The following is a 230,686-nucleotide window of genomic DNA, read 5'->3' as shown; positions in this document are numbered from 1 at the left end:
GTGCAATACGCTGACCCAACCTACCTGTCGCACAAGGTAAGCGACGAACACAACTGCTCTCTGGATGAATCTAAACATAACAGCTTATTCTACCGCCTTATTTGCAACCTGGTATTTCATCGAAGAGTTGGGACTGCTCTTTGATGCCGGTGACGGACTGATTTCTTCGCTGTTACAAAAGTCCAGAAAAATAGAAAATGTCTTTATTTCCCACGCCGACCGGGATCATCTGACCGGTTTGTTACAACTAAATCAACTGAACGCCCGCGAGGGTTTTCCGCATATTTATTTCCCCAACGATTCGAATTCGTTTCGGGCGCTGGAAGAGTTTTCCAAAAACTTCGACAGGCGCGTAAAGCAAACGGTTTGGAGCGGGATGAAAGAAGAGGAACCTGTCCAGATCAACAAAAATACGTTTGTTCAGGCCGTTAAAAACAACCACGTCCGAGCAGCGCCGAACGAACACAAAAGCTTTGGCTTTCTAGTTTATCAAACAAAAGCCAAATTAAAGGAAGAATACCTAGCGTTGCCCCAATCGGAAATCGTCCAGCTGGCGCGTTCTATTGGTCGGGAGACCATGACCCACGAGGTCAGAACGAATCTGCTGGCATACTCAGGCGATACCCCCGTCGAGAATTTCGATAAATGGAACAACACGCAAATTCTTATTCACGAAGCGACTTTTCTGGATCGTAACGACATCGATAGCTCGGATACCCGATATAATAAACATAGTAGCCTCGAAGATGTGCTGAAAATGGTTTCCGAACTTACCCTCGGTGCTTTAATCCTGGGGCATTTTTCGTCACGTTACACGCACGAGCAGATCGACGGCAAACTGAAAAGCCTGTGTAAAGAGTTTAAGATCGACATTCCGGTGTACCGCGTGCTGCCCGGACAAATGCACCGAAACATCTTACAGGAAACACCAGTCAATTACTGATCGTTGATCAACGAACCAAATCATAGCCTCGCTTAAACAGCCAGCCGTACGGATCAGTCGATAGCCGGATAGCCTTTGTCGAGCCAATCGACTTTTAGGTTTTGGGTGATATTCAGCAGCTTATGGTTTTTGAAGCCCATTTCGTTGAGTTTGGTAAAAGCCGGACGAATGTTTGGGCAGTTCTTGAACGGACAACAACCGCAGTAAATGACAATTGCCCGGTCTTTCGATTCCTTGCTCAACAACTGTTCTAGCTTGGCCAGATTCTCCGCTTCGCGAGCAGGCCCCACGCCTACCGATTCTTTGATGGTGGCCGCTGGTCCTATGCTGATAATTAGTGGCTTGCTGGCATCCGTGCCTGAAATCATAGCCGCCAGGTCAGCGGTTTCCATGAGCTGGTCAGGTCGCCAGGGTTCCGCGTTTTTCCAGCTGATCTGCGCAATCGCAGCACATAGAAAGACAAGAATGACGGCAAGCGAGGAAAATTTGACGGTCCGGTTCATAAGTCAGCAAGTAAGGCGATGCGCGTTTGTTGGCTATGCGCGACTAAAGCAGTCCAAAAATACGTGAAATGTCTGTCAATCTGACTGTAATAGCGTTCTAAATCAATAATAGCGGTATCCAATCCAGAGGGAAATGCGGTCCGGCGGGCAATGCCCTTTAGCGAACGGTCGATGCCCGCCAGGGTCTGGTACTGCATGATCCAGTCGTACTGAACCATTGCATCGAGCATGCGGACCGCCGGTGACGGAAACCGTACCGACAGCCGTTGTAGCGATCCGTAAAAAAAATCGGTGAAAAGGGCCAATGGCTCATTTGTCAATTCCTCAAAATGGACCGCCAGGAAATGATCGAAAAACACATCGACAGCAACACCCGCGTACTTGTGGCAACGCGGGTGCAGGAGATCGCGCACGGCTGCCACGTCGGGGTGCGTATCGGTAAACGTATCGATTTCCCGGTGCAGACGGACCCCCGCAATTTCGATGGGACTAAGCCGATGACGCGGGTGAGTGGGATCGCCCTTGATAAAATCGCCAATAAAGTTACCGATCAGTAACCCATCGTTACGGTCCGATAGATAGCCATGCGCCAGTATGTTCATCGGATCGACGAATCGCGTTCCGGCGTTCCAACGGTTTTCTGCGACGTGACGGCACTAGACAACGGTGGTTCTGCCAGTAGCGTAACACCTTCGCCCGGCTGATACCGTTCGACCGTAACGCCAAACCGACGCAGGAAATCAACGCCTTCGTCGGACGGTATGCCTTTGTACTCCGCGTACGAATGCAAATAGATCACCCGAGCGATTTTCATGCTATAAATAATCCGCGCGCAGGCGATACAAGGCGACAGCGTGACATAGATCGTTGCGCCTTCAATTTCGGAACCGTTTTTTGCCGCGTATAAAATTGCGTTTTGTTCGGCATGGAGCGCCAACGAGCAGGATCCCTTCGAGTCACGCGGGCAACCGACTCCCGGATACTCTTCATCGCAGTTGTGCGTACCCGCCGGTGGTCCGTTATAGCCAATGGAAATAATCCGGGTGTCGCGGGCCAGTACCGCCCCAACCTGCGCCTTGATGCAGTGCGACCGTCGGGCCAGATTGACGGCCAGTTCCATAAATATATCGTCGAATCGCGGTCTGGTGTGGGATTCGGGCGTTTGCGCAGAAAGTAACATCGATCTTAATCGTTGCGGTGGTTTACGTGCTTTGTATGATTACGCAAAGTTCAACCATTTTATTTTGATAATCGTAATGGCTGGTTTGTCTTATTCATCCAAGGGTGGCATGTTTCTTGCCCGATCAGCGTATACCGCCTTCCTCCGTTGCTGAACACAAGGGTATTTGTCCTGGGATACTGCTTTTTAACTATGTTTGTCATTTAAGCCGCCCTATTCTATCGATCTTAATGAAAAGTTTGTCCTTTTTGCTACTCTACTGCTTCGTTTCAGTCGCTTCGCTGGCCCAATCCATCGTCTACGTAACGCCCTCCGGCGGTGGTAACAGGTCAGGAAACTCCTGGTCTAATTCGCTACCCGGTACCCAACTGGCGAGCCGTGTGGCAAGGGCCGCCACAGGAACCCAGTACTGGCTAGCCGCTGGTACCTACAAACCGACCACGACTACCGATCGAACAGCGTCATTCAGTATCGCTACGGGCGTATCGGTGTACGGCGGATTTGCCGGAACGGAGACAGCACTGGACCAGCGCAATTACACGATCAACACCACCATTTTATCGGGCGATATTGGCTTGCCCTACGACTCGGGAGACGGTTCGGACCTACCCGCGTCGCAGGCCGACAATTCCTATCACGTCGTTTTCATCCAGGATGCTGACGAAACGACCCAGCTCAACGGCCTCACCATCAGCGGTGGCGTAGCCAATCTGGCTAACGGCTCAACGTCTTACGTGCTTGGCGAAGGCGTGCAGGCCAATGACATTGGAAAAACAGGCGGTGGCATTCAAAATATCAGCGTCAAAAAATGCAGTACACCATCGATTATCAACTGCACCATCGAACAGAACCGAGCTAGTTTTGGCTGCGGTCTGTACAGCAGCGGGGCGGCTTGCGCTACGGCTGCTTCATCCCGGATCATCAATTGCTTGTTCAGAAACAACAAAGCGATTGGTCTGGGGAGCGGTGGAGCCGTTTATATCAACTCCGTCAGGAATCTGGTCATTCAAGCGTGTACATTCGTTAACAATAGCTCTTTCTGGGGTGGTGGTATTTTCGTTTTCAACTGCAATCCGCAGTTAACCAATTGTACGTTCAACGGCAACCTGGCCGGGTCGAATAACGGCGGCAGCGGTGGCGCTTTGTTTGTCGACGCGTTCAATCAGGATAGTAGCCCATCGCTTTACAACTGCCTGTTTACCAACAACCAGGCCACCGGTGGCGGGGCTGTTTTTACGGGTTCGTTCCTCAGCGGGACGAGTACTCCTCAGTTCATCAATTGCAGCTTTACGCAAAACAAATCCTTGTCGGCGGCCGGTGGAGCCCTTGCCATTCAAGATAGTGTTTACAGTGACGGCTACACCAAATCGACCAGCGCATACCTTCCCCACCCGATTCTTAAAAACTGCATTATCTGGGATAACTTTTCGTACAAAAACGAATCGATCTCCTTCGGCTACAACGCTTTTCCGACGGTCAAAAACTCCATTGTTAACGGTACGTTTCTCACGCAGGAGTACGCAGGAGCCCCAGCTGAATACAACTTAGGCAACAACCTCAACGCCGACCCGCTCTTTGCGGATCCTGACAACGGCAATTTTCGCCTAAAGCCGACGAGCCCCGCGCTAAACGCGGGTGATCCAACTGTCACGCGTTTACCGGCCACCGATCTCGCCGGACAAGCCCGGATTCAGGATGGCCGGGTGGATATGGGAGCTTACGAACTGTCGGTGTGCAAACCAACGCCCTGCATTCCATTCACTGTGCAGCGTCGGCAGTAAAGTCCATAAAAAACCCGCTGGTTGTTTGACCAGCGGGTTTTTAAAAGCATATGTTATGCTAGTACTTTCTTTGAGCGAAGCCATTCGGGTTTGGTCGTCACCACCTTGGCTTTTAATTCATTGAGCATCGCGTACAAGCCGTAATAGGTTCGGTTTACGTATAACCCATCCTGCGATCCCCGGGCGACCTTCGAGCTTTTCAACTCCTCTACTTTCGACAAATCTTCGGCAAAGGCGTACACTTTGTTAAAATAAGCATCATCGCCAAAGTCGAATTCATCGACGGCAAAGGGTTCGCCTAACATCCGGATCATCTGCTTGAATAGATCGGAGAAAAACGCACGGTCTCTCGGCGAATCCTGCGGATTTAAAAACTCCAGGTTCTCAAAAATCGTCTCCGTCAGCGCATCATCATCAATCGTGTCGGGGTTAACAAGCCGGAAGTAATTGTCATAGTAGAAATCCGGAATGACTTTTACACAGCCGAAATCAATAACGCCCATCGTACCGTCCGGGCGCATCAGGAAGTTGCCCGGATGGGGATCGGCGTGAACCTGACGCAGCGTATGGATCTGGTAATCGTAAAAATCCCACAGCGACTGCCCAATGCGGTTACGCACCTCCTGCGAGGGATTTGTTTTCAGGAAATCTTTTAAATGCAACCCATCGAGCCAGTCCATGGTTAGGATGCGCTTCGACGATAGTTCGGGATAGTATTTTGGAAAGATCAAGCCCGGAATGTGCGCGCAGGCTTCCGAAATCTCGATCGACCGCCGAAGTTCGAGTTCGTAATCAGTTTCTTCGAGCAGCTTCGATTCTACTTCGCCCATGTACCGGTCAATGTCGCGCTCGTTGAGACTAAGCAGCCGAACCGCCAGTGGTTTTGCAATCTTTAAGTCAGAGCTTACCGCGTCGGCTACCCCCGGATACTGCACTTTGACAGCCAGCTTTTTACCGTCTTTCCACGCCTGATGCACCTGCCCGATACTAGCCGCGTTCATCGCTTCACTGTCAAACTTATCAAACAGTTGAGACGGTGCTTTACCGAAATACGTCCGGAATGTTTTGACAACCAGCGGCCCCGATAAGGGCGGAGCCGAATACTGCGCCATCGTGAATTTGTCGGAATAAGCCACCGGCAGCAGGCCCCGGTCCATACTGAGCATCTGCGCCATTTTCAGGGCCGATCCTTTCAATTCGCTCAGGGCATTGTAAATATCAGCCGCGTTGTCCTGGTGCAGTTCTTCGCGCGACAGGCTTGGATCAATCAGTTTCTTACTGTAATGCTTGATGTAATTCCCGCCGACCTTTACTCCGGCCTTCACAAACTGGCTGGCACGGGCAACTTTGGTCGTTGGGACGGAGCTTTGGGTTTTCATTTTCTCAATAGGTAATTAAGCGAATGGATGAATGAGTAAGTTTCGCGCCAGACACCGGTCTACCGATAGCTGTTCGCTCAATCATACATTCGCGATCACTCATTTATTTTGGTGCATGAACTTGGCGAAATCAACAAGGGTATCGAGTGGTGAGCGACCGATAAGATCGAACGCCGTATTGACCGCTTTTTCGATAGCGGTATCAGTTTTTTCGAAGTTTTTACTCACGTCGCGCACCCAGAAATCGAGCAGATAAAGGGTTTGCGCCCAGAGCGCGTTCGGATAGCGGTCCGTAATAAACGGACGAGGCTCGACTTCCTTACTTTCGCGACCTTCGGCCAGCAGGTCGCGGGCGTAGTCGAAAAAAGCGTCTTTAAAGGGTTGAAGAACCTGCGATCTGGAAGCACCCGGCCCGCGCTGGTTCTTTCTTTCTTCCCGCAATCGCCCAACGCTGTAGACGACAAAGCTGCGCTGCGTTTTGAGCAATTCAATCCAGGTGTAATAAAAAGCCAGTACTTTTTCCCGCACCGAATAGCCTTGGTACGTTTCGTCGGCTTCAACGGTTGCTTTCGCTTCGTTGAAAAACGTGAGCCAGACATCAGCCTCAATGGCGTCGAAGGACGCATAGTCCTTGTAGAAATCGGCTTCGGCTAGTTTTAGCTTCTTGGCAAACTGGAAGACAGAGGTGGGTTGTTTTCCGTTTTCGAGGACGTACTCGGTGTACGCTTTACGAATTTTTTCGAGCGTTTCCATATACTTAACTAACGGACTGTTGGAAAGAAAAGTTTAGGAAAAACCGTCCTTAACAGGGCCTTAAAGCCTTAATTATCGGCTTGGCCTTCGAACGAATGATTACGCAAAGAAATATGGGTTTCCTTTAATTTTTAGCGAACTTTGCCGTTTAACAACTGTACTTGTCCAAGAAGCAATTATCATGAAATTTCGGATTCGTTTAAGCGTATTGTTGTCTAGTGTATGCCTGGGTACGGGACTGATGCTCACGCATGTGAGCTTTGGTCAGTACGGGGGCTACGGGGGCGGCTATGGCGGTGGCGGTTATGGGCGCATGGGTGGTATGCAAAGCATGCCGAGTTCCTCGCCACGAGCGTCGATTCCCAACATCGCCGGTGACATGGCAAACAAAGAAACGAAGTGGCTGAAAGACAATCTGGCGCTGACGAAAGATCAGGCGAAGGCGGTCAAACAGCTCAACAATGAATACGCCAGTCAGCAGCAGGACGCTATCAAGGACATCGTTGGTACGAAAGGGGAACGCCCTTCACCCGAAACGATCAAGCAGATTCAGGATATGATGCTGATGATGAACGAAGAAAAAGAAGATAAACTTCGTCCGATCCTGACTGCTGATCAATGGTCGCTTTATCAGTCGAAAAAGGAAGCGATGCAGAAGGACATCGGCGGGTACCGCCCACCCGCTCCCAAAAAAGATTCAACCAACAAGGCGGTCAATCATTGATCCACAACGCGGTCTGGTAAAGCCGACAGTTTTTAATGGGTGTGCGGTCAGGTTCTCAAACCTGACCGCACTTCGTTTAACAGGAAATAGCCCTGCTATAAATCGGTCACGTAGGCGCCCATCTGCCGGACCGAGTAGCACGTTATGCCGCGTTGCTCCGCTTCGGCTAACAGCTTATCAGTCAGTGGTGTCTTGCTCGAATCATCGAAGATGATGTGTCGGGCCACGACTCGCCCGTTTAACTGGTCCCACTCGCGCAGGGCGTTCCGACGAATAATCAGGTAATCAACCACCGCCGGGAGCTTCCACCGATTACGTCCGGTCAATTTGTTGACCAGCAACAGGGTTTTACCACGCCACACCCAAAGGGCGTATTCCTTGGTCTGGTAAAAGGCCGCATCCTTTTTTGGTGGGCTGGCCGTTTGTTTGACGTCATAACGCAGGTTGTTAACCATGAGCCTGGAAACACCCCATTGTCCGAACGTATTCTTTAGGTAAAAATCGAACGAACGGGTATCAGTCGGGTCTACATCCGTCAGCAATGTGCTTTCGTGGCCGTAAGTCAGACTAATAGCCGTTCGGTGAGGCAGGAAATGAACAGCCAGTCGCTGCTGATGCGCCTGTTCGTATTGGTTCCAGAGCAACACACTTGATAACAGCAAGGCGCTGACGCAAGCAGCCCACAGATACGCGCGGTTACGAACCATAACCAGCGCGACAGCACAAAAGATAACGGCATAGGTCAACAGCATCGCCACGGACGATAACCACAATCCTTCCCAGGCAGCACCGGGCAACTGACCCGTTTGCGAAACGGCATAGTTTAATAACCAGGCCGTTTTCTGCAACAGCCAACCGAGCAGTTCATTTACATAAGGAACCCAACTCAATGCCAGCGTTACCATCGCTAGTGGCAACAGGATTTCCGACATGACGATAACGATCGGATTTGCCAGCAGAAAGTAAGTCGGGAACTGGTGGAAATAAAAGACTCCCAAGGGAAACGTGATAAGCTGGGCTACCAGTGCTACCGCTGTTAGCTCCCATAGCCGGTTGACCCACTTGTTTCGAAACGTGTACGTCTGGTAAAGCGACGATTGCCAGGCACCAATACCGGCCACCGCCAAATACGACAACTGGAACCCGGCCGAAAACACCGCATACGGATCAAAGCACAGAATAAAAAAAGCCGATGCGCCCAGCGTGTTCATCAGCTGCTGCTGCCGCCCGAACGCATTGGCTACGATAACCAGCGTAAACATTCCTGCCGACCGCAGCACGGGGGGCGAAAACCCGGTTACCAGGGCGTAAAACCACAAAATAGCCAATTGTAGCACCGCCATCAGCAGCTTTCCGCGTGGTCGCTTGGTCAAAAAACTCAACAGAAACGTCAGCACGGCAAACAAAATACCTACGTGCAAGCCCGATACAGACAAGACGTGAACGGCCCCGGCGGCTGAATAAGCGCGGTAGAGTTCGGTATCCAGATCGTCCCGTACGCCCAGAATCATGGCGTTAACGATGCCGTATTCAGCGCGGGAACCAATCTGCCGGGTGAATACGCTATCCGCCCAACTGTTGACCGCAGTCGCCAGCCTTGTCACCGGATTCGGTGGGTCGTAGCCTATTATCGTTCGCTGAAACGGACGTAGGTATTGCTGGTGGTAGATGTTGCGGTAGCTGAGGTATCGCTTGTAATTAAACTCGCCAGGATTCAGGGGCGGATCAATTGGCCGAGGAGATCCCAACACGACCCATACATCACCGTACCGAGGTCGGGCCACTAGCGACCCAACAGCTTTGGCACTATCCCCTTCTGTTACCTTCTGAGCGGCTTTATCCAGATAAACGATCACCCGGCCACTAAGCGGCTGCCACTGTTGGGCACTGTCGCTACTCAGCCAGTTGCCCCGTCGGATTTCCAGTTCGACGCGGTAAGTTTTAGCCCGTTCTTCGGGCTGGGCAGCAATCACGCCCTCGTAGGCCTGCAAGGTATCGCGTAGGTGACTGATGTTATTCGGGCGATTGCTAGCCGTATGCTGGTAGGCAATACCCCACCCCAATGCCAGTAGGATCAATAGTCCGCCGAGACCCTGCTTGATCTGTATCGGTTTCAGTATACGGTTTCGATTCTGGACAAATCCGAAACCGAACAATCCTGTTCCAACTACCAGCGCCAATAAGGCAATGGCACAAGCGTGGGGCCATTGATCGTAAACGACAATGCCCGCAATCAACGCAGCTGCGAAGCGAACAAACGGTTGTCCGACTGTACCCTGCGGACTCATTCTTTCGTGTAGGCTGAGCCCGGCAATACCATCTTACAATGAGGTATACCGGCTTCGTCAAATATTGCCCCGACGGGAACGAATCCAAAACCCGCGTAGAGCGGCATAGCCGTTACCTGGGCGTGAAGGTATATGCTTTCGATAGGCTCCGGCTGCTGACTGAAAACGTCGTTCAGCACCGTCTGAACCAGCGCTTTACCGACGCCCTTTCCCCGGCAGGTGGGCAAAACGGCAAAGCGTTCCAGTTTAACCCCATTCGATGTGCGTCGCCAGCGCGCTGTGCCGCAGGGTTCTCCATCGGCCCGGGCCAGGAAATGCGTGCTGGTCGTCTCAAATTCATCGTATTCTTCATCAGGATGCACGTTTTGCTCATCCACAAAAACAATTCGTCGAATGGCAAAAGCGTCGTTCAGCTCCTTCTCGTTGGCTACTGGTAAAACGGTAATCATACGGACTGGCGATTAGGCTTTTCGGGGATACAATTGCCAAGTATACGATTTATTCTGTTAACCGCACCGCAACCCCTGGTCCTAATTTCTACTGCACCAGCAAGCGCTTACTGGTCGTTTCGTCCTCCGTTTTAACCCGCAAAATGTATAAGCCCGTTGGTAAACCGCTGATTGGAACACTGACGCGCGTGCTCGGTGCGTTGGTGTAGTTCAGCTTCCGCACTTGCCGTCCGCTCATGTCTTCCAGATCAACCGTAAACGACTGAAACCCCTTCAACTGCACATCAACCGTAGGGTCGGATACAGCGGGATTGGGATAAACGTTGATGGTCAGGTTTTCCGTTTCGGGCAATGCAGCAAGTGATTTGATGAGCTTGGCCCGCCGAGGACTGAACTGCAATACCGCCCGCATTCGGCTGACTTGCCCCTGCGTGAACAGATTCATGCAGGCGTCAGGCGAGTAATCCATGTAATCTTCGGTCAGATCACGCGTTTGTATACCGTTGAAACACGTGGAATACGTGGTTCGACATTGGGTGGTCTGGTTAGCGGCTTTGGTTGGCGGGGTGTCTGCTACGTAGTCTTCGGCGCATCCATCGCCATCGCCCCAGGTGTGTATCAGCCCCAGCCAGTGCCCAATTTCGTGCGTTGCCGTCCGGCCAAGCGAATAGCTAGCGCTGGTCACCGTCCCAGTTTTTCGTCCGAAGTACCGATAATCAATGATGGACCCATCCACAAACTCGTCGGACTCACCGGGTAATCCTTTCAACGTATCAGCCTCCGTCGGAAACTGCGTATAACCCAGATAGTTATTTTGTAATGTCGTAACCCAGATGTTCAGATAGCGGTCGCTGGGCCAGTATGCAATCCGCGATAAAAGCACATCGTCCGTAAAAATATCGAATGATGATTTTTGCGCGTAATAATGCCGGGTAATGCCGTTTGTCGCCTGTCCGTTCGGGTCAGCCGTCGCCAGAAAAAACTCAATCTTTGCATCCGCCCCGATGGCACTTGTGTTGTAGCCGTTGGTGCCTTCTTTCCGGCGGTAATCTTCGTTGAGTACCTGGATCTGCGAAGCGATCTGTTCGTCGGAAATATTGGTATTGTTGGCACCACCAATTTGACCAGACGCATTGCCGTGTACAACATGCACGACGACGGGGATTCGATAAACGGTCTCATCAGCAGCCTGGCGCCCCGACATGCCGTTTTTTTCGGCTTCCAGAATCCGGCGGTTGAGTTCGTTGATCTGATGCAGCCGATTTGGATTACGAATTTGCAGGACACGCTTTTCGTATTCGCTGGTACCGCACCGTTTCAGGCTTGTTTCATCAACCGTTTGCGCCTTCGTCGTTGCTACCAACAGGCATACAAAAGAACCGGCCAGCCAAAGCCAGTCGGTTCTTTTGAGTAGGTTTTTCAGGCTATTGCCCTGCTTTTTCATACGCTGTAATAATTTCCCGCACAAGCCGGTGCCGCACCACATCACGACCGTCGAGTTCAACGAACGAGATTCCTTTTATTGATTTCAGGATGTCAATTGACTCAACCAAACCAGACTTCTGCTTGTTGGGCAAGTCAATCTGTGAGCGGTCACCCGTAATGATTGCTTTCGACGACGGCCCCATCCGGGTCAGGAACATCTTCATCTGCATCGGCGTCGTATTCTGCGCTTCGTCGAGCAAAATAAACGCGTTGTTGAGTGTCCGACCACGCATGTAAGCCAGCGGTGCGATTTCGATGATCCGGTTTTCGGTGTAAAACTTTAGTTTTTCCGCCGGGATCATGTCATCAAGCGCATCATAAATCGGGCGCAGGTACGGATCGATCTTTTCCTTCAGATCGCCCGGTAGAAAACCCAGATTTTCACCTGCTTCGACCGCAGGACGCGTAATAATGATTTTCTTTACCTCTTTATTTTTCAACGCACGTACGGCAATAGCCACAGCGGTGTAGGTTTTACCCGTACCAGCTGGCCCAATCGCAAATACGAGATCGTGTTTCTCAGCGGCTTCGACCAGGCGTTTCTGGTTGTCCGTCTTAGCCCGGACGACAATGCCCCGGTTCCCGTAAACGAGCACTTCGTCATCGTCGGGCAACACGGGCTGTCCCGGGTTAACGCCCGTTGGCTGACCGCTATGACTGATGTAGCTCTGCACGTTCTCGTGGGTTAATTTGCCGTATTTCTGGTAATGCTCCATCAGCGAATCCAGGATATCACTGATGCGGGTAATCTCGGGCGTCGTGCCTTTAATGCGGATTTCGTTACCGCGCGAGATGATTTTGCTCATCGGGAACGCAGCAGCCACTTCTTTAATATTGTGGTTCTCTACGCCCAAAAAGTCGATGAGCGATACGTTGTCGAGGGTGATGACTTTTTCGACCAAATGATAAATAGCGTTTTAAGTGTGATTCCGAAAAGTAAGCGATTTCTCTACTCCTACAACACATTTAAACAAAAATTTATTCGTTTCGATTTAATTCTTATTTGCCAAGGCCAATGGATAAAAACGGCTGGATTTGTATGAAGAAAATGTTACCTTGCTGACATACAGACTCCATCGGTTTTATCGGTATACGCTAGAATACCCTTGCGCCGTTGCTTAAAAAAGATATTTTTTTTTCGGCTTGATACCATTAACATTACCAGAATGTTACGAGCAAATCCAGGTTTGCGCAGCCTATACGACAATTGGCAGAGGCTTGCCTTATGCAGGGAGGAATGCGTAAACTTGCAGTAAGAGATGGAAAATAACGCACGTCCTAACCAACACCTTCGCAAACCCTCCGCCTTCGCCGGCGGTCGTCAGCAAGCAGGCAATCACTGGCTCGATACCGGGCTCGGTAAGTTGCCACCACAGGCTCTTGATCTGGAAGAGGCCGTGTTGGGGGCTCTCATGATCGAAAAAGACGCGCTTTCTTCGGTTGTTGACATTCTGAAGCCGGAAACGTTTTACAAAGAAGCGCATCAGCGAATTTACAACGCCATTCTGACCCTGTTTGGCAACTCCGATCCGATTGATCTATTGACCGTTACGCAGCAACTGCGCAAAACGGGCGAGATCGAAATTGTCGGTGGTGGCGGTTACGTTTCTGAACTTACATTCCGGGTTAACTCGGCGGCTAACATCGAGTATCACGCGCGGGTTATATCCGAGCAGGCCCTGAAACGGGCGCTGATCTCGATGTCGTCTACGATTCTGCGCGACGCCTACGAGGACACAACCGACGTTTTTGAACTGCTCGACCGTACCGAGCAATCGCTCTTCAAGATTTCTGAATCGAACATCAAGAAGAACTACGCCGACATGAGCACCATCGTCAGGATGGCCCTCAATGAACTGGAAACAAAGAAAAACCAGGAGGGGCTGACAGGCGTACCATCAGGCTTTACGAACCTTGATCGGGTAACATCGGGCTGGCAACCAACGGAATTGATTATTCTGGCGGCCAGACCTGCGATGGGTAAAACGGCGTTTGTCGTTTCGGCCCTGCGCAATGCCGCCGTCGACCACGGCAAACCCGTCGCTATTTTCTCGCTGGAGATGTCGTCGGTACAGCTGGTCAACCGGCTTATTTCGGCGGAAGCCGAGATCGATTCCGAAAAAATACGGAAAGGAACGCTGGCTCCCCACGAGTGGACGCAACTCCACCATAAGATTCAGCGGCTGACCGAAGCGCCGATCTTTATTGACGACACGCCTGCCCTGTCTATTCTGGAACTGCGGGCAAAATGCCGCCGTCTGAAAGCACAACACGATATTCAGATGGTCGTCATTGACTACCTTCAGCTTATGTCGGGTGATACATCAGGCAAGGGTGGCGGCAACCGCGAGCAGGAAATTGCCTCGATTTCGCGGGCGCTGAAAAACCTGGCAAAAGAACTGAACGTACCCGTCATCGCGCTGTCGCAGTTGAGCCGGGCCGTTGAAACGCGCGGTGGTGACAAGAAGCCGCAGCTTTCCGACCTTCGGGAATCGGGATCTATCGAGCAAGATGCTGACATGGTGTGCTTCCTGTACCGCCCCGAGTACTACAACATCACCCAGGACGAAAACGGAAACTCAACCGCCGGCATTGGCGAGGTTATCATTGCCAAAAACCGAAGCGGTTCGCTCGACACGATCCAACTCCGGTTTATCAACAAATTCACGAAATTCTGCGATCTGGATTCGTACTTCGAACCCGTACCGACGCAGGGATTCACCCCCGAAATGAACGGGCTAAGCAGTTTCGACGCTCCGCCAGTGGGCAACGTCTTCAAGAGTAAGGCGAACGACCGTTCGAACTTCGGCCACGCCGACCCTGGTCAGGAAACCCCATTTTAACGGAACGGGAACCTCTGGTCCGCATCATAAGCACATGTTTACTTTTCAGTGCTACTTCGATGCGGACCGGCAGTTCCCGTTACTTTTTCACCAGCAGGGCGATATTTTCTACGTGGTGGGTGTGAGGAAACATATCCACTGGCTGAACATCGGCGACCCGATAGCCTTCGTCCAGAATGCCCAAATCGCGGGCTTGCGTAGCCGTGTTACAGCTTACGTACACGATGCGTTCGGGAGCCGCTTTAAGCAATTGGCGCGTTACGGCTTCATCCATTCCAGCCCGTGGCGGATCGGTGATGACCACGTCGGGACGGCCATGCTGATCGAAGAACCCATCGGTTAGAATGTCACGCATATCGCCCGCCACAAATGTGGTGTTCGTGATCCCATTTACCTGCGCATTGACCCGCGCATCGGCCACCGACGCTTCAACATATTCCACGCCGACGACATGCTGCGCCATCCGGGCAACAAACAACGCAATTGTCCCCGTACCGGTGTACAGGTCATACACCCGTTCCTTACCCGTCAACCCAGCCCAGTCACGCGCGACTTTGTAAAGGGTGAAAGCCTGCTGAGCGTTGGTTTGGTAAAACGACTTGGGACCAACCCGAAACGTAAGCGTCTGCGACTCACCGCCAAGACCACTCCCGGCATCCATCCGTTCTTCGATGTACGGCTTGCCCGACCAGTTGATTACTTCCTGATCCTGATAGCTATCGTTTTTCTTTGTGTTGATGATGTAATTCAGCGACGTGATCTGCGGGAAGGTTGTTTGCAGAAAATTCAGTAGGCCGGCTAGCGTCTCGGGCTTGTCCTGCGCCACCTGAACCGTCACCATCAACTGCCCCGACGACTCTGCTGTCCGGATGATCAGCGTCCGCAAAAAACCCGTATGTACTTTTAAATTGTACAAACTCAGTTCATTTTCGAACGCATAATTCGCAACAGCCAGTCGAATCGCGTTGGACGGATCAGGCTGAAGGTAACAATGCCTGATGGGTAACACTTTATCGAAACGACCCGGCACGTGAAAGCCAACGGCTCTCGGGTCAATCGTCTCGGTGGTTCCTACTTCGGCCTGCGTTAGCCAGCGTCCTTCGGCGCAGGTAAATTCGAGTTTATTGCGGTAATACTGCGTTGGATGGGCCGCCAGAATAGCCCGGATATCAGGCAGTGGCACTTTGCCGATCCGCGTCAGATGATCAACAACCTGCTGGTGTTTGAACCGCAACTGTTCATCGTAACGAATGTGCTGCCATTTACAGCCGCCACAGGTGCCGAAATGTTCGCAAAACGGCTCTGTTCGCACCGGCGACAATTCGTGGATGTGTTCAGCAACAGCTTCACGGTATTGCTTTTTCCGGTTCGTAACTCGCAGGTCAACCACATCGCCGGGTGCAACACCGGGTCCTCCGGTTGGGTTATCGACAAAAATAACGCCGTCTTCAGTCCGTACAATACACTTCCCCTCCGCTGCCACAGCATCAACCGAAACTGCGTACAACCGTTCGGGGGCTTTATGACTCCTTCTACGCATAAGTATCCTAAAAAACTGCTAATTTAAGCATCCGTTTCCGGACGATCTTACTAAACCCGTGTATTCCTTTATGGTGCATCTTTACCGTAGACGCTTTTTGATGGTGTGCTTAATCAGTGTGTTGCTGATTATCAGTGGAGTTGTGCGCGCTACGCATATCGTTGGTGGAGAACTGGAACTTCGCTATCTAGGCCCCCAGAGCGCCTTTTCTCACCGTGTTGTTCTGAATTTGTACTTTGACGACGTAAACGGCGACTCAGGAGCCGACGACGGTTTTGTGTCCGTAGGCGTCTTTTCGAAACGAACCGATGAACTTATTGGGTTTGTTTCCCTCCGTCGCATCAGCAGCGAGTACGTGGCTTATACCAACAACTCCTGCCAGATAGCCAATCTGCGCACCCGACTTATTCGCCATAGCCAGGATATCAATCTTGACCCTAACGTTTTCAACGATCCGGGTGGCTATTACATATCCTGGGAGCGCTGTTGCCGCAACAGCACCATTGTTAATATTCAAAACCCCGCCAACGCGGGTTCTACCTTTTACCTGGAATTTCCGGCTCTATCGGTCAGGAACTCATCCCCCGTTTTTACGATTCCCAGAGGTGATTATGCGTGTATCAATCAGCCCTTTACCCTTGACTTCAGCGCCAAAGATGTCGACGGTGACAGTCTGACGTATGCACTGGTAACGCCCTACAATGGTCACAGCACCCGAAATGTTCCGAACCCCGGCTACTCCGCAGCAAACTTTCCCATTTTCTTTCCCGCGCCCTATACACCCGTTTCGTGGATTTCGGGCGTTTCAGAAGCGAATGAAATTCCGGGCTCTCAACCGCTTCGGGTTAACGCCCGCTCTGGATTATTGACTGTAACACCCAACCGTACCGGCTTGAACGTGTTCTCGGTTCAGGTGGACGAATACCGCAAAGGCGTTCGAATCGGGCGCGTCCGGCGCGACTATCAGATATTGGTTGTCGATTGCCAAAAAAATGATCCGCCCAAATTACTGTTCCGTCCCGAAGGGCAGGCCTCGTTTTATACCCAGGGGACCGTGCTGACAATTGCCGAAAAAGACACCAACTGTCTCGACCTGTACGTCACGGACCCGAACCCGAACCAGCGCATTCGGATCATCAACATGAGCGGTTCGTTACCCGGCCTGACATTGGCTCCCGGCGACCTGTTTACCCGATCTACCCGCGACACCCTCCGCACTAAATTTTGCTTTGGCCGGTGCGTCGGCAATGGTCAGCCTTTTACACTCCTGATTCGAGCCACGGACGAAGGTTGTCCACAGGGCCTGAGCGACACGATCAGCATTCGTCTGAATATCGTTCCGTCGCCCAACAACAAACCACTCGCCAGTACGAACCTGCTGAACAATAAGAGTACAGTAACCGTCGGCACCTCCTTGAGCTTTACGGCCTTTGGCAACGACATCGACAACGATAACATCACGATTCAGGCTGTCGGGCGCGGCTTTACACTGGCGCAGGCTGGTATGAGCTTCGGGTCGGCAACGGGAATCGGCAAAGTAGCGCAACCGTTTACCTGGAAACCAACCTGCACCGATGCCACGCGAGCCGAGTACATCGTTGATTTCATTGTCACAGATACGCGCTGTAACGGAAATCTGCGTGATACGGTTACTGTCAACCTGTCCGCTATGGGCTTGCCTAGCCAGCCGCCAACCGTTCGGACAACCTTAGCCCAGCCCGTTGTTGAACTAACGGTTGGTTCGAAAGAATCGGCGGGCAGCACGTTTACCGTCATTGGAGATGACGCCGACCGGGATACCATTCGGTTAACAGCCGTCGGGCGCGGCTTTAATTACAAGGTTTCAGGCATGAACTTTACGGACAAAACGGGTCAGGCGGCTCTTCAGTCCCCATTCGACTGGAAACCGACCTGTGAGCTGATGGCTGGCAGGACAGAAGCTACCTTCGTCATTGATTTTATTGCCGATGACCGATCGTGCCAGCCCAATCATACGGACACGACCACCGTAACGTTTCTCGTCAAAGACCCATCGGTCGTAGCGGATATTAAAGTACCCAACGTCTTTACGCCAAACGGTGACGGTATCAATGATTATTTTGGTGTTAGTGATCTACCGGAAAATTCGTGCGCCGAGCAGTTTAAATCGGTCGACATTTCAAATCGTTACGGCAAAAGTGTATTTACGTCTACCGATCCTAAATTTCGCTGGTATGGCACGAACGACCCGATAGGCACTTACTACTACCTTATTCAAACCTCTACCCGAACGTTTAAAGGCCCCGTGACGCTGCTCCGATAAGGACGGTTTTCACTTAATTCGTACGGACAGCGAATGATTCGAAATCGAAGATAATCTACCAGCATGGTGGCCATTAGATCACCCATACATTGTCCCGCCGGATGTAATAAAGCTCGTTGTGCCAGAACACGCGCAGGTAAATATCCTCACTGCCAATGATGTTTACTTTATTACCGCGTCCAATAATCTCGGCAACGGGCGCGGCAGCGGATGGGTTTGTCCGCAGTAACACGCGGTCATGGCTTATGATACCCGATTGAACGCCCTCCGGCAGATTCACAAAGAGCAACAGCCCAATCAGATAAAGAAACAGTACCCATTTCTGACGAACGGCGATTGGCTCTTTTCGAATCAGTTTTACGCTGATTACCCCGAAGGCATACCCCGCCGGAATCAGTAGAAAAAGCAGAAAATAAATCCCGTACTTTTTATAAAACAAGTAGAAGTAATTCAGATCGTCGGTTTCGTAGCCGTTGAGGTTGTTCGAGCGAGCCACTTCGTTCATTCGGTGCAGTACGGCATCGTCGGGATGACGGTCGAAATAAACCTGCAAAAAATAAAGCAATCGCGGCACGTCATTCTGACGCTCGTACGCGCTGGCCAGTTTAAGCAACATGCCATCCGTGGCAGAATGTCCCTCAGCAATGGCCGTCTCATAAAGTTTGGCTGCATCCTCTTGAGCACCAGCGGCAAACAACGAATCGGCCCGACGAATCGTATCTGCCTGAGATGCTTTTCCCGGTAGCCATGCAAGCGTCAGACAAAAAAATAGGCTTATTTTAAGGAGAAAGGCTTGCATTGAATTAAATAAGGCTATAATTTTGCACTGCATTTGAGAAACACACCTGTTATCATAAGCGCCCACCATTTATGATTTGGTAGCTCAGCTGGTAGAGCAATACACTTTTAATGTATGGGTCCTGGGTTCGAATCCCAGCCGAATCACCAAAAGAAAAGAGGAAGTTGATACAACTTCCTCTTTTCTTTTTAATCTATAAAGCCTTAGAAAGGCAGATCGTTACTTTCATCGTCAAAGGTCGTATTGAACGGCATAGCAGCCGGTTGACTTTGCCCCGCAGGACGAGCCGGTTGTGCCTGTGCCGGACGCGATGGAGCCGCATAACCGCTCTCTCCTCCTCCTTCAGCTAGTTCGATACGAAAAGCGCGCAACTCGGTATACCACCGATCGTTGTACTCCCGTGATTCGGCGCTAAACGTTGCTTTCAGCGTATCGCCATCCGCGAATTGCTTTAGATCGTTTGCTTTATCGCCCCAGGCCGTCAGACACACTTTTTTAGGATATTGACTATCAAGAGTTTCGATAACAAACTCTTGTTTGTTCCATGCCCCATTTTTGCCCTGCCCCGTCACTTCTGGCAATACTTTTACGAGCTTCCCTACTAATTCCAGTGCCATACTAGTTAAACTATTGATCGTTATTAAGAACGATAAAATTACAAATTTTGGGTCATTTTTGGGAGCTTTTTCACTAAAAAATGAAAAGAAAAACGCCCTTATTTGCATTGACAGAATAAAAAGCCTATGTTTGCACCCGCAATCAGGAAATGGCCACGTGGTGAAACTGGTAGACACGCCATCTTGAGGGGGTGGTGCTGCAAGGCATGGGAGTTCGAGTCTCCCCGTGGTCACTCGACTATTTATGTAATCCGCTGAATAACACAACGTTACAGCGGATTTTTTTATTTTCCTGCGAAACTACTTCTCCGATCACCCTGCTTCCTAGTAAATCACAAGCTATCACTGCTCGTTTTTTCAGATCATTGATAAACTAGAAAGATGAAAGTAGTTCCTTTAGCGATTTGCATTGCCTGAATCCTCAGCATCAGAAAAATCAGTAGCTTGTAAGCCTTAGCCGTTCAGGCTTATATCCTAACAATCATCAGCCAAAAAGTTGACCCTGCTCAGGACCAGATGCAATCAGGAAGCGCATCTTTGCGGGTACCGGCATCGAGCTAGATTGTTTTATCCTGCTTAGCGTGATTATGTATGGTGTCCTACCCTTTCGTATCTTAAATGATTTAACTGGCGAATAAAGTCAACCGGTCGCGATTACGGCTGAAACGAACGCAACATGGTTTGACCTATATGGCCTTTGACTTATTTTTTACGGAAAACAAACTCCTGTTTCTTGCTTTTAGCGCTTATCCGTGGTTGATTCATCCGCTAGCTTCTCATCAAACAATCATCGAGATTCCTCGTTCGGAAACATAAACATTGTATGACGGTCGGGAGATGGTATGTACTCGATCCCTAGCTCGTAACGAAGCCTTTTTCTTTGACCCAGTTGACACGATCAGCGGAGGTGTTGTCAACTTCCTGTACATTCGGTCAGTGATTTTTGAACAGCATATGACGAAATCCATATTTATCGCATCGGTAGAGCCTTACACGGGTAAATCCTTGTTAGCGCTCGGCCTGGTAAACAGCCTTTTGGGTAAAACACAGAAAGTTGGTTACTTCAAACCCATTATCACTCCACAGCTTCCCGGCCAGAAAGAGATTCATATCGAGGCCATTCTGGATTACTTCGCCCTACCCATTCCTTACGAGGACACGTATGCGTTTACCCGGCAGGAAGCCCTCCAGCATATGGAACAGGAAGAGCGGGGCGAAATGCTTAACACCATCATCAGCAAGTACAAGAAACTGGAAGAATCCTGCGACTTTACGGTCATTGAAGGTAGTGATTTTCTGGGGGAGGGTATTGCTTTTGAGTTTGAATCGAATGCCGCTATTGCTAAAAATCTCGGCGCTCCCGTCCTGATCATCATCAGTGGAGAGTCTAAATCGACCGCCCAGATTATCAGCGCAGCCCTGAGTGCACTGCAAGGTTTTGAGAGCCGGGAGGTTCAGGTGCTGGGTCTGGTTGCCAACCGGGTCAAAGCGGAGCAGGTAGACGACGTTCGGGAACTGCTTCGGATGCAACTACCCGCCGGCATGATGCTTACCGTCATACCGTGGGAAAAGCAGCTCCAGAGTCCGACCATGAAAGAGATCAGGGACGCGCTCGGCGCGAAAGTACTCGTTGGCGAAAGTCTGCTTTCCAATCAGGTAGACAACTTTGTGACGGGTGCCATGATGCTGCCAAACTTCCTGAATTACATCAAGGAAAACGTACTTATCGTGACGCCCGGCGACCGGGGCGACATCATCATTGGCGCGTTGCAGGCGAATCTGTCGGCCAATTACCCAAAAGTAGCGGGTATCGTGCTGACCGCAGGGACGGAGCCGGACGAGCCCGTCACCCGCTTGATTGCAGGCCTTCAAACGGTTATTCCCATCCTCACGGTACAGCAGGGTACGTTTGGTACGACAACCGCCATCGGGGCCATTCATTCCCGCATCACCGCCGACAACCGAAAGAAAATCGAACTGGCTATCGACGTATTTGAAAAGAACGTGGATACCAAAGCGCTGGACGACCGACTGGTTACGTTCCAGTCCGAAGGTATCACTCCGCACATGTTCCAGTATCAGCTCGTCAAAACGGCCAGAAGTCAGAAAAAACACATTGTTCTACCGGAAGGAAACGACGATCGGATCCTGAAAGCGGCCGCCCGTCTGGTCGCTCAAAATGTTGTCGAGCTGACTATTCTGGGCGATGAAGCCGAGATATTGGCGGCAACAAAGCGATTGGGGATTACGCTCGAACCCGGCTCGGTGACCATCATAAACCCGGCCACTTCGGAAAACTACGACGCGTACGCAGCGACGTTGTACGAACTGCGCAAAGCGAAAAACGTGAACCTGGACATGGCGCGCGATATGATGCTGGACGTTTCGTACTTTGGTACGATGATGGTCTACCAGGGTCATGCTGATGGTATGGTTTCGGGCGCGGTCCATACCACCCAGCACACCATCCGACCTGCCCTGCAATTTATCAAAACCAAGCCGGGTGTCTCGCTGGTGTCATCGGTCTTTTTTATGTGCCTGCCCGACCGCGTATCCGTCTTCGGCGACTGCGCCGTAAACCCGAATCCAACCGCTTCTCAACTGGCCGAAATCGCCATTTCATCCGCTGAAAGCAGTGCACGCTTCGGTATTGAGCCGCGCATTGCCATGCTTTCTTACTCGTCGGGAACGTCGGGTGAAGGCGAAGACGTGGAAAAGGTACGACAGGCCACGGCCATTGTTCGACACAAGCGCCCTGACTTAAAAATCGAAGGACCGATTCAGTACGATGCCGCCGTCGATCCGCTGGTAGGCAGTCAGAAACTACCCAATTCCGATGTAGCGGGTCGGGCCAGCGTGTTGATTTTTCCCGATTTGAATACCGGCAACAATACGTACAAAGCCGTACAACGGGAAACGGGTGCGCTCGCCATCGGTCCAATGTTACAAGGACTCAACAAACCCATTAATGACCTGAGCCGGGGCTGCACCGTCGATGATGTGTTTAATACCGTCGTCATCACGGCCATTCAATGTCAGGATACTATTTCCTAGTTTGACAGGATTACCAGGATGAGATAGCGTTTTACCTAATTTTTAATCGTGCCTTATCTTGTTGATCCTGTCAGAAAACAAACCAGTATGTATATTCTTGTAATTAACGCGGGCAGCAGTTCGTTGAAATACCAGCTGTTCGACATGCCCTTAGATAAGCCTCTGTGCACGGGATTAATTGAACGGATTGGTACGAACGAGGCATTCATCCGGCACAAAATATTGACAGTCGATCCAACTCAAACCATCGAGCGGCAGGAAGCGATTGCGGATCACTCAGCAGGGCTTCAGCAAATGGTAGAGCTACTGTCAGACGCTGAGATTGGTTTGATCCATTCAGCCGACGATATCAAGGCCGTCGGGCACCGGGTCGTACACGGGGGCGAACGGTTTGCCAACGCCACTCTGATCACACCGGCGGTTAAAGAAACGATCAAAGATCTGTTTCCGCTGGCCCCCCTTCATAACCCCATCAATTACCAATGCATTGAGATTGCCGAAAAAACGTTTCCGAACGCACGGCAAATTGCGGTCTTCGACACCGCGTTTCACCAGACCATGCCGGAATACGCTTTCCGCTACGCCATTCCAGAATCCCTGTACACCGATGAAGGCATTCGGGTCTATGGCTTTCACGGCACGAGCCACAAATACGTAAGCGAGAAAGCGGCAGCCTGGCTGGGCAAACCCGACGCCAAGCTCATCAGTATTCACCTGGGCAATGGATGTAGTATCACCGCCGTTCAAAACGGTAAATCGCTGGATACCAGCATGGGGTTTAGCCCACTCGCGGGTCTGGTTATGGGAACCCGCTCTGGTGATATTGACCCTTCCGTTATTTTTCATCTGATCGCCAAAGGCTATAGTGCCGATGCGGTAAATAACCTGCTTAACAAACAATCCGGTATGCAGGGTCTGACGGGTTTAAATGACATGCGCGACATTCGAAAGGCGCTGGAAGCGGGCAATCAGGCAGCCGCCCTTGCCCTCGACATCTACGCCTATCGTATTCAGAAGTACATCGGTAGTTATGCGGCTGTCCTGAACGGCCTGGATGCGTTGATTTTTACCGCAGGTGTGGGTGAGAACGATAGTGCCATGCGCGAACAGATCTGTGCCAACCTCGACTTCCTGGCTGTTTACCTCGATTCGGACAAAAACAGGGTCGCTACGGGGGATGTACGGGAGGTCAACCGGTCCGATTCTGCGGTTAAGATTCTCGTGATACCCACCAACGAAGAGTTAGAAATTGCCCAACAGAGTTTTGATTTATTGGAAACCGCTTAATCTCTGTAGTCAGCATTTATAGGCAATTTATGGGTGCTGACTGTCAATTCGCTGGTTTGAAATACGTGTTCCGGTAGCGTAATTATGCTATAGATTTGCTATAGTTAGTATATACTTTAATTATAATTTCTTATTTTTAAGGCAGTATACAACAAATGACTTTATGCAATTTTATACGCGATTTTTATGCTACGACAGCCCGGATCGACAGACCACAACTCAAATTCACCCGGATATTCCAACGGACGTATTACCGGATTATGGCTACAATCAGCTTGTAAGGGTAGGTCGTGTAACTGACGCCCCTGCAACCTGGCCTTGCTATGTGGTAGCCCATATTACCCATTTGCAACAGATCGATGATCCGGGCGGGGATGGCAGCAAAGCCTTGTTGTTCAACGTATTTCTGGCTCGATACGAACAGTGGCCTCAATTCTACCTCCCGCAAATGGCGTTGGGTCCTCTTGAACTAACGCAGTAGCGGGCTCATACACTACACCAAACGTCCGGTTAGCTCCTGCTACCGGACGTTCTTATTTTTGCGACTAATCACCTTGTCTAGCCTAACAGATCGTGCAGCCACTGTAATGGCGTTTCGCTCAGGCATGCTGTAGTGCTTTGATCAGGAGCGGGACTGGTTAATGGCGCATCCTCCCGGTAGCAAATAGTCTACCAAACGGACGATCAACCGGTCAACGTAATTGTCTAGTCGTGAAAGAGCAGTGATAAGAGAAAGCATACGGTTGAAGGTTCGGTCAACGCTACCTCCGATAGTTTGACCAGTACGTTGACGATAAACGTGCTATTGCATAGCCACCACCCGGCTGATCTGCTGAGCGGGTTGGGTCGACAGGTTTAACTGCTTACGGATGCTACCTTCCGACGATTGTACTTCCAGCTCGTATTTGCCGTCGGCCAGTTCAGCGACGTTTAGTTTTACGGCGTACTTAGCATCGTTCTTGTTGATATTCTGCCGGTAAATCACCTGGTTAGCATCGTCCCGAAGCAGGATTACCACCGGTATCTGCGCCGTCTTGCTGACCGCAACGCGAATCTGGTTGTTGGTCGTCACATAAGCGCTGGCATCGAAGGAAAGCGTCTTCGGCGTAGTTGGATTGCTCAGTGTAGCAGCGCTGATGAGTGCGGAAAGAGCCAGTTTGTTAATCATTGGTAATAACATGGTAGTAGTGCGTTTAGTGTTGTTTACGTGTTCACTACTACTAAGCCAAAGGTTGTGCCAACATAGTCCAATAACTGATTATCAGATAGTTATAATAAATACCTTGTCAAACGCTGTCCGTATTTGGACAACTATTGTTCACTTGCGGACAGAAATCCGTGGAGCCCGCACTAAGACCATGTTTCCTTGTCTTTAGTGGGCTGAACCTGCTTTTCTAACGGCTCTGGAGCATCATCCACGGGCGATTTGGCTGGGTTACCCACGTTCATTTACCACCTTTTTGATGATATAACTTACCGGAGATGGTAATTAGTCGATGCGCTAATGCAACGTTCCAGAGCCTTTCCAGTACGTACGAAGCAAGGAAAAAGCCTCCAGCCAGTCCTGGTAACGAATTGGCTTAACGATATACGAATTAGTAGCGCAATTGAATGATTCGTTGATATCGTCGGGATCGGCCGACTGGCTCAGGACGATAGTTGGCAGATGTTGGTATACGGGGTGGTTCTTAATCGCTTTCAGGACCGAGTAGCCCATAGCAGCACTAGGTAAATACAGATCTAATAAAATCAGTACGGGAAGTTCGTTCCTATTCACCACACTCGCGTTCAGGTAAGGCATTACGCGACTTTCCTCGTCAATCCAGACTGCCTCCAGTTCCGGAAACTGCTGAAGCAAAGTCCATCGAATAAGAAACCACTGATCGGCATTATCTTCAACAACAAGGATGGTAGGTTTTGACGGATTTAAGGCACTGGTTTCGGGCTTCATAAAGCAGGATTAGGATGGTGAGAAGTGACGCGTTTCTTGTCGAACTGATTGGATTAAGCCAAGATGATCGCGCGGGTTAACACAAGTAGTAGCTGATACAAAACACGTCCAATGCCCTGTGAGACGACATTAGTATATTGTTAGCAGCCATATGTACATAAGATTATTTTAATAGGGCCGAATCGAACGTTTGGCGAATAAACACAGTTACCCTAAGGAACAACTTATACAATGACCCCACTTGACACCGATTGCGTCTTTCTGGTAGACGACGATGAAGATGACCGCTTCTTAGTACAGCAAGTTTTCAAGCAACTCAGCCCAGAGTGTCAGATCAAATCCCTGTTTAATGGCGAACAGTTAATCAACGCGTTAGCTACAGCCGCTGTCTTACCGAGTTTAATTTTGCTGGATTTAAACATGCCGTTTATGAGCGGTATGGAAGCTCTGCGGTTCATTCGTCGGGAACCAAAGTACCAGTCAATAGCCATTGTTATCCTGACTACATCGAGCAACCCCTTCGATCAGCAACAAGCGCTGAAACTAGGAGCCAACGATTTTATCACCAAACCAGCGGACATCAAGGGGCTAAATAAAGTTATTCTTCAACTGCGCCAGAATTGGCTGCTCGGCAACTGCATCACTTCGTGCGACCGTTCCACGCAGCCGTGAGTTAAGACAACTTACCATACGTTCGAGACCTTAAAGACATAGTGCTTCAACTTTCCGGCAGGAGTACAAATAAGTCCGGGACTTTAGATTACCCCGGACTTAAGCAAACCCTCTTATCTGTCCGTATTACAGCCATTCAACGAAAGTACCCATACAGTTACCCCTTGTAATGAGGCAACGGCAAAACATTCAGCAATAACGCCCGACCTCATTGAAGTCGGGCGTTATGCACTATCTATTCAGAAAAACAAATCACTGGTTAATTTCCTGGCACGGATAAGAAGTTATCACTCTGATAAACTAGTGAGCATATGGTTCTTGTCAGTATACACTCAATTCGTTTGAATGCTTTTGGATGTTAACCGCTGGCCGATCACTCCGAAATAGATTGTATTTCAAAATGGCATAGATCGCCCGAAAGCCATCGCGCCAGCCTATTTTCTTTCCCTCCGCATAGGTACGTCCATAGTACGAAATTCCTACTTCATAGATTCGGATAGCCGGTATCCGGGCCAGTTTCGCCGTTACTTCCGGTTCAAAACCAAATCGTTTTTCCTGCAAATTAATCCCCTGAATCAGATTGGTCTTAAACACCTTATAGCAACTCTCCATATCCGTTAGATTCAGATCCGTAAAGACGTTTGATAATAGCGTCAGGATCTTGTTGCCTACCGAATGCCAGAAGTACAAAACCCGGTGCGGCTGATTGCCAACGAAACGGGTGCCAAAAACAACATCGGCTTTACCGTCGAGCAGCGGCTGTAACAGCAATCCGTATTCGTTAGGATCATATTCCAGATCGGCATCCTGTATAATAAGCCAATTGCCGGTAGCCAGCCGAATACCGGTCTGCAAAGCGGCTCCTTTGCCTTGATTGGTTGCGTGACGAACATACTGGAGACAAAAATCCGGATGCTCGTCCTTAAATGTCTGGACCAACAGACCGGTCTGATCGATTGAGCAATCGTCAATCACAATGATTTCTTTCTGAATGTGTGCAGGCAACGGAGCAGCCAAAACTTTGTCTAACAACGCGTAGATGGTGCGCTCTTCGTTGTAAGCGGGAATGATGATACTCAGCTTCATTTGGATAGATTGGAATTAATTGCTAATGAGTCGGTGGGGTTCGGGTTTCGGCGGAAGCCGTCGGCAATGGTGCGGCCCCGCAACTGAAGATCGTTGAAGAAAAAAGGCGTGCAAGGCTGCTCAATATCGAAACAGGATTTGCAGGGAGCCTTCGGGACCAGGACAGCGAGCTTACTGCGCGTCCATCGTCGTTGGTAAGGAATCGATCCGGCATACCGGTGGCTCAAGGGCTGGGGCTTCCATAATAAGCTACTCATCCGATCCCGTTTACGTGTGTCTTCACCTACGACGAAGTAGCCAAGCAGGCCAGTCATTAATACGATTATCGGTACGCGCACGACAAGTGGGTGAATCGGGTGCCGTACCAACGCACCGATGGGCAACAGGGCGGCTGTCCAGATAAACGCGTAACCAAACCGGAACTCCGGTGCTTTGATAAACCAGAAGACAAATCCGGCAAACGCCACGGCATAAACAGTCAGCCAGCTCCAGCTCTGTACCCGCTTCCGGGCAGACACCCACAGGAAGAGCACGAATACGGGCGAAGCAAAGGCCAGCAGAAAGGTTGGCCGATTGGGCCAGTTGTACCAGAACCACCAGTGCGTCCACCACCACGACACCCAGCGTCCCAACGGCCAGGTCAGCTTTTCGGGATCAAACTCGGTCTCAGCCACATGGAACCGTGCCCAGTACGTAATGATCTGTTGTTCGTACTGTGCCAGGACAGGATCTACTTTCCAGTCAACAGAAAACAGGTCTGGTTCTGTAAGCGGGAAAAGCAGGTAGCCGGACAAAATAACGTTTTTGACCAGCCAGGGAATAAGCAGGAAACCCCCTAACGCCATCGCGGCCACGCTGTTTTGCCAGGTTACCCACCGTCGGCAGCCGTACCCCAGCAATGGCAGAGCAAGCAGCAACGGAAGTGTAGCCAGTTTAACAGTCAGGCACGTAAACACGAGGGCCAGCAGCAAGAAAGTCAGAAACTTGTTGTCCTGCGTTCGTCCATTCAGCCAGAACAAAAAAAAGAACAGGGTTAACAGAGTGGCCCACACGTCGGGCGTAGGTGCGTTTACCTGACGGATCAGAAAGAACAGGCTCAGTCCTAGTACACCAACCTGAAAAACTTGTAAGGCAGGCGTCGTATCGGCTCGCCAGAGTTGCTGGATGACGTAGCTACCGAACACCAGCAAGAGGAATCCATTCAGCGGAAACAAGGTTTGCCCCACCAGGTCGGTACATCCAACAGCGGCTCCAATCGCAAAAAAGCTTGAATTGAACGCCAATCGACTGAATAGATTTCCGAGTCCGGGAATCGTCGCAAATCGTTCGGCATACCGGATAGCGGGCAAATGATAAGCGCCACTATCCGGGTTAGTCGGGCGTTGGATCGCGTACAAAAGCACCACCGCAACCAGCAGCCACCATACAGGCTCTCGGCCTATCGTTCGCAGGTAGATCGTAGCGTTACGAATCGACTGGTTTAGCAGACGCCCGTTTATAAAAGCGGCTAGTAACACCAATCCGACAACGGAAGCAAGGTTGATGGGAATGAAAATAGACGCAAGTTGCAGCAGGCCAACCGCACCGATAAGACCCGTTAGAATCGTTTCGGTGGGCGATGCCCTGATCGCCCACCGACGAGGCATCAGGTGAATAACTCCTTCACCGAATACCCAGAATAGAAAGTACAGTAGAAGCCATAGCAGCAAAAGAACCAGCATAGTTCGATTCCTTGGGTTAACACCGGTCGCTTTCCGGCAATCGTTTATTCGAAAAGTATTCCAACTTATCTGTTTATAGACTACCCCTACAAAACGTGAATGCCGATGCGCCTTTTTTTTTCGCAATTGCCTTAATACGTTCGCATTCGTGAACGGGCTTGGGCGAAAAAAAAGTAGGCGCACAGCCCGGTTCCAGAATGACCGGCTGTGCGCCTACAGTTGTACGAACTGACCGACGACGATGAACCACTATCCGTTCAAAGCGTGGGCTTTAACGGCTTACTCATTGTCTTTAAAATGTACACTCCAAAATCCGGTGTCCTTGTATCGCAACGGGAATCGTTTTCACGACTTTCACCTGCCCCTGTTTGATAAACTCCTCAATCTGGTATTGGCTATCTTCATCGACAATGTAGAAATGAGGAAAATTAGTTTTGTTAAAGCTCGCTTTGGGCACTATGTCGTTGACCTGATAATTGTCCCGTACCGATTTAAGGATTTTGTGTTCAACGGTAGCGTTCAGGTAGTTGCCCGGTGTAACAGCCGTTTGCCAGTCCAGCAAATAACAAACCCTGGGCGCTAGTTTATGAAACCAGATAGGCAGAAAATAATCCGCCGTTTCGACAAAAATAGGGTAGCTTTTGTCCAGCCCTTCAAAGTAAGGTAGGATGTCGCCGGAAAAATGAGGCAGCTTCCGGTTCTGGTACACGATAAACGTCCCTACAAACAGCACATACACCCATAATAGACCGCTCGACAAACGATTATAGGTTCGGTAACCGAAAAAGTAATAATAGGCGTAGATCAGCTGATAGATAACCAACAGTGAACTCGGCCATAAATACCGACTCAAAAAAATGGATGTATGAACCAGCGAGACGGTCAGCGCAATACCGATTGTGAGCAGGTAAATAAAGCCCGACAAGCCATAAAAGACAAACGCTTTATCGCGAATGACCTCTCGAAAAGGAGCTTTTGTTTTTTTAAGGACGATGTACAGAAACAAACCGGCGATCACCACAAACCGAGCGATTGGTAACCACAGCAGAAACGGGTTATAGTCCAGTTTTGACGACAGATTCGGCGCAATCTCCCCAACGGTGTTGAAGAACGACAAAAAAGTTGGCAGCGGAATCCAGGAATGGGGCTTACCAGCTTGAGACTGGATGGCGAAGCTGGGGTACCAGCTGACCAACCAAACAAGCAGAATCAGACCATGCGTTCCAATGACCAGCAGGTACTTACGCTCCTTTGACCACAGCCATAACAAGGCAAAAAAAGCGCCCGAAGCCGCCAGATAAAACAAGCCAAAATTATGGGCAAACAACAAACCTACCCCGAGCAGCACATGGGCGACGAGCAGCTTAGGCCGGTTGGGGGTTATACTGAGTTGGTGTATCGTAATAAAATAGCCGCAGCCAATCAACAGAAACAAGGCGTAGGCACGAATCTGAGTAGCCAGCGACAGACTCAAAAACGTCAAACTGACCATGCACGTGACAAGAACAAAGTTTTGAATCGGTGTACCAATCAGCTTAGTTGAATAGTAAAAGAATAGGGCTATCGTCAGAGAAAAAATAATAATTGATACGACCCGCAAAAACTGCGTATTCAGACTGATAGAATGCCCGATCAGCCAATACAGATTCGCAAAAAGGGGCGGGTTAGCGTCCATTCCACTTACCACCGCTTTGTTCATATGTGCGATGGACGGGTCAGCGATCAGGATGTCACTAAGTACCTCATCCATCCATAACCAGCTGTTTTTCAAAAACAACGACGTTATCAAGCTTACCGATAACAGCACAAAAATGCCGACACCCAGGCTCAGCGCTCGTGGACGGTTAACGCTAACGTCACGTTGACGAAGCACAGCCGGACTGATCCCGTCATAAAAAGTACCCATAGAAAATATAGTTTCAGGTTGTATCGAACTCGTATGGGTGTGAATAGGAAGGCCTGACCGTTTTTGCTATAACAGCATCGGCAAGCTAAGCCAGTGAAATTGTACCAAAAGGCCGTAGTTATACTACTAGACAAAACTCTCTAAAATTGAGTGGACTTATGGTCTAAAGTAAAGTTATTTCCAGAATAAGTGAGGCAATGGCTCTGCCGGTTTGTTGAAACCGACACCGCAGAAGCACAAAAGCCTGAGTTCTACCGAACGACAAACATTCTACTATACCTATGGTTGAAATAGCAGGGAGCACTTCCCTCCTGTTTTTGACACGGTAAGACAAACTGGTTCTATGCAACAAATGCCTTTTTCCCGACGGAATTTTATTCAGAAGCTTGGCGCGACAGCCTTAGTCATCCCAAGTCTGACCACGTTATCAGGGCTTCAGGGATGTGGTTCCAAAAGCAGCGAGTCATCGGCGGAATCGGCTTCATCGACGACAACCAATTCAGGTTCGGAACGCAAGCTAGGAATTGCGCTGGTCGGATTGGGCAAGTACAGCGAAGGGGAATTAGCGCCAGCGCTGGAGAAAACAACCTTTTGCCGACTGGCCGGTATTGTCACGGGAACACCCGACAAGGCCGAAACCTGGAAGAAAAAATACGACATTCCCGATAAGAACGTCTATAACTACAAGACGTTTGACAAAATTGCGGACAACCCCGACATTGATATCGTTTACGTAGTATTGCCGAACTCGATGCATGCCGAATACGTCATTCGAGCAGCACAGGCCGGTAAACACGTTATTTGCGAAAAACCGATGGCGCTGACATCAGACGAATGTCAGAAGATGATCGACGCTTGCAAAAAAGCCAACAAGAAGCTTTCGGTTGGCTACCGGCTTCATTTTGAGCCGCATAATCAGGAAATGATGCGGTTAGGCCAGAAAGAAGTTTTTGGTAAGGTAAACAAAATCATTGCCCAAAATGCGCAGAAACAGGAGAATGATACACCCTGGCGTCTTGGCGGTGGTGTAGGTGGCGGTGGGCCGTTACGCGATGTCGGCATTTACTGTCTGCAAGGGGCCATTTACACCAAAGGACAGGTACCCATTGCCGTAACCGCCAAATACCACCCGATAACCGACCCTAAAAAGTTTGCGAAAGTAGAGGAAGGCGTCGATTTTCAACTCCACTTTGCGGATGGTACCGTTGCCGAATGCCGAACCAGCTACAACGATCAGTACAATAAATTACGCGCCGAAGCGGCCAAGGGTTGGTTCGAACTCGACCCCGCTTACCAATATGATGGCCTTAAAGGGCAAACTAGTCAAGGCAAGATGAACATAGAAAATGTACCGCAGCAGGCTCGACAAATGGATGCTTTTGCCGAATGTGTCCTAAACGATAAACCGACTACCGTACCCGGCGAGATGGGTATGCGCGATGTTCAACTGATTGAAGCAATTTTTCAGGCGGCTAAAACTGGTACGAAAGTATCGACCAAGGCGGTGCAGCAGATCTTGGACCCTGTCGCTAGTCGCTAACCGCAACATGCGCTGAATTGGCCGTAGTCTGGAACATCTATGAATTTACGTGACGCTGAATCCAAATGAATCGACAAAGACGTATATACCATGTCTATCTCGTTATGTAGCTTACTGATCTTGAAAATAGACTGACACTATTAAGAACCGGTCTATTTTCTCGTCTGTATCCGTTAGCTGTGCGCTGTATCCTAATTTGCTCAACCTGTGGATATTTCACCTCATAGTGCACAGCTACTCACCTGATAAAACTACCTAATTTTTTTAGCGACAACTATCTAAAGAGTAAGTAAAGTCCTGATTAACCAGGTTTTTGCGCGTGTATTCATACGCACGGTTTGTACTGAAACGGCTTGGCAAATAATTTGTCTATCATAACACCGTCCAGCAATTCATTAAACAGCACAAAAGTATGCGCCAATCCTTGCTTATTCTTGCCGTCGTTATCAGCAGTATCCTTTGTTTGTTCGGCTACTGTGCTGCGCTGATCGATTGGATACAGGATTTTCAAACAGGCGTGTATACAACAAGTTATCTGGAAGCCACCTTTGAAACGGCAGCGATTCTCCTCTACTCCTACGCTGGCTTCTTCTTTCTTAAGCGTAGAGTAACGCTTTAACCAATTAAGAAAGTACGTATTTTTTCTGGTCGTCACGAGTGACTGTTTTCGATTCGAGTCACAAAGACCACTGTCCCATAGCCTGATTCTCTGAGCTGAAAATCGCGCACCAATCGCTGTGCTTCTATAACGCGTCCCCTACTACACCGTTTATTTCAGCGTTGGAATAACCCTTATGCTCATTCACGAGGTTATACCCTGGTAAGGTGTTTAACTGCCTTCTATAAAGTGAGCAGATCAACTACCTGCGGAAAAACTACTCTACAATACGGAACGATATGATGAACGAAGGCCTGACTAGATACGTATGGTGGCAGGAAGGAATTATTTATCAAATTTACCCCCGGTCGTTCCAGGATAGCAATGGCGATGGCATTGGTGATCTTCAGGGGGTTTTGCAACGACTGAATTATCTCTCAGCGCTAGGCATTACAGCCGTCTGGCTATCTCCCATTTATCCGTCGCCAATGGCTGACTTCGGGTACGACATCGCTGACTATCAAGGTGTACACCCGCTGTTCGGATCACTCAACGATTTTGATGCGTTAATCGAAGCAATCCACCAGCGCGGCATGAAACTGATTCTGGATCTGGTGCCAAACCATACGTCCGATCAGCATCCCTGGTTTCTGGAGTCCCGCTCGTCGCGCGACAACCCAAAGCGGGATTGGTACATCTGGCAGGATAAACTTCCCGACGGCTCTCCACCCAACAACTGGCTAAGTGTGTTTGGTGGCAACGCCTGGGAATGGGACGAAACAACGGGGCAATTTTATTACCACGCTTTTCTGAAGGAACAGCCCGATCTAAACTGGCGAAATCCGGAAGTGCAGGAAGCGATGTTGAACGTAATGCGCTTTTGGCTAGACAAAGGCGTTGATGGGTTTCGGGTGGATGTTATGTGGCATCTTATCAAAGACAAAAACCTGCGCGACAACCCGGTCAACCCTGACTACCAGCCGCACATGGCTACCTACGATCAATTGCTGCCAGTCTACTCTACCGATCAACCGGAGGTACACGACCTAGTCAGGCAGATGCGGCACGTTCTGGATGGCTACACCGACCGGTTGCTGATCGGCGAAATCTATCTCCCTATCCACCAACTCGTTACCTACTACGGTATTGATGGCAAGGGTGCTCACCTTCCGTTCAATTTTCAGCTATTGACGCTGCCCTGGGAAGCCCGTCAGCTAGCTACCGCCATCGACCAGTATGAAGGCCTTTTGCCCGCCAACGGCTGGCCGAACTGGGTACTTGGCAACCACGATCAGCCCCGGATAACCAGCCGCATAGGTAGAGAACAGGCTCGGGTAGCCGCGCTGATGCTATTGACCTTACGCGGTACCCCCACGATCTACTACGGGGAAGAAATCGGAATGCAGGATGTTCCGATTCCGTTCGATGAGGTGCAGGACCCCCAGGGGTTGAACATGCCCGACAAAAATCTGAGCCGCGACCCAGTCCGAACACCCATGCAATGGGACGACAGCCCAAACGCCGGATTTACGGAAGGGAAGCCCTGGCTTCGGCTGGCCCGAAATTTTTCGCGGGAAAACGTCGAGCGTCAGCAGCAGGACCCCTACTCGATGCTTTCGTTCTACAAACGACTCATCAAACTCCGGCAGCAGGAACCCTCGCTGATGGTTGGTGATTACGTGCCGGTGTACGCCAGCGAGCAGGTCCTTGGGTACATGCGTCAGTTCGACGGGCAGCCTCGTTTTCTCGTACTGCTCAATTTAAGCCACCGTCCCTGTTACCTAACACTAAACGATTCATCAATCAACGGCGTCGTTGTACTCGCTACGGCTCCGGAGTGGGAAGGTAACCGAGTGACCAACTCAATCAGTTTGGGCGGGGACGATGGCCTGTTAATTCGATTAGACTAATTATTGCAATCACTACATGAAGACGATTGGCGCAACGTATACCGGAAACGGTAACTGTGTATTTACGGTATGGGCTCCCGAAAAAGAAAGCGTTACCCTGCATATCGTGCACCCAACGGAGCAAGAGTTGCCGATGCAGCCTAAAGGTCTGGGGTATTTTCAACTGGACGTAGCGTCGGCGAAACCGGGTACCCGCTATTTTTACAAGTTGGATGATGAGCACGAATACCCCGATCCAGCCTCTCATTTTCAGCCGGAGGATGTACACGGGCCTTCCGAGGTAATCGATCAGTCGGCCTACCAATGGCACGATCAAGCCTGGCGGGGATTGCCGTTCCGTGACCTTATTTTCTACGAATTACATGTGGGCACGTTTACGCCCGAAGGTACTTTCGAAGCCATTATTGAGCGGCTGGATGACTTGGCCGAGGTCGGCATCAACGCGCTCGAACTCATGCCGGTCTGCCAGTTTCCCGGCGGACGGAACTGGGGCTACGACGGCGTGTATCCGTATTCCGTTCAACATTCGTACGGTGGACCGGAGGGTCTTAAAAAGCTCGTCGATGCCTGCCACGCCCGTGGCATTGCTGTGTTTCTGGATGTAGTGTACAACCACATGGGTCCTGAAGGCAATCACTTCAGTCAGTTTGGCCCTTACTTTACTAGCAAATACTGTACGCCCTGGGGTGATGCGTTGAACTTTGATGGGGTATGGGCCGATGGTGTACGCAATTTCTTTGCCAACAACGCGCTGTTCTGGCTGGAACAGTACCACATTGACGGCCTAAGATTGGACGCTACCCATGAAGTATTCGACATGAGTGCCGTATCCATATGGGAGTTGATGCATGACCGGGTAAGCCAACTGGAGCAGCGGCTCGGTCGTTCGCTGTATATTGTGGCCGAATCAGATCTCAACAGCCCGAAAGTTGTTACACCCCCGGCGTTGGGTGGTCACGGATTCAACGCGCAATGGCTCGACGATTTTCACCATTCGTTTTTTGTGCTGATCTACAAAGATGCCCAAAAACGATACGTCGATTTTGGGCGTATGGAACAGCTGGCGAAAGCGTATACGGACGGATTTGTCTTTACCGGAGAGTATGCCCCTTCCCGAAAGCGACAATTTGGCCGCTCTTCGGCGGGTGTACCGGCGGAGCGATACGTGGTTTTTAATCTCAACCACGATCAGGTAGGCAACCTCACCGGTAAGGAACGCCTGTCGAATCTGGTGAATTTTGACCGGCAGAAAATTGCCGCAGCCGCCATACTTCTTTCCCCCTATGTTCCCTTGTTGTTCATGGGCGAAGAATATGCCGACAAAACGCCATTCTATTACTTTATCAGTCATTCCGATCAGGAGCTGATCAAAGCCATACGGGAAGGCAGAAAGGAAGAATTCGGGTCGTTTAATGATGGCGAGGAGTTCCCCGAACCCGACGACGAAGCAACGTTTACCAAATCAAAAATCCAGTGGAGCGATCGCACAAAAGGGAAGCATCGACTCATGCTGAAATGGCACCAAACCTTGATTCAGCTGCGTCGTTCGCTGGCTCCCCTCCAACACATGGACAAAAGCAGCGTTCGGGTCACCGTTTTGAACCAGGCCGGATTCGTGCTACACCGACAAACGGAAGATGGCCTACAACACCTCGCTTGCCTATTCAATCTTTCCGACGAAGCGATTGACTACACCTTACCCGGCTGGGTCAATGCCTGGCAGAAATTACTGGATTCTAAAGAAGGACAATGGCAGGAAGACGGCGTTTCGTCAGAAGCGTTGTTACCCGATCAGGTGCAGGCCAGTCAATTGGTCCGTCTCTCTCCTTGTAGCGTGACCGTATACAGTGGAACACGGACCATTGATTAACGGCAATCGGTTTTTCACTCCGTCAGGAGAACTTACGAAAGTAACGCAAAAGTAAGGGGTCAGTTTAAGCGACATTTCGCCTAAACTGACCCCTTACTTTATTGATAACTAGAGTTTATTTAATGAACGGTCCTGCAATAGCCAGGACTTTTTCCTTCGTCAGGGGTTCATCAAACGCTTCCCGAACGATTTTCTCGGCAACCATCTCTGGAGAACCGTCTTTGACAAGTAGTCGGGGAGCGGTAACCGAGATCAAGTCAACCAGATCGTGCTGACGAATGTTGTTTTCGCCTTCATAAACCGCAGCGGGTGCACCGCCCGTTTCTTGTTCCGAAGCCCATACTCGCAGGCCACGAATCAGGCGTACATCGGCGGCATGGCGCGCTTCGACCGAGTGAATTTTTAACGCTGACAACAGAACGTCCTGATTGCCTTTGAGACGAGGAGCCTGCCCTTTGTAAGCGCGTACCCCTAGATCCTCGAACGACTGTGACAACACCAGGAAAGTTGCGTAATTAGAAAACACATCGGCAAACTTACCGCCAGCCGTGAAGTCGAACGTTGGTTTGCCTACGGCGCTGCCACCCAGGGCCGATTTCAGAAATTCGACGTGCTGTTTTTCGTGCTCGCCAATCTTCATAAATACCATGCGGTCGGCTTCTGGAATCAGCCCCCCTTTCGACAGACCCATTTCGTAAAATTCGGCCTCCAGGTATTCCAGCGTCAAGGCAAAGTTGAGCACATCGACAACTTCGCTATCGGCGGCAAACGCTTTGTTGAGCGTTGTTGCCAGAAACCCCGTGGTACCAACAGCGGCAACCGCTGTTTTCTTTAATAAATTGCGACGCGTAAACTCAACTCGTTCGTACGCTTCAGCATCACGTTTCTCAATGTCAGATAAAATGTTGAACAGGTTCATACGAGAGTTGGGTTATTTAGGAAGGTTGGCGACACTAATTTTTTGTTTGATAAACGGTTGTGCTTTCATCATTACCTCCTGAGCCGACAAAGCCCAGTCGCGGCCCTGTGCATCGATCAGTTCGTGACCCAGCGAGAAGTAGGTTTTGGGCCGGATCATGTACCGGGCTAACGTTGCATGACGCGCTTCGATAGACACCATTTTACCGGCAATCTTCAGCACTTCCACGTCCTGGATAAGTGGCCCTGCCCCATTAAAAGCAGCCACACCAACATCTTCAAACTTCTGGGCAGCGTCGAAAATGGCGTAGCGATCCCCGAAATTGATGCCGCTGAAATCAAACTCCAGATCCGGTATGCCATTGTTTGTCAGTATACCCCGGAAGAATTCGCGGTGAACCAGTTCGTGGTCGTGCAGTTCCGCCAGCACTTTACGATCTTCCTGGCTGATGCCGTAGGCTTTTTCGACGGCCGTTCCGTAGAAAGCCGTTTCAAGTTGGTCCAGCATGAAAGCCAGGTTGGAAATACCAATGTCGCCAGAACCCAGATCAACGGTACCGTCTGGCAGGATAGACGCGCCAACCCGTGCTCCCGAACGGCCGGTCTTTGGATTGATGGACTCGTCAGTTACTTCACGGGTACAGGAAGCAAGAAAAGCGGCTGTGGTAGCCGAAACTAAACCGAGTTGCCGCATGAACATTCGGCGCTCGACCGATGGAATGGCCGGGATGGTTGGTGTAGTTTTTTTGGATTGAACTTCGTTGAGTTTTTCCATAACAAAGGATAAATTGGATTAATGAAAAAGCCTTTTTACGAGACCATACTATTAATAGATTTAGTAGACTTTTGCTCAGAAAAATGATGAAAAATTAAGGCAACGGCCCAGGGTTTTTATTTCTGTTTTTTAACACCGAATAATTAAAAAATTTATCGGGTGATTTCTGAATTCGTGCGCAAAATCGTCGCGTTTTTCCGTTGGCAGAAAGCAGGTTTTTGCCGCTATTTTTTTACTGAACAGCCGACCGATTACCGGTCTAAATCCTCGTCTACAGAAGCAAGTCTGTTTTTAATTCTTTCAGTAAATGCGTTGCCTCCTGGATAACGAGTTGTACACTGTCGGGGTCAGCTTCCAGCACGATCCGGTGCCTGTCGGTATTCAACGGCCCCCACTCGGCAGGATCAGCCGATGTAAACACCACGACGCTGGGCGTTTGGCAGGCTACGGCCAGATGAGCTACGCCCGTGTCGTTGCTGACGACCAAAGCTGCTTTTTTGAGCAGACCGGTTAGACTGGCTAAATTCGTTTGCCCCGCTAGCGAGATCGCCGGGTGTTTCATCAGCCGCCGAACGGCCTCGATGATGGGTTCTTCGGCCTTCGTTCCTGTTAGCACAACGGCGTATCCCTGTTCGGCCAACGCATCGGCCACAGCTGCGAACTTGACTTCGGGCCAGCGACGCCCGGAGATGCCTCCCGCGTGAATACAGACGTATTCCTGAACAAATCCCTTAGACTGCGCTGAAAACAGCTTTATTTCAGGGCTTCCAATGGCGGGATGGGGCGGCTCTAACGCATCACCCTGTGTTTCAATGCCTAAAAAATTCATCAGTCCTACATGCCGCAGTACCTCATGTTTTTTCTCCGGGTAAGGCTGAAATAATCCCTTGTCGGCCGCCCACTGCTCACTCGAAACATCGGGCAAATAATAACCCGCTAGAACAGTCGCTCCGCACAAACCAAGCATGGCATTCACCAGCGTTCCGTTCCCCTGCATCTGCACCATAACGTCCCATTTTCGGTCCTGCATTGCTTGCAGAAAAGCAACCGTTTTCTCAGGGTCAACGGGTTGCTCGGGCAAGCCGGGCCAGCCGGGGAAAGCGATAAACTCGTCAACATACTGTGGGTAACAGGCCGCAAATTCCTCCGCCCAGGGTAGGCTAATCAGCGCAATATGGGCCTCCGGGTAGGCCGCTCGTAAAGCCCGGAACGCGGGTACAGCGCACAGCAGATCACCCAGTTTGATCGCCCGGAAGATCGCAATGGTGCGGGGGCGATGGCCCAAATACGCGGTTAGCTTGTCCATCTACCAATACCAGGTTTTATACCGAAACGCCCCGTAAAGCCGCCAGTAAATTGACAGAAATGGCTTAGATACGCCGGTCAGAATGGCCGTTCTGAGGTTTTCCCACTTCAGTGGAGAATCAGGCAGTTGTCGGCTAATAATCGTTATTGTCAGCAGCAGCCAGATGGCGAATACGCCAAGGGCAACACTCGTATGGCCAAGGGCAAGCGCTAGCAAACCCGCCACAAACGTTATGACGAATGCATAGTACTGCATGACGAGCGACCGATACGCCGGAATACGCTGACGAAACAAAACCGGATGTCGTTTGTAAAGCAGCGCGTCGTACCGATTTTTTCGCTCGTCGCGCAGACTCGCGTACCAGGGTGCTGACCGAATCGGGTGAACGATTACAGCCTCGGGGCACGTACTAATCGAAATATTCGCTTCCAGCAATTTAAACTGCAAATCACTGTCTTCCCGCCAGGCAATGTCGAACGCTTCGTCGAAGCCACCAACCCGTGCCAGCGCCGACCGGCGGCAAAATAGATTGGCCGTGACAAACTCGGCGGTTTCGAGCAGAGCGGTTGTGCGGTCGTGGGCGGTTGGCTGATCGGGCAACGGTATTTTTACCCGGCCTGTGATCACCTGCGCCCCGCGTTGCAGGGCAAGCAACCCGGTTGTAAGCCAGGCCGGTTGCGGCAGGCAATCGTCGTCCGTAAAGGCAATGTACGCCGTCTGCGCCGATTGCCAACCCCGGTTCCGGGCTGCTGCCGGACCCCGACGCACCGGCTGACCAAGGTACTGAATCGGTAGGCCTGTCTGCCCAACAATGCCCTGCACTGCCTGAGCTGTCTGGGCTTCGTTTCCATCATCCACCACCACAACGCGAAAGAGACTACGCTCCAGTTGTTGCTGCGCTAAAGCCAGCAGACACTTGCGCAACAGATCCGGTCGGCGGTAAGTTGGCACAACAACGGTGATTAAGGGTTCCATCATTTCAGATATGTTATCCTCGCTGAACATCGGTTTCTTCCAGAGCAACAGCGGCTTCATCTTGCCGGATAGCGGGCTTTTTTTCGAGCATAAACGAGCCGATGACCAACGCATCCAGCGGAGACGTCCAGAACGACTCAACCGCGTCGCGGGGTGAACAAACGACCGGTTCGCCCCGTGTGTTGAATGAGGTGTTAACCAGCACCGGCACGCCCGTCAGGTTCCCAAATTCGCGGATCAAATCGTAGTATGGCTTGTTTTGTTGTTCGTTAACCGTCTGAATCCGGGCCGTCCGGTCGGTATGCGTTACGGCCGGAATGTCGGCTACTCGTTCGGGGCGCACCTGATTCACGAACAGCATAAACGGCGACTGGCGCGCGTTGAGGAAATACGTGTCGGCGGCTTCTTCCAGCACAACCGGAGCCACCGGTCGGAAATCCTCGCGGTCTTTCAGGTCATTGAGTCGAGCCTGCATCTGGGCCGGGAACGGCGGGGCCAGTATTGACCGGGCACCCAACGCGCGGGGACCAAACTCCATGCCTTGCTGAAACCAGCCAATCACGTGCCCTTCGGCCAGATACGCAGCGACATCCTGTGCGGGATTTGCCAGACGGCGGTACGGCAGTTTCGACCAGTTCAGAAACGTTTCAATGTCATCATCCGTGTAGTTCGGCCCGAGATACGCGTGATCCATGCGGTACCGCCGATCCGGGCGCTTGCTTTCCTGTGCATCGATCCACATCGCTGCCCCGAGGGCTGTTCCGGCATCGCCAGCCGCTGGCTGTACCCAGATGTTTTTGAACGGTCCCCGATCGCGCAGCTGAGCGTTCATCACGCAGTTGAGCGCCACCCCGCCGGCCATGCACAGGCTATCCGCACCGGTTTGCTTATGCAGCCACGTGATCAGCTGCAAGACGGTTTCTTCGAGTACCAGCTGAACCGAGTGAGCAATGTCGAAATGGCGTTTTTCGAGCGGGCCGCCCCGTTGCCGGGCCGGGCCGAACGTTTCGTTGAGTCGTAGCGGGTCAATGGTGTAACCGCCCTGCCCATCCAGATGAATCAGGCTCCGGAAATAATCGGCATACACCGGATCGCCGTAAGATGCCACGGCCATCACCTTGTACTCGTCGGACGAATGCAGAAAACCGAGGTACGTCGTCATCTGCTCATACAGCAACCCGAGCGAGTGCGGCAGGTTAACCTCACCCAGCTTGGTCATGGTATTGCCTTCGCCCAGCCAGTAGCTTGTCGTCGCGACCTCCCCCCGACCATCCAGTACCAATACAGCCGCCCGCTCGTAGGGACTCGGCAAGAAGGCGCTGGCTGCGTGCGCCAGATGGTGATTGACGTAATGCCATTGGTACGGTCCATCGACGGTCGCTCCCCGGAAACGTTCGGTCAGGTGATGCGGAACTCCATCGACCAGATGCCCCGGTGCATTCAGGATAGCCGATAAAAATAAGCCTTCGTACGGATTTTCACCCGTGGTGGCAAGAGCGGCCACGCCAGCGGGATTCAGGGGAATCTCAACGGTGTTGCTTCCTGCGCGGCTACCAAGGATTAATTCAGGATCAAACGAATAGGCAATATGATCAATGTCGGCAAGGGTAATTTTCGCCGTTTTCAGGCAGAAATCAATGGCATTGTAAGGTATCTCATAGGTCGAGAACGGGATGGGTCGTTTGCCGTGCTTGATCCGGGAAAACCGTTCTTCCTCGGCCGCGGCTAGGACAACTCCGTCCTTAACGAGCGTGGCCGCAGAATCGTGAAATACCGCGTTGATGCCTAATGTGTACATGCTGGTTGTGCGTTTATGGTTGTAGTTTGAGGGTTTGCGACAGCGACGCTGCCAAGTACTATGGATTATAGACAATCGACAACGCGCGCACGGCCTGAACAATAGCCGCTGGTGAAGCGACGGGCTGTGCCGGTTGGGGAAATTGTTGAAGCAGTACGTTACGCGAGCGCAATGACTGGGGAACATCAAAGTACAGAACACGGCTGGGAACCTGCCAGGGGGTGTGCTGTGGATTCGTTTTGGCGTACAGCACGACGACCGGGGTTTGCAGCGCAGCCGCAATGTGCACCGGCCCGGTATTGTTAGACAGCAGCAAAGGCGCGTCGGCGAGTAGCCCCATAAACTGGCTAAGTGGCAGTTCTCCCGCCAGATTCACGGCTTTCTCACCCAGTTGTTGCCGAAAGGTTTCGGCCAGGGGGCGCTCGTTCGCTGTACCCGTCAGTACCAGTTGATAGGCGTGCTCCCGGATAAGCAGGTCGGCCGCTTCGATAAAGCAGTCAAGCGGATAGCGCCGTTTTTCTTCACTTGCTCCCGGATGCACAACCAGCCAGGGCCGGTCCGTATCGACACCAGCCCTTACCAACGCTTGTCGGGCCAGGAGCCGGTCCGCTTCGGCGATTCGCAGGGAAAGCTGTTGCTGACTCGTACGACACCCCACCGATTCAACCAAGGCCAACTGCCGTTCGACTTCATGACGCGTTGCCACCAAAATCTCCGTGTCGGGTACCCAATGCGTAAGCAACTGATACGGGTTTTCGCGGCAATAGCCCAGCACATTCGGAATACCGGCCAGGTAACACAACATCGCGGCTGGCAGCGGATTCTGACTTTGTACCGTAAACACGACAGCCGCATCATAATGACCGGCTCGCAGTCTATCGGCTACGTCTGACACCGCCTTTGGCGTACCTGACCGACCCGCCACCCAGGGCACATCGAACGTAATGACCGCGTCCAGTTCATCAATGTATTGCGCAACAGCCGCGCCCGCCGATGACGTAAGCAACGTCAGATGGCAGGCGGGCCAAGTTTCTTTCATGGCCCGAAAGGCGGGCGTTGTCATCAGTACGTCGCCAAGATTGTCCGGTCGAACGCACAGAATCCGAAGTCCGTCCGGCCAGTGTGTTTCCTGAGTAAGTATTGGATCGATAGCGGTTTTAGTCATGGTAGTCCAGGATGAAATCAGCGGCTTCCTCAATGCTGTTTACGACAGCCGTCGGGGTTCTGTTGGGGCCGTCGAGCCACTCGGTTTCGTTGCCCCGGTCAACGAGTACGGTTCGGCACCCCGCCCGATTCCCAGCTTCCACATCGTTCAGGATATCGCCAATCATCCACGATTCGCTTAAGTTGATGGCATGGTCTTGCGCTGCCTTCAGCAACATACCGGGTTCCGGCTTGCGACAAGCACAGGCTTTTGCGTATTCGTCAACCTTTCCTCCGGGGTGATGGGGACAGTAGTAAACGCCGTCCAGATGAACGCCGACGGAAGCCAGTAGCGTCGAGAGCCGTTTCCAAACGGGTGTTAAAGCCGCTTCGTCAAACAATCCGTACGCAACTCCGGCTTGATTTGAAACGATAAACTGCCTGAAACCGGCGGTCTGCAACCTGTTTAGATTGGCTTGTACATCAGCGTAAAGGCTAATCCGTTCTGGATTTACGTTGTACGGAATATCCGGTATCAGTGTCCCATCTTTATCCCAAAAAATCGCTTTGTTCATTGTTTCAGGTAGTCCGCTTAATGAGCAGCCTTCATTCGGATGCCGACGCGGGTGCGACCTGTACAGACCAGATCATACAGATCGGCCGTTTGCTGGGCCACATGCTTCCAGGTGTAGCCCGCCTGTACGTGTTTAACGGCCGCTTTGCCCATGCGTTGACGCAGGTTCTCATTACCAAGCACAACCGCCAGTTGATCGGCCAACAGCTTGGGACTTTCCGGCGGCACCAGGTACCCCGTCACACCCGGAATAACGGTATGTTTGATTCCCCCAACCGACGAACCTACAACGGGCGTACCGCAGGCCATCGATTCCAGGGGCGTAATACCAAACGGCTCATACCAGGGTGTAGTCACAAAAACATCGGCGGCACTGTAGTACGTACGCAATTGGGAGCGCGCACGGCTACCTATAAACGTCACTTGATCCGCGACTCCTAAACTGGTGGCGAGTTGTTGCAACCGGCCAATCTCCGGGGTCAGTACCGGGTCGGGCGTAGCGCTTTCCCCACCCACAACAAGCAGCCGGGCTTTCCGACCGTTGATCGGCGGTAATACGGCCAGCGCGCGTACGACATTATCGATTCCTTTTCGCGGAACAAGCCGCCCCAGTTGAAGAATAACCGGTTCTTCGGGGTCGAGTCCGGCACTGGCGCGCGCCAGCCCCTGATCCAGCGGGAAGAAATCGGTTGGATTATAGCCGTTCGGAATAATCGTCAGCTTGGCGGGGTTGGCACCGTACAGGGTTTGCAGATCGGCGGCATCCTGCGGGCAAAGTGCTACGACGCCACTGGCTTTCTGCACGAGCTGCTTTTCAATGGCCGTTCGTTCAGCGGGAAATCCGTCCTTAGTCCCCTGACACAATTGCCTGACGGCTCCCAACGCATGAAACGTTATAACGAAAGGGATACCAAGCAGTTGCCGAAGGCGCATTGCTACAACCCCCGACATAAAGAAGTGAGCGTGAATAACCCGGTACGTGCTATTCTCCCGTTGAATAAACTGGGCCATCTTCTCCGCAAAATCGTCCATCACCGGAAGCAAATGCTCTTTAGGAATGTACTTGGGCGGGCCAGCTGCTACGTGAATAACCCGAACGCGCGGCTGCCAGTGAACAACATCGGGCACCGAAGGCGAATCAAGCCGGGTAAAGACGTCTACCCAATAACCCAACCGGGCCAGCTCCTTCGCTAGTTCGGCTACAGCAATGTTCTGACCGCCTGCATCAATGCCCCCAATGGTAGCCAGGGGCGAGGCATGATCAGAAATTAATGCAATGCGTGAGGTCATAAAATTATCGTTTCATGTCTGGGTTAGAGGAAAACCCGCTTACTCTTTACTTACTTCTGAGTAGGCAAACGTTCCGTTCTGGAGAAGGTTTGGGAATGGCTAACATGACGGACCGTTTATGTTCAATTTGTGAGGATTCGGCGCCCATCACCCTTGAAACAGGCGAGTTTTAGATCGCCCTAAACATTCGTCAGCTTAACCACGTTACGGCCCCAATAGACACTCTTTTTTAATGCGACAACTCAATATTCTGATCTGGCACATTCACGGTGCTTATTTAACCGCTATTACGTCTACGCAACACAATTGGTACGTCCCTACCCGCCCCGAAGGCGGTGAGGGTTACGCAGGACGGGGTCTTGATTCGACCATGCCCGACTACGTGCGCGAAGTTCCCGCCGACCAGGTGCAAAACCTTGATTTAGACCTGATTATTTGCCAGACACCCAAGAACTACCAGGTTGACCGGTTCGACATTCTTTCGCCTGAACAACAGCAGTTACCGGTGATTTATCTGGAACACAACACACCCGAACCGCACCCAACCAACTCCCGCCATCCAGCCGCCGATGACCCCAACGCAACACTCGTTCACGTTACGTATTACAACCAGCTTATGTGGGACAACGGCCAGACGCCGACCCGCGTTGTTGAACATAGCGTCGCCATTGACCCGGCGCTCCGGTACGAAGGGAGACGCGACGAAGGCATTATTGTCGTCAATGAGTTACAAAGGCGGGGTCGAATGGCGGGCTTCGACTTATACGAGCAACTGCGAAAACGTGTACCTCTGACCGTTGCGGGCATGAAAGCGCAGGACATTGGCGGCATTGGTGAAATCCATTATCGCAACCTGCATAAGCGCGTAGCCGAGTACCGCTTTCTGTTCAGCCCGATGCGCTACAGCAGTTTGCCGCTGGCCGTTATCGAAGCCATGACCATCGGAATGCCTATCATTGCCCTGGCAACAACCGAGTTGCCGACCGTCATCGAGAATGGGGTGCATGGTTTCGTGTCGGCTAATATCGATGAGTTGGCCGACCGGATGCAGTACCTGCTCGACAATCCCGATGAGGCCAAGAAACTCGGTGATAATGCCCGAGCCCTCGCCCAGCGTCGCTTTGGCCTGGACCGCTTTGTCGATGAATGGAACAGCGTATTTCTGGACGTAGTAAACAGTAGTGAATCAATCAATTCGACAGCTTCCTCTATCCTATGAGCACAGTTAAACCAGCCCTTCAGGAACCGGCTCTCATTTCGCATCTGGCGGGAGCAAACAACTACTCCTGGCTTTACTTTCGGAATGGCGAGAAAAAAATGCTGGCCAAATCGCTCAGCTATCTACACACCTTATTAACTGGCTTTGTGCGCGTTCATAAAACGGCATTGATCAATCCGGTTTGCGTGAAAAGCCTGCAAAGCCCGCCGAGCCGCCGGATGCCGGGAGCGGTTCAACTGGAAAACGGGGTTGAATTGCCGGTTAGCCGCCGACGCTGGCAGCAGGTAGCCGAAGTCCTGCAACCTTTCCTTGACAACGAGATCTCTGACCGAGAACACGTTGCCAACAGCGCTGCCACTACGTCAACGGCTCAACAAGTCCAGGCCTCCATCCTGCTAGTTACAGACGAGACCGACGACGCTCAGGCGTTCAAACACATTATTGAAACGAAATGGCCCCGGTTCATTCTACACGCCATGCGGCATGGTACCCTTTTGCCAGAAATGCTGGCCGATCTACCCGCCCACGAGCGACCGGCGCTTATTTTGATGGACGCCCGAAAAGCCAGAGCGGAACGGTTGCACGCACTCCGGAGGCTGAAAGAATTACCAAACTGTAGTCGGATTCCGGTGTTGCTGATCACCCCAACGAATCACAACGCCATTGCGGAAGGATACGAGCGCTACGCAAACTCAGTAATTGCACTGCCCGACCAGCCCGCGACGTTGGTAGCCGTCGCCGAGCGAATCGGGCAGTTCTGGTTGCAAACCGTTGCGTTGCCAATTATCGACATACCGGACAACGAATTAGATTAGCATACGGGTGGGGGGCAGTGTAGATGTCCCCCACCAGTACGTACGCAAATGCTGGAAGTAAAGAAGCCAATCGCCGTAGTCAAGTGGTTTGACGATGTACGATGAACAGCCTTTTTCGTACAAGTCCAGAATATCGTCCTGAACCGTGGAGCTACTGAAAACAATGACGGGAACCCACTTGCAGGGTACAGGCATGGCACGAACCTGTTCAAGTAACTGCAATCCGCCGGTGCGTTCTGGAATGTACAGATCCAGCAGAACCAAATTGGGCATGTCCCACTCCTGAACGGCCCAATCCTCCAGATAACCCGAGGCTTCCTGCTGCGACGAAGCCCGTATCGTGTCCGCTTCGGGTATCACTTGCTGGATGGCCCGCTGAATAAGCGTCCAGTGATCATCGTTATCTTCGACCGCAAAGATTTTTGTACATTTAGAATTGGTCCTGCTAACGTTGGTTCGTTTAAGAGTAGCCATTTTCCTTAAATAGGGAAGGTATAGTACTTTAAACCATAAATATACTATAGAGTTTGTATAATAAAGAGTATCTTCTAATTAATTGACACAATGAACGTTAGCTCGAAGACGTAACTATTCACCTAAAAGTCCAAGAATCGGCCAGGAAACGCTCCTGGCCGATTCTTTTGCAAACCAGCGACTTACTTTGTATCCGTCCGGCTGAGCGCCGATTTTTCTGGTTGACTGATTCGTAGTACGTAATCGAGTGTGCGGTCGTAGCCGTTCAGGATATCGGTAATGGTGGGCTCGATCAACTGGTCGGGGATAACTCCGCGATCCGCGTGCGGGGACTCTGTACTGTTTGCCATGTTGAAACCAAACATGCCAATGCCCAGATCGATTTTTGAATTGGGCAATTGCGTAATGGCGAAGAGACCGCTAACGTCGAGGTTGTACCCTCCGCCGGTTTCCTGCCCGACGAACACAACCTCACCCGCGCGTTGCTTCCGGTTGGCGTGCAGATGAGCGGCTAATTCAGTGGTGACCGAAAAACTGGCTCCATTGATCAGCACGTATACTTTACCCCGATACGCGTCACGGTTCGGCTTCTGCTGCCGGAGTCCGCGCTGTAGGGTAAACACATAGCCATCACCCCGTTTTCGTATGGCGAGCCACCGGAATTTTTTGTACAAGGTTGATGTCCAGACCGGAAACGAGTATTTTTTCTTTTGTCGCACGCTGATGTGGTCATAATAGCGAAACGGTTTATCGGTCAGATAAGAAGCCAGCCTGATCCCCCACGACTCCTCCCCTCCTTCGTTGCTGCGCAGATCAAGCACCAGCTTTTGCACCCCGTTCTGCTTGATCGCCCGAAAGGACTCTTTTAGAAAAGCCTTGAAATCAGGGTCGGTTTTATCGGACCAGAAGCGCTCAATGGTCATTACCGCAGTTTGCGGATTGGCGAAGGAAAGGCGAAACGGCTTTTGCGCAACCGGCTTCTTTTTCGCAACGTAGTCCTTGATCGTTACTTCGGCAACGGGCGATACGATGACTGTTTTTTCTTCATCACCCGTTTTGTAAACTACCGTGAATGCGTCGGGTGCTCCTATAAACGTCGCGTAAAAACCGGAGAAGTTTTGATTTAAGTCTTCGTATTTCCCACCGATGCGATTACCGTCAGCAAACGTCATCATGGGTAAGAGCTTTTCAATAATAGCGGCAATCGACTGGCCATTGATCGACCGAATCTCGGCTCCGGCAGGAACGGTGTCTGCGCCGTAATTTCCGACAACCCACGCCTTCTGACCAAGGAAATAAAGCTTCAGCGGAAACAGCTTATCGGTAGCAAACGGATAATGTTCATCCCGGCCCGCGACAATCCATTTTATGTGTCCATCGCGCAGGGCAACCAGCAGGGGCACCATCGTCACGTAGAATTCCTGCTGGCTCATGGGCCGGTTGAGCCGGGCCTCCGTTGCGGTAAAAAGCGAATCGAACGTGGCCTTGGGTGTATAGCGGTACATTTCGGGATGCACCTCCGCCAGGGCGGTTCGAAAACGGGTAAAATCAGCCTGTAGCTGCTCCGGCGTAAGGGTCTGGCCAAACAGTGGCAAGTGGAGCGTAATGCCGAGTAAAGCGATTAATCCAATGCGGTTCATCAGTCGTCGTTAGTTTTGTGGTAAACGACACAAACATGGCTAGTGCGGGCCGTAACGAAAATCTATCACCACCTGAACTGCCCGGATTTAGGGCCGGAGCGTCGGTTTTATTCACCCAGCCAACGCTTGAAATCGCCCGCCCGCTCCCGACTGACCACCACTTCTTCGTCAAAAGCGGGACGGAGTATCACCTTAAGTTTTCCGTTAAAATACAGGTGCACTTTATCCACGGCCCGCATCTCGGCAATGATCTGCCGATTGAGCCGGAAAAAGCGTTGTGGGTCGAGCATCTGCGCCAGTTCGTCCATGGTATAATCAAGCAGCCATTCCGAATCGTCGCGGGTTTTGAGAAACGACATCTTGTTGCGGGTCACGAAATAAGCCACCTCGTCAACACCAATCGAAAACAACCGCTGCCCCTGCTTGATCATAAATCGCTCCCGGTAGGTTCCGTTTGTAGACGTGTGTGCTAGAACGACTGTCGTTGTTACGGGCGCGGCTACCGATGCGTCACGCACTTGTTGAAGCAACGTAGCCAATGCTCCTTCCAGCGATCCCATTCCGGCGGTTTGGGACGTCAGTACGTGTCTAAGCGTTTGTAATTTAGCCAATGCCTGCCGAAGATCATCTTCTTTGACCGGCTTGAGCAGGTAGTCGATGCTATTGACCTTGAAGGCTTTAATGGCGTATTCGTCGTAGGCGGTCGTAAAAATAACCGGACTCGTTATCGGCACCTGATCAAAAATCGCAAAACTCTGCCCATCAGCCAGTTCGATATCCATAAAAATCAGGTCGGGACGCGGGTTTGTCCGAAGCCATTCAACCGATTCGTCTACGCTGACGGTCGTACCGACCACCCGGACGGCGGGGTCAACCTCCACCAGCAATCGCCCAAGTTTACGGGCCGTCAGTTCTTCGTCTTCAATGATGAGCGTAGTCATAGCGGGTTTGGTGAATAAGCGGAATCATTACCTGAAAATGCGTGTCGGTCTGTTCGATGACAACGGCGGGTTGGCCCATAAGCCTGTATTTGGCGGTGATATTCGCCAGCCCGGTTCCATTCGAAGGCACCCGAATTTGTTTTTTATGCAATGTATTGCGCACAAACAACCGTCGGTCCGGATCGGTGTCAATGCTTATGAGCAACGGGCGATTGGGTAAGGCGGTGTTATGCTTGACCGCGTTCTCAACCAGTAGTTGCAACGTCAGGGGCGGGATAAGTAACGAACGACAGGATTCGTCCACGGCGATGTAGAGTTCTACGCTTCGTCCGAAACGCATTTGCAGCAGGTGAAAGTACGCCCGGATAAACTGCAATTCACTGTCGAGTGTTGTTAGGGCCTGTTCGTTGGTTTGCAGAACATAGCGGTACACCAGGGCTAATTCTTCGATGAACCGCTCGGCCTGTTTAGGATTTTCGCTGACCAGCGAGGAAAGTGTGCTCAGGCTGTTGAACAGAAAATGGGGATTTATCTGCGCTTTGAGCGAATCGAGCTGGCTTTGCAACGCTTGTTTTTTGAGCTGTTCGGCTTCGTAGTACGTGGCCCACCACTGGCGGTAAAGATAACGGGCTTCGTAAATGGCGGCCAGCGGCACGGTGAACAGAAACGGAATCAGCGTATTGACCCAATAAGATCGCTCCGTCATGGGATAGCCCCAAAACTCCGTCACATCGTACAGATAAACAAGGGCAAGCCGCTGCACAACGGTCGTAACGCTAAACCAAAGCACCTGTTCGATAATGCGGGGTGTTGTCTGCTTCAATGTCGGGTGATGCCGACGCGCCCGGATGATACCCAGCCGGGCGATTTCCCAAATCAATAGGCACTCCACCAGACTCGCACTCAGGGCAACCCACCGGCTGATGTGGTGGGCATCGTTGGCGGGTTGAAAGAAAATAAAATTGGATACCAGGCAGATGAGTGGCACCCCCACCAGCCGCATCCATCGGTCGTTCAGCTTTTCCATGCGCGACTAAATATACCGCTGCGGTGCGGCAGACCAGCGCTGACCGCTACCGAAATGTCGGAAAAGCAGCCTGAACTGACCCATTTAGTTATAAATTGATACAAACCTCCTTTTATACTCAAAGTGCCTCATCCTGAATCTGTAGCCTTTTCGATGACAAAGAATTCAGCCGCTACTACCCCGTTGTCTAGCCAATTTGGTTGCCCGCCCGACTGCGGTCCTGATTCAATGACGAGTACCGACATCAACCTTCTTTTCGACCGGTTCACGGGCGTCAGGGTCGGCGTTATCGGCGATTTTGCGGTGGATTTATACGTCGACCTCCGGACCGACACCGGAGAACAATCGCTGGAAACAGGGCTGGATGTGTTCTGGGGAAGCCATCCGAGGGCATCACTGGGAGCAGCAGGCAACGTCGTTCAAAACCTGGCGGCCCTGGGCGTATCCAGCATTCAGGTGATCGGCTGCGTGGGTAACGACCTGTTCGGGCGGGAAATGCGCTACCTGTTCGATTCACTGGGTGTTGATACGAGGTACTTGTACACGATCGCCGACGGATGGGACACCTGCCTGTATACCAAGCCAGCGCGAAACGGTCGGGAGGCCAATCGGATTGATTTCGGCACGGGTAATACCGTATCCGACCTGTTTTTTGGGTCGCTATTGGCCGATCTGGACCAGTTGCTGCCCAAACTAGACGTGTTGGTTATCAATCAGCAGTTTGCCCACCCGCTGCTCACGGGCGAGCGGGTTGCCCAATTGAACGAGCGGATCGCCCGATTTCCCAACGTGCGGTTCATTGCTGATATGCGCAGGGAAGGAACGCAGGTGCAGGGGGCTACGCTAAAAGTAAACACCGCCGAACTAGCCCGTTTTCTGGCTATCGACCACCCAAACGAACCAGACCTGAACTGGTGTCTCCAACACGGGGAAGTTTTGCAAAAACGAATTGGCGGACCCTTGCTGATAACCCGTGGTCCCGCCGGTATTTTGTGTATCGACCAAGCCGAAACGAAGCGCGTCGACGGGCTGACACTGGCAGGGCCGCTGGATACCGTTGGCGCGGGCGATACCGTCGTTGCGACCTGGGCGGCTTGTCAGGGAGCGGGCGCGTCCATGAGCCAGGCCCTGACGCTGGCGAACTTGGCAGCCGCCGTGACCGTCCAGAAGTGCAATCAGACCGGTACGGCCTGTTTATCCGAAATCCTCGCGTTACACCATAGCCACTACGCCCATGACTAACGAAGTCTTCGACCAGCACATTCAGGAACTCCACGTGCACCTGACTAACGAACTGCTCCCCTTCTGGACAACCCGAACCGTCGATGCAGTGAATGGTGGTTTCATCACTCATTTTGATCAGTACGGCAACGACTCCGGCGAAGACGAAAAATCGCTCATTGCCCAGACCCGGTCCATCTACACCTACGCATCGGCCCATCGGGCGGGTTATGGCGAGGGTACCCTGGCGGAGCTGGCCCGGCACGGAGTTGATTACCTTTTAAACTCGATGTGGGATGAAGAATACGGCGGTTTTTACTGGATGACCAACCGGAAAGGCGAGGTGCTGAACGACCAGAAAATTGTGTACGGGCAGAGTTTCGCGATTTATTGCCTGAGTGAGTACACGCTCGCAACGGGCGATCCGCGCGGGATAAAATACGCCCGTAACGTGTTTGATCTCTTGCAGAAACACGCCACCGATACGACCTACGGCGGCTATTTCGAGATGTTTCACCGCGACTGGACGCTCAACGGACCGGAGGCTGGTGGCGGTGACCGCAAAACACTCGATGTACACATGCACCTGATGGAAGCGTTTACCACCTTGTACGAGTGCACACGTCAACCGCTTCATCGGCGAAAGTTGCTGGAAGTGATCGAACTGCTGGTCAAGCGAATCATGCATCCGGTGTACGGAACGGGCATACCGCAGTTCTGGGCCGACTGGCAGGTAGCGCCCCAAATCAAATTCGATGTTATCTGGGGCTGGGACCGCTTCACGGAAGACGGGGTTAAGCGAGCCGCCGAAGACAATACCAGTTACGGCCATAATGTTGAATTCGCCTGGCTCCTGCTCCACGCGCTCTCCGTCCTGAATCTGACTTATGATTTATACCGCGATCAGTTCGTGAAATCCTTTGTCCACGCCGTTGAGCATGGCGTCGACTGGGCGTTTGGCGGGGTCTTCGTCGAAGGGTCACACGCGGGCGAGGTGTATGACCGGGAAAAAGAATTCTGGCAGCAGGCCGAGGTGCTCATTGGCTTTCTGGACGCCTACCGCCTATTCGGCGACGAACGCTACTGGCAGGCTTACGAGAACGTTCACCGCTTTGTCATGGACAAAATGGTCAATCACTCCGTTGGTGAATGGTGGCCGCTGATGACCCGGCAGGGCATTCCGATCTGGACGCATATGAGTCATTCCTGGAAGATCAACTACCATACCGTACGATCCGTGGTGCAGTCCATTCGCAGGCTGAATGCTCTGAAAGCCGATCTGAACAAGCCTCGATGATTGTGCCGAAGGCCCCATTTCTGACTGGCAGCGTCGCTACTCGTACGTTTACAAGTCAACTTAGCGACGCTACCACGGTTCGATTGGGTTAATCGGTCTCAACCGAACTGGCTCCGCTCAACCGCTGCCGCACCGAAGGTCTTCCCCGGTACCGGACGTTACTCGCTCCGCTGGCCTCGATGTCCAGCGAACCCGATACGCTCACATTTGCTTTACTGGCCCCGGACAGATTCAGGTTTGCCGCATCGACCGGATACGCAAACGCCTGGAGCATCGACGCTCCCGACAAATCCGTTCCGAGCGAAGTTCCGGCACCACTGAGTTGCAGATTTGACGCACCCGATAACGCAACCTTCACTTGTCTGGCCTGTACCGTAAACTGACCCTTCGAGGCCCCCGACAGCTCAATATCGAACTCGTTCAGATCCAAAAAACCCGCTATCGACGATTGACTGGCTCCCGAAAAGGCAACGCCCCGCAGCGTCGGCATGGTAATCGTAAACGACGTTTCGTACTGCCGGTTGCGGGAATTGCGGTAGCGGGCATACAAGGTTCCGTTGCGGGTGTACACATCCAGATCATCCAGGTTTCGTCGGTCGCCCTCGGCCAGGATGCGGTAGTCGTTTCCTGGTTGAACCGTTATGGTAAATGCGCTGCCCATGTCGAGCCGGTCAAAATTGCCTAGACCGAACGTTCGCTGATCGCTTTGAAAAGGACCGATGTCTTCCCGACGCCAGCCACAGGAGATAAGGTTGATAATCAGAAAGGCAGTGCACAGGAACTGAAAAAATGATTTACGCTTCATGGTGTTAATTCATTGTTGTTTCCCTAACAGCGAGTCGTTTCAGGAACCTATACCGTTTTGTAGCAAAGTAGTGATCCCAAATCTCAGACTTCGCAATCAGGACAATCGAATTAGCGAATACCCCTATGCGCCGTGCTTTTTTTTGCTCCAAAAAAAAAGGTCACGAATTACCGAACCGTAGTCCGGCCTGAAAGCCAATCCAGCCCCAGTGGTAGGTAGAGCCGAAAGCTGAAACGCGATTATCGAAAAGCGAAAGGGTCGGCTGCGTGACGGGGCGACTGGCTTCGTCCTCGCTAAAATACCAGTTGACGGAAGGGCCAAAAGCAAGTGACAGGTGTTTGCTGAATCGTGTCTCGATCAACGTGCCCAGACGAATCTGTTGATTATTTTCGTAATAACCCCGGTTGTAGAACAAGTGATGCGCTGTCGCTTCAAGGCTCATCATCGTCCGTCGCGATAGGGTAAACGCCGTTCCTAACCCGTACCCCGCACTTACTGTGGGGCTACCGATTCGCTCGAAACTCGTCCCCGCGGTGAAAATGTTATAGAAACGCCGGACGCCCGTTCGGTAGGCTATATTAAGCAGATTTACCTCGTCCGTGGCTACCTCAATCCGTCGATAACCGCCTTTCCGTACGTGGCTAAATAAGCCAATCGGCACCTTTTCGACGGAATCAGCTAAGTTTATCAACCCGATTTGGTGCCCCCGCGTAACGGTCCGCGCCCGGTTCAGCAACCCGCTGATCTGCCAGCCCCGCACGTCATTGCGCGCGTAGTTGACCAACCCGGCTAACTGCACTCCGTCGATCGAGCCACCGGCGAAGTTTAATAAACCGCCGATCTGCACCATCCCCGGCTGGTCGCCCAGGGTAGCGTTGAACAAACCACCAACCTGAACACCCGACGCCTGCTTTAAATTGACGTTGAATAGCCCACCCGCCTGAAAGCCATTTACCTGCCCTCCAGCGACGTTAAACAAGCCGCCAAACTGCGCTCCTGTCACGTTGCGTCCGACAAGGTTACCGAGTCCACCCGCCTGGAAACCATGAACATCAGCTTGTACAAGGTTGAGCAACCCACCCACCTCAAACGAACGGACACCAAACGAATACCCCACTAAGGCGTTGAATGAAAGCCGGTTGATGATTCGACCGCTCAGCCGGTGGTTCGTGCCGATGTAAGGCACCAGAGACACCTGCCAGTCGCGGTAAAGCGTATCGCGGCTGAGGTTGATGTCGTGAATGGCTTGTTGCGTCGATACAAACAAATTCATGATGCCGATTCGGCCGCGTTCGATTATTGACCAGGGTTTCTGTTCCGGTGTTGTGTCATTAACCATCGCAGGCATCTCCACGGGAACGCTATTGACGGCCAACGCCATCGCCGACCGGGTGGTATCGTCGGTTATGCGAATGGGTATGGTTTCGACGCTGATTTGCTGGGGTAGCGGTTTCAGGCGGACATTGACCGTATGCGTAAACGTACCGCGAATCGTAACGGTCTCCCGCACGTACGCTTGTTTACGCACGTCGAGCCGAATGCTTGGCAAATCAGCGGGGAGTTTGATGCGGTAGTAGCCGAATGGGTTGCTGACGGTTGAGGCAAGGGTTGTTTTTTCAAAAATACTGGCCTGGGCAATTCGCTTTCCGGTCTGTTCATCGAGGATATAACCGTCCAGCAGCAGATTCTTGGGCGTCGGTTCGGTTGGGTCCACCCGCAGCAGAATGACGTGATTCCCCCGCGATTTAAAGGTCATACCATTGGCAAACACCTGATTTAGCACCTGCCGAACCGTCCCGTTCGTCAACCGAACGCTTACAACAGCACTTTTGTCGATGTGCGCCGGGTTGTACGAAAACGCGAAATGGCCGGCAGTGCTGATCTGGCGGAGGGCTTCCTCAACCCGCTGGTTTCGAATATTGACCGTAATTAGCCGTTCGAGCGGGGGTGCCGATTGCGCCCGTAACCCGATGGCGGAACAAAAGAGAAATAGAGAAATCCAGGAACGAAGAAAAGTCATTGTACAGCTAATTTTCAACCAAGACAGCTGATGGGAACTTATCCCCTACTCACTGACAGGTTCCGTCTAAAATTACCTGCCTGCCAACGTGCCGGACCCGCAGGCCAAGCGTTTCGGCGGTGATTGCAACGACCGCGTTCAACGGTGCATTGTCGAAGCGGGTCGTTAACCGACAACTGCCCAGCGGCTCATTACCGAGTCGTACGTCGGCGTTATACACCTGATTCAGCGTTTTCACTACGTCCCGGAGCGGCTCATTGTCGAACACCAACTGCCCGGTTTTGTAGGCAAACACATTCGTAGCCAATTGAAGCGACCGGCGAATGGTGTCCCCTTTCAGATCGAAGGTGGCCTGCTGATTTTTGGTCAGCAACACCGCTTTGCGTTTACTGGCGAATCGCACTTTCCCCGTCTGAACGGCCACGCTGACGTTTGCATCATAAGCCCGAACGTTGAACGAAGTCCCCAGCACCTGCACCGTGGTTTGCCGGGCCTGAATGCGAAACGGTCGCCCGGCATCCGGCATGACCTCAAAATACGCTTCACCCGTTAGCGTGACCGCTCGGCTATCGTCGTCAAAAAGGGTCGGATAACGCAGGGTCGAGTGGTGATTTAGCCACACTTTCGTGCCATCGGGTAGGATTCGCTCAGCCCGTTGATCCGTTGTTGTAAGAGTCAGGTAAGCCTCCGCCGGACGCTGCTTGTTCTGGAATTGAAAGACCAGCCACCCTACCCCAACGGCTACGACCAGCACGGCAGCAGCCCGCCAGATAGCCCGATTCCAGATCGGCTGATGACGTGGCGGCTGGGGTTCGGCTGACCTACCCGGTTGCGGTTTTTGAACGGGCATTGGCTTGACAACAGAATCGGCTTTCGCCGAAGTGCGAGATTCAGTCGCCTGCATTTTCTGCTGCACCAATAGCCAGGCTGCATTGGTGTCAATTGGCTTCTCGTCGGCGGGAGTAGCGTTCTGCCATAGCTGCGCAAAACGCTCAAAATCCGCCTGGCTGGGTTCGTTCGGGGCTGAATCCTGACTGGCGAGCCACTGCTGTACCCGCGCCGACTCACTAGGGTCGGTTTCGCCCGCCAGGAATTTTGCCAGCAAAGCGTCATCTATGGGTCGTTGGTCTGCCATGATTCAGGGGTGACTTAACAGCCACGTCAGTAAAGCCAGTGGTAAATAATCGCTCAATTCGGTACGCAGGATACGGAGTGCCTTGCCAATCTGATTTTCGACCGTTTTCACCGAAATTCCCAATTGATCGGCAATCTCCTGGTATTTCAGTTCGTCGAACCGACTTAGCGTAAAGGCCAGCCGGCACTGTTCGGGTAATTTTTGGATGGCCGTCTGTATCCGGTCGGACAGTTCGTCGCCCAGGAGCGCCTGTACCGGTGACTCCGCTGTCGTGTCGCCCGCGTAAAGCGTATGCTGCCGGTGTTCATCGCGGATAGCAAAATGCTTGATCCGGTTCAGGCACCGATTGTGTACGGCCCGAAATAGGTACGACTTCAGCGATGTTGTAATCAGAAGCCCTTCACGCTTTTCCCAGAACGCGAGAAACATAGCCTGCACTTCTTCTTCGGCATCGTCGGCATCGGGCAGGAATTGGCGGGCGTACCGGCATAACGGCGCGTAGTGCAGCCGAAAGACGGTTTCGAAAACGCGCTCGTTGCCCTGCCGAATAGCCGCTAATACGTCCTCTTCAGTTGGTTGCACTGACGTAGGGGGGTGAGTGGTTGGATACGGCAAAGCTATCATTTTCGCTACAGATGCGCCTGGTCTGTTCTAAGACACCTAGTTATCGGTAAACCCCTACGCCCGCCGAAATTAATTTTCACTCCTCCATGATTTGTGGCCGTATAGGGTACGAATCGGTTCAATCGTTATTTGTATACAAGCTCAAATGCAGGTGGTCCAGTGCATAACTAATTAGGATTCATTCTCGCCATGAATGACAAATACAAGTTGATTGCAAATTAGCTAACGTCAATACGGTATATGAATTTTTATGCAGACTGAGTTCCGAGTTTTTATCGTCGATGACGAAGCCGACTACCGGTTCTTGACTGGTCAGGTTTTTACGCGTTTTTTGCCCCAGTACCCCGTTCGATTCTTTACGTCTGGTAGTGAATTACAACAGCATATACTGACCGAACCACCCGAGCAGCCTGCCTTGATTATCCTGGATCTGCACATGCCCGTTCTAAACGGCCACCAGACATTGCGGTATTTAAAGCAACATCCGCAGTGGCGGCATATTCCGGTCGTTATGATGAGCAATACCGTTGATCAGGCCGAAATCGCTTCCTGCTACGAAGCAGGCGTTAACTCATTCCTTGGAAAACCGGATGGACTCACGCAGTTCCAGACGCTCTACGAGTCAGTATGCACATATTGGCTGGTTCTCAATAAACTGCCCAAAAACAAGGTTAACCTTAGTAAGTAGTTCAGCCGAATACCCCTTTTTGACGTTCCCCGCTTTACTTACCCGGATCACTTTACAAAGGCATCGCTCCTACCACCTACGCGGGGCGCTCCACGCTACGTAGCTCGGCCAGCCGCCCATCAATCTGACGCACGATCTCCAGAAAATCGGCGGGGTGCTCCGTATAGTCCAGCTCGTTCACATCAACAATCAATAATTCGCCGATGGTGTAAGCAGCCACAAATTCTTCGTAAAGCTCATTCAGGCTGCTCAGGTACTCGTCGCTGATTGACTGTTCGAAGGAGCGGCCACGCTTCCGGATCTGCTTGCGGAGTTTGGGTAAATCGGCCCGGAGGTAAATCATCAGATCAGGGGGGCGGACCAGACTCATCATGTTTTCGAATACGCCGTAGTACGTCTGGTAATCACGCTCGCTCAACGTACCCAGCAAATACAGGTTACGAGCGAAGATAGACGCGTCTTCGTAGATGGTCCGATCCTGGATAACCGATGTTTGTTGCTGCTTGCTAAGGTCCAGTATCAGACGCATCTGCGCAAACCGGCTGTTCAGAAAGTAAATCTGAAGGTTAAACGCCCAGCGGGGCATGTCTTCGTAGAAATCGGACAGGTACGGATTTCCATCGACGGCTTCGTACAAAACCTCCCAGCCATAATGCCGGGCCAGCAGTTCGGCCAGCGTTGTTTTGCCAGCGCCAATATTTCCGGTTATTGCAATGTGCATGCGGTAGCAGTTAAGTGGTCGCCCTTCCTCGGCTTCTGAGGCCGGACAACGGAAAGCAAACGACTAAATTAGGGAACGAACTTCAACGAAATGGGTTTATTTTTGTAGGAAATTTCAAGAGTTGTGAACAAAACGAGCGATCGGCAACCGTAACGATTGCTTTTTCACGCATCCGCTTTCGACAATGAAACCATATCGCGTTCTTCTGTACTATATCTATTCGCCCATCGAGAACCCCGACCAATACCGCGAGGAACATCATTTGCTGTGTCTGCAACTAAACTTGCTGGGCCGTGTGATTGTCGCGCCCGAAGGATTGAACGGAACTGTTTCCGGCCTGACCGCCGATTGCGAAGCGTACATGGCCGCTTTACACGCCGACCCGCGTTTTGCCGGTATTGAGTTTAAAGTGGACGAAGCGGATGACCATACTTTTCAGAAACTTCACGTTCGGATCAAAAGCGAAATCGTCCATTCCGACCTTCCTGTCGATCCATTGCGGCAGACCGGTCAGTATCTGGAACCCGACGAGTTTAAAAAGCTTAAAAACGATCCCGACGTTGTGCTGGTCGATATGCGGTCGAACTACGAACACGCGGTCGGTAAGTTCAAAGGAGCCATCACGTTCGACATGGAAAATCTGCGCGAACTGCCGGAGCATATCCACGAAATCGAACACCTCAAAGACAAGAAAGTCATTACGTACTGCACGGGTGGTATCAAGTGCGAAAAAGCGTCGGCTTACCTGCTGGCCCAGGGTTTCGAAAACGTATACCAGCTGCACGGTGGCATCATCAAGTACGGCATGGAAGCGGGCGGAGAAGACTTCGACGGGCAGTGTTACGTCTTTGACAACCGCGTAACGGTTCCCGTTAACCACATCAACCCCGAAACGATATCGACCTGTTACCGCTGCGGTAGCCAAACCAACCGGATGATCAACTGCGCGAGTCCGGTCTGCAACAACCACGTTACGCTGTGCGACGACTGCGGGCATGAACACCAGGGTACCTGCTCGGACGACTGCAAACAAGACCCGGCACTACGGCCTTACGATGGAACGGGTTATTACGGCAAACAAACCCAAAGTTACTCGCCAATGCAGGGTTTCGTTAGTCAGCGGGGTCAAAAGAACACCACACCGTTGACATTAACGAAAGCAGACTAAGCGTTTATTTCTGAACGACTTCACGTATTCGATACGTCGGTTTGCGTCCGCCTTCAAAATAGGTTCGCATCTGCATTTCGGCAATCAGGCCAAAGGCAAGCAACTGTAATCCGCCGAGAATCAGTACGGCTACCAGGGTTAGCCAGGCGATTAGGTTGAGTGCTTCGCCCATCAGTCTCTGGACGAGGATGTAAACACTCACTACCAGTCCGGTTAGCAGCGAAAGCGCAGCTGCGGGGCCAAACAACCGCATGGGCCGGCGGAAATACCGTTGCAGGAATAGGACGAGCAGTAAATCGTTCAATACGGGACCAATGCGTCCCAGACCGTACTTGGAAACGCCGTGGATACGGGGATGATGCCGAACATCCATCTGTGTCATGCGGCTTCCTTGCATGGCGGCCAGCACGGGAATGAAGCGGTGCAGCTCACCATAAAGCCCCAAAGCCTGGGCCACCTCCCGACGGAATATTTTGAGCGTACAGCCGTAATCCTGTAGGTAAACCCCCGTCAGCCGCCGGATCAGCGCGTTGGCCATTCGACTCGGTAGTTTGCGCAGGAGCATGCCGTCCTGTCGGTTGGCCCGATTACCCGCCACCACATCCCAGTTGCCGCTTTGTGCGTGTTGCAGCATCACGGGAATATCAATGGGATCATTCTGCAAATCGCCGTCCAGCGTCGCGACATACGTACCGGTTGCGGCATCAATACCGGCGGCAAGGGCCGTTGTCTGTCCGTAATTACGGGCCAGAATTATCAGCTTCGTCTGGGCATCAGCCAACTGCCGGACTTTGGCCACGGTTTCATCCCGCGATCCATCATCCACCAGAATCAGTTCGTACGAAAGCGTCGTCAGGGCGGCACGAATACGGTCCAGCAGTGGACCGACATTATCCGCTTCGTTGTACAGCGGCACGACAACCGACACCAGCACAGGAGCCGTCATACCGAAGCGGAATTATGGGCGGACTGATCAACCAGGGATTTGCTCATGCTATAATCGTTCATCCAGTACGGACCGATGGCAATATCCTCTTCGCCGACCACCCGAAAGCCTACCTTTTCATAGAAGGTCCGCGCTTTGTTGTACCGATTCACATTCAGCAGCAGTTCCTCGCCACCCTTTGCCCGGCATCGATTTTCAACTTCAGTGAGGAGCGCTCGACCCAAACCGCTTCCCTGCGTGGCGGGCAGCACGTAGATCTTATGCAATTTAAACGATTTATCGTCGGGTCTGTACGCCGAAAAAGCCGCAAATCCGCGTAGTTCCGGCGCCTGATCGTCGTGTTCTATTTCAAGCAGCACAAACGTATGACCCCGTGTAGTCATCTGTTCCTGAAGCGCTTCGGGCGAGTACATCATCGTAAACATGTACGCGATCTGATCGGGCGCCAAAATGGATCGGTAGGTCGGTTCCCAAATCTGTTCCTGCAACCGGATAATGGCCGGGATGTCGTCGGGCGAAGCAGTACGAAGTTTAAACGGCACGTTTGGTCTATTTACGTAGTTTTGTAGCAAATATACTAAGTCCATTAATAGCACTGTGTGGTGGCACCTACCCTGCCGATCAGCAACTGTTGACGGATACCGGACGATTAGCAACTTTTTATGGCCGAACATAAGCCTCTGATTTTAGTAACGAACGACGACGGTATCACCGCCCCCGGCATTCGGACACTCGTTGAATTGATGAAAACCCTCGGTTCAGTGGTGGTGGTCGCCCCGAACAGCCCTCAGTCGGGGATGGGACACGCCATCACCATTGCTCATCCGATTCGACTGTACCCCTCCGACATTTTCGGCGATGTACCGGCTTACGAATGTTCGGGTACGCCCGCCGACTGCGTGAAAATAGCCAAGAACCACGTTTTGAAAGATCGCGCTCCCGATCTGGTGGTAAGCGGCATCAACCACGGCAGCAACTCGGCTATCAGTGTTCTGTATTCGGGTACGATGTCGGCAGCCATCGAAGCCGCCATTGAAGGCATTCCCGCCATCGGCTTTTCGCTGGGCGACTTTACGCGGCAGGCCGATTTTTCGCATACCCACGAGCACATCCTGGCCATTACTCAAACCGTGCTGGAACGCGGCATAAAACGCGGTACCGCGCTGAACGTCAACTTCCCGGCCAAAGCAGCCGAGCCGCTGAAAGGCATTCGGATATGCCGTCAGGCGCATGCCAAATGGCAGGAAGTGTTCGACGAACGGCGCGATCCGCACGGACGCCGGTATTTCTGGCTGGCGGGCGATTTCGTCAATTTCGATACCCACGCCGAAGACACCGACGAGTACGCGCTTTCGCAGAACTACACGTCCGTTGTCCCCTGCCAGTACGATCTGACTTCGTACGCGATGGTAAACGAGTTGAAGAATTGGAACTTATAAGAATTTACGGTGTAATCAGAATACATCGTATAGCACACCGTAGACTATGGCTCTATTAGGCAGTATGCTCAAAAACGGTATTCGGTTGACCAACGCCGTCCGGCTGCGTAAAACGAATCCGTTCAAGCAACAGCGCAAAGCGTTCCGTAAACTCGTCAGCAAAGCACGCTTTACGGAGTTTGGCAAGGCTTTTCATTTCGAAGAATTACTCAGTTCGGCGGAGTTTGGAACGCCACGCGAGTTCTACGAGAAATACAAACAACTCGTCCCCATCCACGATTATAATTCGATGTTCGACGGCTGGTGGAAACGGTCGTTGGCGGGCGAAAAAGACATTGTCTGGCCAGGGCGGGTAAAGTATTTTGCGCTTAGCTCGGGCACTTCGGAAGCGGCCTCGAAATACATTCCGGTTACGAAATCGATGTCGAAAGCCATCCAGCGCACCAGCATCCGCCAGATTCTGACGCTTGGCCGCTACCAGAACCTACCGTCAACGCTGTACGAAAAAGGGTATCTGATGTTGGGAGGAAGCACCCAGCTGAACGCTCGGGAAGGCCACTACGAAGGCGACCTGAGCGGCATTACGGCCAGTCAGATTCCGTTCTGGTTCCAGCGTTTCTACAAACCCGGTCGGGAAATCGCGCAGGAGCGCGACTGGGCGCTTAAACTGGACGAGATCACCGAGCAGGCGGGCAGTTGGGACATTGGCTACGTGGTAGGCGTTCCGGCCTGGATTCAGCTGCTGATGGAAAAAATCATCGCTCGCTACAACGTGAAAACGATTCACGATGTCTGGCCGAATCTGATGGTTTTCTGCCACGGTGGCGTGTCGTTTGAACCGTACCGGCAGGGATTTGAAAAACTTCTCGCCCACCCCATCACGTACATCGAGACTTATCTGGCGTCGGAGGGATTTATTGCCTACCAGTCTCATCCCAACGCGGAAGGCATGCAACTGGTCCTTAACAATGGCTTGTTTTTCGAATTTATCCCATTCAACGAGCAAAACTTCTCTTCCGATGGGGAGCTGGTAGCAAAGCCCCAAACGCTGATGATTGATGAGGTCGAGGAAGGCAAAGAATACGCCTTGCTGCTATCGACCTGTTCGGGAGCCTGGCGTTACCTGATCGGCGATACCATCCGGTTTGTCAGTAAAAAGCGCTCCGAGATCGTCATCACCGGACGGACCAAGCATTTCCTGAGTCTATGCGGTGAACACCTGTCGGTTGATAACATGAACAAGGCCGTTGAGCTGGTATCGCATGATCTGGGCATTTCAATCCGGGAATTTACCGTTGCGGGCGTATCCTACGACACGTTGTTTGCGCACCACTGGTACGTTGGCACCGACGACGCCGTTGACGCCACGGATCTTCGCGACCGAATCGACGCCAAATTAAACGAGCTTAACGACGATTACGCCGTTGAACGCCGGCACGCTTTGAAAGAAATTACGGTAACCGTACTGCCGGTCAAAACCTTTTACGATTGGATGGAATCACGCGGCAAAATGGGTGGTCAGCACAAGTTCCCGCGCGTTCTGAAAAAGAACCTGATTGCCGAGTGGGAGAATTTTTTGAAAAACGTATGACGCAGCGTAGCGTGTGTACCGTATGATACAGGGCACTTTATCTACCGCTGTATCATACGGCATACAGGCATTGCTTACCAGTTCATTGCTTTTGACAGTGGTTCCAGTAAGCGCGAATAGGCAATATTGATCGCTCCAAGCAGAAACACCACACCGGTCGTCCGGTTAAAGATCGTAACAACGCGGGGCGTAAAAAATCGCTTGAGTCGGTTGGCATAATAAGCCAGTGCCGTTTCTGTAACAAACACGCCGACCAGACTGGCAGCCATGAAAGCGTACTGCTGCCCTACGCTGTAGTGCAGGTGCGACCGGATGTAAGCAACAATCGCCACCCACGACACAAAGTTGACGGGGTTGAGCGCGTTCAGAAAGAAACCCGTTGTAAAATAGTAAACAAAATTACCAAAGCTGGTTTTGGGATACGCCAGCCGGGGGGTGCCCTTGAATATATTAACTAAACCCATTGCCGTCAGAAACAAGACTCCGACAAGGGCCATCAGGGTTTCAAAACCATCGATTTTCGGGAGAAAGGCCGTACCCAGCAGAGCGGCCAAAACAAACAGCGTATCACCGGTAATGACGCCTAAAACAATTTTCAAGCCCGAGCGAAAGCCATTGTCAACGCTATTCTGAATCAGGGCAAAAAAAACCGTACCGAAGGTCAGGCAAAGGGCAACGCCAACTAAGAAACCAAAAAGAACAGGTAAAAACACAGATAGAAGCTGGTTTACGGTTTTTGAATGCAGATGCATGGTTCTATTAAACCATACGACATAAACCGGTAACTATAAATAACAGACGGTGTTTAGATTCCTCGCAGCCGGGCAACGATCAACAGGCCACTAACGCTGAGCGCATCGGTAATCCGACTCGTCATAGCCATCTCAACGGCTTCGGCCAAAGGCAGCTTCCAGATACGCAGGTCTTCGGTCTCTTCGGGTTCGTGGTCTCCCTGCGCAAGGTCTTCTGCAATGTAAAGAAACCCTTCCTCATCGGTTGCCGAATTAGAGGTATGAATACGGGCAATTTTAGTCCATTGGCGCGCTTCGAGCCCCGTTTCTTCGCGGAGTTCACGCTTAGCGGATTCGAGTGGATCGGTGCCGAGCGGTGAGCCACCTTCCGGTATTTCCCACGAGTATTCGTTTAAGGGATACCGATATTGGCCGACCAGGTACGTGTTGCCTTCGGCATCGATCGGAATAACACCCACCGCTTTGTTCTTAAAGCTCACAACACCGTAGATACCCGGTGTACCGGCGGGTGTAATGACCTCTTCGTGCCGAATTGAAAGCCAGGGATTTTCGTATTTAACCGACGATTCCAGCGTCTGCCAGGGGTTTTCAGTCTCGTTCATAGGGACGAAAGTACAAACAATACGGCTACGAATTGCTACCTTTGTCCTTTTCTAACCATTGTCCGTAACGCTGGATGAGCACCCACCAACGCACAAAATACCGCTGGATGAGCGTGTCGCTGGGACTAAGCATCGTCTTGCTGATCCTTAAGTTTACCGCTTATTTTCTGACCTATTCGACGGCCATCCTCAGCGATGCAATCGAGTCGATTGTCAATGTCATTGCCAGCGGATTTGCCTTTTACAGTATCTATCTGGCTGGTCAGCCCCGCGACCAGAATCACCCGTACGGTCACGGGAAAATTGAGTTTTTGTCGTCGGGTTTCGAAGGCGCCATGATTTTGTCGGCTGGTATTGTCATTTTCTGGCAGGCTATTCTTAATTTTTTTGAGCCCAAAGTGCTCAGCAACCTGGATGTGGGTTTAGTACTGGTGGGGCTAACAGCGCTGGCGAATGCCTTTGTTGGCTACATGCTCATTCGGTCGGGCAAACAAACCGACTCGCTGGCGCTAACCGCCGATGGGCGTCATTTACTTACCGATACGTTCAGTAGTATCGTGGTTATGATCGGCGTAACGCTGGTAGCGCTGACGGGCAAACTCTGGATCGACACTGCGCTCTCTCTGCTGCTTTCGTTTGCCATTGTTTACAACGGCTTTCAACTCATTCGCCAGTCGGTGGCCAGGCTCATGGATGAAACCGATGCACCAACCCTCGAACGGGTAACCGCTTTGCTGAATGTGCATAAAGACCGCACCTGGATCGACGTACACAACCTGCGCGTGCAGAAGTACGGCGCTGACCTTCACGTCGATTGTCACCTAACGCTACCGTATTACTGGGAGCTGACGCAGGTGCACGATGAAGTGCATCATTTTGAAGACACGCTCAAAGACGGTTTTCAGGGCGAAGTAGAGATCTTCGTGCATACTGACCCCTGCGTGAAGGAGTGCTGTCACTACTGCCGGGTAGCCGACTGTCCGGTAAGAGCCTCTGCTTTTCTGCGGGATGTAGACTGGACAGCCGAGAATCTACCGTTAAATCAGAAACATTTCGTCCCCTTCGAAATAGCAAACCAGTAATTCTTATCTGTTTCTCTGATAATCAACCAGATGCATAAGGTAGGCTCGAATGAATCTCGGGGTCGAGCAACCAGCGATTTGACGTCTTAAATATTATTTACCCAAAAAGTTGTATTAATTCTTTTTATTTACCAATTTTGATCCACTTGCTTCTCGCTTGAAGAGTAGCGCCGACATTACTTTTTTCAATTCAGGTTGTATTCAAATACGGGTAAAAGACGCCTTCTTCTGACGAATTGAGGGCGTTTTTTCTTTATAGGTAAGACATCTTGGCTAAACCTCCCCAAAGCCATACTTAGTAAACGGTTGTAAACGGCCCGGTTGACAAGCTTCAAGCGCGGTCTTCAGTCAGCCATTGAAAACAGACATCCTACCCTACAAAATGCGCATCAAGTGGTTATCAAGACAGCATCAAGAACACATAGGTACGGTACATACACATCCATGGATCAACCGGCCTGATCATTCAAGCGATGTACTTAGTGCTGAAGACATGAATACCATAGCCATCAGTAATCCGAAACCGAATCATTATATACTTACATGTGAAACTTAATTCCATGTAATTCTAATAGCACTGTTGAATCGTCCACACCAAGCATTGATTGTCAGTAATTTTTTCAGTGCAGCGTCAAAATGAAAACTTTTGGCGCTAATACTTTCAACTCATTTATTACTATGAAATACCTTATTATACTACTCTCACTACTAAATATTAGCTTGTTCGCTCAAGTCCTTCCAAAGACTGAAATTAAGGATAAAGAACTAACAACGCATTTACGTACTTACATAGCTGAATGTAGGCTATTGAATCTAATTAAAGATTCAACAGGTATCGTTGTTCTACAGCATAACCGACAGCTAAATGGGCACCAACTTCTGCTAAGTCTTATTGACAAAGAACGTCACTCCTACTTCACAACCCGTTGTGTTCCATCCCAATACGCTTACTTTGATGGTGTCCTCGTATTAATTCGTTCCGGAGTTGAGAACAAATTACAGTTTTCCAAGGCTTACTACGAATAGATAAGATCGTTGAAGGGAAGTTCCAGCGATTAGAAGAGGAAAGAGGGCTTATCGTTGTCTACGAAAAGACCCCTGATGGAAAGGTACACAGAACACGACAAGCCACAGGAGGAAACGTCCATAACGACGTACGAATTGAAGTATCTGCGGATGGGCAATCTAAATTATATAGGGACATATAGCTTCTAGCTTCACTTCAATACATGTACCATTATAGCTCCTTTTGTGTGGCAACTACTTAATCCCGATTGACTTTCTTCGTCGGGATTTTTCTCTGTATCAGAAACGATATCCTACGCTGACCCCCACAGAGGATAATGTGCCCAATAGACTAGCTCTTGCATCAGGAGTTAGAAAGTTGGTGGTTACTCCAGCTCTGAGACCAACGATCAATTTAGGAGTTATTAAGTATTCGTAATCAGTTTTCAGATTGGCTCCAACGTTGAATTCAGAACTATATTCTCTATTGAAGGTAAGATTTTCGATTTGCTGACCATTGGTTGTTGCCGATAAATTTGTGACATCACCATTGCGTTGGTACCAAACAGACGGACCTAGACCGATTCGAAAAGCGTGCCTTTCTTTTTTGAGAATACTGTATAAGATGCTCGCATCACCCACTACGCGCTGGGAATGGTTCCCCTTGTAGTAATAATCAAATGGCGAGAATTTTTCTTTGCGATAATAGTTGATGTAACCTACACTAATCTCATAGTCCCATCTGCTTAACTTAATCTGTTCACTATAAATATATGAATACTTCACTGCCTTGGCTTGTCCAGATGCATTACCGCCTACGTGGTTAGCTTCGATAGCTACACGAAACGATTTTGAAGGCATTTGATACTGAGCAAAAGACACATTGCAAATCGTAAATAAAAGAAAAGACAAAATCGATTTTTTCATAGGAACTAATTTTTAACTTCTAGAAAAATGCATGCATCGCTTTCACTCTAACGACTGGCAGAAAGTGATGCATACGAACGTTGATACAAACTTCCTAAAATCGTGCGATTATTACCCATCTAAATCAACACCTTTAATTCGTCCCGCGTCGGCAGCGTCTTATTGTCGTCTAACTCGATCTGTACCCGAGCGAAGCCTTGTGGTCACGGGTGTCAACAGCCTACTGCCACTCGTTGAAACTCTGGGAATTGATATAAATTTTGTTTTCCAAGTTAACCACCTTATAATTCGACTTTCTGGGTCAATCGTATTGAGGCCGTTTCTATCAACAATAGCCTCTTTGAAAGGCTTTTCATTGTCTATACTCCATCCTTGCTTGCAGCTAGTCCCAGCAGCGTCTGGTTATCTTCGCCGTAAATAGGAAGTGCGTTTGAGTTGGCTTTTTAATCGCACTCATCAGTTCCTGATCGTTTCTAAGGGTGTCTAGTCCAGCTTCTTGTGTTGAGTTAATGGCTCGGGTTGATACCTTCCAACTGCCGGTTTCAGGCTCATACCACAGGTATGAGCCTGAAACCGGCCTTTATGAAAACGGCAAAATTTTCCGTCTTGTCAGTCAGATACTTTTCTGCATTTACCCCTACCTGAATGGTTCGAAACCGCTTTGTTATAGTAGATGATTGTCCTATTCTTAAAGCTCCCAAACTTTTTACTTGGTCCAGTATCATCATCTCAGAAAGAAAAAACTTGAAGCATTTTTCATGGTTTTTACGGCTCTTGTGCAAAGCAATCTTCCTGAAGGTTTTACGATTTACCCCATTCGTGCTTATTCAGAAACTATGCAGAAATTTCTGGCGTTGACGAAAAAAAATCGTTGTAATGAAAAAAGTAGCTTTCCTATCCCTCTTTTTTGCCAGCCTGTTTCTACGTCCGGCTCTTGCTCAAACGGCACAGCGTATCGCTGTTGATAAAGCCACGTTTGCCAATCCTCTACCGGTACAATTTGGCGATCCTTACATCTTGTTCTCAAAAGGTACGTATTATATGTACGGTACGGGCGGAGGTGCCGACAAAGGTTTTGCGGCTTATTCGTCAAAAGATCTTATGAACTGGAAGGCCGAAGGTCAGGTTTACTTCCACGATAATAAAAATGGCTGGAGCGACCCGAAAGCGAACTGGGGAGGTGCTTACTGGGCGCCTGAAGTGTATGAGGTTAATGGTAAATTTTACCTGTTCTATAGTGCTCAGTGGAAGGAGAATCCCACTCAGGAAGCCGAAAATTTTCGCATCGGTGTCGCCGTCGCCGACAAGCCAACCGGCCCTTTTATCGACCTGGCCAACAAGCCCGTTTTTGATCCCGGCTATCCCGTTATCGATGCCAATGTGTTTTTCGATACCAACGGCAAAGCCTATCTCTATTTTTCACGCTGCTGCTACAAACACCCGGTTGAAAGCGAAGTGGCGGATCTAGCGCGTAAGAACGGATGGTACAAGGAGATTGAAGAAAGTTGGGTGTACGGTGTCGAACTTAAGCCTGATTTTTCCGGCGTCATCGGCGAACCGGTTTTACTCCTGCGCCCCCCCGTCCAACTCAGCGATAAACAGTCTGAATGGGAAAGCCGGTCGGTTACAGCCCGCGAAGTAAACCGCCGATGGACCGAGGGTTCTGTGACCTTCAAAAAAGACAATACGTATTACATCATGTACTCAGCCAATCATTTCGGCGGTCAGTATTACGCTATTGGCTACGCGACGGCTAACTCGCCGTTGGGTCCGTTTAAAAAAGCGACTAACAATCCTGTTTTGCAGAAAAACAGCGACAAAGGAGGCCAGGTGACGGGTACCGGACACAACAGTGTTACGTACTCACCGGATGGTAAAGAAATGTTTTGTGTCTACCACGGCAGAACCGAAAAAACCGGCGACGAACGGGTTGTGTTCATCGACCGTATGCAGGTGAAAGACGGCAAAATAACGATCTCAGGACCCACTACAAAGCCTCAAAAACAACCCTCGGGCGTACCTGCGGCAGTCACGAACAAGTAGGCCGCCAACGTAATAAGCCCGTGTACTGTCAGCACGGGCTTATTGGAGACTATTTTTATCCAGGGAGATGCGCTAAGCCATCAAAACTCCAGCTGGCTCATCAACGAGTATATAGTCGTAAGCGCGCAGATGCTGATGAATCTTGGCAGCCAGTTCGGGCGAGGCTAGTAGCGTTTCCGGCTTTAACTCGACCGACGTTGATGCAGGAATCATGTCCAGCCAACGCGCCAGCCGGGTTACCGCCTGCTGTTTAGCCACTCGATGGGTTTCTTTCGTAAGCGCATCTCCAGCTTCAATATCATAAGGATGCACGATCGTCAGACGGATTACTGCTTCGTTCTGGTCCGTGAGCCAGCGACGCACAAAAAGAGCGGAATCAACCGAGCAGTCAGTCAGAAAAAAAACCGTTTTCATAAAGCCATCTTTGGATAGTGGGAAGACTTAACAAAACTAGTCACCCCTAAGGAACTGGCCTATGAGCAGAATCAGCCGATGCACTGACTATTATCAGTAGTACCGGGTGTTGTCGGTTTCTCAAAACCGACCCTTGGCGTCAGCAATCCGTGGTGTCGGTTTCTCAAAACCGACACCACACCGGTACCACCAATTCGTCTCACCAATTGGCCCGGCGAAGTTTGTCGGGTTGCAATACCCGGATGCCCGCACCGACCAGTTCGATCAACCCATCCTGCTTGAATTCACTCAACGTACGAATCAGCGACTCGGTGGCCGTACCGACGACCGATGCCAGATCGTCGCGCGACAGTTGAATCAATCCGTGCGAGTGCTCGGCGGCCTGTTGCTCGTGCAACCGCAGCAAGGTATCGGCTACACGCCGTCGTAACGAGCTATACGCCATACCAACCAGTTGATGCTCCCGATCACTGACTCGTCCAGCCAAGAGTTTAATGAATTGCTGGCTGACATCGTTATTGGCTAATAGCAGTTGCTTAAAATCTTCGTTGGGAATATAAATCAGCTCGGAATCTTCCAGGGTAATAGCCGAATCGGTATATTCTGTATTTTCCAGCAAGGCTAAATACCCAAAAAACTCCCCGGCGTTGTACAAACCCGTGATCAATTCCTTCCCATCGGCGTTGGTCCGTACCGTCTTCACCTTTCCCGACTTTAGCAAATACAATCTTGTCGGATCGTCGCCCTCGGTGTAGATGTATTGTTTTTTACGAACCGGGTGGGTTTTACGGTCAGCCGATAAGCTTTCCAGATTACCGACCTGTCGGGCATCGTTCAGGAACTGGTTCAGTCCATCGTGTTGCAGGTCGTAGTTGGCAGTGAGCGGCTGGGCCTGTCCCCCACTAACTTTTTCGAAGCGATTGAGCCGCCCTTCGATCGCGCTTAACAGTTCACTTTCGTCAAACGGCTTGGTCAGGTAGTCATCCGCGCCTAGCTCCATCCCTTTCCGAAAATCGGTACGTTCGGTTTTGGCCGTCAGGAAAATAAACGGGATTCCCGCCAGTTGCGGATTTTTATTGAAAATATGCAGGACGCCGTACCCATCCAGTACGGGCATCATGATGTCACAGATGACCAGATCGGGGCGTTGGCTTAGGGCCTTTTCGACGCCGATCTTTCCATTCTCAGCCGTCAAGACGGCATAACCCGCCAACTCCAGAATCTCCGCGGTATTCTCGCGAATGTCGTCGTTGTCTTCAATCAACAGTAAGGTTTTCATACGGTAGTGTTATCGTGACGGTCGTTCCCTGGTTCAGCTCACTTTGCAGCTCGAGGGTTCCGCCCATTAAGTCAACATAGCGGGCTACAATGTGCAGTCCTAGACCGGTACCCGGAATATTAACGACATTTTTGGCCCGAAAGAAGCGTTCGAACAGGTGTTTCTGATCGTCCGCCGAAATACCGATTCCCTGATCGGTTACCGTTATGGTCAACCGATTATCCGTGCAATCTGCCCGCACCGTGACGACCGAATCGGCTTTAGAATACTTGATTGCATTGGACAGTAAGTTGACCAGCACCTTGCGCAGCAACGACGGATCGACCCAAACCGGAACCATGCACTGGATATGGGACTGAATCGTTTGCCCGGCTTTGCGCATACCCTGTAGGTCGGCAATGGTATCCCCAATCAGTCGGGTTATGTCGACCTGCACCGGGTTGGGTTCGATTCGACCTTCCTCCAGGCGACCGACCGACAGAAATTCTTCCAGGATGTCGTTCAGGTGGTTGACCGACGAGCGGATGCGTTCGAGATGCTTCAGGCGCTTGTCCTGCTGGTCGCTGCCGGGATATTTCTCGATGAGTGTAGCGGATGTAAGTACGGTGGTAAGCGGGGTACGAAACTCGTGCGACGCCATCGATACAAACCGAGATTTCAGCTCACCCAACTGCCGTTCGTCGGTCAGGGCTTTCGCCAGTTCGTCCTTCGATTGTTCAAGTTGTTCCAGCGTGTTCATCAAGGCATGGGTCCGGTCGGCTACTTTCTGCTCCAGATCGGCGTTGAGTCGCTCGATGCGATCACGATGGGCCAAGAGTTGCTGTTCTGCTTCTTTCTTGAACGTGATGTCAATGATGTAGGCAACGGCGTGCAGATCATCATCCAGCCGAAAATAACTCAGACTAACCTCGACCGGAAACACGGAGCCGTCCTTCCGCCGGGCGTGCAGATCCCGGTTGTGCCCCATGGCCCGCACCTGCGGATTCGCGTTGAACGACTGCCGTAGTCGTTCATGGTACTCACTTACTTGGGTTGGAACCAATACATCAATTGACTGGCCAATCAGTTCATCGTTTGGATAACCGAACAGTTGTTTCGCCAGTCGATTCACCGAGACGATCTTGCCCTGCTGATTGGAAACAATGACTCCGATGGTGGCATTCGTAAATACGGCTTCGTAGCGCTGGACACTTTGTTCCAATTCATGCTCGGCCTGACGCAACCGCCCCTGATTAATCAAACGGACGAGTAAGGTTGATTTGTCTTCATTGACAGCGGTGATAACCACCCGCCCCCAGAATCGGGTCCCGTCCTGTCGGTTTAGTTCGGTTTCGTGTTCGTACTGCCCTGCGTGAACAATTTCGTCGATGAGCGCCGTGCGTTGTTCGTTTGTTTGCGGGGGCGTAGGCAGCGAGCGGGACCAGATCGGATTGTCCAGAAACGCCTGTTCAGACGCAAACCCCAACATACGAGCACCCGCCCGATTGACCCGCGTAAACCGCTCTACATCCGTTTGATAGACGCCGATAAAATCATCGCTCTGCTCAAAAAGTAAGTCGGTTAGATTCATGGAGGGTATAGTCAAACGGATTATGAGGGATAAGCGCGGAACGCATCTACGCGGGTCTATTCTCGAAAAATGAAAGCAATGAACCGCACCAACTTAACGTCTATTCGGGCAAATATGTCGAAAATCAGTCAACTTTTTGACCACCATCATACAGCGTGCTAGCGGGAAATCCCATTTTTACAGTCGATTCTACGATCTCGACATCAACTGGCGAACGCATACAGCTATCATGGCACTAAGCACCCATCAACCCATACTGATTCCGGCAAAAACGGCAGTCCTATTGGTTTTTATTCCGGCAGCTCCTACTCAGGAAAGCGTTGGCCAAAGCCTGGCGGTAACGAAGCTGGTTTCGCCCTTACAGCAAAAATTGGGCAGCTCGGTTCGCGTGTTAAAGATTGACGAAACCATGCACCCCGATGTCGTTCGCAGCTTTGATGTCCGACAGTTTCCCGCGTTTATACTGGTACAGCAGGGCATCGAACTATGGCGACAGGAAGGCATTCCAACGACGGGAGAGGACATTGTCAATGCCCCTAACCTGATGGCGCTGATCGATACCCACTGATAGAACTGATTCTCTTTTTCATAAATCAGAGTGGCGACAAACCGGCTATCACAAACCCGTTTGTCGCCACCCTAGCTTCATTTACTTGAACAGATTCTCAATAATACCCAGATCGAGTTTTACTTTCTCAATGGATTGCTGGGCAAAATTGCGCAGTTCCGTTTCCTTCCCGAACTGTAAGTAACTGGTTGCCAGATTCGCTGCATCCTGCCGCTGATCCTTCAATACAATAGCCAGGTTTTTACCGGGTTGATCAGTCAGTTTATAGCTCGACGCCGACTGCTTTATTTTCTCCTGGATGGCGGCCACCACACGCCGTTGCTGCTTCGCGAAAGCGGCATTCGCCCTGCCCGGTTTTAGCTCTTTTTGAATCGTGTTCAGCGACGCCAGATCCGTCTCGGCGGTGGAAAGCATGGTTTTAGCCGCCTGCGTCAAGGCCGAGTCCGACTGTACTTCCAGAACGGCTTTCAACAAATCGTGCGTCCCCTGCGTATGAATTTTTGCCAGAGTGATATAATCCGCGTCGGGGTCACCAGTGATTTTTACCGTCTTTAACTTTTGGGCCATCGCCTGCATCGGTGGCAGTAGGCTTGTTTTCAACGGTTGACCGGAGGCTGCACTGGTGGCGGTATTCGTTTTGGGCGAGTCAATCGTTTGCGCAAAAACTGCCGAACAGCCCATTAGCAAGGCTAAAATCAACAGCTTACTTATTCGTGTATGCATAGAACCAGACTTTTCTAAAATGATTGGAATACGATCAAAAATACACGGGCGCTCCAGGCTAGCGGTTGATAGCGATTAGCCCGCTAACTGATCTTCGTCAGTGCCCATTTGCTCCGTTGTTCGTGGGCTGCATCACTCCCTTACTCCGTCAGCAGACCGTGGCAAATGGGAATGGTATCGACCGAGTGAGCCAGCGCCGGGTACTGAGCGACACCCCGCCCGATCAGCAGCAACGCGACCACCACCGTAGCGACCGAAAGAAGCCGATTCACCCGCTGACGACCTACCACCGTTAGCCAGCCCATAACCAGATTGACTCCCAACAGCGCAGGCAACGTACCGAAACCAAACAGCAGCATGTACGATGCCCCCGCCAGGGGCGTGTTGGTAGCGAGTGTACCGGCCAGCGCCAGGTAGGTAAAGCCGCAGGGCAACAGGCCGTTCAACATGCCGAGCCCGGCGAAACCCGCTCTACCCGGCTGGCGCAGGTGCTGACGAAAGCGCTGGGCAATCTGCCGATCCAGCCAGGACCAGCGCAAGCGGGCGGGTACGCCTTTTCGCCAGACGGAGTTTATCAACAGCAATACACCACAGCCAATGGCCAGTGGTCGCTGCCAGCCGAGCAGGTGCAGGCCCAGACTCATGGTCCCGGCAAAAGCGCCTAGTACGCCGTACGTGGCAATCCGCCCGGCATGGTACAAACCAATAGCCTGCCACCGGTGCCGGTGCGGTAGTCGGCCAACGGGCAACGCAGCCACCAGCGGACCACACATGCCCACGCAGTGCAGACTGCTAATGAGGCCGGTCAGGAAAGCGGTAGCAAGCCAGGGTGACATCGTTTACAGAAATAATTGTTCTTCTTTATAATACTCCCGCTGCCCATCCGACCAGGTGAACTGAACGCGCCAGATGCCTTTGTCGAGGTCTTTGGTCGAAATAATCTGCCGAATGGCGTGTCTCGCGGGAATGGCGACCCGAAAATCCTGCTGCCGGTCGCTGGGACGGTAAAAGTTAATTTCTCCTTTTCGAAGGTCGCTGGGTAGCACCACGACTACCCGCTCCAGGTCGGCCTGATAGGTCATCGTTACAGAATCGTTGGTCCGGGCGTTGGTCACCCGGTCGATGTGTTGCTGATAGTCAATTTCGTTCTGGTAATAATTATCGCTCACCAGATCGACCCGTTCGCGCGTCATCCGGTACACCATGGTGCCGATAAATCCGGCAAACAGCACAAAGACAAGAATGATTGATTTTCCCCAGTTCATAGGATTGACAGTTTGGTGGGTCAAGAGCAAACGGTACGGTTAGTCTTTCTGCTCCGCGCCCCAGGCTACTCTACCGGCCCCAAAAATGTGGTTTCCACCTCATCGAGCACGGTACCTTCGGAGACCACTTCGACGGTAAGCTTCGTACTGCTTTGTCGAATGGCCTTTTCGGGCAACAAAATAAAAAACATACCTTTGGTCAGTTCATCGGCGGGTGCTTCGGTCAGTGGCTGCACCATCCGCAGCGTAGCGCCGGGAAAATTTACGCGAAACGAGACGGGCTTGGTCCGATGCGTTTTATTGACCAGTTCCACCAGATACAGATTCGATACCATCGCGCCCATCGGTCCACGTTCGGCTTCGCGCTGGTAAAGCTGACCCGGTGCCCGCAGAATCGTGGTATCGAGATCACTACGGCCCACCAGCAGAAACACCCAAACGCTCATCAGCAAAACCAGCACCACGCTATACCCGATCATGCGCGGGGTCATCCGCCAGGGCCGACGGGTTTGAATCCCTTCCAGCGAATCGTACCGGATCAGACCGCGTGGCCGCTCGATCTTGTCCATGATACTGTCGCAGGCGTCGATACAAAGGGTACAGTTTACGCATTCCATCTGAACGCCATTGCGGATGTCGATACCCGTCGGGCAGACCTGCACGCACAGCTTGCAATCAATGCAATCGCCAACGACAGGAGCCGTTTCAACCGTTCCCGCGTCGGTTACGCCCGATTCAAGAAAGGCTTTATCCAGCCGGGCAGCCACCGTTGTACGCTCCGCAACCGGCCTACCAGTCAGGTGGTTTGTCTGCGTTTGGCGATCCGTACGAATGTTGTGCTTTTTGATTTTACCGCGCGGCTCTCCCCGTATAGCATCGTACGTAACCATCACCGATTGCTTATCCAGCAAGACGCTTTGCAGCCGACCGTAGGGACAGATGGTGGTACAGACGATTTCACGGACATGGGCAAACACCCCGTAAAAAACACCCGTAAAAATCAGAATCGATGCCAGGCCGACCAGGTGATTTACCGGGTTGTCGGTCATGATCGCCAGCAACGCATCCGTACCGATGATATAGGCCAGAAACGTATTGCTGATAGCGAATGAGATCAAAAAGAAAAGGCTGTGTTTGAGTATCTTCTTCCCGATCTTTTCCGTCGTCCAGGGCGCGGCATCGAGTCGTTTGCGGCTATTCTGATCGCCTTCGATCCAGATCTCGATCCGGCGAAAAACCATCTCCAGAAAAATAGTTTGCGGACACGCCCACCCGCAGAAAACACGCCCGTAAATAACCGTAAACAAGGCGACAAAGACGATGAACGCCAGCAATCCGATGGCAACCAGGTAAAAATCCTGAGGCCAGAAGGTTACGCCAAAAAAGATAAACTTCCGTTCGAGCACGTTGAACAAAAACAAGGGCTGACCATCGTACCGCAGAAACGGCCCGGCAAACAAGGCGGTCAACAAAACCCAGGCGACGACGGTCCGCCAGCGGTAATAACGACCTTTTACCACGCGCGGGTAAAGCCACTGGCGGTTGTCGGCCGGTTTGGTTGTCAATTGACGAATAGGTCCGTCGTCCGGTGCCTGAACGTTGAGTTGGGAGTTCATTGGTTTTGTTGTCAATAGGTGGTCATTCATTGCCCTTGCCGTCAAGGGCAATGAATGACCGACCGATTAGTTCATGGCTACTTTAGGCGTCGGCGCGGCTGCGGGTGCCACCTTTTCGCCCTGCGGCTCTTTCGCGCCCGCCGGTTTAGTACCCTGCAACGAGAGTACATAACTGGTCACCTGCTGAATCTGGAGCGGGTTCAGCTGACGTTTCCACGAGATCATTCCTTTATCGGGAACCCCCTCCGTTATGGTATGGAACACGTCTTTGACGGTGCCGCCGTGCAGCCAGTACTCATCCGTTAAGTTTGGACCGACTTTACCTTCGGCATTCTGACCGTGGCAGGCCGTACAGTACTGCGTAAACAAGGCCTGACCCGCTTCAATCCCTTTCTTGTCGGTCAGCATGGTCACCGTATTTTCGTTGATCTTACCCGCCACGAGTTTGATGTAAGCTGCGCGTTCTTTTTCGGCGATGGCTACTTCCTGCGTGTATTCCTGCTCCATGATACTGCCCGTACGGAAGGTGTGAAAGACCAGCCAGTAGATGACCGCGAAGGCAATTGTTCCGTAAAACAGGCCCATAAACCAGGGGGGCGTTGGGTTATCCAGCTCGGCGATACCATCGTACGCGTGTTCCATTTCCAGCTCTTTCTCCTGACTCAATGGACGCAGACCCGATACCCGTTGCCACCAGGTCCGGGTATCAACCGGTTTAGTAGCTTCCGTTGGTTCCAGCACTTTTTTGAGGATAACGAGCAGGTACACGGCTACGGCTCCCACCAGCACCGCGCCGACCAGCACGACAATTGCCAAGACGAGCAACGCGAGATCCTGACCGGTTGAGATAGCCCACATGGAGGTAGCGGGCTCCTGAATCATCAGGACACGACCGACTAATACGATTTGATTCATGAGTAGTACGTAGTGTTAGTGGGTGGACGACTCATCGAGCGGCAGGTTGCCCATTTGCCGAAGATGGCGTTTGTCGGCCAGCAGTAAGTACAGACCGACTAAGAGAAAAAAGACGAAAAACGTCAGGAACGAGCCGACCATGTAGATGTCTGCTCCGGGAAGTGTTGAGATGAATTGCTTGAACATAATAGCAGGGGATTGCGGGGAATTGCAGGGAATGGCGGGGATTGCGGGGTAGTTATTGTCCCTGCTATCCCCGCAACCCCTGCCCACCACTATTTATCGGTCGTTTCCATTTTCTTAATATCGGTTCCCAACCGCTGTAGGTACGCGATAAGAGCCACGATCTCCCGGTCGGATTTAACCTTGATTCCTTCCTTCGCTAAACGGGCGCTCACCTGATCGGCCTGGATTTTAAGGTCGTCGTTGGCGTACGAAATCGCCTGATCATCGTACGGAACACCTACTTTACGCAGGGCATTTAGTTTAGCCGACGTGTTGGAGATGTCGAGTTGCTGCGTAATCAGCCAGGGGTACGGAGGCATCACGGAGCCCGGTGACATCGATGTGGGTTCGTTCATGTGGTGGTAGTGCCATGAGTCCGGGTACTTCCCGCCTTCGCGGTGCAAATCCGGTCCGGTTCGCTTGCTTCCCCACAGGAACGGGTGATCGTACACGAACTCGCCCGCTTTTGAGTACTCGCCATAGCGTTCGGTTTCGGAGCGGAACGGACGGACCATCTGACTGTGGCAGTTTACGCAGCCTTCGCGGATGTACAGATCGCGACCCTGAACCTCAAGCGCGGTGTAAGGCTGTACCGACGGAATGGTGGGGATATTCGACTTCACCATGAACGTTGGAACCAGCTCAACCATCGAACCGATCAGAATCGTTAGCAGCGAAGCGACCAGCAACTGGAAAGGCCGACGCTCGATCCAACGATGCCAGAACGTATCCGAACCCGTTGGTTTGTAGACCTTGGACAGTGCATGCGCTTCGGCCTCTTCGTTGACAACCAGATTACCGACGGCCATCGTTTTGAACAGGTTATACGCCATCAGAATCGCCCCGATCAGGTAAAGGCCACCGCCAATGGCCCGCATCTTGTGCATCGGCAGAATTTGCAGCGTTGTCTCGAGGAACGTCGGGTATTTCAGAACGCTTTCATTCGTAAACTCTTTCCACATCAGCCCCTGGGTGAAGCCCGCGATGTACATCGGTACGGCGTAGAACAGGATGCCCAGCGTGCCAATCCAGAAGTGCGCATTCAGCAATTTCTGCGAATACAAGGGCGTACGGTACATACGCGGAATAAGCCAGTACAGCACCGCAAACGTCAGGAAACCGTTCAGGCCCAGCGCCCCCACGTGCACGTGTGCGACGATCCAGTCGGTAAAGTGGGCAATGCCGTTGATGTTTTTGAGCGACAGCATCGGCCCTTCGAACGTAGCCATTCCGTAAGCGGTCAGGGCGACCACCATGAATTTCAGGACGGTATCTTCACGCACTTTGTTCCAGGCACCCCGCAGGGTCAGCAGACCATTGATCATACCACCCCACGATGGCGCAATAAGCATGATCGAGAACACGGTCCCCAGCGACTGCGCCCAGTCGGGTACGGAATTGTACAGCAAGTGGTGCGGACCGGCCCAGATGTAGATGAAAATCAAGGCCCAGAAGTGTAAGATCGACAGTCGGTACGAGTAAACGGGGCGATTCGCCATTTTGGGCAGGTAGTAGTACATCATACCCAGGTAAGGCGTCGTCAGAAAGAACGCGACCGCGTTGTGCCCGTACCACCACTGCACCAGCGCATCCTGCACTCCGGCGTAGAGGTAATAGCTTTTGAACAGGCTAACCGGCATCTCAAACGAGTTGACGATGTGCAGGACCGCGATGGTGACGAACGTCGCAATGTAGAACCAGATTGCCACGTACAGGTGCCGTTCGCGCCGTTTGATAATGGTACCGAACATGTTGATACCGAACACCACCCAGATCAGCGTGATGGCAATGTCGATGGGCCATTCGAGTTCCGCGTATTCGTGCGAGGTGGTAAAGCCCAGCGGCAGCGTGACCACAGCCGATAGGATAATCAGCTGCCAGCCCCAGAAGTGAATTTTGCTCAGTGCATCCGAAAACATGCGCGCCTTGCACAGCCGCTGCAACGAATAGTAAACGGCCATAAAGATGGCGTTACCGACAAAGGCAAAAATGACCGCGTTGGTGTGCAGCGGACGAATCCGACCAAACGTTGTGTACTGGTTGTTGAGGTTGACGGCGGGCGCAAACAACTGACTGGCGATTAACACCCCGACGAGCATACCGATAATGCCCCATATGACGGTTGCTACGGCAAAATTGCGGACAATCAGGTTGTCGTAGGCGAATCGCTCGACGGGTGTATCATGACCGGGCGGCTGATGACCGATATCGGCCTGGCCAGGCGTCAATCGGCCCGACTTGTCCCGCTCGGGCGACGTAAGTGTAGTGGATTGATTAAACGAAACATTCATAGCTGAACGAGTACAGGGGTTACTAAGCGTTAGATTGGGGTTGACTGGTCTCGGGCGCATCGTCTTCGAGCAGCATCCGGATCGACGGGGTGTAGAGGTCATCCTGCTGACCAGTACGCATTGACCATAGAAAAGCGCCTAAAAAACCCAGGGCCAGCAGCAGACTAATGCCAATCATAAAAAAGATAATGCTCATGGGCGTATCGATTTGCTGGCTCAAAAGTGTGGGTAATTCGGCGGGCGATCTATGAGATTCGTCAGGCGAACGGCTGATAAAATTCAAGCCGGAATCGGGGTGATTAAACTCAGCCGGGACGATGACAGCCGTCAGGAATAAGGCTCGAAGAACCGTCTACTTTTACCCCACAAAGTTTCTCACCTCTCTCGTTTACGCCATGACCGATACACTGATCAACGCGCCGTTGGGCGAAGAATCCGCGCTGGTTCAGACCTGCCGCACCCAACACCAGACCTGGGCTGCTACCATTGCTCAGCACGAACAGGAAATTGACCAGCTCCTGGCTCTCCTGAACGATTTACTGGAACACCACAATTACCAAAGTCTGCGCCACCGCGCTGTCAATTATTACGGCGATCTGAACCACCTGAAAAGCGGCTTTCAACGGTTGCGACTGGATACAATCTGTCAGACGATGGATTGTTCGCATACACAACGGCAGAGCTGCCGGGAGCCCCGGTTCAGTCTGTATGCGACCATCGAATCCCGTTTCCACGCGCTAACCGACGACCTGAACCGAATCCAGGCCGGATGCTACCAGTTTTTATCGGTCATGGTCACCTTGAATCTGCTTTAATCCACACTTGGTTTTACCCCACCGGCTTACGTTTTTCCTTGATGGTTATTCTTTTTTTCTTCCTCGCGCACTGGTACCTGTCGGTTCTGATGCAGACCATTTTCTTACACCGCTATGCGGCCCACCAGATGTTCACGATGAGCAAAGGCTGGGAAAAAATCTTTTACGTGCTGACCTTCGTTGGGCAGGGGTCTTCGTTTCTGAGTCCACGCGCGTACGGCATCATGCACCGTTTGCATCACGCCCACGCCGATACCGAGCAGGACCCGCACTCGCCCGAATTTTCCAAGAATCTGTTCGATATGATGTGGAAGACGCGGCAGTATTATAACGACATCCTGAACAACCGGGATTCGATTCCGGCCAGGTTCAAAAAGGGGGTGCCCAACTGGGCATGGATGGAGCGGTTCGGAGACCGTTGGCCGGTGCGACTGGCCTGGATCGCGGTTTACACGCTGATTTACGTGCAGTTTGCGGTGTCCCCTTGGTTATTTCTGCTGCTACCGGTTCATTTTTTGATGGGACCGGTTCACGGAGCGATTATCAACTGGTACGCCCACCGCTACGGCTACACGAACTTCACAGTAAACGATACCGCGAAGAATTTACTGCCCTTTGATTTTCTAATGATGGGCGAATCGTACCACAACAATCACCACAAATTCGGGGGTCGCCCGAACTTCGGCGGCTTCCGCTGGCACGAATTTGATCCCGCTTACCCGCTTCTCAAGATACTGGACTCGCTGAACGTGATCAAGTTGCGCGTTGGCCGCGACGAAGCGTACATGTAGCTTTCGCCAGCCCGTACATTCTCCAGATGACCTGGTCAGATCGGATTACCGATACATGGCCGGGTTATTTGCGCATAGCCAGTAGTCCCAGCAGTGGCCCAGGCAGCAGCACGTAAAACAATTCGCCCGATAGACCGAGGTGGGTCAGCAACCACGCCATCAGTTGAATGGACAGGACTGTCAGCAGAAAGCCCAAACTGGTAACGAGCGTCAGAATACTGCCCCGACTATCAGCCGTAGCCCGGCTGGCGACAAGCGTTGAAAATTGCGGAGAGTCTCCCGCAGCGGCAGCACCCCAGACAAGGAGAAATAATCCGAACCACAACGGAGGCAGGGTCAGCAACCACGGCAGCAGCAGAATACAGATTGCTGAGATCAGCAGAAAGTATTGGGCCACCCGCGTACTACCGATTCGCCCGGCAAGGTACCCACCTCCCACGCAGCCAATAGCGCCCGAAGCAATCGCTCCGAACGCCCATAGGGCGTGTTCTATTCGGGTTTCGGGATGGAGCTGGCTGTAGTAACTGACTAAAGCGGGCAGGAAAGCCCATAGGGTGTACACTTCCCACATATGCCCGAAATAGCCGAGCATGGCCGGTCGAAAGGCCGAGGGCCTACCCAAGGTCAGTAACGCCTGAAAGCGGAAGAGACTATGCTTGTTCCGGGCTGGTTCCGAAGGTACAGTCAGGAACAGCAAAATACCCCCGCCAACGGCTAACAAACTAACCGACAGCATCAGGGTTCGGTACGGTATACTCGCGCCCAACCCCCGGATCAGATGCGGGAAAGCGGTACCCAACACCAACGCGCCAACCAGAAATCCCATCGCCCGCCCCAGCCCGGTTTTGAAGCGGTCGGCGGCAATTTTCATTCCGACGGGATAGACGCCCGCCAGAAAAAAGCCGGTCATAAATCGACTGGCTAAAATGAGTGTTGCGTTGATTGGAAAAATCAACCAGACAAGATTCGCCAGTGCTGCCAGCCCTACCGAAACCAGAAAAACAGTCGTTGACCGAAAGCGGTCGGGAATGGCGAGTATCGCGTAAAGCAGCGTCCCGGCAATAAAGCCAATCTGAACCGAGGACGTAATCCAGCTAATCAGCGTGTCCGCTTTCAGCAGCGGTTGCAGCTCTGGCAAAATGGCGTTACCGGCAAACCAAAGCGACGTACCCGCAAACTGGGCAAAGACTACAACCAGTAACTGACCATTGACGCGCGAGGAAAAAAACATCCCCAAAGATAGCGATTCAGCGCTAGCAGGCGACGGTCATACGCTTGCTCCGGGACTACGCGCCAAGCTTCTTCCAACGCATGCCAATGGTGGCAATCAGCAGCATCGTCGCTGAACTGACGGGCATTAGAATAGCCGCTACTACCGGCGACAGATTACCCGTCAAGGCGTAGGACAACCCGACAAAATTATACAACAGCGACACGATAAAGCTGAACCGGATTACCCGCATACCGAAGCGGGTGTAACGCAACATACCGGGCATTTTGGGCAGGAACGACGCTTCGAGAATGGCATCGCTGGCGGGCGTAAACTGGATGGTGTCGTCGGTAAGCGCAATGCCTACGTCGGCCTGTTTCAACGCCCCGGCATCATTCAGTCCGTCACCAATCATCATGACGCGACGCCCCTGTTGCTGCAACTGCTGAACGACGGTAAGTTTTTGCTGCGGCTGGCAATTAAATGTCATCGCATCCGGCGTAAACCAACGGGCCAGTTCGGGTCGGGCCGTATCGTTATCGCCCGAAAGCAGGTAAAGCGCGTGCGTCGTTTTCAGCGCATCCAGCATCGCATCCAGGCCCGGCCGGTATTGATTCGGAAAGCAAAAACAGCCCCGGTATTTGCCTTCAATCGACAGATGAACGGTTGTGCCGGTCGATAGGTGTCCGTCCGTTGAGGTATCGTTTCCCCCATTGACAAACGCGCGGGAACCTATTTTGATCAGCCAGTCGTCAACGAGCCCCTGGATACCGTGGCCGGGAATTTCGGTGAATCCGTCAATCCGCAACGGCAGGGCGTCCGTTAGGTGTGAAGTCAGTTTGCGGCTCAGCGGGTGAGCCGACTGCCGCACCAGCGACGCGACCAACGACCGTTCGTAGGCGGTCAGCGGCTGGTCGAACGAGTCCACTACCAAGGTTGGTGTCGTGGTCGTCAGCGTGCCGGTTTTATCAAAAACGACCGTATCGCAGGCGGCCATCTGCTCGATAACTTCCGCATTTTTGAGGTAAAGCTTTTGTTTACTCAGCTTGCGCAGACCGTTGCCGAGCGCAAACGGATACGACAGCGAGAGTGCGCAGGGACAGGCAATGATCAGTACCGCCGTAAACGCGTTGATGGCACGGGCCGGATCGTGGGTGTACCAGTACAAACTGACGAGCGTCGCCAGCGTAATGACCGTTAGGGTGAAGTACCTACCGACTGAATCAGCGAAGGTTAAAATGCGTGAACTGTCGCCCTTGCGGAAGGCGTCGTTGTTCCAGAGTTGCGTCAGGTAGCTTTGCGATACGTCCCGAACGACTTCTAGCTCGATGGCTTCACCAATCTGCTTGCCTCCGGCGTAAAGCAACGCACCGGGTTGCCGGGCTTCCGGCTCCGACTCACCCGTTACGAAGCTGTAGTCGATCATCCCCTGCCCTTTGTACAGTATTCCATCGGCGGGAATCAGTTCGTGGTTTCGCACCCGGATTCGGTCGCCTTTACGCAGCTGCGCCACCGGAACGGCGGTTTCGCCACTCGCTTTCAAAACCGTTACGGCCAGCGGGAAATACGACTTATAGTCGCGTTCGAAAGACAGAAATTCGTGAGTCCGCTGCTGAAACCATTTTCCGCATAACAGAAAGAATATCAATCCGGTGAGCGAATCGAAATAACCCGCGCCATCGAGAAACAGTACTTCGTAACTCCCCCGAACGAAAGCCACGAGAATACCCAATAGAATAGGCAAATCAATGTTGATCATCCCTTTCTTCAAGCTCGTCCAGACGGATTCGAAATGCCCTGACGCCGAATACGCCACGACCGGAATCGCCAGCAGCATATTGACAATCCCAAACAAATGCTTGAACGACGGGTCATCAAGGCCAAGGTATTCGGGGAAGCTGAACAGCATGATGTTTCCCGAACAAAATCCGGCCAGCGCCAGCCGATACAGCAACGGACGATACGACGGTTTTTGCTGCTCTTTCACTACATCGTTCAGACTAATCAGCGGCTCATAACCCACCGACGTAAGCAGTTCGACCACTTGCCGGAGCGTTAGCTTACTGGGTTGGTAGGTCAGGTGAACCTGCTTTTTCAGAAAGTCAACGCGCGAGTGCTGAATACCGGGGTCGATTCGATACAGGTGCTCAAGCAGCCACAAACACGAACTACAGTGAATGGTCGGTACGTAAAACGTAACCTTGGCAACCGAGTCGTTCGAAAACTCCAGCAACTGCGCTACAATATCGGGATGATCCAGAAAATCGAATTGGGTGGTGCGGGCCCTGTTCTCCTTATGGTTGACTCCTGATCTGGACTGGTCATCAAGGCTCTCTTTCAGAGTATAGTATTGACAAAGCTGGTGCTGGCTCAGGATGCTGTACACCGTTTTGCAGCCGTCGCAGCAGAAGTACTTTTCCTCGTACCGGATGTCGTGATCGGTGCAGTCGTTACCGCAGTGGTAGCAGGTCGTTGATGCAATCGTTGCCGTATTCATACCTCAGAAATTTAAAGCAAGTTGGCAACCGCCAGCGCGTTAAACCCTGACGTTTATCAGCCGCTGACCTGATACGGCTCAACGTTTGGGTAGCCGTCTCGGGCAAACTTTGTCTACCGAACCAACGAATCGCTATGAACGCACTCATTCAGAAATACAACGTTCCCGGTCCGCGCTATACCAGTTACCCAACCGTACCGTTCTGGGATGACTCTACGTTCAGCGAAACGGCCTGGGTACGCAACCTGCGCCGGGCTTTTTCGGTCAGCAACAGCACAACGGGCATCAGCCTGTACATTCACCTGCCCTACTGCGAAAGCCTGTGTACGTTCTGTGGTTGCAACAAGCGCATCACCCGGAACCACAATGTCGAAGGTCCGTACATCGACGCACTGCTGACCGAGTGGAATACCTACTGTGATCTACTTCAGAGTGCTGGATCGGAACGCCCGCGCATTGCCGAACTGCATCTGGGCGGGGGTACACCGAGCTTTTTTTCGCCGGACCAGCTTAACCGCTTGCTGACCGGCATTTTCAGTCAGGCCACGCCAGCCGAATCAACCGATTATGGCTGGGAAGGACACCCCAACAATACCACCCGCGAGCATTTGCAAACGCTTTACGATTTTGGCTTTCGGCGCGTCAGCTTTGGCGTGCAGGATTACGACCCGAAAGTCCAGCGGGCCATTCACCGCATTCAGCCGTTCGAGAACGTGAAGCAGGTGACGGACTGGGCGCGGCAGATTGGCTATACGTCGATCAGCCATGATCTGGTGTTTGGGCTACCCTTTCAGACCGCCGACACGATCACCGACACCATTTACAAAACGCTGACGCTCCGCCCCGACCGTATCGCGTTTTACTCCTACGCACACGTCCCCTGGATCGAAGGCGTCAACGGACAGCGGGGTTTTCAGGACAAGGATTTGCCCACCGGCGATCAGAAACGCATTCTCTACGAAACCGGACGCGACTTACTGGAACAGGCGGGATACGTTGAGATCGGAATGGACCATTTTGCCCTCCCTCACGATTCCCTGTACAAAGCTCTGGAAAACAAGACGCTGCACCGGAACTTCATGGGCTATACCACGACCCAGACGCGCCTGTTGCTCGGTCTTGGGGCATCGTCCATCAGCGATGTCTGGTCGGCGTTTGCCCAGAATGAGAAAGACCTGGATACGTATATAAACCGGGCCAATGCCGGAGAACTGCCGCTGCTGCGGGGGCACGTCCTCGACGATCAGGACCAGTTTTTACGCCGACAGATCTTGAACATCATGTGTCAGGGGCAGACGCAATGGCCGCTGGGCAGCTGGTCAAGAAAGGAATGGGAAGTGTTGAGTGCCCGGCTGGAATCGTTCTGGCTCGACGGACTGCTGGATTACGATGTGGAAGGCTTGCGCGTCCATTCAGAAGGGCGGCCATTCCTGCGCAACATCTGCATGGCGTTCGATGAGCGGCTCAATTACGCCCAGCCCCAAACGCGCCTGTTCTCTCAGACAGTATAAACGGCAGACGGTGTGGTGTCGGTTTTCGGTGGTGTCGGTTTTGAGAACCGCGCGGGCGGCCCCGCCGACACCACTCACCCAGTGAGGTTCTAGCGCGTATACAGATTACCTTTGGCAATGGTCGATTCGTATTCACCGCTGATTGTTTCCAGAAATTTACCGGTCACCCAGCCAATATCCGAGTTGCGGACAAACACAAACCGTTTCGGTTCCGAACCGGTGTTGTACGCTTTCATGATCGCTTCCAGCCACAACGCCCCGGCAATCAGCTGTTTCTCGTTGAACTGATTTTGGAGGGCGATTACGTCTTTTTCGGCTTTACTGCGCACGTCAGGGTTTGTCACATCGGCTAAATCAGGTTGTATTAACGCTTTATAATCCGTCAGGGCTAAACGCTTGAATCGCTCAACATCTTCAGTAGTGATGGCAACAGCGGCTACGTTCGCCCGATCAGGATAAAGGTACGTAACCAGTGCCAGCGCCACATCGCCCCCAACGCCTACCGTCTGGTGATTCTGTAGGCCGGCTCCTGCTTCTTTCAGACGAGCCTTGAGGTCAGTGTTAGCCAGATTATCAACGACTCGCTGTGCTTCCCGCTTGTAGGCATCCATCCCCAGCGAACGCTTGCTGTCGATCTGATTGACAAGGGTATTAACCCCAACGGGCAAGGCTAAGGCATGGAACCCTTTATCGACCTGGTTGATATCCTTTCGGCTGGCTTCTTTGTCAAAATAGCCACCCATTGTATTCGCGCTCCCGATATTGAGCGCCGAGGTCGTCGGCCATACTTTACGGGGAATCGCGCCTACCGTAAATAACTGGGCTTCACGGGTGGGCGTTAGTGTCGTATCGATCTGAACGGCTCCGTTCGGAATCACGCGCATCAACTGTCGGTAAAGGGCCAATTTGCTTTCCGGCGACCGGGTCAATCCTTCGTTTACGTCGCTGTTGAAGACGATAAAAATGCGCTCGTTGGGAATGTTGTACCGCCGGATCGAATCCAGGCCGATCCGTAACGCATCCTGCCCCCCTTTAAACGATTTGGAAGCATCGGCAACCAGCACCTCGGTCGGAATCGTAAAGCTGGAGCGAATATCTTTCTCATAAAAATCGCTTTCGTACCTGGTTTTGAAGATAGCTACCTTCACCCCCGCAGCGCCCACCTGAATACCGGCGTAAACGTTTTTGCTGGAAATATCCCGGATCACTTCGTTGACGGCCCAACCGCTGGCTACGTATTTGAGCTTGGCGTACTGGCTTCGTGCAAGTTCCAGATAGCGAAGCGCACTAGTGGTGTCTTTAATATCCTTGAACGAAAGGCCCATCAATTCATTGGTAATGGCCTCCCAGTATAAATTTTTTGACTTAACCGCTGGCATCGCCCGTTGCAACAGGCTGATGGATTCCTGCGATTTATCTACTTCGCGAAGAGTATTCGCCAGTTTGATGTATTGAATGGCCTGCGTTAAATTCTTTGCGTTTTGTGCCTGACCCGGCATTTGTGCAGCACACAGGGTTAACAAAAGCATGAGGACATTTTTCATAACGTTTTAAGTTTAAATAGGCGACAAAACGTAAATACTAGCTCCTATAATCTAAAGAACCAAAACGATAACAAGCGAATTTGTATCCATTGACGCCACAAAATCTATCTACCAGATAAACAGCTAGTTATCATTTTATTACACATACGTTTGAGTCGGAGCAATAGATGTCGTTCGAGAAAAAATTCTGGTAAGACCTGTTCAAGAAAGGTGACAGCCGTTCGGATCATAACAAAACGTGTGAGCCTTGTGTGCGGTCAGGTTTGAGAACCAGTATTGTCCGAAATGTTGAGTTTGCTCCGGTCCTATTCTCTTCTTTGGTGGTGTCGGTTTCTCAAAACCGACACAAATTGCTGACGCGAAGTGTCGGTTTTGAGAAACCGCGCGGGCGGCCCCGCCGACACCACTCACCCGGCATCATATCACGCATTTTACGGATTTCAGACAATACTAGTTTGAGAACCTGACCGCACACGAGGCTCACAGCACAGTCAATCGTTTTTACGCGAATTTCAGATCAAAAGAAGCGCGCTTTATCGACCGCAGATCCCCTTAAAATCGCAGTACTGACACACTTCAATCTGATCAGTCTTACGAAACGGCTCCGCGCCATCGAGCATTTTTTGGATCAACGCCTTCAACAACGCTTCCGAATCGGTGATGTACTGCGCCGGGCTATCGTCCGTCCCGAAGGCAACCGGATTGGATTTAAATCCGCCCTTGAGATCGCGAAATGAGTAAAATCCAGCTTCTACAGGCAGGTTTGTGGCCGGGTAGATATTTTGTTTCGCCCGGTCTCGGGGCAGGCCGCCGTGATCGTTGATGTTTTTGAGCGCCAGATACCGATACAGCCAAAGCTGACGCATTTTATCCTCCCGACCGTCGTTCAACAGTTTTTCGGCCAAATCTTTGGGCGCTTTTTCGGGTAGATCGACTTTGCCGGTTTTGTAATCGACGATGCGAATCTGATCGCCAACGCGCTCAATGCGGTCAATCTTTCCGGCAATGCGCACCCGAATCGATTCTCCCGTTGACAGCGGTACGGTCAGGTAGGTTTCAAGGGTTTGCTCGGTTCCAATAACCGTCAGGTTTGTTTGTTCGCTTTGCTGGCGGTAGAAGTCGAGCATGAGTTTTTTAGCCAGATCGTACAGCAACAGGTTCATACCCGACTCGATTACCCGACCTTTCATGGACACGGCGAACTCCTCTTCCAGCAGTTTCTGGACAATCGACTCGTCAACAGGTTCGCCTTTGAGCCGGTAATCCACGTCCATGCGTTCGAGCACTTTGTGCAGCCAGCTACCGAACTCAGCCGCGCCCATCTTTTCCTCAATTTCTTCTTCCTCGCTGATGTTCACAATCCGGCTGAAATAAAATCGCATCGAACAGGTAACGAACTGATTCAGATACGAAGGGTATAGTCCTTTGGTCGTCAGTAGCTTGATCAGATCCGCGCGAACGCTATCCGTTTTGGGGACGCTTAGATCGGTTGTATCCACCGCCTGCCCCGTACCCACCCGACCAAAGCGCACCGTCGGGTGGCTAATGCGGATGAGACCATTCGCACGGGGAACCAGTTCATGCTCGATTTGCCGAATAAACCGGCTAGGCTCTCCTTTGCTGCTGCCATAAGCGTCGGTGGAGGTAGTGTGTAGCAGCACAATATCGCTGGCTCGTTGCAGCAATCGGTAGAAGTGGTACGCCATGACGGATTCCTGCTCCCGGTAGGTAGGCATGCCCAACTCGCTGGCAATGTCGAACGGAATCAGCGAGTTCAACTTGCGCGACTGCGGCAGAATACCTTCGTTGACGGATAAGATAATAACCCGTTCGAAGTCGAGCGCCCGCGTTTCCAGCATCCCCATCACCTGCAACTGGCTTTTGCCTTCGCTCGTAAACGGAATGCTCGTCTGCCGGATCAATTCGTACAAAAACTGCCGAAAGCTCCGTACCGTAACGGCGGTGTCGGCATGAACGGATTGGTCTTGCCGTTCGAGCGTGGCTTCCAGTTGTTTGAGCAGCGTAAAGAATAGGTACAGGTATTCGATTTCAATAGCATCCTGACTGGTTCGGTACACCTCGCGCAGCAATTCAATCAGGTCGTACAGGCACTGGATCGCTTTTATCGGCTCTTCGTTGGGCCAGCGCGAAAACAACACCCGAACCAGCGGATCATTCTGGCCCAGTTCGGCCATCTCGCGTTCGGTCAGGTATACACGCTGGTCCTTAACGATGGTTTTGGCGATCCACTGAAACAACGGTTCCGGCGGCAACACTTCCCCTGATTCAAGCACCTCACCCGGCCATTGAAGCCCATGGATCCGTTCGTACTGTTTGATGAAGGGGTGGTTCAACACCTTGACAACGTGCCGGTGGTGGTACTTCGGAATCCGTAGGTTACGACCATCTTTCGTGCGGAACTCGTGCACCGTCCGCTGCATCTCGAACAGGGTATCGACCAGCGTAAACAGCAGGGAACTGCGCAGCGAAAGACCCATCGTTACGTTTAGATCGGTCACGCTTTCGTCCAATGCGTACAGAACGGGCATCAGCAGCGTTTCGTCAGCCAGCACAATCGCCGTTTTCGGGCGTGGCGTTTTAGACTCATCCCCTCCTGTAGTCTGCCAATCCTGATAAATCTTGCCCGCTACCTTCGCCTGCATGCTGGCGTTGGGAACACCTACCACGCGGATATTTTTTTCGGTACCGAGCAGGTTGTTGGACAACTGATCCAGATCTTCCCGGTTTTGTTTGGAGAATAACCAGCCGTTGTCGCGGTAGCGACGCAAAAACTCACCGGCTTCCTGCCCCCAGTCGTTGATGTAATATTGGTCGGCATCCCAGATTAGCTCGGCTTTATTGGCATCTACCAACACGCGGATAATCTGTTCCTCGGCCCGGCTCAGAGCGTTAAACCCCACGAAATAAACGCGCTCGTACGCCAGATTATCCCGAATTAGCGATTCAACGTTTTGGGCCAACTGTCGGTAGGCCATACCCCGGTAAGCCAGCCCCTGATCCATGAGCCGCTTTTGCAGGGCGTGATACGCCGTTTGCAGATTTTCGAAGAGCTTGAAGTAGCGGGCGGTACCGGGCGTCTCAACAATTGGTTTAGCCGACGACGGTTGGTTGACCTGCCAGCGTTCAAGGGCTTTAGCCGCTGTCAGGTAACTAAACAGTTCACTCGTACTAATAAGATACTGATCGATCCGGTCAAAGTCAGTCAACAATACTGATGCCCAGCCGATAAACTGTTCGAATTCAACCAGCGGGTCTATTTCCCGGAAAACGTCGTAGAGATCGAATAACAGACTGACCGAATCCGTGAGCTGTACACCAGCCGCCTGGGTGATAAAATCATCGACGGCTAAGGCATGAGGAGCCAGAAACGGGCGGTCCGAAAGCGCGGCCAATTCTTCCAGAAAGACGGAAACGGCCCGGCGCGTAGGCAAAATAACCCAAACATCGCTAAGGCTAGGGCCGTGCGTGTCAAATATGCGTTGAGCGGTTTGTTGAAGAAAAGTCAACTGGTATTACTCGTTAGTCAGACAGTAAAGGTACAACTTGTTGGCCACTGCCTGACACTTTCTTTCCCGCTCAACTCGTTTTAGTGCATCCGGTCACCCCGCACGTCCAGATTCGCTATGATGTCGGCTTCCACGGCCAGAAATTCTTTCCACCGCTCCCGTACCCGTTCGGCGGGCAGGTACGTTTCGGCCAGTTCGATGAAATTACGGTAATGGCCCGCTTCGGAAATCATCAGTTCACGGTAAAACTTTTTCAAGCCTTCATCGGCAATGTTTTCCGAAAGCAGTTTGAAGCGTTCGCAGCTGCGAGCTTCGATCAACGCATTCATTAACATGTTATCCATCAACTGCTCTTTCTGATCATTGGTCGACCGGCGCAACCGGGACCGCAACTGGTTCACGTACTCATCTTTCCGCTGACGACCCAACGGAATATTTCGTTTGCGCAGCTCTTTCAGCACCCGCTGAAAATGCCCCCACTCCTCGGCAACAATTGGCGTCAGTGCCTCCACCAACTCTTCTTTGTCGAAGTATTGTAGAATCAGCGAAATGCACGATGAAGCGGCTTTCTGTTCGCAGTACGCGTGATCAATAAGGATCTCGCCGATGTTCATTTCGGCAATGTTCACCCAGCGCGGGTCGGTAGGCAGTTCGAGTCCTAAAGTTGTAAGCGACATGAAAAAAGTCGGTAGTCGTTTGTCAATTAAAACGAAACAAAGTTAGCCACATTTGACGGACGACTACCGACCGATGCGTATCTGTTTTTACGCTTATCTCGGCGCTTTGAATTTGAACAGCCGATACGGATCAGTGCGCTCCAGACGCGGGATGTGTAATTGCGAAGTCGTCACGTACACCGAACTGTCGGGACCGTACGCAAAGCTGTCGGGCCATTTCAGGCGGGTATCTTCGACAACGCGCTGTAAATCACCGGCGGGGGTCAGCCGCTCAACGGCATTTTGCTGAATGTACGTCAGGTACAGATTTCCGGCTGGGTCGAACAACATGCCGTCAACGGGGTCCGTATCCCGTACTTTTTCGACCCGCTGGTTCAGCTGGCTTTCCGACAGGCTTTCGTCCTGCAAAGCCGCCGTTGCAATCCGGTACAGTGGCCGCGCGGTGATAGCGTGGAAATATACATAATCGCGCTGGGGTGTCAGACCGATACCATCGGCGTCGAATGAAGGAACCTTACCAGCATTGTTGCGCCAGACGCGCCCTTCAGCCGTAACGACAACCCCTTCCGATTTTGTGGTCGGACTGCGGCTGAGCAACCGCCGGGCTTTCCCCGTAGTTAGGTTTACCACGATTAATGCACCCTGGCCCGAATCCGTGATGTACGCGTAGTTTTTCTGCGTATCGATGCGTACATCATTCAAGTAGCTGGTCGGATAAACGATCATCTCATCGTCGAAAACGATGCGTTGAATAAGAGCACCCGTCGCTGGATTGAACTTCAGCAGCTTGGCCCCACCTTTTACCACGCCCCGCATCTGGGGAGAAGCCGGGTCGAGCACCCACAGGTTGTTCTGATCGTCAACGTGGACACTTTGCACGCAGATAAAATGATCCTGCGGAGGAAGCGACGGATTCCAGTTGTTCCAGTCCGCATTGGGGAAGGGCGTCGCCTGCGCTCCGCTTACGTAAGCGACGGAGTACGGTATGGTGTCGGTTTCCATGCGGGGGTAGTTGGCGAAAACGCGGCCATCCCGCGCTACGGCAACCCCCGTCCACTGCACCTGCGACGTTGCCACTTCGGTCAGCGTAGCCCCCGGCAGCGGGTCCTGACCATCTTCGTCTTTGGTGTTACAGCCCATTGCGGCAAAAAATGCCAGCGCCAGGAGCCGGGTTGGCCAGTACGTTGTTTTCATAGAGCGTTGAGATATCCAATTTGATTGTTAGGTCTTCATCCGCGTACTCATTCTTTTGTTTCCAAACCGGCAGCGAGTCCAGCTTATGGGATAAAAATTGAGGTTTTGGTCACCGATCCGGAATCTGAACCGGGGCTACGCTGTTTTACAGGTACGGTTTACGCTATGATGTACTGGAAAAACGCCTGGGTTTTTATAAGCCTGTTCTTAGGAACAAATCTCTTTTTTTTATCCTGCCAGCAGGCTCCGACAACGGCAGCTACGGAGAACACCAATCCAGTCGATACCCGCCTGGCAACGCTTCCGGCACCAAAACCGGGCGAGGCCATTGCCACGCTGGCAGGCGGCTGTTTCTGGGCGACGGAAAAAGAAATGAGATCATTGAAGGGCGTTCGGGCGGTCATTTCGGGCTACGCGGGTGGTGATCTGGAATACCCAACGTATGAGCAGGTCGGCACCGGTCAGACGGGCCATGCCGAAACGGTTCAGGTTTATTACGATCCTCGCCAACTTTCGTACGATACCCTACTCGATGCTTTTTTCGCGGGTCACGATGCGACCCAGCTTAACCGGCAGGGTCCTGACGTGGGCAAGCATTACCGCTCGGCTGTTTTTTACCGCACTTCCGTCGAAAAAGCGCAAATCGAAGCCGCTATCCAGCGTGAATCGGCCAATCACAAAGCGCCCATCGTCACCCAGGTGGTTCCCTTTACCGCGTTTTACCCGGCAGAGATGTACCACCAGAACTACTACGAGCAGCATCCGTACAGCTTGTATATTCATCTGGTTTCGGAACCGAAAGTAAAGAAGTTTGAGGAACGGATGCGGAATCACCTGAAAGAATGAGTATTCATGCATAGATAGGATAGCTTGCATGATAAGAGCGTTTTTGTCATGCTGACCGGTCCGCCGGTGCGGCAGGAAGCATCTTCGGTAGCAGGCAAAAAGGTCACCTTCGAAGATGCTTTGTACGTCAGCATGACAAAAATTTTGATTACACTACTTAGCTTATTTGTGGCTTTCTAAAACGATTAATCAAACATTCGGCCCGCCCTAGTACTTATTATCAGGCTAGGCAACCGTTCGGCCAGAATCATACCGCATGATCGGCCCAGACCTAGTAACATTGTTCTGTATTTCACACACGGGTGACCCCGAAATGAAAACAAACTATGCCAGAACCTGATAAATCGCTCGGTCGAAAAATTTTGAATTTCTTCGTAAAAGAAGAAGATCCGGGAATCGCCACAGGCACTAAACCTACCCCTGCCCCGACGGCACCACGTCCAGCCAGTGCCCCCAATCCGCAACCCACGCAGCCCACAGCGGCAACCCCGGCGGGTGCCATAGACTCGAAGTTTGCGGAACACCTGGCGAATGTGCTGGCTCAGAACAACCCGCCCGGTCCCGATTATTTTGAGTTTAGCGAAACCCTGCGAAGCCTGTCCAATCTGGGCCTGCCCGAAGACAAGCAGTTTCAGGCGGCCTGGGCGAGTTTTAAAGCGCTTGGCGGGCCGAACGACATTTCGGTACTGACCAAAACGGCAAATGGGTATATTGCAGCGCTTAACAACGACCGCGATGCGTTCAGCAAAAGCGTCGACGTTGCGCTGGCGGATCGGGTTGGCGGTTTGCAGAACGAGGAAAAGCGGCTACAAACCGAAAACGAAGCGCTGGCCAAACAATTGGTTGAGATTCAGCAGAAGATCAACGCTAACAACGACCGACTGTCGGCCATTGGTGGAGAGATTACCGAGCAAAGCGCGAAGATTACGCAGAATCGGCAGAATTACGAAGTGACCTTTGCGCACTTCACCGAGCAGATCAAAAGCGATATGGCGAAACTAACCCAGTATCTGAAATAAGGACTTTGTTTTCAAGACATTAGTTTTCAGAGACTAACCCACGCTGAGCCTATTATAAGCTTATAAGCAGAACCCCTAAACGTACTACTACATACATGGCTACTCCTGATTTTTCACAACTTGGTGGCAGTACGGACGCCGAAAAACGTTCGTTCTGGAGCCGCCCCGAAGGTCTTTTTGGTATGATCGTGCTGGCTGGCATTGCCGGTTTCAGCCTCTATCACCTGAACGCAATTCTCGAATTTCTGATTCGGGCCACCTCAAACGTGCTTGAACTGGCGCTTCTACTGGGCGCGTTAGGCGTTCTTATTTTTCTATTTACCAGCCGCGACGTGCGGACGGCGATGTTCTTTCTTTTTAAATCGTTGATGCGCAGCATTACGGGTACGGTCATTCAGTTGAACCCGATTGCCATCATGAAAATCTACGTGCAGGATCTGAAAGACAAGCGTCAGAAAATGCAGGGCCAGATCAACACGCTGGCGGGGCAACTGGTAAAGCTGAACAAGCGCATCAACGAAAATAACGAATCGATCAAGCAGAAATTTGCGGAAGCAAACAAAGCAAACTCGATGAGCGACAAGCCGGGTATGCGCGAGTCGGCTCAACTGGCGACCATCGAAGGCGCAGGCTTGCAGGAGATGAACGAAAAGCTACTGCCTCTTCAGCGGAACATGAAACAGGTGCTGGCTTTCATGGAAAAAGTAAACCAGAGCGCCGATTACATCATTAAAGAAACCGAAATCAAAGTCCGGCTCAAAGAAACAGAATACCAGATCGTTAAAGAAAGCTCGAACGCGCTAAAAACTGCCGTGAGTATTTTCAAAGGCGACCCAGACAAGAAGTTTTACTTCGACCAGTCGATGGAATACATTCAGGACGATATGAGCCAGAAACTCGGCGAGATGAAACGGGCGATGGACCTCTCGATGGACTTCATCAATGGCGTAGACATCCAGAACGGTATCCTGTCCGACAAAGGAGAAGCGTTGCTGGAAGCTTACAACAAAGGCGAGTTCAAGATGGTACAGCTCGACGCCCCCGCTCAGCCAGTCATCACGGCTCCGAACCCTCCCAAAGACGCTGGTTATCGGAACTTGCTAGACTAATTTCATCGAGCGGTTGAGTGAATGAGTGATGCAGCGAATTATCACTCAGCCGCTTTTTTTTCACACAATCGCACATTCACCCAATCACTCAATAAAACTATGCAACGATTAACCGTAGCCGGTCGGCTGCTTATTACGGCTCTCATTTTAGCCGCTATCTTTTTCGGATTCCGCTACTTTGGCGGCAACGATGCCCTGCGCAAACTATCCCCGAAACAATCAGAAGAGTCCGCTACCCTTCCCCGGTCTGACGACCAGACCTCCACAGCCTCGTCGGATGAATCGTCGGCTTCTGACAATAGATCATCGTCCAGTTCGTCATCGGATGAAGCGTCAAGCAGCAGTAATGCCGGGCGGTCGTTCAATTATACCCCTCCTGCTCCCAACGGTGGAAAGTTAAAAGGCGTGGTCGAACTGGGAGCCAGCGGATTTAACTCGTTCATTATTCGCGTTGACGACCAGAAAAACTGGAAGCTCGAAAAAGCAGAGTTTGGCAATAGCCTCGTTATCGAGAATATGGCGTCCGACGACGATGTCCGTTCGGGATTGAAAAGCTACATCGGCAAAATGCTTGACTTCGGCGTTAGTGGCCGCGACATTCACTTTGTGGTCAGCTCGGGCGCAGTGAAAGCGGATGGAACGCAGAAAATTATCCGTGCGCTGAAATCACTTAATTACTTCGTCAATACCGTAACGCCGGAGCAGGAAGGTTCGTTGGGCCTGCGGTCGGTGCTGCCCGCCGACTACGAGAGCAATTCATTCGTTGTCGATATCGGTTCGGGAAACACCAAGATTTCATGGAAAGAAGGTGGTTCGACCAAGGCGTTGGAAACGTACGGAGCCAAGTATTTTCAGAACGGCACGAGCGACGAAGCGGTTGCTACGGAAGTAAAAGCCAAAGCAAAGCAAGTACCGGACGATCATCGCAAAACCTGTTTTATCATTGGTGGCGTACCCTTCGAACTGGCCAAAGCGGTTCGGAAAGGCAAAGAGCGCTACACGGTACTTGATGCACCTTCGGCCTACAAACTGGACAACGCTAAGTCGAAAGCGGGTTTAAACATCTACAAAGCCATCGCCGACGCGACTGGCTGCGATCAATTCGTGTTCGACTGGGATTCGAACTTCACGATTGGTTTCCTGTTGGCGATGCCGAAATAATCATCACAACCATACACCAAACAGCCGGGCGTACTGCTAAGTAGCCCGGCTGTTTGGTTTTATAGCTAAACTGATTTGAACTAGCGTGCGGTCAGGTTCTTAAACCTGACCGTTAAGATTTCTCACCGGGTCGGTTTTTGAGAAACAGTATTGTCCGGAATCCGCAAAGAAACGTGATGTGATGCTGGATGAGTGACGTCGGCGGGGCCGCCCGCGCGGTTCTCAAAACCGACACTACTCGCCCAGCACGGCTTTATACAATAACATACGGACTAGTAGCGAAAATACGTACATTTGATTTTTACAAATCGGACCTAGTATGGAAACGACAACGCTGGAAGGCTTTTACAAAGAAATATCGGATCTCATTCCCAAGGATATAAACAAAGAGATCGGGCATTTCAACGTTTTCAAAATAGCGGACATAAGCGCTAAATACAAGCTAAAGCCGTTTATGCCTTACAACCGGCGGTCCTACTATAAAATCAGTTTGATCATTGGGCACAACAAAGCGGAATACGCTGACAAAGTTATCGACATCGAAAAGAATGCGCTCTTGTTTGCCACGCCGAAAATTCCGTATCACTACCTGCCACAGGACGACAACCAATCCGGCTTCTTCTGCATTTTTACGGATGATTTCCTGGTCCAGTCAAAAAGTAGCGTCATCTTGGACGAGCTACCGATTTTCAAGCCGGGGGGCTACCCTATTTTTCAACTGTCTGACGAAGAGGTTACTGAGTTGCTGTATATTTTCCAGAAAATGCACAAAGAGCTATCGTCGGATTACGCCTACAAGTACGATCTACTGCGTAACTACGTGCTGGAACTGATTCACTACGGTCAGAAATTACAGCCCGCTACGGCTCTTTACCCGACTCATACTGCTTCCGCACGGGTTTCCTCGTTGTTTATCGAATTGCTTGAGCGGCAATTTCCCATCGAATCGCCCCACCAGAAGCTCAACCTCCGCACCGCTAAAGATTTCGCCGATCAACTGTCGGTCCACGTCAATCATTTGAATAAAGTTCTGAAAGAAAATACGGGGAAAACCACGACCAGTCTGATCAGTAGCCGAGTCGTTCAGGAAGCAAAAATCCTCCTGAAGAAAACGGATTGGAGCATTACTGAAATTGCCTACAGCCTGGGTTTTGAGGAAGTCGCCCATTTCTCCAACTTTTTCCGAAAACAAACCTCGTTTTCTCCACTCGCTTTCCGAGCCTGAAAACGGGGCAGCATTTGAATCTTGCAAACAATGGATTGATGCTTGCAACTGCTTAAACCAGATAATGCGCCAACTTTGTCCTACTCAAATCACAACGATATGGACGCACAAAGTAAAATCGCATTGGTTACCGGCGGAAGCCGAGGGTTAGGCCGGAATATGGCGATCAACCTTGCCAAAAAAGGGATTGATGTCGTACTTACCTACAACAGCAATCAGGAGGAAGCGGATAAAGTAGTAGCGGAAATCCAGGCACTCGGCCAGAAAGCCAGCGCCTTTCAATTGGATGCCAGCAACGTGAAATCGTTCGAAGGCTTTTTCGGGCAGGTGACCGCCTACCTGAACGATACGTACGGCGCTCCCCGCTTTGATTTCCTGATCAACAATGCTGGAACAGCTCTCTATTCTTTATTTGCCGAAACCACCGAAGAACAGTTCGACACGGTCCTGAATGTTCATTATAAAGGTGTGTTTTTCCTCACCCAGAAAGCATTACCGTTTATCAACGACGGAGGACGCATCATCAACATTTCGTCGGGATTGGCCCGCATTACCTATCCGGGTTCATCGGCATACGGCTCCATGAAAGGTGCGGTCGAAGTGCTTACGCGTTATCTGGCGAAAGAATTAGGCCCCCGAGGTATTGCTGCGAACGTAGTAGCTCCCGGAGCGATTGAAACCGATTTTGGTGGCGGGCGCGTACGGGATAACCAGGATCTAAACGCACAAATAGCCAGTCAGACCGCCCTGGGCCGCGTAGGTTTGCCCGACGACATTGGGGGCGTGGTCGCGTTTCTGTGTACGGATGACGCCCGCTGGATCAACGGTCAACGCATTGAAGTATCGGGCGGTCAAGCGATCTAATCAGCCATGAAACTACTGAGCGGGGCACTGCTGATCATCACTGTTATCCTAAGTGTACGGCATGGCTGGGCAGGACTTTCCATGAAACCGGAAACATCCGATATGCTTACCGAACTGGGGTTAGGAACCAACAGAACCATCCTTTATCTGATAAGCGTACTTACGTTAAGCGTTGCCTTATTGGTCCTGTTTCCGCAGACGTTTTTTGCGGGTAATCTCATCAACGCAGGCATTATACTACTCATCATGGCGCTGTCCCTGAATGTAGGTAATCTGAAAACGGCTTTACTTGAGATCCCATTTCTGCTGATTCCGCTGGTTTTGATTTATCTGGGGCACCCGCTGAAAAAGTAAAGTTAATTCGGGCCGGAAGTTCGTAGCTTAATAGGCCGTCTAAAAATGGTCTTTCTTATTCCTTTTGGCATGGCTTCTGTCGTCGAAATGACAAACCCACGTATAGGCGTGGGATCAGCGGTACCATCCGTGGTGTCGGCGTGGCTGTGATGTCGGCGGGGACGGCAATCTATTAAGCTTTACAAAGCAATTCACGGATCAAGACCCCCCCCTGACTTCAATCAGGGGGTTTTCTACATAAACGAGTGTCAATTCGATTAGTATTTCGTACCAAAATCAGTCACCCAGTAATGTTTGTAGGTACTGCTGGCGGAGTATCCGTAGCCGACGCCTACTTCTTTGAAGTTAGCGCTCATAATGTTTTTGCAGTGGCCTTCCGATTTAAGCCAGCCATCGACAACCGCACGCGTTGTTGAGTAACCAGCGGCAATGTTTTCGCCAGCCGCCCGCCATTTGTATCCTTCGCGCGTCATGCGGTCCCACGGCTGCGATCCATCCTTACCGGTATGGCTAAAGTAATTGTTGGTCGCCATATCGACCGCGTGTTTGTCCGAAGCCGACGTTAGCAGGCTGTTCAACGCCAAGGCCGGAACCGCCGGGTAAACGGTTGTCCCACATTGACAAGGCTTCGAGCGAGCCTGATTGATGTAGGTTAATACTTCCTGCTGCTGGGTTGAGGTTGATGCTGCCGCCCGCGCCCCCGACAAATCGGGTGTCATACCAAGGGTTTCGCCAACGCCCCCTTCTTTGTAAACGGACGAGGTTACGGGTGCGGGCGTTTGCGTTGTTTCCCGGTCGGACTGACAGGCAGCAGTAGCGCCAACTAAGGCAAGTACGCCTAACAGGTAGGTGATTTTCATAAGCAGATAAACCGTCTATTTGTTGATTAAACGGTAGGTCGCTCAGCTTAGTATTACGAAATAGTCAATCCAGTAAAATAAACGTTACATCCTTACTCTTTGGTAAACGAGGTAAGAACAGAACTTCTAGTAAATGCAGGAATGCGTTTGTGCTTATTTTCGCTCCCAGTTCCCTTTTTCGGTCTGCGGGCGCAGGACATACACGTCAAGGATCGCGTTGGGCCGGGCGAGGTACTCGCGGATGAGCGTCCGGAGGGAATAGCCGTCGGGAACGTCCTGAGCGGCAAAGGCAATGGCTTCCATACCCTCGTGATTGCCGATGTAGAGGGCGCGGGCATTATGAAAGTTTTGCGAGATAATCGTGATCTTCTCCTGGTTGAACACGTCTTTGCAGCGCACGACCGAATCGAACGTTCGGTAACCGGCGTAATCGAGGGTCATCACAGAAGCCGGAACGCCTAACTTCACCAGCGCCCGCTGCATATCGACCGGTTCGTTGTAATACTCGGAGTCGTTATTACCGCTCAGGATAAGGTACTTGACTTTGCCTTCTTTCCATAATCGGGCAGTTGCTTCCATGCGGTAACGAAAAAACAGATTTTCTTTTCCCGACCGGACGAACTTACTGGTGCCGAGAACAAGGCCAACGTCATTGGCCGGCAATTCACTAATGTCGAAGAAAATCTGATCTTTTGTGCTTTGCACAACCCACCAGTTGCAGATCAATACGATGATAGAGCCACTGAAAGTAAGGGCAATAGCAATCTTAATCGTCCATTTGACCATACGAATGCCAACCGCTTCGCGCGGAGTGTCGTCACTATAGTCGGTGGCAAACGTCGTGTTCATTCTATTCGCTAAAATGTGGATTTTTCGTTAATCCAACAACATTACCAAATGGATCTTTATTTACTGCGGTTGCATTTTGCCACGTACGTTCTGCATTTTCGGCGAAAGCAGCGTACCTGAACCGATACTTTCCGCTTTACCTGCTGACCGCTGGGTTGATCGATAAACCTTATAGAACCCAGCATCGGGTTCTATAAGGTTTTGACACCTTCTAAGAAAACAACCCTAACTGAATAGACTCTTTTTCTTCGGTTTCGGTTGTATTGCCCGCTTCCAGTACCGCAGCAGGCTGTACATCGCTTTTGGGCGTATTGGCAGTAACAACTTTGGGCGGGAGCAGCTTGACCTCTTTCACTTTGACAAACGGTAATTTCTGTCCTAATGCCTTCCAACCCCGTACTTCGATGAATCCCTCGGGTTCGAGTACCATTTTTTCAAGTGGTCCCCGCTCTTTCACCTGATGAACAAGCTCGATCCGCGGGTACTGATCAACCGTTACAGCCAGGTTTTTAGAGCCTTTAACGTCGCCGATAAAGCTGAATTTCTTATCGAGCGATGTTGTCTCGACTTTAAACCGTTTTACGTACCAGGCCTTCTGATTCGCTTCGTAGTAAACCGCTGAGAGTACCGTTTCGGGATCGAACTTCATCAGCACCGCGATTTCGTTGGGCTCGTACCGATTGGTCAGATCGAAGCTGGTCAATTCATACTGCCCGTCTTTATAAACGACCAGAATGCTGTCTTTCGCATCAAAATTACCGAGCATTCGTCCGCGCTCGTCCCGATTCAACCGTCCGAGGTGATCGTCGTACCAGATATCTACCCCACCCAATGTCGATACACCACCCGTTTTCTGGGTAATCTTCCGCACGTTATACTTGGTCAGGATATTACCCTGCGCTCCCCGGTTTTTGATACCCACCGAAGCAAAGTCAAAATCGAACTGTTTAACCTTTGCCGTAGACTGCGCGGTCAAATTAATGGAGATAACCTCTGCTTCGCCATTATCGTTCGCGCTGAAATACGTTATCTTCGATTTCGGATTACCCATGGTCAGATCGTATTCCCGATCACGCGTGACGCCCGTTACCGGGAATCGCTTCGCCATCGAAATGCCTGACTTACCATCGAGATAAATAAGGTTATAAATTTTACGCTCGTCATTCTTTTTAAATACCGAAACGTAAACAATATCCTTGCCAACGAATACCTTGTCCTGCACTTTCGTCACCAGGCATTTACCGTCACGCCGGAAAATGATTATGTCGTCAATGTCCGAACAGTCGCTGACGTACTCGTCTTTCTTCAGGCCGTATCCGATAAAGCCACCCTCCCGATCAACGTAAAGTTTCTGGTTGGCAGCCGCTACGACACTAGCCGCAATGGTATTGAACGCCCGGATTTCGGTTTTACGCTCCCGTCCTTTCCCGTATTTCTTTTGGAGGTCCTTAAAATACGCAATGGCATAACGCGTAATATTCGCCAGATTGTCTTCGGTTTCGGCCAGATCCTGCTCCAGCTTACGCATCAGTTCCTCCGCCTTGAATCCGTCGTATTTCGAAATACGCTTGATTTTAATCTCCGTCAGACGAATCAGATCGTCTTCCGTAATCGCACGGTAAAACTGCTTCTTGAACGGTTTCAGCGCCTTGTCAATCGTTGCCAGAACAGCCTCGAACGATTCGCACTCCTCAATCTTGCGGTAAATCCGGTTTTCGATAAAGATCTTTTCGAGCGAGCTGTACAGCAACCGCTCCATTAACTCACTACGCCGAATTTCAAGCTCGCGTTGCAACAACTGGACCGTTTGGTGCGTGTTGACGCGCAGGATGTCCGCGACACTGACGAAATGGGGTTTATCGCCAATGATCACGCAGGCGTTGGGCGAGATCGAAACCTCGCAATCGGTGAAGGCGTAGAGCGCGTCGATTGACACGTCGGGCGATACACCGGGTTGAAGGTGAACCAGAATCTCAACGTCCCTCGCCGTGTTATCCACCACAGCGGCCACATTCCGGCTTGGCGCTTTAATTCTGATTTTTCCCAGTTCAGCGGCTTTTACGATGGATTCGATCAGTTGGGGGGTCGTCACGCCGAACGGCACATCGCGAATGGCCAGCGTCTTCTTGTCAACCTCTTCGATACGCGCCCGAACCCGAACTTTACCGCCCCGGTGCCCGTCGTTGTAGTTGCTAACGTCGATCAGGCCGCCCGTCTGAAAGTCGGGGAACAACTGAACCGGTTTGTCTTTGAGTATCTGAATCGACGCATCGATCAGTTCGTTGAAGTTGTGCGGCAGAATCTTGGTCGAAAGCCCAACGGCAATCCCTTCGACACCCTGCGCCAGCAGCAACGGGAATTTTACGGGCAACGTAACGGGTTCGCGCTTACGACCATCGTAAGAAAGCTGCCATTCCGTGGTCTTATCGTTGTAGATGGCATCGAGCGCAAACTTCGAAAGCCGAACTTCGATGTAACGCGGAGCGGCTGCGCCATCGCCCGTGCGAACATCGCCCCAGCTGCCCTGCGTATCGAAGAGCAGTTCCTTCTGGCCGATGTTGACAAGCGCTTCGCCGATGGACGCATCACCGTGGGGGTGATATTGCATGGTTTGCCCGATCACATTGGCCACTTTATTGAAGCGGCCATCGTCCATCTCTTTAAGCGCGTGCAGAATACGGCGCTGAACCGGTTTCAGACCGTCCTCAACAGCCGGAACGGCGCGTTCGAGAATGACGTACGAGGCATAATCCAGAAAGTAATTTTCGTAAAGTCCCGAAACGACCGTTTGGTCGTGCAGCACTTCGTTGACGGTATCAATCGGTTGCTCATCCGGTCCGATAGCCTCTACTGGCTCCGCGTCATCGGCAGAAAACGCTGCTTCGGGCAGGCCCTGTTCGTCGTCTATCGGTTCCTGATTTTCTTCGTTCATCATGAATTGTTATAGGTACTATTTCACTGGATAATTAGGCGGGATCTGCCGAACGGCAAACCTTGTGTTCGACTCCTTAAATTTACTAAAAAAAGTTGAAAAAACGGCTTTTTACGGCTAAAAATGCACAAAATACCCTAATCCAGCTTTCTATTTCCCGCTAGTATCCCCGGCCCAGTTCGACGGCATTTTCCAGCGGTTCACCAGCCCGGAACCGACCAAGATTTCGCACGAACTGAAGCACTTTCCCGTCATCTTCGTTGGGCTGTCCACCGCCCGTATGTTGCGTCAATAGCACATTCGGTAACGTCCAGAGCGGGCTATCGGCGGGCAGCGGTTCCGTGGCGGTCACGTCGAGAACAGCACCCCCAATCTGACCGGATTGCAGCGCGTCGATCAATGCCGTTTCGTCGGTTGTCGTGCCTCGTCCAACGTTGGCATAAATGCTGTTGGGGTGCATGGCGGCAATCAGTTCAGCCGAGAAAAAACCCCTGGCCGTACCGGGCAGACAGTTGACTACAATATCCGTCTCCGGCAAGGCGGCTTTCAGCTCATCAACCGAGTGCAAATCGGCCTGTGGATCCGTACGAGCCAGCATTTTTGTTTGGCAGAAGAAGCCCGTCAGCATTTGGCGTACCGCCTGACCGATGGTTCCCGTACCCAGAATAATCACGCGCTTGTCGCGCAGCAAACCAGTTCGCTCCCGAATCGGTGCACCAATCCACTGGCTCTGGTTTTGCAAGGTTACCAGTTCAGGAATGCGCCGGTAGAACGCCAGGATTCCGGCGATCATCGTTTCGGCGCAGGGCCAGGCAAAGTAATCACCCATGTTCGCGATCTGGGCGTTTACTTGTGCGTCGCGGTAACCATCGAATCCCGCCGAATCCAGTTGCCAGAATTGCAGATTAGTCAGCGGCTCAGCAAACCAGGCAGGGGGCGGGTTTCCTAGTACGATATTGGCGGCTTTGAAGGCGTCCTGTTGTTGATCAGCCGGTAAGTCATGGCGAAAGACAGGCGTTATATCGCCGGGCAGTTGCTGGCGGAGCGTTGTCTTTAACGTGTCGTTGAGCGTGGTATTGACAAATAGTTGCATACTAGATTTACGTAATTCAGGTCAATTTGGTTGCGTTCGTGCGGACAAACAACTTTTCGGATCAGCGTGGCAGGACAAGATAGATTGTGCCCTACTTTTCTCCTTTTAGCTGAGCTAACAGCCAATTGGTCATTCGTTCGGTCTGTTCCGGATAGGTCCAGTGTCCCGGATCAAGCGATTCGATGTCCAGCGTCTTGGGGCCGGGAATGACATTGTAAGCTGCGTACATGGACGTTGGCGGGCAGGTTTCGTCGTTGAACCCCCACGCGTAGCGACCAGGCACGTTGACTAGTCGGGCGAAATTGACAACATCGTAGTAGCCCGTCGTTTTGATGCGATCCGGTTTGTTGTTGTAGGCCAGATCGTTCCCCGTAAACAGATGCGGCCAGCCACCAGCCCGCCCGTGCAGATACCCGGTTACGTCGCACAACGCCGGATAAAAAGCGGCCAGCCGTTTGATGCGCGAATCGAGCCCCGCCGTCACAATGGACAAAGCGCCCCCCTGACTACCACCCGTAACGGCCAGATTCTGACCGTCGTACTGAGGTAAACTCGTCAGAAAATCCACCGCCCGTACGCAGCCCAGGTAGACACGCTTGTAGTAATACCGGTCCCGGTCGTCCAGATTAGCGGCTGGGTAACCATTGAGCGGCCCCCGGCTGAGGTTTTCGTACACAACCGGCTCCATCGTAACCGGCACCCCATGAATGCCTACTTCGAGGGTTATAAACCCTTTATCGGCTTCAGCAATCATGCCATTGTACGGACGAACCCCCGCGCCAGGAACGCGCAAAATGGCGGGATACTTTCCTTCTTTTTTCGGGACGCACAGAATACCGTAAAAGCGCGAATTGTTGATATTCTGTAGATTCAGGTGATACACGTTTGTCCGTTCCGTACACCGCTCCGGCAGCAGGGTCATGCGGGCATCAACCGGAACAGCCGCCAGATCGGCCTTGGCCTTATTCCAGAACGCCTGAAAATCGGTGGGGTTTTCAACCGTGGGTTTGATGGTCTGCGGGTCAAAGCCAGCCGTTGTCAGGCCGCGATACTCTTTCCCGTCAACCTCAACCGTAGCGATGCAGCGCAGAAAACCGCCCGTTCGCATCGTCCCCCCATCCAGCGCCAAGGTTCCGTCCCGCAGGGTAACGGTTTCCTTTTTGGTGGGCTCCATCTTCTCGGGGCCAATCTCGTAGCGAAGCTTCGCTCCTTTCAGCAGGACATTGTTTCGGTAGACCGCTATGGTAAACCTGACGGGTTCCCCGATCTTATACTGCCAGTCGGCGTGGTCGGGAGAGACAACGATTTTTACAAACCGCTCAGACGGTTGAGCAACGAGATCAAGACAACGAAAAAGACAAAGAACAAGAAGTAGTCGTTTCATGAAAGATGGGAACGTAGTTTACGGTAGAAGCTAGGTACGTTTTCGGCCTACTCATTTCTACCGACGAACCCTTGTCGTTCCCTTCTCTTAGTCTCGTTTCTGTTCAGGCCACACGCGCGGGCGTCTCGTAGCCCCGCCGAACCCGCTGTATGTTGACGATACAGCGAATAAGCAGCGTTAACGGGAAAATCACATCGAACCCACCCGGTATGTTAGACAGGAAGATGCCCAGTACGATTAGAATAGACGTAACGGTGAAATATGTTGTCCGACGTCGGGCGGTGGCTTTTGCGCTTGTCGCCCAGTAGATCAGCGGCAGGTGAAAAGGCATCAGATAAAGCAACGTCGGGTTCCAGGCCGTTACGCCGTCATCGCGAATCAGCCACAGGGTAAGCAGAAACCAGCCGAGAAAGCCTACTGTCCCGAACAGCAGCCGGTCAAGCCAGCGATCAACTTTCCCGGCCGTCCTATACCGCCGGATCGTAAACAAAGCGATAACAACGCCGAAAATAGTAAAGACTACATCGGGGTCCAGGAGAAAAGGGAGCTGCTGCCGGAACAGCTTCTGCGCGGCAAAAATCGTTTGCTCACCCTGTACCAACGGCACCGTCTGACCGTTCGCCCGAACCAGCGTTGCGTGCGCAAACTGGTCGTACACCTGATTGGGTAGGTACATGGCGTGCCAGCCATCGGTCTGCTCATCGGCGGGATGCCCAATGGCGAGGTTCATGCCTAATTGATACCAGGGCTTTTCGTTCAGGTAATCGTTCATCAGGTCGCGGTACGATTTACCCGTCATGCGCGACCGCGATGGGATTGTCAGGCTATCCCCGCAGGCTTCGGCAATCATATCGCGGGGCCGGGTGGCGCAGTTGTCGTAATAAAACTGGTACTGGTATTGCCGATTTTCGGGTAGGTAATTTTTTTCCAGCGCGGCCAGCAACCGTTGCTGCTGCGTGGTCGACAGATTAAGCTGCTGTTCGCGAATGCTCCGGTTGGTCTGCTGGTAATAGAACATCACCTGGTACAGATTATGAACATCCAGCAGGTACGGCAAGGTACCCCGCAGAAACTTGATGATGAATGAGTCCGTCCGATAGTCGAAGCCACCGTAGCTGTAATTCCGGTCAAGACCAAGCGCCGGGTCAACGATTCGGATCTCGGTATGCCCGAAGGCCGATGAAATGTCGTCATCCCCCGGTCCGTAGGTAACCAGGCTCACGCGCGAAGCGGGCGACAACGTAGGTACCTGCGCGACCGAAGCCTGATGGGTCAGCAACAAAAGACTACCCAGCAAGCCGCAAAGCCACGCTGCAAGCGGTACGCTACCCCTACTTTTCTCGACTGGCTTATTCATCTTCGTCGTCATTGTCGATTTCTCTTCCTTCCCGCTGATCCGAACGCCGGCCCGATTTTTTAGGCTCTCTTCCCTGTACGCAGATAACAATCTCACCTTTTATGGTTTTTTGGGCAAAATACGCAATTAGTTCGGACAAAGGCCCACGCTGATTTTCTTCGAATACCTTCGTCAGCTCACGCGATACGCTGGCCGGACGGTCCGCGCCAAACACGTCCGCAAACTGCTGTAAGGTTTTCAACAAGCGGTGGGGCGACTCGTAAAACACCATCGTCCGCTCTTCCTCCGCCAGCTCAGTCAACCGCGTTTGCCGTCCTTTTTTGTGGGGCAAAAACCCTTCGAACGTAAAGCGGTCGTTGGGCAGACCCGAATTGACCAGCGCCGGAACGAAAGCCGTTGGCCCCGGCAGGCATTCGACCGGAATGTTATTTTTGATGCACTCCCGTACCAGCAAAAATCCAGGGTCCGAGATACCCGGCGTTCCGGCATCAGACACCAGCGCCAGGGTTTTTCCTTCCTTCAACTGATTCACCAGTCGCTGTACGGTCTGGTGTTCGTTGAAAATATGGTAGCTGTGCAGGGGCTTGCTGATGTTCAGGTGACGCAGCAATACGCCCGATGTGCGGGTATCTTCGGCCAGAATGGCGTCGGCCTGTTGCAGGACTTTGATGGCCCGAAGCGTAATATCGTCGAGGTTACCGATGGGCGTCGGTACGAGGTACAGTTTCATGCTGCAAGTTAACCTCAATCACAAAAACTTCGTGCAGTCGAATAGATTAGCGAGAAATCGTCTTTGTAGATATAAACCTCTCCACTATTTATGCAACGTCCGTCATTGCGGTTTTCCCGGTTTCTTTTTCTGCTGCTGATCGGCCACATGAGCTGGTTTTCAGCTATTGCTCAACGCTGGACAGCCCAACAGGCCAACGATTGGTACAAGACGCAGCCATTCCTGGTTGGCGCTAATTTTATTCCAAGCACCGCTATCAATCAATTGGAAATGTGGCAGGCTGAATCGTTCGATCCGGCTACCATCGATCGTGAACTGGGCTACGCCGAAAGCATTGGCATGAACGTTATGCGGGTATTTCTACACAATCTGGTTTGGGAGCAGGACGCCGAAGGCTATAAAAAACGCATCGATCAATTTTTGCAGATTGCCGATAAGCACCACATCAAAATCATGTTTGTGCTGTTCGACTCCTGCTGGAACGACGAGCCTAAACTCGGCAAACAGCCCGATCCGGTTGTCGGCAAGCACAATTCGGGTTGGGTGCGTGGTCCCGGTACCAAACGGCTGTTCGATTCACGGACGTGGGAAGGATTAGAACAGTATACCAAGGGCGTCCTTTCGGCTTTCGCCAATGACAAGCGGGTTGTCGCCTGGGATTTGTTCAATGAACCAACCAACAGCGGCTACAACGATGCCGTGTTACCCTTGTTGACCAAAACGTTTGTCTGGGCGCAGGCCGTTCGTCCGTCGCAGCCCATTACGGTCGGTAGCTGGCACGACCATCCCCTATCAAACGACCTTATGTACGCCCAGTCGGACATCATCAGCTTTCACAACTACGCCGAAGCGCCCAAGCTGGAAGCGCAAATTCTTGACTTGCAGAAGCAAGGCCGCCCGCTTATCTGCACCGAATACATGGCCCGTACGCGCAACAGCACCTTTGAAACCTGCCTGCCCGTCTTCAAAAAGTATAAAGTTGGGGCCATCAACTGGGGCCTGGTCAAAGGCAAAACAAACACGATCTACGCCTGGGATGCTCCCATGCCTAGTGGTGAAGAACCAAAAGTCTGGTTTCACGACGTGTTCCGCCCCGACGGTTCCGTTTTCAACCCGAAGGAAACGGCAGTCATCAAGCAGCTAACCACCGGTAAATAAGTGTATGACCATACAGATGCGGCTTGACCATGACACCACAGAACAGTGGCGATTTGGAATTGCTTTTATTTTGATCTGTTCTTTACGTACCTACTCGTTTCAGGCGTGAATGCTTGTTTTAAGAGCCTTTCTAAACCCATTTTCATGAAACCCTCCTTATTTCTGCTGACGAGTCTGCTGCTGACCCGGACGGCATTGGCCCAGCTCACGCCCGGCGAGCTGACCTGCGAACACCGTACCAACCCGCTGGGTATTGCCGAAACCAAGCCCCGACTGAGCTGGAAATTGTCCGGCAAGGGCCGTAACCTCCACCAGACCGCTTACCAGATTCAGGCAGCCACCACGCCAACGTTCGCGGGTAAAAGTCAGGTCTGGAATTCCCAGAAAGTAGCCTCCGATGAATCGGTGCTCCGCCCATATTCGGGGCCAGCGCTCACATCGGGCCAGCGGGTTTACTGGCGGGTCAAGGTTTGGGATGGCTCCGGTAAAGAAGGGTCGTGGAGCAGTCCGGCGTACTGGGAAATGGGCCTGCTGCAACCCGCTGACTGGCAAAAGGCGAAGTGGGTTGAACTGCCGGTCAGTGTCAATCCTAAAGCAGCGGGTCCGGTAGCGATGTTGCGGAAACCCTTTTCGATCAACAAAAAAGTGGCGTCGGCACGGGCGTACGCTACGGCGCATGGTTTATACGAATTGCACCTGAACGGCCAGCGCGTCGGCGAAGACCTGCTCACACCGGGCTGGACGGTTTACCCGAAACGGCTTCAGTACCAAGTGTACGACATAACCGACCAACTGAAATCGGGGGCGAATGTCATCGGCGCGATGCTGGGCGAAGGCTGGTACAAAGGCGCTCTCGGCTATGAAGACAATTCGGCGTTTTACGGGAACAACACCGCGTTATTGGCCCAACTGGTGATCCAATACACCGATGGAACAACCGACGTGATTGGTACGGACGGTAGCTGGCAAGCCAGCACGGATGGCCCCATTCGCAAGTCGGAACTGTACAACGGCGAGATTTACGACGCCCGGATGGAGCGGGCCGGTTGGGATACGCCCAACTTTACGGGTACCAACTGGTCGGCGGTTCAGGTAGCCAACTATCCGACCCATACGCTTGTTTCAACCGTCAGTCAGCCGGTACGTCGGCAAGAGACGATCAAGCCGATCCGTATTTTCAAAACGCCATCGGGAACACTCGTCGCCGATTTCGGTCAGAACATGACGGGTTGGGTTCGACTAAACGTAAGCGGCCCGGCGGGTACGACCATCAAGATTCGTCATGCCGAAGTACTGGACAAACAAGGCGAATTTTACACGACCAACCTGCGCAGAGCGAAACAGGAACTGCATTACACGCTGAAAGGCAATGGTACAGAAGTCTACGAGCCTCGGTTTACGTTTATGGGCTTTCGGTACGTCGCCGTTGACGGTTTCCCCGGCGATCTTAAACCGGACAATCTGGCGGGTGTTGTGATTCATACCGACATGCCGCAGACGGGTCAGTTCGACTGTTCAAATCCGCTCGTCAACCAGTTGCAGCACAACATCCAGTGGGGGCAAAAAGGAAACTTCGTAGACGTACCGACCGACTGTCCGCAACGCGATGAACGGCTCGGCTGGACCGGCGACGCGCAGGCCTTCTGCCGGACCGCTGGCTTTAACCGCGATGTGGCGGCTCTCTTCACGCGCTGGCTGGCCGACGTTGCCGCCGACCAACGGGCGGACGGAGCCGTACCGTTCGTCGTTCCCGATATTCTGAATCCCCTTGGCAAAGATGCAGCGACGTCGGCGGGCTGGGGCGATGTAGCCACGATTGCCCCCTGGACCATCTATCAGCTTTATGGTGACCAGCGCATTCTCGAAACGCAGTACCCAAGTATGAAAGCGTACGTCGAGTACATTCACAAGAAAGCCGGAGATAGCTACATCTGGAAAGGCGGCAGCGTTTTCGGCGACTGGCTGTTCTACAAGCCGCACATGTACAGCCACGCCGAACCTGATGGCTACACCAACAACGACATGATCGCAACGGCGTTCTACGCGTACTCGACTGACCTTTTGCGACAAGCCGCTACCGTACTGGGCAAAACGGACGACGCGCGCCAGTACGCGGACTTGTTCAGCAAAATCAAGACGACGTTCCAGCGCGAATACATCACCCCGACCGGACGAATTGCTTCGGATTCCCAAACGGCGTACGTGCTGGCCCTGATGTTCAATCTACTCCCCGACGAACTTCGTCCGCTGGCGGCCCAGCACCTGGTCGATGACATTAAGAGCCGCAAAAATCACCTGTCGACGGGTTTCCTGGGAACGCCTTACCTGTGTCAGGTGCTCTCCGACAACGGCTTTACGGATGTAGGATATGATCTGCTGCTGCAAGAATCTTTCCCGTCGTGGTTGTACCCCGTCAAGATGGGGGCAACAACGATCTGGGAGCGCTGGGATGGTATTCGTCCCGACAGTACTTTCCAGGATGCGGGCATGAACTCGTTCAACCACTATGCGTACGGGGCCATTGGCGATTGGATGTACCGGGTCGTGAGCGGCATCGAAATTGGTAAGCCGGGCTACAAACATGTGCTGATTCAGCCTCAGCCGACCGACCGGTTGACGTACGCCAAATCGTCGCTGAAGAGTTCGTACGGTGATATCAAATCGGGCTGGGAGCGTAAAAACGGGCAGATGATCGTCCGGGTGAGTGTTCCGGCCAACACGACGGCCACCATCCGACTCCCCAAAGCGGACGCGTCGCGTGTGACCGAAGGCGGCAAAGCTCTCGCGCAGGGGGCCGATTTCCGCAACATCAAAGCGGGTCAGAACGATCTTACCCTGGAAGTCGGCTCCGGCGATTATGAGTTCTCGTATCCGACTAACTGATCCGCGCCACGGTGGCCGGTTGACCATCCATTCCGGTTTGCAAGCCGAGAGCTAACGCTTTCGGCTTGTTTGTTTTTTTAGTGATGTCGGTTTCTTAAAACCGACACAGACTGTTGGCAAGGCATGTCGGTTTTGAGAAACCGACACCACAGTATGCGGACGGCCCCGCCAACACCACCCACCCGCCGACACCACAGCTACGCCAAACATCCTTTTTTGTGGAACAATTATGACTATTCCCGTTAATTCTTTACATTTAGTATGTGCTAAACACTTATTCAGTTGGATGCCTCCTTAAGTTACTCTTACTCAACGGATACCGTACTCTGGGATGATTTTTTAAACGGCAATAAAGCGGCCTATGCCTATCTCTACGGTAAGTACGCCAAAACACTCTATAACTATGGATACAAGATCGCTCAGAATCGGGAAATGACCGAGGACTGTCTGCAAGATCTGTTTCTGACCATCCTCGAAACACGCGAGCGGTTAGGCCGCACCGATTCCATTAAATTTTACCTGATGCGGGCGCTTCGACGGGATATCGTCCGCAAGCTTACCCGCGAACAACGATTCGATCACGAACTGGACACGCTCGATTTTAAGATCGAGTTCTACTACGAACCCACCTGGCTGGACGCCCAGATTTCTCAGGAACAATCGACGCTCTTACTGCATGAGCTGAATAGCCTGCCCGCCCGCCAGAAGGAAGCCCTTTTTTTGAAGTATTTCGACAATTTGAGCTACGAGGAGATAGCGGGCGTCATGGGCATCGAGCAAAGCTCCGTTTACAAGATTGTCTATAAAGCCATTGCCTCGCTCCAAAAGCGGATGGCCCTGCACACTATTCTCGCCGTCCTGGCACTGATCCGATAAATTTTGTAAAATAATCGCGACTGCGAGGGATAATAAAGCCGATGAACGCCTTTGTTTTTTGTCATCTGCTACCCTCATCGCATGAATGCCTCAGATCTACCGGATTATAGTCATTACTCCATCAACGAGTTTGTTCTGGACGAATCATTTCGTCGGTGGGTGCTACAGCCCGACGAAGAGACGATGTCGTTCTGGCATTCGTTTATGCTCAGGCATCCCGAACAGCAGCCCGTCATTGAGGAAGCCAGTGCCATTTTACTGCACCTTCGCATTCGGCAGGACGATTTGACGGACAGCCGCCAGGAACGCATCTGGCAGGTGTTGGATACGGCCTACGAGCAGCAGATGCAGCCATCCGGCGAAGTCAAACCACGCTGGCAACGTTGGGTCAATCCATTCCGGCGTTGGCAATTGGCGGCCTCGCTAACGGGTTTGCTGGTACTGGCGGGCGGTGGCTGGGCCTACTGGCACTACGGGCAACGGCAGGAGGTGCATACGAATTACGGCCAGTTGCTGACCGTTACGCTTCCCGACGGGTCGCAGGTGCGGCTGAACGGGAACTCAACGCTTTCCTACCCAACCGACTGGACAAACGCCCGCGACCGCGAGGTATGGCTCGAAGGCGAAGCTTTTTTTACCGTCACCAAACAGCGCACGTCGTCGGGGCGGCTCAAATTCATTACCCACACGCCCAACCTGGACATATCGGTGCTAGGAACCCGGTTTAATGTCAACACCCGCCGGGGACAAACGCAGGTCGTACTGTCGGAAGGAAAAATTCAGTTGTCACAACCGAACGGTCCGGCAACTCGTGTGATGCTGATGAAACCCGGCGAACTAGCCACGGCCCAGTCGGAAGCCACACCGGTCGCGATCAAACCGGCCAAACCGCAACTGTATACGGCCTGGACTAAGCAGGAGTTTGCCTTCGAAAACACCCCGCTGCGCGCCATTGCCCAACAGCTGAATGATGGTTGGGGCCTGACGCTTGTTTTCGATGATGACGCGCTGGCCGAACGACGGTTTACGGGCAATTTATCCAGTCAGGATGTAGAGACGCTGTTAACAACGCTGGCAGCTACGTTCGACTTACAGGTTGTCCGGGATAAGGACCGGATCTACCTGCACCGACAGTAATTCAGGCGCTACACGCACAAGTAAATAATCAATTGCAATCAATTAACTCTTCGTGGTATGAAAAGAATGGTTTTACCCCTTTCGCTCTGGATGGCAGGAACGGTGGTACTCAGTCTACCGTCTGTAGCTGCGGCCCAGTTGCTGACCCGGGCTCAAAGCAGGACAGAACACACGTTTCCCGAAAATAAGCCGAGTCGGGCTCGCTCCTTAAAGAAAGTGTTGAGCGAGTTGGAAAAGCGGTACAAAGTCAGCTTTGCGTATGATGAGTCGCTGCTGGCCAACCGCCTGACCGAAACCGAACCGGATGGCAGCACGCTGGAACAGTCGCTGAATCAGCTGCTTAACGAACAGGGATTACGTTACCGGAAAATCAAGGATAATCTGTACGTTATCCAGCCTATTCCCAAAAAGGAACCCGTTTCGGTAAACGCTCCCGTCGCACCCGACGAAGCCCGTCCGGTCGAGCTGCGGGAAGTCACCGCTGTCCGGCGCATCACCGGTCAGATTACCGACGAAACCAATGCGGGTTTACCGGGGGCCAACGTCCTGGAAAAAGGCACCACCAACGGTACCACCACCGACGCGAACGGCAACTTCACCCTGAACGTCAGTGATGCGGCAACAACGCTCACCGTGTCGAGCGTCGGCTACGTGAACCAGGACGTAGCCATAAACAACCAGTCGACGATCAATGTAAAGCTGGTCCCCGACAACCGCACCCTCGAAGAAGTCGTGGTTATTGGGTACCAGACCGTTCGTAAGCGGGACGTTACGGGAGCCAACGACGTGATCAGCGTAGCGCAGTCGAACCGGGTAACGGCTAACTCCGTCGCCGAATCCATCCAGGGTCTTTCGCCCGGCGTCACGGTTCGGAATACGGGGGTGCCGGGGCAGCAGGCGTCGATCCAGATTCGCGGGGTTGCCAGCTTCCTGAACACCGATCCGCTGTACATCATCGACGGGATGATTGCCGACGCGAACCCGACCATCAACAACGACGACATCGAGTCCATTCAAGTGTTGAAAGATGCGTCCGCAGCGGCTATCTACGGATCAAGAGCTGCCAACGGCGTGATTATCATCACGACGAAACAAGGGAAAGAAGGTCCGGTGCGCGTGTCGTTCGCGGCCAAATACGGCGTGCAACAGACTTACAAACGCTGGGATCTTACCGACGCGTCGGGTTTTGCGGCTCTGCAACGGCAGCAATACCAGAACTCCAGCCAGACGCCCCCGTCCAGTGTAGCCGAAGCAACGTTTAACCCGGCCATCAATACCAACTGGCAGGACGAAGTTCTCCGTACGGGTAGTTTACAAGACTACAACCTGACCTTGTCGGGCGGCTCGAAGACCGGTTCGTATCTGATTTCGGGCAGCTACTTTAATAACGTGGGCTATGTGATCGGTAGCAACTTCGACCGGGCCAGCCTGCGGATCAATACCCGGAGCACCATCGGTCGCTTTACGTTTGGCGAGAATGCCGTGCTGACCAACTCCAACATTCGAAATTTCCCGGCGGGCAACCCGATCTACGATATGGCCAGCATGCTGCCCGTTATCCCGGTGCAGGACCCTAGTTTTATCAACGCCAGCAACCCGGAAGGCTACGGGATCGGTACCAATCCCGGTGCAGTAACCTACGCCTACAATCCGGTGGCCGCGCGTAATCTGGTATCGAACAAAAGTAACTTCGCCAAGCTGGTCGGAAACGCTTACCTCGATGTCAAGCTGACCGACTGGTTGAACTACCGCGCCAACGCGGGTCTGGAAGTAAGTTTCGATTACACGCAGAACCTGCGCCGGATCGGTATTTATCAGTACAGCGCGGCTGTGGTGCCCAGTTCCGTCGGCGAAGACCGTTCCCGCTACCTGAGTCTGCTGTTCGAGCATACGCTGAACTTTAACAAAACGGTTGGCGTCCACAACATCAACGGCGTAGTCGGGATCAGCCAGCAAACGGCCACGCGTGACGTCACGTCGGGTTCCCGCACCAATCTGGGGTACGCGGGTGGTCAGTATTTCACGACCATCAACGCGGCTACGGGCATTTCGAACTCCGCCGGTGGCACGCCCGACAACTACCGAATTTTGGGGTACATCGGACGGGTGAACTATACCTACAACGACAAATACCTGCTGACGCTGACGGGTCGGGTTGACCAGGATTCGCGCTTTGGGGAGAACTACCGCACGGGTTTCTTCCCGTCGGTGGCTGGTGCCTGGCGCATCAGTCAGGAAAAGTTTTTCCACGTCGACTGGATCTCGGATCTGAAGCTGAATGCCTCGTACGGCAAATTGGGTATTGTCGTTCCAACCCTTGGTTCGTTTCCGTACACTGCCTTTATCAACAACAACCCCAGAGCCATTTTCGGGATCGATCAGAACGCCAGCGTGGGTGCTTACCAGGCGCAGTTGGCGAACCCGGATCTGCGTTGGGAACAGCGGATTTCGCAGAACTACGGGGTAACCGCCAGCTTCCTCAACAACCGGCTTTCGGCGGAAATCAACTACTATAATTCTTTGTCGTCGGATGCGATTCTGAACCTGGCCGTACCGGGCTATCTGGGTAATCTGCGCGGCAATCCGTACGTCAATACGGCGTCGATCCGCAACCGGGGTGTTGAGTTTTCGGCTACGTATCGCAACAATGAACACGCTGTGAAGTGGGATGTATCGGCTAACTTCACCACGATCAAAAACCGGGTCGAAAACGTTGGCAATCAGGGGCAGAACGTAAACTACATTCAGAGTGGCAACACCCGCTCGCAGGTAGGCTTGCCCGTGGGCCAGTGGTACGTCCTGAAAACAGCCGGTATTTTCCAGAGTCAGGAAGAAGTCAACAATTACCGGGGACCGAATGGCAACCTCATCCAGCCCGATGCCCGTCCTGGTGATATTCGCTATGTAGATACCAACGGCGACGGTCAGATTACGCAAAACGATGACCGCCAGTTTGTTAGTACGCCCTGGCCCAGGTTACAGACGGGGGCGCAGTTCAACGGCAGCTACAAGCAGTTTAGTCTGAACGTGCAGTTGGTGGGTGTGTTTGGCTACACCGTGTACAACGATGTTCGCCGGACGCTGGACAGCTACCAGAACACCAATTTCCGCCGGGACGTCAACCCGTGGTCGCCGACCAACACGAACACCAACGACCCCCGCATTGCGTTGCAGGCAACACCCAACGCGAATGTGTACAATCCGCAGGGAATCATTTCAAACAACTTTGGGTACACGGACCGCTGGCTGGAAGACGCTTCGTACGTGCGGGTGCGGAACGTGGAGATCGGCTATACGCTTCCCAAAGCGCTGCTGAGCAAAATCGCGGTCCGGAACGGGCGGGTGTTTGTAAGCGGTCAGAACCTGTTCACCATCACGAAGTACACGGGACTTGATCCCGACGTAACCGGGTCGAACATTCAGGAACGCGGTGTCGATAATGGCCACTGGCCCTCGCCCCGCGTCATTTCGGTCGGTTTGACGGGTGATTTTTAACGACAACTCATTCTACTTATGAAAAACATACTGAGCGCTTTGAGTCTGGTTACCGTTCTGGGACTGACGAGCTGCGACCGAAGCTTAACCATTGTAAACCCCAACCAGGTAACGACCGAGTCGTTCTGGAAAACGTCCGACGATGCCCTGGCGGGAGTCAATTCTGTCTACAGCACCATGCACCGGGGTGGCATTTCGCGGTGGATGCCGTTTTATTACATTATCCGTTCCGACGAGGGCCGCAGCCAAAGTCCAGCGACCGACATCGTCAACAACATGGATCAGTTCCTGATCACGGATTACAACTACGGCAATGCCTACGGCGTCTGGAACGATAACTACATCGGCATCAACCGGGCTAATCAGGTGATCAACTACCTGCCTGCCATTCAGATGGACGAAACGCTGAAGCAACGCTACATCGGCGAAGCAAAGTTCTTGCGGGCCATGTACTACTTTCACCTGGTTACGTTGTGGGGCAATGTGCCGCTTGTTTTGCAGGTATCGGTAGTGGGCGACCGACCTAGTTCGGCAACCAGTGCGCAGGTTTGGGCGCAGATCGAAAAAGATCTGACCGAAGCGGCTCCTGTCCTGCCAACAACCTACGCTTCGGCGGAGCTGGGCCGGGCAACCCGAGGGGCGGCTTATGCCCTGCTGGCGCGTTCGTACATGCAGCAGCGCAAATACACCGAGTCGCTTACGCCCCTACAATGGCTGGCGGATGGCGAAGGCAAGGGTATCTACGCCTTGACGACGAACTACCGCGACAACTTTTTGATCTCGACGGAAAACAACCGGGAGTCTATCTTTGAATGGCAGTTTCAGATCAACCCGGCGGAAACGACGGATGACGATACGGAAACCCCCAATCAGAACTACGGCACGTCGCTGGCCCAGTTCTTCGGCCCTCCAAGCATTGGCTGGTCCGACGGCGAAGCGAACCGCTGGCCAACCCGCGAGTTCTACGAACCAACGACTACGGGTGCCCGCGACCCGCGCCTGGAAGCTTCGTTTCTGTTTGATTCAACCAACGTGAAAGGACCAGATTCCACGCTGATCTACGGCCAGACGTTTACCCAACGGTACGGTCGGGACAACAAGCGGGTGTGGTTCCGGAAGTTTCAGAACGACCATTGGAAAAATGAGGAAGGCTACCGCTCGCCCAACAACTGGCGTTATATCCGCTATGCCGACGTGCTGCTGATGTACGCCGAAGCCTTGAACGCCACGGGCAAAACCACCCAGGCGTATGCGTATGTCGATCAGGTACGACGCCGGGCTGGATTGCCAACGCTCACGGCGGCAAGACCGGGGTTAACGCAGGATCAGTTTCTGGCTCAGCTCAAGCACGAACGTGTTACGGAATTATCGGGTGAAGGCCACCGCTGGAATGACCTGGCCCGCTGGGGTGATCTGGGGCCGCAGTTGGCTAGCCGTGACCCGGCTTTTTCGACGTTCGTAAAAGGAAAAAGCGAATTGCTTCCCATTCCGCAGCTGGATCGTGACCTGAACCCAAACCTGATCCAGAACCCGAATTACTAAGCCATCGACCAACACGGTAACGCGTTTCTCTACGGAGAATTCGTTGCCGTGTTTTTTTGTTAACAAAGCATGAAAAACTGGTTTCTTTATGTACTCGTAGTACTGTCGCTGACCGAATTTGGCGGCTGCAAATCTGGCGATAAGCCTAACCCCACCCCTAACCCACCGGTAGCAGCGGTCGATACCGTCGGCAGATTTCAGAACCCCCAGTTAACGGCGGCCCCCGATCCGTGGGTAACCAGCAAAGACGGGTTTTATTACGTGATGCACACCACCGGCAACAGCCTCCGCATCTACAAAACCCGCTCGATGAGCCGACTGAATCAGGCCCGGCCCGTTACTGTCTGGACACCACCGGCTACGGGTCCTAACTCGCGGGACATCTGGGCTCCCGAGCTGTTCAATATCAACAACAAGTGGTATATCTATTATGCCGCCGACAACAACGGTGTCGATGCGACCCACCGGATGTTTGTGCTCGAAAACGAATCGGCGGACCCCACGCAAGGCACCTGGGTTGACAGAGGTCAGCTAAACCTGGCTGACAACAAATGGGCCATTGACGGAACCGTACTGCAACTGGACAACCAGCTTTATTTCGCGTGGTCGGGCTGGGAGAATGACTTGGGTGGTCAGCAGAACCTGTACCTCTGCAAGCTAACCAATCCGTACACCGCCGAAGGGCCACGGATTCGCGTATCGACACCTGATTATACCTGGGAAAAACAAGGGTTCGGTGTCAACGAAGGCCCGGAGTTTCTGGTGCACAACAACACGGTTTATCTGATTTACTCGGCTAGTTTCTGCGGTACCGATTTCTACGCTTTAGGCCAGCTCTCCGCCCCTACCAACGCCAACCTGTTGACACCTTCCTCCTGGACGAAATCAGCAACGCCGGTCTTTGGTCCATATTCGGGTAATGGCGCTTACAGCGTAGGCCACAACGGCTTTTTCACGTCAGCCGATGGCACCCAGAACTGGCTTGTCTACCACGCCAACGCGGCCCCCGGCCAGGGTTGCGGGGACCAGCGTTCGTTACGCATGCAGCCCTTCGGCTGGAAAGCCGACGGTGCACCGGATTTTGGCTCGCCTACGCCCCTGACGGACTGGATAAAGCGACCAAGTGGCGAATAGATCGGCACCGTTGTTGATCAATGTATTCGTTCGGGGTGGTGTCGGCGGGGCCGCCCCGAACACTACTAAACGATTCCTGGCGGAGCCGGTGTTTCGTCAGACAACGGAATTGCCCGGTCTTCCCACCGATACAACCACACGGACAACCGGTTTACTAACGTCGTGTCCGCGAGGTAGACGTACATCAAGAACAGCAGTTTGAAAAAACCCCGCCGAAAGGTATAGGCAATATTGGCACCGTCTACGTGCTGAATAATCAAACCAAACAGTCCGTAGATACCGATAAGCCAGACCAGAGTTATCCAGCCGCGTTTGTCCCGAAAGAGTACGAGATTCAGCAGGGCAAGCCCGACGAAAATATAAACCGTATAATTCCAGTAGTCCGCATCGAAGACCACGGTTTTATTCATGGCCGAAAAGACCGCCAGCAGTTTGCCGACATACCCGTCCGTCACGCCATGAATGACGCCCAAATGAGCCTGGGGTGGCAGCGGCACATACCCCCGCAGAAATCCGTAATTCCAGAACAGCACCGGCAGTAAACCCGCCAGCGAATAACCAGCCGCAAGAACAACTGCCCTTACGGGATGTCTTCTAACCAATCGAACGAACAGGAGTAACGATCCAATCGCGGCAAAGAATATAGTTTCCGTACGGGTCCAGCAGGCCAGTGCCATCAGCAAGGCGCTCCCCGCCAGTACGCCCCGCCCGCCCGATGCCAGATAGCGCTGAAGCAGCATAACCCCCACCACAAAGAACGCGGCATTCGCCCAATCAGTCTGCACCAGAAACGTGTACGAAAACAGTTCGGGTGTACAGGCCAGCACCGTTATCAGCATACCAGCCAGCAGCGGATGAATGCGCTCGCGTAGTTCCGCGTACAGCCATAATCCGAAACCAACGACCAGTACCGTGAGCCAGATTTTCCCGAACACAAAGGGTCCTTCGTTCTGAGCCGCCAGCAGGTAGATCACCTGCTGCATGGCCGTAAAAGGCGCATAGAACGGTTGGTTGCTAAAGACCGACACCGACGGCAGATGCTCGGTAAACACCGACGACGCCAGCGTTTGCTCCCGTACGGCAGCCGTTGCCACCAGATCAGGACCGACAATCGTATCGAAAGGGGTATTCGGAAACCACGCACATTTCCAGGCGCTGATGAACAGCAGATAAGCCCAGAACCCCAGAAACGGTAGCTCATACAGTCGGATAGCAGTTCGTTGACCCGAAAATACCGCTCGCAGATACTTGCCCTGCCCCCGCAGCAGGAGGGCCGAAAGTCCGGTGAGTACACCCAGCCCCACGAATACCGGAGTAGCCGTAATCGGTAGCTGCGCGAACTCAACGATAAACGGCACCAGCGAACTTACGCCCAGGCCAACCAGCATAGAAAGTCCTGAAAGGCTCATCCCATTACGGACCGCTTTCAGCCGCGTGACCATGCCAAAGCCGAGCATCCACTGCATACAAACTACCAACACTACGGGCCAAATCATCGCTTTGAATAATATCGTTTAGCCTGAGCGGGTGTGTACGCAAAAAAATGGGGATCATACTTGCCGAACGTATCTAGCACTGCCGCCCGATTCCGGTCCGTAAGCCGGAGCAGTTCCAACCGACCGTTCGTTACCCAAAGGGTGTACGTAGCCCGTTGGCGCATAGCGTCCAGAGTGGTCATTTCGAGCAGGTGAATTGATTGACCGAGGTGGTAATAAAGTACGCTGGGGTACAGCCAGACAAACCCGTCAGCGGCTCCCTGTTTGTAGGCGTTTCGAATGAGATACCGTTGCGGAGGAATCAATAGGTAATCGTTGGGCTTGCCCTGTTGTTTGATCAGCGTAGTGTACGTGTACGCCGTGCCGTAGCCTTTCCGCATTCGGCTTTCCTTGCCCATCTGCTCGCCCAACGTTTGCCGTTGTTCGTAAAAATGCCGGACAGTGGTCGTTAGCCAATCATAATTTCGGGGTAACGCCAGCATCGCTCCGAGTACGAGACAGCTCACCAGCAGGTACACCAGTTGTACCAGCGCCAGACGAGGAGACCTTTGTTTTACCACACTTCGCCAACAATCAATTTATCGATAGCAGCCGCCATCTTCTGATCCTTTTCCGTCACGGTATTGCCCGCATCATGCGTAGAAAGCCGGATCGTTACCTTGTTGTACACGTTCGACCACCACGGATGGTGATCCATTTTTTCGGCGATAAGCGCCACGCGGGTCATGAAAGCAAACGCTTCCGAAAAATCGGTGAACATAAACTCACGCGTCAGTTGATTGTCTTTTTCCTCCCACATACGATTTGCGTTTTGGCCTATAACCTCCGAATGGTCCCGCAAGTTTAACGATAACGCAGACAGAATGATGTCGGCGGGGGCGCCCACGTGGTGTCGGTTTCTCAAAACCGACACCACGGACGGCCCCACCGATACTACGTAGGCAGTAAAGCGGCCTAAATCAACCTAGCTTTGGTTCGACCCACAGGCTCGTCAGGCAGACGACAAAAAGCAGTAGCCACGCCCAGCCCGGCAGCCGGGTTTCAGTTACCCGATCCGCCACTACGCGATTCGTCTGATCGTTGGCGTGCACCAGTGCATAGGCGTTGACCATCCGGCTTTTGGCCAGCGTGGGTAAGCCTGATCCTTCCGCGTAGGTCGCCAGCGAATCGCCTATCGGCAACCACCCCGCCTGACTTACTCGAAAATGTCCATCCGCCGACAAGGGATTAATGGCTGAATACGTCAAGGCAACCGTATCACTGCCGAGCCGAACCGCACTTGGGCGTGTCGGCAGATTGTTGACCCGAATCGCTTCCCGGAACCGGGCAAAAACGGGCGCGTCCAGATCGACACTATTGCTGGTTGCCGGTTGAAGCCGGGCCAGAACGGCATTCCAGACCCGGTTATACGCCATGCTATCGCCACTCAGTTTGAGCGGAAAGGTTTCGCCCAGGAGACTGACGCCAATCGTACCAGTCGTCCGCTGAACCCCAACCGGGTACCCTGGAACAATCGTCTGAGCGGCATTCGTCACGAAGGTATAGGGCAAGGCGTTGAGGCCACTACCAACCGGAACCAACGGCTCGTTGGATACTTTCTTTGCTTGCCAGCGGCTTCCCAACGCCTGATTGATCAGTCGAAAATCAGCCTCAGGACTGGTCAGGTTGATAAACAGCACCGATTTGCCGTCGGCTACGGCTCTCTTAACCACAGCGCTACCCGCATTGCTCGGGTCCGTAACGATCACGTCGGGTTTGGCGGATGTCCGGTTGATCGTCAGCTTGTTGGTAATATCTTTCGACAGTGTAGACGTAACCTGTACCGAATGACCATTTTTCCCTAACCAGTCGGCCAGCGCTCTGCTTTCGAAATCGGGCGTTCCGAGCACAAACTGAAAGGCCAGCGGCTTTAGTGGACGGGCAAAAAAACGAATCGTATCCAGCGGAGTATTGTCCAGAACCAGCTCGGTTTCGGTTCGACCCAGCGTAAACACCGGAAATTGAAGCGTAAACGACGCGGCTCCTTTTGGTACGTCCAGACTGTCGAGCGTGCGCCCCCCGTACATCAGCTTGATGCGTTGCTTTTTGGACGACTGAATGCTGCCCGTTACCTGCTGCATCTCGCCTTTCTGAACAATTCCTTTCCAGCCGATGGTTTGTACCTGATCGGGAGCGGTATACGGAATCCAGCGAATTACCTGCCGACTCAACCGGCTAAGCAATTCGGGCGAAAAATCCTGCCCAACCAACGTGACGGAATCATATCGCTCGGACTTAAACGTCTGCCGGGTAAGCACCTCCCGGATATGCAGGCTATCGCCGATTTTTTGCCGAAAGTCGTCGGGAACGTCCTCACCGGCCAGCAGCGCGTGTCGGGTACTGGCCGTAACGGTCCAGGTTGGTTGCAAGACATAGCCGAGTACCACCAGCCACAGCAGTCCGTTCAACACCAGCCGAACCGTTTTCCGTTGTCCAGTAATCGTCTCGTTGCGGAGGGTAAGCCAGAGCTGTACCGCGAGCAGCAGCGCAACAAGCCCCATAGTAAGCCAGCTGATGGGCTGTGATCGGTCGAATTGGAAAGAAATCATTGTAAGTGGCGCCAGAATGACCGTTCGAGTTTACGTTCGCTGGTGTAGGAACGATTGGTTTGCTGCGACGTTCCGGCCAGTTCATACAGTTTGGTTTTCAGCTGTTTTTTCTCGGCATCGGCAAGCGGTTTACCACCCGCCAGTTTCTGTAGTCCCGTTAGCACCGACCAGTTCGTCAGGCCGCTGTTGACAACCCGGTCGGCCAGGGTATTGCCCAATTGCTGTACGGACTGCCGTTGGGTAGCATTGAGTTGATCCAGTGACAAAAAGCCGAGCACCTGTCCTACCAGCAATTCCAGCCGGGGCTGATCGTACATCCGCTGTTGGCTTGTATTGGCGTTCACGTTTTTCAGTTCGCCGGTTAGCCGCGTTTCCTGTTCTTTGATCGGGGGCGGGTCGAAGCCGGTTTTTTTGACGAACGAGCGCGCTTTCTGCTGCGACAGCTTCAGGTATTCAAGCGCTTTTTTCTCGTACGGCAAGGCTTTTTCGGGCTCGTACATCCGCAGATGCAATTCTGATTCCCACATCTGTTCCAGCGCCATTTTCAACAGGCTCCGGGTCGATTGCTCGTGGAAGGTGTTTGTTTCGGCATCGTCGTGATTGTGCACGTACTGTTCCATCAAGGCGGCCACGGGATCTTTGCCCTCGTCGGACGATCCGCCACCGCCCCCGTGGTTGTGCCCGTCGTCGGCGGAATGCACCGGACGTTGCGGAGCCGCCGTTTGTTCGCCTTCTCCCTCATCGTGCTTGTGCATGTACGCCTGAATAGCCGCCATGCCCGCCACGACTACCCCTTCGCTGTTAGTCGGTATGGGCGGAGCACCGTCTCCCCCGATGGATTTTTCGAATTCTTCGCCCAGAAACTGACCATAGCGTAGGCGCAGTGCTTTCTGATCGAAGCCGATTTCGTTCGACGCGCTTTTGAACGCATGATTCGGATTCGCTTTGTCGGCCATCGTTTTGCGTTTGGCGATCAGCTTTTCGGTATCGATAATGATCTGTCGCTGACTCCGAAAATACTCCGGCATGATGTTCACGGCCATCGTAGCCAGTTCGCTTTCTTCCAGCTTGGTCGTGTCTTTGTAAACGAGAAAATACGTGTCTGACTTCGTAAAATTCGGTTCGGGTTGCCGATTGTCGAACGCGGCCCAGTAGTAGTACAGCTCATCGCCGGGCGCAAAGTTGAGCGCTTTCAGATCAATCTGTTTTGTCAGCTTGGCTTCCTTGAAATTACTCCGGTCCAACGGCATTTTCACCTCCCGAAACTTCACATTCTCGCCCGATCCGCGCGCTACAGTAGCCACAATAAACGCCTGTATCACCTTGAAATCGTCGGACATCGTAGCGGACAGAGCGATGTTTTTTGGATCTTTCAAATAATGGTAGCGGTACAATTCTTTGGATTCGGGAACGATCTTAGGCGCTAAATCGGGTTGCGCTTCGAGCCGGTAGAAATCCGACTGGTAAACCAACGAATCCTTACCCAGCCCGGACCAGTACGCTTTGATGGCGTACAATCCCGAATTGATGAGCCGATCCTGGTACACAAACCCATCGTCGGACGGTTTGAAGCGAACCTCGACCCCCCGGTTGCTCACCAGCCGAACCGACACGTTACGGCTATCGCTGAACGCAATGCGCCAAGTAAGCATCGAGCCGTTGATGGAAGACGCGTTCAGATCCGACGATACCCGCTCCGGCAGTTGGGTGTAAGCGGGGGGCTGAATCCGTAGCTGCGCCGACTCGAACGAAGGTGCAACGGGCTTTTCTTCGGTCACTAATGCTGCCCGACGGCTTTCTCCCGGCTTTGGACTCATGGCCGCAGACCGTTGAAGAAGCGGATAAGCGACGTAAACAGCCAGTGCAGCCAGCAGGATAAGCGCGTAGACTTTTAGCTGCGCGAACAGAACGGTCGGAATTTTCGCGTCGCGGATACGCTCGTGCAGCCTTTCGAGCTGAAGCTGTTCGGCTACGTTCAGCTGCGTTTTCTCCAGGAGCGGCAAACTGTATTCCGCATCGCCGACGGTCTGGTGAATAAGCCGAACGGCCTGCGGTTTCTTGTCCTCGAACAGCTTACCCAGCACCATACCGGCTACCAGGCCAGCCAGCCCAGCCAGGCCCGCGATCAGCAGCGAGTGGGTGAAGGTAAACGTCAGGAGAAAGGCCGAAGCAGCGAGGACCAGACACCGCAGTAGCGCGTTGGCGTAAAGTTGATTGCTGACCGACGATATGATTTGCTTGGGATCCGTCATGCGTTTTTTGTTAAGGCGATCCAGCGTTCTGCGATAAGCAAAACGACGAACAGCAGTACGAGTACGTTATGAACTAATGTTTGCGGCTTCCGGTCCGACCGGCTCGCTACGACGAACAGCGATTTTAATTCCTGCTGACTCAGTGGCTCCGAGCTAACCCGCAGGCCGTAGTGTTCAATCAAGCGTTCGCCCAACCACTCGGGCAGCTGACCACTGGCGACCCGTTCATCCGTTTGCGGGGTAAAAGCGTACGCATGAAACCGTACGTTCGGTGCCGCCGAAGCCGCCGATTTGCCCGACACGATGTATAACGTTTGCGGAGTCGGATTCTGGTTTATTCGATCCGTCAGGACCCAGTCGTAGGGTGTGGCTCTCGTCGGCGTATGGTCAATCGACAGGTCAAGATCGTAGACCTCAGCCAGCGCATTCAAGGCCGCTTCGACCGTACGCTGTTCACGTTGATTGCTGTACTGGACCAACACCCGCAACGGACCCGTATGGGCCGGTGCCGATTGAAACTTCAACGTCGGGTCCAGCACCGCACTGGTCGTCAAGCGTCCGGCCTGATTGACAAACAGCTTTTGTCCGCCTTTTGTCGCCAGGTACGCCCGTGGTTTTTGGCTCGAATCGGTTATCGTATGCAGTCGAAACCGGGCGGGAACATACACCGCCGGAACGGTTGCCAGTCCGTCGGTATTCAGCAGGTACAGATGCACCTCGGCCTCGTCGTGACGCCGTTTGTCGATAGCCGCCTGAAGCAGCAACGGCGAAAAATTCGGCTTCGCGGGCAGCTCGGTAAGCCCATCGACCGGCTCCGTATTTTCATCCATCCAGTACAGCTTTTCGCCCCGTTTGCGGGCCTCTTCCAGTTCAAAACGGTAGTTCGACGAAAGCAGCGCATTGGGCTGAATCAAATGAATGGGCTGATTGTCGGCCTTGCTTTTCAGGTTGTTCAGCACGAGCTGACTGAGCAGGGCGACCAGCACAAGTAGCAACAAACACCGAAGAATCAGCAGAACGATGTTTTCGAGTTTCAATCCGCGCTGTTGCTGCTGATTTTTTTCGACAAGCCACTGCGTAGCCGCCCACGCCAATGGTTTTCCTTTTTTCTGGTGCCAGAAATGGATGATGATCGGACTAAGTACCGCCAGCGCACCCCACAACAAAAACGGTTCTAAAAAAGCCATTTATACTAGAAAGACACTGGATACCGATCAACCATCAGATCCAACAGGTAAATACAGGGCCGATGGCCCTTCGCTGTGCAGGTCGCGTTTCGCACGATCACAATTGTTTTCCGGTCAGGAATCCGCTCAGGACCCGGCCAATCGGATCGCTCAGCCGAACGCGAATTAGCCGGACGTGCGGGATTCGTAGCGCATCGTCCAACTTCGCCAGATACGCCGTAGCCGTCTGCCGAACGGTTTCCCGAGCCGCATCGGCCTGTAGTTCGATCTCGCGGCCCGTTTCCAGATCCTGAAAGCGGTAGAAACCCGTCAGGTTAAAGTCCAGCTCCTGATCGCCAAGAATCTGAAAAATAACGATTTCCCGACGCGGCCCGGCCACGTTCTGAATCAGGTGCAACCACTCGTCGCCCACCTGCAAAAAGTCGGACGCAATAATCAGCAGTTCGCTTTGCTTGCGGCTGAACTCCGGAAACGAGGGTTGCTTGACCACCCACGCTCCGGATGCCTGCGCCGTTTCCAGTGTACCCACAATCTTCAGAAACGATTGCTTGCCCGGTGGAACCAGCGCCTGAACGTCGCCATTTTGCAACCCGTACAAGCTTAGTTGATCGTTTTGCCGATAGCCCAGGTACGCCAGTGACGCCAGAAGAATCTTCGCGTAATGTAACCGGCTAATTCCCAACTCGTCGTAATTCATCGACCCCGACAGATCCAGCAAAAGCCGAACCTGCTGGTTACTCTCTGTTGCCGATTCCCGAACCAGGTAATTGCCACTCCGCGCAAACAGTTTCCAGTCGATACGTTTGGGATCGTCGCCCGGTTCGTAGTGCCGATACTGTTCAAACTCGGTTCCTATGCCCGACCGGCGGCTGGTCTGAATACCCAGCATCAGCTCATCGCTGACAAGCTTGCTGGCCAGTTGCAGGTTGTTTAAACGGATCAGATCAGAAGTCAGTGTAGCCATTGTTGATGAATACCGAAGCAGCAAGAACGCAGGGATTTCCAGGAAATCCTGTTTCTATAGCTTTTGATGGGAATGAGATTGAACCGCAGCCGGGGTACATCAGATACGCACGCGTTAAACCGATGCCCTACCCTACGAGCGTTCGTTTTACTTTACCCCTTTGAGTAGTTCGCTGATGACCTTATCGGTGGTGATCCCCTCCGAATCGGCGCGAAAGTTCAAGGCGATTCGATGGCGCAATACCGGATAAGCCAGCGTCTGAATATCGTCGGGAATAACGGAAAAACGCTCATTGAGCACTGCGCGGGCTTTGGCACACAAGACCAGCGCCTGTCCGGCACGCGGACCCGCCCCCCATTCGCACCACTGCTTCACGAACGCCGAGGGACTATCCTGCGGACGCGTAGCCCGTACCAGCCGGTTGATGTACGCAATCAGTCCATCGCTGATGTGCACCTGCCGGGTAAGGCTTTGTAGATTCAAAATATCCTCGTCGGAGAGGATCGTATTCAGCACGGGGCGTTTGGTACCCGTTGTGCTTTGCAATACGGTAAGCTCTTCCTGCTCCGACGGATAGCTTAGTTTGATGTACAGCAAAAAACGGTCGAGCTGGGCTTCGGGCAATGGATAGGTACCGGCCTGCTCGATGGGATTTTGTGTGGCAATGATCAGGAACGGACGTGGTAAGGCATAGTCGTTACCCCCATACGTGACCTTGTATTCCTGCATGGCTTCCAGCATGGCGGCCTGCGTTTTGGGGGGTGTCCGGTTGATCTCATCGGCCAGTACGACGTTGGCAAACAAAGGGCCTTTGTTGAACTGAAAGAATTTTTTACCGGTCTCGTGGTCTTCTTCCAGAATCTCGGTTCCGACGATATCGCCGGGCATCAGGTCGGGCGTAAACTGGATGCGTTTAAAGCGCATGGCCAGCGCATCGGCCATCGTCTTGACCATCAGCGTTTTGGCAAGTCCGGGTACGCCTTCCAGCAGGCAGTGACCACCCGCTAAAAGCGCAATCAGCACCTCGCTGATCACCTCCTGTTGTCCGATAATCACTTTGCCGATTTCGTTGCGTAGCTGCGGCAGCCTGGCCACCAGTGTTTTGTAATGGGTTAGGTCTGTTGATTCCAAGTTTTTATCAGGTTGTATAAAGAGGTAAACGGTACGTGATGTAGAATTGATCGTTGCCTATTCTACAGACTCATTTAAGCGTTTCATTTTCAAGCCGTATTAGCTGTTTTTGTCATCCCGACAACGAAGGGATCTTTATTTACTAGTGCCGGAGATCCCTCCGTTGTCGGGATGACAAAAATGCGATTACAACCAATCAGGCGGTTAAGGCATAGGTAATGATATTTACGCCAAACTTCGTGTTGTCCTCGGCCAGAAACCGTTTGTTTCGAAAATCATAATCCCACTCACAGCCGTAATCCTTGTTGCTGTACAATACCCCGATTCGACCGTTGACAGTGATGGCTTTCAGGTAATCGTGTACCAGATCGTCGCCCCAGCCGTTCAGCTCGAACGAAGTCGTGGGCGGACCCTCCTCAAACGTAAAAAAGCAGGTGTAGAGCGGGTGATTATTCGGAATTTTCTGCAACGCCTTCGGTCCGAACGTGCGGGCCATTTCCTGCTCAAACGACCGGGCAAACAAAGCGTCGATGTCGTGATTGCAATCGTCAACGAACACAAAGCCCCCGTTCTGCACGTATCGTTTGAAGTGATCGCGTTCCTGCGCCGAAAACTCAACCAGTTTATGCCCGCTCAGGTAACAGAACGGGCTTTTAAACAAGTCGGGGCTGCTCAACTGAACCACTTTTTCCTTCTGGTCAACCGGAATGGTTGTGTATTCGATCAGGGAATGCAACAGATTGGAGGGCATTCGCTGGTCGGTATCCCAGTCGCCGGAGGTGTATTGGAGTCGAGTGAAAATAAATGGTTTCAAAAGCGGTTGTTGCGAAGTGTTTTATAATCAGAAATCATCAGTCGGCCTTGGTCATGATTCGCTGCAAAGCTTCCATATTCGCTTGCCTGTCGAAAATAGCCCGTATCGGAATCCGAAAGCCTAGTACAGTCAAGGCTTCGAGTGTATCGTCGCTGTACACGGTTGCCACCGATGCAAAGGCCATTGTCGGTTCGTCCAACTGGTATTGCTCAACGGACTTCCGAACCGGGTCGATAATCCAGTATTCAAGAACACCGTGGGCTGCGTAGTCCTCAAACTTAATTCCCCGGTCGCGTCCGGTGGTGCTTCGGGAAAGAATCTCGACAACCAGATCCGGGGCAGGATGCTCCATCTGATCATCAGTAAACGAACGGGCTGTTTCGCGGTTCCAGAAGCAAATATCCGGTTCATAATCATTCCGCGTGAGGCCAACCAGCGCTTTTTCAGAATCAACAGCGCCCAGGTCATGCAGATGTACATACACCCGAAGCAATGTTGTCAAGTTCTGCGTTGCATCCAGATGACGGCGTTTGACGGGCGAGTGCATAACCACTTCGCCGTTGATGAATTCGGCCTTAACGTCATCCCGCAGCCACTCCCGAAACGCACGACGGCGCTGGGCTTCGTCGGCCAGAATAGCCTGCGCCCGCTCGATCACCAATTTGGCATCAGGCGCTTCCAGTAGGTCAGCAACGCGGTTTTCAAGCATGTTTCGATACGGTTAATAGCCTATGAAGTTACGATTATTTTTGCTCGTTTGGTATCGTCAGATTTGAGAAACAGTATTGTCCGAAATGTTGGATTTACCCTGATTCGATGTCCTTCTAGAGTGATGTCGATTTTGAGAAACCGACACCACTCTAGAAGGACTAGGTTATGCGTTTTACGGATTTCGGACAATGCTAAGCTAATTTGAGAGCCGCACGGGCCGCCCACTGACACCACACTAGTGGGCGATTAGTTACACCGCATCAGACAGGCTCGTGAACGTAAATTCCCGAATTTTCATCGGCGGCACCAGGTAATTCTGATCAGACTCGGTACTGACTACCCGCTCCGGTTTACCCAGGGCTTCGAGGTTGTTGAGCATAATGATCGGGCTTTCGTTGAAACGGAAGTTCTTGACTGGATGCTTGATCTTTCCGTTTTCGATGTAAAACGTTCCGTCGCGGGTCAGGCCCGTCAGCAGAATCGTCTGCGGATCGACCTCCCGGATGTACCAGAGTTTGGTTACCAGAATACCGCGCTGCGTGGTTCGGATCATCTCCTCCAGCGACGCGTTGCCGCCCATCATAATCACATTGTTGGGACCAGGAATCGCCTTTTTACCAGTTTTCTGCGCCCAATACCGCGAATACGACAGGTTCTTGACGACGCCTTTCTCGATCCACATCGTTTTTTCCTGGGGTCGCCCGTCACCCGACCAGGGCGACGCGGGGAGCTCGGTATTAGCCGGATCGGAATAGATCGTTACGCGCTCATCGACGATTTTGTCGCCAAGCCGGGACTTGCCGCCCATCTTACTGAAATACGACCGGCCTTCGTCGGCGCTGCGGGCATCCATATTGAAATAGATGTTTTCCAGCAACACGGCTGCGGCTGTCGGCTCCAGGATAACGGTGTACTTACCCGGCTCAATAGCCCGTGCCTCAGCGGACCCCTGCGCCTTCTGCATCGCAATGCGCGTTGCGGCCACCGTATCCAGTTTTGTTATGTCGTTATAGCCGCGCGCTACGTAGCCGGACCCTTTGCCATCGTCGGTGCGGACGGTCAGCGAAAAATTGACGTTGGTGCTGGGGTAATACGCAAAAAGCCCTTTGGAGTTCATCATGGCCGTATACCCATGATAGTCCTGTAAAAAGCCAGCCGCCGTCAGCTTCTGGTCGCGCGCCAGTTGTAAGCTTTTCGCCACGGCATCGGCCCGCGTGTCGGGCGTGATGTTGGCCGTAGCCTCCACAAACCCGTTGGTTTTCATGTACTGTTGCGGACCGAGAACGCTCACATATTCAGGGTTTTCGGGAGCCAGCCGGGCTAATTCTTCAGCACGACGCACGACCTTTTCGAGCGACGCGTCGTCGAATTCGTCGATTGTTGCGGTACCAACTTTTTTACCAAATGCGGACTGGACCTGTAGGTTCTGGTTTGTCGTGGAGCCGCTGGTGGATACTTCGTTACGAGCGTAACGCAGGTTACCCCGCTCTTCGCCCAACAGATTGACTTCGCATTCGTCGGCTTTCGAATAGCTTAGTACTTTGGTGAGTAGCGCCTTTGCTTCGGCTTCGGTGAGTATGATTGCCATAGTTGTGGTCGATGACTAGATTTTTCGAGCTGTGTTGATGACATTGACCCCGTTGAAGCGAGCGGTCGAACTACCGTGCGAAACCGCGCTCGACTGCGGGGGCTGCCCTTTTCCGTCAAAGAATGAGCCGCCTAACCGATAATCACGCTCATCGCAAACGGCTACGCAGGAGTTCCAGAATTCCTGGGTGTTCGACTGGTAAGCCACGTCCTTGAGCATACCCGCAATCTCGCCGTTTTTGATTTCGTAAAACAGCTGACCACCAAACTGGAAGTTGTAGCGCTGCTGATCAATCGAGAACGAGCCGTCACCAATGATGTAGATTCCTTTTTTGACATCCTTAATCATCTGCTGCACCGACAGGGGTGTTTTACCAGCCGCCAGCGATACGTTGGCCATCCGCTGAAACTGCACCGAACCCCAGCTATCGGCATAGCAGCAGCCCTGCGATTCATTCTCACCGATAATATGTACCTGATCCCGGATGGCCTGGTAGTTGACGAGCGTTCCGTCTTTTACCAGATCCCACTGTTTGGTTTTGACCCCTTCGTCATCCCATCCCACGGCACCCAGCGAACCGACCTGCGTTTTGTCGGCGAACAGGTTAACCTGCTTACTACCGTATTGAAAGTTCTTACTTTGCCACTTATCGAGGGTAGCAAAGCTGGTACCGGCAAAGTTGGCTTCGTAGCCCAGCACGCGGTCCAGCTCCAGCGGGTGACCCACCGATTCGTGAATCGTCAGCCAGAGATGCGACGGATCAAGAACCAGATCGTATTTGCCCGCTTCAACCGATTTGGCGGTGTGTTTCGCCCGTGCCTGCTTGGCGGCAGACGTCACGTCTTCGAGCATATCGTAGCCCTTGCTGTAGCGGGTCGTAATGCCCGTAACCTTGTCCGACGGGTTGACTTGCAGGTACTCGTAGCCCATGCCGACCGGAGCGCTTAGGGCGTTGCGCGTTTCAAATTTGCCCGTTTTTGGGTCGATAGCCGTTACATTGAATATCGGCCAGATGCGGTGAATGTCCTGATCAGCATAGGTCCCGTCGGTTGACGCGAAGTATTTCTGCTCGTTGACCATGAACAGCACCGAATTAACATAGTTTGCCCCGTTCTTCAGGGCGGCATTGTTCACCCCAAGCAGCAGATCGACCTTTTCTTTGATGGGTACTTCAAAGGCGTTTTTCTGGATGGGTGCTTTCCAGCTTACTTCGCCGTAGCCTTTCTGGGGAGCCAGTTGAACCGGTTGTTTCATCAGCTTGGCATTCGCTTTGGCGATGGCCACAGCTTTTTCGGCCGCTTTCGCAGTATCGGCTTCATTTTTCGCATCAACCACGGCGGCAAAGCCCCAGCAACCGTCGGCAATAACGCGAACACCAACGCCGTACGACTCCGTGTTGACGATGTTCTGTACTTTGTCCTCGCGGGTGATCACGTACTGATTCAGGTAACGACCAATCCGCACGTCGGAATAGGTGGCTCCTTTACTTTTAGCCGCATTGAGGGCGGCATCGGCCAGCCGTTTCTTGGTCGCCACATCGACGCCCGGCTCCAGTAAGGCTTCCGGACTGACGTTGCGGGAAAAAGCCGGGAGCTTGGGCAGCAAGATCCCGGCCGTGCCCATGCCCATTAATTGATTAAAGTTTCGGCGGTTCATGCGAGTACATTAGATAGGTTGGGATTTGTTTGTGTGGACGAAAATAATCGGGACGCGGATTACACACAAATCCGCGTCCCAGAATCATTATACCGCGTCCGACAAACTGGTAAACGTAAAGTCACGAATCTTCATCGGCGGAATCAGGTTGCCACCCGCCCGAACGGGTTTACCCAGGGCTTCGACGTTATTAAGCATGATGACGGGGCTTTCGTTGAAGCGGAAATTCTTGACCGGAAACTTAATCTGCCCGTTCTCGATGTAGAACGTTCCGTCGCGGGTCAGACCCGTGTAGAGCTGCGTTTGCGGATCAACGGCACGGATGTACCAGAACCGCGTCACCAGGATACCTTTATCGGTACTCTTGATCAGCTCGGCCAGCGACTGCGTACCCCCCTGAAGAATAAATCCCGACGGGGGCGGAACGGCTTTAGCCCCTTTCTTGTCGGCCCAGTACCGCGAGTAGAACATATTCTTGACAACGCCTTTCTCGATCCAGGTTATTTTTTCCTGAGGAACGCCTTCGCCACCGCCCCCACCGAAGCGACCACCACCGCCCCCGCCAAAGGGCGAAAGAGGCAGATCGGCATTCAACGGATCGGTAATAATCGTAACCCGCTCATCGAAAAGCTTTTCATTCAGTCGGGTTCCCCCTCCTTTTTTACTTAGAAAGCTACGGCCTTCGTCAGCACTGCGCGCGTCCATGCTGCGCATCATGTTTTGCAGCAATTCAACCGACGCCGTTGGCTCCAGAATAACCGTGTACTTTCCCGGTTCCAGCGCCCGCGCACTTGCCGACGCCAGCGCCTTCTGCATGGCGATTTCGGTGGAGGCTTTCGTGCTGAGCTTACTGACATCGTTGACATCCGGGTTGGCATAACCCGACCCTTTCCCATCCGCGGTGCGGACCGTAATGGAAAAATCAACGCCGGTCGAACGGTTGTAGCCAAACAGTCCTTTGCTGTTGCCGATAGCCGTAAAACCCGTGTTATCTTCCATGTAACCGGCCGCCGTCAGGTTTTTCTGGCGACAAGGGTCAATACTATCGAAAGCCGCCTGCGCCCGGAACTCAGGGTCAATCTTGGCGGTGCTTTCGTCGTAGGTGTTTGATTCCAGATACGTCTGCGGTCCCAGCATGGCCATGTATTCCGGATTTTCGGGCGCTAAGCGGGCGATTTCTTCCGCCCGGCGAACCGTTTTTTCAAGCGAGGCATCGTCAAGCTCGTTGATCGTCGCTGTACCCGACCGCTTGCCGAAAACCGACGTAACGGCAACCGAGAGGTTATTGGTTTCACCGCTGGTTGACACGGAGTTACGGGCGTATCGAATGTTGCCCGTTCGACTGCCACTAACGCTAACGCTGGTTTCGTCAGCTTTCGAGTAGGACAGTACTTTATCAATGATTTTTTTGGCTTCGTCTTTGGTTAGAATGGCCATAGTTCGTTATTGTCGATGACTAGATTTTTCGAGCGGTATTGATGACGTTTACTCCGTTGAAACGGGCCGTTGCGCTGCCGTGCGAAACGGCGCTAGATTGGGAGGGTTGTCCTTTCCCATCGTTGAACGCTCCACCCAGCCGGTAATCGCTTTCGTCGCAGACGGCTACGCAGGAGTTCCAGAATTCGCGGGTGTTGGCCTGATAAGCGACATCTTTGAGCATCCCCACGATTTCACCGTTTTTGATTTCGTAGAACAGCTGACCGCCAAACTGGAAGTTGTATCGTTGCTGATCAATCGAGAACGAGCCGTCGCCGATGATGTAGACACCGCGCTTGACATCCTTAATCATTTGCTGCACCGACAGGGGTGTTTTACCAGCCGCCAGCGATACGTTGGCCATGCGTTGAAACTGCACCGAACTCCAGTTATCGGCGTAGCAGCAGCCCTGCGATTCTTTTTCGCCGATGATGTGCGCCTGGTCGCGAATGGCCTGGTAGTTGACCAGCACACCGTCCTTGATCAAATCCCACTGTTTGGTTTTGACCCCTTCGTCGTCCCAGCCCACAGCACCCAAGGACCCAACCTGCGTTTTGTCGGCAAAGAAATTGACGGCGGGGCTACCGTACTGAAAGTTTTTGCTTTGCCACTTATCGAGGGTCGCGAAGCTGGTACCGGCGTAGTTGGCTTCATAGCCTAGTACGCGGTCCAGTTCCAGCGGGTGACCGACCGATTCGTGGATGGTCAGCCAGGTGTGCGACGGATCGAGGACAAGGTCATACTTACCCGCTTCAACCGATTTCGCCGATAATTTTTCTTTGGCTTGTTTAGCGGCTGCCGTGATGTCTTCGAGCATATCGTACCCTTTGTTGTAGCGGGTCGTAACGCCCGTAACCTTATCCGATGGGTTGACTTGCAGGTATTCGTAGCCCATACCCATTGGGGCGCTGAGCGAATTGCGGGTCGCAAAGCGGCCATTGGCAGGATCAACGGCAGTTACGGTAAAGCTGGGTCCAATCCGGTGAATGTCCTGGTCGGCGTACGTCCCATCGGTCGATGCGAAGTATTTCTGCTCGTTGACCTGAAACATCACGTTGTTGACAAAGTTGGCACCGTTTTTCATGGCCGCAGCGTTGCACGACAGCAGCAGATCGACTTTCTCCTTGATGGGTACTTCGAAGGCATTTTTCTTGATCGGCGCTTTCCAGCTTACTTCCCCGAATCCTTTCTGGGGGGCCAGTTGTACGGGTTCGGTCAGGAGCCGGGCGTTGGCCTTCGCAATCGTTACGGCGGTTTCGGCGGCTTTGGCCACAACGGACTCGTCGCGGGCATCACCGACCGACGCAAAGCCCCAGCAACCGTCGGCAATCACGCGGACGCCCACCCCGAAGGATTCGGAGTTGACGATTCCCTGCACTTTGTTTTCACGCGTGAGGACAAACTGATTCAGGTAGCGACCAATCCGTACGTCGGCGTAGGTGGCTCCTTTCGCTTTGGCCGCATTCAGGGCGGCATCGGCCAGCCGTTTTTTCACGGCTATATCCAGACCGGGCTCCAGCAATGCTTCGGGGGCGACGGTACGCGAGAAGGCGGGCAAGGATGGCATCAAAATACCAGCGGCCCCCATACCCAGAAGCTGATTAAAATCTCGACGGTTCATTGAAAAAGTGTTTTAGACACGAAGGAAGATGGCACAGAGAACACCCGGCGTTTTCTGGTAGAAAGCGCGGTGTTCCGCGTGTGAAAATTATACAGCATCGGACAGGCTCGTGAACGTAAAGTCCCGAATTTTCATCGGCGGCACCAGATTGCCACCCATCCGAACGGGTTTACCCAGGGCTTCGAGGTTGTTAAGCATAATGACGGGGCTTTCGTTGAAGCGGAAATTCTTAACCGGAAACTTGATCTGCCCGTTCTCGATGTAAAATGTTCCGTCGCGGGTCAGGCCCGTGTAAAGTAACGTCTGCGGATCGACGGGGCGGATGTACCAGAAACGCGTCACCAGAATACCTTTCTCCGTACTTTTGATCATGTCGGCCAAGGACTGCGTACCGCCTTCCATGATGAAATTTGCAGGTGCCGGAATGGCTTTCACGCCTTTCTTCTCGGCCCAGTAGCGCGAATACGAAAGGTTTTTAACGACGCCTTTCTCGATCCAGGTTACTTTTTCCTGCGGACGGCCATCGCTGCCACCCCCAAAGCGGCCACCACCGCCCCCACCGAACGGCGACGCCGGTACTTCGGGATTGGTCGGATCGGAATAAATGGTAATGCGCTCATCAAACAGCTTTTCGCCCAGGCGCGTACCGCCCCCTTTTTTACTCAAAAAACTGCGGCCTTCTTCGGCACTCCGCGCATCAAGCGAACCCATCATCGCGGCCAGCAGCGAAGCGTCTACGTTTGCCAAAAGAGCAGCGGGTTCCAGAATAACGGTATATTTCCCCGGCTCTAACGCCCGCGCACTCGCCGACGCTTTTGCTTTTTGCATGGCGACTTCGGTAGCGTCTTTGGTGCTTAACTTCGACACATCCGTTACGTCGCGGGTCGCGTATCCGGAGCCTAGTCCGTCGGCAGTACGTACCGTAACCGAAAACTCAACCGATGTTTCGCGGTTGTAGGCCGATAAGCCTTTCGTGTTGCCAAGGGCCGTGAACCGGGACGAATCTTCCATGTAGCCAGCCGCCGTCAGGTTATTTTTTCGGCAGGGATCAAGACTATCGAAGGTCGCCTGCGATCGGAAAGCAGGGTCAATCTTAGCGGTACTTTCCGCGTAAGGGTCTGCCGACAGATACGTTTGAGGCCCCAGCATGGGCACGTATTCCGGGTTTTCGGGAGCCAGTCGGGCAATCTCCTCGGCCCGACGAACCGTTTTTTCGAGCGAGGCATCGTCAAATTCGTTGACCGTTGCCGTACCTGACCGTTTGCCGAAAACCGCCGTAACGGCCAGCGACAGGTTGGTACTTTCGCCACTGGTAGAGACGGCATTCCGCGCGTACCGAATGTTTCCCGTCCGTCCGCCCGACAGGTTGACGCTCATCTCGTCAGCCTTCGAGTAGGACAGCACTTTATCAATGATCGTCTTTGCTTCGTCTTTGGTTAAGATCGCCATTTTAGTGTCATTCAAGTGTCATCAATTGCTATTGATCGTCATTTGTCGTCCTTCTTTATTCAGGCAGCAAACGACAGCCAACGCCCATCAATGACAAGGTAATGCCTATATTTTCCGAGCTGTATTGATCACATTAACGCCGTTGAAGCGAGTCGTTGCGCTACCGTGGGAGACGGCACTTACCTGAGAAGGCTGGCCTTTCCCGTCGAAGAACGAGCCGAATGTGCGGTAATCGTCTTTGTCGCAAAGCTGAGCGCAGGAGTTCCAGAATTCCTGGGTGTTCGACTGGTATGCCACATCGTCGAGCATTCCGGCAATCTGACCGTTTTTGATTTCGTAGAATAGCTGACCGCCAAACTGGAAGTTGTAGCGCTGCTGATCAATCGAATAGGACCCGCGACCGATGATATAAATACCTTTTTCGACGCCTTTGATCATATCGAAAACGGAGCGTTTTTCGTCGCCGTGCTTCAGCGAGACGTTCGGCATCCGCTGAAACTGCACCGAACTCCAGTTATCGGCATAGCAACAGCCGTTCGATTCTTTTTCGCCCAGAATAGCCGCCTGATCACGAATGGCCTGATAGTTTACCAGAATACCGTCTTTGATCAAGTCCCATTCTTTGCTCGGAACCCCTTCATCATCGTATCCGACGGTTCCGAGGGTGTACGGCTGTTGCTTATCAGCAACGATATTAACCAGCTTGCTACCGTAGTTAAAACTTTTTGTTTTCCACTTGTCGAGGGTGGCAAAGCTGGTACCGGCGTAGTTGGCTTCATAGCCTAGTACGCGGTCCAGTTCCAGCGGGTGACCAACCGACTCGTGAATGGTAAGCCCTAAATGGTTTGGATCGAGAACCAGATCGTATTTACCGGGCTGAACCGATTTGGCCGTCAGTTTCTGCTTCGCCTGCTTGGCCGCCAGCACCGCGTCTTCGACCATGTCGTACGAGTACCGATAGCCGACCAGGCCATTGGGAGCCGCTATTTTTTCGGACGCTACCCCATCAAGGTATTCGTAGCCCATGCCCATTGGCGAACTGAGCGCGTCGCGCGTTTTGAACTTACCCGCCCCTTTGTCCAGAGCGGTAACCGTGAACGTCGGCCAGATGCGGTGAATATCCTGATCGATATACGACCCATCGGTCGAGGCAAAATATTTCTGTTCGTTGACCAAAAACAAGTTCGAAGTAACAAAAGCCGCCCCGTTGTCGATAGCTGCCCCGTTGACTTTCATCAACAGATCGATTTTCTGTTGTACTGGGATTTCAAACGCATTTTTTTTAATCGGCGTCTTCCAGCTTACTTCCCCTACCCCTTTCTGCGGAGCCAGCACAACCGGTTCGGTTTGCAGTTTGGCGTTGGCCTTGGCAATGGCGACAGCGGTCTCCGCACAGCGGGCAATGGCATCCGGAGTAACGTCGCTGGTAGCGGCAAAGCCCCAGGTTCCATTGGCAATCACCCGGATACCGATGCCGTAGGATTCGGCATTGACAATGTTCTGCACCTTTTTTTCGCGCGTAAACATGTACTGTTGCAAGTACCGTCCAATGCGCACGTCGGTGTAGGTAGCGCCTTTGCTTTTGGCCGCATTCAGTGCGATGTCGGCAAACCGTTTTTTGGTGGCCACATCCACACCCGGTTCGAGCAAGTACTCGGACGGCACGGAATGGCCCAATATAGGCACCCCACTGGCCGGAATTCCGGCGGTCAGTAAGGCTCCCATACCCATGCCAGACAATTGAATGAAATCTCTTCTGTTCATGTGATGAATAATAAAAAACTGGCTTTCTCTGATCGCATTCCGTCGGGCTTACGGGCATCAGAAACGCGAATATGGTCAAAAATACGATCAATTACCAAACTTTTATGATGAACGGCAATACACTTACCAAATATTCATCTGAGTTTATGGCCCTTTTCGACTTTAAACAGTAGTCTTCTTTGTTATGAGTAATAAGTCGGAGAAGAGGAAAATCCGCTTTTCGAGTAAGTGATTGTTTTAAAGGAAATTACTGATAATTTACTGAAACGACCGCCCCGGAATTATACTTATACGGTTGGTCCACCCGGCTGGCCAAAAGATCTATTTGAGCGGGACCATCAACAAAAAAAATTCAGGAATCTATTTCAAAAAGATAGAGTAAGCTCCCCTTTTCTTAACTAAGTTTATACGCAATAACCCGCTGATTAGCAGTTATTGGACTCTGAAAAGAAGATATACGACGGAATTGGGCAGTCTGCTTCGTATGACTTCCACACGGACCCGTAACGGCTACCGTTATCGATAATCCCCTCAACTAACTTCGTTTATTATGTTCCAATTTTTCCGATTGGTTACTGTCCTACTGTTGTTTGTTCAGACAACGGGATGGTCACAAACACTTCCATCACCCAAAGAGCATTTTGGCTTTACCATCGGCGATGACTATCAATTGGCAACCTACACGCAGACCGAAGCGTATTTTAAAAAGCTGGCTACGTCGGACCGCACGAAACTGGTTGATATCGGCATGACCGAAGAAGGTCGTCACCAGTACATGCTCATTGTATCGTCACCAGCGAATATCAAGAAACTGGACCGTTACAAAGAGATCTCACAGAAATTAGCCCGGGCTGAAGGCATTACCAAGGAACAGGCGATGGCGATGGCGACCGAAGGCAAAGCAATCGTCTGGATTGACGGGGGTCTCCACGCTACCGAAACGGTCGGTACGCATCAACTGATCGAAACAGCCTGGCAACTGGTCAGCCGGAAAGACCCCGAAACGCTTCGCATTCTGGATAATGTCGTGATTCTGCTGACCCACGCCAACCCCGATGGGCAGGAAATTGTCAGCAACTGGTACATGCGTGAGCCAAAACCCGAAAAGCGTACGCTGGATTATTTGCCCCGGCTATACCAGAAATACGTTGGGCACGACAACAACCGCGACTTCTTTATTATGAACATGAAAGAATCGCAGAATATCGGACGGCAGTTGTTTGTCGAGTGGATTCCGCAGATCATGTACAACCACCACCAGCGCGGACCGGCGGGTTCGGTACTGGCTGGGCCGCCGTACCGCGATCCGTTCAACTACGTCTTCGACCCGCTGATGATTACGGGTATCGACGCCTTGGGCGCGGCCATGATCAACCGGTTGAACGCGGAAGACAAACCCGGTTTTACGCGGCTGGGCGGCTCTGTTTTCTCAACCTGGTACAACGGCGGTTTGCGCACAACAACGCACTTCCACAACATGATCGGCCTACTAACCGAGATTATTGGCAATCCGACCCCCGAAACCGTGCCTTTGGTTCCACAACGGCTGATCCCGAACGGCAACACCCCGTTTCCGGTGACTCCGCAAAAGTGGCACTTCAAACAGTCGATTGATTACTCGCTCTCGCTCAACTACGCAACGCTCGATTACGCAGCCCGCCATCGTGATGAACTGCTGCTCAACATTTACCGGATGGGCCAAAATTCCATTGAGCGCGGCAGCAGCGATTACTGGACACTTTCCCCAAAACGGGTTGATGCCATCACGCAAGCCTATCAGGCGGATCTGAAGAAGCCCCGTTCCGACTCCTCAGCACGCCCGGCAGCCAGCGAAGGCTCGCGCGGGGGTGGTATGCCAATCAAATACTACGATGCAGTCCTGAAAGATCCGAAGCTGCGCGATCCGCGTGGTTTCATCATTACTGCGAATCAGACCGATCCGGCAACCACCGTTAACTTTGTGAATGCCCTGATTAAAACAGGTATTCTTATCCAGCAGGCAACCGCCGATTTTACCGTAGCGGGCAAGAAGTACCCAGCGGGTTCGTACGTTGTCAAGACCGATCAGGCGTTCCGTCCGCACATACTCGATATGTTCGAACCACAGGATCACCCCAACGATTTTCCGTATCCAGGTGGCCCGCCCATCCGTCCGTACGATGCCGCTGGCTGGACGCTGGCTTACCAGATGAACGTTCAGTTCGACCGGATTTTGGACGCGTTTGATGGTCCGTTCAAGAAACTGCCCTACGGCGAACTGCAAACACCAAAAGGCCGTATGGACGCGTCGGCGGGCGCGGGTTATGTCTTGAACGCACAAGCCAACAACTCGTTTATTGCGGTCAATGACCTGCTCAAATCGGGCGTTGACGTTTACCGGCTCCCGTCGGGAAGCACCGGCAAATCGTCCGTCGAACCAGGGACATTCTTTATTCCGGCGTCGGCGAAAGCGAAAGCGGCTCTGGAAAAAGCGTCCAGAGAATTTGGTATCGATGCAACGGGACTTGCCAAGCGACCTTCGGGGGCGCTGGTCAAAGTTTCGCCGATGCGAATCGCTCTCTGGGATACGTACGGCGGTTCGATGCCGTCGGGCTGGGTACGCTGGCTGATGGAACAGTATCATTTTCCCATGAACATTATTCGCGCACAGGACATCGACGCCGGTGATCTTCGCAAAAAGTACGATGTCATTGTGTTTGTTACGCGGGCGATCCCACCCGTGAGCAACTCAGGTGGTGGCACCCGTGGCGAAGGCGAATACCAGATGCGGGAGCCGAAAACGGAAGAGCTACCCGCCGAGTATCGCCCGTGGGTAGGCCGGATTACCGCCGACAAATCGATTCCTCAGCTAAAGAAGTTTCTCGAAGCAGGCGGTAACGTGGTAACCATCGGTTCCAGCACGAATTTGGCTTATCATTTGGGATTACCCGTTAAAAACGCGTTGGTTGAAATGACCAATGCGGGTCAGGAGCGTCCGCTACCCGCTGAAAAATATTACATTCCAGGCAGCATTTTACGCGTCACACTGGATTCGACGCAACAGGCTACCTGGGGTATGCCTTCTCAGACGGACGTGTATTTCGATGCTAGTCCCGTGTTTAAACTAGCCCCGGATGCTATTGCTAAAGGCACCGTGAAGCCCCTGGCCTGGTTCTCCACGAATAAGCCGCTGCGTAGCGGCTGGGCCTGGGGTCAGTCCTATTTACAGGACGGTGTTGCCGCGTTCATGGCCCCGGTTGGGTCGGGCAAGCTCTACGCTTTTGGTCCGGAAATTACCTTCCGGGCTCAGGCACAAGGAACGTTCAAACTATTGTTTAACCAGTTATACGCCACATCCGTTGGTCAGTAAGCAAGACCAGCCGATCTAAAAATGAAAAAGCCTGATTGAGTCAATCAGGCTTTTTCGTTGTAGAAATCTTCTTCAGGGATTCGGATACCCGATATGTTTACTCCGCATCCCTGACACCACACCTCAATGCTTGTTCCGCGACATTCGGAGCAAGGTACCGGGCTGGCTACCCAACTGTAAAGCAGCGAATCACTCGCATCGTCGATATAGCCATTGTCGCATAAATTCGAACAATGGCGCCACCAGGTTTGCTCATGCCCACACACCGGGCAGGGCGTCCCATTCAATTCAGCGTTGTGCATGACCTAATTCAAAAAGGTTTAGCAAAGACCAATTCAGGAATAGTGTAGGTGGTAGGCGTTCTGAAAAACCAGAACATTGGTTACAAGGAAGTGTCGTATAAACGACTTAAAAGAAGAAGCTAATCGACTAGGAATGCTTCGGACAACGCAGCCAAAGACGCTGGGTAACCATCTGCACGCAAAGTATATACAAATATACAAAAAAGGCTTATACTGCTAAACTTTTCTAGAAAGAAAAAAGACAGGCTGCCATTCGTGAGGAATAGCACACAGCCGTTGTTGTGCACAGTAATTTCTTAACCGCAACGGAGAGAGTTTAAGTAGCGCTTTGCGAAAAGCCGAACTTGATTAATCCAATCGCCAGCAACACAGCGATAAACCCACAAACCAGTGCTTTGATACTAGCCAGAATACGTTCGCGCATGTCTGATCTAGCCTGAATTGCTTCGTGAACGTAATTGGCGACCAAGCACAATTGGCATATAATACTTATGCCAATTAGATAATCCTTCATATTTACGCAAATAAATACTAAATCAACATTTTATTATTAAAACAATCTTCATATAAACAAAATAAACGACTTTACTCCCTTAAAACGTGTAATTAACCTGCCTTAACGGACCAGCACTACTACCCAATTAATGACTGATACACCTCCAGATACTGCCTTGCCGTTTTATCCCAGCTAAAGCGGTTGGCGTGCTCTATGATGGAATTCGCCATGTTCGATAGCTTGTAAGCCTGCATCCCTTGTTGGTACACCGCCTGGACGGTGCTGGCGTCGAAATCAGGAAAGTAAAATGCCGCATCTCCACCCACTTCCGGTAGCGACGTAAGCCGGGAAAGAAACACTGGTTTTCCGAATTGCATCGCTTCGATCACGGGTAAACCGAAACCCTCGGCAAGCGACGGATGCAGAAAAGCGTTGCAGTTCTTTAAGTACCAGATTTTATCGTCTTCCGAAACCGTACCGGGCAGGTGTAATCGATTCTCAACCCCCATCTTCTGAGCCGTTTCGTGCATCATGGTTACGTACTGCGGGTCGTCGTGGCGGCCCAGAATAATCATTTCCAGGTCGGGATTGGCTTGTAACAAAGGCAACAGAACGTGGTAATTCTTCTTACTGTTCAGGTATCCGATGCCCAGCAAAAACGCCCGATCAGGTTTATACGCTACGGGCTTATCTACCGACGCCGTTTTCTTGTTGAGGCCATTGTAAATAACATGAATAGGTTTGTTGCCGACAGAGCAATGAGACAGTACATCACCTTTCGTAAACTCTGAAATACAGACGATTGCATCGCTTCGATTGATCAATGATTGGGTACGAGCAAGGCTTTTCTGCTGGTAAGTATCGGACTTACCTTCGTGTAACATGTTTAAATCATGGATCGTTAGCACTACCTTTATGGCGGGATACAACCTTTTGTTGGGCACAATCCGTCCGGATTGGAACGGTGCGTGCCAGACCTGACAGCTCCGCAGAAACGGTTTAACGAGTTTATGCCACTTCTGTTCTACCAGATGATAGGGTTCCCAAGGAAGGGTAAGTTTCTTCCTGGGCGGAATATACATCTGCATAAAGGGCTGATTTTCTTCAGCGAGTAGTTTATTGACGTGTTCTCCCAGGTTTTGGCAGTACTGATACAGGCCGGAGTGAGGGAACTTCATTAACTCGCAATCAAGAATAATTCGGGACATAAAGTAGAGAAATAAGCAGGGGGAGTACCCCAGAATCGCATTTTTTGATTTTGTGCAACATTAGTTACCATTCGCAGGTATTATTCACGGCGGAGCAACGAGTCGCTCCAACCTTTACCTCGCTTTCGGTATCCTAGTAAAAACAGGGGTCCATGTTCGCATGAAACCGTTGTAGTGTGAGGTTAACTTTTTTATCGATGGTGCGTTTTAGTTCTTCTGGAACAATTATACAACCTTGTGAGACTATTGTGTTATGATTCGTATTATATTCGATTGCGAGAGAATGAAGTACGTTAACACAGGACTGTACTACTATTGCCTTAATCTGGGCAAAGCCATTCTGCAAAACAAAAGCCAAGAGCATATATCCTTATTTATCCCTGAGCATGTCCGCTCGACGCTTGATCCTTCGTTGCCCTACATTGCTCAGCATTCGCTACAGAAGTTCTTTATGCCTTCGCTGGGCAAGTTTGACATCTGGCACAGCACGTATCAGAGTTCGCAGTATCTGCCCCGAAGGAACAAGAAGATAAAGGTGCTGCTGACGATTCATGATCTCAACTTTCTGCACGAAGATAAGACCGAGCAGAAAAAAGCGCGCTGTCTGGCTTATCTCCAACAGAACATTGACCGGAGCGATGCGATAGTCTGCATATCTGAGTTCAGCAAAAAGGACGTACTAACGCACTGCGACACCAAAGGAAAACCGGTTCATGTGATCTATAATGGCACCAACGGTTTGCCTACGCCCGAACTGGAGGCCAAATCGTACCGGCCCACTGATCCTTTCCTGTTTAACATTGGCGTGATCGCCCGGAAAAAGAACCAGCACCGCATTCTGCCGCTGCTGCAATCCAACCCACGCCTGGAACTGGTACTGGCCGGTCGGCATGAGGATAAAGACTACGCCCGTTTTCTGCGACAACACGCGTCTGACCTAAACGTAGAAGACCGAATGCACCTGGTCGATGAGATCACGGAAGGCGAAAAATCGTGGTATTACCATAACTGTCAGGCGGTAGTAATGCCGTCGCTGGCCGAAGGTTTTGGCCTGCCCGTGACCGAAGCTATGTCGGTTGGTAAGCCGGTATTTCTTTCCCGGCATACGGCCCTGCCCGAAATAGGGAAAGACATGGCGTTTTACTTTCACGATTTCGAAAACATGCACGACGATTTCGCGGCTGGCATGCGGCAGTACAAGAATGCGGGCAGCCAGATGAAAGAAGCCATGAAGGCATACAGTGCAACGTTTAACTGGGAAGATTCGGCCCGGAAGTACATTGACGTATACCGCTCGTTGGCTGAATAAGCTGAAATTAGCGTCAATCTTGCTATCTTAGCAGTTATGTCACATTAACGTCAACGAATGAAGATTTATAAACGGCTAATGGTGTATGCCAAGCCTTATGGAAAGTTCATTGTCCCCTTCTTTATCTTCACCATTATTAGTGTATTTTTCAACGTCTTTCAGTTTGCGTTGATCATACCTCTGCTCAATTTTTTGTTTGACCCCATCAACACAGGCGACGCCACAAAATATGCGTCGATGCCTGCGTTTCGGTTTGATCCTACTTACTTTAAAGACGCATTTTACCACCTGATCTACAATTTCAAGACGACCAACCCGGTTTATGCCCTTTATTTTCTGGCGGGTATGATTGTAGTGGCGGTGGTGATGACCAATCTGTTCCGGTTTCTGGCGCAACGATGCCTGCTCAGCACCCGAACCTTGCTGGTGAAGCGCCTTCGGGAAGCACTGTTCGAAAAAATTAACCACCTGCATCTGGGGTACTTTACAAAAGAGCACAAAGGCGATCTACTGTCCCGGCTAAACGGCGACGTATACGCGATTGAAGGTGTAGCAAGCAGTTCCATCGAGGTTATCTTTAAAGAGCCGTACATGTTTATCGGTTACTTTATAGCGCTATTTACCATTTCGACCCAGCTAACGTTTTTTACGCTGATCATCATTCCGATTTCCGCCGTCGGTATAGCCGCTGTAACCAAGAAACTTAAAAAAGAAGCGCAGGACGTGCAGTCGTCGATGGGGCGGATGCTCACGCTCATGGATGAGACGTTGCTCGGTATGCGCATCATCCGGTCGTTTAACGCGACATCCTTTGTACTGAAACGGTTCAGTATCGAAAACGATTTTTACCGGAGAGCCAGTTTAGAAGGGTTTAAGCGCCGGGAACTGGCTCCGGCCTTTTCTGAAGCTTCCGGCGTATTTGTGGTAGCCTGTATTCTCGTCTACGGGGGAAGTCTGGTCCTGAACAGCGAAAGCAATTTACAGGCTAGTTCGTTTATTGCATTTATCGCCATCTTTTCGCAGGTCATCCGTCCGGCCAAAGCCATTGTTGTTGCCCTGACCAATATTCAGCAGGGACAAGCCGCCGGTGAACGCATTCTTGAACTTCTCGACAAGCCAATCGAAATCCTGGATAAGCCCAATGCCCAGGCGATGGAACCCTTTCGTCGGGATATCGTCTTTGAAAACGTTAGCTTCCAATACGGCGACAAACCGGTTCTGAAAAACATTGATCTTCGCATTGCCAAAGGCAAGAAAATTGCACTGGTCGGTCCGTCAGGCGTCGGAAAATCAACCATTGCCGATCTGATCCCCCGGTTTTACGAAGCAACGCAGGGTAGCGTCAAAATCGATGGCATCGACGTACGCGAGTACACGATGGAATCGTTGCGGGCGCAGATGAGCTTTGTCACGCAGGAAATCATTCTGTTCAACGACACAATCTTCAACAACATCGCTCTCGGAAAACCGGATGCCCGTCTGGAAGACGTTATCGAAGCGGCCAAAATAGCCAATGCCCATGATTTCATCATGAATACGGAAGATGGCTATAACACCAATATCGGCGACCGGGGTATTCGACTGAGTGGCGGTCAGCGTCAACGGCTGAGCATTGCCCGTGCGGTATTCAAAAAGCCGTCGATTCTTATTCTCGACGAAGCAACGTCGGCGTTAGACATTGAATCTGAAAAATCCGTTCAGGAGGCACTGGACAACCTGATGGAAGGACGCACGACCCTGGTCATTGCTCACCGGCTCAGCACCATCAAAGAAGCTGATGAGATCCTGATTATGGAAGGGGGCGAGATTATCGAACGTGGTAATCACTACGACCTCATCAGCAACAAAGACAGCATTTACCGGCGGCTTAATACCATGCACGAAGTACTTCAATAACGGTACTACCGCCCGTTCGCTACGTAATTTACGGCTTTGTCAAACTTGGCAAGCACGGCACTCCAGGTGTAATATTGCTGGACGTAAGAACGGGCGTTATCAGCCATTGTGGTTGTGTCCTGGGTCAGGACCTGGTTGATAGCTTGTTCGAATTGATCGTAATTCTGGTACGAATAGCCAGCCTGGCTGCCTTCAATGTGATCACGAAGTACGGCACAATCGGCATTGGCAATGACAGGAATGCCCACCGCGAAGCTTTCCAGCGTGACCATCGACAAGCTTTCGTAAGGCGATGGCATAATCAACGCTTTTGCCCCTGCTAACAAGGATGCTTTCGTCGGCTCGTCCACGAATCCGGCAGCGATGAAATCAGGATGTTCGGGTATGGGCATAAACGACTGACCAACCAGCACCAGCTTTAGCGACGAGGGATTTGCTTGTTTGTACCGCGTAAACATCTCGAACAAGGCATCACAGCCTTTCGCCACATCGATCCGGCCAATGTACAGTACGTAGTCGGCTGCTGTCCCTAGCAGTTCCGCTACGGATTTGTCCGAGACAACCGTAGCCGGTTCGATACCGACGCCAACGACATCGTTGTAGATCGCGTCGTTCTGAAACTGCCGGTTGACGAACGTTTTCTCGGCGGGGGTCAGGAACAGGATAGCGCGCGGCTTCTTAAATAGCGGACGAAAGAGCGGCAAATAGATTGGCGGTTCATCGTGCGCGGTCGGAATAAAAATTGATTTCTTGGGGGCTACATTCAGCCCGGCAATCGTAGGATAATACAGGTAGGTAATGAAGATCATTGCATCGTACTGCTGATGGTTTTTCTTCAGATAGTCAATCAGATCAGGCGTGTACGGACCCTGGTATTTTGGCCACAACCGGCTATAGCGACGAACCGTTTTCCCAACGAGCGCACGAGCCCACATTTTTAGCCAACCGAATCCCTCCCACTCCTCGGGTCGCGACCACTTTTTGAGTTTGTGCTCGATGCGTGATGATTGTTTCACCTGACGCTCGTATTCCGTAGCAAACCGGTGAACGCGAACACCATTGATCATGACGGTTTCCGGCTGATACCAGTTAGCCCAGGTGACGTATTCTAATGCGCAGCTGGTCAACACATCGACTTCATACGTTTTGGCCAGCCGTTCGGCCATTATACGGCAGTAATATTCGGCACCACCATTAACTTCGACTCCATAACGCTGAACAATAAATGCAATTTTTTTCATATATTGATTATAACGAATTCTAAAAACCGTACGGCCTCCTGGAGCAGTCGGTGCATAGGGAGAAACAAACAACACCCTAGTATAACGGGCGGTTAAACGGCTATCCAAACAGCCTTGAACACGTTATTTGCCTTACTTTTTACGAGGACCGCCACTGTCTAATCTGTCTCAAAAGTACGTCATCCGTGATTCGAAATTTCATTTTGAACGAAATTAGCCGCTGAATTACTCCTGATCTAAGTCAAGCCCAAATCCTCTGCCTGAGATCAACCATCTATCCTGAGCAAGCCGTCAACATTGCTAACGCCGAAACGTTATGATGCTATGTTTAAATCGACAGCATGGCTATTTATCAAACACCGTAGCCGTATAAAAAATAGTGGATCACAAATAAGGAAAAAGGCATTAAGTACAAACGTACGGATCGCTTTATACGATGATATTGCAGAGCCGAACAGGATGATTTGTTGGCTAGTCGTTTATACACGCCATTCATGGATATACGGTTCTACTTCATTGGTTTAGCAGCCATCAGTCAACTGGGTATGAGTCTGGTCAACATCCAGTATGCGCTCGGCAATCAGACGACCCGACGCGACCGTATTCACCACGCGCTAATAGCCTGCTCGTACGGTGGACTAGCCGTAGCTCTCGTAGCTGGTCTAATGCTATACGGCTTACCAGTGCGGGAATGACGTTTATTTACCCTTATCTTTCGGTCAGGGCGTTTCAATCACGCCTGTGTGGCTCTAAAATTTTCCTACCAGTAGCCGTTTAATCACAACGCTCAAACCGTCGTTGAAGAATCTTTCTGCGCTATTGACACTGGTCGTAATTGATAGATAGCAGGAAAAGCTAGGATTACTCAACGTTTATGCGGTGATCCACGCACGATTTAGAAAGCATATCCGTTGAAGTCTTTGTGTACTATTGACATAAAGACTTTACTGCATGCCAGCCCCAAGAAAATATCCTATTCGTATTGTCGTAGACGGACAACCTGTCCAGGTCAAATCAATAGGTGGAAAGTTATTTTGCTCTAAGAAGTTTGTGTATCAGGCTGAGTATGATGACTCCGGCCATTTGACAGGAAAGATCATTAAGGCGCTAAATAACCCTTGTTCCGCTTCTTGATAAAGCAATCAGTCAACGTTCTTCTAGTGCGCTCTCGGTAAAGATAACCGTTTAGTAGCCTTGCTCGCACTTCGCTTGTCCTTTTCAACAATTTCTCGGATAAGTCCTATACACATCGTTACGAAACCAGTAGCTGGGCGCTCCTCGCCAAGTCGCTTATTGTTGGTAAACAACTTTGCAAGGAGCGGTTGTTTTTATGAACCTTAGCCTCTAGAACGAGTCTTTACGCTGTATCGACTGGCCGGACTAACAGCCACCCAGGCATGGATTGTACAGCGTTATAGGACTGGGAAAATCGTCGCTATGCTTCTGAACAAGGTAATGCCTTATCTTGTCAAGCCAACTTGGTAAGAGCGGCAATTCACTCAAGACGTTTCAAACGAGACAAGCTTACCATGCATGACTAAATAGCCCCGTTTAATTCGCGTAATCTGTATGGCAAAATCTGTCCCGGTCTATAAACTAACGTCATTTCCCCGTCACGAACCTAACGCACCGTTTTACATGACCCGGCTGGAAAAGCTGGTCCAGGAATTCAAACGGATTGGCGATTCTCATTCGCATACGTTTTACCTGATGATGTGGATCACGCACGGAAGCGGAACTCATACCATCGACTTCAAGACCCACGAAGTCAAACCTTTCCAGCTTTATTTTCTCACGCCGGGGCAAGTGCACAGTTGGCAGTTATCAGCCGATATTCAAGGCTATGACCTGTTTTTTGAAGCTAATTTCCTGCGTAGCCGCTTTGGCAACCGACTGCACGAGTACCCTTTTTACCACTCCCACCAACATCAGCCGCTCCTGAACGTAACGGACCAACGAAAGCTGGTGGGTGATTTGTTTACGCATGCCTGGGACGAGTATGACCAGCATCAGGCAAACCGGTCCGATGTGTTTTTGTCCTATCTGCATCTGATGCTGGAAACGGCTAATCGAATTTACAACCAGCAGTGGCCGGGAGCCGATACATTGTTTTATGACCACATCCGTCAATACGAAGATTTGCTGGAACATCAATTTCTGACGGTTCGTGAAGTCAACGAATACGCAGCCCAGATGAATTTGTCGCCTAATTACCTGAATCACATCTGCAAAAGTGTACTTGGTAAGACGGCCAGCCAGTTGTTGTACGAACGCCTGATCGTTGAAGCTCAACGCTTGTTAACGCATACCAATCAATCGGTCAAGGAGATTGCTTTCCGATTAGGCTTTGAAGACCCTTCCTACTTCGTCCGGTTTTTCAAAAAACACACGCGGCAAACGCCCGCCGAGTTTCGTCAAAACGCATCGATCCATCGTTGATTTGTACCATACTTGGCTTGGTTTGTCTTTTTAGTAAACCGGGCCTGTACCTACCTTTGTGACATAGAAACCCGTTTAAAAAACAGGTTTATCGAACCCTAAACGTTCCATGTCATGTCAACTCATAGTCGTATATACAGCATCTTATTCAATAAATGTCCTCGCTGCCAGGAGGGTGATTTCTTTGTCACAAAAAGTGCCTTTAGCCGTCATTTCGACCAGATGCACGAGCGTTGCCCCCACTGTGGCGAGAACTTTATGCCTGAACCCGGATTTTATTGGGCGTCTATGTTCGTTAGTTATGCGCTTTTCACCCTCTGGATCCTACTGACCTTCTTTGTAGCGGTGAGCTGGCTTAACGTTGATCTTGATTACTATTTGATGGGACTGATTCCTTCCATCATTTTGCTCACACCCTATTTCTTCCGATTGGCGCGCCGAACCTGGCTAGCTCTGTTCGTATCCCCCAAACCAGTTCACAAGCCTGTTTCATAAGGAAATAATCTACCGATCTGGTTGATAATTGATCAAAAACAAACTAGGTACCCGCTTCGCGAAGCGGGTACCTAGTTTGTTTTAATAGCCGCCTGTCTTGCCAAATAAAGAAGATTGAGCAGACCCTACATCCGCGCTACCTATTTTTCATCGGCACGATCATGCATTAGCGCATCGATTGATTAATGATAAATTGGCTCTTGTGTAGTCAGCTCTGTTTATGGCTATCTAAGGCATCTCTTCGGGTTTTGACAGTAACCCGGCCATTATCCCAAAAGCGCCTATCGCTAGGAATGTGTTTCGCGCGCGCGTATTGTTTGCAAAGCCAAATAGCCAGGGAGCCGATGCCGCCAGTACGCCAACAGCCGTATCAGCAGCCAGATGCGCCTTGAAGGGTAATGCTTTGACAAGACCCCATTCAGCACGTGTGAACAAGCTCGACGCGAGAATACTGCCGCTTAAAACCCGAGTTAATGTAACGGCCGTTGGTTCGTTCTCGAAGCTAGCCAGCACGGGGGCAGCTGCTACCAGTGGTATATAGCTATAATCCGTGAAGCCGTGTTGCTTGCGGGTGATTGGTTTTTCCATACAATTTTAGCTTTACGAAGCGTTCCACGAACATCTGATGAAACGCTCTTAGACGATGATTTACCATATTGGTAAACCGATGGCTACCCAAGCGGTTTGAACAAGTAAGGCTGTGGGTAAGCCTAAAAAGTCGCTAATGACGTAACTTTATGGGGTTTCATCAATACAAAAGCGAACTCCTGTCTGCGCTTCCTCGTAAACCTGATACGACTACCGGAAAACACAGATAGGAGTCCGCTTTTAGGCTAGCTATTGCCAACTCCGCTACAAGAGTTTGTCAATCTGGATTGGCAAATCCCGCACGCGCTTGCCGGTAGCGTGGTAGATGGCATTGGCAACGGCGGCTGGCATACCAACAATACCGATCTCTCCCAACCCTTTGACGCCTAATGGGTTAACAATCGTATCCACTTCATCGACAAAAATTACGTCCAGGTCGTGAATATCGGCGTTGACCGCTACGTGGTATTCGGCGAGGTTATGATTCATAAAGCGCCCAAACCGATGATCGACAGCGCTTTCTTCTTCCAAAGCCTTACTGATACCCCACACCATACCACCAATGATCTGACTACGCGCCGTTTTCGGATTCAGGATACGTCCCCCAGCCACGGCAGTTACGGCTCTGGTAACTTTCACGGCTCCGAGGTCTTCGTCCACCTGCACCTCAACGAACACCGCCGAGTGAGTGCTACGGGTGTATTTACGCTGTTCTAGCAAATTAGGCAGTGATGTGGCCGTTTCTGATACGGCCCGACCATTGTTCTGATCGACAATAGCCTGCAACGAAACCGATACCGATGGATCGCTTTTCAACCGAAGGTGTTTGTCCGCAAATTCGATTTGCTCGTGTTTAACATCGGCAAACGGCGAATTAGGCATTTTTTTCGCTAGCTTAAACAGCTTCTTGCCTAGTTCTTCGCAGACGTTCTTCACGGCAGAGCCTACAGTGGCAGCGGTCCAGGACCCTCCCGAAATCGGAGCAAACGGCATCTCGGAATCACCCAGTTTGAAAAACACATCCTCCACGGGCATCCCTAACGTTTCGGCTGCAATTTGCGTCATGATCGTGTACGTTCCGGTACCGATATCCGCCGAAGCACTGCTGACGCGTAGTCTGCCGTTGACCGTTAGTACTGCTTCCGCACGAGCGGGCATTTGGTTGGAATCCCAAATCCCCGTAGCCATTCCCCAGCCGATCAGGTTATGTCCTTTGCGCATGGAGCGGGGTTGTGGATTGCGCTCGGACCAGCCAAACCGTTCGGCACCTTGCAGAAAGCAGGCCCGTAGTTCCTTGCTGGAATAAGGCCGATCCTCGTTCATGTCTTTTTCGGTATAGTTTTTTAACCGAAACTCCAGCGGATCGATCCCGATCTTATAGGCTAATTCATCGATAGCTACTTCAAGGGCTGCCATGCCTGTCACACCACCGGGTGCCCGCATATCGAGGGGGCTATTGAAATCGAGCGAAACCAGTTTGTAGTCAAGCGTGACGTTCTCAGCCGGATACAACATACCACCCCAGTTAACGACCACTTCCGTATAGTCTTCAAACTGCGATGTTTCGCCAAAGGCCTGATGGTATAACGCATTGAGCTTACCATCTTTCGAACCACCAAGCGCGATGTTCTGAACCGTTGCCGGACGGTGACCAAACGTAAACATTTGCTGGCGCGTCAACGAAACGCGTACCGAACGCTGCAAGTCACGCGCGGCCATAACCGCAAAAAACAACTGATACTGGGGCCGCAACCCCGACCCAAAGCCCCCGCCCATGAACGGAGAAATGACTCGTACATCATCCGAAGAAAGACCAAATACCTGGGTTACGTACATCTTGCTGTTCGTCGCTCCCTGGGTTTTGTCATAGATGGTCAGCTTTCCGTCTTTTTCGTAGACAACCGTCGAGCCAAACAGCTCCATCGGGTTGTGGTGCTCAACGGCGTGGACGTAGCTCTCGGCAACTTTTGCGTCAGAACTGCTGTAAGCACCATCAAAGTCGCCCCGTGGTTTTGGCGGTGGTGGTTTCAACAAGGACGCAACACCAACAGATGGCTTGTGTGCTTTGGACAAATGAGCTTCCAGGTCCGTGTTGTGTTCTTCAGTTTCGTATTGAACCTGGATCAGGCCAGCCGCATAGCGCGCTAACTCAAACGTCTCAGCCACAACCAGCGCTATCGGCTGACCGCTGTACTTGATGGTCGCATCTTCCAGAGGGCGAAACGGTGAGCCCGGTGGCGCGTCCTGATCTTTGTAACTGATATCGAACCAGGCGGTATGTGGTCGGTTCTCGTGCGTAAACACCTTTAAAACACCGTCCAGCTTTAGTGCTTCGCTATCGTCAATACTGGTGATTTTACCTTTGGCTATAGCACTCGAGATAACATAACCGTAGGTCAACTCCGGCACATTATATTCGGCAGCATATTTGGCACTTCCTGTTACTTTTGCCCGACCATCAACACGGCTGAGGGGCTTTCCAATTGCATTGCTCATAGGATTATGTTCAGTCGGTTGGTTCCAGTTTGGCGGCAATACCGAGCGCTCGGACAATCGCTCGTTTCGCCATTTCGATCTTGAAGGTATTGTGGCCGAACCCTTTCGCTCCTTCCAGCAACGCTTCGGCCACCAGGTGGTAATTTTCTTTCGTTGCGGGCTTGCCGATCAGTAAGGCTTCGGCTTCGGGTTTGCGCCAGGGCTTGTGGGCTACTCCTCCCAGCGCTATCCGGGCATCCGTGATTGTATCGCCATCCATTTCCAGCGCTGCCGCTACCGATACAAGCGCAAATGCATACGACGCCCGGTCACGTAATTTAAGGTAGGCGTGGTTTTCCGAGAATCCTTTGGCGGGTAGATCAATCGCCGTTACGATTTCACCAGACTTCAGCGTGTTATCGTACTGCGGTTCGTCGCCGGGCAACCGGTGAAAGTCAGCAATGGGAACGGTACGTTCGCCGTTTGGCCCTTTGATGCGTATGGTTGCGTCAAGAGCAGCCAGTGCTACGCACATATCCGAAGGGTGGGTCGCAATGCACGCATCGCTCGTTCCTAGAATTGCGTGGATGCGGTTGTAGCCTCCGATAGCACCGCATCCTGAACCCGGCTCACGCTTATTACATGGCATGGCTACATCATAGAAATAGTAGCAGCGCGTACGCTGGAACAAATTGCCACCATTCGTAGCCATATTGCGCAGCTGGGGCGAAGCACCCGCCAGGATAGCCTGCGACAACAGCGGGTAACGTTGTTCGACCAATGGATGATACGCCGTATCAGCATTGGTGACCAGCGCTCCGAGCCGTAACGAACCCTCTTCTACTTCTTCAATGGTCGATAAAGGGAGCCGATTGATATCAACCAGCCGGTCGGGCCGCTCAATGTTTTCCTTCATCAAGTCAAGCAGGTTCGTACCTCCGGCAATGAACTTGGCGAGTGGATCGGCGACTAGTTCATCCACGGCAGTATCAACCTCCTGCGGACGAGCATAGGTGAAATAATTCATAGGTTAGATGGATTTAGCGGGTTCAGGGGATAAAGCTGCGGCACCTTTCTGGTTTTGATTGTCTATACCCATTACATCGCTGATTGCATCAACGATATGTGGGTAGGCTCCGCAGCGACAGATGTTGCCACTCATCAACTCCTGAATATCAGCGGTCGTTTTTGCCCGCCCTTCGCTGATCAGCCCCACCGCCGAACAAATCTGACCGGGCGTACAATAGCCACATTGAAAGGCATCATGGTCAATGAACGCCTGTTGCAGCGGATGTAGTGTCTCGGCGTCGGCTATCCCTTCAATTGTGGTAATTGCGTGGTCGTCGTGCATAACGGCCAGCGTCAGGCACGAGTTTACTCGCTTTCCTTCGACGAGCACCGTACAGGCACCGCACTGGCCGTGGTCGCAGCCTTTTTTCGTTCCCGTCAGATTGCAATACTCACGCAAAGCATCGAGCAGTGAAGTCCAGGGGGCAATATTGATTTCTTTTTTCTCGCCATTAATCGTCAGAGTCACAGGTTTAGTCTCAATTTTGGAGACACCCGTGCGCGACAACGGTTCAGGAGCTAGTACTGTCGACATAGAGACGTAGGTTGGTTAGGCCATTGATATACCTTATTTTACCAAACAACCGACGTTTTGTTCACTCATATAGTAGAGTATTACTGTGTGGCTGTTATTTTTCAGCCAGCGCCCCGCAAGTAAATCCCTAACTATCAGACAACTAACCAAAATAAATACCCACCGTTTACAGCATTAATACTGTGAACGGTGGGTAGTATAATTGAGTAATAAGTGTTTATTTATTCGTTGCTACTTGCTTCCTGCTGTTCGTTCTTTGTGGCCAAAGAGACGAAAGGAAACCATGAGTAGACAGAACAACGGGTCATTTTTGTGCTTCATCATGACCGTGCTGAACGTCTTGCACCGAAGGGCAAGCGGAATCGCTTCGTCGGACTAACCGATAAGTCAATACACAGCCGTGTCAAAGAGGTCCCTCACTTTGTCTCTGGTGCGTTTAAGGCGCATCTTGACGGCACTCTCCGTAAGTTGATAACGAGTCGCTAACTCTTTTATGGACAGGTTTTGCTCGTACCGAAGGCGCAGAAAATAGACTTCCTCGGCGGGCAGACGACTGAGAACGATTTCCAAGTTATGCAACTGGGCCTCTGTAGATTCCAGAGGGTCTGTTTCAGCAAGATTATCGGCAACAATTTGGGTTAGATTCTCGCTTTGGAAGCGTTTTTCCAGCCGAATCCGGTCTAAGCAGTAATTATGAGCAATTGAATATAGCCAGGTTGAGGCAGCTGAACGGTTCTTAAATGTATCAAGTTTTGCCCAAACCTTAAGAAAAATATCCTGCGTATAATCGTGTGCAGCGATAGAATCTTTAGTCATGGTAAGGCATTTACTGTATACTTTACCAACGTAATTGGTATATAATTCTTCAAACAAAAACTCTTCACTATGCTTTGACGGCTGAGGAGCCGAATACCTGGACGTGGATAATTTTTGTTTCATAACTAACCCAGAACTTACAAGCGTAAAGTCTAAATTTAGTAGAAAACCAGGCGTGTTCATATAATGAATCCGTCAATTGAGTATAGGGAGGATATATACCTTTTTGCCCAGCGGTAACTATAAAAAGTACTAAATCACCACCTAGAAGACTAGATCGGTAGCTTTTATGGAGTCTAATTTTATTTTCTATAAAATTAGCGCACTTAACTTCTGCCCTTAAATTAATGGTAGCAGTAAAAAATTTATTATTCGGCAGGGTTAAATTAACCAAATAAGTGATCGGTTATCGTAAGAAGCAGGGACGAACGGATGATGCATACACGAATTTGATCTGCTTACGAGCGGAAGTGAGTCTGTTCAACAAACGATGCGCTGGCTTGGTAAACCATTTACCGGAAAATGCTTTTAAACTGTATATAACCTCCCCAAAAGGTACCTTGATACGTCTTACAGAAAGCGCGACGGTAGTAGCTAGTTAACAGATCTTCGCCCTTCCACTTAGTTGGCAGAAGCGAAGTGATTTGTTTGCTCTTATTTTAAAACAAGATCGTAACGATACCAGCGGTATAAAGCGCAGTAATCAGTAGTACCGATAGCCAAGTAATTACATTGGTAAGATCAATCGATGATTTCTTATTGGTCATCATTGTAAAATTTTTGTAGATCGCTAGAATGTAAACATCCAGTCTGCCTGGGTAGGATGCATCGCTAAGCGAACCATGTAAATAGCCGTGATAATCAACGCGACTAACCAGGCCAGGGTACTTAGGGAATCAAACAAAAGGGTGAAGCGAACTCGGTTCATTGTATATACTGTGATCGACTTAAGATTGAGGCTTTGGGACGAAGGAACGCAAAAAGGTCACTCTTCGGTTGTTGCTTTGGCGGCACAGGATAGCTATCCTCTTCTGATCGAGAGGCAGACGGTTCAAGAGATAGACAGAACTTTCGGTGTGTAGGTTATTCGGCTAAACTTCTTTTTCAAACCAGATTCCGGGTAAGCTCACCGTATTATACCAGTACATTTTTAACTGGCTCATGTACTCTTTCCAGTCCGCATAGCTGTATGGCTTAGCCGTAAATGAAGCGGCTCCTAATTCGTATGCCTGCCGAATTTGATCTGGTGATTCGGTGGCCGAAAGCATAACCACCGGCACTAAACGTCCCTGAGGGTGTTCACGCAACAAGGATAAAAAACCCAGCCCCTCGCCGTGGCTATGTAGATTAACATCCAGCAAGACTAGCTTCGGCCCTTTTCCTTCTAAGTTTTCAAGGTAGCTGACCGCATCTTCGAAGCTACCGACAGGCATAAATACCGCTTCAGGAAAGCTACTTGTAGCCGCAATCTGTAGTATCTCAGCAACAGCAGGGTCGTCGTCGACGAGTAAGATAGGAAATTGGTAAGCCATGCTTGTTGCATAACACGAAGCGTTCCCGAGCAATTTGTCCGTTAACAAACTGGCGCAGGATCAACGAAACCTGACGTGCTGTTTTTAATGTTTAGACGAAGTAGGTACTGCAAAAGTACAAAAATGGCACTTCTTGTGTATTCAGTTCTTGTAAATTAACGGATAAGATAGACCATCGATACCAGAGCGTTGTCTTTCCCTATTATTACTGAGCCTACCCGGCTTCTTCAACTGTCGCAATGATGCGTGCGATTACCGCTTGCTGTTCCTGAGTAGCCAGCCCTGAGACTTCTTCCAGTTGCGTTTTGATAGCCTGCCATTGCGGAACAGACAACAAAATAGCTTCTGCCTGAAATTCAACCGAATCCCCCAAGTCGGTTTGCGAAACAGGCAAAGGCTCCAATAGCGCTTTTGCGAACTCGACCTTCAGGCGGTCTTTGGCGTAAGGGATAGGGTCCAGATTAGCGTTTCTGAGTATTTGTTTGTCGTACGATTTTACCTTTTTCCACCACATGATACTTAAAACTAGGTTACGTTCTTAACCGAGTTTTTCCGCTAGTGTTCACTCGTCAGCTATTTAATTGTAAACCGATAGGTACCCGCCTGTAAGCGATACTGCCCAGATTGGCGCGTAGTACTTTCCAGCAAATGAATCTCCGGCGAACTGACCGTCAAAGGTTTATTGTTTTCGTAAACGTTCGCGCCGTTTGCCAGCGGCAGGACAAGCGTTGCGGTCGAGTTTGGCGGCACGGTTACGTCGTACGCTAGTCCGTCCGCATTTCGCTGCCAGGCCGAACGAATGGCTCCGTAAGGTCCATTGTGCGTTACATCGGCCCGGTTCAGTCCGCTAACGAAAATGGGCTGGAGGAGTACATTCTTAAAACCAGGTTGCTCAGGATCGGGCTTGATGCCGCCTAGTGCTTTGTAAAGCCAGGCCCCAATCTCACCGAACATAATGTGGTTCATCGAAATATCGCTTTTCGCGTCAATCGGCCAGTTCTCGTAAAGCGTCGTGGCTCCGTTAACAATCCACCAGCCCCAGGAAGGAAACGTTTCCTGCGAAGCCATTTTGTAGGCGACATCACCGTAACCGTTTTCGCTGAGTGCGTTTAGGATAGCCTTAGTCCCCAGTAGACCCACATCCAGGTGATTGTTATCAGCCTCAACGCGTTTAGCTAAATTGGCCGCAACCTTTGCTTTAAGTTCCTCGGGAACCAGTCCCCACATAAGCGGTACGCTCAGTTCGGTTTGTAATCCACTGCCATAAACACCCGTTTCCTTGTTCAGGTACTTGCTGTTAACAGCCGCCTTTATTTTGGACGCCAAAGCAGTATAGTATGCGTGATCAGCCTGTTTACCAAGCACCTTGGCCGCTTTAGCCAGAATAGACACGTCGGTAAAGTAATACGCTGACGAGGTCAACTCGACCGGCGATTTCGACTTGACGGGTACCCAGTCACCAAGTCCCCAGCTTGTCAGTCCCGACGGGCTTTGTTCATTGATGTGATCGACGTAGCGCTTAATGTTATCGTAGCAGTCTGCCAACAATTTTGTATCGCCGTAAAAAAGGTAGATGTTCCAGGGGATAATGGCAATAGTACTTGTCCAGTCGGGGCCATTTCCCCACTCGTAGCCCCAGCCGCTCGTCGGAATAATGGAGGGCAGGACCCCGTTCGGCTGTTGTTCGTCGCGGTGGTCAGCCAGCCATTTTTCGTAGACAGTAATTCCGTCAAAATTGTATAGCCCTGTTTCAACGGCAATGTGCGCATCGCCCGTCCAGCCGTTTTTTTCCCGCTGGGGGCAGTCCGTGGGATAACCAAACAGGTTCGATAAATACGCGTTGTTCGTTGCCTGCCAGATCTTATCAATCGTCGGATTGGATGTCTGGACACGGCCCACGGGCGGCACATCGCTGTGCATGAAATGGCCCGTTAGGCTGGCCTGCGTCAGTTCAACGGGTTTGCTACTGGTGACCTCTACGTACTGAAAACCTTTGTAGTTGAAGCGGGGCATAAACGTTTCCTCTCCTCGCCCACCCAGAATGAAAATGTCGGTTTGAAACGGATCGCTTTTGTCCGTGGGGCGGTAGTGAACGTCAATGTTGGACAAATCAACGTGTCCGTTATCGTATAAACGTTCGCCGTGTTTCAGGCGCAATGTCGTTCCAGCGTTTCCCTTTACGTTGATCTGGCTAACCCCGGAAATATTTCTTCCGAGGTCAAAAACGTAAGTAGTATCGTTTAGTTTCTTGACTGATTTTGCGGAAATCTGCTCCACCGCCCGGATGGGATGCATAACCTGCGCGACGATATTTTCGGACGGCGTTGCCCGGTAAATCACCTCTTTCCACTTGGCATCATCGAAATCAGCCTTGTTCCAGTTGGCTTGCTCCTGTCGCGCGTCATAATGCTCGGCGGTATAAATGCTGTTAAAAACCAACGGGCTTAAAGCCGTTTTCCAATCCTTATCCGAGCGTATGGTTTCAACAGAACCGTCGTCGTAAGTGATGCGCAGGTCCAGGCAAAAAGCCGGACGGTTACGCCAGGGCGCTTCGTGAAAATACCACACCGCCGTTGACTGATGGTTGTACCAACCGTTGCCCAACAACACGCCAATTGCGTTTTTACCCGATTGCAGCTGCGCCGTTACGTCGTGCGTTACGTACAGCGTCCGCCGGTCGAAGCGGGTATACATCGGATCAAGGCGATGATTGCCTATTTTCTGACCATTGATATACAGCTCATACAAGCCCGCAACGGCGATGTAAGCCCGGGCGCTGCGTACTTTTTTTGTCGTCTGGAAAGCCTTGCGGAAATACGGAGCGGGCTTCGTGGCTACGTCACGGCTATCGCTGATCCACGCCCCCTGCCAGTTTCTGTCGCTCATCATCCCCGTTTCGAAACGGCTTAGCACGGCGGCCTGGTTTTTCTTTCCATCCTTGTCCCAGGTATCGACCCGCCAGTAATACTTGGTAAAAGGTTTCAGCGGCTTTCCGGCGTACGTCAATAAGGTCTGTGCAGCGGTAATCTTATCTGTATTCCACTGATCCGCTTTCCCTTGGCTCACAGCCAGCGAATCGGTGCCAACGTACAGTTGATAGGCGGTCTGACGCGCCCCTCGCCGGCCATCAGCCAGCCGCCACGATAAGCGCGGACGGGCGGCATCAACACCCAGTGGATTCGTCAGGTATTCGCAGTGGAGATCAGTCGGCCTGGCAATGGGATCGGCGGTTTGTTGTCCAGACGCGGGAACGGTCATTCCCCCAATAACACACGCTATACTGATACTTATCTGAACAAAACTAGCTACTGAACCTACTACCGACGTTTGCCTGATCATGAATGCTTTAATTACAGTCTGAGGATTACCTGGCAATAAAAGGTAAAATCGCGTCAGGTTTACCACCGGCTATGGGAAAAGTTTACAGGCATCCGCAGGCAGAGCGCTAGAACAGCTCCCCGTTTAAAGCGGGTTGTTATTGACTATTTATTGAAACTTATCAGGTGTTTTGCTGATCCCGCTGGCAGGCTATCCTGGCTCACGAATGAACATTCCAATAACCGGACGCCTGCAATAGACACAGGTCGCTGACTAATTACTTTCACTTGTCCGCTTTTGATGTAATCCTCAATCTGATAGACAGCCTGTTCATCAACGACATAGAAATGCGGATAGTTGGTAGCATTGAAGCGGTCTACAGGTATAATACCGCTCACGTTATAGTTGTCTTTTAGTGATTTTAGGATCTTATAGTCTACCGTCGCACTTTTAATATTCCCCGGTCGGTCAGCGTTTCGCCAATCTAGCAGAAACGACACATTAGGATGTTGATTGTGAAACCAGATCGGCAAGAAATAATCGGCCCGTTCGACAAATACCGGATACTGAGCGCTCAACTGAGGTAGATACGTCAGGATACGGCTTTGAAAAGACGTTTGCATTTTCCAGACCTTGTAAAAGATTGCCCCGCCTAATACGAACGCATAGATGGGTAGCAGCCGGGCAAACTGAGGCATTACCCGTCGCTCACCAACGAACTGATAATAGGCATAAACCAGTTCGAACATGATCAGAAGCTGGCTCGGCCACATGTATCGGCGCAGAAAAACAGACGTATAGGTAAACGAAATAATCAAGGCGATGACGAGTATCCCCAGATAGATACTTCCTGACAACAGAAAAAACTGAAAGGCTTTGTCCCGGCGCATGGCATCGAAACCCAGTTTCAGCTTCGGTACAGCCAGGTACACAAACAACCCGATTACCAGACTAACGCGCAGGATCGCCAGCCACCAGAACGAGGATTGCCATTCGAGCTTATCCGACACGCTGGGAATCAGATCGCCAACCCCGGTGAAGAACGATTTAACCGTTGGCAGGGGAATCCAGGAATGTGGCTTGCCCGCGTCGGACTGAATTGTAAAGCTGGGATACCAAACGACCAGCCAGACCAGTCCAATCAGCGCGTAGGTAGCAAAGATTGGCAGGTAACTTTTTTCTTTGGACCAAATCAGCAACACCCCAAAAAAGGCTCCGGAGGCCGCCAGATAGAATAACCCGTAGTTGTGACAAAACGCCATCAGTAAGCCTATGACCGTGTGCAGAGCCAGTAGCCACGTATCAGTGGGTCGATTGATAAGCTGCTGTAAAACAATAAAGTAGACGTAGCTAATTGGTAGCAGAAGCGCGTAGGAACGAATCTGGGTAGCGTGTTCGAAGTTCTGGTAGGTGAGGTACACCATTGCCGAGATCAGCACAAAATTGGTGACTGCATTGCCGATCAGCCGGGTTGTATACCAGAAAAACAACGCTAATGTACTTGTAAACAGAAGCACCGAAAATGACCGAAAAAAAATCGGTTTCAAGCTGATCATGTGTCCAACCAGCCAGTAAAGATTCGGGAAGAGCGGTGGGTTGGCATCCATATTGCTCACTACCGCCTGGTTCAGATGCGTGGGCGATGGGTCGGAAATAAGTACGTAACTAAGTACCTCGTCCATCCAAAGCCACGGTTCCCGAAAAAACAGGCCCGAGATGATACTAAGCGAAAAAAGCAAGAATATGGCAGCAGCCAATAACCGGCTATCTTCCTGATGCTTTACCATGGTGTATTTTGGTACACGTTGCGTCGAAAGAGGAAAAGTGCTAAAAAAATAGGATCCAGAAGACTGCACTTTGATTTCGCAACTTCTATTCGCCTGGCGATACTTATTTATCATTTAAAGCTATACTATAGAGTACGATCAACAAGCGATGAATAAGACCCATCCTCTTGATTAGCGAAGCCAAAGACTCGTATTCCCAGCGACTCCTCCGTTTAAGATCTAAGCAAATTACATCGCCGAATCCTCATTCGTTGGTTCAAACACCTATAAATGAGGCAATGGCCCCCGAATTTGTATTAATACTATTTTTAAAAGGCTTTTCCATAGTAACCCTTTTTCGTTGTACATTTGCGGCCTTTTTAACTAAAATCATGCATCGCATCGTCCGTTAACCCAAACCGACAGACCTGTGCATGATACAATCCCAGACCGGAATGACAGCACTTTCCTGCGGAATCGATTTTGGCACATCAAATTCAAGTGTCGCCCTTAACAAAGACGGTCACGTTAGTCTGGTGCCAGTCGAGCAGACGCACGTTACCATTCCCAGCGCAATTTTCTTTCGGCGCGTCGATAACAAACCATTCTATGGCCGAACAGCGATTCATTTATTTCTTGATCGTCAGGATGGACGCTTCATGCGGAGTCTGAAGCGCGTTCTGGGAACCTCGCTCATGAAGAACGGGACCGTCGTCAACGGCGCGACGATGAACTTCGCGACGATCATCACCTCTTTCTTAAAGGACTTAAAAGACAAAGCCGATGCGGTTGCGGGTCAGGAAATCGAAAATGTCGTAATGGGGCGACCCGTTCATTTTGTCGACAACGACCCGGAAGCCGACACGCGCGCGCAGGCTGAATTAAAAGCGATTGCCCAACGCATCGGGTTCAAAAATATTGACTTTCAGTTCGAACCCATTGCAGCGGCCTTTGCCCACGAAGTAAATCTTACGGGCGAAAAACTGGCGATTGTTGTCGATCTGGGCGGAGGTACCTCTGACTTTACGGTCATCAGGCTTTCGAATCAATTCATTCACAAACCGGATCGCACGTCCGATATTCTGGCCAATACCGGGGTTCGCATTGGCGGCAACGATTTTGATAAAGAGTTGAGTCTGGCGGCTATTATGCCCGAACTTGGCTACCGGACTACGTACGGTCCTAAACAGCTGGAAGTGCCCCTGAAGCCGTATCACGATTTGGCCGAATGGAGTAAGGTTAACTTTCTGTACACCCCCAAGACGATTATGCAAACCCGGCAGTTGCTCCACCAATCGCACGATAAAAAGCGCTACGGACGGCTGTTGCACGTACTCGAACACGAAACGGGGCACACGCTCCTGGCCGCTGCCGAAGGAACGAAAATTGCCCTTACGGCTCAGGAAGAGCACGACGCTCCGCTTGATTTCATTGAGAGCGGCTTCTCTATCCCCGTCAAACGGACACTTTTTGACGAAGCTATCCACGAAGAAGTCCAGAAAATAGCCGCTTCGGCCAGACAGTGCCTTCAGGAAGCTGGGGTTAAACAACATGCTATTGAACTGGTCATTCTTACTGGTGGCTCAACCGAAGTCCACTCGGTGAAAAACGAGTTCAAGCGACTCTTTCCCAACGCGACCATCGCCGAGGAAAACAAGCTTTCCAGCGTTGGTCTTGGTCTGGCTTACGACAGCCAGTACAAATTTGGCCAGCACTCGACCCGCCCTGTTGAAACGAATAGCGTCAACGTATAAGAAACCCGTAGCAACAACTCGTATAAAAAGGCCAAACCCCTTTTGTATTGGAAAGTGTTTGGCCTTTTTATACGAGCTGACTTGAGCGGTGTATGGCGCATCGGCTAGGGTCCGGTGCTGCCCCCTGCTCTGGTAACCATGCTGCTGGTTGTAAAGGTAGACGATTGTGAACCTATGCTATACGTACCGCTCGTATACAAGCCATTGAGACTGGTCCCGTTCGACACACTTCCTCCCGTGTATACCGTATACGTCTGACCCGTTTTCAACTTGGGGCTCGAAAACAACATAGTTGCGTAGGTCCGGGGAATCAGAAACGTTAGCGCTTCGGTACCTTCATTCGACCGAATATGAATCAACTGGTTAGCCGAGCTCCCGCCCAAAATGACGGAAGGCTGCGTGCTCACCGTAGCCGTTGGCATACTGGTAGCCCCGGCAATGCCGACAAGAACACCCCCCGTTATTTTAAACGTGTTTCGATCACAATCGAAGCCTTCCTCGGGCGCGGTCGAACCAACAGCAATTACTTTACCACCCGTGACCGTAATTTTACCATTGGAATCAATAGCGTCGTTGGAAGTGCTATAGGCGTAGACGGTTCCTCCGTTGATGTAGATAAACGTCCCTGCATTCAAACCATCGTCCTTTGTTTTTGCGGTGATGATTCCATCGTTGATGGTCAGTATACTTTTACTTTCAATACCTTCGCCCGCCGTCGAATTGACCGTGATCGTTCCCCCGTTGATGGTTACGTACGGGTCAATCGTCGTGTCGGCGTCGTAGTTGGCAGAGATTCCTTTATCGACCACATTGATTGTAAAGGTACCGCTGTTGATGACAATGTAGCCTTGTTCGCATTGAATACCATCTCCCGACGTTGTAATGTTCAGCGTACCGCCATCTGCAATAAACGCATCATTGCTGTGAATACCGTCTGAAACCGCCCCCGTTACGGTAATCGTCCCGCCCATCACGCGCACGTAATCATCGCTGCAAATGGCATGTTTGTAGTTTCCTTTTACGCTCAGGCTGCCCTTGCCGCTGACGATCAACTGGCCTTCGCTAAACAGCGTGGCCTTCATGTCTTCCGTTCCGTTGGCCGTATACGTCGTCCCGTCGGTTAGAGAGTTAGTCGTGTTGTCGGTCAACACCACGAAAGCGCGTTTGCTTGACTGAATGTTGATGGCGGGTCCATCGGCGTTGGTGATGTTAACCCCGTTTAAAGTGAGTTTAAACTTTTTGTCGCTGTATATCTTCACCGATCCATTTGTCGTCGTCCCCGACAGGATATATTCCACACCCGTAGCGGTAGCATTAATAACGACATCACCATTGCTTTCGGTTATCGCTACGCCACTCGCGGCTAGTGGGTTTGTGATCGTAACGGAGCTACCAAAACCAACTGTCACCGTAGACGAAAAGGTGGAGTTAGCCAATATGTCATCGGCATTGGCTGCGGTGCCTGTATTCCCTTCTTTCGTGGTAGAAGTAGTGGTTATGCTATCGATAGCGACAGCGTTTTCCGTTGTCGTTGTGCCGCCTGGGGTTACGGCATCCTCGCTTTTCGAGCAGGCAATTAATGCGCCCAGAATCAGGATGATAATCAGGCTCCCGCTGGCAAAGCGGCTTCGAACGGCTCGATTGAGAAGATTGGTTAACCGTTGTATCAGAACTTCACTGCGTTTCATCACTTGGCTTGGTGTCAATATTGGTGTATTGACGAATACGCAGCGTCGACGGCAGATGTTGCTCAGCTACCATCGTTTGCGGTTAACCAACCACTTTTGCCGGTTAATCGACCTGTGCCAGTCAGGTGTTGCCTCGATTGCGCAGTAACGTAAGCGGAGATTCTGTTTGAGTAGTACTAGCAAGACCAACTGCTTCAGTACAACACAGTTTTGCGGCTACTTATCACTTATGCCTTGAGCCACCGTTCGCCATTTTTGTCAATGGCTTTTTTCGCGAGTTCTGCCGTAGAAAAGATGCTGAGTATGTATCCCGATTTTGGCTCGATGACCTCATAGGCCTGGGTTTCACCGTCTACCACATAATAATCGTTGTCAATATCACCGGTTAGAACGGTTCTAGATCTAATTGTAAATCCCTTATAATCCACAGAGGTACAGGCTTAGTATTATCTGAATGTACGAAAACTAACCAATACACCGATTTAACAAAGAGCCTATATTGTGTTAACGGTAGTAGAATTACTCATTGAGTCATTTACCCTAACTATTTACCATATACGTAAACAATTCTTCGTCTGAAAATAAACGTTTGCTCAGAAACAGCCCGATTATGAGACGGTTAAGCGTGCCGAAAGAGTTAACTAAAGATGCCTGATCAACGAGAAAATGCCTTTACTTCATGTAATACAATCGAATTAGTTGCATAGCTTCTTTCTCATCGTCGGCACACGGTTCGCAGAATGTACCGATGCCAGCAACCGGACCTTCGTATTTCCAGGTAAAATTCTTTCGATAATTTCCGGACAGGTCTGAGATTTTAAGCGATTGTTCCTTCGGGATCACGTACAAAACATGCTTGTTGGTAAACTGCACTTTGAATCCTTTCTCGCCGTTGAGCACGTCCTTACCAACATACCCCAATAGTGAAGGACGCCTGTTTTCGCCAAATACGTAATTGATCTCAGCCCGTTTGTTGCTTCTAACCCAGAATGCAATCTCCTCATAGTCTTTTGTACCCGGCTTACCGTACGAATAAATAGCGACTTTTTGCGAAAAACCATACGCTCCTGAAAGAAGAAAGATTACCGCAAAAACAGCGGTTCGTACCGAACTGACGCGACAAGGTAGTTGATGGCTTCGTTTCATTTCTCTGTCGATGAACCACTACTAAAAACGACCCAACTTTTCCTTTTGTTAAGAAAGCCGTTCAACAACTATCGCCTTACTGAATGCGTTCGACGGGTTTATCAGGTTCAGCCCCAGCTTGCTGGGTGAGATCTTGGGTTTCTGTGCGACTGTGCTGTCGGTTTCTTAAAGCCGACAGCACAGTAGGTGACTAAGTAACGACCCGTCTCATAACTGTCGTCCCCTCTTTCGAATGCCGCTACTAGTAATTCATCAACCGATGATGATGCCCAGTTGCCGAATCCCCCGTTGGACTAGCTATTTTTAGCTTCGTTTGATACCTATCTCCGGTAAGGGCACGACTAACTGAAGGTCATTGTCTTAATCCTCCCAACCACTAGGTATTATGGAATCGTCAGCACATCGAATTCCGGCTCCGGCTGAGAATAGCGCGGAGTTCCGCCCGTTGTCGGTTGGCCAGAAGCTCGTCAAGACCCTGCTGGGCACGGGGTTATTTTTGATCTGGTTGCTGCTGTTTATTCTGGGCCTGAGTCTGGACGCCAACGATTACCGTCCATGCGTTGCGCCCGCCGATACAGTAAGCTTCCACTACCTAACGTTATATGCCGTAAGTTTTACGCCTATCAACGTGGCGCTGCTGGCTTCCCTGGCGGGAGCCTTGGGAGGTATTGCCAGTAATTTGGCGGCTAGTAATAAGTTTTCGCTCGTACAGCCATCGAAAATCAACTCTCATTCCGAAGATTTTCAAAGCTACCTGTACATGACCGAAAACCCGCTGGTCTCGCTGCTTCGGGGCTTTGTTACCTTTATGATCTTTATCGCGGGATCGTACTTAACCGATTTTACGTCTGCCAACGACCCAGGTAACGCGGGTGGCTTTTCGGGTATAACCGCTTCATCCTATCTTCGATTTTCGGTATCCGTATCACTCCTGGCTTACCTGGCGGGCTACGATCCCTCACGAATACAGAATCTGCTGAATAAGCTTAATTTGAGCAAAAAAGAAAACGACTTGTACCCCGTGGAACGCGAAACAGTCACGCAAACCCTCCAGGTCGAAAAAGCGGGGCATCCCATTAATCACGGACAGCCGTAAAGACTATTTTATACGGCGCTACTTACGGCTGTAATTCCATGCAGTTGCTGGTCGAGACCGGTTGCGCCGTTCGTATTCACGTCTTACCAGGAGCCTGATTCGCTGTCGGCTTCTCGTTGCCTTTCCGCTCGATCAAGCCACCTGATTACCATTCCTGTTCATTCCAATAGCTCCTCCAGATTGGTCCGGGCCACAGCTAGTGCCGATACGACTACCCGAATCTGTTCCCAGACCGCTTCCGTATCCGCAGGGTCGCTCTCCTCTTCAATATCACTCACCAGACGCTCCAGATCATCGTCAATGTTGAGTAATTGGCTGGCTAGCATGGCGAGGGCTTGTTTATGCTCGGCTATCATACGTTGATTTTAGTGCTTTGAAGTATTTCATGATGCTATTGGTAGCAACGTTCTGTTTAGTTACTAAGTTGGCTGCTTAGACTACAGGATTCATGTTGAAAAGCTATTTTCTGTACGTTTTGACTTTAGGCGGTATGAGTGAATCAGACTTTGCAAACAGGAAGGCCACTCAGGAGAAGTCAGGACGCCTATCGACGAAGAAAACACGCTTTTAATCAGTAGTACACCGCAAAAATACGTTTTGATTGTTTCCAATACGATTAAGTTTGGTTGACTTGCGTATGATAACCTCTACTTATGTACGGCCCAACTTTATGATCAAAGCTATCTAAGAGCGAAATTCCCTGGTAGACAGTTACGTTTAGCTGTCTACCAGGGAATTTCGCTCGGGCACAATAAAGAAACACAAATCACATCCAGGCGCGACAGCCTGAACCAGGATCATTCCGTTTTGGGATCACTGTTCAATTTTCCAGCAGCGTTGCATAGCTCGCTTTAAGCTGAGCCAGCAAGCACATCTCACCGCGAATTTGCCGGTATATGACAACGCCGATGAGTAGCAGAAAGAGGGTGCCGGAAAAGATGATGTACAAATAGAATCCTTCGCTTACCCCCGCTTTGATGTACGGCAAAAGCAAGATAAATCCCCACACATAACTGCCAAAACTCAGGGGCGTCACCACGAACTGAATCTGTTGCCTTACCCGATGAAAGGCGCTGATTTGCTCCAGACAGGTCCGCAAATCGGTGTTTAGTTTTATACGGGCGAACCGGCGATAGCTGACGTATTCCACACCGATGCGCAACAACAGGGAAACGACCATGAGCAGACTACCCACTAAAACCGTCCGATTGCTAGTCGTCCCGTAAGTCCAGAAGTAGCCAGCCAGTATGAGTACGGTAGCCGAAAGAGTGACCATTGTACCGCGGTGAGTAGCCAGTAACCGTTTACTGTCCGTTTCGGCTCGCGTCATAATGGCCATAGCTGTCTCGGATTGACTTGCGTCTGGCTGCTGGTTCCAAAGGGATTGAATACGCTCAAAGTCGGTCATAACTGTATCAGTTTCGCTAATCGTTTTTTGATTCGGTGAATTTTCACGCGTAACAGACTTTCCGAAATCCCGACGATACTCGCAATTTCTTCGTAAGCCAGTCCGTCCAATACCAGCAGGATAATTAAGCGGGCAGTGCTGTCGAGTTGGTAGATACCCGCATACATTTGCTGAAATCGTTCTTCCGTCGCTAGCGTATCACTTTCGTCGGCCCGATCAGGTAGGATATCCGTTCGAATTTCTTTATTAACAGCCGCCTTTCGAAGCTGTAGCAGGCAGGTATTAACCGCTATCTTGTAGATCCATGTGCTGACAGAAGCATCCGCTCTGAATTCAGCCCGATGTTGCCACACTTTCATAAACACTTCTTGCGCCAGATCGGTAGCGATGGCCTGATCCCCGTTTACGTAACCCTTACAGAGACGCAATACCTTCGTAAAATGGGTGCTGTAGATTTGGGTGAACTCCTCCTTTTGTAGCGGCATTGGTTATTGGAGGTTCTCCCGAATTTTAGCGATAAACCACGCTGGCTGGTCATACATGATAAAGTGAGCGGACTGATCAGCGTAATAGATCCGCTTTTCTTTTAGCTTCGCCAGCTGTTGATTCCAGGTCGTTTCAACCTGTTGCCGATTGGGATGCGTAGCGGCCAGAACGACTATGGGCACGGTTGTGTTCGCTAAATCGTCCCGCAAGTCTAACCTCAATAAATCAATGTAGCCATACACGTACGTTTTTCGGTCAGCCTTCATCATCCAGTCAACGAGTTGACCATGCTTCGTTTGATTCAGACTCATCCCGGAAGCCATCTGTCGAGCCATCTGGTGAAAATGTACGCTATCCATAGCCAGTTGTTGTTTACTGTAGGGATTATCGTACACCATCTGGCTTGCCTTAAAAGTAGGCATTAGTAAGGCACCTGTGCAGGGTAAGGCATCGACCGCAATTAGTTTCTTAAACAGAGTCGGTTCGGAAGTCACTAACCACATGCCTAATGTTCCTCCCAAACTGTGCCCAATGATGGTCGCTTGCTTTAGGTTTTTCTTTTTAACGTAGTCAATCAATTGTTCCTTAATGGTAGGTAGCCAGGGAAAACCGATCGGTGGAACATCCCCAAACCCGGCGAACGTAAACGCATGGCATTCATGGTTCGCCGAAATAGCCGCAACAGTTTCCTTCCACACGTCTGCGGTACAGGCGAATCCAGGCAACAAGAGTACCGGCTCCCCCTGGCCAGTGACTTTTACGGTAAAAGCTGTTTGCTGAGCTTGGGTACGAAGTGAAAAGAGTAGTGAGGTAACGAGTAAGACGAGCCGGACAATTCTCATGATAGCAGTTTTTTACCTTTTGATACATGACCGGTCTATTTGTTACACCTCTGCTAAAGATACCTTAAAAATTTAGTGTGTCTGTTAAATCTAGAAGCGATAGAACTGAGGTTTGGCAAGCCGTTACTGACTGAAGAGCGTTCATTTACCATTCTGCTTTCCGATAGTCATTACGAAAGGCAGCCTCGGTCATAGCCCGCGGGCTAATTTGAAAAGAGGTGTCAAGTGCGGTTATTGAAAGCCCCGAAAAGCTGGAGTAAAAAAAACTTCTGATTGTCTCACGTTGAAACGAAATACGATTCAACGTGAGACAATCAGAAGCCAAAGTTTGCGCGGCAACAGCAGCTTATTTATTCTCGAAATCGCCGGGCACTTCGGAATTAGTTTTGAGTTGGGTCTGAATAATCAGACGGCTGTTTAACGGAGCTACGCTTGTGTTGTTCGTCACTTTATCCTCGTAGGCAATAAAATAAAAAACGGGACTTTCGGTACTAAGCACCTGATAGAAACCTATAAAGGCCGCCATATCATAGTTGACGAACAAGGTTCTGGGGTCGAAATTAAGCCCATCCACATTTTGAATGTACCCTTTATTCTTGGAGACAGGATCTTCAAACAGGAGCCGGGCCTGATAGCGGATGCCGTGCTGAAGGGCTTTGCTGGTGAGCTTAATTTCAAAACGGGTACTTGAATCCCGGTATACCGCAACGGTATAGCTTTCGATTTCAATTTGGGTAAAGGCCATGCAATTATCGATTACGTTTCCGGCAAAGTAATCCCAAAGAGGTGGCTCATATGAATCTCTTTAGCAAGCGGTTATATCATAACGTCTCGCCATACAGCGTTGGGTAGTACTTGCAATGTCGACGTGTAACCGAAGCAGGTGGTCTACGGAATCGCATGGCTAACATTCTAATACAATGGATAAACGCAATTCTAATGCTCAGACTTGAGAAAGACCTCGTTGACACGGTTATCAATCCATTTTCAACTGTCATATCATCGTAGAGCATATGGTTTAAGCTTGGTACACTGTACTAAATCGGAGAATAGCTTATCTTCTGTATGTAGGTTACTAAATATAAGCGAGTAAACACAAATAATACCGGACGAACGTTCGCTCGGCATTATTGAAGCAAGCCTATACTTTTCATAAAAGAACTTACTGTACACAGGGAGTATTTGCGCAGAAAAGCCTTCTCAAGTTTAAGTTTGACCCTCACGTTTTATATCAGTATGCATTCCACGGCAATGGCTCACCCCCACAAGTGTTTCATTCGACAACACAGTCAGCGATACGATTTAAGTGGAACGAAAATCAGTACACTCTTAAACAGATCTAGGCGACTTATGCGGTGGTGGTCGGGTTAGCTCCCGCAATACAGACAACATAGTCCATTAGTAAACCCCTAGTAAGGGGACAGTCAATAAACGCATGAGTAGGCTTACCAAGTCAGAGATGGTAAAGCGAGTGGCCACTGCAAGTTTCATCAGGAATGTTTAAGTAGATAACCGAATCAAACCTGACTTGCATGGCCTTATACTACTCTTCCTAACTTTTTATGACTATGAACATTATATATTTTTCAATAGCAAAGCATTAATGAAACACCCATGCGCTACTCATTAATGCTTTACTGATTAACAACAAAAAAGCCTAACCGCATTACGAGTTAGGCTTTCCGCTTCTATCCACACCATATTTAGACGATAGGTCTAAATAATCAGACAGGAATTTATAGCCTGTCCGACATACAAATATATGTCGTTACATATATAGTCTATACATGAAAGGCCGCAAATATTTTTGAGGGTTCACGTCCGATTCTAGGCTGTCTTTAACAATTGAGGGAATTATCATACAATACCCAGTCGGATGCGTCCGACTGGGTATTGTAGTAGTCACCGACTTATTTGTTATTTCTTTTGAAGCAGTTGCTTAACGAACTGTTCGAGTCCATCAATCTTTGCCTGCTGTTTCTTGTAGTTTTCTTGTAATTCCTGACTATTCTTCTCTAACTGGATACTGTATAGAGTCAACTCTTCAATCTTTTCCAGCAGCTTAGCATCGGTCTGATGCAGGTCATTACCCCATTTAACCATTTCCTTGGCCGAAGGGATACCAGGTAGGTGCTTATGAACCCGAATGTAGTTGCTTATTTCGACAAGACTTTTCAACTGATAATCCGATTCAAAGACCTTATCACTCCAATCAGCCGTACTATTGACGGCTACTTTTACCTTCTCCATCAGGATACCCTCTTCCACAAACAGCTTGTAGCCAGCAGGGGTGTTAGACAGTCCTTTTCCGATCACAACAGACTCGCCTTGTACACTCTCAACCCTATTGCCGTTACGCTGCCACAAGCTTTCATTAGCCGCTTCCCGAGTCGAACTATTTATGCTACCCAGAATCACGTTACCTGCTCCATCGACGGTGAGAAACTTATATTGACCCGTTACGTTAGCGGGTGAGCCTACGAACGTATTTGACGATCCTAAGGTGTTTTTCTGTCCAACTACATTGCCTAAAAATACATTACCGGTAGCTCCTACACTTGAATAACCGGCCCTAGATCCAACAAATACATTGTATGATCCCCCACTCAATGAGTAACCAGCATTATAGCCTACACTGACATTATCAGAACTATAAATAAGGTTAAGCGCAGTACCTATTCCTAGGGCGGTGTTATGAAATCCTGGCGAAGGGCTAACTGGTTACTAAACAATAATATTATCTTGAGCGACTACAGATAAAGGCAGTAGTAACGCTATGATTAGTAAAACAATTCGCATACTCTTCTTAGTTATTTTTTCCAAAAGTAAAAAGAATTTGGCGTTTACAAAGGTCTTTTGAGAGCACTAATAAACTCTTAAGCATTACAAGTATACTTCACTAATAAATATGCTACAGTTGAAGAAGGAGAAGAGTAGAAAAACTACGGCTTAACTATTTTCTAATAGGCTTTTAGCCTTTTATTACGTTTGTACGATTGCACATGATTCAACATACAACCGCTAGACATAACAACGCCCGAATCTGCGACGGTCCGGGTGTTGTTGGTTGAAGGATATATTTGTAAAGTATTAGCAGAGTTTTTTATTGAAATAATACTCACTTTCAGGTAATTACCACATCATCAAGGTATATAGAGTCTTCTATTTCTTTTCAACTAAAACTATTTACTGATATTACCATGCAAGTTGCCCAAGCAGGGGATCGCTTTACCGGTTGACCTTTTGACATTCTGTTAAGGTGGCAAATTTAACAGAATTAACACCTATTAGCCAGAGTCCTTAAATATGAGAATTTGTGTTGATACTATAATAAAATGTAAAATCATTAAAACACCCGTTTGGCAAAAATAAGGTTCCACTCCTTATATTTGCCTTCAACGTACGTGTATGACTAGATGACATACAGCCTATTATAGCCACATGTTCATCATTGTAATCCAAAGATTCTAAGGTCAAACAAAAACCTGCATTCGGATTTTGCCTATCAACACTAAGGATATTGTTATAAATACGAGTACTAAATAAATTAATTCCCTCGCCTGAATTGGATGCACTCCTAATACAAAAAGCGGTGTTAATGTCGGAATAGGAGACTCCTCAAAAATTAGGCAAATAAGTGTTTGCTCCATTCCCAATAGCCACTCTAAAGCTATATACAACTAGCCGCTGTAAAGATACCGTGAGCGTGTCAACTCCACTAACCGTTGTAAACGGTATACATTTAACAGGCCTTCCTGGACTTATAATTCCGAGGTCCTCTAGCCCTGAAGTTACTTATGTATAGGGGCTACCTGAGCCTGTTTCCGGAATAGCAGTACCAGCAAATAGACTCGAGAAATCTAATAATGCTCCATCGGAACCGGCAATCTTGAGTTTAGCTAGCTAATTGTGATTCCAGTATTCACTCTATAAACCCTTTTAGCTTCCTGTTCGATATACTAATTTACCTTCTACAGGTACTACTGCGAGTGTGACGGGTCAGAGCAGCTTTCGGAGGTAGTGCCCCCTGGGAATCACTACCACTTGAAGATGGGACGCTGTTTCCATGTAAACTTACTGACTTATCCGATGCAGATGAGGGCAGAACTAACCGCATCTGAGCATGTAGCTGATTGACGCTAATGATAATCCATATTAATAGAATAGATAGTCACTACAAATAGCGAAAAGTGTAGCTGTATTTCCTGCAATGGAGGTTATTAAGTGGATATAATAAATAGATGATAACGGTAGCATATACAAGCTGACTGTATACATATGCTCTCGCTGGTGGGTCAGCAAAAGTATGCTTGTTTACTTTCGCTCGGAATCTATTTACTAAGCGGTAGGCTATTAAACGCAAGCTTATGAATACATTTGAGCCAACCCTCAACCAGTAACCGGCATCCGCTACTAAGACTACCAGGAGCCGCTTCATTTAAGGATTGGTTCTGTATCCATCCCTACTCCCTTTACCACCTATGAACAACCTTTTCCTGTCCACCTGCCTGATCAGTCTTGCACTAACCGCTTTTTCCGTATCGGCTCAGAACGCCATCAACAACGCCAGTCTCCTTCCCGCTACATCCGACAACTCCGGTAGCGCTCGACAAACAGGCACCGAAGTACTACACTCTTCGCCCGGTGAAGGGGTTCAGTTTGAAACCAGGGGTACGTTTGAGCACCTTGGCCAATTTTACGTAGCCCAAGACGGACTCTGGAATCAGCCTGCGGCTGAAGGCAAAGCAACCAACAGTACCGACTACTTTGGCTATGCGCCCCCTGGCATCGGCTCAGGCTTGGCTTACCAGGGGCGAGGCATCCTAGGCGCTTCAGCAAGCCATGGGGGAAGCGGGGCCGGGCGACCTAACTTTGAAGCAATTCAACTCAACAGCACCGGTATCTTTCCCTTGGCAGGGGGCATGTACGTTGCCACTTTGTTAGCCTTTAATGGCAATGGCCCTGGCCTGAGCAGTGTCATCACCACGCCTAACTGCTCAAGTCCCCAATCAGCCGCTAACGCTGTCATCTTTGCCCCGACGGCTTCGGTCTCCGGAGCCAATGGGTCTAACTACATCGATGGTTATGCCAGCGTCGAAGGCGTAACCATCCCCTTCACGTTGCCCCTGGGTGATGCTGCGGGCGATAAAAGCGCGTATCATCCCTTAACCATTAACTCCGCACCCGCAGGGGCAATAACGGCGCGCTATGTGCATCAAACTCCGTATCAGCAGGCCGCGCGGGTCCAGGGTATTGACTGGATTTCGCCTATTGGCAGCTGGCGTATCAGCGCCCCTTCAGCAACGAGTGTGACGGTCTACACCCCTGCCCTGGAGCAGCCAGTTATTGCCGGAGCCAATCTGCACCTGCTGGGCTGGACGGGCAGTCAATGGATTGACCTAAGCGAAACCTCCGCCACCGCAAGTGCTTGGGGGAGCGGCTGGGCAGTAACGGGCAGCTTGGTGGAGGGTATAACCGACTTGGCCGTTGGCTTGGTTGGGCAAACCGAGTTGGTGGAAGCCCCTGAGCTAAGGCTGTGGCCCAACCCCACAAAAGGAGTGTTGAATGTGGAGCTGACTAGCCAGGAGCCGGTTAATGCCATTCACATACTGGATTTGAAAGGCCGTCGCTTGTTTGGGCCCAGTGTTCCCGGTTCCGTGGTTAACACCTCGCCTTTGCCAGTGGGCAACTATGTGCTGGAGGTGCAGACCAGCCAGGGCCGCAGCCTACGTCGTCGTTTTGTTAAGCAGTAAACCTATAAATGTAATCGTTCGTCCGCATCGTGGGGTAGACTAGCCGCTCTTGGCTAGCCTAAGCTTTGGGCTAGTTGGTATAAGCTGCCGATCAGTCTTTTCACGGCCATTCCTTTTTCAACTTTTCTTCACTCTCTTATGCAAACCAGTGGTTTAGTTTGGCAGCGTCTTGTCGTTGTCCTGTTTTTGTTGACGAGTCCAGTAGCAATTCTCAAGGCCCAGATCCGAGCGGGTCTACCTACGGCTCCCCCCGATGGCTCAGCGGCTTTGGATGTCAGCGGGGGCCCCTACCCGAGTGGTAGCGAGTACCGGGGCATTGCTCCCCCCAAAGTAGCCTTAAGCAAGACATCGGCATCAACGCCGGTTACCAAGCCAGCCACGGGTTTGCTGATTTACAATACGGCAACGGTAAATGACGTAACGCCGGGTTACTACTACTGGGAGGGCACGCGCTGGCTGCGCTTCGAAACGGCTACTAAAGCTGCTGCCCGAGTAGCGGCTGCTGGTGGCGGACAATCCATCAAGGCGTACTTGCTGAGTGAGGTACAGAATCAGCCCATCACCGATGACAACTTTATTCTGGTCGAGCCGGGGCGTGAAGGATTATTTCGTTATGATGGTAGTGATACCAGCAGCCCTGACAACAGCGGGACGGTATTAGTAGCTGCAGCCAATAAGCGTTACAAGCGTGTTTATGATGGCGCTGTTTCAGTAGAAAAATGGGGCATTCAGTTAGGAGCCAATAAAAGTAACGCCGTTCGTACAGCGAATACGACGGCCCTACAGAAAGCAGTCGATTCGGGAGTAAGTTTGTTTTTTCCAGAGGGTATAATAGAAACCAATAATACGGTCACTGTAACTGACAAAGCCGTAAAATGGTATGGAACGGGGCAGACAAGCATTGTTAGACAAATGACTGATGTTAATCTATTTGTTATTAGCAACACGACTATCAACTACGAGCCCACAATCGAAGGAATTTGCTTTCAGGCTGGCGCAAAGTTCTCTACCGCTACCGCCCTTACCATACTAGGGTATTCGGGTCAAGCTGCTGAAGTACAATCTAAGCCTTTCGGCCACTTGTCCCGGCTTTATTTCTCAGGCAAAGATTCTTATGCATCAGGGGCAACAAGTGAATGGAAAAAAAGCATCGTTATCGAGAATCCTAACACGATGACATTAAATGACATTCAGATGCAGGGTATTTCCGGGGAAAAAGCAAATGCAACTGTAGGCATCCAAATGACCGCTAGTCGAGCTTCCATAGAGACGATAATTCACAATGTGAAGATAGGAATGGTAACCACAGGTTTGAAAATTAGCTCTAATACAAATACAGGTATTCCGGGCATTGAAGGAGTCCATATATCTCATTGTACTGTTATCGGCGTATACGATGGTATGGTGCTGGAAGCCTCATACCAAGCCCCCTTCTGGAGCGTGACCAACTGCCATGTTAATGCAGCCAGAAATAGTATTTATCTTTATAATCTTTCCCAAGGCCGGATAACCAACTGTTTGTTGTACAACACAGGCAATAGCAATCCGGGGGATTATGCCTCCTTTATTGCTTTTGCCCAATGCTCTCAGTTCGATATAAATGACAATCGGTTTTACGTCATTCCACCGCCAAGTGGTACTGCCAGCAATGACCCCTATGGAATATTAGCAACTGCTGCTGGCCCACAGAATCAAAGTTCCTTTAATACAATTACTAACAATCATTTTAGATTAAGAATATCCTCCGCTGAGAACCCTAATGACAAACCCGCGATATGGCTACAGACGCCTTGGGAGTACAGTCGAATAAACGGAAATCACAGGGAGGAAGCTCAAAGACCAGGCACTGGACCAACAGTACTGGTAAGCAGTACATTAAGTCACGATAATAAGATATTTGATAATTACCCGGCTGATGCTGCCGATGGCTCCCAAATTGACATACCGCTTACCGATGTAAACGCAAATGATGCGAGTCAAGGTAAGCAACTTGATTTACGATCAGCGCGGGCGAGTTATATAATACTGCCTGCTTCGCAGACGGGAAACATCACTCAAATCAAGATGAACGTCGGGCAACGAGTTAGTGTTCAATTTGAGGGAACTGCTACGGTAAAGCACAACTTGTCTTTTATCCGTCTGGCAGGCGCAAGTGATTATACGTTCAACAACGGAGATGTATTGAATCTAATTAATACCGGTATTCGAGCTGAAGAAACGAGTCGAAAGTTAAATGCGTCAGCCTTTACGTATTCGTTCAATACTATAAACTGGAGCCCCTCATCTTACACACAAATTGTCCCTCCTGGTACGCTAGCAAATAACACAGTATATTTGGTAAAACTCTATTTTGAGCAGTCTGGCAACACAGTAATTACTCAGTCATACGTTCTACCAAGTGTACTGACTTATAATGGAGCATCAGATAGTACTAGCCCAATTGTGGGCAATAGCATTAATTACAATAATGATAGTAAGCAGTTCAACCTAAGGTATAAGAAAGGGTCCGGCACAATGGGGTTGGAGATTGCGCCAAATACTACCGGCTTGTCAGGCAATATAGTTATCACAGTAACTCCTTTACTGTAGCGGGCTAACAGTTCCGTAGAGTATTAACTAAATCAACGTAAAAAGCCCGGTCGCAACATTGACTGGGCTTTTCATCTAACCAGTAAACTGTTGCCATTTTAAGAAAGCGTAGCTAAACAGCGCACTGCTTATGACATTAGACGGATGAGTCTATGGCCTCTAAATTGCTTTGATAAAACTATCGGCGATAATCAACATATAGCATACACGTCCTACGCAGAAATGCCAATAGGTAAGATTACTTTTACCCGCCTTTACACGGCTTATGTTACGACGATTAAACCATTCTCTTAAACGACACTCGGTCTCTTTCTCTACGCATCAAGCCGGTCAGAATCTCAGATTGTATCTGCTTTGGTCTAGTCTTTCGGTACGGCGTTGGTTGTTTAGTGTTCTTCTGACCCATTGCAGCAATCGTAGCTTCCTCACTGAGTCTCAATTCATCAATACGGCAGTAAACAAACATGTTGGGCTGCCACGTGTGAGATAATCCGTTTGCCGATGTCCATCGAGAACTGATTTACCGAAGCAGATAGTTATATCCCTCCAACTTAGGCAGGGGCAGATTAAAACCTTCGTTTTGTCCATCAAGGCCCATACCCGCTCCGTGACAAATACACAGTACCATATTCCGGTTTTCATTCGATACTCCACTAAGCAGTGTTTACCTTCGACCGGTTGCAGATTACTAACTGACGGTGGTTTTAAATGCCAATAAGCTAAGTTCGTGTAGCATGCCAACTCGAAACAATCAGATACTTTCTGTAACACAGCATTCCGTAAAACCGTTAGTTCTTCCTATGTCAGACATGCTAGGTTAGGCGTTTTCTCTACCCTGATCCGAATGTCAACAGCAGGTTTTGTGGATTAGCTCACTCTCAGCCACCAGCAACAATATAATTTTGACTACCTACCAAATTTTATCAGCGTTGCGGTCTGATTTATTTCACTGCTTGATCAAATACAGCCGGTAGCGTTTACGTGTTACCGGTATAAAGTCAGTCTAATGCACTCGTTGATTCTAAAAACGCTCTTAAAAACCGTCTCTTAAATCGATAGATATCAGCTCGAATCTTTTGTTTTTAAGGCTACTCTTCTTCTTAAAACTTATCAAAGTTGGGAAGATGAGTAGCATCCGCTAACCGTGTTGAACAACGCCCTTCAAACCGTTGGCAATTATTTTCTTGTCAAAGTTTTCGTAATGAGTGTAGATCTTTTACAGCTTCTATTCACTATGTACAATGGCTTTATTCAATAATGTACGTGGAGAGACTGTAGCTTTACCTTTATTCCAATGAGTCATAAATGGCTTATGGAGGATCGATCAGTTACCGACATAGGGCTATTGAGCACAAGACGCTTGCCGTTAACCGAACGTTTACCAAGCCCAGTATTGGGTATGTCGTGGACTTAAGCAGATGGTAGCGATAACTAACGAATCATATATCAGCCTCCCCTCCTTTCCGTAAATGCCTTTGCTGATAACCGTATCATCAATCATCTTGTAACGACCATAGCTTTTATTATTGCCGATCGCGTCAGCTCCCGAACTAGCTAAACCAGGATCATATCGAAATATGCAGATTGCCCATAGATAATAGATCGATTAGTAAATCGTCGTCGTGTATAGAGGGTAACTTTGAGCGGGCAACTAGTTAGGAGGTGGTATTGGTTATACACGTGAGAGTGATTTGCGGGAGGAGATTCTCTTATAGGAGACAAACCAGATTTCGGCTCAGCAAATCAGTGCCTAAAGCTTCTTATATTCAGGATAGTATTAAGTTATTTATGCTAGCTTAATAAGAGGCTATTTTAGATTCAGCAACAACAAATTTTTAGCAAATAAAGCCTGAAATTTAGATTTTTTGGCACTTGTATACGTTTACCTATTTTCTCTAGCGCAACGGATATGACTTCAGTTCGAGAGTGTAAATATCTGCTCTAAATCTTGGTATTAGCAGTAAACATCCCAAGATTTTTGATTCATAGATACTACTTACTACACGCTATTTTACTTTTGAGCTACTACTCGTTTATGTGCTTTGGCCTTGCTTTGCACTAAGAGACTTATCTTTGTAAGGATTTATTAGCTAGTTATTTATGAAGCACCTGTTTACGTTCTTTTTCCCATTTCTATTTGCTTTTGCTCACGCCCAATCTGTTGTTTACGTTACTGAGTCAGGCTCAGGAAATGGGTCGGGAGACTCTTGGAGTAACGCGTTAGCGGGTACCAAGCTACAGAGTCGTATTGGACTGGCTCCGAATAAAACTCAGTTCTGGTTGGCGAAGGGTATCTATAAGACTACAACAACAACCGATAGGACAGCGTCTTTCAGCATTGTATCGGGTATTTCGATTTACGGTGGTTTTGCTGGGAATGAGACCTCTCCCAGCCAGCGCTTAAAGGGCACTAATGAAACCACGCTGTCAGGTGACATTGGTGTACAAGACTACAACCAGGATAATTCGCAGCGGATTATTGTTATCAATAATGTAGCCGATAGTGTGCACATTGATGGATTGATCGTTAGAGATGGATTTCAAAATGGTTCTGAAGGCTTGAGCGGAAGTTGCGCTATACATATTCAATCTATTGGAAGCAAAGTCAACGTAAAAATTACGAATTCCAGCTTTCTACATAATTATATGACCTCATCGTTGTCAGCGGGCGGGGCAATCGGCGTTTTTCCGTTTGGTAATAGCCAATGCAATACTTATTTATTCAATTGCATCTTCAAAGATAATTTGTGTAGGGAAGGCGGAGCAATAGCCTTTAATCCAGATGGTGGTGTAACCACAAACACGCTTATGGAGGACTGCTACTTCGAAGGAAACAGGGCTACAGTTGGTGCTGGCGCTGTTTCACAGTATGGGTTATCCTCGAAGCTTGTTATGAAGCGATGCACGTATATAAACAACAGTGCGCCTACAGGAGGAGCTGTGGTTTTGATCGGGAGTAGCTGCCTAATAGAAGATTGTCGTTTTATTGCTAATTCTGCCAATACAGAAGGAGGGGCGCTTGAGGCTTCTGCATCGCAACCTACATTTAGAAACTGCGTCTTTGCCAATAACTCGGCAGTGGATGGCGGGGCAGTATATAGTACCTCCCGATCGGCATACACGAAACTACAGTTTACAAACTGCAATTTTATAAGTAACTCCGCTTCGAGTACAGGAGGAGTCTTTTACGGAACGGGATCTGAAAGAGGCCGCCTTACGAATCCCAATGAAATCTATCTGACCAACTGTCTAATCTGGCAGAATACTGCACCGGACCAGGCCGTGTTTAAATCAGGAATGTATATAGACGCTAAGACAAGTAAATTGGAAGCGTCTTATTCTGACATTCAAGGTGGCTATACGGGGGTTGGCAACATAAATCAAGATCCGCTTTTTGTGGATGCCAACCGGGGAGATTACCATTTAAAGCCGGGTAGTCCGGCGATCAATGCTGGTGATCCGAATAGTACGGAGGTAAGCACATCTGACAAGGATCTCGACGGAAACCCCCGTATTCTTCAGAACCGTATCGATATGGGTGTGTATGAACATCCGCCTGTTGGTTTTGCCATTACCTCTGTGGGCGGAGTCAGTTGTCAGCTAGTCAATGCTGATCGAGGTGAATACAATGTTCAGTTTGCTCCTCAGTATACAGGGCAGAACAGTAATCCTATTTCGTTTTCAATAGTCAACGAGCTTTCTGCTACTAATCGGCCAGCGCCTTATACGCTTCGTCTGTATCGGGACAATCCAACTATTACATTAGTGGCCAACCAAGCCGGTAATCCCGAAGCCCGATTCCGTTACGATTGGTTGTCGTCTTGTCAGTCAGGAACAAGTACTAATCAAGCGCCGACGACTACGGGAGTCGCTAACCAAACGATTTTGCAAGGTCAGCCTTACCAGCTTCAATTGAGTAGCTACTTTACGGATCCAGACGGTCAGACGCTGACTTATTCGGCTTTGGGTCTTCCTCAAGGCTTAGAATTGAATGGAAGCGTTATTACGGGCACACCCTCACAGACGGGTATATTTACCGTGAGCATTACAGCCTTTGACCCTGCGGGTTTATCGGTTAAGGCCAGTTTTGCGCTAACGATCAAACAAACCTCTTCGACTCCTACCAGCTTTACCATTACGGGGGCATCAACGATCAAATGTGAAGCGCTAAGCGCCAATAAACGATTACTAACGTTTACTCCACAGTATGCAGGAGTAAGCGGAGAACCTATCAGTTTCTCGGTTGTCAACGAGAAGTTACCGACGAGCAGCCCAGGACCCTATGACTTAACGCTCTATACTGATAATCCAGCTATCATACTTAGTGCTCGGCAGGGTACATCAGTAGTTAATTACACGTATAACTGGCTAGCCGCTTGTGGTAGGTCGGCGCGCATCGGTAACCAAGAATATGGGGTAGGTTTGTCCATCAAAGTATTAGGTAATCCGGTTGTCGGGCCAGTGGCGCAGGTTGAGATTAGCGGAGTAACCGGTCAGACCGTGCAGTTGCAGCTAGTGGACCAGCAAGGTAAGCCGCTTTATAAGCATAACATCGAAGAAGCGAGCGCCGTGGAGCGGGTAAGCCTGCCGTTAGGTGATGTTCAGGGCGTACTCTTTCTGGATATAAGCACAGCTAATGAGCGGCAGCAGGTCAAACTCGTACGCCCTTAATTTGGCTAAGGATCAGGAGTCGTGAATGAGTTAGGATCCGGCAAATAATTGAAAAACAGTCTATTTAATAGTACCTTTCAATTCGATACTTATTTCGCAACAGCACTGGTAGTTATCGCTCCGAGATAAATTCTGTAGTCACTATGACAGAAGAGAATGGGCAGCTTGTACTTTGCATCAATATTAACTTGCTACCACGTTATGATAAAATCCTTTACATTCTGTCGGGCTATAATGCTCATCTGTCTGACGGCTAGCATTAGTTATTCCCAGAAGTCTGACTCAACTAATTACTGGCTTGGGGTGGGATTGGGGGTGAGTCAGTTTCCTAGTGGAATGATGGCCTTAGGGTACGAGTTCGCCGATAAACCGACCTTACTGATTGCCCGTTATACGGATAATCGCGAATTGTTTTCCGATAACCGTCCCGGCATTATGGGCCAGGAAATGGCTTTATTGTATGGAATTAAAGCCGGTAAATTTCGTTTCTCGACGGGCGTAAGCACTGTATGGGGAGTCAATCGGGGGAAGTATCTCTCGACAATCGGTGACCCAATCCTGTATGGTTCTAATTATTATGAGCCTGCTCGCTACTTGGCCGTTGGCTTACCTGGCGACATTCGATTCATCACCTCAACAAAAGATTTTGGGATTGGTCTGACGGCTTTTGGTAATCTGAACGCCAAGCGATCATTTGTTGGTCTGAACCTATCGCTGTATGTAGGTCAAATGAAGAAATAGGCCATCACGATAAAGGGCAAAGCGATTTAATAAGTCGACTTACTATGCTTTACGCTTTATCGTGATCTATTTTTAACTAGTATATATGTTGAAAACAATTACCAATCTCAAGTAAACAGGCTTAGGTTTCTGTTTTCTATTTACCAAAAATATTTAGGCTTTAGTTGACGTTCGATCCGCTTAGGCACCCTTCTGTTTTCCTGATAAACATCCAGAATAGCCTGCTCCTTACTGCGACTAAAACGGATGTATCGGACTAAGCCAATGCCTGTTGGTACTAGACCCACTCCACTACTGGCGAGGATGATAGGCGCTGAATTTCCTTTTCCTAGTTTAATGGTGCTGGCTAAGGTGGTAACCAAAAAAGCACTACCCGCGCCAATTAGCGTTACAGGCAGGCCAACGCCCAGATAAACTTCACTAGCTGTTCGCTTGGTGGCAAATAAGCGCTTGACAGCTTGAACCGTGTCCAAGTGCGAATAGGTGTCTAATGGTGCGCTCTGAGCCTTAACTTTAGCTTGTGCCAACATAGACAGAGTAATCAACAGGATTACTTTCACGGTATGTACAATCATACACCAACACATAATAACTATTGACTAATCTCAGGCAGTTCAAATTGGTCCCTGTTAATAGCCGAAGACCGAAGTAGAGGAGCCTGTCAACTTTCTTGACTACTGAATTTTGACTCATCGGCTATCTACTTTGAGAGCTTTTCCACTCGTAAAGCCAGCTAACCCGTTAGCGATTAAGTGATTTATTATAGTCTAAACCAAACTGTTTAGCGTATTCTTCTATTGGACCTAATCCCACTTCAGCTCGCCGTTTGTTAACATTGGCTTCGTCTTCTATAGGGCCGAAAGCTTTCTTTCCCGTACTATCACTAATGACCTGAGTACCGTAAAGCTGTTGGGAGTGCTGCTGAGAAGCCAGGACTTTACCCACAACAAAGACGGCTATGAGCTTTTGAGCCTGGTGGGGGCAAACGGCACCGGACCCGCACCGGCATCGGGTGAGTTGTACTACGTAAAATTTGAAGATCGATGAGCTTAGACATTCGCATTGACGGCCAGTCGGTCGAGTTGACCGCAGGCAGTAGCCTGGACATGAATCTAGTCAACCCGCACTTCGACTACACCAAAATACCCGGCTCGACGGCCAACCTGCCCGCGTTCCCACTCAGCAGGCGCAACCAGCAAATCTTTGGCTACTGGGAGCAGCCGCAGGTGGGGGGCATTTTGCAACGTCGACGCTTTGAGCGGTACTGGGGCGGGCATTTAATTCGGGAAGCCATGTATGTGCTGACCGAGGCAGGGCCAGCGGGGTACGTGGGCCAGATGGTTGAGCCGCTCGGTGAATTTTTTGGTGACTGGCAAAACGAGTCGCTCACCGAGCTCGACTTTGGGTCGTTACCGCTGGCGGGGCTGCTCAACGCAGAAATCAACTCGGACGGGATAACAGCGGCTGCATTTCCCATCATTTGCAACCCTGACTTTTACGGCACCAACGGGCCAGCGGTCAATTACAACGGCAAGGTAAACGACCCGTCAGGCACCGGGCCGCAAACGCCCATGATTCTGCTCACCTGGCTGCTTAAGAAAATAAGCCAGGCCACCGGCACCACCATCGATGGTGACTTTGTAAGTCACCCGGTTTTTTCCAAGCTGCTACTTTACAACACCAGGGCACTCGACTCAGCCACCACCGTCAACCGGCACTTGCCTACCCTGACGGTGACTGAGCTCTTGCTGGAGATCAGAAAGCTGTTCAACCTGCGCTTTGATTTCAACTTCGCTGACCGTCGGCTCACAATCGGTTTCTGGCAGGATGCCATCACCAAAGCAGCCGTTGTCGACTGGAGTGCGAAAGCAGTCGGTAAAGCGGTCAAAACGCCCGAGGTCAACACCCGGCTGCAGCTGGGCTACGACCTGGATTCGAACGATGGGTTGATGAAGGACAAGCCCGCAATCATGGCCGATTACCTGACGCCCGGCACACCACCCAATTTTGCGCCCCTCAAGAGCCGTTTTTCGACCTTGATGACCGATGACATCGATGGCCGCACGAAAGCCGCTCAGATTGGAATTACGGCCCAATTCAGCCAACTGGGCAACACATTCGCTCCCCGACTCTTGTTCTGGAACGGCATTGTTGCGGGCGAACCCGATGCATCACCCCAAAAAGGCTTTTATTCACTCTACTGGAATGGCGAAGACGGGCTTTATGAAAACCACTGGCGCGAGCTCGAAGCCATGCGGCAAACCCAGTTTTATGCCAAACAAGCACTCGATCTGACAGAGACCGACCTAGCGGGACTCAGGTGGCACCAGAAAGTGCACATCAATGGCGTCGATTACTTCGTACTGAGCGTGAATGTGAGCCTACCCATCATCAAGCCTGCCGACTGTTTGCTGGTGGCTGCTTAAGAACGGTAGTTACACTTGTCAAAATACACTGCTACAATCTCAACTCGCCATTCAATACAAACATTCTCGCGTAATATTTGTATTGAATGGCGAGTTGAGATTGTAGCAGGAATAACCACGGGAATTTCTCAAAAAGGGGAAAATTCCCGTGGAAAATCTAATTCTACATAAAGACCTTGCCAGCTGAACTCTCCACTTTAATGTTATCGAAATTGCCTATGAAAAACGCTATACTTATAACTTTTCTAACTGTTTTTACATATCTAAATGTCTTTGGGCAAACTAGTTCTAATAGGGCTAGTAGTGCAATGCCTACAAGTACCACTACTTCCAGCACAAGTGCGACTAGTAGTACTACAGTCAGTGCAACGACAGCTAGTGCCAGTACTACATCTACTACTAGTAATGCACGGGCTGACACACTAATTAAAGACGATTTTTTACTTTTTGCAGGATCTAATATTGATCCTAACAATGATGGTAGCCCAGTAACTAGCACCTCCTTTGAAGGCATTTTTAAGTTCACTATATCCAAATTGGTGCATATGCGTGTTGGGGCCTACTCACATAGAAATTTCACTAAAGATTCGGCTGTATTTCAACGAACAGCTTATATAAATACAATTCCAGGAAGTCCGCTTGCGATTGATACTACCCAGCTTGCTGTTCAACGTTATGGCCTGAACAGAGAGATAACTACTAGAAGTTACGGCTTTTATGCTGACGTTTTTCGCACCTTAACTAATCCGGAGGATAAAGATTTAAGAATTTCCGTTTTCTTAAGATACGAATATGTTTATCGTCAACGAGTTTCTCCAATTACATCTATCGAATCTGCTATTATTGATACAATTCCTTATAGTCAACAATTAGCTAGCCAGCGAATTGTCGTTATAAATTCACCAATTAGTAGAGATAATTATTTCTCTTTCCCTTCACACATTTATCAGCAGTATATATCCGTGGGTTTTGCGATTGAGAAGGCAACCAAAGCATTTGACCTTTTCTTCCAACCTACTTTTGGCTTTGTAGTCACCAAACAACGTATTCAACGCGGAGACGAGACCATTTTCCCCCCTACCATTAGACAGGCTATATTAGGTTTGAAAGCGCAAGCTACTGTTAAGGTACTTGATGTCACCTTAACAGCTGACATTAAAGGCATTACGAGTGCAAGCCCATTTACAAATATCACCGTCGGAATCCCCATTTCATATAGCAAGATCACAGAAAGAATAAAAAAGGCATATGATTAGGGCTTATTCTTTACTTAAATAAAAACCTCATATCTATGATATAGTAGCTGTTATGTAATTGATTAAATTTAAAAATCAACTAGCCCTCGCCGCACTGGCGAGGGCTTTTTTGTGTCCTTCCAGCTTGCCAAATGCCTGTTCACCTTCGTGGCATGGCAGAATCAGGCAGCTATTCAGGCGGCATGCGCGGGGACGCGCGGGCCACCTGGCTCACCACCAACCGCGATGCAGCAAAAGTGCTCGACGGCTACACCATCAAGGCAGTCGAGCTCTTTAAACAACGCATTCATCAGGCGGGTCTCGTGCTCACTCAGGACATGCTCAACTCCTTTCGAATCTTCGCGGCTGAAGAAGGAGAAGGCTTTGTACAAGCCCGCATTCAGATGTCGGCCCTGGTGCGCATTGCCGACATGCAAAACCTCAATTATGCCCGCACCCCACCGCTGGCGGCATTAGAGCGATTAGTCGAGCTTACCGGCCTGGGCAAGTTCGCCAGAATACCCGGCTACCCGACCGCCAATCTGGTGCGGCCAGCCTCGGACACGGCAGCCATCGAGCGCATTGCCTGGGGCATCAAGGTCAACCGCATGCATTACCCCAACGTCAAGCGGGGTTACCGGGGCGTCTATTCGGACCCACTGCTGCAGGACGTGCTGCCCTACCTGTTCAAAGACCTTTTCGAAGCAGCCCAACTGACGGCCATGCGCGGTTTCAAACTCCTTTTTAACGACTAATATGGCTATCAATTTAAACGAAACAGCCACACTCACCCTGAAGGGCAACACCCGAGACTTCGACAACGAACTGCTCCAGCTGAACACCAAAGCCAAACAACTCAAAGACACCCTGAAGGACATTGAGAAAAATGGTGGCAAAGGCTCGGAGGAATGGAAGAAGTACAAAAACGAACTGGCCGCAGTCAACACCGAGACGGCCAAAGTCCGTAAAGAAGTTGATTTAACCCAACTCAGCTACAGCCAGCTAAAAACGCTGGTGGGCCAACTCAACAAAGACCTGTCCAAGCTCAAGCCAGGCACCGACGATTTCAATGCCGCAGCCAAGCGGCTGGCCGAGGCTGAAAAGCAGTTCAAAGCGGTCGGTAAGCAAATCGATGACATCAAAACCCAGTCCGACGATTTGGGCAAACCAACCATGTGGTCGAAGATCACCAGTGGCGTCGGTACGGTGCAGAAAGCCTTTCAGGCGTTCGTTGCCCTGCAGATCGTCGGCTACATTGTTGACATCGGCAAGTCGATTTTTGAGACAACGGCCAAATTCGAGAAGTACGAAAAGGTATTAACGACGGCATTTGGTGGTAACGTCAAACTCGCTAAAGAATCATTGGCGGCTCTCAAGGAACTGGGAGCAACAACGGCTTTTTCGGTCGATGAGCTCACCGATGGCTATATCAAGTTAGTCAACCGGGGCATCAGGCCAAGCAAGAGCGAAATGGTGGCCCTGACGGACCTGGCCGCATCCCAGGGCAAAACGTTTGATCAACTCGTTGAAGGGCTACTCGATGCCGCTACGGGTGAATTTGAGCGACTCAAAGAGTTCGGCACCAGGGCCAGCAAAGCGGGTGAAGAAGTCACGTTCAAATTTAAAGATGCCAATTTAGTCATCAAGAATACGGGCGAAGGGTTTGAAGTACTCGACAAGAAAAGCGGCAAAGTCGTCAATACCTTCAAAAGCCAGGAAGATGCGACACTAGGCGTGATGACGGCATTAGGCAAGATGGACGGTGTCGGTGGTCAGAATGCGCAAATGATGGAGACCCTGAATGGTAAAAGCAGTAATCTGGGTGATTCGTTTGATGCCCTGAAGGTCGAACTAGGCACCGGCTTACGACCCATTTTCGTGGCTATTCTGGATTTAGTCAGCCGCTCGATTCCTGCTTTGAGCCTGTTAGGAAAAGCCATTGGAACAGTTTTGTTGATTGCCAAAACCTACGTGGTTGGCATAGTCGAGACGTTCACCAATACAGGGCAAATGCTGTTTAGCCTCACCAAAGCAGCGATTGAGCTCACGTCGGGCAATGTGGAGGGAGCAAAAAAGACCTGGGACGAAACCAAGAACTATGGCAAGGCCGCTCTGACCTCAATGGGTGATAATATCAAAACGGGCGTCACTCAGATCATTAATACCTGGAAAGACCCCAATGCAGGTATTGCAGCCCAATTTGCCGGAAAAGAGCAGGGTGGTAAATTTCAAAAGGAGCTCACCAAAGAGCAGGAAAAAGCCATCAAAGATCGAGAGAAAGCCGCTGAGAAAGCCAGAAAGAAAGAAGAAGCGGACAACGAAAAACACCTGAAAGAATTTCAGAAAGCCTTAGAAGACCTGGCCAAACTGGAAGCCGAAGCCCACATTGCAGGCATCAAAGACGATATGCAGCGCGAGTTTGCCAAGCTGCAGGCCAAGCGCGATCTGGCCGCTGAGGAGATCATGCGGGGCATTCAGGACGAGACCATCAAAAACAAGCAGCTGGCTAACCTGGATAAAAAACTGCAGGAAGACATCACCCGCGTGGCTGGCGAGTTTGCCGAGAAAAAACGCAAGAAAGCTGAAGAAGAAGAAACCAAGCGGCTGGCCGTCGAAAAGACCATCATCGACCAGCAGCAGAAAGCCGAGAATGCCCTGTTCGACTGGCGCTAGTTGAAGGCCAAAGGCAATGCCGCTGAGCTCACCCGAATTCACAAAGAGCGGTCGGATTCGCAGCTACGACTCACCATCGACAAGCTCGATGCCGAAGAAGCGGCTGAGAAGGCCAAAGCCGCCAAAGAGGCCACCACCACCGAGCAGAAAGAGCAGGCCATCACCGCCATTGAAGGCCGCTTTCATAATGAGCGGCAACTGGCCGAAAAGAAGCATGCCGACGAAATTGCCAAGATCGACAAAGAGCTCCAGGAAAAGAAAAAGGAGAACTGGGGCCATGCTTCCAGTGCGTTCACCTCGCTTCTGAAAGGTGATCTGAGCGGCTTTGTGGAGCATGCTGATAAGCTGGTGCAGGGTAATAAATCAGCCTGGCAGAAGAAGCTGCAAGATGACATGGCGGGCTTTGAAGCCGCTGCACAGATGGCCACCGCCGCTGTCGGGTTTCTCAATCAGCTTGACCAAAAGAAAGCCGAAGCCGCTATTACATTACAGCAGCCAAGAAAGAGCGCGATGAAAAAGTTGCCCTGCTCAATGATCAGCTGGCAGCGGAGAAAGCGGCTCAGGATGCTGCCGAGTTTGAAAAGCAGAAAGTCACCCAGGAGTCGAACGACAAGATTTCAGCGATCAAATCCGCTACCCAGGCGACCATCTCCATTTAGAGCAGCAGTATCGGCAGCTGTCGAGCAGTGAAGAAAAGAAAAAGCTCGATGAGCAGCTGTCGGGCTACAAAGAGAATGCCGATGGCAAGAAAGAAGCGGCTAAAGATACCGCTCAAGCCGCTATCGAAGCCGCTCAGGATGAGGCCAAGCAAACCATCGATGCCGCTCAGCGAACCGAAAAAGAGTCGATCAAATCGGCTACCAACGAGAAGAACGAAAAAATTGATGCCGCTGAAGCCACCCGCGATGCCGAGGTTGCGGCCATCAACAAGCGAAAGGACATCGACCAGGCCACCCGTCAGCAGCTGCTGAGCGAAGCCAAAGCCGCTTTTGAGACGGCTAAAAAGCAGGCCACCGACGAAGCAGAGCACAAAATTGATGCCGCTAAAGACACGGCTAAAGCGCAGACTGAACTGGCGAAGGACACGGCCAAAACCAAGATCGAGTTGGCCAAAGATGAGCAGGATGCCGAGCTCAAGGCCATCGAAGCGGTGCAGAAGGGTGATGAGAAAGCAGCCAAAGAAATCCTGGCCAACGCCAAAGCCGATCAAAAAGAAAAGATCAGGCTGGCCAAAGAAGAGGCTGACAAAAAAATTGAAGAAGCCGAGAAAGAGAAACGCGAAAAGCTCAAAAAAGTCGAAGCCGAAAAGCAGACCCGCATTCAGAACCAGAAAGAGCTCAACCGCAGCATCGAGGCTGAAAACAAGAAAGCAGCGGCCACTGAAGCCGAGGCCAAGCGCAAAGCCTGGGAGGCTCAGAAAAAAGCCGACGTGGCATCGGCCCTGATTGCCGGAGCCCTGGCCACCATCAAAGCCCTGGCGTCGGGCTTTTTCCCGATCAACCTGGTGTTTGCCGCGACCACGGCGGTGATGACCGGCATTCAGGTGGCCATGATCAAGAGCCAGCCCGCACCGGCCTTTCGGCATGGGGGCTTTATTCCAAGCGGGGGCCGACACGGCTCGGAGTACGGGCGGGGCGGCATTGCGCTCATCGACCGGGCCACGGGTCGGGACGTGGGCGAAATGGAAGGCGATGAGGCCATTATCAGTCGGGAGCAGACAGCGGCCAACCTGCCGCTCATCAACGAGATGTTCCGCAATGCCCGCACCCCTAGCAAACGGGACCGACCCGTTACGCTCAATGACCGCTCAGCAACGGGCAAACCCGCAGGCTTCAAAGACGGGGGCTTGTTTATAACCCCCTACTGGAAGCAGGAAATGCACCTCTTTGGCTCCAAGAAAGCTAAGAAAGCCGCTGAAGAAGCCCAACGCGAAGCCGAAGCAGCCGCTGCTGAAGCCGCTGCCGATGCCGAAGCAGCAGCCGCTTGTGCGGGTGATTACGGCTCGGACGATTACAGCAGTTTGGCGGGCTCAGCCGAGGCCAAAGCGGCTCAGGAAAAAGCCGAAAAGCAGGGTGAAGAGCAGCTCAAGCTGCTGGCCAAAATCGTTGATTCGGTCGACAAGATGAGCTCGGACCAAAAGCTCTTATTTGGCAATTTGGCTCTGGACTTTCGCCAGGGCTTGAACTACCTATCGAGCGATACCATCAAAGGGCTGGAAGCCCTGCGCACCGGCCAGAGCTCATCGTTCGATAAGCTCAACACCACCCTGCGCAATGTCTTGCTCAGCATGGTGCTGACCCAGAACGCCAGCACCGATGAGCTGGTTGATGCCATCGTCAAAGGCATGAGCAGCCTGGAGACGCGCAGCACCAGCGAAAGCACCCGCATCATTGCGGCCATCAAAGCGGCCAGCGAGAAAACCAGTGGGGATATTACCAAAGCCATCGACACCAGCGGCAACAGCCAGCGGCTGCTGTTAGCGGGCATCTCGATCAAACTTGGTACCGGCTTTAGTGAGTCGACCGACGCAATGGTGAAGGCCATTGACGCCAGCGGCAACAAGCTCCTACTCTCACTGATGGGACTCAACCAGACCACCAAAACCGGCCTGGAGAAAGTGCAGGACCAGGTCAAGCAGGATGCCATCAAACTGGCTAAAACCACCGAAGACGGCTTTGACAAGCTGCTCAAACGGGGTGATAATAACCTGAATGATCTGACCGAGAATCTTGAGTTTTTATTCAACTCACTGGGCAACCGCACCGAGAAGGTCATCAACACCAACGGGCTGGCCGAACGCCAGTCGCTGGACAAGTTGACCACCACCACCAAAACCGGCCTGGAGACGCTCAATAAAGACCAGACGAAGGCCATCGACACGCTGAGCAAGAACGTGACCAAGTCAGTCGACGATTCGACCAAGAGCACCAAAGACACGCTGGAGAAGCTAGGCGATGCAGTAACGGATTCAATCGATGAGTTAAACAAAGACCAGCAGCAGGCACTGGATAAACTAAGCGATGAAGTAACCGACGCGCTCAAAGACCTGAACACGGATCAGACCGAGGCACTGGATAAATTAAGCGATGCGGTCACCAAGTCACTCGATGAGCTTAGCCAGGACACCGACGATGCGCTCGACAGTTTGAGCAAGAACGTGACCAAGTCAGTTGACGATTCAGCCAAGAGCACCAAAGAGGCACTGGAGAAACTAAGCGATGCGGTTACGGATTCACTCGATGAGTTGAACAAGGATCAGCAGCAGGCACTGGGTAAACTAAGCGACGAGGTGACCGACTCGCTGGAGGTGCTCAACAAGGACCAGAAGCAGGCACTGGGCAATCTGGGGGATAAGACCGAAGCGGCTCTCAAAGACTCGGCTAATCGCACCACGAGCTCGGTCGACGGCTTGTCAGTTGAAGTGCGCAGCCTGAAAGGCTCCATCAACTCAGTTGAGGGGGCCGTCTGGCAGGTACGGGGCGCGGTGAACGGTGTCGAGGGGGCGGTTTACGGAACCAACCAGGCGGGACGATTAGATGCACTCATTGCCGGAATCAGCACCTTTGGGGGCAAATAATCGGGCCAGTGAACGAAGAAAGTTTAACACTAGCTTTATGGAGTATAAACATTTGGTGGAGAGTAATTATCTTTATGGTTGCCCTCCACCTGATTTTATCATGTAGCTTTTACTGACCATTATTACCTTCAACATTAAATGCTCAAACGTCTAACGTTAACCGTACCAAAGTACTTAAAGAAGTTTTTAGAGGGTGAATTTGAAGCACAGGCAGGCATCCTGCACGTCGAAAAGTGGAGCGAGATCGGTTCCTTGATGAATTTGGTGTCTCGCTCCTATCCTTTCCCGATGAGCGTCGAGAAACCCAGTGGCACCACTGTCATCATCAGCTACTATTGCCGGGAGAAAAGTTACGAGGTGCCACCCGACAAAATCCCGGCTCTGACCAAGCAGCTAGACGAGATTTTTCGGCGGTCGCTGATCTGTGAAGTGCGCAAAGTACACGAGTTAGCGGGGGGCAATTACGGTCCCTACGTGCGCACCTTTCTGGAGCGATACAGCATCGAAGCCGACGTTGACGTTGACTTCGAGACCATGCGCAAGGTGTATCGGGACTATTTAGCCCGCAATGGTCGAAAAAATGGAAAAAATTTATGCGTAAAAAGTCCGGTTTTGAACTAAAAAGTCCGGCTTTTACCTGAAATGTCCGGCTCGTGCGTAAAAAGTCCGGCAAAAAAAGGCTCTGGCGATGCGTCAGAGCCTTTTTTGTTAAAAATCGGCTACGAAATTTAGTCCTTTCGGACGGGGTTTGTGGGGTCTACTTTTGGCTTATGACCATTACCGAACAAGTCTTTGGCCTGCTACCAGGTGAGCCCAATGCGGGCTACGTTCGTCAGCTTTGGCTGCTACGCGCAGCCGACGTGCTGAACGTGCTCAGCCCGCAGGCATTGCCCGTTGCGGGCCAGCCGCTGACGGTCAGCAAGGCGGGGCTGCTGGTGCGGGCGGGGGCCATGCTGAGCCGCATCAAACCCATGACCAAGACGGCCACCTTTGAAGAGCCTGGCGATAGCGAAGCAGCGGGCTCTGTCTACGCACCCCGGCTGCAGATTCCGATGCCCAAACCATCACCGGCCTTCGATGACTACCTGAGCCGGTACGCAGCCACCCGGTGGGTAGTGTTCTGGGTTGACTACAACGGCCAGGGCTGGATTGCCGGAGAGCCCGACAATGGCCTGCGCCTAACCACCAGCCGACTGCAGGGAGCCACCAACGGGCTGCTGCTAACGTTTACGGGTCGGAGTCACCACCCGGCCTGGCGGCTGGAAAGCACCGACCCTGAAGTACTATTTGTTAATTCCGCTTTTGATTTTGGTTTCAACCTTTCTTTTGATTCATAAGTATGCCTTTAGATTCCGCTCCGATTGAAAGTCAGATCGACCTGGCTTTCCCCGACAATGTCTCGCGCGAGATCAAGCCGGTTGGTATTCGGGTTTTCTTGAAAACGCTGGTGCGCTGGGTGCGCGATGCCATCAACAACAATCAAACCACCTGGTTGCGCACCAGCGATGGTCAACCAGGTGGGGCCAACTCCGATGACGTGTACCGGGTGGGTGTCACCCGCTTCAAAGGTGGCATCGAAGCCTACACCAAAAATACCGACGCGAAATCGCTTTCACAGGTTCCCAACGATCAGGCGGGCTTGCGGGTAAGTTCGCAGAACGGCGGGCCAGCTTACATCGAGCTTCACCACCCTGGCATTCGCATCGACAAAATCGGTACTGATAAAGATGGGGTATTTAAATATGGCACCTGGGGGTCGGGAGCCGCGTTCGCGTTCGTAATTGATGGATTGACAAAAGCCTTTCGCTTGAGCAATGATGTAGCCAACAAAAAAATCGTGCTCAACGATTCGACCGAAAACGACAACCAGTTTTACGGCTTTGGCATCAATCCGAACACGCTGCGCTACCAGGTGGATTCATTAGCCTCAAAACACGCGTTTTATGCGGGTAGCTCACCGGCTACGAGCAACTTACTGATGGTTATTTTGGGCAACGGTCAGGTCGGTATTGGCGTAGCGATACCGGGCTTTAAACTCGACGTGCAGGCCGACAACCCGGCTAATGGCATACTGGCTCAATTCCAGAACACTCGCATTTCGGGGGGCAACGGTGCCCTAGTACAGATTCACCAGGCAGGTATTGGCATTTGGCGGTATGGTGTTTCAGCGGGATCGGATGCGTTTATCATTCAGGGCTATGGTGGGGGCACCTTTCCCGAACGGCTGCGCATCGACACCAACGGCAATATGGGCGTTGGTACTCCTGACCCAACCGCCAGACTACACGTCAAGAGCCCTAACGGCTTTGATCAGCTTCGACTGGAGAACCGCTATACACCCACGGGGCCGAACGACCCCAACGGTCAGCCAGGCAATATTTGTTGGGATGACACCTGGTTTTACCATAAAACAACGCAAGGCTGGCGTCGTATTCAGTTTTCATCCTGGTAGTTTTCTTTCACGTTTCAACCGTCTTTTTCTTTTTTACTATGGACACAATTCAAACCCCGATTTCGGACGAACCCGTCACCAGCTTCAAGCGCATTGCCCGGCACGAAAATTTTAACATCGGCCCTGATTTGAATATGGTGCAGCAGGTGCGCGTCATCACCGTCGACGCCAGTGGCCAGCCGCTCACCGAGCGCATTCAGGCTGATCAGACGCTGACTACCAACCAGCAGCAGGCGGGCATGCAACGGTATGCCGATCAGATCGTCACCCGCCAGACAATGGGGGCGTTTGTCGATGCGACCGGCCAGGTGGTGGCTGAAGGCACTGAGAGTGCCATGCCCCAACTCGATTACTTTCAGGGCATCACCCTGGGTGATCTCAAAAAGAAAGGGATGACCATTAACGACAAGACACCGTTTGCTTCGCTACTGTATGCCCTGTTGACGGGGGAAATTCTCAACATCGACGCGCGCAGCGGATTATGAGCCAGCAGCCGATTGTCGTTCGCTACAAAGAAGAAGACCCGCTCAAGGCAGATCGGTGGGAACTGGTGAGCTCAGTCACGTTTATGACCAAAGCAGGCCAGGTGATTGTTCCCAGTGGCTACACGACCGACTTTGCCTCGGTGCCTATGCTGCTTTGGGGCTTTTTCCCGCCAATCGGGCGGCACAACCGGGCCACCCTGCTGCATGACTGGTGGTACGACAATCGGCTGTTTGAAGCAGAGCTCGGCCTAAAGCAAGCCAGGCGGCTGGCCGATGAGCAGCTGTACGAGCAGCTGAAAGCGGTCGAACCCCGCAAGCCGATTCGTAACTACTGCATGTACCTGGCTTGTCGCTGGTTCGGCCACCGCTGGTGGGTAAACTAAGATCAACTAAAAGGCTCCTGGATAACCAGGAGCCTTTTTTGTGCGTCCTTTCGGGCCTGCGCTATCGGAGTCAGTTTTGTGGTAGAACTTCAATACTCTCAATCAATCAGCCTTTATCAGCCTATGACTCAGCAGGATTTAACCGCACCCGTCGACCGCGTCAAGGTCAGCAGGCGCGAACAGTTCGTCAGGGCGTACCAGGTCTTTTCGGATGAAACCACCGAGCAGGATTTGACCAGCTACCGCTTCAGTGCCGAGCTCAGCAACAACCAGGGCATGCTGCTGGCCTTGTCCGAAACGTCGGGCATCAGCCGACCAGCTCTCAACAGCGTCGTGGTGACGCTGAACACCATCCGCATGGGTGAACTGGCAACGGGGGCTTACACGCTGCTGCTGTACGGGGTGCGCGATGACGAACGGGAAATTTTCGTACAACTCTTAATGCAGGTCGAACCGTGAACGTCATCAAAGTCATCCGACCGGCCCGCACCGAGCCGGTTAAACTCATTCGCACCGGACCCGTCACGGTGCAGCTGGTGCGCTCAGCGGTGCCACCCGTTCAGCTAATCAACCAGAAAGGCGTTGTCATTTTTGGGGGCAGCACCCAGGCCAGTCAGATCACCACCAAGACCGATTTTGCCGCTTTGTACAATCTTAAAAAACAACTTTAATTTTTATAAACCATGTTAGAACAGGAGTTAAAAGACTTAGTAGACATCCTAGCGGTCGATTATAAAGCCATCATTGGCATGATCGGCAATTTGAGTACGTTACCCGCTGACGTTACCAAAACCAACCTGGTGGCTGCGCTGACCTCGCTCAATACCAAGATCGCCAATGCCGCAGGCATTAACGATGCCGTTACAGCAACGGGCTCGACCTGGAGCTCGAACAAGATTCAGGGCAGCATCGATGCAGCCGTTGCGGCTTTAGTCGACGGGGCACCAGCGGCTCTGGACACCTTGAGAGAACTGGCGGCACAGATGACAGCTGACGCCAGCATGCTCGACACCATTGCGGTGGCCCTGGGCAAACGGGTGCGCGTCGATCAGGCGCAGACCTTTACCCCGACCGAGCAGCAGCAGGCACTGGATAACATCGGGGGAGTAAGTAAAGCGCAACTGGGCAACCCGAGCTTTGATTTAGCCGCTTACTACACGCAGAAAAAATCAGCTTAATGGCTTGGTACGATCAACTCATTTCCGATCTAAAGGGGTTTGCCACTGCCGTGGTCACGGATGTCAACAGCCTGCGCCCCCGACTGTTACCCGCTGGCGGGACGGCTGGCCAGGTACTCGCTAAATCGAGTAACACGGACTATGCCACCGGATGGGTAACGCCCGCCAGCGGTGGGGTGGCCTTCACGACGGTGTTCAACTACCCGGCTCTGGTGGCCCTGGGCACCCCGTCGACGCTCACCTTTGTGCTGGTCAGCCAGGACAATAAGACCAACACCTTTAACGCCAACTATCTGCTGTGGCCCAACGGGGTCAGACGGCTGCTAACCAGCACGTCGGACAACGCACCCATCGACTATAGCAGCATGGGCAGCGTCATTCACGATGGTGGCGGGGTGTTTTCGGGCGATACCACCCGAACCCCTGACAAGGTCTTCGACGGTAACGCGCAGACCTTCTACGATGCAGCCAATGGGGATGCGGGCAAGTACGTCGGGCGCAACCTGGGAGTGGCTAAAACGCTCAACAAGATTAGCTTTATTCCCCGGCCTGACAGCTACTACGGCACCAAGATCAATACGGGGCAATTCCAGTATTCGACCGATGGGGCAAGCTGGACAACGGTTTACACCGTATCGGGGGTTGACAGTAACAACTACACCCAAACCTTCAGTTTCACCTTCGCAGCCGTCACGGCTCAGTACTGGCGGCTCTACTGGCCCGGCAATGAATCGTATGGCAACGTGGCCGAGATTCAGCTGCTGTACTCCTACTAACCAACCAAGAGCCCGCCAGCCGTCAGCAGCGGGCTTTTTTTGGTCCTTTCCTGACGGTAGTTGCCTGCTGACTTTCGTAGCGTAATAGACCATTACGGCAATGTCTGTCAATCTGAATGGCATTTGGGCCATCTCCTATCTTCACGTTTCAACCGTCATGGCGGCTCTGGAGGCTAATCAATTCCGGCCCTACCTGACGGGTTACCCCGACGTACCGGCCACGGTGCTCGAAGCCTGCTCATCGCAGACCGACTACACCATTGAGGGCTACTGGGCCGACCGGCTCAGCATCGGCCAGGATGCGCAGGTACCCGTCATTCCCGTCACCGGCATTCTAACCCGCAGTGATCTGTATGGCAATGTATTTTCTACTGATTTTATCATTTCGATGCTCTACAACATCGCAGCCAATGATAAAAAGAAAGGGGTCATTCTGGACTTCAATACGGGCGGGGGCCAGGTAGCGGGCATTGCGGAGTTTGTGCAGGCAGTGCGGGCGGTGAAGGAAAAAAAGCCCGTCGTTTCCTCGGTTCAGTTCTGCGCATCAGCGGGCTACTGGGTGGGCAGCCAGGGCAATGAGGTGCACATGAAGCCAGGGACCGTGAGCTCGGTCGGCTCCATCGGCACCATGTACATGCACGTCAACCGGGCCAAAGCGATGGCACAAGCTGGTTTAGAGCCCGAAATTTTCCGCTCGACGGGCAGTATTCACAAGAACCGGCAAAACGACATCGAGCCGCTCGATGACGAAGCCAGAGCCGAGATTCAGAAAGGGCTCGATGCCTCCAACAAAGTCTTCAAAGCCGACGTGCGCATTGGACGGGGCACCAAGATCAAGTCGGACGATGTCTACACCGGCAAGCTCTACAATACGCAGGATTCCATCAAAGAAGGTCTGGCCGACAAGGTAGCCGACCTGCAAACTTCTTACCAACGAGTACTTCAATTATCTAAAAACTATGCTTAAAAACCCCGTATCAGGCAGCTTTCTAGCGAGCCTATTGCCCTCCTTTGCACTGACGTTCCTGGCCAATGCGACGCAGGAACAAGTCAACCAGGCCGAACAGGAAGCGGCTGTCATCCATCAGCAGCTGCAGGCAGCGACGGTCACCCCGCCAGCAGTGCCCCCCGTCACACCGGCTCAGCCAACGGCAGCAGTGCCACCCGTCGCATCAGCTACACCAGCGGTGACCACACCTGTCGCACCCGTCGCGCAGGGCACCATGCCGCTGGAGATACCAGCCCCGATGGGCGATCTGGCAAACCAACTGACGGCCATGACCAGCCGAGCTACGACGGCTGAAGCCAGTGTCAACACGCTGACGGCTCAACTGACCAACACCACCAACGAGCTCGGCCAGTACAAAGCCTGGTACCAGAAAATGACCGGCCAGGGCACGGCCTTACCCGTTGCCGATGCCAGCAACCGGGGCCAGCAGGTAGACACCGAGCAGCCAACGCTGTCAGCGGCTTCATCCAGTGTACTAACGGCTTTCCAGAACCGCAACCGCACCAAGTAAACGGCCACGAATGGCCCTATTTTTTTCAATTAGACAGCTAACGTTTTAACAAGTAGAGTGCAATGAATGAAACAATTGATTTTTCAAATTTTGGCACCGACCTCATGCGGACGGTGCAAGACCTGGGCGGCAACATTGTCCTGATCAACTCGACGTTGGACGGGGTAGCCTCCTTGCGCAATGACTTTTCGACCGAGATCATTCGGGACAAAGGTTTACTGGTGAGTGCCGAAATCAAAGATGCCTTCAAGGCGGCTAGTAACAGCTTCCAGGGCCAAAAGGCGTTAGAGATTCGTTCGCGCAAAGCCGATTTCACCGAGGGTGACATTGATCTTGAGATCACCCTGGATGACATCAAAAAGGCGTACCGTTCGTACTACGGCTGGATGCTGGAGCCGACCCGCACCGAGGCTGAAGTGCGTGACAATCCCTTCGAGTTGTTCTTTATCCGGCAGATCATTCGTCAGCACTTCCAGTTTGTGCGCACTAAAACGGTTTGGAAGGGTATTTACAACCCGACGCCCGTTGGTGCCGAAAACATCGCAGACGGTCTGCTGAAGAAGTTCACCGTAGCTCGTGCGTCAACCGATGCAGCGGCTAAGATTAGTGCCAACCACGTCTTCGACGGAGAAGACCTGACCGACGACAATGCCTACGAGCAGGTGAACGGTCTGGCGCAGCTGGTGGCCAGCACCCGCGAAGACATGCTTGCCGTCCCGCTCAACTTCTACTTGTCCCAGGTGAGCTACGACAAGTACCGTCGGAACCGTCGCGCCCTGTTCCCCGAGCACGTTGGACCGGCTGACAAGCCAACCGCACTAGACGATTATAGCCAGATCAGCTTTGTGATCGATCCGGGTCTTGCGGGCAAACAAACGATGGCCATTACCCCCAAAGACAACCTCAAATTCATTGCCAACGAGGCACCGGGCGTGTATTACATCAACATCGTCAAGCAGGTCAAATCGTGGCAGATCAGCATTCGGGTGTCGGTCGGTTTCGACTTCGCATCACCCGATCTGCTGTTCATTAACGACGCGGTTTAATCCCTTTGCCCTGGCTGCTTCACGGTAGCCAGGGCATTGCACCAGTCTATTTTTTCCAGTTCACAAGTTTTTATCAGATAGCTAAAAAAATGAAGTTTTTCAAAGTGTTTTTGGGCTTAGCCCTTTTTGCAATAGCGGGCCTGGTGGCCGAGCAGACCGGCAACGTACTGGCAGGGATTGCCAGCATTCCATTGCTGACGTATGGTTTCGAGTCATTTACCGGCCTTTCGCTGTTGAGTGGTCCGCTGGCCTTGTACGGGGCGTTGTCTCCCATCAAGCGGCCTGCGCAGGGTGAAGCCAACCCTGGCGGTGGTCGTAAATTGTGGCTCATCGGGGTTGACTCCATCGTTGGTGAATGGCCAAAAAAAGGCGACATCGTTGACGGGGAAATTATCAACCCACCCGTACTGGCAGCGTCTGCGGTGTTCATCGAAGTAGCTGTTTCGGACAACTCGCTCAAGATCGACCAGAACATGAAAGGCTCGTCGGGCTATCAGTCCTGGGAGCAAATGATTGAAGTTAAGATTGCGGGCTTTAACCCAGTGTAGGTGGCCGCTATCGAAAAGCTGCTCAACCAGGAGGTGGTTGCCATCGAGCTCAGCAACGACGGTCAGCGCATCGTCGTGGGCACGTCGATCAATGGCCAGCAGTTTGAGATCACTCACACCTCGGGTGCCAAAGGCGGTGATCGTCGGGAATGGACGCTCAAGTCAAAGCAGGACGGCTACATGCATGGCTATTTGCCGTTGAAAGACACGATTGTAATACCGGGCATTTCCTAGTCTTTATTTTTCAACCGCTCAACCGGCTCCTGCCTTACCAGGGCAGGAGCCTTTTTTCTGATTCGTTATGGCAAAGTCAACAACCAAAAAAATAAAGCTGCTGTGCGCTCCAGACGTATCGTTTTCGATAGGTGACGAGAGTTTTCGGGCCGATGCCCTAACCGTGGAGCAGGCCGAAGCGGTCGCGGCTCAATATCCTGGCCAGTACCTGGAAGTAGTCGAAGATAAAGTCAAAGGGACCGAAACCGAGTCCTAAACCCGGTTTATGGAAACCATAGAACAGCTTAAAGCAAAAATTAGGACCATTTTAAAAGATACCCCTTTTACCGTCATGCTAGACAAAAAACAACTCAAAGCGGCCTATCAGCTGGCCCAAATGGATCATAGCTCACAGCAGACGAAAGAGTCTGAAGCGGCTCTATCAGCAGCTAAAGCCGCTTATGATGCGGCTTTAGCACAGGGTGGCATTGCCAGCCCTGCGCCCGCAGCACCCACCTCGACCAAGCCAGTGGCACCAGCACCGGCTAAACCGACCCTGCCTAAAGCGGCTCCTAGAGTGGCTCCAGTAGCGTCAAAGCCAGCGACGCCAGCGGCTCCAAAGCCAGTGGCACCCGCTGTGCCCGTTGCTCCAGCACCGGCTGCACCCGTAGTGACGGCCACCGAAACGATGGCCAACAACGATGACCAGACGCAAGAGGGTGACCAGGACGAGCCACAAGATGACCAGACGCAAGAGGGTAACCAGGGTGATCAGCAGCCGACCGAACAAACCAACCAATCAACCGAGCCGGAAAAAAAAAGCGAATAAGTAACAACCCGGTAGGCTTGGAAAAAGAGCAGCTGATGTTGAAGGCCGAAGACCTTCACCGTCGAGCTGCTCTTTTGTCTAATACGCTGGCTGACTTTGCCGATAATGACGTTGCTGGCCGCTTGCCGGTTGTCAAACAAATTCTGCAGCTGCGCGAAGAGTGGAAAGACGTTCGCTTCGAGATCGAGACCGGCCAGCAGCGTCGCAAGCTGCCCGAGCCTAAACCCACGACCATACCCCTGGGCATGAGTGAAGCCGAGATCAAAGTTGAACTAGCCCGCACCCGCGTCAACATCTCCAAGAACAAACAAAAGCTCGAAGAGCAGCCCGACCACAAAAAAGCCGATGTCTGGCAGGCCGAGCTTGACCGGCTGATCGGCCTGCGCGAAGCTCTGGAAGCCGAGCTTGGTGAGATAAAATACAAACAAGAGCTAAAAAATGAAGGGCTCTAAAATTTGACGCTTTTTCTGGAATAGACCATTTTTTTTCTCAATCGACAACCCCAATGAGACAACACAATAAATACCTGGTCAAAGTGCAGGAAGAGTTGAGCGTCTATCAAAAGTACCTGCTCGATGACAAGACCGAACTGACACCGACCCAGTTTGAGACCTACGAAAAGATTGACACCGTTCGGGCCTGGCTACGCGCAGGCCACTCGGATCAGGACGTTTTGAGCATGCTCAAAAACACCCGCTCAATTCAGGATCGTCGGGCGCGTGAAATCCTGACGCTGGCCTACGAGGTGTTTGCCGAGCTACGCCAGTCTAAGAACAAAGAAGGCGTCAAGTATATGTACGCTGAAATCTTTCGCAGTGCGGCATTTGAAGCCAAGCAAATGGGCGACCTGGTGTCGTTTGGCATCCTGATGGATAAAGCAGCCAAAATCGACGGTGCCTATGACAATCAGAAGGTAGTCGACAACGAGTCGAAGAAAAAACCGACCAAAGTGGTCTTCAAAATCAAATCGGTCACCGTGGCCCCTGCGCCAGTGGCCCAAAATCAAATTCAGGACATCAGCCATGAAGAAATACGATGAACCTGCCGACCAAGACGAGATTGAACTGCTGGTCAATGAAAAACAGGGCACTTTTTTGGATGCTGTCACCTCACGACATTTCAAAATGGTCGGTATGGTGGGCGGTCGCGGCTCAGGTAAGTCGATTAGCCTTTCTGATCTACTCAAGATAGCGTCTGAAGAACTACCAAAGGCAAAATGCGGCTGGGGCGTCAAAACCGTCAAAAAAGCAAAGTCGAAATTAACGTCAGGGCTAAAGGCAGGCTGGAAACGCTGGAATTGCCACGAATACGAATGGGAAACCGGCGAAGGGGACTATGTGCTCTGGCGGGAGCCGCCACCCGGCTTCGACCGGCCTTATGAGGCACCCGATAACTGGGAAAACTGCATCACCTTCGCCAATGGCTTTTGCATCGAGTTTGAATCATTCAAGCTGGCGGCTGACGAAAACCGGGGGGCCAACTACGATATGTATGTTGTCGACGAAGGGCTGAATTTTAAAAAAATCTGGCTCAAAATCGTATTGCCCACCCTTCGAGCGAACGTCGGAAAATTTGACTCTTTTCTGCACCATAGCTTTTTTGTGTTTTCCTCACCCCCCTGGACACCCGATGGCCAATGGATGTATGAGATTGAAGAGCTTGCCAAAAAAGAGCCCGACAAGTACTATTATATGGAAGTACGCACCAGAGACAATCAAGCCTTTCTGCCTGATGACTATATCGACGGCCTGCGCAAGATTCTAACCAAAATGGAATTCGAGGTTGAAGTTGATGGCAAGCGAATTTCGAAGCTGCCTAAAACGTTCTACCCTTCTTTCAGCAGAGAGACCCACGTTCTGGAAGATCACGACGAAGACGAGCCTCTAAAAATGAACGGTGAGTTGTTCTACTCGACCAACAAGTACCTGGTGGCATCCCTTGACTTCAATGCCCACTTCACCAGTGCCACCATGTGGCAGGAGGATGATGAGTATGCCCGGCTGGTTGATGTGGTGTTTGTGAAAGAGGCTCAGGATGGGGGCACGATGGCGCAAGCCCTGGCTCATTCCATCAAGCAGGTTTATGGGGAGCACAAAAAAAGGCACATCATTCTGACAGGTGACCGCAATGGGGGGAGCAAGAGTGCGGGATCAAATAAGACCATGTTCATGCAGGTAGAAGAGATACTAACAGAAGCAGGCTGGGACGTGGTACTAGCCCCACTCAACTTCAACCCACTGCACAAGGATAAGCACAACAGTATCAACCGGGTGCTGGCCGAGAAGGAGCCCGAGCAGTTCAAGGTGCGCATCGATGGGGTGAAGGCAAAGGCGGCTGTCATCAGTATCGAGAACAGCCCGATCCAGACCGACTACTCGAAGGACAAATCAAGTGAAGAAGGGGGCGGTGAGCAGGAGCTGGCAACCCACCTGTCCGATACGGTCGACTACTACATCATGCGACGCATACGACTCGGCCTGGCCAAAGCCAACGATGACTTCGAGATCAGCTTTGTTTAAACTGATCAGGCTGGCCAGCTTAATCAGTGACCAGCAGTCTGATCAAGCTGATGGGTCAACCAGCTGACTGAGTGTCGAGCCCCAATTACAACCGGCAACACGCACCAATTCAAAACGGTCGAGCCGCTCCAGGATTTTGCAAGTACCTGCGAGCGGCTCGACCGTTTCAGCTATTCGCCATTTCCATTTTTGGAAATTTCCAAAATGCCAAAGGGCGGGGTCGAAAGACAAAGATGCACCGAAAAATTAAAGTTTTAGATACCTAATTACCTAAAAAACAATGCATTACGCGTCACAAAAGGTGCAACTTTTTTAAATATCTAAATATCAGATGGTTCCAAATACGTGTCTAGATGATTTTTCAGATGGTTACATTGCACCTTGCTGAATCTTGGCGGAAGAGCATTACCTATCATCAATGCGAGATCTGCCTTTTTTATACTAACTGGAAACCGATAATTATCTGGAAACGATTGTAGTAAAGCGGCTTCACGAGGCGTTATAGCTCGATCCTGAACAGGATGAAGAAAACGTCCTTTTGATGGATTTAGACAACCGCCTGTTATAGTTGAAGAATAATCATCCCAACGTAACCTGCCGTATATATCGTTAAAACCAACATTTGGCTTAGAGTGACAGTTAAGTACGTACTCGCTTGGTAGATCTTTCCAACTGCCGCCGTTCTTTGGAGTAAGCTGGATACGCTTCATTACTGCGTCGGTATGCGTAGAAACCATTTTATGTAACTCATCATCTGTTTCGTCAGGTGATGGCAGATGTTCAATTTCGTGCCTCACAGTACGACGTTCGCCAGTTGGTCCTGCTACTAAAATTGGTGTGCTTTGTTTTAATCTACTCCCTAGTAATACAAGCCGTTTTCTACTTTGTGCTACTCCATAGTCTTTTACATTAACGACACGCACATCTACTTGATACCCCAACTCATCACTCGTTAATTCAGATACTACCTTCTTAAATTGGTCATACTCTTTCAATCCAGGAACATTTTCCATCATGATAGTATACGGCCTTAATTCTTTTACAAATCGTAGAAACTCAAGTATTAGTGAATTCCTTTTATCATCTACTGCTTGCTTTCGATTTAGTCTTCTAACAGAAGAAAAACCCTGACAAGGGGGGCAACCGGCCAATAAATGTAGCGTTTGTCCATTCAATTTCTTCTTTATACTCTCTAAGTCAACATTCCGTATGTCACCTTCTATTACTTCTGTACCAGGATGATTCATACGGTAAGTCTGCACTGCAACTGGTTCTAACTCAAAAGCTAAAACAGTTTCAAACCCAGCTTCATGCATGCCTTCTGTGAGGCCTCCACAGCCAGCGAATAAATCTGCCGCTAAATATTTCATGCTAATGCGTTTTGAATGGTTTTTGACAACTCCTCCTTTGCTTCCCTAGGATAATCTGGTACCCCATATCCAGACAACGATGAAAAAATATGCTGAACAGTAGCAGTTAAAAAAGGCTCATTCAACGTACACACTCGGCCATATTCATTGAAATGATCATATTTGATTGGTACATCTCTAACAGCAACTTCTTGTATTGCTTTTAAATCGGCTGGCATATCAATAAATGCCGAAGATAGCTCCTTAGGAAACATGATATAATCACTATACGTACCATCTATATGTTTGATGTATGGCATCAATAGAGGGTCACCACCCATACTTAAAGGAGCAGTTAAAGAATTTACGTTCATCGTTTTTGCAAAGTTCTTTCTCCTAGTAAGTTCTTGACTCTCTTTTATTTTGCTGCTTTCAGATGTTGTTGAAAGTAGAGGCACTAAATGAATATATCCTAAGTTTTTCTTCCAAAAGTGATTTAAATCACAATCTGGAGTCAAAACAAAGTATAGAGTTGACACGTCAAAAGTACCATCTTCATTTCTTTTTGCCAAAATGTCTCCTTTGCGTACATAATGGTCTGCAGTATGTGGAACATGATACAAACGATAAGACCAAAGTTCAGTAACTACTTGTAGGTCCTTGGCTTCTTCCTTAGCGGCTAACACTTCATGAGCAATATCCTCAGAAGAAATACTTCCTTTTAATCGCTCCGCAACTAAATCTATTAGTTCATCTACTACACTTTCATCTGTACCAAACTGATTTTCTTGAAAAAATTTCTTAAGTTCAGAGCTACTTCTCAGTTGAACTTTTATTTGTTCACCTAACATCTGCTTGATATCTAGATCTAATTGTGCAGTATTAGGACGTGCTAGCAAACTTAAGACTCGCTCTATATTTAAATGAGCTAATTTGGCTAGAATTCTATCTAGAGATTTATTAGTTACTTTTCGAATTGTACTACCAAACTTAACAGAAAAGTTGTTCTCTTGAAGTTCATTAGCCTTCTTGATTAAAGCTTCTGTTTCCTCACCTTTTTTATAAACACCCAGCCTATCTCTATAAGGGTTTAATTTAGGATCTTGAAGTGTTTCACTTACCTGATCTTCATTATTATCAGCTGTAAATATATACAGATACGCATGAGATGACTCAAGAATCTCCACTAAGATTTCAACATGATTCTCTACTGGTTGTGATCTATAAGTCCAATCAAAGATTATTAGGTCACTTCTAAAAATTTCATTTTCAAAAGCTTTCAAATAAAATTCAGGGTGTGTAAAACATGTTACACTATTCCAAAATGATATACCGTTCTCAGGAGTACTTGTTAGTTCATGAAAAAGACGATACAAATCTCTTTCTTCATTAGCGGAAAACTCTTCTTCTCCTTTTTCTACTAACAACTTGATTATAGAGGTTGGCAATGCACTGGTTCCACTAATAGAATTTCCTAACGATTGTAATGCGTCTAAAACTCCGTCATCAATAACTGTAATATTTAAGCCCATAAATAAATTTTTTAAATTTTTGCTAACTCTCTACTGGATGGTACATTTTCAAAGTCTAATGTAAATTGAGCACCGTTCAGGCCTGGTACTCTTTCTCTCTCATGGGTTTCATATATATCACCTCCAATATCGCGCATGTAATGACGGCATATATACAACCCCAAGCCACTTGGTGGAATCTTCATACTAGTACCTGGCTGAAATAGGTAAGGCCTTATACTTGAATGAACGCCTGGCCCATTATCAGCAATTATCACAGTTCTAGCTTTTGAATTTAAGATAATAGATATCCTTCTATTATTCCGAGTGAATCCAAGCCAGTGGCAACTATTGTCAATTAGATTAGATAATACTTGATTAAGCGAAGTATATCTACCCCAAACAAAAAAGTCTTCTTCGCTATTAACATGAAAATTTATTTCAGAACGATTAAGCTTCCGTTCATACAAATCTTTTGTGTATTGAACAGATTTCATAATATTGAACTGACTCTTCTTTTCATTTCTTACTGCTCTTAGGGGCCCTAGCCGATTCAATTCTGACCTGAAAGATTTTGAGGCATCTTTCAAATTTATTATAGTTTCGGGTTGTGTGTCACCTTGCTCTAAGAGCTTAATCGCGCCATTGTAAAAATTAGATGTGATTTTTGCTAGCTCATGAATAGCTACAGCCACTGAAATCCCATATCCAGCCCATTCAGTAAAAAGGTTTTGATTACTTTCAAGTATTTGCAGGCTTTGTCTCAAAGAGCTTAAAGAGCTACTTAGATTTAGGAGTCTCTGAGATCTATCTTCAACGGGGATCTGATCAAATATTGTGAAAGGATCTTGTACAACAGGGTAACGAGTAGTTATATTTCCAATCAAATCTGCATTGTCTTTTAGAACGTTACCTAGTCTTTTAGGGTCAGAAATAACACCTTTGACGAGTTCCCCGTACATATTTCGTTTACCAATATACTGTACCTCAAGAATTGCTGTGATAGCTGTTGAAACAAGCATCTTCAAATCCTCAAAAGCCATATTTTGTATAAGGCCCTCACGATTGGTCTTATCTACGAGTAAATCATTTCCTAACTGCTCAATCTCTACATTACCAATCATATGGTAATAAGACATTCTATACGTCTGCTTAATTTGACGTTGAGCTAAGTCTAACCAATCGTGAGCTCGACCAATTTCTGGCGGGTAAACGATTATATTATCTCGATATATAGAAACGCCCCCATGATTATCCAGGTACTCAAAGAGTGTCTTAGCATCTGCTCTTCCAACTGTCCATTTAGCATCTCTATACCATACGTCTATATAGATAAAAAAAGGGCCACATTTTGGCGAACGATACCCTGATTTTGGGTTATCAGGATTATTTAGCCAGTAACCTTTTGTATTATTTACTCGTAAATCATAGTCTTTTTCTGCCCAAGCTTCTTCTGCTAATGGTATAGAAGGTGATGGTTTGAACAAGAGCTTATAAGACATAACACCGTATTCATTTACATGAGCTGAAAAAGTGAAGTTTGGTATAAAGCCTTTATATATTGGTTCATTCGGTAGATCTGATATTTGAGGACATTCAATACTTACTCTAAATATTGAATGATATTGCTCTGGTTTTGGATTAGGAGAATTTAAGGCAATTATGGAATCATTTATATCTTCTATAATTTCTTTACTCCAAGTAAAGTTTTCTCTTCCACCATATATAATAATTCTAGTTCCACTTTTATTTACACCGTAGTTCCAAGACTGCTTTTGTCTACTTAGAGTAACACCAATAGAATCTAAATCAATAAGTCCATTTGAATAGTTATCGAAGAGATCCCAATCAATCTTTAAGACAAGTTCATAATCTATATCTTTAGTTTTTGTATGAATTTCTAAGAAGCGTCCTAATCGATGGGTGGCAAAGCGACCAACGCCTTTTTCTCCTAATGGAACACGGTTTCTTTTAAACTGGTTAAGTAAGCTATTATAACTGCCTAACCTACCGGCTTCTAAGGCTTTTTTACGTTCTAACCTTATTTGTTCCTTTATGTTTGTTTTAAAAGTTGTTGCAGGCCGAAGCCATGCATCTTCTATTATTTGACGCGTCATTCCAACACCGTCATCTTCTATTACAATTACAGGACCATCATATTGATTGAATTCATACAGCGATGGCTCTACTGGTGGAATGTCTGGGAATTTTTCAAGTCTCACTCTACAATATGTAGCGTCTGCATCTAGTGCGTTTTTTACAAGCTCTAAAATTCCTACCTTTTCAGACCCGATTAACTGTTCGCCTAGTACTTTTATTAGATGAGCATCAGTCTTAAAGTTCAATCTGATTCCTCCATCTAAACATATTTCATCTAATAGTCTTGATGAAATCTTTCTAACTGCATTTTGAGAATTATAGTAGGGAGATTCAGACTCAAGAATTTTACCTGATTCATCTTTATATGACACTTCGTGTGTAAAAGGCTTGAAATCATCTAATTCAACGAAATAGTATCCTGGCTGACGCTTATCTGGGAATGGTGGCTTAGTGATTTTTCCATACCCAAAAAATACTCCTTTTCCTGACTTTGTCGGTTCGTAATAAATAAATTCTAAGGGTAATTCATCAAAAGAATTCAAGTACGTTTTCTTTTCATTAGCAGGAAAATGGTAGAACTTACCAATAAAATCATTATAATTTGAATCCTCTCTATATTGACAAAGAACCAAACAGTTTCTCATTATTGACAAATTATGAGTTTAATTTATTAAATTGACTAATTAAACATTACCGTAAGTTGCACAATGTAGATAATACATTGTTGCGCAATATCTAAATATTTATCTTTAGCTAAAGAGTGAATTTATTCTTTCTATTAGAACATTTAAGTATTATTAGTCTTTATATACTAGTTCTGAATATAAGAATCTCTTATTACTAATAAGTATTTAAGTTTATAGTTGTCTACACTTTCATAATTACCCTAATTTATTTATAACAAGTAAACAATGGCCATTTACTACTCTTTATGTAGAGTATGTTATAACTAATCAACTTTACATCTATTTTTCACTCCTCTGAAATTCAAATACTTATACACAGTCATTCTAGATAGCTTTAGTTGATTTGCAATTAACTTTATTGAGTAACCCTCTAAGTATAATGATTCTGCAATTCTAGCGGCTTTCTGAGATTCTTCGCTCAAACCTTTGGGCCTACCGCCGATGTTACCCTTCAGTCGAGCCGATACTAAGCCTGCCATAGTACGCTCTCTGGTTTGCGCTCTTTCGAATTCAGCCAAGCTACAGAAAATGTGAAAAACCAGTTTCCCACTCGCTGTGCTAGTGTCAATCTTATCATTAATACTGAAGAACGTTACACCTATTTGAGCAAAGGTTTCAACTATTTCAATCAGATGGGTCAGATTGCGACCTAAGCGATCAAGCTTCCAGACAACTACTTCATCACCGGGTCTCAACCGTTGCATCATATGATTTAGCTGTGGTCTATCCTTCCCCCCCCCACCAACCTTTTCCTGGAAAATCAAACCACACTCTTCTTTTTGCAAAGCAGCAATCTGGAGATCTAAATTCTGATCGTGCGTTGAAACGCGGGCGTAGCCTATTTTCATCTGTCAAATATAACGTACGGTTTTGTAGACACAAGAACCAACAAGCTGTTTGCCCCTATTTGTGTCCACAATACTTGTCCATTATTCCCTGTCCAGTGTTTACCGTTTTTTTGGACATAAAAAAAGCCCAACAAGACATGTTGAGCTTTTTTATCTTCAAACATATAATCAATATCTAGGGTCAAAATACTCGGCTCCATCTATGAATGTCCTTCTTTCTTGTCCTCGAAACTGAATAGTAGATTTCCTATACGATTGTCTGGCTGCTTGGTCTTCTGATTCAGCTTCGATAATTAAGGTTTCCTCCTGTTCCTCTGTGAAATGACCAGTTAAAGGGTCTTGTCCTGCTTCGCGTAATACTCGAACCGAATATGTTTTCATATTAACTATATGTCTTTGTTAAATCTTCTACTAATTAATGAGTCAAAGGTATTTGGTTGTTTTGAAACAACCAAATACCTAACAAATTTATTATTTTATTTCACCATTTTGATCTAAGTCAATAGTTAAAAGGTAGAATCTACCAAACTTCTCTATTTTCTTAACGTATGGTATATCAGCACCTTGTCTTATCTGTTTTGTAACTGCGCTTAAAGATATAGATCTCATTTCTGCATATTCTTTTGGAGTCATTTTTTTCTTCATATCCAAATATAGTAGGTTGTTTTAAAACAACCAAAATGCTTTTTACTTTACTAAAGCATCTTCAAGCTTGAAGATGCTTTAGTAAACAACTACTAGATAGACCTATTACGTCGACGATCTTTCATCGCCTTACTGGCTTTTAGTTCGACTGATACCCGACGTTCATCGGGACGGCCGTACACTTCCATGCCTTTATCTGACTTCCTACCAAGCAGCACTTTAATAGCGTCAGTGGTCAATCCTAAAGTATTGAAGCACCAGTCTGTAAATGTCTTGCGGCCAGCCTTGCTGGAAAGTTCAGGATGCAGGTTCATCTCAGCAGCTACCAGCTTGAGCCAATAGTTGAACTTGACCAAACTGATAAGTGGCAATTTGTCCCAACCACCATACTTAGCAACGATCTTTTTGACCTCATCAAATTGCGGAATTTTGGCCATCACATCAGTTTTAATGCGGGCTTTCATCAGCCATACTTCGCCATCGATACCAAGCCGCAGGGCCGTCTTATGCTCTCTGATGAAGTCTTCAAGATCACCATAGTGAAAGCCAGTGCGACATAATATGATGAATAGGTCAGCTATCTGTTGCAGCTTTGGACTCTTAAAGTGATGCTTTAACAGCTTTTCAAATTCTTCATTAGTCAGAAACACCGGGTCACCATACGTTATGCCTTTCACTTTGTAACCGTCTAACGGGTTCTTATCAGCGAGCTTGTTTAGCTTAGCCCAGATAATGACGTTTTTGATTGTCTGGGTCTGTTTAGCAATGTAGCTATCAGCATGGCCAACCTTGCCATTTTCCTGCTTAAACTTCTTCATCCAACTCCGGTAGGCTTTTATCCAGGTTAAATCAAAGTCTTCGACCAGTAGATCAGTGGCTTTTCGCGAGATGAGAAAATCAGTGAGTTTTTTGCGAACGTTGTCGTAGACGGTAATGGTCTCAGCCACCAGATTGCGCTCTACATCCGTACGGCATTCCTTCAAGTAAAGCTCGAAGGCCGACAACAAACTTACTGATGAATTCTGGCCCTCGTACAAGCGTCTGATCTTGGCTGCGGTGATCGGTTCCTTCTTACGGAACAGATCATTAAAATGGGCTCTTAATTGGCTGCGCATTGTATCAAGATGCTCATTCCAAAAACCAGATTGCGGTTCAGCGGCCTTAACCCGTTCACCGTCCCAGTTGTTCCAGTCGACAGTGACGCCTGTACTACCGATGTCAATTCGTTCACCGCCTACCGAAATGCGGCAGTAGATAACGGCTTTACCTTTTTGTTTGCTTCTGCGACGCCAGAAACTAATGTCCATTCTTGAAATGATCATATATCGCTGCATTTAGTGCAGCGAGTGGAGAGAAGAGTAGGGTACCGTGTTAAGGCGAATGTTGTGTAAGCGGCAGCAATCCTTTTAATCGGGTTTTAATCCTAGCCTACACAGGTGTCACCAGCGATCTAAGGGTGTCATCACAGGTGTCATCAAGCAATAAAATCGAGGCAGATTGGCCAAAAAAGGCTAAAAAAAAAGCCTGATACAGGTTTGTATCAGGCATCAGTTCATTATAAATGCATTCTTGCAGAGAGCGAGGGATTCGAACCCCCGGTACCCTTGCGAGTACTTCTGATTTCGAATCAGACCCGTTCGACCACTCCGGCAGCTCTCTGTTTCGTTTGGGAGTGCAAATATGCATCATTGTTTTCTTCGACGCAATACCCACCTATCAAAAAATAGCGTTTATTCGCTTATCTCACCACTTATTGACTTACTCAACAGGTTTCGCACCTGAATCGGGTCGGCTTCACGTCCTAACACAACCATCAGTTTTGTGATGGCGGCCTCTGTTGTACTATCTGCTCCGCTTATAACACCAATTTGTTGCAGCCGTTTACTCGTTTGGTAGCGTCCCTGCGTCACACGCCCACCGTTACATTGTGATACGTTGAATAAGACAATTCCCTTATCAATTGCTTTTTCGAGCGTATTTAAAAACCAGCTATCTGTTGGTGCGTTACCCGCTCCGAACGTTTCAAGTACAACGCCACGCAGATTCGGAATAGTCAAAATCGATTCCACGACGGGTTGAGTAATTCCGGGAAACAGTTTCAGGATGGTTACGTTTGAGTCGAGTGCTGTTTGAACGCGCAGCGACAAATCGGCCTGGTAAGGACGGATGTAAGGTCGATTATAATCAATACTAACGCCTGCGGTCGCGAGAGGTGGATAATTTTCGGACGTGAAGGCGTTGAACTGAACACTTTCGTGCTTGGTGGCCCGGTTTCCCCTCAACAAAAATGAATTAAAATAGACACATACTTCGGGCACAATAGGACGCCCCTCCTGTTGCGAACTCGTATCAACATCGGCGGCAATCTCCAGTGCAGTAATAAAATTCTCTCGGGCATCGGTACGTGCGACACCGATTGGTAATTGAGCCCCGGTCAAAATAACCGGCTTCGTCAAGCCTGTAAGCATAAAACTCAGCGCCGAAGCCGTGTAGGCCATCGTGTCGGTACCGTGCAGAATGACAAAGCTATCGTATTCGTTATAATACCGCTCGATCAACTGCGCCAGTTCTACCCAAACGGCGGGCTTCATGTTCGATGAATCGATGATCTCGGGAAGCGTCAAGATCGTAATTTCGAAATCGAGCCGGTTCAATTCAGGAACTCGCTCAAGCACTTGCTCAAAATTAAACGGAATTAGCTGGCTGGCTTTGGGATCGTAAACCATTCCAAAAGTGCCCCCTGTATAAATAACCAACACCGACGAACGGGGTTGCTTTGGGCGAACCGGATTTATGCGAACTGTTTTGTACTCCATTTATGCTGTAGAATAGTATGGCGATCAACCCGGTAGCAGGTTGTCGTATAATGACGGAAGAAGAGACAGGGCGTTTGCTGTTGTGTGGCGCGCGATATCATCCACGCTTATCTGTTTGAGGTCAGCGACGCGCTGAGCAATTAGTGGAATGTACGATGGTTCATTTCGCTTGCCCCGGTAAGGCACGGGCGCTAGATAAGGCGCGTCAGTTTCCAGCACCAGGGCATCCAGGCTAATATGGGGTAGCACCTTGTCCAGACCGCCGTTTTTGAAGGTACTGACGCCACCGATTCCTAGTTTAAAGCCCATTTCGATGGCTCGGTTGGCTTCGTCGAGGGTCCCGACGAAACAGTGAAAAATGCCGGTAAGTCCGGGCAGGGCGAGCTTTTCGATCACATCGGCGGCTTCCTTAAATGCGTTTCGGTCGTGGCCCGAACGAGTGTGCATCGACACCGGCAACTTTTGTTCAGCGGCCCACCGGAGCTGCGTTTTGAAAGCGACAAACTGCTGCTCAACAAATGTCATGTCCCAGTAAAAATCCAGCCCGATTTCACCAACGCCCATGAACGCATTTCGATTCAGATGATCCTCAACAGCCGCTAACTCGTCCTCAACTGTGTCGTTGACGTAAGCCGGATGCAGACCCACCATTGGTAAACAGCGGTCGGGGTATTGCTCGGCCAAAGCCATCATACCCGGAATGGTTTCGCGGGCGCAGTTCGGCATCCATATCTGGCCAATTTGTTGCGATTCAGCCCGCTCCAACATGGCATTAAGCTCGTCGGTAAACTGATCGTCGTAAATATGTGCGTGTGTATCAATAAACATTCTACATCGTTGATTCAATGGCTACCAGCGGCAATCCACTGACTTTTATGCTGTATGTGAGCTATTTATAGTTTCGTTCCTTCCAGTTGATCGGAGTCGGTAACCAATAGAACAACACGGATAACGGGCCAATAAGCAGTTGGTAGCCATCAAACAGCAACGCATACGGCCACAAGTTGGTTTGCCGCAAGCGACTTAATCCAACCGAGATCGCCAGCGTTTGTATCATCAACCGCACCACGTAAAGACCAACGGCAGCCATTGGAGCAACCCAAAATAACAGTATGAACAGAGGTAAAGCAAGGTATTGAAGGTAAAGCGCGGTGACGATCCAACCCGGCAATTGAACTGCTCCGCGCATCCAGCGTTTGCGCTGGTTCAGGAATGAAGACAGCGTATCGACCGCTTTCGTCCGGGCTAAAACCCGTTCGTCGAGAACATTTCGGAAATCGTACCCCTGCTGCACAATCGCCCTAAACAGTGTGTAGTCTTCGGTCACGGAAAACGGCAATGCGTCATACCCGCCAACGGCCTCATAGGCGATTCGACTTACAGCCATGTTGTTACCCATCGCTGTAACTGGAATACCGACCGCGCCAAGCAGGTACGTTACCGTTAAATTATACAGCCAGTCTATTGTTTGTAGTTTGTGAAAGAATCGTGGCCCCTCAGGCAAGGTCACCCCCGTAACAATACCCACTGGGTTCGTCAGTTGTCGGAGCAGTTCGTGGACCCAGTCGGACGGTACGGTTGTGTCGGCATCCGTGAAGAAAAAATAATCCCCATTAGCCCGACGCGCCAGTTGAGCCAGCACATTCGCTTTCCCGCGCAATCCATCGACGGTTTCGGTGATGTCGATCAATCGATACTGCGGTTTATCGACAATGTAAGCAGCTACAAGCGAGGCCGTTTGGTCCGTCGATTGATCGTTACCAATGAGAACTTCCAACGCATCAAACGGGAATGAAAGCTGCGTTATAGCCTGTAAACAGTTCAGAATGGTGGACTCTTCGTTACGGGCTGCAATCAGGATGCTGACCGATGGAGCAAGCGCCCCAGCACCAGACCGGCTTGCGCTGACCTCATTCGGCTGGCGGTCAGTATCCGGCATAAACGGGTTGCGGCACGGCGCGGAATGAATACCCTCGCTCGGCAAAATAAGCCAGCATCCGAGGTAGCACATAGCGCATGGTCGGGAATGCTTTCAGGCTATCATGGAAAACGACAATAGAACCAGGCTGGGTGTACTGAATTGTTTTACGCAAGCATACGTCCGGATGCAAAGTTCGGTCGAAATCGCCGGTTAGTACATCCCACATCACTACGGCGTAATTTTCCATTACCTCAGCCGCCTGCGTCTTCTTAATCCGGCCATAAGGGGGCCGAAATAGGGCGGTTTCGATACTTAGTTCCTGCTGACATTTTTGGATATTTTCCAGATAGTCGGCATCGTCCGTTTTCCAGCCATTCAGGTGATTGAAGGTATGGTTACCAACCATATGCCCCGCTTCCAGCACTTTGTAAAGCATATCCCGGTGCTTTCTGACGTTATCACCAATGCAAAAGAAAGTTGCCTGAGCTGCGTATCGATCCAGCTGTTCGAGCACAAATTCGGTCACCTCTGGAATTGGCCCGTCATCGAACGTTAGGTAGATTGTTGGCTCGGCAGCATCCTCGATCTTCCACCAAAATTCGGGATAAACCGTCCGGAGTAGGAAATTTGACTTATGCAGAAAGAAAGACAAAGCTGTTTCGGTTTATAGTTTACGGTTCAGATTTATGGCTCAGGTCTATGGTTTACCAGCTCGCTCAACGTAACCAGGCCAAAGCGATGCGCAATCAGCCTGTTTAGTTAAGATCGCGCCCTTTCCAACGATAGCCTTTTCCCTGGGCAACCAGACCAAAGAATACGACATAAACCGGATAGAACAACTGCGTCAATGGAATTGCGGCCACGGACGATTTTTTTTGTAAAAAAACAAGAACCTGCCGTAAAAACAAAAACTCCGGCAGAACCTTTAAGGCGACAACGGAAAGTGTAACCGTTCCGTTTAAAAATCCGAGTAACCAGCCTACTACGGCCAATAGCGGGGCCATGTTGCTTAGGAAAATAAATACCGCCAGTACCGTTGGCGCCCAGCTCTGGTACATACGCCATTTGCTGGCCCAGCGTTTTCGCTGGTTGTAAAATGCTTTCCACGACCGGTGTGGCTGCGTCCTGACAACGGCTTTTTCGCTTTTCAGAAAACCAACCTCGCCGGGGTAACGAACCGCCATTTTGTGCATCAGAAACTCATCGTCGCCCGAAGCCAGCTGATCGACCCCCGCAAACCCACCTACCTCGGCAAAAGCCGCTTTTTCGTAGCATAGGTTAGCCCCGTTGCACATGGTCGGCCAGCCAAGCGCCATCGTGCAGGCTCCCGACCCGATCAGACTGGAAAACTCTACCGTTTGTAAGGAGTCAAAAACGGATTGATTGGTTGTGAAGGTAACAGGCCCCGAAATCAGTTTTAATCCGGTTTTTTGGTAGAACGTGGCAAAAGCCGATAGCCAGTCCGGTCCCACGCGGCAGTCGCCATCGGTCGTTAGAATCAGATGACCCTGCGCAATAGCGATACTTTGGGTGATAGCGCGCTTTTTGGGCGAAGCCGTTCGTTCATCGGACAACGCCAGTAACCGCAACGGAAACGACGCCTGACGAATATGTTGTTGCACGACAGCCCCTGTCTGGTCGGTAGACGAATCATCGGCCACGATCACCTCGAAGTTTCGGTACGTCTGTCGGTCGAGATCCGTCAGTAGCGCCCCGATGTTGTCGGCTTCATTGCGGACCGGAATAATGACCGTCACAAGCGGTCCCGCTGACCCGTTTTGCGGTGGATTAACGGCGGGTATCCGCAACCAGGTTAGCCAGAGCAGGAGTGTAAACAGGAAGTAGATCACGCTAACCGCCAACAAAAAAAGAATCATTCAGCCGTTAGTTTTAGTTTCCACACCCAAATCAAACCGACCAGTACGGGTGTCAATACATTGGCGAACCAGAGCGTCAGCGTGGCCGTCAGCAACACCGGAGCCGGAATACCGAATGGCGCAAACACCCACAACGACGCAGCTTCCCGAACGCCCAGATCACTCAGCAAATTGAAGGCAGGCGTCATGGTTTTAGCCAGAAAAACGAGCCCAACGCCCGAGGCTGCGACAGCGCCCGGCAGAGTGATACCCAGCAGGCGAAGAGCGATGTAAAACTGAGCCGAAAAAACAAGGTAACGAACGGCAGCCGCAACAAGTGCTAATCCAATCTCGCGGTCATCGTACTGTCCCGCAACGGCCCAATACGACGCATACCGCTGCGCGTTTGGAAACCGTTCCAGCCAACGCACGAGCGGACGACGCACGAAGCCGAATACAACGCCGAGTCCAGACAAACCAGCCAGGACCGCCAGCAGCCCCTGTCCGCCGAGGGTGTTTCGTTCCGGCACGACGGTCAGATGATGCCACCAGGCTGCGGCTCCAAACACGAGTGCGACGTAAAACTGCATGCCGCCCGATACCAGCGAGGCACCGACAGCTCCCGCCCGGTTTGTACGCAGCGACAGCACCCGTCCGGCTGTATCGCCCAACTGAGCCGGTAACGCAAACCCCAGCGCGACACCCGCCAGCACACCTTTGTAGGCTTGCCAGAAATTGACGCCTTCCACACGACGGAGCAAAATCTGCCATTTGAGCGCTTCGAAGCCCCAGTTTACGGGCGTCAGCATCAACAGCGCCAGCATCCATCGTTCGGGGTGAGCGACGGTTCGGATCTGACGGTTTACGACAGTCCAATCGAACTGCTGTTGCCGTAACACGTAGCCGATATAAACGACAAGTCCGGCCAAAACGACGATTTTAGCCCAAAACGTGATTTTTTTAGTTAGTTTCAGCGACAAAACGTATAAGAACACGTTACTTTGCAAAGAGCACAACGCTACATTCATGATTATTACTCCTAAATCACCCAACGTTTCCCCGGAAAGCCGTATCCCAGAAAAAATTATTCTGGGAGTCGACCCAGGCACCCAGGTCGCCGGTTATGGCATCATTTCCGTTAAAGCGGGCGTGATGACTATGATTGAGCATGGCGTTGTTCAGTTGAGCAAATATACGACCTACCAACTGAAGCTCCAGAAACTCTACGAAACCATTCTGCGGCTGATCGATGAGTACCACCCCGACGAGATGGCGATTGAAGACCCATTCTTCGGTAAAAACGTGCAGGCCATGCTGAAGCTGGGCCGGGCGCAGGGGGTTGTGATGGCCGCTGCCCTGTCGCGCAATATTCCTATCGTGGAATACGCGCCCCGACGTATTAAACAGTCGGTGACGGGCAACGGGAACGCAAGTAAAGATCAGGTATCGCACATGGTCGGGCATCTGCTTGGCGAAAACCTGAATCCGCAGTTTTTCGACGCAACCGACGCGCTGGCGATTGCCGTTTGCCACCATTTTCACGCCAACGCGCTACCAACGGTGTCGAACAAGAAAACAAAAAAAGGGGCCTGGGGCGCTTTTGTGAGCGAAAATTCAGGGCGTGTTATGTAATAATCTTCTTCGGTCCCTTATACCATTAAAAAACGAATTGGCTGACCACGCTTTCCGTAGTCAGCCAATTCGTTTTTTACGTCTTTCCCTTAGTATGATTCATAGTCGAAGCGTAAGGTTTGCGTCATGACGTTGTCCACACTCATTCGGCGAACGGAGGGCAGATTGGCGGTATTGTATTCATACTGATACGCCACAGTGGCCGTGCCCGTCGAGACCTGTGACCCAATCGTGGTCGTGGTGTTTGTCACCTGCCTCACTACGTTGTTCTTGCTCAGGTTCAGCACATTTTCCAGCCCACCGAAATAGGTTGCTACGAGGTTTGGCGAGTTAGCCATGTTCACAAACCCACTGGGATAAGGTGCCGGAATCACGTACAACCCATAGAACGGATTGACTTTGTCGTCATGCGTGTAGTCACTGACCGATTCCGTATTTCCACTTGGCCCTCTGAGCGGCAACGTTCGGTTATCCGTCAGGCGCGTCAAATTGTTGCCCGTGTAGCTAAACGAGTTAGAGCCCGTTATACTCAGCCCGCTTATCGAAAACTGCCGACCGCTGCGGATCAGTTGATTAGCGCTGTTGTAGGTAAATCCGAGGGTGAAGCCATTGAGATACGCTAAGCCTGACAACTGACCCGCCGAATTGTAAGTGAATGTGTACTGCTCCGTAGGGTTGAACGGGTTGCCCCTCGGATACAGGATTGCCTGCCGCCGAAGCTGTGTCAACCGATTCTGAGCGTCGTACTGATACAGGCTGGTCTCTAGTTCAGAAACGGTACTATCCGGCGTCTGATACGTAAAAATTGAGCTGAGCCGCCCCTGACCATCGTACCGGAACGAACTGACTTTCGCCACATTATTCGGTAGCTCTAAAGTTAACGTTTTGACCCGCAACCGGGAAGCAGTCGAACCAGGGGTAACATCGGGAATGTGGTGATCGGAGCAGGTTGTCAGCCCTAACGCGATCGAAACCC

196 protein-coding genes and 3 tRNA genes (1 of these 199 cut by a window edge) are annotated in these 230,686 nt (G+C 50.8%); 82 read left to right on the top strand and 117 right to left on the bottom strand.

The genetic code is table 11. The annotated features are described in order from the left end of the window. Positions 1-64: 64 nt before the first annotated feature. A complete protein-coding gene (locus tag M0L20_RS19015; protein WP_248478571.1) occupies positions 65-943 on the top strand; it encodes an MBL fold metallo-hydrolase in 879 nt (292 codons plus the stop codon). A gap of 53 nt (positions 944-996) precedes the next feature. Here M0L20_RS19015 and M0L20_RS19010 read toward each other — a convergent pair whose 3' ends face one another. The 3 genes from M0L20_RS19010 to M0L20_RS19000 are packed head-to-tail and all read right to left on the bottom strand — an operon-like array spanning position 997 to position 2,626. Beyond that, a complete protein-coding gene (locus M0L20_RS19010; RefSeq protein ID WP_232562772.1) occupies positions 997-1,446 on the bottom strand; it encodes a rhodanese-like domain-containing protein in 450 nt (149 codons plus the stop codon). Then, the gene (locus M0L20_RS19005) at positions 1,443-2,048 is read right to left on the bottom strand and encodes an acyl carrier protein phosphodiesterase (protein WP_232562771.1); all 606 of its coding nucleotides are present in this window, start codon (positions 2,046-2,048) and stop codon (positions 1,443-1,445) included. The genes M0L20_RS19010 and M0L20_RS19005 overlap by 4 nt, the downstream gene beginning before the upstream one ends. Next, on the bottom strand, positions 2,045-2,626 hold the full coding sequence (locus M0L20_RS19000; RefSeq protein ID WP_232562770.1) for a deoxycytidylate deaminase: 582 nt from the start codon (positions 2,624-2,626) through the stop codon (positions 2,045-2,047). The genes M0L20_RS19005 and M0L20_RS19000 overlap by 4 nt, the downstream gene beginning before the upstream one ends. A 230-nt stretch (positions 2,627-2,856) precedes the next feature. On the opposite strand from M0L20_RS19000, the gene M0L20_RS18995 reads away from it, so the two are divergent. After that, entirely contained in the window at positions 2,857-4,407 is a 1,551-nt protein-coding gene (locus M0L20_RS18995; protein ID WP_248478570.1) for a choice-of-anchor Q domain-containing protein, read from the top strand. Positions 4,408-4,460: 53 nt separating this feature from the next. On the opposite strand, the gene M0L20_RS18990 is transcribed toward M0L20_RS18995, so the two are convergent. Then, positions 4,461-5,786 carry an ABC1 kinase family protein gene (locus tag M0L20_RS18990; protein WP_232562768.1) on the bottom strand — a complete coding sequence of 442 codons (1,326 nt, stop codon included), beginning with the start codon at positions 5,784-5,786 and terminating at the stop codon, positions 4,461-4,463. 99 nt (positions 5,787-5,885) lie between these two features. Beyond that, positions 5,886-6,539: a TetR/AcrR family transcriptional regulator gene (locus M0L20_RS18985; protein ID WP_248478569.1), complete on the bottom strand. Its 654-nt coding sequence runs from the start codon at positions 6,537-6,539 to the stop codon at positions 5,886-5,888. Positions 6,540-6,720: 181 nt separating this feature from the next. Here M0L20_RS18985 and M0L20_RS18980 point away from each other — a divergent pair, with 181 nt between their 5' ends. After that, positions 6,721-7,263 (top strand): DUF4890 domain-containing protein, encoded by a 543-nt coding sequence (locus M0L20_RS18980; protein WP_248478568.1) that lies wholly within the window; start codon positions 6,721-6,723, stop codon positions 7,261-7,263. Between the two features lie 95 nt (positions 7,264-7,358). On the opposite strand, the gene M0L20_RS18975 is transcribed toward M0L20_RS18980, so the two are convergent. From M0L20_RS18975 to M0L20_RS18960, 4 genes are all read right to left on the bottom strand, one after another. Then, complete coding sequence (locus M0L20_RS18975; RefSeq protein ID WP_248478567.1) at positions 7,359-9,551, bottom strand: ComEC/Rec2 family competence protein; 2,193 nt, start codon at positions 9,549-9,551, stop codon at positions 7,359-7,361. Then, positions 9,548-10,000, bottom strand: coding sequence for a GNAT family N-acetyltransferase (locus M0L20_RS18970; RefSeq protein WP_232562764.1), 453 nt, complete (start codon positions 9,998-10,000; stop codon positions 9,548-9,550). Before M0L20_RS18970 ends, M0L20_RS18975 begins: the two co-directional genes overlap by 4 nt. Before the next feature lie 88 nt (positions 10,001-10,088). Further along, positions 10,089-11,444, bottom strand: a complete 1,356-nt coding sequence (locus tag M0L20_RS18965) for a M43 family zinc metalloprotease (protein WP_248478566.1) — start codon at positions 11,442-11,444, stop codon at positions 10,089-10,091. After that, positions 11,425-12,387: a PhoH family protein gene (locus M0L20_RS18960; protein ID WP_232562762.1), complete on the bottom strand. Its 963-nt coding sequence runs from the start codon at positions 12,385-12,387 to the stop codon at positions 11,425-11,427. The genes M0L20_RS18965 and M0L20_RS18960 overlap by 20 nt, the downstream gene beginning before the upstream one ends. A gap of 357 nt (positions 12,388-12,744) precedes the next feature. Between M0L20_RS18960 and dnaB the strand changes: the two genes are divergently transcribed. After that, on the top strand, positions 12,745-14,328 hold the full coding sequence (gene dnaB / locus M0L20_RS18955; protein WP_232562761.1) for a replicative DNA helicase: 1,584 nt from the start codon (positions 12,745-12,747) through the stop codon (positions 14,326-14,328). Positions 14,329-14,407: 79 nt separating this feature from the next. Here dnaB and rlmD read toward each other — a convergent pair whose 3' ends face one another. Further along, positions 14,408-15,868, bottom strand: coding sequence for a 23S rRNA (uracil(1939)-C(5))-methyltransferase RlmD (gene rlmD / locus M0L20_RS18950; protein ID WP_248478565.1), 1,461 nt, complete (start codon positions 15,866-15,868; stop codon positions 14,408-14,410). 70 nt (positions 15,869-15,938) lie between these two features. Here rlmD and M0L20_RS18945 point away from each other — a divergent pair, with 70 nt between their 5' ends. Beyond that, on the top strand, positions 15,939-18,170 hold the full coding sequence (locus tag M0L20_RS18945; protein ID WP_248478564.1) for a T9SS type B sorting domain-containing protein: 2,232 nt from the start codon (positions 15,939-15,941) through the stop codon (positions 18,168-18,170). Positions 18,171-18,243: 73 nt separating this feature from the next. On the opposite strand, the gene M0L20_RS18940 is transcribed toward M0L20_RS18945, so the two are convergent. Further along, positions 18,244-18,969 (bottom strand): tetratricopeptide repeat protein, encoded by a 726-nt coding sequence (locus tag M0L20_RS18940; protein ID WP_232562758.1) that lies wholly within the window; start codon positions 18,967-18,969, stop codon positions 18,244-18,246. Between the two features lie 73 nt (positions 18,970-19,042). Here M0L20_RS18940 and M0L20_RS18935 point away from each other — a divergent pair. Then, positions 19,043-19,118: transfer RNA gene (locus tag M0L20_RS18935), tRNA-Lys, on the top strand. Positions 19,119-19,172: 54 nt separating this feature from the next. On the opposite strand, the gene M0L20_RS18930 is transcribed toward M0L20_RS18935, so the two are convergent. Then, on the bottom strand, positions 19,173-19,586 hold the full coding sequence (locus M0L20_RS18930) for a DUF3127 domain-containing protein (RefSeq protein ID WP_248478563.1): 414 nt from the start codon (positions 19,584-19,586) through the stop codon (positions 19,173-19,175). A gap of 151 nt (positions 19,587-19,737) precedes the next feature. Here M0L20_RS18930 and M0L20_RS18925 point away from each other — a divergent pair. The 5 genes from M0L20_RS18925 to M0L20_RS18910 all read left to right on the top strand — a co-directional run bounded on the left by M0L20_RS18925 (position 19,738) and on the right by M0L20_RS18910 (position 24,408). Beyond that, positions 19,738-19,819, top strand: a tRNA-Leu gene (locus M0L20_RS18925). Between the two features lie 394 nt (positions 19,820-20,213). After that, positions 20,214-20,402: a phosphoketolase family protein gene (locus M0L20_RS30335; RefSeq protein WP_354004256.1), complete on the top strand. Its 189-nt coding sequence runs from the start codon at positions 20,214-20,216 to the stop codon at positions 20,400-20,402. 138 nt (positions 20,403-20,540) lie between these two features. After that, complete coding sequence (gene pta, locus M0L20_RS18920) at positions 20,541-22,640, top strand: phosphate acetyltransferase (protein WP_248478562.1); 2,100 nt, start codon at positions 20,541-20,543, stop codon at positions 22,638-22,640. Positions 22,641-22,727: 87 nt separating this feature from the next. Beyond that, entirely contained in the window at positions 22,728-23,927 is a 1,200-nt protein-coding gene (locus M0L20_RS18915; protein WP_248478561.1) for an acetate/propionate family kinase, read from the top strand. 163 nt (positions 23,928-24,090) lie between these two features. Beyond that, complete coding sequence (locus M0L20_RS18910; RefSeq protein WP_248478560.1) at positions 24,091-24,408, top strand: hypothetical protein; 318 nt, start codon at positions 24,091-24,093, stop codon at positions 24,406-24,408. A gap of 321 nt (positions 24,409-24,729) precedes the next feature. On the opposite strand, the gene M0L20_RS18905 is transcribed toward M0L20_RS18910, so the two are convergent. Both M0L20_RS18905 and M0L20_RS18900 read right to left on the bottom strand, forming a co-directional pair. After that, a complete protein-coding gene (locus tag M0L20_RS18905) occupies positions 24,730-25,095 on the bottom strand; it encodes a T9SS type A sorting domain-containing protein (protein WP_232562752.1) in 366 nt (121 codons plus the stop codon). Positions 25,096-25,428: 333 nt separating this feature from the next. Beyond that, positions 25,429-25,878, bottom strand: coding sequence for a response regulator (locus tag M0L20_RS18900; protein WP_232562751.1), 450 nt, complete (start codon positions 25,876-25,878; stop codon positions 25,429-25,431). A 231-nt stretch (positions 25,879-26,109) separates the two neighbouring features. Here M0L20_RS18900 and M0L20_RS18895 point away from each other — a divergent pair, with 231 nt between their 5' ends. Further along, entirely contained in the window at positions 26,110-26,550 is a 441-nt protein-coding gene (locus M0L20_RS18895) for a response regulator (protein ID WP_248478559.1), read from the top strand. A 321-nt stretch (positions 26,551-26,871) separates the two neighbouring features. On the opposite strand, the gene M0L20_RS18890 is transcribed toward M0L20_RS18895, so the two are convergent. The 3 genes from M0L20_RS18890 to M0L20_RS18880 form a co-directional block, all read right to left on the bottom strand. After that, on the bottom strand, positions 26,872-27,636 hold the full coding sequence (locus M0L20_RS18890) for a glycosyltransferase family 2 protein (protein WP_248478558.1): 765 nt from the start codon (positions 27,634-27,636) through the stop codon (positions 26,872-26,874). Next, positions 27,633-29,357, bottom strand: a complete 1,725-nt coding sequence (locus tag M0L20_RS18885; protein WP_248478557.1) for an LIC_10190 family membrane protein — start codon at positions 29,355-29,357, stop codon at positions 27,633-27,635. Before M0L20_RS18885 ends, M0L20_RS18890 begins: the two co-directional genes overlap by 4 nt. Positions 29,358-29,649: 292 nt before the next feature. Beyond that, positions 29,650-31,263: a hypothetical protein gene (locus M0L20_RS18880; RefSeq protein WP_248478556.1), complete on the bottom strand. Its 1,614-nt coding sequence runs from the start codon at positions 31,261-31,263 to the stop codon at positions 29,650-29,652. A 343-nt stretch (positions 31,264-31,606) separates the two neighbouring features. Here M0L20_RS18880 and M0L20_RS18875 point away from each other — a divergent pair, with 343 nt between their 5' ends. The 4 genes from M0L20_RS18875 (at position 31,607) to treZ (ending at position 37,181) form a co-directional block, all read left to right on the top strand. Then, on the top strand, positions 31,607-32,803 hold the full coding sequence (locus tag M0L20_RS18875) for a Gfo/Idh/MocA family protein (RefSeq protein ID WP_248478555.1): 1,197 nt from the start codon (positions 31,607-31,609) through the stop codon (positions 32,801-32,803). 412 nt (positions 32,804-33,215) lie between these two features. Then, positions 33,216-33,422 carry a hypothetical protein gene (locus M0L20_RS18870; protein WP_232562744.1) on the top strand — a complete coding sequence of 69 codons (207 nt, stop codon included), beginning with the start codon at positions 33,216-33,218 and terminating at the stop codon, positions 33,420-33,422. Between the two features lie 278 nt (positions 33,423-33,700). After that, positions 33,701-35,311: an alpha-amylase family glycosyl hydrolase gene (locus M0L20_RS18865; protein WP_354004224.1), complete on the top strand. Its 1,611-nt coding sequence runs from the start codon at positions 33,701-33,703 to the stop codon at positions 35,309-35,311. A gap of 16 nt (positions 35,312-35,327) precedes the next feature. Continuing rightward, positions 35,328-37,181 carry a malto-oligosyltrehalose trehalohydrolase gene (gene treZ / locus M0L20_RS18860; RefSeq protein ID WP_248478554.1) on the top strand — a complete coding sequence of 618 codons (1,854 nt, stop codon included), beginning with the start codon at positions 35,328-35,330 and terminating at the stop codon, positions 37,179-37,181. A 115-nt stretch (positions 37,182-37,296) separates the two neighbouring features. Here the strand turns inward: treZ and M0L20_RS18855 are convergent, their stop codons facing one another. The 8 genes from M0L20_RS18855 to M0L20_RS18820 all read right to left on the bottom strand — a co-directional run bounded on the left by M0L20_RS18855 (position 37,297) and on the right by M0L20_RS18820 (position 45,960). Continuing rightward, positions 37,297-38,100 carry a ferritin-like domain-containing protein gene (locus M0L20_RS18855; protein WP_248478553.1) on the bottom strand — a complete coding sequence of 268 codons (804 nt, stop codon included), beginning with the start codon at positions 38,098-38,100 and terminating at the stop codon, positions 37,297-37,299. 12 nt (positions 38,101-38,112) lie between these two features. Next, complete coding sequence (locus M0L20_RS18850; RefSeq protein ID WP_232562741.1) at positions 38,113-38,874, bottom strand: ferritin-like domain-containing protein; 762 nt, start codon at positions 38,872-38,874, stop codon at positions 38,113-38,115. 271 nt (positions 38,875-39,145) lie between these two features. Then, the gene (locus M0L20_RS18845) at positions 39,146-40,180 is read right to left on the bottom strand and encodes a glycosyltransferase family 9 protein (RefSeq protein ID WP_248478552.1); all 1,035 of its coding nucleotides are present in this window, start codon (positions 40,178-40,180) and stop codon (positions 39,146-39,148) included. Next, on the bottom strand, positions 40,181-41,158 hold the full coding sequence (locus tag M0L20_RS18840) for a glycosyltransferase family 2 protein (RefSeq protein ID WP_354004223.1): 978 nt from the start codon (positions 41,156-41,158) through the stop codon (positions 40,181-40,183). It abuts the gene before it with no gap. A gap of 10 nt (positions 41,159-41,168) precedes the next feature. Next, entirely contained in the window at positions 41,169-42,953 is a 1,785-nt protein-coding gene (locus M0L20_RS18835) for a carbamoyltransferase family protein (protein WP_248478551.1), read from the bottom strand. Positions 42,954-43,011: 58 nt separating this feature from the next. Then, the gene (waaF, locus tag M0L20_RS18830; RefSeq protein ID WP_248478550.1) at positions 43,012-44,118 is read right to left on the bottom strand and encodes a lipopolysaccharide heptosyltransferase II; all 1,107 of its coding nucleotides are present in this window, start codon (positions 44,116-44,118) and stop codon (positions 43,012-43,014) included. Further along, on the bottom strand, positions 44,111-44,671 hold the full coding sequence (locus M0L20_RS18825; RefSeq protein ID WP_248478549.1) for a D-glycero-alpha-D-manno-heptose-1,7-bisphosphate 7-phosphatase: 561 nt from the start codon (positions 44,669-44,671) through the stop codon (positions 44,111-44,113). Before M0L20_RS18825 ends, waaF begins: the two co-directional genes overlap by 8 nt. A gap of 17 nt (positions 44,672-44,688) precedes the next feature. Further along, positions 44,689-45,960, bottom strand: a complete 1,272-nt coding sequence (locus M0L20_RS18820) for a glycosyltransferase family 4 protein (RefSeq protein ID WP_248478548.1) — start codon at positions 45,958-45,960, stop codon at positions 44,689-44,691. 232 nt (positions 45,961-46,192) lie between these two features. Here M0L20_RS18820 and M0L20_RS18815 point away from each other — a divergent pair, with 232 nt between their 5' ends. Together M0L20_RS18815 and M0L20_RS18810 are read left to right on the top strand one after the other, a co-directional pair. After that, positions 46,193-47,179: a glycosyltransferase gene (locus M0L20_RS18815; protein ID WP_248478547.1), complete on the top strand. Its 987-nt coding sequence runs from the start codon at positions 46,193-46,195 to the stop codon at positions 47,177-47,179. Then, positions 47,176-47,994, top strand: a complete 819-nt coding sequence (locus tag M0L20_RS18810) for a LytTR family transcriptional regulator DNA-binding domain-containing protein (protein WP_248478546.1) — start codon at positions 47,176-47,178, stop codon at positions 47,992-47,994. Before M0L20_RS18815 ends, M0L20_RS18810 begins: the two co-directional genes overlap by 4 nt. Here M0L20_RS18810 and M0L20_RS18805 read toward each other — a convergent pair. The 4 genes from M0L20_RS18805 to M0L20_RS18790 form a co-directional block, all read right to left on the bottom strand. Continuing rightward, entirely contained in the window at positions 47,986-48,468 is a 483-nt protein-coding gene (locus M0L20_RS18805) for a response regulator (RefSeq protein WP_248478545.1), read from the bottom strand. The two genes, M0L20_RS18810 and M0L20_RS18805, sit on opposite strands and share 9 nt — an antisense overlap. A gap of 182 nt (positions 48,469-48,650) precedes the next feature. Beyond that, positions 48,651-50,108, bottom strand: coding sequence for a S41 family peptidase (locus tag M0L20_RS18800; RefSeq protein ID WP_248478544.1), 1,458 nt, complete (start codon positions 50,106-50,108; stop codon positions 48,651-48,653). Positions 50,109-50,215: 107 nt separating this feature from the next. Further along, complete coding sequence (locus M0L20_RS18795) at positions 50,216-51,049, bottom strand: LytR/AlgR family response regulator transcription factor (RefSeq protein WP_248478543.1); 834 nt, start codon at positions 51,047-51,049, stop codon at positions 50,216-50,218. After that, positions 51,030-52,076, bottom strand: a complete 1,047-nt coding sequence (locus tag M0L20_RS18790; RefSeq protein ID WP_248478541.1) for a sensor histidine kinase — start codon at positions 52,074-52,076, stop codon at positions 51,030-51,032. The genes M0L20_RS18795 and M0L20_RS18790 overlap by 20 nt, the downstream gene beginning before the upstream one ends. A 153-nt stretch (positions 52,077-52,229) precedes the next feature. On the opposite strand from M0L20_RS18790, the gene M0L20_RS18785 reads away from it, so the two are divergent. Together M0L20_RS18785 and M0L20_RS18780 are read left to right on the top strand one after the other, a co-directional pair. Further along, a complete protein-coding gene (locus tag M0L20_RS18785; RefSeq protein ID WP_354004222.1) occupies positions 52,230-53,318 on the top strand; it encodes a bifunctional heptose 7-phosphate kinase/heptose 1-phosphate adenyltransferase in 1,089 nt (362 codons plus the stop codon). Next, the gene (locus M0L20_RS18780; protein WP_248478539.1) at positions 53,311-54,594 is read left to right on the top strand and encodes an AGE family epimerase/isomerase; all 1,284 of its coding nucleotides are present in this window, start codon (positions 53,311-53,313) and stop codon (positions 54,592-54,594) included. The genes M0L20_RS18785 and M0L20_RS18780 overlap by 8 nt, the downstream gene beginning before the upstream one ends. An 88-nt stretch (positions 54,595-54,682) precedes the next feature. Here M0L20_RS18780 and M0L20_RS18775 read toward each other — a convergent pair whose 3' ends face one another. From M0L20_RS18775 to M0L20_RS18760, 4 genes are all read right to left on the bottom strand, one after another. Then, entirely contained in the window at positions 54,683-55,399 is a 717-nt protein-coding gene (locus M0L20_RS18775; RefSeq protein WP_248478538.1) for a head GIN domain-containing protein, read from the bottom strand. Positions 55,400-55,559: 160 nt separating this feature from the next. Beyond that, a complete protein-coding gene (locus M0L20_RS18770) occupies positions 55,560-57,419 on the bottom strand; it encodes an STN and carboxypeptidase regulatory-like domain-containing protein (RefSeq protein WP_248478537.1) in 1,860 nt (619 codons plus the stop codon). Between the two features lie 49 nt (positions 57,420-57,468). Then, positions 57,469-58,554: a FecR family protein gene (locus tag M0L20_RS18765; RefSeq protein ID WP_248478536.1), complete on the bottom strand. Its 1,086-nt coding sequence runs from the start codon at positions 58,552-58,554 to the stop codon at positions 57,469-57,471. 3 nt (positions 58,555-58,557) lie between these two features. Next, positions 58,558-59,136, bottom strand: a complete 579-nt coding sequence (locus M0L20_RS18760; protein WP_248478535.1) for an RNA polymerase sigma-70 factor — start codon at positions 59,134-59,136, stop codon at positions 58,558-58,560. A 292-nt stretch (positions 59,137-59,428) separates the two neighbouring features. Between M0L20_RS18760 and M0L20_RS18755 the strand changes: the two genes are divergently transcribed. Continuing rightward, a complete protein-coding gene (locus tag M0L20_RS18755) occupies positions 59,429-59,866 on the top strand; it encodes a response regulator (protein ID WP_232562724.1) in 438 nt (145 codons plus the stop codon). A 76-nt stretch (positions 59,867-59,942) separates the two neighbouring features. Here the strand turns inward: M0L20_RS18755 and M0L20_RS18750 are convergent, their stop codons facing one another. Beyond that, entirely contained in the window at positions 59,943-60,587 is a 645-nt protein-coding gene (locus tag M0L20_RS18750; protein WP_248478534.1) for a deoxynucleoside kinase, read from the bottom strand. Positions 60,588-60,771: 184 nt separating this feature from the next. Between M0L20_RS18750 and trhO the strand changes: the two genes are divergently transcribed. Further along, positions 60,772-61,755, top strand: a complete 984-nt coding sequence (gene trhO / locus M0L20_RS18745) for an oxygen-dependent tRNA uridine(34) hydroxylase TrhO (RefSeq protein WP_232562722.1) — start codon at positions 60,772-60,774, stop codon at positions 61,753-61,755. A 4-nt stretch (positions 61,756-61,759) separates the two neighbouring features. Here trhO and M0L20_RS18740 read toward each other — a convergent pair whose 3' ends face one another. Together M0L20_RS18740 and M0L20_RS18735 are read right to left on the bottom strand one after the other, a co-directional pair. Next, positions 61,760-62,701 carry a glycosyltransferase family 2 protein gene (locus tag M0L20_RS18740; RefSeq protein ID WP_248478533.1) on the bottom strand — a complete coding sequence of 314 codons (942 nt, stop codon included), beginning with the start codon at positions 62,699-62,701 and terminating at the stop codon, positions 61,760-61,762. Further along, entirely contained in the window at positions 62,698-63,243 is a 546-nt protein-coding gene (locus tag M0L20_RS18735; protein WP_248478531.1) for a GNAT family N-acetyltransferase, read from the bottom strand. The genes M0L20_RS18740 and M0L20_RS18735 overlap by 4 nt, the downstream gene beginning before the upstream one ends. 120 nt (positions 63,244-63,363) lie before the next feature. Here M0L20_RS18735 and surE point away from each other — a divergent pair, with 120 nt between their 5' ends. Both surE and M0L20_RS18725 read left to right on the top strand, forming a co-directional pair. Continuing rightward, entirely contained in the window at positions 63,364-64,140 is a 777-nt protein-coding gene (surE, locus tag M0L20_RS18730; protein ID WP_232562719.1) for a 5'/3'-nucleotidase SurE, read from the top strand. A gap of 46 nt (positions 64,141-64,186) precedes the next feature. After that, positions 64,187-65,731 (top strand): GH3 family acyl-acid amido synthetase, encoded by a 1,545-nt coding sequence (locus M0L20_RS18725; RefSeq protein ID WP_248478530.1) that lies wholly within the window; start codon positions 64,187-64,189, stop codon positions 65,729-65,731. 74 nt (positions 65,732-65,805) lie between these two features. On the opposite strand, the gene M0L20_RS18720 is transcribed toward M0L20_RS18725, so the two are convergent. Further along, positions 65,806-66,444, bottom strand: coding sequence for a LysE family translocator (locus tag M0L20_RS18720; RefSeq protein WP_248478529.1), 639 nt, complete (start codon positions 66,442-66,444; stop codon positions 65,806-65,808). Between the two features lie 92 nt (positions 66,445-66,536). Continuing rightward, positions 66,537-67,085, bottom strand: coding sequence for an NUDIX domain-containing protein (locus M0L20_RS18715; RefSeq protein ID WP_232562717.1), 549 nt, complete (start codon positions 67,083-67,085; stop codon positions 66,537-66,539). A 74-nt stretch (positions 67,086-67,159) separates the two neighbouring features. Here M0L20_RS18715 and M0L20_RS18710 point away from each other — a divergent pair, with 74 nt between their 5' ends. Then, complete coding sequence (locus M0L20_RS18710) at positions 67,160-68,167, top strand: cation diffusion facilitator family transporter (RefSeq protein ID WP_232562716.1); 1,008 nt, start codon at positions 67,160-67,162, stop codon at positions 68,165-68,167. A 1,305-nt stretch (positions 68,168-69,472) separates the two neighbouring features. On the opposite strand, the gene M0L20_RS18705 is transcribed toward M0L20_RS18710, so the two are convergent. After that, a complete protein-coding gene (locus tag M0L20_RS18705; RefSeq protein WP_248478528.1) occupies positions 69,473-70,099 on the bottom strand; it encodes a hypothetical protein in 627 nt (208 codons plus the stop codon). 876 nt (positions 70,100-70,975) lie between these two features. Between M0L20_RS18705 and M0L20_RS18700 the strand changes: the two genes are divergently transcribed. Beyond that, the gene (locus M0L20_RS18700; RefSeq protein ID WP_248478527.1) at positions 70,976-72,142 is read left to right on the top strand and encodes a glycoside hydrolase family 43 protein; all 1,167 of its coding nucleotides are present in this window, start codon (positions 70,976-70,978) and stop codon (positions 72,140-72,142) included. 72 nt (positions 72,143-72,214) lie between these two features. Here M0L20_RS18700 and M0L20_RS18695 read toward each other — a convergent pair whose 3' ends face one another. The 3 genes from M0L20_RS18695 to M0L20_RS18685 form a co-directional block, all read right to left on the bottom strand. After that, entirely contained in the window at positions 72,215-72,556 is a 342-nt protein-coding gene (locus M0L20_RS18695; RefSeq protein ID WP_232562712.1) for a P-loop NTPase family protein, read from the bottom strand. Between the two features lie 199 nt (positions 72,557-72,755). Then, on the bottom strand, positions 72,756-73,835 hold the full coding sequence (locus M0L20_RS18690; RefSeq protein WP_248478526.1) for a response regulator: 1,080 nt from the start codon (positions 73,833-73,835) through the stop codon (positions 72,756-72,758). Further along, positions 73,813-75,405, bottom strand: coding sequence for a sensor histidine kinase (locus tag M0L20_RS18685; protein WP_248478525.1), 1,593 nt, complete (start codon positions 75,403-75,405; stop codon positions 73,813-73,815). Before M0L20_RS18685 ends, M0L20_RS18690 begins: the two co-directional genes overlap by 23 nt. A 136-nt stretch (positions 75,406-75,541) precedes the next feature. Here M0L20_RS18685 and M0L20_RS18680 point away from each other — a divergent pair, with 136 nt between their 5' ends. Next, positions 75,542-75,973, top strand: a complete 432-nt coding sequence (locus M0L20_RS18680) for a thioredoxin family protein (protein WP_248478524.1) — start codon at positions 75,542-75,544, stop codon at positions 75,971-75,973. 81 nt (positions 75,974-76,054) lie between these two features. On the opposite strand, the gene M0L20_RS18675 is transcribed toward M0L20_RS18680, so the two are convergent. The 8 genes from M0L20_RS18675 to ccoS form a co-directional block, all read right to left on the bottom strand. Further along, on the bottom strand, positions 76,055-76,696 hold the full coding sequence (locus tag M0L20_RS18675) for a DUF305 domain-containing protein (protein WP_248478522.1): 642 nt from the start codon (positions 76,694-76,696) through the stop codon (positions 76,055-76,057). 140 nt (positions 76,697-76,836) lie between these two features. Continuing rightward, the gene (locus tag M0L20_RS18670) at positions 76,837-77,532 is read right to left on the bottom strand and encodes a sulfite exporter TauE/SafE family protein (protein WP_248478521.1); all 696 of its coding nucleotides are present in this window, start codon (positions 77,530-77,532) and stop codon (positions 76,837-76,839) included. 3 nt (positions 77,533-77,535) lie between these two features. Beyond that, positions 77,536-77,961, bottom strand: a complete 426-nt coding sequence (locus M0L20_RS18665) for a FixH family protein (RefSeq protein WP_248478520.1) — start codon at positions 77,959-77,961, stop codon at positions 77,536-77,538. 65 nt (positions 77,962-78,026) lie between these two features. After that, entirely contained in the window at positions 78,027-79,577 is a 1,551-nt protein-coding gene (locus M0L20_RS18660; RefSeq protein ID WP_248478519.1) for a 4Fe-4S dicluster domain-containing protein, read from the bottom strand. 66 nt (positions 79,578-79,643) lie between these two features. Continuing rightward, positions 79,644-80,492 carry a cbb3-type cytochrome c oxidase N-terminal domain-containing protein gene (locus M0L20_RS18655; protein ID WP_232562704.1) on the bottom strand — a complete coding sequence of 283 codons (849 nt, stop codon included), beginning with the start codon at positions 80,490-80,492 and terminating at the stop codon, positions 79,644-79,646. Positions 80,493-80,507: 15 nt separating this feature from the next. After that, a complete protein-coding gene (locus M0L20_RS18650; protein ID WP_232562703.1) occupies positions 80,508-80,678 on the bottom strand; it encodes a hypothetical protein in 171 nt (56 codons plus the stop codon). A gap of 89 nt (positions 80,679-80,767) precedes the next feature. Next, positions 80,768-83,008, bottom strand: coding sequence for a cytochrome-c oxidase, cbb3-type subunit I (gene ccoN, locus M0L20_RS18645; protein WP_248478518.1), 2,241 nt, complete (start codon positions 83,006-83,008; stop codon positions 80,768-80,770). 22 nt (positions 83,009-83,030) lie between these two features. After that, positions 83,031-83,204, bottom strand: coding sequence for a cbb3-type cytochrome oxidase assembly protein CcoS (gene ccoS, locus M0L20_RS18640; RefSeq protein WP_232562833.1), 174 nt, complete (start codon positions 83,202-83,204; stop codon positions 83,031-83,033). A 199-nt stretch (positions 83,205-83,403) separates the two neighbouring features. Between ccoS and M0L20_RS18635 the strand changes: the two genes are divergently transcribed. Together M0L20_RS18635 and M0L20_RS18630 are read left to right on the top strand one after the other, a co-directional pair. Then, positions 83,404-83,823 carry a hypothetical protein gene (locus tag M0L20_RS18635; protein WP_248478517.1) on the top strand — a complete coding sequence of 140 codons (420 nt, stop codon included), beginning with the start codon at positions 83,404-83,406 and terminating at the stop codon, positions 83,821-83,823. A gap of 41 nt (positions 83,824-83,864) precedes the next feature. Next, a complete protein-coding gene (locus M0L20_RS18630; protein ID WP_248478516.1) occupies positions 83,865-84,614 on the top strand; it encodes an acyl-CoA desaturase in 750 nt (249 codons plus the stop codon). Between the two features lie 64 nt (positions 84,615-84,678). On the opposite strand, the gene M0L20_RS18625 is transcribed toward M0L20_RS18630, so the two are convergent. Both M0L20_RS18625 and M0L20_RS18620 read right to left on the bottom strand, forming a co-directional pair. Continuing rightward, positions 84,679-85,845, bottom strand: a complete 1,167-nt coding sequence (locus M0L20_RS18625; protein ID WP_248478515.1) for an MFS transporter — start codon at positions 85,843-85,845, stop codon at positions 84,679-84,681. 55 nt (positions 85,846-85,900) lie between these two features. Beyond that, on the bottom strand, positions 85,901-88,321 hold the full coding sequence (locus M0L20_RS18620) for a heavy metal translocating P-type ATPase (RefSeq protein WP_248478514.1): 2,421 nt from the start codon (positions 88,319-88,321) through the stop codon (positions 85,901-85,903). A 134-nt stretch (positions 88,322-88,455) separates the two neighbouring features. Between M0L20_RS18620 and hemN the strand changes: the two genes are divergently transcribed. Beyond that, positions 88,456-89,832, top strand: a complete 1,377-nt coding sequence (gene hemN, locus M0L20_RS18615; protein ID WP_248478512.1) for an oxygen-independent coproporphyrinogen III oxidase — start codon at positions 88,456-88,458, stop codon at positions 89,830-89,832. Positions 89,833-89,921: 89 nt separating this feature from the next. Here the strand turns inward: hemN and M0L20_RS18610 are convergent, their stop codons facing one another. The 4 genes from M0L20_RS18610 to M0L20_RS18595 all read right to left on the bottom strand — a co-directional run bounded on the left by M0L20_RS18610 (position 89,922) and on the right by M0L20_RS18595 (position 96,774). Then, complete coding sequence (locus tag M0L20_RS18610; protein WP_248478511.1) at positions 89,922-91,376, bottom strand: tetratricopeptide repeat protein; 1,455 nt, start codon at positions 91,374-91,376, stop codon at positions 89,922-89,924. Between the two features lie 533 nt (positions 91,377-91,909). After that, the gene (locus tag M0L20_RS18605) at positions 91,910-94,903 is read right to left on the bottom strand and encodes a PD-(D/E)XK nuclease family protein (protein WP_248478510.1); all 2,994 of its coding nucleotides are present in this window, start codon (positions 94,901-94,903) and stop codon (positions 91,910-91,912) included. An 80-nt stretch (positions 94,904-94,983) separates the two neighbouring features. After that, positions 94,984-95,580: a MiaE family protein gene (locus M0L20_RS18600; RefSeq protein WP_232562694.1), complete on the bottom strand. Its 597-nt coding sequence runs from the start codon at positions 95,578-95,580 to the stop codon at positions 94,984-94,986. Positions 95,581-95,673: 93 nt separating this feature from the next. Continuing rightward, positions 95,674-96,774, bottom strand: coding sequence for an SMP-30/gluconolactonase/LRE family protein (locus tag M0L20_RS18595; protein ID WP_248478509.1), 1,101 nt, complete (start codon positions 96,772-96,774; stop codon positions 95,674-95,676). 165 nt (positions 96,775-96,939) lie between these two features. On the opposite strand from M0L20_RS18595, the gene msrA reads away from it, so the two are divergent. The 7 genes from msrA to M0L20_RS18560 all read left to right on the top strand — a co-directional run bounded on the left by msrA (position 96,940) and on the right by M0L20_RS18560 (position 103,352). After that, complete coding sequence (gene msrA / locus M0L20_RS18590) at positions 96,940-97,620, top strand: peptide-methionine (S)-S-oxide reductase MsrA (protein WP_435531838.1); 681 nt, start codon at positions 96,940-96,942, stop codon at positions 97,618-97,620. 326 nt (positions 97,621-97,946) lie between these two features. Then, complete coding sequence (locus tag M0L20_RS18585) at positions 97,947-98,639, top strand: hypothetical protein (RefSeq protein WP_248478508.1); 693 nt, start codon at positions 97,947-97,949, stop codon at positions 98,637-98,639. A 95-nt stretch (positions 98,640-98,734) separates the two neighbouring features. Continuing rightward, a complete protein-coding gene (locus tag M0L20_RS18580) occupies positions 98,735-99,748 on the top strand; it encodes a hypothetical protein (RefSeq protein ID WP_232562691.1) in 1,014 nt (337 codons plus the stop codon). A gap of 99 nt (positions 99,749-99,847) precedes the next feature. Next, positions 99,848-100,909: an acetate and sugar kinases/Hsc70/actin family protein gene (locus M0L20_RS18575; RefSeq protein WP_248478507.1), complete on the top strand. Its 1,062-nt coding sequence runs from the start codon at positions 99,848-99,850 to the stop codon at positions 100,907-100,909. Positions 100,910-101,228: 319 nt separating this feature from the next. Further along, the gene (locus M0L20_RS18570) at positions 101,229-102,134 is read left to right on the top strand and encodes a helix-turn-helix domain-containing protein (RefSeq protein ID WP_248478506.1); all 906 of its coding nucleotides are present in this window, start codon (positions 101,229-101,231) and stop codon (positions 102,132-102,134) included. A 99-nt stretch (positions 102,135-102,233) separates the two neighbouring features. Further along, complete coding sequence (locus tag M0L20_RS18565; protein WP_248478505.1) at positions 102,234-102,998, top strand: SDR family NAD(P)-dependent oxidoreductase; 765 nt, start codon at positions 102,234-102,236, stop codon at positions 102,996-102,998. A gap of 6 nt (positions 102,999-103,004) precedes the next feature. Next, entirely contained in the window at positions 103,005-103,352 is a 348-nt protein-coding gene (locus M0L20_RS18560; protein WP_232562687.1) for a hypothetical protein, read from the top strand. Positions 103,353-103,609: 257 nt separating this feature from the next. On the opposite strand, the gene M0L20_RS18555 is transcribed toward M0L20_RS18560, so the two are convergent. The 7 genes from M0L20_RS18555 to rsmI form a co-directional block, all read right to left on the bottom strand. Beyond that, positions 103,610-104,212 (bottom strand): CAP domain-containing protein, encoded by a 603-nt coding sequence (locus tag M0L20_RS18555; protein ID WP_248478503.1) that lies wholly within the window; start codon positions 104,210-104,212, stop codon positions 103,610-103,612. Positions 104,213-104,365: 153 nt separating this feature from the next. After that, positions 104,366-105,061 (bottom strand): SanA/YdcF family protein, encoded by a 696-nt coding sequence (locus M0L20_RS18550; protein WP_248478501.1) that lies wholly within the window; start codon positions 105,059-105,061, stop codon positions 104,366-104,368. 211 nt (positions 105,062-105,272) lie between these two features. Then, positions 105,273-107,996, bottom strand: coding sequence for a DNA gyrase/topoisomerase IV subunit A (locus M0L20_RS18545; RefSeq protein ID WP_232562684.1), 2,724 nt, complete (start codon positions 107,994-107,996; stop codon positions 105,273-105,275). Between the two features lie 157 nt (positions 107,997-108,153). Beyond that, positions 108,154-109,086 (bottom strand): D-2-hydroxyacid dehydrogenase, encoded by a 933-nt coding sequence (locus M0L20_RS18540; protein ID WP_248478500.1) that lies wholly within the window; start codon positions 109,084-109,086, stop codon positions 108,154-108,156. Between the two features lie 91 nt (positions 109,087-109,177). Next, positions 109,178-110,470 carry an acetylxylan esterase gene (locus M0L20_RS18535; protein WP_248478499.1) on the bottom strand — a complete coding sequence of 431 codons (1,293 nt, stop codon included), beginning with the start codon at positions 110,468-110,470 and terminating at the stop codon, positions 109,178-109,180. A 103-nt stretch (positions 110,471-110,573) separates the two neighbouring features. Next, on the bottom strand, positions 110,574-111,827 hold the full coding sequence (locus tag M0L20_RS18530) for a lipoprotein N-acyltransferase Lnb domain-containing protein (RefSeq protein ID WP_248478498.1): 1,254 nt from the start codon (positions 111,825-111,827) through the stop codon (positions 110,574-110,576). After that, positions 111,820-112,557: a 16S rRNA (cytidine(1402)-2'-O)-methyltransferase gene (gene rsmI, locus M0L20_RS18525; protein ID WP_248478497.1), complete on the bottom strand. Its 738-nt coding sequence runs from the start codon at positions 112,555-112,557 to the stop codon at positions 111,820-111,822. Before rsmI ends, M0L20_RS18530 begins: the two co-directional genes overlap by 8 nt. A 90-nt stretch (positions 112,558-112,647) precedes the next feature. On the opposite strand from rsmI, the gene M0L20_RS18520 reads away from it, so the two are divergent. From M0L20_RS18520 to M0L20_RS18490, 7 genes are all read left to right on the top strand, one after another. Beyond that, positions 112,648-113,715 carry a cellulase family glycosylhydrolase gene (locus M0L20_RS18520; RefSeq protein ID WP_248478496.1) on the top strand — a complete coding sequence of 356 codons (1,068 nt, stop codon included), beginning with the start codon at positions 112,648-112,650 and terminating at the stop codon, positions 113,713-113,715. Positions 113,716-113,859: 144 nt separating this feature from the next. Then, positions 113,860-116,598 carry a glycoside hydrolase family 78 protein gene (locus M0L20_RS18515; protein ID WP_248478495.1) on the top strand — a complete coding sequence of 913 codons (2,739 nt, stop codon included), beginning with the start codon at positions 113,860-113,862 and terminating at the stop codon, positions 116,596-116,598. 282 nt (positions 116,599-116,880) lie between these two features. Beyond that, positions 116,881-117,474, top strand: coding sequence for an RNA polymerase sigma factor (locus M0L20_RS18510; RefSeq protein ID WP_232562677.1), 594 nt, complete (start codon positions 116,881-116,883; stop codon positions 117,472-117,474). Positions 117,475-117,555: 81 nt separating this feature from the next. After that, positions 117,556-118,611 (top strand): FecR family protein, encoded by a 1,056-nt coding sequence (locus M0L20_RS18505; RefSeq protein WP_248478494.1) that lies wholly within the window; start codon positions 117,556-117,558, stop codon positions 118,609-118,611. A gap of 57 nt (positions 118,612-118,668) precedes the next feature. Then, positions 118,669-122,106, top strand: a complete 3,438-nt coding sequence (locus M0L20_RS18500) for a SusC/RagA family TonB-linked outer membrane protein (RefSeq protein WP_248478493.1) — start codon at positions 118,669-118,671, stop codon at positions 122,104-122,106. Positions 122,107-122,124: 18 nt separating this feature from the next. Continuing rightward, positions 122,125-123,648: a RagB/SusD family nutrient uptake outer membrane protein gene (locus M0L20_RS18495; RefSeq protein ID WP_248478492.1), complete on the top strand. Its 1,524-nt coding sequence runs from the start codon at positions 122,125-122,127 to the stop codon at positions 123,646-123,648. Between the two features lie 69 nt (positions 123,649-123,717). Then, positions 123,718-124,782, top strand: a complete 1,065-nt coding sequence (locus M0L20_RS18490; protein WP_248478490.1) for a glycoside hydrolase family 43 protein — start codon at positions 123,718-123,720, stop codon at positions 124,780-124,782. Positions 124,783-124,847: 65 nt separating this feature from the next. On the opposite strand, the gene M0L20_RS18485 is transcribed toward M0L20_RS18490, so the two are convergent. The 16 genes from M0L20_RS18485 to M0L20_RS18410 all read right to left on the bottom strand — a co-directional run bounded on the left by M0L20_RS18485 (position 124,848) and on the right by M0L20_RS18410 (position 145,479). Then, positions 124,848-126,278 carry a glycosyltransferase family protein gene (locus tag M0L20_RS18485; protein ID WP_248478488.1) on the bottom strand — a complete coding sequence of 477 codons (1,431 nt, stop codon included), beginning with the start codon at positions 126,276-126,278 and terminating at the stop codon, positions 124,848-124,850. Then, a complete protein-coding gene (locus tag M0L20_RS18480; RefSeq protein WP_248478487.1) occupies positions 126,275-126,838 on the bottom strand; it encodes a hypothetical protein in 564 nt (187 codons plus the stop codon). Before M0L20_RS18480 ends, M0L20_RS18485 begins: the two co-directional genes overlap by 4 nt. Beyond that, entirely contained in the window at positions 126,832-127,077 is a 246-nt protein-coding gene (locus tag M0L20_RS18475; RefSeq protein WP_232562670.1) for a 4a-hydroxytetrahydrobiopterin dehydratase, read from the bottom strand. The genes M0L20_RS18480 and M0L20_RS18475 overlap by 7 nt, the downstream gene beginning before the upstream one ends. 160 nt (positions 127,078-127,237) lie before the next feature. Further along, positions 127,238-128,866: a hypothetical protein gene (locus M0L20_RS18470; RefSeq protein ID WP_248478486.1), complete on the bottom strand. Its 1,629-nt coding sequence runs from the start codon at positions 128,864-128,866 to the stop codon at positions 127,238-127,240. After that, the gene (locus M0L20_RS18465) at positions 128,863-131,118 is read right to left on the bottom strand and encodes a hypothetical protein (RefSeq protein ID WP_248478485.1); all 2,256 of its coding nucleotides are present in this window, start codon (positions 131,116-131,118) and stop codon (positions 128,863-128,865) included. Before M0L20_RS18465 ends, M0L20_RS18470 begins: the two co-directional genes overlap by 4 nt. Beyond that, a complete protein-coding gene (locus M0L20_RS18460) occupies positions 131,115-132,305 on the bottom strand; it encodes a BatA domain-containing protein (RefSeq protein ID WP_248478484.1) in 1,191 nt (396 codons plus the stop codon). The genes M0L20_RS18465 and M0L20_RS18460 overlap by 4 nt, the downstream gene beginning before the upstream one ends. Positions 132,306-132,402: 97 nt before the next feature. Further along, on the bottom strand, positions 132,403-133,269 hold the full coding sequence (locus tag M0L20_RS18455; protein WP_248478483.1) for a DUF58 domain-containing protein: 867 nt from the start codon (positions 133,267-133,269) through the stop codon (positions 132,403-132,405). 147 nt (positions 133,270-133,416) lie between these two features. Then, a complete protein-coding gene (locus M0L20_RS18450; RefSeq protein ID WP_248478482.1) occupies positions 133,417-134,400 on the bottom strand; it encodes an AAA family ATPase in 984 nt (327 codons plus the stop codon). 196 nt (positions 134,401-134,596) lie between these two features. Further along, on the bottom strand, positions 134,597-135,214 hold the full coding sequence (locus M0L20_RS18445) for a DUF4159 domain-containing protein (RefSeq protein WP_232562664.1): 618 nt from the start codon (positions 135,212-135,214) through the stop codon (positions 134,597-134,599). A gap of 37 nt (positions 135,215-135,251) precedes the next feature. After that, complete coding sequence (locus M0L20_RS18440) at positions 135,252-135,923, bottom strand: Uma2 family endonuclease (RefSeq protein ID WP_248478480.1); 672 nt, start codon at positions 135,921-135,923, stop codon at positions 135,252-135,254. Between the two features lie 252 nt (positions 135,924-136,175). Continuing rightward, positions 136,176-137,513: a TldD/PmbA family protein gene (locus M0L20_RS18435; RefSeq protein ID WP_248478478.1), complete on the bottom strand. Its 1,338-nt coding sequence runs from the start codon at positions 137,511-137,513 to the stop codon at positions 136,176-136,178. A 15-nt stretch (positions 137,514-137,528) separates the two neighbouring features. Next, positions 137,529-139,169: a TldD/PmbA family protein gene (locus M0L20_RS18430; protein ID WP_248478477.1), complete on the bottom strand. Its 1,641-nt coding sequence runs from the start codon at positions 139,167-139,169 to the stop codon at positions 137,529-137,531. 87 nt (positions 139,170-139,256) lie between these two features. Then, positions 139,257-140,606 carry a TldD/PmbA family protein gene (locus tag M0L20_RS18425; protein ID WP_248478476.1) on the bottom strand — a complete coding sequence of 450 codons (1,350 nt, stop codon included), beginning with the start codon at positions 140,604-140,606 and terminating at the stop codon, positions 139,257-139,259. A 19-nt stretch (positions 140,607-140,625) separates the two neighbouring features. After that, complete coding sequence (locus M0L20_RS18420) at positions 140,626-142,266, bottom strand: TldD/PmbA family protein (RefSeq protein ID WP_232562659.1); 1,641 nt, start codon at positions 142,264-142,266, stop codon at positions 140,626-140,628. 87 nt (positions 142,267-142,353) lie between these two features. Further along, positions 142,354-143,715 carry a TldD/PmbA family protein gene (locus M0L20_RS18415; protein ID WP_248478475.1) on the bottom strand — a complete coding sequence of 454 codons (1,362 nt, stop codon included), beginning with the start codon at positions 143,713-143,715 and terminating at the stop codon, positions 142,354-142,356. Positions 143,716-143,820: 105 nt separating this feature from the next. Then, positions 143,821-145,479 (bottom strand): TldD/PmbA family protein, encoded by a 1,659-nt coding sequence (locus tag M0L20_RS18410; protein WP_232562657.1) that lies wholly within the window; start codon positions 145,477-145,479, stop codon positions 143,821-143,823. Between the two features lie 550 nt (positions 145,480-146,029). On the opposite strand from M0L20_RS18410, the gene M0L20_RS18405 reads away from it, so the two are divergent. After that, positions 146,030-148,828, top strand: a complete 2,799-nt coding sequence (locus tag M0L20_RS18405; RefSeq protein ID WP_248478474.1) for a M14 family metallopeptidase — start codon at positions 146,030-146,032, stop codon at positions 148,826-148,828. 44 nt (positions 148,829-148,872) lie between these two features. Here the strand turns inward: M0L20_RS18405 and M0L20_RS18400 are convergent, their stop codons facing one another. After that, positions 148,873-149,130 (bottom strand): hypothetical protein, encoded by a 258-nt coding sequence (locus tag M0L20_RS18400; RefSeq protein ID WP_232562655.1) that lies wholly within the window; start codon positions 149,128-149,130, stop codon positions 148,873-148,875. 633 nt (positions 149,131-149,763) lie between these two features. After that, a complete protein-coding gene (locus tag M0L20_RS18395) occupies positions 149,764-150,834 on the bottom strand; it encodes a glycosyltransferase family 4 protein (RefSeq protein WP_248478473.1) in 1,071 nt (356 codons plus the stop codon). 283 nt (positions 150,835-151,117) lie between these two features. Between M0L20_RS18395 and M0L20_RS18390 the strand changes: the two genes are divergently transcribed. Then, a complete protein-coding gene (locus tag M0L20_RS18390) occupies positions 151,118-152,143 on the top strand; it encodes a glycosyltransferase family 4 protein (protein WP_248478472.1) in 1,026 nt (341 codons plus the stop codon). 57 nt (positions 152,144-152,200) lie between these two features. Then, complete coding sequence (locus M0L20_RS18385) at positions 152,201-154,039, top strand: ABC transporter ATP-binding protein (protein WP_248478471.1); 1,839 nt, start codon at positions 152,201-152,203, stop codon at positions 154,037-154,039. A 5-nt stretch (positions 154,040-154,044) separates the two neighbouring features. Here M0L20_RS18385 and M0L20_RS18380 read toward each other — a convergent pair whose 3' ends face one another. After that, on the bottom strand, positions 154,045-155,280 hold the full coding sequence (locus tag M0L20_RS18380; RefSeq protein WP_248478470.1) for a glycosyltransferase family 4 protein: 1,236 nt from the start codon (positions 155,278-155,280) through the stop codon (positions 154,045-154,047). Between the two features lie 494 nt (positions 155,281-155,774). On the opposite strand from M0L20_RS18380, the gene M0L20_RS18375 reads away from it, so the two are divergent. From M0L20_RS18375 to M0L20_RS18365, 3 genes are all read left to right on the top strand, one after another. Next, positions 155,775-155,975, top strand: a complete 201-nt coding sequence (locus tag M0L20_RS18375; RefSeq protein WP_248478469.1) for a hypothetical protein — start codon at positions 155,775-155,777, stop codon at positions 155,973-155,975. Positions 155,976-156,849: 874 nt separating this feature from the next. After that, positions 156,850-157,719 carry a helix-turn-helix domain-containing protein gene (locus M0L20_RS18370; RefSeq protein ID WP_248478467.1) on the top strand — a complete coding sequence of 290 codons (870 nt, stop codon included), beginning with the start codon at positions 156,850-156,852 and terminating at the stop codon, positions 157,717-157,719. A gap of 114 nt (positions 157,720-157,833) precedes the next feature. Continuing rightward, positions 157,834-158,214 (top strand): DUF983 domain-containing protein, encoded by a 381-nt coding sequence (locus tag M0L20_RS18365; RefSeq protein ID WP_248478465.1) that lies wholly within the window; start codon positions 157,834-157,836, stop codon positions 158,212-158,214. Between the two features lie 228 nt (positions 158,215-158,442). On the opposite strand, the gene M0L20_RS18360 is transcribed toward M0L20_RS18365, so the two are convergent. The 10 genes from M0L20_RS18360 to M0L20_RS18315 form a co-directional block, all read right to left on the bottom strand. Further along, on the bottom strand, positions 158,443-158,802 hold the full coding sequence (locus M0L20_RS18360) for an SPW repeat domain-containing protein (protein WP_232562647.1): 360 nt from the start codon (positions 158,800-158,802) through the stop codon (positions 158,443-158,445). A 264-nt stretch (positions 158,803-159,066) separates the two neighbouring features. Then, positions 159,067-161,298: a xanthine dehydrogenase family protein molybdopterin-binding subunit gene (locus M0L20_RS18355; RefSeq protein ID WP_248478463.1), complete on the bottom strand. Its 2,232-nt coding sequence runs from the start codon at positions 161,296-161,298 to the stop codon at positions 159,067-159,069. A 10-nt stretch (positions 161,299-161,308) separates the two neighbouring features. Next, positions 161,309-162,304: an FAD binding domain-containing protein gene (locus M0L20_RS18350; protein ID WP_248478461.1), complete on the bottom strand. Its 996-nt coding sequence runs from the start codon at positions 162,302-162,304 to the stop codon at positions 161,309-161,311. A 3-nt stretch (positions 162,305-162,307) separates the two neighbouring features. After that, positions 162,308-162,880, bottom strand: coding sequence for a (2Fe-2S)-binding protein (locus M0L20_RS18345; protein ID WP_248478459.1), 573 nt, complete (start codon positions 162,878-162,880; stop codon positions 162,308-162,310). Between the two features lie 387 nt (positions 162,881-163,267). Beyond that, complete coding sequence (locus tag M0L20_RS18340) at positions 163,268-163,819, bottom strand: RNA polymerase sigma factor (RefSeq protein ID WP_232562643.1); 552 nt, start codon at positions 163,817-163,819, stop codon at positions 163,268-163,270. Positions 163,820-164,486: 667 nt separating this feature from the next. Beyond that, entirely contained in the window at positions 164,487-164,624 is a 138-nt protein-coding gene (locus M0L20_RS18335; protein ID WP_232562642.1) for a hypothetical protein, read from the bottom strand. A 163-nt stretch (positions 164,625-164,787) separates the two neighbouring features. After that, complete coding sequence (locus M0L20_RS18330) at positions 164,788-165,228, bottom strand: response regulator (RefSeq protein ID WP_248478457.1); 441 nt, start codon at positions 165,226-165,228, stop codon at positions 164,788-164,790. Positions 165,229-165,442: 214 nt separating this feature from the next. Further along, the gene (locus M0L20_RS18325) at positions 165,443-165,742 is read right to left on the bottom strand and encodes a hypothetical protein (RefSeq protein ID WP_248478456.1); all 300 of its coding nucleotides are present in this window, start codon (positions 165,740-165,742) and stop codon (positions 165,443-165,445) included. A 59-nt stretch (positions 165,743-165,801) separates the two neighbouring features. After that, a complete protein-coding gene (locus M0L20_RS18320; RefSeq protein ID WP_248478455.1) occupies positions 165,802-168,486 on the bottom strand; it encodes an alpha-L-rhamnosidase in 2,685 nt (894 codons plus the stop codon). A 224-nt stretch (positions 168,487-168,710) separates the two neighbouring features. Further along, on the bottom strand, positions 168,711-170,333 hold the full coding sequence (locus M0L20_RS18315; protein WP_248478454.1) for a hypothetical protein: 1,623 nt from the start codon (positions 170,331-170,333) through the stop codon (positions 168,711-168,713). A gap of 434 nt (positions 170,334-170,767) precedes the next feature. On the opposite strand from M0L20_RS18315, the gene M0L20_RS18310 reads away from it, so the two are divergent. Then, a complete protein-coding gene (locus M0L20_RS18310; protein ID WP_248479140.1) occupies positions 170,768-172,066 on the top strand; it encodes an Hsp70 family protein in 1,299 nt (432 codons plus the stop codon). A 104-nt stretch (positions 172,067-172,170) separates the two neighbouring features. Here M0L20_RS18310 and M0L20_RS18305 read toward each other — a convergent pair whose 3' ends face one another. Further along, complete coding sequence (locus M0L20_RS18305) at positions 172,171-173,754, bottom strand: carbohydrate-binding domain-containing protein (RefSeq protein WP_248478453.1); 1,584 nt, start codon at positions 173,752-173,754, stop codon at positions 172,171-172,173. A gap of 672 nt (positions 173,755-174,426) precedes the next feature. Then, a complete protein-coding gene (locus tag M0L20_RS18300) occupies positions 174,427-174,900 on the bottom strand; it encodes a hypothetical protein (RefSeq protein ID WP_248478452.1) in 474 nt (157 codons plus the stop codon). 385 nt (positions 174,901-175,285) lie between these two features. On the opposite strand from M0L20_RS18300, the gene M0L20_RS18295 reads away from it, so the two are divergent. Further along, positions 175,286-175,996, top strand: coding sequence for a hypothetical protein (locus tag M0L20_RS18295; protein WP_248478451.1), 711 nt, complete (start codon positions 175,286-175,288; stop codon positions 175,994-175,996). A 158-nt stretch (positions 175,997-176,154) separates the two neighbouring features. On the opposite strand, the gene M0L20_RS18290 is transcribed toward M0L20_RS18295, so the two are convergent. The 6 genes from M0L20_RS18290 to M0L20_RS18265 form a co-directional block, all read right to left on the bottom strand. Continuing rightward, positions 176,155-176,352, bottom strand: a complete 198-nt coding sequence (locus M0L20_RS18290) for a hypothetical protein (RefSeq protein ID WP_232562633.1) — start codon at positions 176,350-176,352, stop codon at positions 176,155-176,157. Between the two features lie 464 nt (positions 176,353-176,816). Further along, entirely contained in the window at positions 176,817-177,404 is a 588-nt protein-coding gene (locus tag M0L20_RS18285) for a hypothetical protein (RefSeq protein ID WP_248478450.1), read from the bottom strand. Then, a complete protein-coding gene (locus M0L20_RS18280) occupies positions 177,401-177,889 on the bottom strand; it encodes an RNA polymerase sigma factor (protein WP_232562631.1) in 489 nt (162 codons plus the stop codon). Before M0L20_RS18280 ends, M0L20_RS18285 begins: the two co-directional genes overlap by 4 nt. Before the next feature lie 3 nt (positions 177,890-177,892). Next, on the bottom strand, positions 177,893-178,732 hold the full coding sequence (locus tag M0L20_RS18275; RefSeq protein ID WP_248478448.1) for an alpha/beta fold hydrolase: 840 nt from the start codon (positions 178,730-178,732) through the stop codon (positions 177,893-177,895). 346 nt (positions 178,733-179,078) lie between these two features. After that, complete coding sequence (locus M0L20_RS18270) at positions 179,079-179,477, bottom strand: hypothetical protein (protein ID WP_248478446.1); 399 nt, start codon at positions 179,475-179,477, stop codon at positions 179,079-179,081. A gap of 1,172 nt (positions 179,478-180,649) precedes the next feature. Next, positions 180,650-181,342, bottom strand: a complete 693-nt coding sequence (locus M0L20_RS18265; RefSeq protein ID WP_248478444.1) for a hypothetical protein — start codon at positions 181,340-181,342, stop codon at positions 180,650-180,652. A gap of 1,871 nt (positions 181,343-183,213) precedes the next feature. Between M0L20_RS18265 and M0L20_RS18260 the strand changes: the two genes are divergently transcribed. The 4 genes from M0L20_RS18260 (at position 183,214) to M0L20_RS18245 (ending at position 192,486) form a co-directional block, all read left to right on the top strand. Continuing rightward, positions 183,214-184,485 (top strand): T9SS type A sorting domain-containing protein, encoded by a 1,272-nt coding sequence (locus tag M0L20_RS18260; RefSeq protein WP_248478442.1) that lies wholly within the window; start codon positions 183,214-183,216, stop codon positions 184,483-184,485. Positions 184,486-184,623: 138 nt separating this feature from the next. After that, on the top strand, positions 184,624-187,074 hold the full coding sequence (locus M0L20_RS18255) for a phage tail-like protein (protein WP_248478441.1): 2,451 nt from the start codon (positions 184,624-184,626) through the stop codon (positions 187,072-187,074). Positions 187,075-189,174: 2,100 nt separating this feature from the next. Then, on the top strand, positions 189,175-191,745 hold the full coding sequence (locus M0L20_RS18250; RefSeq protein ID WP_248478440.1) for a putative Ig domain-containing protein: 2,571 nt from the start codon (positions 189,175-189,177) through the stop codon (positions 191,743-191,745). Positions 191,746-191,946: 201 nt separating this feature from the next. Next, positions 191,947-192,486, top strand: coding sequence for a hypothetical protein (locus M0L20_RS18245; RefSeq protein ID WP_248478439.1), 540 nt, complete (start codon positions 191,947-191,949; stop codon positions 192,484-192,486). A 140-nt stretch (positions 192,487-192,626) separates the two neighbouring features. Here the strand turns inward: M0L20_RS18245 and M0L20_RS18240 are convergent, their stop codons facing one another. After that, positions 192,627-193,061: a hypothetical protein gene (locus tag M0L20_RS18240; RefSeq protein ID WP_248478438.1), complete on the bottom strand. Its 435-nt coding sequence runs from the start codon at positions 193,059-193,061 to the stop codon at positions 192,627-192,629. 166 nt (positions 193,062-193,227) lie between these two features. Next, positions 193,228-193,431 (bottom strand): DUF6624 domain-containing protein, encoded by a 204-nt coding sequence (locus tag M0L20_RS18235; RefSeq protein WP_248478437.1) that lies wholly within the window; start codon positions 193,429-193,431, stop codon positions 193,228-193,230. A 98-nt stretch (positions 193,432-193,529) separates the two neighbouring features. On the opposite strand from M0L20_RS18235, the gene M0L20_RS18230 reads away from it, so the two are divergent. The 5 genes from M0L20_RS18230 (at position 193,530) to M0L20_RS18210 (ending at position 199,510) form a co-directional block, all read left to right on the top strand. Next, positions 193,530-194,912, top strand: coding sequence for a hypothetical protein (locus M0L20_RS18230; RefSeq protein WP_248478436.1), 1,383 nt, complete (start codon positions 193,530-193,532; stop codon positions 194,910-194,912). A 218-nt stretch (positions 194,913-195,130) separates the two neighbouring features. After that, positions 195,131-196,168, top strand: a complete 1,038-nt coding sequence (locus M0L20_RS18225) for a hypothetical protein (RefSeq protein WP_248478434.1) — start codon at positions 195,131-195,133, stop codon at positions 196,166-196,168. Between the two features lie 152 nt (positions 196,169-196,320). After that, positions 196,321-196,902: a hypothetical protein gene (locus M0L20_RS18220; protein ID WP_248478432.1), complete on the top strand. Its 582-nt coding sequence runs from the start codon at positions 196,321-196,323 to the stop codon at positions 196,900-196,902. 1 nt (position 196,903) lies between these two features. Beyond that, positions 196,904-198,820, top strand: coding sequence for a hypothetical protein (locus M0L20_RS18215; protein ID WP_248478430.1), 1,917 nt, complete (start codon positions 196,904-196,906; stop codon positions 198,818-198,820). After that, on the top strand, positions 198,821-199,510 hold the full coding sequence (locus M0L20_RS18210) for a hypothetical protein (RefSeq protein ID WP_248478429.1): 690 nt from the start codon (positions 198,821-198,823) through the stop codon (positions 199,508-199,510). On the opposite strand, the gene M0L20_RS18205 is transcribed toward M0L20_RS18210, so the two are convergent. Then, positions 199,476-200,030 carry a hypothetical protein gene (locus M0L20_RS18205; protein WP_248478427.1) on the bottom strand — a complete coding sequence of 185 codons (555 nt, stop codon included), beginning with the start codon at positions 200,028-200,030 and terminating at the stop codon, positions 199,476-199,478. The genes M0L20_RS18210 and M0L20_RS18205 overlap by 35 nt on opposite strands. On the opposite strand from M0L20_RS18205, the gene M0L20_RS18200 reads away from it, so the two are divergent. The 20 genes from M0L20_RS18200 (at position 199,971) to M0L20_RS18105 (ending at position 214,346) form a co-directional block, all read left to right on the top strand. Next, positions 199,971-202,397: a hypothetical protein gene (locus M0L20_RS18200; RefSeq protein WP_248478426.1), complete on the top strand. Its 2,427-nt coding sequence runs from the start codon at positions 199,971-199,973 to the stop codon at positions 202,395-202,397. The genes M0L20_RS18205 and M0L20_RS18200 overlap by 60 nt on opposite strands. A gap of 138 nt (positions 202,398-202,535) precedes the next feature. Further along, complete coding sequence (locus M0L20_RS18195; RefSeq protein ID WP_248478425.1) at positions 202,536-203,018, top strand: hypothetical protein; 483 nt, start codon at positions 202,536-202,538, stop codon at positions 203,016-203,018. A 149-nt stretch (positions 203,019-203,167) separates the two neighbouring features. Further along, complete coding sequence (locus tag M0L20_RS18190; RefSeq protein ID WP_248478424.1) at positions 203,168-203,734, top strand: hypothetical protein; 567 nt, start codon at positions 203,168-203,170, stop codon at positions 203,732-203,734. A gap of 2 nt (positions 203,735-203,736) precedes the next feature. After that, positions 203,737-204,849, top strand: a complete 1,113-nt coding sequence (locus M0L20_RS18185; RefSeq protein ID WP_248478423.1) for a hypothetical protein — start codon at positions 203,737-203,739, stop codon at positions 204,847-204,849. Positions 204,850-204,887: 38 nt separating this feature from the next. Next, positions 204,888-205,334, top strand: coding sequence for a hypothetical protein (locus M0L20_RS18180; RefSeq protein WP_248478422.1), 447 nt, complete (start codon positions 204,888-204,890; stop codon positions 205,332-205,334). Beyond that, positions 205,331-205,717, top strand: a complete 387-nt coding sequence (locus tag M0L20_RS18175; RefSeq protein WP_248478421.1) for a DUF1353 domain-containing protein — start codon at positions 205,331-205,333, stop codon at positions 205,715-205,717. The genes M0L20_RS18180 and M0L20_RS18175 overlap by 4 nt, the downstream gene beginning before the upstream one ends. Before the next feature lie 78 nt (positions 205,718-205,795). After that, positions 205,796-206,176, top strand: a complete 381-nt coding sequence (locus M0L20_RS18170) for a hypothetical protein (protein WP_248478419.1) — start codon at positions 205,796-205,798, stop codon at positions 206,174-206,176. Then, a complete protein-coding gene (locus M0L20_RS18165; RefSeq protein WP_248478418.1) occupies positions 206,173-206,388 on the top strand; it encodes a hypothetical protein in 216 nt (71 codons plus the stop codon). The genes M0L20_RS18170 and M0L20_RS18165 overlap by 4 nt, the downstream gene beginning before the upstream one ends. Positions 206,389-206,400: 12 nt before the next feature. Beyond that, a complete protein-coding gene (locus M0L20_RS18160; protein WP_248478417.1) occupies positions 206,401-206,895 on the top strand; it encodes a hypothetical protein in 495 nt (164 codons plus the stop codon). Next, entirely contained in the window at positions 206,895-207,671 is a 777-nt protein-coding gene (locus M0L20_RS18155) for a discoidin domain-containing protein (RefSeq protein WP_248478416.1), read from the top strand. The genes M0L20_RS18160 and M0L20_RS18155 overlap by 1 nt, the downstream gene beginning before the upstream one ends. A gap of 100 nt (positions 207,672-207,771) precedes the next feature. Continuing rightward, entirely contained in the window at positions 207,772-208,638 is an 867-nt protein-coding gene (locus tag M0L20_RS18150; RefSeq protein WP_248478415.1) for a S49 family peptidase, read from the top strand. Further along, positions 208,631-209,191, top strand: coding sequence for a hypothetical protein (locus tag M0L20_RS18145; RefSeq protein ID WP_248478414.1), 561 nt, complete (start codon positions 208,631-208,633; stop codon positions 209,189-209,191). The genes M0L20_RS18150 and M0L20_RS18145 overlap by 8 nt, the downstream gene beginning before the upstream one ends. A gap of 62 nt (positions 209,192-209,253) precedes the next feature. Beyond that, positions 209,254-210,237, top strand: a complete 984-nt coding sequence (locus M0L20_RS18140) for a hypothetical protein (protein ID WP_248478413.1) — start codon at positions 209,254-209,256, stop codon at positions 210,235-210,237. An 89-nt stretch (positions 210,238-210,326) separates the two neighbouring features. Next, positions 210,327-210,785, top strand: a complete 459-nt coding sequence (locus M0L20_RS18135; protein WP_248478411.1) for a hypothetical protein — start codon at positions 210,327-210,329, stop codon at positions 210,783-210,785. A 33-nt stretch (positions 210,786-210,818) separates the two neighbouring features. After that, complete coding sequence (locus M0L20_RS18130; RefSeq protein ID WP_248478409.1) at positions 210,819-211,019, top strand: hypothetical protein; 201 nt, start codon at positions 210,819-210,821, stop codon at positions 211,017-211,019. 67 nt (positions 211,020-211,086) lie between these two features. Next, a complete protein-coding gene (locus M0L20_RS18125) occupies positions 211,087-211,275 on the top strand; it encodes a hypothetical protein (protein ID WP_248478407.1) in 189 nt (62 codons plus the stop codon). Between the two features lie 9 nt (positions 211,276-211,284). Next, the gene (locus M0L20_RS18120) at positions 211,285-211,827 is read left to right on the top strand and encodes a hypothetical protein (RefSeq protein WP_248478405.1); all 543 of its coding nucleotides are present in this window, start codon (positions 211,285-211,287) and stop codon (positions 211,825-211,827) included. Positions 211,828-211,844: 17 nt separating this feature from the next. After that, positions 211,845-212,279: a hypothetical protein gene (locus tag M0L20_RS18115; protein WP_248478404.1), complete on the top strand. Its 435-nt coding sequence runs from the start codon at positions 211,845-211,847 to the stop codon at positions 212,277-212,279. 53 nt (positions 212,280-212,332) lie between these two features. After that, complete coding sequence (locus tag M0L20_RS18110) at positions 212,333-212,866, top strand: hypothetical protein (protein ID WP_232559318.1); 534 nt, start codon at positions 212,333-212,335, stop codon at positions 212,864-212,866. Beyond that, the gene (locus M0L20_RS18105; RefSeq protein ID WP_248478402.1) at positions 212,850-214,346 is read left to right on the top strand and encodes a hypothetical protein; all 1,497 of its coding nucleotides are present in this window, start codon (positions 212,850-212,852) and stop codon (positions 214,344-214,346) included. Before M0L20_RS18110 ends, M0L20_RS18105 begins: the two co-directional genes overlap by 17 nt. A gap of 320 nt (positions 214,347-214,666) precedes the next feature. On the opposite strand, the gene M0L20_RS18100 is transcribed toward M0L20_RS18105, so the two are convergent. The 13 genes from M0L20_RS18100 to M0L20_RS18040 all read right to left on the bottom strand — a co-directional run bounded on the left by M0L20_RS18100 (position 214,667) and on the right by M0L20_RS18040 (position 229,058). Beyond that, complete coding sequence (locus tag M0L20_RS18100; protein ID WP_248478401.1) at positions 214,667-215,716, bottom strand: DNA cytosine methyltransferase; 1,050 nt, start codon at positions 215,714-215,716, stop codon at positions 214,667-214,669. After that, positions 215,713-217,227, bottom strand: coding sequence for a hypothetical protein (locus M0L20_RS18095; RefSeq protein ID WP_248478400.1), 1,515 nt, complete (start codon positions 217,225-217,227; stop codon positions 215,713-215,715). The genes M0L20_RS18100 and M0L20_RS18095 overlap by 4 nt, the downstream gene beginning before the upstream one ends. Before the next feature lie 11 nt (positions 217,228-217,238). Further along, on the bottom strand, positions 217,239-219,950 hold the full coding sequence (locus tag M0L20_RS18090; RefSeq protein ID WP_248478399.1) for a sensor histidine kinase: 2,712 nt from the start codon (positions 219,948-219,950) through the stop codon (positions 217,239-217,241). A 305-nt stretch (positions 219,951-220,255) separates the two neighbouring features. Continuing rightward, complete coding sequence (locus tag M0L20_RS18085; RefSeq protein ID WP_248478398.1) at positions 220,256-220,840, bottom strand: recombinase family protein; 585 nt, start codon at positions 220,838-220,840, stop codon at positions 220,256-220,258. Positions 220,841-221,311: 471 nt separating this feature from the next. Then, the gene (locus M0L20_RS18080; RefSeq protein ID WP_248478397.1) at positions 221,312-221,485 is read right to left on the bottom strand and encodes a hypothetical protein; all 174 of its coding nucleotides are present in this window, start codon (positions 221,483-221,485) and stop codon (positions 221,312-221,314) included. A gap of 92 nt (positions 221,486-221,577) precedes the next feature. After that, positions 221,578-222,807 (bottom strand): phage integrase SAM-like domain-containing protein, encoded by a 1,230-nt coding sequence (locus M0L20_RS18075; RefSeq protein WP_248478396.1) that lies wholly within the window; start codon positions 222,805-222,807, stop codon positions 221,578-221,580. A 250-nt stretch (positions 222,808-223,057) separates the two neighbouring features. Continuing rightward, positions 223,058-223,144: transfer RNA gene (locus M0L20_RS18070), tRNA-Ser, on the bottom strand. A gap of 71 nt (positions 223,145-223,215) precedes the next feature. Further along, a complete protein-coding gene (locus M0L20_RS18065) occupies positions 223,216-224,301 on the bottom strand; it encodes an asparaginase (protein ID WP_248478395.1) in 1,086 nt (361 codons plus the stop codon). A gap of 24 nt (positions 224,302-224,325) precedes the next feature. Beyond that, the gene (locus tag M0L20_RS18060) at positions 224,326-225,129 is read right to left on the bottom strand and encodes a TatD family hydrolase (protein WP_248478394.1); all 804 of its coding nucleotides are present in this window, start codon (positions 225,127-225,129) and stop codon (positions 224,326-224,328) included. 61 nt (positions 225,130-225,190) lie between these two features. After that, on the bottom strand, positions 225,191-226,240 hold the full coding sequence (locus M0L20_RS18055; RefSeq protein WP_248478392.1) for a glycosyltransferase: 1,050 nt from the start codon (positions 226,238-226,240) through the stop codon (positions 225,191-225,193). Continuing rightward, the gene (locus tag M0L20_RS18050; protein WP_232562335.1) at positions 226,227-226,874 is read right to left on the bottom strand and encodes a polysaccharide deacetylase family protein; all 648 of its coding nucleotides are present in this window, start codon (positions 226,872-226,874) and stop codon (positions 226,227-226,229) included. The genes M0L20_RS18055 and M0L20_RS18050 overlap by 14 nt, the downstream gene beginning before the upstream one ends. Before the next feature lie 103 nt (positions 226,875-226,977). Further along, positions 226,978-228,099, bottom strand: a complete 1,122-nt coding sequence (locus tag M0L20_RS18045) for a glycosyltransferase family 2 protein (protein ID WP_248478390.1) — start codon at positions 228,097-228,099, stop codon at positions 226,978-226,980. Further along, complete coding sequence (locus M0L20_RS18040) at positions 228,096-229,058, bottom strand: lysylphosphatidylglycerol synthase transmembrane domain-containing protein (protein WP_248478388.1); 963 nt, start codon at positions 229,056-229,058, stop codon at positions 228,096-228,098. The genes M0L20_RS18045 and M0L20_RS18040 overlap by 4 nt, the downstream gene beginning before the upstream one ends. Positions 229,059-229,104: 46 nt before the next feature. Between M0L20_RS18040 and ruvC the strand changes: the two genes are divergently transcribed. Further along, positions 229,105-229,710 (top strand): crossover junction endodeoxyribonuclease RuvC, encoded by a 606-nt coding sequence (gene ruvC / locus M0L20_RS18035; RefSeq protein ID WP_232562332.1) that lies wholly within the window; start codon positions 229,105-229,107, stop codon positions 229,708-229,710. An 89-nt stretch (positions 229,711-229,799) separates the two neighbouring features. On the opposite strand, the gene M0L20_RS18030 is transcribed toward ruvC, so the two are convergent. Continuing rightward, positions 229,800-230,686 carry the 3' portion of a hypothetical protein gene (locus M0L20_RS18030; protein WP_248478387.1) on the bottom strand. The gene runs 34 nt beyond the window's last position, so 887 of the gene's 921 nt are visible here — the last part of the coding sequence; its start codon lies off the right edge, out of view; the stop codon is at positions 229,800-229,802.

Source organism: Spirosoma liriopis (genome assembly GCF_023196085.1).
GTDB classification, from domain to species: Bacteria; Bacteroidota; Bacteroidia; order Cytophagales; family Spirosomataceae; genus Spirosoma; species Spirosoma oryzicola.
Note: the sequence above shows the minus strand (reverse complement) of the source record. Positions and strands in the feature narration are given on the sequence as shown.

Excerpts from the sequence above, each read along its gene's own strand:
- M0L20_RS19015 (WP_248478571.1), top strand. The coding sequence starts at position 65 with ATGAATCTAAACATAACAGCTTATTCTACCGCCTTATTTGCAACCTGG.
- M0L20_RS19010 (WP_232562772.1), bottom strand. The coding sequence starts at position 1,446 with ATGAACCGGACCGTCAAATTTTCCTCGCTTGCCGTCATTCTTGTCTTT.
- M0L20_RS19005 (WP_232562771.1), bottom strand. The coding sequence starts at position 2,048 with ATGAACATACTGGCGCATGGCTATCTATCGGACCGTAACGATGGGTTA.
- M0L20_RS19000 (WP_232562770.1), bottom strand. The coding sequence starts at position 2,626 with ATGTTACTTTCTGCGCAAACGCCCGAATCCCACACCAGACCGCGATTC.
- M0L20_RS18995 (WP_248478570.1), top strand. The coding sequence starts at position 2,857 with ATGAAAAGTTTGTCCTTTTTGCTACTCTACTGCTTCGTTTCAGTCGCT.
- M0L20_RS18990 (WP_232562768.1), bottom strand. The coding sequence starts at position 5,786 with ATGAAAACCCAAAGCTCCGTCCCAACGACCAAAGTTGCCCGTGCCAGC.
- M0L20_RS18985 (WP_248478569.1), bottom strand. The coding sequence starts at position 6,539 with ATGGAAACGCTCGAAAAAATTCGTAAAGCGTACACCGAGTACGTCCTC.
- M0L20_RS18980 (WP_248478568.1), top strand. The coding sequence starts at position 6,721 with ATGAAATTTCGGATTCGTTTAAGCGTATTGTTGTCTAGTGTATGCCTG.
- M0L20_RS18975 (WP_248478567.1), bottom strand. The coding sequence starts at position 9,551 with ATGAGTCCGCAGGGTACAGTCGGACAACCGTTTGTTCGCTTCGCAGCT.
- M0L20_RS18970 (WP_232562764.1), bottom strand. The coding sequence starts at position 10,000 with ATGATTACCGTTTTACCAGTAGCCAACGAGAAGGAGCTGAACGACGCT.
- M0L20_RS18965 (WP_248478566.1), bottom strand. The coding sequence starts at position 11,444 with ATGAAAAAGCAGGGCAATAGCCTGAAAAACCTACTCAAAAGAACCGAC.
- dnaB (WP_232562761.1), top strand. The coding sequence starts at position 12,745 with ATGGAAAATAACGCACGTCCTAACCAACACCTTCGCAAACCCTCCGCC.
- rlmD (WP_248478565.1), bottom strand. The coding sequence starts at position 15,868 with ATGCGTAGAAGGAGTCATAAAGCCCCCGAACGGTTGTACGCAGTTTCG.
- M0L20_RS18945 (WP_248478564.1), top strand. The coding sequence starts at position 15,939 with ATGGTGCATCTTTACCGTAGACGCTTTTTGATGGTGTGCTTAATCAGT.
- M0L20_RS18940 (WP_232562758.1), bottom strand. The coding sequence starts at position 18,969 with ATGCAAGCCTTTCTCCTTAAAATAAGCCTATTTTTTTGTCTGACGCTT.
- M0L20_RS18930 (WP_248478563.1), bottom strand. The coding sequence starts at position 19,586 with ATGGCACTGGAATTAGTAGGGAAGCTCGTAAAAGTATTGCCAGAAGTG.
- pta (WP_248478562.1), top strand. The coding sequence starts at position 20,541 with ATGACGAAATCCATATTTATCGCATCGGTAGAGCCTTACACGGGTAAA.
- M0L20_RS18915 (WP_248478561.1), top strand. The coding sequence starts at position 22,728 with ATGTATATTCTTGTAATTAACGCGGGCAGCAGTTCGTTGAAATACCAG.
- M0L20_RS18910 (WP_248478560.1), top strand. The coding sequence starts at position 24,091 with ATGCAATTTTATACGCGATTTTTATGCTACGACAGCCCGGATCGACAG.
- M0L20_RS18905 (WP_232562752.1), bottom strand. The coding sequence starts at position 25,095 with ATGATTAACAAACTGGCTCTTTCCGCACTCATCAGCGCTGCTACACTG.
- M0L20_RS18900 (WP_232562751.1), bottom strand. The coding sequence starts at position 25,878 with ATGAAGCCCGAAACCAGTGCCTTAAATCCGTCAAAACCTACCATCCTT.
- M0L20_RS18895 (WP_248478559.1), top strand. The coding sequence starts at position 26,110 with ATGACCCCACTTGACACCGATTGCGTCTTTCTGGTAGACGACGATGAA.
- M0L20_RS18890 (WP_248478558.1), bottom strand. The coding sequence starts at position 27,636 with ATGAAGCTGAGTATCATCATTCCCGCTTACAACGAAGAGCGCACCATC.
- M0L20_RS18885 (WP_248478557.1), bottom strand. The coding sequence starts at position 29,357 with ATGCTGGTTCTTTTGCTGCTATGGCTTCTACTGTACTTTCTATTCTGG.
- M0L20_RS18880 (WP_248478556.1), bottom strand. The coding sequence starts at position 31,263 with ATGGGTACTTTTTATGACGGGATCAGTCCGGCTGTGCTTCGTCAACGT.
- M0L20_RS18875 (WP_248478555.1), top strand. The coding sequence starts at position 31,607 with ATGCAACAAATGCCTTTTTCCCGACGGAATTTTATTCAGAAGCTTGGC.
- M0L20_RS18870 (WP_232562744.1), top strand. The coding sequence starts at position 33,216 with ATGCGCCAATCCTTGCTTATTCTTGCCGTCGTTATCAGCAGTATCCTT.
- M0L20_RS18865 (WP_354004224.1), top strand. The coding sequence starts at position 33,701 with ATGATGAACGAAGGCCTGACTAGATACGTATGGTGGCAGGAAGGAATT.
- treZ (WP_248478554.1), top strand. The coding sequence starts at position 35,328 with ATGAAGACGATTGGCGCAACGTATACCGGAAACGGTAACTGTGTATTT.
- M0L20_RS18855 (WP_248478553.1), bottom strand. The coding sequence starts at position 38,100 with ATGAACCTGTTCAACATTTTATCTGACATTGAGAAACGTGATGCTGAA.
- M0L20_RS18850 (WP_232562741.1), bottom strand. The coding sequence starts at position 38,874 with ATGGAAAAACTCAACGAAGTTCAATCCAAAAAAACTACACCAACCATC.
- M0L20_RS18845 (WP_248478552.1), bottom strand. The coding sequence starts at position 40,180 with ATGGACAAGCTAACCGCGTATTTGGGCCATCGCCCCCGCACCATTGCG.
- M0L20_RS18840 (WP_354004223.1), bottom strand. The coding sequence starts at position 41,158 with ATGATGGAACCCTTAATCACCGTTGTTGTGCCAACTTACCGCCGACCG.
- M0L20_RS18835 (WP_248478551.1), bottom strand. The coding sequence starts at position 42,953 with ATGTACACATTAGGCATCAACGCGGTATTTCACGATTCTGCGGCCACG.
- waaF (WP_248478550.1), bottom strand. The coding sequence starts at position 44,118 with ATGACTAAAACCGCTATCGATCCAATACTTACTCAGGAAACACACTGG.
- M0L20_RS18825 (WP_248478549.1), bottom strand. The coding sequence starts at position 44,671 with ATGAACAAAGCGATTTTTTGGGATAAAGATGGGACACTGATACCGGAT.
- M0L20_RS18820 (WP_248478548.1), bottom strand. The coding sequence starts at position 45,960 with ATGACCTCACGCATTGCATTAATTTCTGATCATGCCTCGCCCCTGGCT.
- M0L20_RS18815 (WP_248478547.1), top strand. The coding sequence starts at position 46,193 with ATGCGACAACTCAATATTCTGATCTGGCACATTCACGGTGCTTATTTA.
- M0L20_RS18810 (WP_248478546.1), top strand. The coding sequence starts at position 47,176 with ATGAGCACAGTTAAACCAGCCCTTCAGGAACCGGCTCTCATTTCGCAT.
- M0L20_RS18805 (WP_248478545.1), bottom strand. The coding sequence starts at position 48,468 with ATGGCTACTCTTAAACGAACCAACGTTAGCAGGACCAATTCTAAATGT.
- M0L20_RS18800 (WP_248478544.1), bottom strand. The coding sequence starts at position 50,108 with ATGAACCGCATTGGATTAATCGCTTTACTCGGCATTACGCTCCACTTG.
- M0L20_RS18795 (WP_248478543.1), bottom strand. The coding sequence starts at position 51,049 with ATGACTACGCTCATCATTGAAGACGAAGAACTGACGGCCCGTAAACTT.
- M0L20_RS18790 (WP_248478541.1), bottom strand. The coding sequence starts at position 52,076 with ATGGAAAAGCTGAACGACCGATGGATGCGGCTGGTGGGGGTGCCACTC.
- M0L20_RS18785 (WP_354004222.1), top strand. The coding sequence starts at position 52,230 with ATGACAAAGAATTCAGCCGCTACTACCCCGTTGTCTAGCCAATTTGGT.
- M0L20_RS18780 (WP_248478539.1), top strand. The coding sequence starts at position 53,311 with ATGACTAACGAAGTCTTCGACCAGCACATTCAGGAACTCCACGTGCAC.
- M0L20_RS18775 (WP_248478538.1), bottom strand. The coding sequence starts at position 55,399 with ATGAAGCGTAAATCATTTTTTCAGTTCCTGTGCACTGCCTTTCTGATT.
- M0L20_RS18770 (WP_248478537.1), bottom strand. The coding sequence starts at position 57,419 with ATGACTTTTCTTCGTTCCTGGATTTCTCTATTTCTCTTTTGTTCCGCC.
- M0L20_RS18765 (WP_248478536.1), bottom strand. The coding sequence starts at position 58,554 with ATGGCAGACCAACGACCCATAGATGACGCTTTGCTGGCAAAATTCCTG.
- M0L20_RS18755 (WP_232562724.1), top strand. The coding sequence starts at position 59,429 with ATGCAGACTGAGTTCCGAGTTTTTATCGTCGATGACGAAGCCGACTAC.
- M0L20_RS18750 (WP_248478534.1), bottom strand. The coding sequence starts at position 60,587 with ATGCACATTGCAATAACCGGAAATATTGGCGCTGGCAAAACAACGCTG.
- trhO (WP_232562722.1), top strand. The coding sequence starts at position 60,772 with ATGAAACCATATCGCGTTCTTCTGTACTATATCTATTCGCCCATCGAG.
- M0L20_RS18740 (WP_248478533.1), bottom strand. The coding sequence starts at position 62,701 with ATGACGGCTCCTGTGCTGGTGTCGGTTGTCGTGCCGCTGTACAACGAA.
- surE (WP_232562719.1), top strand. The coding sequence starts at position 63,364 with ATGGCCGAACATAAGCCTCTGATTTTAGTAACGAACGACGACGGTATC.
- M0L20_RS18725 (WP_248478530.1), top strand. The coding sequence starts at position 64,187 with ATGGCTCTATTAGGCAGTATGCTCAAAAACGGTATTCGGTTGACCAAC.
- M0L20_RS18715 (WP_232562717.1), bottom strand. The coding sequence starts at position 67,085 with ATGAACGAGACTGAAAACCCCTGGCAGACGCTGGAATCGTCGGTTAAA.
- M0L20_RS18710 (WP_232562716.1), top strand. The coding sequence starts at position 67,160 with ATGAGCACCCACCAACGCACAAAATACCGCTGGATGAGCGTGTCGCTG.
- M0L20_RS18705 (WP_248478528.1), bottom strand. The coding sequence starts at position 70,099 with ATGAAAAAATCGATTTTGTCTTTTCTTTTATTTACGATTTGCAATGTG.
- M0L20_RS18700 (WP_248478527.1), top strand. The coding sequence starts at position 70,976 with ATGAAAAAAGTAGCTTTCCTATCCCTCTTTTTTGCCAGCCTGTTTCTA.
- M0L20_RS18695 (WP_232562712.1), bottom strand. The coding sequence starts at position 72,556 with ATGAAAACGGTTTTTTTTCTGACTGACTGCTCGGTTGATTCCGCTCTT.
- M0L20_RS18690 (WP_248478526.1), bottom strand. The coding sequence starts at position 73,835 with ATGAAAACCTTACTGTTGATTGAAGACAACGACGACATTCGCGAGAAT.
- M0L20_RS18685 (WP_248478525.1), bottom strand. The coding sequence starts at position 75,405 with ATGAATCTAACCGACTTACTTTTTGAGCAGAGCGATGATTTTATCGGC.
- M0L20_RS18675 (WP_248478522.1), bottom strand. The coding sequence starts at position 76,696 with ATGCATACACGAATAAGTAAGCTGTTGATTTTAGCCTTGCTAATGGGC.
- M0L20_RS18670 (WP_248478521.1), bottom strand. The coding sequence starts at position 77,532 with ATGTCACCCTGGCTTGCTACCGCTTTCCTGACCGGCCTCATTAGCAGT.
- M0L20_RS18665 (WP_248478520.1), bottom strand. The coding sequence starts at position 77,961 with ATGAACTGGGGAAAATCAATCATTCTTGTCTTTGTGCTGTTTGCCGGA.
- M0L20_RS18660 (WP_248478519.1), bottom strand. The coding sequence starts at position 79,577 with ATGAACTCCCAACTCAACGTTCAGGCACCGGACGACGGACCTATTCGT.
- M0L20_RS18655 (WP_232562704.1), bottom strand. The coding sequence starts at position 80,492 with ATGAATCAAATCGTATTAGTCGGTCGTGTCCTGATGATTCAGGAGCCC.
- M0L20_RS18650 (WP_232562703.1), bottom strand. The coding sequence starts at position 80,678 with ATGTTCAAGCAATTCATCTCAACACTTCCCGGAGCAGACATCTACATG.
- ccoN (WP_248478518.1), bottom strand. The coding sequence starts at position 83,008 with ATGAATGTTTCGTTTAATCAATCCACTACACTTACGTCGCCCGAGCGG.
- ccoS (WP_232562833.1), bottom strand. The coding sequence starts at position 83,204 with ATGAGCATTATCTTTTTTATGATTGGCATTAGTCTGCTGCTGGCCCTG.
- M0L20_RS18635 (WP_248478517.1), top strand. The coding sequence starts at position 83,404 with ATGACCGATACACTGATCAACGCGCCGTTGGGCGAAGAATCCGCGCTG.
- M0L20_RS18630 (WP_248478516.1), top strand. The coding sequence starts at position 83,865 with ATGGTTATTCTTTTTTTCTTCCTCGCGCACTGGTACCTGTCGGTTCTG.
- M0L20_RS18625 (WP_248478515.1), bottom strand. The coding sequence starts at position 85,845 with ATGTTTTTTTCCTCGCGCGTCAATGGTCAGTTACTGGTTGTAGTCTTT.
- M0L20_RS18620 (WP_248478514.1), bottom strand. The coding sequence starts at position 88,321 with ATGAATACGGCAACGATTGCATCAACGACCTGCTACCACTGCGGTAAC.
- hemN (WP_248478512.1), top strand. The coding sequence starts at position 88,456 with ATGAACGCACTCATTCAGAAATACAACGTTCCCGGTCCGCGCTATACC.
- M0L20_RS18610 (WP_248478511.1), bottom strand. The coding sequence starts at position 91,376 with ATGAAAAATGTCCTCATGCTTTTGTTAACCCTGTGTGCTGCACAAATG.
- M0L20_RS18600 (WP_232562694.1), bottom strand. The coding sequence starts at position 95,580 with ATGTCGCTTACAACTTTAGGACTCGAACTGCCTACCGACCCGCGCTGG.
- M0L20_RS18595 (WP_248478509.1), bottom strand. The coding sequence starts at position 96,774 with ATGAAAACAACGTACTGGCCAACCCGGCTCCTGGCGCTGGCATTTTTT.
- msrA (WP_435531838.1), top strand. The coding sequence starts at position 96,940 with ATGATGTACTGGAAAAACGCCTGGGTTTTTATAAGCCTGTTCTTAGGA.
- M0L20_RS18585 (WP_248478508.1), top strand. The coding sequence starts at position 97,947 with ATGCCAGAACCTGATAAATCGCTCGGTCGAAAAATTTTGAATTTCTTC.
- M0L20_RS18580 (WP_232562691.1), top strand. The coding sequence starts at position 98,735 with ATGGCTACTCCTGATTTTTCACAACTTGGTGGCAGTACGGACGCCGAA.
- M0L20_RS18575 (WP_248478507.1), top strand. The coding sequence starts at position 99,848 with ATGCAACGATTAACCGTAGCCGGTCGGCTGCTTATTACGGCTCTCATT.
- M0L20_RS18570 (WP_248478506.1), top strand. The coding sequence starts at position 101,229 with ATGGAAACGACAACGCTGGAAGGCTTTTACAAAGAAATATCGGATCTC.
- M0L20_RS18565 (WP_248478505.1), top strand. The coding sequence starts at position 102,234 with ATGGACGCACAAAGTAAAATCGCATTGGTTACCGGCGGAAGCCGAGGG.
- M0L20_RS18560 (WP_232562687.1), top strand. The coding sequence starts at position 103,005 with ATGAAACTACTGAGCGGGGCACTGCTGATCATCACTGTTATCCTAAGT.
- M0L20_RS18555 (WP_248478503.1), bottom strand. The coding sequence starts at position 104,212 with ATGAAAATCACCTACCTGTTAGGCGTACTTGCCTTAGTTGGCGCTACT.
- M0L20_RS18550 (WP_248478501.1), bottom strand. The coding sequence starts at position 105,061 with ATGAACACGACGTTTGCCACCGACTATAGTGACGACACTCCGCGCGAA.
- M0L20_RS18545 (WP_232562684.1), bottom strand. The coding sequence starts at position 107,996 with ATGATGAACGAAGAAAATCAGGAACCGATAGACGACGAACAGGGCCTG.
- M0L20_RS18540 (WP_248478500.1), bottom strand. The coding sequence starts at position 109,086 with ATGCAACTATTTGTCAATACCACGCTCAACGACACGTTAAAGACAACG.
- M0L20_RS18535 (WP_248478499.1), bottom strand. The coding sequence starts at position 110,470 with ATGAAACGACTACTTCTTGTTCTTTGTCTTTTTCGTTGTCTTGATCTC.
- M0L20_RS18530 (WP_248478498.1), bottom strand. The coding sequence starts at position 111,827 with ATGAATAAGCCAGTCGAGAAAAGTAGGGGTAGCGTACCGCTTGCAGCG.
- rsmI (WP_248478497.1), bottom strand. The coding sequence starts at position 112,557 with ATGAAACTGTACCTCGTACCGACGCCCATCGGTAACCTCGACGATATT.
- M0L20_RS18520 (WP_248478496.1), top strand. The coding sequence starts at position 112,648 with ATGCAACGTCCGTCATTGCGGTTTTCCCGGTTTCTTTTTCTGCTGCTG.
- M0L20_RS18515 (WP_248478495.1), top strand. The coding sequence starts at position 113,860 with ATGAAACCCTCCTTATTTCTGCTGACGAGTCTGCTGCTGACCCGGACG.
- M0L20_RS18505 (WP_248478494.1), top strand. The coding sequence starts at position 117,556 with ATGAATGCCTCAGATCTACCGGATTATAGTCATTACTCCATCAACGAG.
- M0L20_RS18500 (WP_248478493.1), top strand. The coding sequence starts at position 118,669 with ATGAAAAGAATGGTTTTACCCCTTTCGCTCTGGATGGCAGGAACGGTG.
- M0L20_RS18495 (WP_248478492.1), top strand. The coding sequence starts at position 122,125 with ATGAAAAACATACTGAGCGCTTTGAGTCTGGTTACCGTTCTGGGACTG.
- M0L20_RS18490 (WP_248478490.1), top strand. The coding sequence starts at position 123,718 with ATGAAAAACTGGTTTCTTTATGTACTCGTAGTACTGTCGCTGACCGAA.
- M0L20_RS18485 (WP_248478488.1), bottom strand. The coding sequence starts at position 126,278 with ATGATTTGGCCCGTAGTGTTGGTAGTTTGTATGCAGTGGATGCTCGGC.
- M0L20_RS18475 (WP_232562670.1), bottom strand. The coding sequence starts at position 127,077 with ATGTGGGAGGAAAAAGACAATCAACTGACGCGTGAGTTTATGTTCACC.
- M0L20_RS18470 (WP_248478486.1), bottom strand. The coding sequence starts at position 128,866 with ATGATTTCTTTCCAATTCGACCGATCACAGCCCATCAGCTGGCTTACT.
- M0L20_RS18465 (WP_248478485.1), bottom strand. The coding sequence starts at position 131,118 with ATGACGGATCCCAAGCAAATCATATCGTCGGTCAGCAATCAACTTTAC.
- M0L20_RS18460 (WP_248478484.1), bottom strand. The coding sequence starts at position 132,305 with ATGGCTTTTTTAGAACCGTTTTTGTTGTGGGGTGCGCTGGCGGTACTT.
- M0L20_RS18455 (WP_248478483.1), bottom strand. The coding sequence starts at position 133,269 with ATGGCTACACTGACTTCTGATCTGATCCGTTTAAACAACCTGCAACTG.
- M0L20_RS18440 (WP_248478480.1), bottom strand. The coding sequence starts at position 135,923 with ATGCTTGAAAACCGCGTTGCTGACCTACTGGAAGCGCCTGATGCCAAA.
- M0L20_RS18435 (WP_248478478.1), bottom strand. The coding sequence starts at position 137,513 with ATGGCAATCATACTCACCGAAGCCGAAGCAAAGGCGCTACTCACCAAA.
- M0L20_RS18430 (WP_248478477.1), bottom strand. The coding sequence starts at position 139,169 with ATGAACCGCCGAAACTTTAATCAATTAATGGGCATGGGCACGGCCGGG.
- M0L20_RS18425 (WP_248478476.1), bottom strand. The coding sequence starts at position 140,606 with ATGGCCATTCTAACCAAAGACGAAGCCAAAAAAATCATTGATAAAGTA.
- M0L20_RS18420 (WP_232562659.1), bottom strand. The coding sequence starts at position 142,266 with ATGAACCGTCGAGATTTTAATCAGCTTCTGGGTATGGGGGCCGCTGGT.
- M0L20_RS18415 (WP_248478475.1), bottom strand. The coding sequence starts at position 143,715 with ATGGCGATCTTAACCAAAGACGAAGCAAAGACGATCATTGATAAAGTG.
- M0L20_RS18410 (WP_232562657.1), bottom strand. The coding sequence starts at position 145,479 with ATGAACAGAAGAGATTTCATTCAATTGTCTGGCATGGGTATGGGAGCC.
- M0L20_RS18405 (WP_248478474.1), top strand. The coding sequence starts at position 146,030 with ATGTTCCAATTTTTCCGATTGGTTACTGTCCTACTGTTGTTTGTTCAG.
- M0L20_RS18400 (WP_232562655.1), bottom strand. The coding sequence starts at position 149,130 with ATGCACAACGCTGAATTGAATGGGACGCCCTGCCCGGTGTGTGGGCAT.
- M0L20_RS18395 (WP_248478473.1), bottom strand. The coding sequence starts at position 150,834 with ATGTCCCGAATTATTCTTGATTGCGAGTTAATGAAGTTCCCTCACTCC.
- M0L20_RS18390 (WP_248478472.1), top strand. The coding sequence starts at position 151,118 with ATGAAGTACGTTAACACAGGACTGTACTACTATTGCCTTAATCTGGGC.
- M0L20_RS18385 (WP_248478471.1), top strand. The coding sequence starts at position 152,201 with ATGAAGATTTATAAACGGCTAATGGTGTATGCCAAGCCTTATGGAAAG.
- M0L20_RS18380 (WP_248478470.1), bottom strand. The coding sequence starts at position 155,280 with ATGAAAAAAATTGCATTTATTGTTCAGCGTTATGGAGTCGAAGTTAAT.
- M0L20_RS18375 (WP_248478469.1), top strand. The coding sequence starts at position 155,775 with ATGGATATACGGTTCTACTTCATTGGTTTAGCAGCCATCAGTCAACTG.
- M0L20_RS18370 (WP_248478467.1), top strand. The coding sequence starts at position 156,850 with ATGGCAAAATCTGTCCCGGTCTATAAACTAACGTCATTTCCCCGTCAC.
- M0L20_RS18365 (WP_248478465.1), top strand. The coding sequence starts at position 157,834 with ATGTCAACTCATAGTCGTATATACAGCATCTTATTCAATAAATGTCCT.
- M0L20_RS18360 (WP_232562647.1), bottom strand. The coding sequence starts at position 158,802 with ATGGAAAAACCAATCACCCGCAAGCAACACGGCTTCACGGATTATAGC.
- M0L20_RS18355 (WP_248478463.1), bottom strand. The coding sequence starts at position 161,298 with ATGAGCAATGCAATTGGAAAGCCCCTCAGCCGTGTTGATGGTCGGGCA.
- M0L20_RS18350 (WP_248478461.1), bottom strand. The coding sequence starts at position 162,304 with ATGAATTATTTCACCTATGCTCGTCCGCAGGAGGTTGATACTGCCGTG.
- M0L20_RS18345 (WP_248478459.1), bottom strand. The coding sequence starts at position 162,880 with ATGTCGACAGTACTAGCTCCTGAACCGTTGTCGCGCACGGGTGTCTCC.
- M0L20_RS18340 (WP_232562643.1), bottom strand. The coding sequence starts at position 163,819 with ATGAAACAAAAATTATCCACGTCCAGGTATTCGGCTCCTCAGCCGTCA.
- M0L20_RS18335 (WP_232562642.1), bottom strand. The coding sequence starts at position 164,624 with ATGAACCGAGTTCGCTTCACCCTTTTGTTTGATTCCCTAAGTACCCTG.
- M0L20_RS18330 (WP_248478457.1), bottom strand. The coding sequence starts at position 165,228 with ATGGCTTACCAATTTCCTATCTTACTCGTCGACGACGACCCTGCTGTT.
- M0L20_RS18325 (WP_248478456.1), bottom strand. The coding sequence starts at position 165,742 with ATGTGGTGGAAAAAGGTAAAATCGTACGACAAACAAATACTCAGAAAC.
- M0L20_RS18320 (WP_248478455.1), bottom strand. The coding sequence starts at position 168,486 with ATGACCGTTCCCGCGTCTGGACAACAAACCGCCGATCCCATTGCCAGG.
- M0L20_RS18315 (WP_248478454.1), bottom strand. The coding sequence starts at position 170,333 with ATGGTAAAGCATCAGGAAGATAGCCGGTTATTGGCTGCTGCCATATTC.
- M0L20_RS18310 (WP_248479140.1), top strand. The coding sequence starts at position 170,768 with ATGACAGCACTTTCCTGCGGAATCGATTTTGGCACATCAAATTCAAGT.
- M0L20_RS18305 (WP_248478453.1), bottom strand. The coding sequence starts at position 173,754 with ATGAAACGCAGTGAAGTTCTGATACAACGGTTAACCAATCTTCTCAAT.
- M0L20_RS18300 (WP_248478452.1), bottom strand. The coding sequence starts at position 174,900 with ATGAAACGAAGCCATCAACTACCTTGTCGCGTCAGTTCGGTACGAACC.
- M0L20_RS18295 (WP_248478451.1), top strand. The coding sequence starts at position 175,286 with ATGGAATCGTCAGCACATCGAATTCCGGCTCCGGCTGAGAATAGCGCG.
- M0L20_RS18290 (WP_232562633.1), bottom strand. The coding sequence starts at position 176,352 with ATGATAGCCGAGCATAAACAAGCCCTCGCCATGCTAGCCAGCCAATTA.
- M0L20_RS18285 (WP_248478450.1), bottom strand. The coding sequence starts at position 177,404 with ATGACCGACTTTGAGCGTATTCAATCCCTTTGGAACCAGCAGCCAGAC.
- M0L20_RS18280 (WP_232562631.1), bottom strand. The coding sequence starts at position 177,889 with ATGCCGCTACAAAAGGAGGAGTTCACCCAAATCTACAGCACCCATTTT.
- M0L20_RS18275 (WP_248478448.1), bottom strand. The coding sequence starts at position 178,732 with ATGAGAATTGTCCGGCTCGTCTTACTCGTTACCTCACTACTCTTTTCA.
- M0L20_RS18270 (WP_248478446.1), bottom strand. The coding sequence starts at position 179,477 with ATGGCCTTTACCCAAATTGAAATCGAAAGCTATACCGTTGCGGTATAC.
- M0L20_RS18260 (WP_248478442.1), top strand. The coding sequence starts at position 183,214 with ATGAACAACCTTTTCCTGTCCACCTGCCTGATCAGTCTTGCACTAACC.
- M0L20_RS18255 (WP_248478441.1), top strand. The coding sequence starts at position 184,624 with ATGCAAACCAGTGGTTTAGTTTGGCAGCGTCTTGTCGTTGTCCTGTTT.
- M0L20_RS18250 (WP_248478440.1), top strand. The coding sequence starts at position 189,175 with ATGAAGCACCTGTTTACGTTCTTTTTCCCATTTCTATTTGCTTTTGCT.
- M0L20_RS18245 (WP_248478439.1), top strand. The coding sequence starts at position 191,947 with ATGATAAAATCCTTTACATTCTGTCGGGCTATAATGCTCATCTGTCTG.
- M0L20_RS18240 (WP_248478438.1), bottom strand. The coding sequence starts at position 193,061 with ATGATTGTACATACCGTGAAAGTAATCCTGTTGATTACTCTGTCTATG.
- M0L20_RS18230 (WP_248478436.1), top strand. The coding sequence starts at position 193,530 with ATGAGCTTAGACATTCGCATTGACGGCCAGTCGGTCGAGTTGACCGCA.
- M0L20_RS18225 (WP_248478434.1), top strand. The coding sequence starts at position 195,131 with ATGAAAAACGCTATACTTATAACTTTTCTAACTGTTTTTACATATCTA.
- M0L20_RS18220 (WP_248478432.1), top strand. The coding sequence starts at position 196,321 with ATGGCAGAATCAGGCAGCTATTCAGGCGGCATGCGCGGGGACGCGCGG.
- M0L20_RS18215 (WP_248478430.1), top strand. The coding sequence starts at position 196,904 with ATGGCTATCAATTTAAACGAAACAGCCACACTCACCCTGAAGGGCAAC.
- M0L20_RS18195 (WP_248478425.1), top strand. The coding sequence starts at position 202,536 with ATGCTCAAACGTCTAACGTTAACCGTACCAAAGTACTTAAAGAAGTTT.
- M0L20_RS18190 (WP_248478424.1), top strand. The coding sequence starts at position 203,168 with ATGACCATTACCGAACAAGTCTTTGGCCTGCTACCAGGTGAGCCCAAT.
- M0L20_RS18185 (WP_248478423.1), top strand. The coding sequence starts at position 203,737 with ATGCCTTTAGATTCCGCTCCGATTGAAAGTCAGATCGACCTGGCTTTC.
- M0L20_RS18180 (WP_248478422.1), top strand. The coding sequence starts at position 204,888 with ATGGACACAATTCAAACCCCGATTTCGGACGAACCCGTCACCAGCTTC.
- M0L20_RS18175 (WP_248478421.1), top strand. The coding sequence starts at position 205,331 with ATGAGCCAGCAGCCGATTGTCGTTCGCTACAAAGAAGAAGACCCGCTC.
- M0L20_RS18160 (WP_248478417.1), top strand. The coding sequence starts at position 206,401 with ATGTTAGAACAGGAGTTAAAAGACTTAGTAGACATCCTAGCGGTCGAT.
- M0L20_RS18155 (WP_248478416.1), top strand. The coding sequence starts at position 206,895 with ATGGCTTGGTACGATCAACTCATTTCCGATCTAAAGGGGTTTGCCACT.
- M0L20_RS18150 (WP_248478415.1), top strand. The coding sequence starts at position 207,772 with ATGTCTGTCAATCTGAATGGCATTTGGGCCATCTCCTATCTTCACGTT.
- M0L20_RS18145 (WP_248478414.1), top strand. The coding sequence starts at position 208,631 with ATGCTTAAAAACCCCGTATCAGGCAGCTTTCTAGCGAGCCTATTGCCC.
- M0L20_RS18140 (WP_248478413.1), top strand. The coding sequence starts at position 209,254 with ATGAATGAAACAATTGATTTTTCAAATTTTGGCACCGACCTCATGCGG.
- M0L20_RS18135 (WP_248478411.1), top strand. The coding sequence starts at position 210,327 with ATGAAGTTTTTCAAAGTGTTTTTGGGCTTAGCCCTTTTTGCAATAGCG.
- M0L20_RS18125 (WP_248478407.1), top strand. The coding sequence starts at position 211,087 with ATGGCAAAGTCAACAACCAAAAAAATAAAGCTGCTGTGCGCTCCAGAC.
- M0L20_RS18120 (WP_248478405.1), top strand. The coding sequence starts at position 211,285 with ATGGAAACCATAGAACAGCTTAAAGCAAAAATTAGGACCATTTTAAAA.
- M0L20_RS18110 (WP_232559318.1), top strand. The coding sequence starts at position 212,333 with ATGAGACAACACAATAAATACCTGGTCAAAGTGCAGGAAGAGTTGAGC.
- M0L20_RS18105 (WP_248478402.1), top strand. The coding sequence starts at position 212,850 with ATGAAGAAATACGATGAACCTGCCGACCAAGACGAGATTGAACTGCTG.
- M0L20_RS18100 (WP_248478401.1), bottom strand. The coding sequence starts at position 215,716 with ATGAAATATTTAGCGGCAGATTTATTCGCTGGCTGTGGAGGCCTCACA.
- M0L20_RS18095 (WP_248478400.1), bottom strand. The coding sequence starts at position 217,227 with ATGGGCTTAAATATTACAGTTATTGATGACGGAGTTTTAGACGCATTA.
- M0L20_RS18090 (WP_248478399.1), bottom strand. The coding sequence starts at position 219,950 with ATGAGAAACTGTTTGGTTCTTTGTCAATATAGAGAGGATTCAAATTAT.
- M0L20_RS18085 (WP_248478398.1), bottom strand. The coding sequence starts at position 220,840 with ATGAAAATAGGCTACGCCCGCGTTTCAACGCACGATCAGAATTTAGAT.
- M0L20_RS18080 (WP_248478397.1), bottom strand. The coding sequence starts at position 221,485 with ATGAAGAAAAAAATGACTCCAAAAGAATATGCAGAAATGAGATCTATA.
- M0L20_RS18075 (WP_248478396.1), bottom strand. The coding sequence starts at position 222,807 with ATGATCATTTCAAGAATGGACATTAGTTTCTGGCGTCGCAGAAGCAAA.
- M0L20_RS18065 (WP_248478395.1), bottom strand. The coding sequence starts at position 224,301 with ATGGAGTACAAAACAGTTCGCATAAATCCGGTTCGCCCAAAGCAACCC.
- M0L20_RS18060 (WP_248478394.1), bottom strand. The coding sequence starts at position 225,129 with ATGTTTATTGATACACACGCACATATTTACGACGATCAGTTTACCGAC.
- M0L20_RS18055 (WP_248478392.1), bottom strand. The coding sequence starts at position 226,240 with ATGCCGGATACTGACCGCCAGCCGAATGAGGTCAGCGCAAGCCGGTCT.
- M0L20_RS18045 (WP_248478390.1), bottom strand. The coding sequence starts at position 228,099 with ATGATTCTTTTTTTGTTGGCGGTTAGCGTGATCTACTTCCTGTTTACA.
- ruvC (WP_232562332.1), top strand. The coding sequence starts at position 229,105 with ATGATTATTACTCCTAAATCACCCAACGTTTCCCCGGAAAGCCGTATC.